Below are 226,723 nucleotides of genomic sequence, written 5' to 3'. Positions count from 1 at the left end.
CGGACACACTTCCCAGAAGAAGACGTTAGATGCAAGAGGGCGGGGCGGCCCGCGGCTATCGGTCGAACCAGGCGGCCGACTGGCGGGTGAACAGCAGCCACACCACCGCGGCGGCCAGCGCCATGTTCAGCAGCGTGCCGAGGCTGACCTCGCCGAGCAGCGACCAGAGCCCGTTGAGCACCAGCAGCGACTCGACGACCAGCCCGGCCACGCGCACCCAGCGGCGCCGCGAGGTCATCCGGTAGGCGGCGAACCCGATCAGCAGGATCGCGCCGAGCGGGACGGCGAACAGCAGCAGCGCCGCCCCGGCCGCGTTCGCCTCCATCCCGCCCACCAGCGTCAGCAGCAGGAGCAGCCCGACCGCGCCCAGCCCCGCCTGCACCCACATGCAGATCCGCGCGAGGGACACCGGCTGCGGGATCACCTCGACCCGGTACGACTCGGCCATACGCGTTCATCCTCCGGGACGGGGGGTGGGCCGGACCTCTCGATCGTAGGTCGCCCGGTCGTCGCGGCGATCGCGAGGCGACGAAGACGGCATAACGCCTGGAAAGCGGCGTCAGTGGCCGTGTCAGTCCGGCGACGGCCCCGTGTCAGCGCGCTCGCCGATGGTTGGTCTCACGCGAACGACGCATACGAGGAGAACATGATGCAACACGGAAGCAACGGCTTCTCCGCGGCGGGGCTGCGCAGGCTGCGTGGCGTGCTGGAACGGCATGTCGAGTCCGGGAAGATCCCCGGCCTGGTGGCACTGGTCGGCCGGGGCGGTGAGACGCACGTCGAGGCGATCGGCACGATGCGCCACGACGGCGGCGCGCCCATGCGCAGGGACACGATCTTCAGGATGGCGTCCACGAGCAAGCCGGTGGCGATGGCGGCGGCGATGATCCTGGTGGACGAGTGCCGGCTGCGGCTGGACGACCTGGCGCAGGAGTGGCTGCCGGAGCTGGCCGACCGGCGGGTGCTGAGGCGGCCGGACGGGCCGCTGGACGACACCGTGCCGGCGCGGCGGCCGATCACCGTACGGGATCTGCTGACGTCCACGTTCGGGCTCGGCATGGACATGACGTTGCTGAGCGCGCCGATCATGGGCGCGATCATCGAACGAGGGCTCACGCCCGACCTGCCGGAGCCGATGCCCGGGCCGGACGAGTGGATGCGCCGCCTGGGCGAGCTTCCGCTGGCGTACCAGCCCGGTGAGCGGTGGGCGTACCAGATCAGCCACGACGTGCTCAGCGTGCTCGTCGCGCGGGTCACGGGCAGGCCGTTCGAGGAGTTCCTGCGCGAGCGGGTCTTCGAGCCGCTGGGGATGCGGGACACCGGCTTCCACGTGCCCGCAGACAAGATCGAGCGGCTGCCGGTCCTGTACGCCCCCGACCCGCTCACCGGCGAGTTCCACGTGTGGGACGAGGCCGAAGGGGGACGGTGGAGCCGGCCTCCGGCGTTCCAGGGCAGCGGCGGCGGCCTGGTGTCCACCGCCGACGACTACCACGCCTACTTCACGATGCTGCTCAACAAGGGCGTGCACGGGAACGAGCGCATCCTGTCCCGGCCGGCCGTCGAGCTGATGACCACCAACCGCCTCACGCCCGAGCAGAACGCCGCCCGCAACGCCCTGGCCACCGAGAACGTCCACGTGTCCTTCGGGCAGGGGCAGCACGGCGGCTGGGGCATGGGGATGGCCGTGCGCACCTACCGCGGCGACTACGCGCCCGTCGGCCAGTTCGGCTGGGACGGCGGAAGCGGCACCTCCACCTACGCCGACCCGGTCAACGGGCTCACCGGCATCCTGCTCACCCAGGTCGGCATGTCGGTCCCGAGCTCGGCACGGCTGATCCACGACTTCTGGACCACGCTCTACCAGGCGATCGAAGACTGACCCCGTACCCCCGGCTTGGAGAAGGAGTACCACCACCATGTCCGTGACCCTCACCGACCAGGACAAGCTCACCCTGCGGACCGCCGCGTACGGCGCCGTCACACTGATGGCCGCGGCCGACGCCGCCGGCCGGCCCCACAAGGCCGCCACCGGCGGCTCCCTCGCCCTCCACTCGGCGACCGGCCTGGTCGGGCACGTGCTCGCCGAGAAGTCCCGTGACGTCGAGCTGAAGGGCAGGTCCGTGGCCGCGCTCGCCGACCACGTGCTGCCCGCGCTGACGGCGGCCATGAGCCTGCTCAGGCGGCAGGACCCGGCGGAGGCCGACAACTTCCGCGGCACCGTCCTCGTCGCGGTCGAGACGGCCGCCCGCGCTCACCGGGGCGAGCCCAGCCCCACGATGGCCGACATGGCCCGCAAGATCACCGCCGCCCTCGACGCCGACGCGAGCGTCAGTGGCACCACTTCACCATGATCAGGCACGGGCTGCCCGGCCCGGTAGAACGCCCTGGTCCTGACGTAGCCGGGGTCCGGGTGCCCCGCTCCGAGGGTCTTGACCTGGAGCATCCGGCAGCCGTCCGGCCTGACCTCCGCGACCGCGTAGGCGACGAGGCCGCTATCCGGTACGCGGCTGCTTCGTCCACGCGAGGATCGTGACACCGCGGCCCCCGCCGGCGCACTTCATTTCCGCCCGCCCGGCCACCTCCAGAAGGTCACCTCGGCTCCGGGGCGGGTGAGGCAGGCGACGGCGGGCTCGCGCACGTGGGCGGCCCCATTCGCGGACAGGCGGACGACCGCCTCGGGGAACTCCCCGGTCTCCACCATGCCTCCGGGCAGGTCCCAGACCGGGGCAGGGTCGCCGGCGTTCCGCTGCCGGACCATGAGGACCTCGGCGTCCCTGCGGACCACGGCGGTGACGGCGAGCACGGACAACGCTTTCACGGGCGCCCCCTGGCGACGCGGGCCAGCACGTCGTGGATGAGGGCGACCACCTCGTCCGGGCTGAACTCCATGGCGTTCTCGCCGACGGTGACCTCGAACGCACATCGGCCCGGCTCGGACGCCGAACGTACCCGGCCCCAGAGCTGGATGCCGTGCTCGGCGAGGATCTCCTGGCCGGCCTGCTCGACGGCGCGTCGGTCGGCGGGCAGGTGGACGTGGAACAGCGGGGTCTGCGGCGGGTCGGGATGGGCGCGGGCGGCGCCGTCGGCGTTGATGGCGGCCGCGACGGCGATGGCGTGCTCGCGGTACGCGGGCATCCGGTCGGCCAGGGTGTCGAGGTGGACCAGCGCCGCGAGCGCGAGCGGCCACGCGTCGCCGATGCCGCCGCCGAGCCGCTGCCGCCACACCGCCGCCACGTTCACCGTGGCCGCGTCGGAGGCGAGCACCGCGCCGCGTACGCCTTGCAGGCTCTTGTAGAGGGAGACGTAGACGGTGTCGAACAGGGCGGCGATCTCGTCGAACGGCCGCCGGTAATAGCTCTGGGCCTCCCACAGGCGGGCGCCGTCCAGGTGTGTGGCGGCGCCGGCGGCGCGGACGAGCGCGGTCTGCTCGCACAGGTCGTCCCACTCGGGCAGCAGTCCGCCGAGGTCGCGCTGCGGCAGCTCCCAGACGACCGCCGCCGGCGGCTCGCCGACCGCCGCCGCCAGGTCCTTCGCGGTCATCAGCTCGTACGGGTCGCCGGCCCGGCGCAACGTCAGGCCGTGTACGGCGTTGTAGCCCTGCTCCTCCCACACGTCCAGGTGCGTCTGGGGGTGGGCGGCGAACGTACGACGGCCGCGCCGATCGGCGTGCACGCGCAGCGCGGCCTGCTGGGCCATGGTGCCGCTGGGGAAGAACAGCGCGCTCTCCTTGCCGAGCAGTCCGGCCAGCCGCCGTTCCAGCACCGCGACGGGGCCTTCCGGGCCGTCGGCCGGGGTGTCGTCGTCCACCAGGGCCAGCATCCGCTCCAGCATCACGCGGGGCCGGCGCCGGTTCGGCGCGTGCAGGAACAGCGACCGCATGGGACTCTCCCTCTGTTATTGCGAATAATGTGCAACAAGCAGCATAGAGAGCCATAGAGAGCCATAGGGGGCCGGGCGCGGCCTCGCCTCGGTGCGTTAGCTTGCCATCCACGCGGCGACATCGACAGAGAGGCGGGAGCCGGCCATGCGCGCTCTCCTGTGCACCGACACCAGTGATCTGACGAGCCTGGCCGTGCAGGAGGTGCCCGACCCGTCACCGGGTCCTGGCCAGGTGCTCGTGGACGTGCGGGCGGCGTCGGTGGACTTCGTCGACACCCTCATCGCGACGGGCGTCTACCAGATCCCGGTGCCGGTGCCGTACGTCCCGGGCAACAACGTGGCCGGCGTCGTGGCGGCCGTGGGGCCGGGCTGCTCGCGGTTCGCGGTGGGCGAGCGTGTCCACGGGATGGCGTTCATCGGGGCGTTCGCCGAACGCGTCTGCGTGGCCGAGGCCCAGTTGCGGCCCACGCCCGCCGGGCTGTCGCCGGAGCTGGCGTGCCTGACGGGGAGCACGTACCGCACGGCGTACGACGCGCTGGTGTCCACCGCGCGCATCGAGCCGGGGGAGGACCTGGTGATCCTCGGCGCCTCCGGCGCGGTCGGGTCGGCGGCCATCGGGATCGGCAAGTCCCTGGGCGCCCGGGTGATCGCCTGCGCGGCCGGCGCCGCGAAGCTGGAGTTCTGCCGGGACCTGGGCGCCGACGAGCTGGTCGACTACAGCGGCGGCGATCTCAAGCGCGCGCTCAAGGAGCTGTGCCCGAAGGGCGCCGGGGTCGTGCTCGACATGGTCGGGGGTCCGTTCTCCGAGCCGGCGCTGCGCGCGACCGGGTACGGCGGCCGGTTCGTCGTCGTCGGGTTCGCCACGGGCGAGATCGCGCGCGTCCCGCTCAACCTCGTCCTGCTGAAGGGCTCGACGGTGATGGGCTACGAGATCGGCGACTTCGAGCGCCACCACTCCGACGAGGCGGAGGCCAACCGCCGGGCCCTGGAGGCCCTGCTCACGGACGGCACGCTCAAACCGCCCGTCACCGGCCGTTACCGCCTCGACCAGGCGGCCGAGGCGATGAGGACCGTCGCGGGACGCGCGAAGCTCGGCCTGACGGTCCTGGACCTGACCTGAGCAAGGCCGCCGCTGGTCAGCCGGGCAGAGGGGCGCCGGTCTCGATGAGGGTCTTGAGCCCGGCGATCACCTCGGGCCACCCCACGCTGACCATCTGCGCCGCGGTGCTGCCGGAGTCGAAGCCGTCGTGGACGACGGTGAGCCTGACCTTCTCGCCGACCGGCTCGATCTCGAACGTGACCTTCGACCGCCGCTCACCGGCCAGCTTGACGAGGAGCTCCTCGTCCCACCCGAACCGCTGCGCGAGCTCCGGCGTGAAGGTGTGCCAGGTGTACGACAGCCGGCGGTAGGGCTCGGACTCCAGGACGACCTGCTCGGGATCGCTGATCACCACACCGTGGTTGTCCCAGGTCATCTCGGACCCGGGCGCCCAGTCGGTCTTGAACGTCGTCGCCCAGTAGCGCTCGGTGAAGGCGGGGTCGGTCAGCGCCTGCCACAGTCGTTCGGGCGTGGTGCCGATGTAGGTCGTGTACACGAACTCGGGCTTTTCCATCGGGGTCTCCTCCAGAACTCTCTTCAGATCAGCCAGGGCGTCGACCCGGGCCTGGTCGTAACGGCTGATCCAGCGTTCGGTGATCTCGCTGATGGGCGCGGCGTTGAGATAGTGCAGCTTCTCCCGGCCCCGCCACACGGTGGTCACCAGGTTGGCCGCCTCCAGCACCGCCAGATGCTTGCTCACCGACTGCCGCGCCATGTCCAGCCCGGCGCACAGCTCGCGCAGGGTCTGCCCGTTACGGGCGTTGAGACTGTCGAGCAGCCGCCGGCGGCTGGCGTCGGCCAGTGCCTTGAATACCTCGTCCATCCCGCCACTCCAGATACGCAGCCGTTCGGCTGCCTTTTACCTTAGGCAGCCGCCGGGCTGCATGTCAATACGCGCTGAGAGAGCAGGATGAGAAGAAGAACGGAGCCGGAAGACAGCAAGGGGGCCTATTTGATCCGGGCTTGCCGTGCCCGCTGAAGACAAGGTTGTCGCAGCGACCCAGCACACTTTTTCTGTGACCAGAGATCGGCCCGGACGTATCAGCCCCGGCGACATCTACGAAGACTGCTCTTTCCACCCCGTACTCTGCACCTTCAACGATGGCGATCAGATCGAGGGGATTTCCCTGATCGACGCCTCCATGCCACGCGCCTGCTCCCTCGCCTTCTGCGGAGTGATCAAACTGTCCATCGACGACGTCGTCGCGGCGCGCACCGACTGGCCTGCCTATGTCGATCGACGCAAGGCCGAGTTCGAGCAGGAATCCGGCTCAGAAGCTTGACGAAGCTCCTGGTGTTACAGCGGTTCCGCGCCGAGGAACCGCAGGTTCCGCAGGTCCGTAGAGAGCGACAGGCCGGTGATGCTGCTCGCCAAGGCGAACGAACTTTCCAACGGGTGGTCGATCCCCGGTCCATCGATGTCGTGGTCGGGATCCAGCCCGACCTCGTGCATCTTCAAGACGAAGCGGTCCGGATCACTGCCCGATCGCTCTTCTGGGTACATCGGGTCGAACGAGACGACCAGCGTGCCGTCGACGATGTAGGCGAAGGTGTCGTCGGCGTATTCGTGGCAGCAGACCGACACGACCTCGGTTCCTCGCGAGACCCGGGCGTAGATCGTGTCGTCAACGGCCATTCGCCATCCCCCCGGCTCGATGACCACGGTCCAGTCATCGACTTGGGCGGCTCCGATGTGACCGGCCGAGTCGTCCCTCATGCTCTCCCCCGAGCGAAGGTCCACCTCGCCGAATGTCACCCCTTCTTCCATGGTCTCCTCGTCCGGGCCGAACCGGCGGAGGGCTTCCTCCGGCGGAAGATCGCGGACGAAGGACACGCACCTTGAGTGCGTGAGCGGCATAGTCGCAGCAAGGCCCGACAAACGGCTTCGAAGGCGCGCAGCACTCCGGCTCAGATCCAGAGGTACAGACCCTGACCGGCGCGTACGACCGGGTCCAGCCAGTCGAAGAACTCCTCCACCTCCAAGATCGGCAACGAAGGCAGGCTGCGTTTGAAGGCGCTCGGCACCGTACGGCTGAACTCAAGCGCGGCCTGGTCCAGCGGTACGCGGTGCCGCGTCACCGCCTCTTGGCGCTCCTGCTGCCCGGGCGTCGCCCTGTCGTCGCCGGCGGCGCGTGGCGGCGGGCCGGGGGCGGGTACGACGGGCGGGGGCGGCAGGGCGAGCACGTGGCGGCGGGCCTCGATGAAGGCGGGTTTGCGGGTCCAGGCGTTGGTGCGGTCCTCGGTGGCCCGTGCTGTCGCGAGGAGATCGGCCTGGGCTTCGGCGAGCAGGCGGCTCGTTTCCCATGTACGCAGCCGGTCGTGATAGTGGCGGAACCCGCCGGCGGTCGTCTCGGCGTGCCAGTGTCGCCATCGGACCGACCACTCCGCCAACTCGTCGGGGAGGAGTGTCGCCCAGGCCGCATTCCGCCATTCGGGCGGAAAGATGGGGTTGATGCCGATGACGAAGACCCGGTGGGGGTTGTCCAAGTCGACGACCAGCAGCGAGCGCAGCCGCTGGTCGACGTCGCGCCACCGGGCGAGGGCTGTGTCGTGGTCGATCTCTTCTTCCGGCGGGTTCGTCTCGTCAGGAGCGGCGGTGCGGTGCGTGCGGCCGAGTGCGTAGGCCAAGCGCGTATGGGCGCGTGCCAGCCGTGTGAGCTTGCCGAGGTCCTCCCGCGCGACGTCGCTCACGGCCGCAGGCGCCCAGTCCGTGCCCATGGTCCGCCATCGTAATTTGGCCGAGGGATTGAGGGCCGGAAACAGCAAAGGGGCCGACTTGGATGGGGTCGGCCCCTTTGCACACTGCCTCAACCAGGCGCGGAGGATGGGGGATTTGAACCCCCGATAGGTTGCCCTATACACGCTTTCCAAGCGTGCGCCCTCGGCCACTAGGCGAATCCTCCGCCGACGAGCTTACAGGACTTCCAGCGGTGTCCAGACCACCTTTTACGCGTTGGTTGCCCAAGGCTCGTGCGAGGGCCGGAGGTGGAGCGAGCACTGCCGGGTCCGGCTAGACTGTCCTAGGACCCCTCGCGCGGCGTCATCCTGTGAACCTCCCCAGGGCCGGAAGGCAGCAAGGATAAGCGGGCTCTGGCGGGTGTGCGGGGGGTCTCTTCGTTGGAGCCCCCTCGCAGGCGGGATGGTCGCATGAGCCTTGCGCTTTATCGCAAGTACCGGCCCGGGACCTTCGCGGAGGTCAAGGGTCAGGAACACGTCACCGACCCGCTGCGGCAGGCACTCCGTACCGGCCGCGTCAACCACGCCTACCTGTTCAGCGGCCCGCGCGGCTGCGGCAAGACCTCCAGCGCCCGCATCCTGGCGCGTTCGCTCAACTGCGAGCAGGGCCCGACCCCCGACCCGTGCGGCGTCTGCGAGTCCTGCGTCGCCCTCGCCCCCACCGGCCCCGGCCACCTCGACGTCATCGAGATCGACGCCGCCTCCCACGGCGGCGTGGACGACGCGCGCGACCTGCGCGAGCGGGCGTTCTTCGCCCCCGTCTCCGCGCGTTTCAAGATCTACATCATCGACGAGGCGCACATGGTGACCCGCGAGGGGTTCAACGCGCTGCTCAAGCTCGTCGAGGAGCCTCCGCCGCACCTGAAGTTCATCTTCGCGACGACCGAGCCGGAGAAGGTCATCGGCACGATCAAGTCGCGTACGCACCACTATCCGTTCCGGCTGATGCCGCCCGCGACGCTGCGCGCGCTGCTGGAGGAGATCCTCACCTCCGAGAGCGTCCCGTTCGAGCCGGCCGCGCTGCCGCTCGTCGTACGGGCCGGGGCCGGGTCAGCGCGCGACTCGCTGTCCATCCTCGACCAGCTCCTCGCCGGGGCCGAGGAGGACGGCATCACCTACGCCAAGGCCGTCTCGCTGCTCGGCTACACCGACGGCGACCTGCTCGACGAGGTCGTCAACGCGTTCGCTGCGCGTGACGGCGGCAAGGTGTTCCAGGCGGTCAACCGGGTCATCGAGGGCGGCCACGACCCGCGCCGCTTCGCCGCCGACCTGCTCGAACGCTTCCGTGACCTGGTGATCCTGGCGAACGTCCCCGAGGCGGCCACCAGCGGCCTGCTCGACCGGCCGGCGGACGAGCTGGAGCGGCTCGTGCAGCAGGCCGCGTCCATGGGGCCCGCCGAGCTGACCCGGGCCGCCGAGGTGTTCAACGCCGGGCTGACCGAGATGCGCGGTGCCACGTCGCCGCGGCTGCTGCTGGAGTTGATGTGCGCCCGGGTGCTGCTGCCGGGGGCCGCGCAAGGGGAGGCGGCGCTGCTGGCCCGCCTCGAACGTCTTGAGCGTGGCGGCACCGTCGCCGCCATGGCCGCCCGCGCCACCGCCGCGCCCGGCGTCCCGCTCACTCCCGCGCCCGGCGTCGCTCCCAGTGCCTCACCCACCGCCCCGGCCGGCGTCGCCGGTGGGGGTGCCGGTGGGGTCGTGATTCCGCGGCCTGGGGCGGCTTCCGCGCGCCTCGCCGCCGCGGGGCCTGCCTCCGGCGGTGGTTCCGCTGCTCCGGCCCCTGACGGGCCGCAGGTCGACGCCTCTCCGGACCAGGCCGCTACGCCCTCGGCGTCCACGGGTGGCGGGGCTTCGGCTGGTGACCAGAGTTCCGCCGCGGCGGACGACTGGCCAGAGCCGGCTCGTCCCGGCGCACCGGCCGCCGCGCCCGCTCCGGCGGCTCCGCCTGCCCCGTCCGCTCAGGCCGTGCCCGCGGCAGGCGGACAGGCCGGGGCCGGGTTGGGGGTCATGCAGCAGCAGTGGCCGGCCGTGCTGGCGGCGCTCAAGCAGCGCAGCATCGTGGTCTGGGCCAACGTGAGCACCAACGCCCAGGTGGCGGGCGTCGAGGGCAACGTGGTCACCCTGGGGTTCAGCCAGGTCGGCGCGATGAAGAACTTCACGGGCGGAGGCAAGGACGCCGTCGTGGCCAGCGCGCTGAGCGACGTGCTCGGCGGGACCTGGCGGGTGGAGGCGGTCGTGGGGAACGGGCCGCCGCCGTCGTCGTCGCCCGGGCGCGGTGGCGGGCGTCCGCCCGCGCAGCCGGCGTACAACCCGCCGCCCGCGCCCAACGTCCAGAGCCCTCCTCCCGCCACGCAGGGCGGCGGGGCGGGGCACCAGGGCCGCACTTCCTCGCACGCCGGCTCCCAGGACGACCAGGGGGCTCAGGACCCCGGGCAGCCTCCGGCGGCGGCCGTCGCGGTCATCGCTCCCGCGCGTCCCACCACGGACGAGTCCTGGCCCGACGCCCCGGACGACCCCGGCCCGAGCCTGCCGCCGTCGCCGGACCCGACGCGTACGGTGCCGGTCGGCGCCATGCCGAGCGCCGGTCTGGCCGCCGCCCGTTCGGCGGCCAAGGCGGCCGCCCAGGCCGGTCCCCGGTCGCCGGGGGGCCGGGGCGGAGCGGCCGCCTGGCCGGACGCCGTCCCCGGACGCGCCAAGGGGCCGGACGCGGACGAGGTCGATCCGCTGAACGACGCGGACGCCGACGTGGACGCGGTCACAGGCATGGCGCTCCTGGAACGCGAGCTGGGCGCCCGCGTGATCGGCGAGATCGACCACACCTGACGTGACCTGGCCTCCTCAGGGGAGGAGGCGGGTGCGGGCGGCGGCGGCGCGGGCGTCGGTGGGGTGGAGCGCGGCGAGGCGTTCGAGGATCTCGTAGTCGTCGCGGCCGTTGCACGTCTGCGCGTACGCCCACAGGTGCTCCGGCGAGCCGTGGCGGAGGAGGCAGGCGCGGACCTGGGCTTCGAGCTCGTCCCGTTCGCGGCGGATCTCGGGCGACTCGGAGCGCGGCAGGAGGGGCCCCTTGTAGGCGCGGGCCAGCGCCGCCGCGTCCCTGGTGGCCAGGCTGCGGCGCAGGAGGAGGAAGTCGGCCTCCACCGGGCAGGCCAGCCGGTAGGGCTTGGCGGAGATGGCCTTGCCGAGCTGTGCCCGCAGCCGGTGGATCTCGGCCCGGATGGTCACCGGGTTGCCCGCGTCGCCGTACACGTGGAACGACAGTTGCTCGGCCGTCAGCCCGTGGGGGTGGAGCGCGAGGAGAGCCAGGATCTCGGCGTGGCGGAGCGACAGGGTGCGGTCGTGGTCGCCGAACGTGACGGACGGCACGCCCTCGCCGAGGAACGACAGCGTGAGCGTGGCCGGCGCGGCGGCCGGGACGGTGCGGAGGAGGTAGCCGTCGGAGAACGGCTCCAGTACGGCCATGCTGCCGTCGCGCAGGATCATGCGCTGCCCGGACGGCCTCGGGCGCTCGCCGGCGGAGGCGGGCGGCCGGAGCAGGCCGGGCCCGCCGCTGGGCCCGCCGCCGGGGCCGCCCCCGAGGAGGCGGTCCGAGAGGGCGGGCGTCGAGGGCGGCGCGGTGTCGTCCCAGAGGGGGACGCGCTCCCCGAGCCGCCCGCCGGGATCGCCGGAGATGACCCGGCCCGTGGGGGAGAGCAGGACGCCTGGCCGTACCCGCAGCGACTCGTAGCGCCGCCGCAGCCGCTCGTCGCGCTCGTGCATGCGCAGCGCGAGCTGGCTCTCGGTGAGCTGGGCCGCCGCCCCGACGAGGGCGACCGTGGCCGGGTGGAGCGAGCGGGAGACGCCGCTGACGTCGACGCAGCCGATGATCCGGCCGGAGTCGGGGTCGGTGATCGGGGCCCCGCTGCACGACCACACGCGCAGCACCCGCATCAGGTGCTCCTCCGAGTAGACGTGCACAGGACGGCCGGCGGCGAGGGCGGTGCCGATGCCGTTGGTGCCGACCGCGGGCTCGACCCACTCGTGCCCGTCGGACAGCCCGATCTGGTCGGCGCGGCGCAGGACCGCGGCGCCGCCGTCGCGCCACAGCACCCGGCCCTGCCCGTCGGTGACGATCATGATGTGGCCGGTCCCGCCGATCAGGCCGGAGAGGGTGGTGGCGAGCAGCGGCAGCAGGGGGTGCAGCGGGTGGGCGCGGCGGATGTCGTCGAGGTGGGCGGGGTCGTAGACGAGGGGCGCGCCGCCGGCCTCGATGTCGACCCCGGCGGCCAGGGAGCGGCGCCAGGAGTCGCGGATGAGGTCGCGGGGCGGGTGCGGCCAGACCCGTCCGGTGGCCGCGGCTTCGTGGGCCCCGCGGAGAAGGCGGGAGTAAGCGTCGAGAGGGGTGTAACTCATCGGTCACTCCAAGTAGTCACATAGAGCATCCGCCTTACGGCCGGGCAACGCAACCCGATCGGGGGTCGCTGAGGGTGTCCGGACGAGCGCAACGTGTGTGCAACGTCGGCTCGCCTAACGTTCTGGCCCGACGCGTCGGCGTGGTGCGGCCGCTCCGCCGGCGTGATGGCCGGGTCTCGGACACTGGAGGGGGGCCGGGATCCGGCCAATAACACCAAGGATCACACCTATGGCAGGTGCGACATCGCTTCCACGGCAGGGCGTGCGGCACGGCGAACAGGCCGTCCAGAACGGGCGGTCCACCCGCCCCGGTCACGGCCCGCGGACGGCCGCTGCCGAAACATGGGGCGTCCCGCAGTGCATGTCGCCGCCCAAACACCGTAGGCTCGTGGCAGTCACGAACGCGGAGCCACGAGGAGCGCACGACGGTGAACCCAGGGGATGTCAACCTGCAGCAGCTGCTGGAGCAGGCCCAGCTCATGCAGCAGCAGCTCGTGAGCGCCCAGCAGGAGCTCAACGACGCGCAGATCGAGGGCTCATCCGGCGGTGGCCTGGTGACGGCCGTCGTCAACGGATCGGGCGAGCTGCTGGAGCTGAAGATCGACCCGAGCGTGATCGACGCCGCCGACCCGCAGGACACGGCCGACACGATCGCCGACCTGGTGATCGCGGCGGTCCGCGACGCCGTGCGCGCGGCGGCCGACCTGCAGCAGGAGAAGCTCGGCCCGCTGGCGCAGGGGCTGGGCGGCGGCGGCCTCGGACAGTTGCCAGGGTTCTAGGCATGTACGAAGGGGTCGTCCAAAACCTGATCGACGAGCTGGGCCTGCTGCCCGGCGTCGGTCCCAAGAGCGCGCAGCGGATCGCGTTCCACCTGCTCGCGGCCGATCCAGCCGACGTCAAGCGGCTGGCGCACGCGCTGCTGGAGGTCAAGGAGAAGACCCGCTTCTGCCGGGTGTGCGGCAACGTGGCCTCCGAGGAGGAGTGCCGCATCTGCCGCGACGCGCGCCGCGACACGCACGTGATCTGCGTGGTCGAGGAGCCGAAGGACGTCGTGGCGATCGAGAAGACGCGCGAGTTCCGCGGCACCTACCACGTGCTCGGCGGCGCGATCAGCCCGATCGACGGCATCGGCCCCGACGACCTGCGCATCCGCGAGCTCATGACCCGCCTGGCCGACGGCCGGGTGACCGAGCTCATCCTCGCCACCGACCCCAATCTCGAGGGTGAGGCGACGGCGACCTACCTCGCCCGTCTGGTCAAGCCGATGGGCATCAAAGTGACACGACTGGCCAGCGGGCTGCCCGTCGGCGGCGATCTCGAGTACGCCGACGAGGTGACCTTGGGCCGCGCGTTCGAAGGACGGAGGCTGCTGGATGTCTGACGAGTGGAGCACGCTCGCCGAGGAGATCTCCAGGCACGCGCAGGATTACGTGGACGGGCTGACCAGGGTCGCCGGCGGGGAGGCCGGCGACGCCATCTGGTCGCTGCTGCTGGTCGAGGTCGCTCAGGTGAGCCTCGCGGGCGCCAAGCTCGGCGCCAACCGGGACGTCATCCTCTCCGGCAACTACGAGCCGCCGATGAGCGAGGACCCCGACATCGACGGCGTGCGCACGGCGCTGGCCGAGCGGCTCGGGCCGGTGGACGACTACGCGGAGGTGTTCGACCCGTACAAGGACACGGGCGTCACCCCCTACCGGCTGTCCGACGACCTGACCGCGGTGGCCGCCGACCTCATCCACGGCCTGCGGCACTTCCGCGCCGGGCGGCCGCACGAGGCGCTGTGGTGGTGGCAGTACTCCTACTTCAACACCTGGGGCAACCACGCGGGCGCGGCGATGCGGGCGCTGCAGGCGCTGGCCGCGCACTCGCGCCTCGACGTGGCGGAGGAGTCGACCCTCGACGCCGCGGGCGAGGCGACCACGGTCTGAAAGGCCCGCAGCGCAGGGCATACCGGTCCACATAGTGGTATGACACAGCAAGAACATGAGACGACCCAAGTAGACTGGCAGCTCAAAGTCCGAACCGGGAGACTCTCGTGGCGCTCGTTGTGCAAAAGTACGGTGGTTCGTCCGTCGCCGACGCGTCCTGCATCAAGCGGGTCGCGCAGCGGATCGTCGCGACGAAAAAAGCCGGCAACGACGTGGTCGTGATCGTCTCCGCGATGGGTGACACGACGGACGAGCTGCTCGACCTGGCCGAGCAGGTGTCGCCGCTGCCTCCGGGCCGCGAGCTCGACATGCTGCTGACCTCGGGCGAGCGCATCTCGATGGCCCTGCTGGCGATGGCGATCGCCAACCTCGGCCACGAGGCCCGCTCGTTCACCGGCTCGCAGGCCGGTGTGATCACCGACTCCACGCACGGCAAGGCGCGCATCATCGACGTGACGCCCGGCCGCATACAGGAGGCGATCGCCCAGGGCCACATCGCGATCGTGGCCGGGTTCCAGGGCGTGTCGCAGAACACCAAGGACATCACCACGCTGGGCCGCGGCGGCTCGGACACCACGGCGGTGGCGCTCGCGGCGGCGCTCGACGCCGACGTGTGCGAGATCTACACCGACGTGGACGGCGTCTTCACCGCCGACCCGCGCATCGTGCCCCCGGCCCGCAAGATCCCCAGGATCTCGTACGACGAGATGATGGAGATGGCCGCCTGCGGCGCGAAGATCCTGCACCTGCGGTGCGTCGAGTACGCCCGCCGCTTCGACCTGCCGATCCACGTCCGGAGCTCTTTCAGCACGCAGGAAGGGACGTGGGTCGTCTCCGACCCTTACACCGAAGGAACCGAGATGGAGCAGCCGATCATCTCCGGCGTCGCACACGACCGGAGCGAGGCCAAGATCACTGTTGTCGGGGTGCCCGACAAGGTCGGCGAGGCTGCCTTCATCTTCAAAACGCTGGCCGACGCCGAGATCAACATCGACATGATCGTCCAGAACGTCTCGGCCGCGGCCACGGGTCGCACGGACATCTCGTTCACGCTGCCCACCGCCGACGCCCAGACGGCGCTGAGCGCGCTGACGAAGATCCAGTCGCGCATCGGGTTCGAGTCGCTGCTCTTCGACGACCAGATCGGGAAGGTGTCGCTGATCGGCGCGGGCATGCGCTCGCACCCCGGCGTCACGGCGACGTTCTTCGCGGCGATCGCCGACGCGGGGGTCAACATCGAGATGATCTCGACGTCCGAGATCCGCATCTCAGTGGTCGTCGAGCAGGACGGCGTCGACGCGGCCGTGGCGGCCGCGCACCGCGCCTTCGATCTCGACGCCGACCAGGTCGAAGCAACGGTGTACGGAGGTACTGGACGATGAGCAGGCCCAATCTGGCGCTGATCGGCGCGACCGGCGCCGTGGGCACGGTCATGCGCGACATCGTGTCGACCCGCGAGGACATCTGGGGCGAGATCCGTCTCGTCGCCTCCCCGCGCTCGGCCGGCAAGGTGCTCCAGGTGCGCGGCGAGGACGTCGTGGTGCAGGCGCTCGCGCCCGAGGTGTTCGACGGCATCGACATCGCCATCTTCGACGTGCCCGACGAGGTGTCGGCCGTGTGGGTGCCGATCGCGGCCGAGCGCGGCGCGATCGCCATCGACAAGTCCGGCACGTTCCGGATGGACCCCGACGTGCCGCTGGTGGTGCCCGAGGTCAACCCGCTCGACGCCCGCCGGCGTCCGCGGGGCATCATCTCCACGCCCAACTGCACGACGCTGTCGATGATGGCGGCGATGGGCGCGCTGCACGCCGAGTACACCCTGACCGAGCTGGTCGTGGCCTCCTACCAGGCGGTCTCGGGCGCGGGCGTGGCCGGCTCGGCCCGCCTGTACGACGAGGTCGAGGCGCTGGCCGGCGACCGCGCGATCGGCCAGGTGGCCGGCGACGTGCGTAAGGCGCTGGCCAACAAGCTTCCGGAGGACTCGCCGTTCCCGGCGCCGATCGCGTTCAACGTGGTGCCGTGGGCCGGCTCGCTCAAGGACGACGGCTGGGCCTCCGAGGAGCTCAAGCTCCGCAACGAGTCCCGCAAGATCCTCGGCATCCCCGACCTCAAGGTCTCGGCGACCTGCGTCCGGGTGCCGGTGATCACCACGCACTCGCTGGCCGTGCACGCGCGCTTCGAGCGCCCGATCACGGTCGCCGAGGCGCACCGCGTGCTGGAGGCGGCGCCGACCGTGGTCCTCATGGACGACCCGGCCAACGGCGTCTACCCGACGCCGCTCGACGTGGTGGGCAACGACCCGACGTACGTCGGCCGGGTCCGCCAGGCGATCGACTTCCCCAACACGCTCGACCTGTTCGTGTGCGGTGACAACCTGCGCAAGGGCGCCGCGCTCAACGCGGCCGAGATCGCCGAGCTGGTCGCGAGCGAGCTGTAGACCGGCTGGTCGCACTTCAGAAGTGGACGTCGCACGATCGGTGCGGCGTCCACTTCTCTTTTCGTAGGCTTCCGTTTCCGTCCACCGCGGGTTCCGCCGCGTCGGGTTCGGTCCGCCTGTCACCGGAACAGGATGTCCCAGTGGTCGACCTCGTCGGCGAACGTCGTGCCCGAGGGCGAGCGGTAGAGCCGTGCTCCATCGCCGCGCACTCCTGACTTCTTGCTGTTCTTGGTGATGTACTGGTCGATGCAGGAGTTGTGGCTGATGTCGAGCTTGTAGCCGTTGCCGTGGCTGTATTGGCCGGGCGCGTGGCCGTCCTCCGTGCCGCCGGTCACCAGGATGGGGCAGTGGCTCTCCTGCTTGAGTTGGATGATCCGGGCGACCGTGCCGGTGCGCACCCTGTCCAGCGAGGTGCAGTGGTGGTGGTGCTTGTCCGTGCAGTTGCCGGTCGACTTGGTACGCAGCCCGGCGACCTTGAGCAGGCCGTCCGCCGTGGCGTGCGACATGCGGATCGCCGCCTGGCGGGGCAGCACGCGCGTGAGGTCCACCTGGGCCTGCTTGTCGAGCACCCTGGCGCGGTTGTGGACGACGTGCCGGTGGGCCCGCGGCATCCGTACGACGCCGGTGCGTACGGGGTTGCTCAGGGCCTCGGCCAGCGCACGGCCGGTCTGCTCGTCGCCGAACGGCGCCCCCATCTGTGGACCTGTCTGTGAGTCCGTCTGCGCTCCTGCCTCTGTGCTCGCCTGCTCGTCGGAGTGCTCGCGGTACCCGTCCTCGGCGATCAGCCACGGGGGCCTCTCGCCGGCGGTCCGCGCGAAGCCGAGGTCGCGCTGCGGGACCCACGCGTCGCGCTGCGGGACCCACGCGTCGCCCTGCGGGAGGCGGGCGTCGCCGTGCGGTGGCCGGCCGTGGCCGTCGAGTCCCTCCAGATGCTGCTGGAGGCGGCCGAGGGCCGCGCGGTCCACCCGGGACCGCGGCACGTCCGCGAGCGCCGTCAGGATGGCGGGCTGCTCCGGCTGCGGTGCTCCGTAGCGGGTTTCTGTGTCGGTCGTGCCGCTCGCGGCCTGCGTCCCTCCGGGGTGGGACGCGGCGGCGGCGGCCGAGGCCGATGCGATTATGGTGATCTCAATGCCGAGGAGCGCGACCGCAGTGAGTCGTGCTGTTCCACGTATCCACATGTCGATGCCTTTTTCGCGGAAATAGCCCTTCCGCCACAAACGACAATCCCACCATTCCCATGAGATAACTCCCGCCGCGGATGCAACTTTGCCTTGTGGCGGTGATCACCGTGCGGCTTCATGACTGAACCGCGTTTCACGACGTACAGTGACGAACGTGTCCGAAGCCCGAAACCGAGGATCGGAGAGCACCCGAGAGGTCATCGTCGAGACGGCCTTGCGACTGTTCAGGGAGCGTGGCTTCGACAGGACCACGATGCGCGCCATCGCCGCCGAGGCCGGAGTGTCCGTGGGCAACGCCTACTACTACTTCGCCAGCAAGGAGGCGTTGATCCAGGCGTACTACGACCGCGCCCAGGCCGAGCACGAGGCGGCCTGCCGGGAGTTCCTGGCCGCCGAGCGATCGTTCGCGGCCAGGCTGAGCGGGGTGCTGCGCGAGTGGGTCCGCGTCTCCGAGCCGTACCACGAGTTCGCCGTGAAGTTCTTCAAGCACGCGGCCGAGCCGACCAACCCGCTGAGCCCGTTCAGCAAGCAGTCGTCGCCGGCGCGTGAGGCGTCCATCGCGCTCTACCGCGAGGTCGTCGAGGGGTCGGCCGACCGGATGAACGCCGAGCTGCGCGAGGAGCTGCCCGAGCTGCTGTGGCTGCTGTCCATGGGGATGGTGCTGTTCTGGGTGCACGACACCTCGCCGGGGTGCGCGCGGACGTACCGGCTGATCGAGGTGACGGTGCCGCTGGTGGACCGGCTGGTCGGGCTGTCGCATCTGCCGGGGTTGCGTGGCATCACGCAGGACTTCATCGCGGCCGTCCACGAGCTACGGGCTTAGCGGGCCTAGGGGGCATACCAAACGGTTGGTATGGTCGCCTCGTCGGAACATCATTCTGGAGGCGCGCCGATGACGCAGAACTGGGGCATGACCATCCCCTTCTACGACCGCTCGCTCGCGAGGTCCCGGGAGCTGATCGCCGAGCTGCCCGGACTGGGCTACACGGACGCGTGGTCGGCCGAGGTCAACGGCGTGGACGGGTTCACGCCGCTCGCCCTCGCCGCCGAGTGGGCGCCCGGGGTCCGGCTGGGCAGCGCCATCGTCCCCGTCTCCACGCGCGGTCCGGGGCTGCTGGCCATGTCCGCGGCCACGATCGCCGACCTCGCGCCCGGCCGGTTCGTGCTCGGCATCGGCGCCTCCTCCCCGGCGATCGTCGAGCGCTGGAACGCCGGCTCGTTCACCAAGCCCTACGCCCGCACCCGCGACACCCTGCGTTTCCTGAAGAAGGCCCTGGCGGGGGAGAAGGTGACGGAGGCGTACGAGACGTTCGAGATCAAGGGTTTCAAGCTGGAGCGGGCGCCGAAGACGCCGCCGAGGATCGTGCTGGCCGCGCTGCGCCCCCGCATGCTGCGCCTGGCGGCCGAGGAGGCCGACGGCGCGATCACCAACTGGCTCTCGCCCGACGACGTGCGCAAGGTGCGCGCCGAGATCGGCCCGGACACCGAGCTCATCGCCCGGCTGTTCGTGTGTGTGAGCGAGGACACCGACAAGGTCCGCGAGCTGGCCCGCTGGATGCTGGCGAGCTATCTGACCGTCCCCGTGTACGCCGCCTTCCACGACTGGCTCGGCCGCGGCGAGCTCCTGCGCCCCATGCGCGAGGCGTGGGCCGCCGGCGACCGCCAGGCCGCGCTCAAGGCCATCCCCGACGAGGTGGTGGACGACCTCATCGTGCACGGCGACGCCGCCACCTGCCGGGCCAGGATCCGCGAGTACGTCGCGAACGGCCTCGACACCCCGATCCTCGCCCCCATCCCCGGCGGCGAGGTGCCCATCGAGCAGGCCGTACGCGACCTGTCGCCCAAGGCGGGGGAGGCGGACCGTGCATGACGCGCTGAGGCTGGACGCGGTCGGGCAGGCCGGGGCGATCAGGAACGGCGAGCTGTCGCCCCGCGAGCTGGCCGAGGCCGCCATCGCCGCCATCGAGGCCCGCGACGGCGAGCTCAACGCGGTCGTCTTCCCCCGGTTCGAGCGGGCGCTGGCCGAGCTGGACCGGCTGCCGCGCGAGGCGCCCTTCGCCGGGGTGCCGATCCTGCTGAAGGACCTGGGCTGGCGGCAGGCGGGCGAGCCGTACGCGGCGGGCTCGGCGGTCCGCGACGGCGTGGCGGACGCCGCGGACGGCTACGGCGTGACGCGGCTGCGCGAGGCGGGGTTCGTCATCCTGGGGCGGACGAACACGCCCGAGTTCGGCAGCACGATCACCACCGAGCCGGCGGCGTTCGGGCCGACCCGCAACCCGTACGATCCGGCGTACTCGGCGGGCGGCTCCAGCGGCGGCTCCGCCGCGGCCGTGGCAGCCGGCATGGTGGCGCTGGCCACGGCGAGCGACGGCGGCGGCTCCATCCGCATCCCCGCGTCCCTGTGCGGCCTTGTGGGGCTCAAACCGTCGCGGGGGCGGGTCAGCCTCGGCCCGGCGCTCGGCGAGGGCTGGAGCGGCTTCTCGTGCCCGGGATTCGTCACCAGGACCGTACGCGACACCGCCGCGGCGCTCGACGTGGTCGCCGGGCTCCACGCGGGCGACCCGTACGACGCGCCCGCGCTGCCCGGCCCGCTGGCCGCCGAGGCCGGGCGCGACCCGGGCCGGCTGCGCGTCGGCTACCTCACCGCCCACCCCAGGGCCGACGTCCCGGAGGCGGCCGAGCCTGCGGCGGCGGTCGCCGCGGCGGCGGCCCTGCTGGAGTCGCTGGGCCACGACGTGACGCCCGGCGGCCCGGAAGCGCTCGGCGACCCGGACTTCCCCGCCCACTTCGGCGCGATCGTGGCCGAGAACCTGGCCGCCACGGTCGACGGTCTCGGTGAGCTGCGCGGCAAGCCGGTCGAGCCGGAGGAGCTGGAGCCGCGCAACGCCGCCATGGTGACCGCCGCGCGCAGCCGTAGTGCGGCGCAGCACATCCGGGCCACGCAGTGGACGGACGCCTTCCGCCGCCGCATGGCCGCCTGGTGGAGCGCCGGGCACGACCTGCTGCTGATGCCGTCGCTCGGGGTCGCGCCGTTCCCGCTCGGCTGGATCCCGGCCGACGATCTCACGCTCGCGCTCGGCCGTACGGCGCACGCGGTGGCGTTCACCTCGCCGATCAACGCCACCGGCCAGCCGGCCATCTCCCTGCCGCTGCACCGCACGGTCGCCGGGCTGCCCGTCGGGGTGCAGCTCGTCGCGGCGTACGGGCGGGAGGACCTGCTGGTCCGGGTGGCGGCCCAGATCGAGCGGGTCCAGCCCTTCGCGCACGACGCCATGCGGTGATCGTCAGGAACCTCTCACCCCGGGGTCGCGTTATATCGTGAAAAGCCAGGGGTAGGGGGTTGGGCATGATGGCTAAGGCAGCACGGGCAGCGGCGGCGTGGCGCACCTACCGCGAGGTGACCAAGCCTGGATCGCCCGCACTGATGACCAGAGTGCGCGCCATCCCGCGCATGGTGCGCGCGGTGATGCGCGGAGAGTACGGCGGCATGGGCAAGGGCCGGCTCGGCCTCATGGCCCTCGGCGTCGTCTACATCATCTCGCCGATCGACGTCATCCCCGACTTCCTCACCCTGATCGGCGTCGCCGACGACTTCGGCGTGTTCCTGTGGCTCGCGACCGCGCTCCTCGGCGAGAGCGGCCGCTACGTCGAGCACGAGCGCCGGATCATCCTGGGGCAGGTGGAAGGGGAGGCCTAGATCTCCTCCATGCGCAGCCAGGCCCGCGACGGCAGCGGGTGCCCGAACAGGCGGGCCGCGTTGCCGTAGGCCACCCGGGCGATGTCCGCGGGCGGCAGCGGGCCGAGGTTGCGCGAGACGGCCTTCTGGGTGTCGGGCCAGGTCGAGTCGGAGTGCGGATAGCCGCTCTCCTGCAGCACGTGGTCGAGCCCGACCGCGAGCCGCACCCCCGACAGCGCGTGGTCGTCGCGCGTGCCGAAGAAGAAGTTGCGGCGCAGCACCTCGCTCGGCTTGAGCCCGCCGTCCCAGGACGCCTCGCCCGCCACCGGGTGGTCGAGCGCGTAGTCGGCGCGCTCGGCCAGCAGCGGCAGCCAGCCCACGCCGCCCTCGACGATGAGGATGCGCAGCGCGGGGAACCGCAGCGGCAGCCCCGACCACAGCCAGTCGGCGCAGGCGAACATGGCGGTGGTCGGCATCAGCGTGGTGATCGCCTCGATGGGCGTGTCGGGGGAGGGCACGGGCGACCACGACGAGTCGCTGGTGTGCAGGCACACGACGGTGCCGGTCTCCTCGCAGGCGGCGAAGAACGGGTCCCAGTGGCCGGTGTGGATGGACGGCAGCCGCATCCGGTTGGGGAACTCGGGGAAGACCACGGCCTTGAAGCCGCGCGCGGCGTTGGCCCTGATCTCCTTGGCGGCCACGTCGGGGTCGGGCAGCCACGGGAGCTGCAGCCCGATGATCCGCTCGGGATAGGTGCCCGCCCAGACGTCGATGTGCCAGTCGTTCCATGCGCGGACCAGCGCGAGGCCGAGCTCCTGGTCGCGGGTCCTGGCGAACGGCATGCCCGCCTGCTGGGCGAGCATGCCGGGGAAGCACAGCGCGGCCCAGATGCCGGCCACGTCCATGTCCTGGACGCGGGCCTCGATGTCATGACAACCGGGGCGCAGGTTCTCGAAGCGGACCGGGTCGAGCGTCCACTGCTCGCGGGGCAGACCGGCGCCGACGTCGATGCCGGCGCACGGGTAGGTGGCGCCGCCGTAGCGCCAGGCCTGGTGACCCGCCTCCGTCTCCACGACCTTGGGCGCGACGTCGGCGTATTTCTCCGGCAGTCGGTCTTCGAACAGGTCGGGCGGCTCGATCAGGTGATCATCGGCTGAGATGATCACATAGTCGCGCCGCCGGGGTTCGGGGTCGGGGAGCAGCGGCGTAGTCACGCAGGTAACCGTACGACGACGGGATAACGTCGAACAAGCTGCGACGTATCCGTTGGGTCTCCGAAGCAGCCAAAACGGCCCCGTGTCGCCGAGGCCCGGGACCGCCGGGGAGGGGGATCGCCGGACGATCCCGGGCGTTCGGGTCCGCCTGTTCCGGCGAGGACGCTGCTCGCGCGGACCCTGCCGCGCACCTACCCCTACGGCCGGCTTTCAGTCAGCAGGTGCCGGCGCAGCTCCTCCGTCGCGGCGGGGGAGAGGCCCACGACCTGCGCGACGTACCGTTCCGGCGAGCCGTGCCTGGCCGTCAGATCGGTCAGGAAGAAGCGCATCGCCTCGGCCGGGGCCAGCCCGAAGCCCGGCCAGAGCGCCGCGTCCGGGTGCCGCCGCCGCCAGTCGGCCACGAAGCGCTCGGTGGCCAGGCCGGTAAGTGCGTAGTCCGCCACGATGTCGTCCTCGCTCACCCCCGCGAGCGAGAGCACCAGCGCGGCCAGCACGCCGGTGCGGTCCTTGCCGGCCGCGCAGTGGATCACCACGGGCGCGTTGCCGGCGTCGGCGATCGTCTCCAGCGCCGTACGCAGGTTGGCCACGCCGTCCTCGGTGACCTCCAGGTAGCGGTCGGCGAGGTAGCGGGCCACGCCGAGCGCCTCGTCGTAGGCGTTGACGTCCCAGCGGCGGCCCTCGATGGGCAGGTTGTGGTAGCGCTGCCCCTCGCTCTCGGGGACCCGCCCCATCCTCTCGATCTCGAACGGGTGGCGCAGGTCGATGACCGTACGCACGCGCAGCGCCCGGAAGGCGGCGAGGTCGTCCCGGTCGAGCCAGCCGAGCGAGTCGGCGCGGTAGAGCCGCTGCCACCGGACGGCGCGGCCGTCGGAGGTGGGGTATCCACCCATGTCACGGAAGTTGCAGAGGTTGGCGAACTCGATGTGCCGGATCACCCCATCACCTTACGTCGAGGGGGTCCGCGCCTCCTCGGCATCGACGGGCGTGCCGGGCCCCTGCCCGTCGCCCTGCCCATCTCGTTGTTCGGCCAGCTCGCGGCGCAGGAGCAGGATCCAGCCGCCGATCGCCACGCCGATGAACAACCACCACTGGAAGGCGTAGGCCAGGTTGAGCCCGCCGCCGGCGCCCACGTCGGGCGCGGGGACCGGCTCGGGCGCGGAGGCGCCGGCCGGCTCCTGGGAGATGAGCTCGACGTACCCGTCCAGCAGCCGGTACGGGACCTGCCGCCCGATCGATCCCGCGTCGATCAGCAGCACCTGCCCGGCCGGCAGGCCGGAGACCGCGCGGATGCCGGAGGACTGCTCGGTCTCGCTCTGGCGTAGCCGTCCGGTGACAGTTACCTGCCCGGTGGGCGGCGGGGGCACGGCAGGCGGGGTGTCGGCGGTCGCGCCGGCCGGGACCCAGCCCCGGTTGACCAGCACGCCCGTGCCGTCGGCGGTGACGAGCGGGGTCAGGACGTAGAAGCCGGGGCGGCCGTCCTGGGGGCGGCGGCGTACGACGAGCGCGTGGGCCGGGTCGTAGGAGCCGGCCACGCTCACCTGCCGGAACCGGTCGGCGGCCTCGACCCGCCCGCCGGGCCCGGCCAGCCGCTCCAGCGGCACCGGGGGCGCCTCGATGTTGGCGGTGACCCGCTCGCTGTTGGCCGACCGCTCCTCGAAGCGCCCGTACTGCCACCGCCCGAGGAAGACGAAGGCGGGGATGGCGAGCAGCACCACCAGGGTGAGCCCGAGCCATCGGGGCGTCAGCAGGATCCGGTACACGCTCTCCAGGGTAGGCAGACCTGCCGGTGCCCTCGTACGCGCCTCGCCCTGATCAGGCGCTCCTGATCCGGGCGCCGGCGCCCGGCAGCGGGGTGACGTCGCGCGGCCCGGTCACCTCGTGGCCGTCCTCGCAGCGGAAGTGGAGCTCGATGGGCGCGCCGCAGTCGCGGTGGGTGAGCAGCACGGGCGGGCCCTCGTCGTCCGCCAGGTATCTGTCTCCCCAGTGCATGAGCGCGACCAGCAGCGGGTAGAGGTCGCGGCCCTTTTCGGTGAGGCGGTATTCGTCGCGCTGCCGCTGGCCGGGCTCGCGGTAGGGCTCCTTGCGCAGCAGCCCCTCCTCGACCAGGCGGGCCAGGCGGGCGCTGAGGACCTGGCGGGGGGCGCCGGTGACGGCCTGCATGTCGGCGAAGCGCCGCACGCCGCTGAACGCCTCGCGCAGCACCAGGAAGGTCCATTTCTCCCCGACGATGTCCAGGGTGCGCTCGATCGAGCAGTTGTCCACCCGGAAGGGAACGTTCATTTCCTCATTATATCTGAGTTCGATTGACAGACTCAGGTCTGACCGGGCAGGCTGGGTCCATGTTAGGAACTCAGATCCGCCTCGCCGCGGCCGACGACGAGGAACGGGTCCGCCGTTTCCTGTGCGGGCTGTCGCCGCACACGCAGACGCTGCGGTTCTTCACCGGCCTCCCCTCGCCGGCGGCGAGCCTCGTCCGCGCCCTGGTCGCGGTGAACGAGCGGCGTGACGTACTCGTGGTCACCACGTCGGACGGCGAGATCGTCGGGCACGCGATGAGCTACCAGGGCGGCGCCGCCGACGTCGAGATCGCGGTCGTCGTCACCGACGACTGGCAGGGTCGTGGGCTCGGTCCGCAGCTGATCCGTATGCTCCTGCTCAGGGCCTTCGTCCGGGGCGCGCGTACCGTCGCCATGGACGTCATGGGGGAGAACCGGCGGGCGCTGCGACTGGTCCGCAGGCTGTGGCCGGACGCCAGGATGACGGTGTGCTCCGGGGCGGTCGAAGTGACCGCTATGATCGATCCGGCCGTCCTATTTGCGGAACAAGGTTCTGTTGCCACACCATTGACAGTGTGAAGAGTGTCAAGAACGGACGCGACGGCCGGACCCGCATCATCGAGGGCGCCCTCCGCCGCTTCAGCCAGGACGGGGTGTCGGCCACGACGCTGGCCAGCCTCCGCGAGGAGAGCGGTGTCAGCGTCGGCAGCTTCTACCACCACTTCGCCAGCAAAGAGCATGTCTTCGGCGTCCTCTACGCCGAGATCCTCGATGCCTACCAGGAAGCCTTCCTCGCCAAGCTCACCGAGCACGAGGAGGCGCGCGCCGGCATCGAGGCCGTCGTCGCCTTCCACATGCGCTGGGCCGGCGAGCATCCTGAGCGGGCCCGGCTGCTCATCAGCGAGCGGCCGCCGCGCAAGCACGAGCCGGGCGGGGCGGAGGTCGCCGAGGCAAGGCGGGCGTTCTTCCGTCAGGTGTCCGACTGGTGGCGGCCGCACATGAAGAACGGCCTGCTCCAGCCGGTGCACCCCACCATGTGCTACGTCCTGTGGCTGGGCCCGTCGCAGGAGATGTGTCGGCTCTGGTTCGCGGGGGCGCACACGCCGACCGAGGAGGAGATCAAGGGATTGGGCGAGGCGGCCTGGCACAGCCTGCGACAGCCCGCCGGGTGACGCCCGTGCAGCCGCCCGCGCGGGGAGTGTAGCGCCTGCGCGGGGAGCGATGATTTGAGCACGGTTCGTGGTGTTATCGTGCTGTTTGTGAGACGACCTCGGGCTCTGGTATTGCCCGCCTTGCCGGAGAGCGCGCTCGCCCGCCTGGCCGAGGTGGCCGAGCTGACCGAGGTTCCCGCGCGCCCGGACCTCGGCTTCACCGACGAGCGGCTGGCCGATCTGGTCGTGGAGACCGGCGCCACCGTGCTCGTCACCGACGGGGACCAGGTCCGCGCCTCGGTCCTCGACCTGGACCTGGACGTCGTGGCCGTCATGGGCGCGCCCACGAGCGTCGACCTCGACCTCGCCGCCGCGCGCGGGGTCCCCGTCCTGCACGCGGGCGACCGCGACGCCGACGCGGTGGCCGAGCTGACGCTGGCGCTGATGTTCGCGGTCAGCAGGCACATCGTCACCGCCGACAACGAGGTGCGCAGGGGTCTCGCCAACCGCGGCAAGGTGCCGCCCGCCCAGCGGCACCGCGGGCGCCGGCTCACCGGCCGCACGCTCGGCATCGTGGGGCTCGGCCGGGTCGGCGAGGCCATGCGCTGGCGGTGCGAAGGGCTCGGCATGCGGGTGATCGCCTGCGATCCCTGGGTCGCCGAGGCCACCCACTCGTTCGACGAGCTGCTCGCCGAGTCCGACGTGGTCTCGCTGCACCTGCCGCTGACCGCCGAGACGCGCGGCATGTTCGGCTACGCCGAGTTCGCCGCGATGCGGCCGGGCGCGATCTACCTCAACACCTCGCGCGGCGCGCTCCACGACCTGACGGCCCTGGTCGAGGCGCTGCGCCTGGGGCACCTGGGCGGCGCCGGGCTCGACCACTTCGAGGGGGAGTGGCTGGATCCGTCCCATCCGCTGATCGCGCTGCCGAACGTGGTGCTGACGCCCCGGCTCGGCGAGGCCACCGGGGAGACGCGCGAGGAGCTGGCCGAGGCGCTGGTCGCCGACATCGAGCGGGTGCTGCGCGGCGACGCGCGGCCGGCCGTGCCGTTCGCCCGGCCGGCCTGACCCTCCTTCAGGCGGGCTGGCGCAGCCGGGTGTGGACGCGCCAGCTGGAGCGCTCCAAAGAGATGTCCAGCCGCAGCTCGCCCCGCTGCCGGCGCAGCCCCGGCACCCGTACGCGGTCGTGCACGTCGAACCGCCCCCGGCACGGATAGCCGAAGCCGAGCTCGCCGGGCAGCACCCGCAGGTCGTCGCGGTTGCCGCAGTGGGGGCACGTCCAGGACACCAGGTCGAGGCCGCGGTTGTAGTCGGAGCAGGCGTTGAAGTACTCGTCGGGCCCGAAGCGGGATTCGCAGGCCAAACAGGGGATCAGCATGAGACCCACTCCTAAGAGTCGTTCCTTGCCTCCATAGAGATACCCCGCCGCGCTTAGCCATCGCTTGCAGTTCACTTGGGTACTTGTGTAACAGTATGGGCACTGTGGGTGTCAGATCATGTGCGTGCGTCCACGGTGAAAGGATGGGCGGGTGGAACGACTGCGCCAACTCCTCCTCCGAACCGACTACACGATCGACGGCGTACGCGAGCGGCTCGGCAGCATGGCCGCCTCGGCCCTCGCCCGCGAGGAGCTGGTGCCCGCCCTGCGGGCGACCGCCGGCGGCGACCCCCTGGCGACGCTGATCAGGCTGTGGTGGCTCGGGGTGCCCGTCCCCGCCGCCGCGCTCGGCCCGGAGGTCCTGGACTCGGGCCTGGTCGAGGAGGCCGGCGGCGGCGAGGTGCGCGCGACGGTCCACCTGCAGCCCTGGGAGACCGGCGGCTACCTCGTCTCCGACCGCAAGGTGCGGCCGGGCGACCCGCCGCTGCGGTCCGACCACGTCGTGGGGGCCGGCGGGGCCTCGGCCAACCTGGCCCAGCTCGTCACCCGCCGCCCGGTGGGCAGCGCGCTCGACCTCGGCACCGGCTGCGGCGTCCAGGTGCTGCACCTGGCCGGGCGGGCCGAGCGCGTGGTCGCCACCGATCTCAACCCGCGCGCCCTGGAGCTGGCCCGGCTGAGCTGGGCGCTGTCCGGTGTCGAAGGCGTGGAGGCACGGGCGGGCTCACTGTACGACCCGGTCGAGGACGAGCGGTTCGACCTGATCGTGAGCAATCCGCCGTTCGTCATCGCGCCCGGCGGCGAGGGGAAGCTGACCTACCGCGAGTCGGGCGAGGCCGGTGACGCCTTCTGCCGCGAGCTCGTCCGCCGCACGCCCGCCCGGCTCAACCCCGGCGGCCAGGCCCACTTCCTGGCCAACTGGCTGCACGTCGAGGGCGAGGACTGGCACGACCGGGTGGGCGGCTGGCTGCGCGAGACCGGCTGCGACGGCTGGGTGGTGCAGCGCGACGTCCAGGACCCGGCCGAATACGTCGAGCTCTGGCTGCGCGACGCCGCCCGGCAGGGCACCCCCCGCTACACCGAGCTCTACGACCGCTGGCTGTCCTGGTTCGACGAGCACAAGGTGGAGGGCGTCGGCTTCGGCTGGATCACCATGCGCGCGTCCGGCACCCTCGACCCGGTCGTCCGCGTCGAGCACCTCGACCACCAGGTGGTGCTCCCGGTAGGCGACTACGTCGACGACGTGCTCGACTCGATCGCCGCCGCGCACCGGGCGGACGCCCTCGACACGGCCCGGCTGCGCACCGCCGCCGGCCTGCTCGACGAGCGCGTCGGTCTGCCCGGCGCGGAGGACCCCATCCGCATCGTGCTGCGCCAGACGCAGGGGCTGCGGCGCAGCAGGGAGGTCGGCACGGTGGAGGCCGCGCTGGCCGGGGTGTGCGACGGCGAGCTGGCACTCGGCCCGCTGCTCAACGTGATCGCCGAGCTGGTCGGAGAGGGCGAGATGCCGGACGCCGACGCGATCCGGCCGCTGATCGCGGAGGGCTACTTCCTGCTTTGATCCGGCGTTGATCGGACGTTGACTCCACGGGTGAAGACTGTGACCTACGACACGGACCTGGGGGGTTCGAGGGCCGTGTCGGGTCCGGCCGGTCGTCTTGCAGTGAGGCGGCTGGCCGTCGCGTGGAGCATCCGGATGACCGGGCCCCCTAGCGAAGCGCGGCGGTGAGGATGACCGGCCGGGCTGCTCATCTTGCCGATCACGAGCGCCGATCGTGAATGCCGAGGACAGCCTTGATCAACCATGTGTGGATGACACGTCTGGACGACGAGCTGTACTCAGGTCTCGACGACGGCGTTGTGGGGCACGCCGTCCAGCAGGACCTTGAGATCGCCGGCCTCGGGGGCGCCGAGCCGGGAGAAGACGTCGTACGCCTGCCGGAGGCACGCGAGGCTCCTGGAGAGGTCGCCGAGCCCGCGCAGGGCCTTGCCGAGCACGGTCAGCGACAGCGCCTCGCCGTAGGGGTGGCCGATGTCGCGGGAGACGACGAGAGCCTGCTCGGCGTGGCGGACGGCCTCCGGATAACGTTCGGCGGCGATGAACGTCTCCGCCAGGCGTGAGCACACCCGCTGCTCCCAGACCCGCTGCTTGCTGGCCCGGAAGAACGCCAGGCACTCGGCGTGGTGATGGACGGCCTCGGTGAGCCGGCCCACGCGCGACAGCACGATGCCGAGATGGTAGCGGGCGCGGGCGGTCCCGGCGCCGCTGCCCATCTCGGTGAAGATGGCGAGGCCCTTCTCGGCCGCCGCGATGGCGTCGTCGGGCCGGCCGAGGCCCAGGTGCTCGCGGGCGGAGTAGCTGAGCACCAGCGCCTCGCCGGCGGGCACGCCGTTCTCGCGATACCAGGTCATGGCCGCGTCGAACAGCGCCAGCGCCTCGGCGTGCCTGCGCTGCCTGCCGACGACCACGGCCAGGGCGTTGAGCACCTCGCCGGTGACGACCTTCTCCGCGCGTTCGGCCGACAGCTCGCGCACCCGCCTGAACTGCTCCTCGGCCTCGCGCAACCGGTTGGCCGCGAACAGCACCCGGCCCAGCACGTAGCGGGAGCGCAGCTCGCTGCCCTCGTCGCCGATCCGCAGCGCGGCGGCCAGCACGGCCCTGGTGCCCTGGTCGAACTCGCGGGTGTGGGTGCCGGACTCCAGCAGCGGCTCCATCGCCACCAGCAGGTCGCCGGCGGGCAGCAACTGCTCGCCGGAGCGGGCGGAGGCGGCGGTCTGGCCGATGGCGGCGAACAGCGAGTCGCCCTCGGCGATCAGCCACGCCACGGCCTCGTCGACCGTGGTGAACGTACGGCCGGTGCCGACCACCACCAGGTTGTCGGCGATCGCGCTGCCCTCATAGGCGAGCCGGTGCGCCGACTGGGCGGAGGCCAGGTAGAAGCCGAGCAGCCGGCCCAGCGCGAGCGCGAGCGCCTCGGGCGGCTCGGCCTTGTTCAGCTCACGGCGGGCGAACAGCCTGAGCAGGTCGTGGTAGCGGTAGCGGCCGGGGCCGGGCGCCTCCAGGAGGCTGGCGTCCACCAGCGACTCCAGCAGCGCCTCGGTCTCGTACGCGGGCAGCGCCAGCACCGCCGCCGCGGCCTCGGAGGAGATGTCGGGCCCGCTCGGCAGCGACAGCAGCCGGAACGCGCGGGCCTGCTCGGGCGCGAGCTGGCCGTAGCCGAGCGCGAATGTGGCCTCCACGGCCAGGTTGCCGACGCGCATCTCGTCGAGCCGGCGCTGCTCGTCGGCCAGGCGGGGCGCCAGCGAGGCGACCGTCCAGGAGGGGCGGGCGGCCAGGCGGGCGGCCACGATGCGCACCGCGAGCGGCAGGAACCCGCAGGCGGCGACGACGTCCATGGCGGCGCCGTGCTCGGCGGCCACCCGCTCGGGCCCGGCGACGGCGGCGAACAGCGACAGGGCCTCGTCCGGCTCCATCACGTCGAGGTCCACGAGCCGGGCGGCGGGCAGGTCGGCCAGCTTGACCCGGCTTGTCACGATCGCGGCGCAGCCGGGGGAACCGGGCAGCAGCGGGCTGACCTGCTCGGCGTCGCGGGCGTTGTCGAGCAGCACCAGGACGCGCCGCTCGGCGAGGAGCGAGCGGAAGAGGGCCGAGCGTTCGGCGAGGCCGTCGGGGATGACGTCGGGCGGGATGCCGAGCGCGCGCAGGAAGCCGCCGAGCGCGGACTCGGGGGCCGTGGCGCCGTCGCCGTAGCCGCGCAGGTCGGCGTAGAGCTGGCCGTCGGGGAAGACCTCCTCCACCTGGTGGGCGACGTGCACGGCGAGCGTGGTCTTGCCGACGCCCCCTATGCCGGAGATCGCCACCAGGGGCAGGCCCTCGGCGGAGGCGGTGGACAGCAGCGAGCGCAGCCGGGCGGCCTGCTCCTTGCGGCCGGTGAAGTCGGTGACCGCGGCGGGGAGCTGGGCGGGCCTCGGCAGCTCGGGGGCCGCGTACGGCTCCTCGTCGCCGGGCTGGGGCTCCTCGGCCGGCCCGTCGGCGGATGTCGCGGGCCTCACGGGCTCGGCCGTGGGCTCCTCGGCGGGGGCCGGAGGCGGGGCGAGCGTGGGGTCGGCGGTGAGGATGCGCTGGTGAAGCGCGGTCAGCTCGGGGCCGGGCTCGATGCCCAGCTCGTCGATCAGCGCCTCGCGGGTCTCGGTGAAGACGTTGAGCGCGTCGCCCTGCCGGCCGCACCGGTAGAGGGCGAGCATGAGCTGGGCGCGCAGCCGTTCGCGCAGCGGGTGGTCGGCGGTGAGCGCGATCAGCTCGGAGACGACCGCGGCGTGGTCGCCGAGCTCCAGGTCGACGTCCATGAGGGTCTCGACGACGCTGAGGCGGCGCTCGGCCAGGCGGTCGCGCTGGTGCTCGGCGTACGGGCCGGCGGTGCCGGCCAGCGGCTCGCCCTCGAACAGGGCGAGCGCGGCGCGCAGCCGGTCGGCGGCCTCGCGCGGCCGGCCGGCCCTGCGCGCGGTCTCGGCCTCGGCGATGCGGCGCTCGAACCGGGTCAGGTCGAGGGCGTCGTCGGGCAGCCGCAGCGCGTAGCCGCGGCCGATGGAGGTCAGCAGCTCGGGGCGGGAGCGGGCGACCCGGTCGGGTTCGAGCACGGTGCGCAGCCTGGAGACGTAGGTGCGCAGCGCGCCGAGGGCCCGCGGCGGCGCGTCCTCGCCCCACACGGCGTCGATCATCTCGTTGGGCGAGACCGCGCGGCCCTCGCGAAGCAGCAGCATCCCGAGTATGGACCGCTGGAGTGGGGTGCCCAGGTCGAGCTCCCGGCCGTCCCGCCACGCGCGGACAGGACCGAGCACGGCGAACCACAGGCCGCCTTCACCGCTCTGACCAGCCATGCCGTCTGTCTCCCCGCCAATGGAACGTTTTGTGTCCAAATAATAGATCGAGGTGCGATCGTCACCTAGATTGAGTACGCCCTCTTGCAGAGCGTCGGCGGGGCCGAAAAATACAGGCCCCGCCCACTTGCGTGAGCGGGGCTGAGGTGAACGGAGACTCAGGCTGCCTCGAACAGTCCCATCCGGCTGAGCAGGCGCTCGCGGACGAGCGGCCATTCGGAGTTCAGGATCGAGTAGAACGCGGTATCTCGGACCGTATTGTCGGCGCCTCGGCTGTCCGCTCGCCGCACACCGTCGAAGTGTGCGCCGAGGGCCTCGATGGCGGCCCGGGATCTGGTGTTGCGTACGTCTGCTTTGAGAGTGATGCGGTGGACGTCCCAGGTCTCGAAGGCGTGCGAGAGCATGAGGAACTTGCTCTCCCGGTTGACACCCGTGCCCTGGGCGCTCGCGCCCAGCCAGGTGTAACCGATGTCCGCCACGGACGGGATGTCGCCCACCGCGCCGCGCGTACCCGGAGGCCAGGGCATGGGGCCCTGCCAATACTCCAGGTGCATGAGACGGGTGGCACCGACCACGCGGTCGGTGTTCAGCCACCGGATGGCGAAGGGCAGCGTGCGGCCCTCCGCCTGCTCAGCCATGGCGGCCTCCACATAGGAGACCATCTCGTCCCGGCCGTCCGGAACGCGAGTGAAGGCGTACGTGGCACGGTCTTCACTCGCCGCGGCGACGAGGTCATCGACCACCGCGAGGCTGAGAGGCTCCAGGCGCACGAGGCGCCCGGACAAGGTGACAAGAGCGGGCATGTGCACATGATGAAGGGTGCACGGGGTGTGTGTGACCATGCCATTGGGAAGATCTTTCCCGGGTTTCCGCGAGCGGGCTGTTTTCGCAGGTCAGAGGCCCCTTTTGGGGGACGTTCAACCGGCTCTTGGGCAGAAATTCGCCTAACCGTGACATGGCGGCGGGACGGCGGTCCGGCCCGGTTCACGCCCGGTCGAGCGCGAGGCCGGCGAGGCCGCGGGAAAGATGGTCGAGACTGTCCGCGATCCAGGGCAGCCGGAGCGGGTCGTCGCTGGTCAGAGCGGTCATGCGCTGCTCGGGCGAGGTGCCGTAGAGCAGGCTGACGGCCACCCGTACGCGGGCCGCGGCCGGGTCGTCGCCGAAGGCGTGTCCCGGCAGCACGCCGATGCCGTGCTCCTCCAGCAGCAGCTTGGTCAGCTCGGCCGAGCCGCCGAGCCCGAGATGGCCGAGATCGGGGTAGAGGTAGAAGCCGCCCTGCGGCTCCGGCACCCGAGCGCCGGCGGCGGCGAAGCACGCGTGCACCGCCCGCGCGAGCGTGCCGTGCAGCCGGCGGCTGAGGTTCACCCGCTCCACCAGCTCCTCCGGCTCGCCGAAGGCGTAGGCCGCGGCCTCCTGCACGGGAGCGGCCGGCGCCGACCAGATCTCGCTCGCCACCGCCAGCAGCTTGCCGCGCAGCGCGTGCGCGCCCGTGGGGAGCCTGACCACCCCGATCCGCCAGCCGCCGAGCGCCAGGCTCTTGCTCAGCCCCGTGGTGATCACCGTGCGCTCGGGGGCGAGGTCGGCCGGCGAGGTGTACGGCAGGGCGGGATCGTGCACCAGGTCGCGGTAGATCTCGTCCGAGATGATCGTCAGGTCGAGCTCCCTCGCCACCTCCACGAGGCGGGCGATGCTCTCCGGCGAGGCCAGCCGGCCGGTCGGGTTGTCCGGCAGCGTGACCAGCACGGAGCTGACGGTCCGGCCGGCGGCGCGGGCGGCGCGCACCTCGGCGGCCACCCGGTCGGGGTCGGGCACGCCGCCCTCTCCCTGCGGCGCCGGCACCAGGACGGGACGGGACCCGACGAGGTCGGCCTGCGCGGCGTAGCTGACCCAGCTCGGCATGGGCAGCACGATGTCGCCGCCGATCGCGAGCAGCAGGCCGTACAGCAGGGACTTGCTGCCCGGTCCGCAGACGACCAGCTCGGGGTCGGTGCGGAGCCCGCGCCGGTCCCAGTAGCCCGCCGCCGACTCCCGCAGCCCGGCCGCGCCGGCGACCGGTCCGTAGCCGTTGTGCTCGGAGGCGGCGGCCAGCCGGTCGCGCAGCGCCGGGTGGACGGGCAGCCCGGCCTCGCCGAAGGCCAGGTGGAGCACGCGTTCCCCGGCGCGCCGTCTTCGTTCGATGTCCTCGTTGGCCGCCAGGGTGGCGGACAGGGTAACCGTCATGGCTGTCACGTTCCCAGCGTGATTGGATGAAGGCATCACCACAAGCGAGGCTTTTCGTGGGTAGGCGTAAGGAAGTCTGATGCTCGAATTGCGGCGGTTGGTCCTGATTTGCGAGTTCGCTCGCCGGGGGAGCATCGCGGCCGCCGCCGCCGCGCTCGGCTACAGCCCCTCCGCCGTCTCGCAGCAGCTCCAGGCGCTCGAACGCGAGGCGGGCACCGCGCTCATCGACCGCACCGCGCGCAGCGCCGAGCTCACCGACGCCGGCCGCCGGCTGGTCGCCCACGCCGAGCGCATCCTGTCCATGGTCGAGGAGGCCGAGTCCGACCTGTCGGCGCACGCCGGCACCCCGTCCGGGCGGGTCATGGTGACCGCGTTCCCCACGGCGGCGGTGGCCTTCGCGCCCGCGCTGGCCCGCTCGCTGCGCCGGCACACCGGCCTGACCCTGCGGCTCGGCCAGGCCCGCTCCGGGCGCGGCATGCGCGAGGTGCGCTCCGGCGAGGTGGACATCGCGCTCGTCGACGACTGGTACGGCCGCGTCCGCGACAGCGACAGCCTGCGCGTCTTCCCGCTGCTGCGCGACCCGCTGGTCCTCGTGGTGCCCCGCAAACACCGGCTGGCCGACCCCGACGTGCCGCTCGACCTGCGGGAGCTGCGCGACGAGCCGTGGATGGCGACGCCCGACGGCGAGCCGTCGCGCCTGGCGGTGGACCGGCTGCTGGTGGACGTGGGCGGCATCCGGCCGACGCCGTGGGAGTTCGAGGGGCTGACCACCATCCTGTCGCTGGTCGCCAAGGGCATCGGCATCGCCGCCGTGCCGGCGCTCGCGCTCGCGGGGGGCGTACGCGGGCTGGCCGTACGCCCGATCCCCGGCAACCCCGTCGGCCGCGACGTGCACGCGGTGGCCCGGGGCTCCAGCGTGCACCGGCCGTCGGTGTCGGTGACGCTGCGGGCCATCCACGTGGCCGCCCGCTACATCGCGGCCGACCTGGAGCCGGTGCGGGCGGCCGAGCGGCCGAGGCCGGGCGACGCGCCGGCGGGCGGTTTCCTCGACAGTCATCTCGGCAGTCCGCTCGGGGAATGAGCGGTAGCGTCTGCTGCCATGGCGCCGACGTACGACATCGAGCAGCTCCTGCTCGCCCAGCCCAGCGTCCGCACGGTCGCGGGCGTGGACGAGGTGGGCCGGGGCGCGTGGGCGGGCCCGGTCACCGTCTGCGCGGTCGTCACCGACCTGTCCGAGCCCCCGGCGGGACTGACCGACTCCAAGCAGCTCACCCCCGCCCGGCGCGGGCCGCTCGCCGCCGAGCTGGCCGGCTGGGCGGCGGGCGTCGGCTACGGCGAGGCCACGCACGAGGAGATCGACGCGCTCGGCATGACCGAGGCGCTGCGCCGGGCCGCCCGCCGCGCCCTGGAGGCGCTGCCGGTCCGTCCCGACGCGGTGATCCTCGACGGCAAGCACGACTACATCGGCGCCCCGTGGCCGGTGCGGCTGGAGGTCAGGGGCGACGCGGCCAGCGTGTCGGTGGCGGCGGCGTCGGTGCTGGCCAAGGTGCGGCGCGACGCCCACATGGCGACGCTCGGCTGCGACGACTACGGCTTCGCCGACAACGCCGGCTACCCCTCGCCGCTCCACCAGGAGACCCTGGCCCGCCTCGGCCCCACCGCGCACCACCGGCTGTCCTGGTCCTACCTGGACGACCTGCCGCAGTGGCGGCACCTCAAGCGGCATCGCGACCCGCTGGCCGGCGAGGGCCAGGCCGCGCTCTTCGGCTGAGGCTGGGCCTGCCCCCGCCGATCGGTCATCATCGGGGGCGTGCGCACAGGCATCTTCGTCGTCGCCGCGCAGTTCCCCGGCCGGGAGGCCGGGCGGGTGCTCGCCGACGCGGTCGAGCTGGTCGTGGCGGCCGAGGAGGCGGGCTTCGACGACGCCTGGGTGGCCGAGCACCACTTCATGTCGTACGGCGTCTGCCCGTCGGCGACCACGCTGATGGCCGTCGCCGCCGGGCGCACCACGCGCATCGGGCTCGGCACGGCGGTGAGCGTGCTGTCCACGCAGCACCCGGTGGCGCTGGCCGAACAGGCCGCGATGCTGCACCACCTGTCCGGCGGGCGCTTCACGCTGGGCGTGGGGCGGGGCGGGCCGTGGGTGGACCTGGAGGTGTTCGGGACGGGGCTGGAGCGCTACGAGCGCGGCTTCGCCGAGTCGCTGGACCTGCTGCTCGCCGCGCTCTCGGCCGAGCGGGTGTCCGCCGACGGGGAGTTCTTCCGCTTCCGCGAGGTGCGTACGGTGCCGCGCGCCCCCCTCCGCCCGCTGGTCGCCTGCACGTCGCCGGCGAGCGTGGCGCTGGCCGCCGCGCGCGGTCTGCCGATGCTGCTCGGCCTGCACGTGGGCGACGAGGAGAAGGCCGCCGCCGTGGCCGCGTACGAGGAGCAAGCTCCTGGGGTGGCGGTCCGGCACGTGGCGGCGGCCGTCGGGCACGTGGCCGACTCCACCGCGCGGGCGGTGCGCGAGCTCAAGGAGTCGATGCCCCGCTGGCTCGGCCCCGGCCTGGCGGGCTATCGGCCGGTGGACGGCCGGCCGCGCCCGTCGCGGGACGTCGGCGCGTACGTGGACCTGCTCACCCGCATCCACCCGGTCGGCTCGCCCGAGCACTGCGCCGAGTCGATCCTGCGCACCGCGGACCGCACCGGCATCGAGCACGTCATCCTGCTGGTGGAGGGCATCGGCGAGCACCGGCGGACGCTGGAGAACGTGCGGAGGTTCGGGGCCGAGGTGCTGCCGCTGCTGCGCGGCGAGCCGGGCTGGGCCGGCTCGCCGCCCGGCGGCCTCAGCAGTCCACCAGCTCCGGTTTCTGGTTGAGAATCTGTGCCCTCGGGGTGACGAACTCGGCCAGGGCCCTCGTGGCCGTGGGGTCGAAGACGGCGACCCGGTGGCAGTTCTGGAAGGCCAGCCGCACCCCGAAGTGACGCTCCAGCGCGCCGCGCATGGAGTCGCTCGCCAGGCAGCGCAGGAGCTGGCCGCGGGCCTCCTCGGACGGCGGCGGCACCTGGTTGTCGGCGAAGTCGGCCCCGCTGTGCTCACGCTGCCTGACCAGCTCGCTGATCAGGGTCCACGCGTAGGGCAGGGAGTCGCGTACGCAGGCGACGAAGGCGGCGTCGTCGATCTCACCGGTCCTGGCCTGGTCGAGCAGGTCGTTCGGAACGGTCAGCGACATGCTGATTTCTCCTCTCGAATGGGTCATCAATGACGCTAGGTTGAAAAATGGTGACTCTCCAGATGCCTGGCGGGCACAGGTTCATGGTCGTCACGGGCCATAGACGAAGTCGGGATCGACCTGATCGGCGAGGTCGCGCCCGAGTCGTTCGTCGGCCCAGGCCCGCGCGTTGCGCAGGTGGAACTCCACCGTCTGGCGGCCGAAGCGCGCCCAGTCCTTCTCGCGCTCGTCCACGCTCTTGCGCAGCAGGCTGAGCACGTCGGCGTTGGCCGGCTCCAGGTCGTCGAGGGTGAAGTGGCGGCCCTGCTCCATCGCGCGGACGGCGGGGGAGTGCTCCATCCAGCCGAGCAGGTCGCCGCCCGCGTGCGCGCGCAGGAACTCGACGTCGCCGGGGCCGTGCACCTTGTTGCCGACGACCGCGACGGCGACGTCGTAGGCGGCGGCGTGCTCCAGGTATTGGCGGTAGACGCTCACGCCCTGGCGGGTGGGCTCGGCGACGAGGAAGGTCAGGTCGAAGCGGGTGAACAGGCCAGAGGCGAAGGAGTCGGCGCCGGCGGTCATGTCGACGACGACGTACTCGCCGGGGCCGTCGACCAGGTGGTTGAGCAGCAGCTCCACCGCGCCGATCTTGGAGTGGTAGCAGGCCACGCCGAGGTCGTCGGCGTTGAACGCGCCGGCCGCCAGCAGCCGGACGCCGTCGGGGGTGGTCAGCCCGTAGGGGTCGGCGGCGAGGTCGTCGAAGCTCAGCAGGCGGGAGCCACGGCCCGGCGGAGTGGTCTTGATCATGTCGGCGGCCGACGGGATGCGCGGGTTGTCACCGCGCAGGCGCTCCTTGATCTCGGTCAGGTGCTCGCCGAGGGGCTCGGGCTGCCGGTCGAGGCCGAGGACGAGGGCCAGGTGCTGGTTGATGTCGGCGTCGATGGCGACCACCGGCGCGCCCTGATGGGCCAGGTGCCTGGCGAACAGCGCCGACAGCGTCGTCTTGCCGCTGCCGCCCTTGCCGACGAAGGCCACTCTCACGGGGACTCCAGGTGAGGATGAAAATCGTTGTCATTCCGTCGGCAGCATCATGCCACACCTGAACCAGGAAAACGTGCACTCTCGATGGAGAGCGCGTCAGCGACCGGCCACGATCTGCGCGAAAGTGGTCTCGGCGAGCAGTCGTTCCTCGTGCTCGCGCAGCGCCGCCCACACGGCGGCCAGCGGCCCGGCCGCCCCTGGATAACCCCCGTGCTCCTGGAACTCCGGCCGCCCCTCGATCACCCCGATGACGTCGGCCAGCGTGATCTCCTCGGCCGGCCTGGCCAGCCAGTAGCCGCCCTCGGGGCCGCGCATGCTGTGGATGAGCCCGGCCCGCCGGAGCTGGAGCAGGATGTTGTCGAGGAAGCGGCGGGGGATCTGCTGCGCCGCGGCGATGCGCTCGGCCGGCACCGGCCCGGGAGGCGCGGCGGCCAGCTCGCTGACCGCCCGCAGCGCGTAGTCGGTTCTCGCGGAGAGCCGCATCACCTTTGGTCGAGGCCCCAGCGGCGGCGCAGCATTCCGTCGGCCGCCTCGAAGAGCAGGTCGATGACGATGCCGATGGACAGGATGACGATCATCGTGCCGATCAGGCCGGGCGAGTCGGACACCTCGCGGGCGTAGGCGAGCTGCTCGCCCAGCGAGGACTGGTACGCGATGATCACCATCAGCTCGCCCGCCATGAGCGAGCGCCAGGCGAAGGCCCACCCCTGCTTCAGCCCCGCGAGGAACGACGGCAGCGACGCGGGCAGGATCACGTGCCGGTAGAGGCTGAGCCGCCGGAACCCGAGCACGTGCCCGGCCCGCAGCAGCAGCGGCGGCGTGTAGTCCACGCCGGTGATCAGCCCGTTGGCGATGGACGGCGCCGCCCCCAGGATCACCACGAACGTGATCGCGCTCTCCGTCAGCCCGAACAGCAGGATCGCGAACGGGAACCAGGCGATCGACGGCATCGTCTGCAGCCCGGTGATGAGCGCGCCGAACGCCGCCCGCAGCACCTTCACCCGCGACACCGCCGCCCCGATCACCAGGCCGACCAGCACCGCCAGCGCGAACCCGGTGAACGCCCGCCGCATGGTGGTGGCGACGGCCCGGTAGAAGTCGGCCTCGCCGAAGCGTTCCCACATGGCCTGGAAGGTCTCGACCGGCCCGGCGAAGACGTACTCGGGCCAGCGCCCGCTCATGACGACGAGCTGCCAGGCCACCAGCACCAGCACGACGGCGGTGAGCATCGGCCAGAGGCGCGCCCACAGCCGGGCGGCCAGCCCGGCCCGCCGCTCGCCGCCCAGCTCCAGCGCGTCGAGCCCGGCGATCCGCTCGGCGTGCTGCGTGTCAACGGCCATGCCGGGCGACCTCTTCCTTCAGCCGGTCGGTGATCTTCGCGGCGAGCGTGGCGACCTCGGCGGAGTCGGTACGGCGGGGCCGCTCCAGCTCGACGGGGAACTCCTCCGCCACCCGGCCGGGCCGGCTGCTCAGCAGCACGACCCGGTCACCGAGCCGGACGGCCTCGCGTACGTTGTGGGTGACGAACAGCACCGACAGCGACCGCTCCCGCCAGATCCGCTCCAGCTCGTCATGGAGCAGGTCGCGGGTCATGGCGTCGAGCGCCCCGAACGGCTCGTCCATGAGCAGCACGGCCGAGCCCTCCGAGGAGGACGAGGACTGCGCGAGCGCGCGGGCGAGCGCCACGCGCTGGCGCATGCCGCCCGACAGCTCGTGCGGGCGCTTGCGGCCGAAGCCCCCGAGGTGCACCAGCTCCAGGAACTCCGCGGCCCTGGCCCTGCGCTCGGCCTTGGCCACGCCGTCGGCGCGGAAGGCCAGCTCGACGTTCGCGGCGACGGTCAGCCACGGGAACAGCGCCGGGTCCTGGAACATCATCGCGACCTTGTGGTCGTAGGTGGAGATCTGCCCGGTGCTCGGCCGGTCGAGCCCGGCGACCAGCGACAGCAGCGTGCTCTTGCCGCAGCCGGACGCGCCGAGGATGCAGACGAACTCGCCGGGCCGCACGTCGAGGGACACCTGGTCGAGCGCGAGCAGGGCGTTCCTGCCGTGGCCGTAGGTCTTGGAGACGGACTCCAGGCGGACGGCCGCGTCCGTGCCGGGGCCGGCGCCGAGCTGCGTGGTGCTCATGTCAGCTCACCTGTCCGCGACGGCCTGCTGGCCGGCCGCCGCCAGGATCTCGTTGAGCGGGCCCAGGTCGTAGATGCCGTTGAGGTCCACCGGTTCGAGCAGCCCGACCTCCTCGGCGTGCTTGGCGCTGAGGGTGAGCGAGGAGGCGATCGGGTCGTTGGTGAAGGTGATGTTCTTGAAGGCGCTCTTCAGCACCTCGGGCTTGAGCGGCTTCTGGGTGAGCTTCTCGATGGCGGCGTTGGCGGTCCGGGCCGCGCCCTCGGGGTCGTCAGCGATGATCTTGTTGGCCTCGACGTGCGCCTGGAGCAGCTTCTTGACCAGGTCGGGGTGCTGCTTGGCCCACTCCTGCCTGACGATCAGGTGGGTGATCACGAACTCCTTGTTCGGCCAGAGGTCGCGCTCGTCCAGCAGGATCTTGCCGCCGCTCTCCAGGACCAGGCGGCTGGCGAACGGCTCGGGCACCCACGCGCCGTCGATGTCGCCGGTGGCGAAGGTCTGGAGGGTCTGGGAGTTCTCCTGCGGCACGATGTGGACCTCGCCGCCGCCCTTGGTGTCGGTCTTGATCCCCTTGCTGGTGAGCCAGTAGCGCAGCGCCACGTCCTGGGTGTTGCCGAGCTGCGGGGTGGCGATCTTCTTGCCCTTGAGGTCCTCGACGCTGTCGATGCCGGGCTTGACGACCAGAAAGACGCCGCCGGACGCGGCGCCGGCGACGATCTTGATGGCCTGGCCCTTGGACTTCTGCCAGGCGTTGATGGCCGGGTTCGGGCCGATGTAGGTGGCGTCGATGGCGCCGGAGAACAGCGCCTCGATCGCGGCGGGGCCGGCGTTGAACGTGCTGGTCTTGACCGGGACGCCCAGGTCCTTGGCGTAGAGGCCCTTCTCGACGCCCACCAGGGCGGTGGCGTGGGTGATGTTCGGGAAGAAGCCGAGGCGCACCTCGGTGGCCGCGGCCCCGCCGCCGTCGCCGGCGCCCCCGGTGTCGCTCCCGCACGCGGCCGTTCCCCCGGCGAGTGCGATCAGCGCCAGTGCGGCCAGCACCCTGCGAGCGTTCATGCCCAGCCCTCAATTCCTACTTAATAAGTCGGCTATGCGAGTATCAAAAGGCATAGTTCCCTATACGTCAAGTAGGAATATGGGACTACTGGCAGGCGGCGTCGAGGTTGACCGCGTCGTCGGCGCTGTGCCGGGACGCGGACGCCTGCTCCGACCTGGACCAACGCGGCTCGTCCAGGGCCTCGGACACCTTGTGCCGGATCAGCGACCAGTCCGGATAGACGGTGCTGATGAGCGGCGGGACGAAGCTGAGGCTGTGGATCTTGTGGTTCTTGACCTTCTCGGACAGCTCCACCACGGCCGGCAGCAGGTCCTGCGGCAGGTCGGTGGAGATCGCCCGCTTGGTGGCCGCCGCCAGCCGCTCGAAGCTGTTGAGCACGGTCAGCGGGTCGGCCTGCTTGGCCACGGCGTTGAGCAGGCACTTCTGGCGGCCCATGCGGACGTAGTCGTCGCTGTCGGTGCGCGAGCGGCCGAACCACAACGCCTGCTGGCCGGTCAGCCTGCGGGTGCCGGCGGGCAGCAGGCCCTCGCGGTAGCGGCCGTACACGATGGGCTCCTTCACCGTGACCTCGACGCCGCCCATGGCGTCGATGATCTCGGCGAAGCCCGCCATGTCCACCATCGCGTAGTAGGGCACCTGGAGACCGAGGATGCCGCCGACGGTCTCCTTGATCAGGGCCGGGCCGCGCCGGCCGCGCCCGACCCCGGGCACCATCTCGGGGTGGTCCTCGGCGTACTGGTAGATCTCGTTGAGCAGGCCGGGCGTCCCGGGGTCCGTGCCGGTGAAGCCGAAGGGGAAGCGGTCGCGCGCCGGGCCCCTGGGCAGCGGCACGTGCTCGAGGTTGCGCGGCAGGCCGAGCAGCGTGGTCGCGCCGGTCCGGGTGTCCACGCTGGCCACGGTCACGCTGTCGGTACGCACCCCCGGCCGGCCGGGAGCGGCGTCCGCGCCGAGCAGCAGGAAGTTGACCCGCTGGGCGCCGTTCCACGGGTCCTGCGACATGACGGGGGAGCTGCCGGCCGCCGGGAACAGGCTGTCCACGACGTCGCGCGAGACGTGGGCGAGGCGGACGGCGTAGACGGCCGGCCCGAGCACGAGCGCGCAGAGGGCGATGGTCAGCGACGTGGTGAGCACCCGGCCGACGAGGTCCGCGCGCGGCGGGCGGACCAGGACGAACGACCAGACGATCACGAACGTCCAGGCCAGCGCGAGCACCACCAGCCCGACGGTGAGCCAGGTGAGCCAGCGGGGCTGGACGGCCAGCGAGAGCAGGCGCGTGCTGAAGCCGGTGAAGACGACGAGGATCGCGGCCAGCGTGAGAACGTGCGCCGCCATGAGCGCGAACCCCGTCCTGCGCCGGTCGGCGGCGAGGTGCGCGACTCCCCACAACATGGCCGAGGCCAGCGTCAACGCGATGCCGGCGCCCAGCCCGAATCCCCGCTGTTTATCCATCCCGGCCACCCTAGTAATGGGGATGTGCGTGATTGCCGGTGCGAAAGTGAAGGGTCACGTCAAGTCGCCGTCAAATCCCTATCTTGCGATATAACGTGAGGGTGAGCAAGCGACACGGCAGCTATGGCTTCGACGCGCCGTGGGCCTTGACCGGGCTGTTCTTCGGAGCGCTCGTGCTGGTGGCTCTCGCGGCGGTCTCGTACGCCCTCGACATCCTCCTCGCGGGGCTCGCCTTCCTCCTCGGCGGGCTCTACACGCTGGCCAGCGCGGCCAGCTACCTCTACACCACCCGGCGCGGCAAGTTCGCGGTCTGGGCCGAGGAACTGCGCCGGCTGAAGGGCCACGAGCGCCTGCTCGACCTCGGCTGCGGTCGCGGAGCGGTGCTGCTCATGGCCGCCGAGCGGCTGCCGGAAGGCCGCGCCACCGGCGTCGACCTGTGGCGCTCGGCCGACCAGTCCGGCAACGCCGAGGCGCGGACCCGCGCCAACGCCGAGGCGGAAGGCGTCTCCGACCGGGTCGAACTGGTCACCGGCGACCTGCGCGACCTGCCCTTCGGCGACGACGCGTTCGACGTGGTCGTCTCCAGCCAGGCGGTGCACAACATCCCGGACGCGGAAGGGCGGGCGCGGGCCGTGCGGGAGGCGTACCGGGTGCTGCGGCCCGGCGGGCTGCTGCTCGTCGCCGACTTCCAGCACACGCCCGCGTACGAGCAGACCCTGCGCGACCTCGGCGTCGTGGACGTGCGCCGCCGCGACGCCGGCTGGCGGTTCTGGTACGGCGGACCATGGTTCGGCACCGGCATCGTGGAGGCCAGGAAGCCCGCCTAGAACGTTGTTTGCCCTTTTGACATCCTCCCCCTCGTGAACGAGGGGGAGTCCGACCGTCGCCGGCCGGTCTTCCTGCTTCACCGCCGGTCGCCCGCCCGGGAGGAGGACTCCCGCTTGAGGTCTTACACCAGCTCCACAGGCGTTTCAGCTCTCCGCCGGCCCGGCGGCGAGCAGCATGTTCTTGGCCGCGTTCACCTCTCGGTCATGGACCGCGCCGCACGCACAGACCCACTCACGGACACTTAACGGCATCGCTTCCTGCAGCGTCCCGCAGACCGAGCACAACTTGGAGGAGGGAAAGAAGCGGTCCACGACCGCCAGCGTGCGCCCGTACCAGTCCGTCTTGTACTCCAGCATGCGCCGCAGCTCCCGCCAGCCGGCATCGGAGATGGCGCGGGCCAGCGCATGGTTCTTGAGCAGGTTGCGGACGGACAGGTCCTCCACGGCGATCACTTGGTTGTCGCGTACCAGCCGTGTGGTGACCTTGTGCAGGTAGTCGCGCCTGCGGTCGGCGATCCGGGCGTGCACCCGTGCCACCTTGAGCCGGGCCTTGGCCCGGTTCTTCGACCCCTTCTCCTTACGGGCCAGCGCCCGCTGCGCCTTGGCCAGTCTGCGCCGCTCACGACGCTCATGACGCGGATTGGCGATCTGCTCGCCACACGACAGCGTGAGCAGCGCGGTGAGGCCCGCGTCCAGGCCCGTCGACCGCTCGACCGGCGGCAACGGCGCGATCTTCTCCTCCACCAGGAGGGACACGAACCAGCGCCCGGCCGGGTCCCGGCTGACGGTGACCGTGGACGGCTCGGCCCCCTCGGGCAGCGGACGCGACCACACGATGTCCAGCGGCGCGCCCATCTTGGCCAGGGTGAGCCGGCCATCACGCCACCGGAACGCCGAACGGGTGTACTCGGCCGACGCCCGCGACCTCTTCCTGCTCTTGAACGTCGGATGCTTGGCCCGGCGGGCGAAGAAGTTCGCGAACGCCGCCTGCAGGTGCCTGAGCGCCTGCTGCAACGGCACCGACGACACCTCACACAAAAACGCCAGCTCCGGCGTCTTCTTCCACGCCGTCAGCGCAGCCGACGACTCCGCGTAGGAGACGCCGCGACCCTCCATCTTGTAGGCGCGGGTCCGCTCTTCGAGCGCTTTGTTGTAGACCAGGCGCACGCAGCCGAACGTCCGGACAAGCTCCTCGGCCTGCTCAGGGGTCGGGTAGAAGCGGTACTTGTAGGCCCGCTTCACGAGCTGCGCCACCTTTCGATTGTATGTGCGAGATCTTTGGCACGTCGGCTGATTCGGGAAAACGGCGGTTCGCCTGACGGCGTACCGCCTACTCCTGCACAGCAGGGAAGGAGTCCGATCCCTCCCCCGCCTGAAGGCGGGGGTCTCCTCGGAGGTATCTGATGAGCGACGTGGAGGTCGGCACCGTCACCACCAAGGTGCCTGCCAGACTGGACCGGCTCCCCTGGTCCCGCTGGCACTGGATGATCGTCATAGGGCTGGGCACCGTCTGGATCCTCGACGGGCTCGAAGTCACCATCGTCGGAAACCTGTCCGCCCAGCTCGCCAAGCCAGGCAGCGGTCTCGACATCACGCAGGCCCAGGTCGCGGGCATGGCCGCCGCGCTCTACGTCGCGGGGGCCTGCTCGGGGGCGCTGTTCTTCGGCTGGCTGACCGACCGGTTCGGGCGCAAGAAGCTGTTCCTCATCACGCTGCTGGTCTACCTGGCGGCGACGCTGATGACGGCGTTCTCGTTCAGCGCGTGGTGGTTCTTCCTGTTCCGGTTCATGACGGGTTTCGGCATCGGCGGCGAGTACGCGGCCATCAACTCCGCCATCGACGAGCTGATCCCGAGCAAGCACCGGGGCCGCATCGACATCATCATCAACGGCAGCTACTGGCTCGGCGCGGCTGGCGGCGCGCTGCTGACCGTGCCGCTGCTCAACGACCTGCCGGTCAACATCGGCTGGCGGGTGGCGTTCGGCCTCGGGGTGGTGCTCGGCCTCGCCATCCTGCTCGTACGCCGGCACGTCCCCGAGAGCCCGCGCTGGCTGTTCATCCACGGCCGCGGCCAGGAGGCGGAGGAGATCGTCGACGACGTCGAGCGGCAGATCGGCGGCGACCTGCCGGAGCCCTCCCGCTCGATGACCATCCACCAGCGCAGGTCGATCGGCTTCGTCCGGATCGCGCACACGATGGTCGCGCTCTACCCCAAGCGCACCGTGCTCGGCCTGTCGCTCTTCATCGGCCAGGCGTTCCTCTACAACGCGATCACCTTCGGGTACGCGCAGATCCTGTCCACCTTCTACGGCATCGAGACGCACACCGGCTACTACTTCGCGGTCATCGCCGTCGGCAATTTCCTCGGCCCGCTCCTGCTCGGCCACCTCTTCGACACCGTCGGGCGGGTGCCGATGATCTCGGCCACCTACATCGGCTCGGGAGTGCTGCTGCTCGGCACGGCCTGGCTGTTCAACCAGGGCGTGCTCACGGCGGTGACGCTGACCGCGTGCTGGTGCGTGGTGCTGTTCGTGGCCTCGGCGGGCGCCAGCTCGGCCTATCTGACCGTGAGCGAGATCTTCCCGATGGAGACCAGGGCCATGGCCATCGCGTTCTTCTTCGCGATCGGCACCGCCGCGGGCGGCATCGCGGGACCGCTGGTCTTCTCCTCGCTCGTGGAGAGCGGCGTGCCGGGGGACACGGCGCTCGCGTTCGCCATCGGCGCGCTGGTGATGATCGCCGGCGGCCTGGTGGAGGTGTTCCTCGGGGTCAAGGCCGAACGCAAGGGGCTGGAGGACATCGCGGCCCCGCTCTCGGCGGCCGGGACCCCGTCCACCTGACCGCCGGGGGGCGTGCGATGCTGGCGAGGTGATCGGGTCGCCGGGCAAGGTGCTGTACGTCGTCGTGTGCGGCGTCTACGCGGCCGGTGACGTGGCCAGGCTCGTCGCCGGCGCGCAGGAGCTCGGCTGGATCGTGCAGGTCGTGGCCACGCCGGCGGCGCTGGACTTCATCGACGTCCCGGCCTTGGAGGCGCGGACCGGGCGGCCGGTACGCAGCCGCTACCGCAAGCCGTCGGAGCCGAAGCCGCCGCGGGCGGACGCCATGATCGTGGCGCCGGCGACGTACAACACGGTCAACAAGCTGGCGCTGGGGGTCGCGGACACGTACGCGCTGGGGGTGCTGGCCGAGGCGCCGGGGCTCGGCATCCCCGTGGTCGTGCTGCCCTTCGTCAACGCCGCGCTCGCCTCGCGGCTGCCGTTCCGTCGCGCGGTCGCGGACCTGCGCGCGGACGGCGTCCGCGTCCTGCCCCCGCCGGACGACACCGACCCCGACCCCTGGCAGGCCGCCCTGACCGAACTCGGCCCCCCGGGCTAACTCCAGGCGGCTACCAGATCCTCCGGCGACCAGACCCGGTCGAGGGGCAGGCCCGGCTCGGCGCCGGCCCGCGAGACGGCGACGAGGGGCGTGCGGTCGCCCGTCCCCGGCACGAAGGGCTTGCTCCGGACGAGCTCCTCGTGATCGTGCCGGTCGAACGGGCGGTTTTCCAGCCACTTGATCGATCCGACGAAGTGCACCTCGCTCGCGACCGGACCTCTGTCGGCGCCGACCAGGTCCACCTCCGGGTTGTTCTGCCGGTTCCACCAACCGCCGACCTCCTCCGTGCCGGGCCAGTCGTCGTCCGGCAGTGCGCGGGCGAGGGTCTCGCGGATCACCGGCTCGACCGCCCGGCCACGCCAGCTCGTCCAGGACCGCCCGATCCGGCGCATCGCGAGGTCGGGACGGCCGCGCTCGCTCTCGGCGATCGCGCGATGCAGGAAGGCGAGCCAGAAGCGCAAGTAGGGGTCGGCGATGCGGTAGCGCTTGTTCTTGGTGTCCTGCCTGGTGGACAGCGGCAGGTCGGCGGCGACGACCTGCTTGGCGGCAAGTGTGGTGAGGATCGGCGCGAGGGTGCCGGCGGGCAGCGGCGCGGCACCTCCCGTCCTCGCGGCGATGCCGGCGAAGGTGCGCTCGCCGGTGCCGATCGCCTCCAGGACCGTACGCGCGTGGCCGCCTCCCGGGAACTCGCCGAGCAGAGTGAGCTGACCGGCGGCGAGGAGGGGTGACAGAGGAGAGGCGAGGCTGAGGCCCAGGAACTCCTCCCGGGACATGCCCGGCTCCCACGACCTCACGATCTCGGGGAAACCGCCGGTCAGGAGGAAGGCGTCGACGGCGTCCGCCGCGGGCAGGCCCGTCATGGCCGCCACGTCGCCCAGGTGGAGCGGCCTGACGGTGGTATGGCCGGCCCGTCCGAAGAACGGCCTTCCGTACTCCTGCAGTGCCTCCATGGTCGTCAGGTCGCTGCCGACGAGGATCAGCAGGATCGGTCTGGCGGACAGGAACCTGTCCCATACGGTCTGCAAGGCCCCCTCGAACTCGGGGTCCTGCTCCACGAGCCAGGGCACCTCGTCGAGGACGACGACGCAAGGAGTGTCTCCGGCCGCGGTGGCCAGGGCGCGCAGGGCCGCGTTCCAGTCCTGCGGGCGGTTGCCGCTGATCAGCGCCGCGTCCGGCAGCCCGGCGCACGACACGGCCGCGAGGAAGTCCTCGCGCTCGGCGGCGGGCGAGCGCCCGCGTGAGGCCTGGAAGACCATGTAAGGCAGGCCGGAACGGTCGCAGAACTCCTGCACCAGGCGGGACTTGCCCACGCGCCGGCGACCGGTCACGAGCAGGGCTCTGCCGCGCGTGGTCAGCTTCCCGGCGAGAACGAGATCAAGCTGCTCGCGTAGCACCCGCAGCTCGTGCTCGCGCCCGGAGAATCCCGCTGTCATAGTAAGACTCTATCTTAGTAAGAAGCGATCATACTTTGTTCGAGGAGGAGACCGTGGGAATGGACGAGCGGGTCGAGGCGGTGTTGCGGGAAAGGCGGGCGCCCGGGTTTCACGGGCTGGTGGTGATGCGCGGCGGCGAGGTCGTCCTGGAGCGGTACGGCGCCGGGCCGGACCATCGGCTCGGTGAGCCGCTCGGGCACGTCACGTTCGGCCGGGACACCCTGCACGACCTGCGGTCGGTCAGCAAGAGCGTGGTGGCGCTGCTGTACGGCATCGCGCTCGGCGACGGCCTCGTGCCGGAGCCTGGAGCGGGGCTGACGGCGCAGTTCCCCGAGTACCGGGACCTGGCGGAGGACCCCGGCAAGGCGCACCTGACGATCGAGCACGCGCTGACCATGACGCTCGGCCTCGACTGGAACGAGGACGCCCCCTACACCAGCCCCGCCAACAGCGAGATCGCCATGGAGCTGGCCCCCGACCGCTACCGGTACGTGCTGGAGCGGCCGGTCGCCGAGGAGGCGGGCAAGCGGTGGCGCTACTGCGGCGGCGCGACCGCCCTGCTCGGCGGGATCATCGCCAGGGGGACGGGGCGGCCGGTCGAGGAGTATGCCGCCGAGGCGCTGTTCGGGCCGCTCGGCATCACGGACTTCGCGTGGACGAAGGGCGGCGACGGGGTCGCGTCGGCCGCCGCCGGGCTGCGGCTGCGGCCGGTGGACCTGGCCGCCGTCGGGCAGCTCGTGCTCGACGGCGGGCGCGGGATCGTCCCCGAGGGCTGGCTGCGGGAGGTGTTGCGGTCGCGGGTGCCGATCGACGGGCCCTTCACCTACGGCTACCACTGGTACGTGGTCGAGGAGGAGCGCCGCCGCCTCCAGGGCATCGGCAACGGCGGGCAGCTTCTCGTGGTGGTGCCGGGCGAGGAGCTGGTGGTGGCGGTGACCGCCGGCGACTACGACCAGGACTCGGCCGGCTCCCGCGAGATCGTCGCCGCCGTACTCGACCTCTGACGGGCCCGGCCCGGCCTCAGCGAGGGCGGTCAGGGGGCCGGGGGCAGCGCGGGGGTGGCGGTGCGGAAGGCGGTGATGGCGGCGCGGATCGCCGGGTGGTCGCCGTGACCGCGGCGGAAGGCGGCGAGCGTGCGGCGGCTCAGCGGCAGGCGGGTGAGCGTGACGCCGGCCGGGGGCGCGGCGGCGGCCAGGTGCGGGACGAGCGCCACCCCCTGCCCGGCCGCCACGAAGGCGAGCACCGCGTCGAAGTCGTCCACGTGGTGCCGCACCCGCGGCTCGAACCCGGCCGCCTGGCAGGCGCGCACCGCCATGGCGTGGCAGAGCGTCCCCGGCTTGCCGATGATCCACGCCTCCTCGCGCGCCGCGGCCAGCGACGGATGGTTGGTCAGGTACATGGGCTCGGCGAACAGCGGCTCGGCGCCCACGGAGCCGTCGGTGACGGGCGGGACGAAGTCGTACTCGTGGACGAGCGCCACGTCCAGCTCGCCCGCTCCCAGCGCGGACGGGACGTCGGCGGGGTCGATCTCGGCCACCATCGGCTCCAGCCCGGGATGCTCGGCGGCGAGCGCCGCCAGCGCGGCGGGCAGCAGGACGCGGACGGCGGTCGGGAACGCGCCGATCCGCAGCGGTCCTGACGGGCCGCCGCGTACGGCGGCGAGCGCGGCCGAGGCGCGGTCGAGCTGTTCGAGCACGGCCTGCGCGTGCTCGACGAGCAGCCGGCCGGCCGGGGTGAGGCTGACCCGGCGGCCCGTACGTTCGAGCAGCGGCACGCCGGCCTCCCGTTCGAGCGCGCTGAGCTGCTGCGAGACGGCCGACGGCGTGAAGGTGACCGCCTCGGCGACCGCGGCGATGGTGCCGCGCCTGGCCAGCTCGCGGAGCAGGTGCAGCTTACGGGGATCGAGCATAAGTTCAGCTTACGTTCCACGTCACGAATCCGAACTGGACCTTAAGGGTGGGCACGGGCCAGGCTCGGAGGCATGTTGAGAGGAATCCACGTGCCGCTGGTCACCCCGTTCACGCCGGAGGGCGAGGTGGCCGCCGACGCCGTCGAGAAGCTCGCCTCCCAGGTCCTGGACGACGGCGCGGCCGGGCTGGTCGCGCTCGGCACCACCGGCGAGGCCGCCGCGCTCGACCCGGACGAGCGGGCCCTGGTGATCGAGACCTGCGCCCGCGTCTGCGCGGGGCGCGGCGCGCTGCTCACGGTGGGGGTGAGCGGGAGCGACACCCGCGCGACGGCCCGCGCGCTGCGCGCCCTGCCGGAGGGGGCGGGGGCGGCGCTGGTGACCGTCCCGTCGTTCCTGCGGCCCGGCGAGCGCGGCGTCGAGGCGCACTTCACGGCGCTGGCGGAGGAGACGCCCGTGCCGCTGGTGATCTACCACATCCCCTACCGCACCGGGCAGCAGGTGGGGGCGGCGACGCTGCGCCGGCTGGGGGAGCACCCGATGGTCGCCGGGGTCAAGTACGCGACGGGCGGCCTCGACCAGGACGCGCTCGACCTGCTCGGCGACCCGATCGACGGGTTCGAGGTGCTGTGCGGCGACGACCTGTACGTCTCGCCGATGCTGGCGCTGGGCGCCGCGGGCGGCATCCTCGCCTCCGCCCACCTGCGCACCCGCGAGTTCGCCGACCTGGCGGACGCCTGGCAGGCGGGCGACGTGCCCCGCGCCCGCGCGCTCGGGCACCGGCTGGCCGCCCTGTCGGCCGCGCTGTTCGCCGAGCCCAACCCGACCGTGCTGAAGGGCGTCCTGCACGCCCGGGGCCTCATCCCGACCCCGGACGTACGGCTGCCGCTGCTGCCCGCGAGCCCCGAATCGGTCGCCGCGGCCCTGTAGAGCGTCAGGCGCGGCCGGCCTCCCTGATGGCCGTGCCGACCTCGCCCACCCGGTCGGCCAGCAGGCCGATCGCGCCCACCGTACGGGTGGCCGGGTCGTCCTCCGCGCCACCGAGCGCCTTCGCCTTGAGGTAGGCGCGCTTGATCTCCGCCCACCTCTCGGCCCGCGCCGGGGTGAGCCTGCCGCGCAGCTCGGCCAGCTTGAGCAGGTTCGCCTCGGCGTCGGAGGTGAGCGTCTGCGCCTCGCCCAGGTAGTGGTCGTCGATCACCGACTCCAGCTCGTCCTCGTTCATGGCGGGTACGATCCGCTCGGCCAGCTTGTTCATGTTCCGGTAGGAGCCCTGCAGCCGGTACGGCGGCTCGGTCCGGGCCGCGTCCGACTGGCCCGCCGAGGCGATGTACGCCCGGTTGTTGGCCAGCACGACCTCCTGCACCCGGGTCAGCTTGGCGAGGACGGACAGGATCTGCTCCAGCTCCGGCTTGGTGTACGGGTGCCGGAGCTGGTCGGGCCGGACCGCCGGGTCGCCCTTCGCCAGCCGGATCAGCAGCTCCACGTCGGCGTGGTCGCGGCCGGCGAGCGGGGCCAGCACCGGGTTGCTGGTGAGCGCGTTGTCGACGTAGCTGAGCGCGAACAGCTCGTCCCTGCCGGACAGCACGTCGCCCAGGTTCCAGACGTCGGCCCGGTTGGCCAGCATGTCGGGGATGCGGAAGCGGCGGCCCGACTCGGTGTACGGGTTGCCCGCCATGCAGACCGCGAACCGCTTGCCGCGCAGGTCGTAGGTGCGGGTGCGGCCGTTCCACACGCCCTCGATGCGGCGCTGGGCGTCGCAGAGCGAGATGAACTTCTGCAGCAGCTCCGGCGAGGTGTGCTGGATGTCGTCGAGGTAGAGCAGCGTGTTGTTGCCCGTCTCCAGCGCGAAGGAGATCTTCTCGACCTCCTGCCTGGCGGTGGCGTCGGGGGCCTCGGCCGGGTCGAGCGAGGTGACCCGGTGGCCGAGCGCGGGGCCGTTCACCTTGACGAAGACCAGGCCGAGCCGGCTGGCGACGTACTCCATGAGCGTGGTCTTGCCGTAGCCGGGCGGCGAGATGAGCAGGAGCAGGCCCATCTGGTCGGTGCGCTTGCCCGCGCCCGCCGCGCCGAGCTGCTTGGCCAGGTTGTCGCCGATCAGCGGCAGGTAGACCTCGTCGAGCAGGCGGTTGCGGACGAACGCGCTCATCACCTTCGGCCGGTACTCGTCCAGGCGCAGCCGGGCCCGCTCGCCCTCGACCAGCTCGGTGCGGCGGCGCTGGTACGCCCGGAAGGCCGGCACCCGCTCCTCACGGAAGCGGCGGGTGCGCGGCAGGAACTCCTCCAGCCGGATCTCCAGCGCCCGGTTCCTGACGCGGGGATGGGTGCCGAGCAGGCCGGTCACCGTGGCGGTGGTGGCGGCGCTGGAGTCGTGGCGCGGCAGGTCGCCGCAGAGCAGCACGGCGACGGCCTCGGCCGTCTCCGGGCCCTGGTGGTAGGCGGTCAGCCAGGCGTGGGCGAGCTGCACCCGCTCGGGGAGCGGCACCGCCTTCAGGTCCTCCTCGAACTCCCGCGTCCCGGCCTGGCCGAGGCCGGCGCGGAAGCCGTCGAGGACGTCGCGGGCCGCCTTGCTGGTCACGAACCCGTCCGGGCCGCTCCCCAGCTCCTCGACCAGGTACTCGCCGGCCGCCCCCGCGCCTTCCGCCGCACCGGTACGCAGCTCCGCCACGAAGGCGGCGATCAGCTCGCCGAGCTCCCCGGCCAGGGCGTCCAGCGCGGGCGTGGGGCCGAACAGGTCGCGGGCGCGGGTCAGCGACACGGCCCGGGTGGCGAATGTTTTACGTGAAACCTCGTCGGTCCCGAACGCCCAGAAGAGCTGGGCGAGGGCCCGCGCCTCCGGCGGATGCCGCAGCAGCCCCGCGTCCTCGCGCAGCCGGACCAGCACGTCCAGGATGGCGGTCGCGTCGTGGTCGTGGACGCCGCGCTCGTAGCCCTCGTCGTAGCGGGACTCGGCGGCCTGCCGTACGAGGTCGGCGAGCGACGCGCCGGGGGCGACGGCGGGCAGGAGCGAGGCGGCCAGGTGCTCGGCGCGGTAGACGTCGGCGGTCTCCGAGACGAGGAGCTGGTCCCAGAACGGCCGGGTGTCGGCGAAGGAGGCGGGCGTGGGGGAGCGGTAGTCGGTGCCGGTGATGGCGAAGTGCATGGTGCCGTCGTGCGGGACCAGCGTAAGGTCGATCGGCTGGGTGTTGACCGCGAAGCGGTGGTGGCCGAGGCGCAGCACCTCGCCACCGTCGGAGAACAGCTCCTGACGGTCCCGCAGGGCCCGTCCCGCCTCCTGCTGGGCGGCCTTGACCCGCCCGTCCAGCTCCTCGGCCCGTACGGCGTCGCCCAGCGACCGCAGCTCGCCCGCCGTCGAGCGCACCTTGGCCACCATGGGATCGGTGGCGAAATAGGTGTTGACCTCGTCCGGGGACGCCAGCGTCCCGAGCCGTCGGGTGATCGCCCCCAGCACCCGCTCGGCGGAGGCGAACAGCCGGTCGGCCCGCCGCGCCAGCTCGTCGAGCTGCGCCTGCTTGCGCGCCGAGAACGCCTCGTAGACGTCGTCCCGCTTGGCGGTGAGCTGCGCGGCGAAGTCGTCGAACTCCCCGAAACGCGACTCCAGGCCCTCCAGCCGCAGCATGAGCCGGCCGAGCTGCTCGTCGCACGCGGCGGGCGTGCCGGCCGCCGCCAGCGCCCCCGTCACGGCCTGCCCGAGCAGCGCGAACTCGGCGGCGAACGCGGCCCGCCCCTCGGTCCCCAGCAGCTCGCGCCGCCGCCCGTCGAGGAGGGCCCGCGCCCGGTTGACGCCGCCCAGGACCTCGGCGATGCGCGCCAGCACGGACGTGCGCACGGTCGCGTCGGCGATCTCCAGCGAGCCGACGACCTCGGTCACCACCTCCAGCCCCTCGGCCTGCTCGGCCAGCCGCTCGGCGACCGGCGCGGCCTCGGCGACCGTCGCGATCGCGGCGGCCTCGGCGGCCAGCCGCTCGACGGCCGCGTGGTAGGAGGTGAACGCGTCCGCGCCGGACAGGAAGCCCACCGCCCGCCGCCCGGTCGCGGCCAGCTCCTCGGCCACGGACTCCGACAGGGCGTCCAGCGCGGCCAGGTCGATGTGGCGGACCTCGCGCAGCGTCACCAGGTGGCCCTGCGCCCTGCGCAGCGCGGCGAGCGTGCTCACCCAGGCGTCGGCGCTCTCCGGGACGTCGGCGCGGGCCTGCCTGACCAGGTGGGTGGTCTCCTCCGTGGCCTGGTCGAGGGTGTCGCGGGCCTGGCGGGTGAGCTGCTCGACGTTCTCGTACTCGTCGAGGACCTGCTCGGCGGTGGCCCGTACGTCGGCGAGCGGCCCGTGCAGGCCGTGCTCGCCGAGCCAGTGGTAGGAGTCGAAGGCCCGCGCGCAGGCCGCGATCAGCCCCTCGAACGTCCCCGCCGACGGCGCCATCTCCTCGACCATCGTGGCCACGGACAGGCAGTCGGAGATGCCGCGCACCAGCTCGGCGTTGCCGATGCGCTCCAGCGGATGCCCGCCGGCGGGCTGGGCGGCGGCGTAGGTGTCGGAGACGTACGGCGTCTGCCACACCTGCATCGGGTGGACCCGGGTCGGCTCCTCGGAGGTGGCGCGGAAGACCACCATCGTGCCGTCGTCGAAGAGCGAGTACCCGTGACAGACGATGGGCGTGGCCACCTCCTTCCTGATCACGTTGTACGGCAGCAGCAGCGAGCGCCCGTCCTCCCGCGCGTGGAAGACGTACAGGACGTCCTCGCCGTTGGGCGACCGGACCACCCGCTCGAACTCCAGGTCGCTCACGTCCGTGTCGAACGTCCTGCTGACCCCGGTCGACAGGTAGTAGCCGCCGGGGAAGATCAGCCCCTGGTCCTCGGGCAGGCGCCGGCACGCCTGGCCGATGCCGTCGAGCCGGGCGACGGCCTTCGTGCGGGTGTTGAAGACCAGGTGCCGCCACTCGGTCTCCTTGTACGGCCGGATCCGCATGAGGATGAGCGGGCCCACGCGGGCGTACTCGACGTCGGCGTCGGCGAGGCTCTGCAGCGGCTCGCTGACCGGCTCGCTGTAGACGCCCGCGCCGGTCTCGGTGTTGTCCTCGACCTTGATCGTGAGGTCGCCGCCCACGGTCTCGACGAACACCTCGCCCTGGATCGAGATGTGCGGATGCCGGCCGAGTACGTGGTCGTCGCGGGTGGTCGGCGTCCACTCGAAGTCGTGCGACGGCGGGAAGACGTGGTCGCGCTCGCCCCGGTTGTCCATGTACGTCGGTACGCCGGCGGCGTCCACGGCCCAGCGCAGCACCCGCAGGTCGGCCGGGCCGGTCCGGAACACCGCCAGCAGCTTGCCGTCCACCCGGCGGAGCTGCTGGAGCCGGGTCTCCTTGTAGTAGCGGTAGAGCTCGGCGAAGTCCTTGGCGAACGCCGGATCGGCCAGCGCGTCCAGCCGGTCCGCCGCGAAACCGAAGCGGTCGCCGTCGCGGGTGAAGCGGTGCACGGCGAACACGTCGGCCACGCTCGTCTCGGGCTTCAGCCCGATGAAGACGTTGTAGCCGAACAACATCACACCGCCGACGGAGACGATGTCCCTGGGGACGCAGTTGTTCTCCGTACGGATGCGCTCGGTGCCGAGCAGGCGCAGCTCCGCGCCGCCGAACACCTTCAGCCGCTCCCCGTTGAGCGTCCCCGCTGCCGTCGCCAGGGCCTTGGCCTGGGCCTGGAGGCGGTTGCGCAGAACTTCGTAGGTCCCCGCCTCCAGCCCTGGTTCCGTCACGCTCACTTGGCCCCGGCCAGCGCGTTCACCGGGGAGTCGGCCACGCCGAGTCGGCGCGCGGTGTCCAGCAGCTCGCCCATGGCGCCGGCCTGCGGGCCGCCGTCCTGGATGAGCTTCATGAGCAGCGCGGAGACGGTGACGTTCTTCAGGTCCTCGGTGCGGATCCCGCCGATGACCTTCGCGAGGTCGGCGGCGATGCTGGCCTGCCCGTTGACGTACGGCGCCGCGAGCGCCGTGGCGACCTGCGAGTGCTCCACGAACCCGTCCACGGCCTTGCCCGCCGTGATCGAGCCGACGACCTTGTCGAAGAACGTCGACTCGCCGCCCACGATGTCGATGCTGGCGTTGGCGAGCCCGGCGGCTAGCACGCTCGCCTGCGACTCGGCCACCGAGCGGGAGACGTCGATGTGCTTGAGCCTGATCTCCTTCTCGGCCTCCAGGCGCAGGCGGTACTCCTCGTGCGCCCGGCTCGCCTCGTCCAGCGCGGCCAGCGCGGCGGCCTTCTCGGTGAGGCCCTCGGCCTCGGACTTCAGCTTCTCGCCCACCGCGGCGGCCTCGGCGGTCAGCCTCTCGCGCAGCGCGACGGCCTCGGCGCGGCCGACCTTCTCGATGGCCGCGGCGTCGCGCTCCTTGACCTGAACCTGGGCCAGCCCGCTCGCCGCGGCCTCGGCCTGGACGCCCTCGGCGAGCCGGATCTTGGCCCGCGCCTCCAGCTCGGCGGCCTGCTGACGGGACTCGGCCAGCACCAGCTCCTCGCGGGCCCGGAACTGCGCGGCGGCCTCGGCGGCCTCGGCGGCCTTGATGTCCTTGACCAGGTTCTCCTGGGCCTCGGCCTCGGCGGCGATGACGACCTGCTGGCGGGTGCGCTCGGCCTCCTCGACCACGCGCAGCCGCTTGATGGCCTCCTCCTGCTCGGCCACGGTCTTGTCGACGGCGACGCGCTCGCGGATGACCTCGGCGATGACCCGCTTCTCGGACTCGACCTCCTTGTCCTTGGCGATGCGCGACAGCTCGGTCTCCCGCTCGCGGGCGATGACCTCCAGGACGCGGTCCTTCTCGATGCGCTCGCTCTCGATGGCGATGACCCGCTCGCGGTTCTTCTCGGCGACGGCGACCTCGCGGGCGAGGTTCTCGCGCTGGACGCCGATCGACTCGTCGGCCTTGATGTTGGCGCTCTGGGCGCGCAGCCGCTCCTCGGCCTGGACGCGGGCGATCTCCGCCTCCTCGCGGGCCTTGACGGTCTCGATCTCGCGCCGCTGCTTCAGCTCGGCGTCGGCCTGGCGGCGCTGGAGCTCGAGTATGGCCTCGCGGGCGTCCACGTTCTGGCGGGTGATCTCCTTCTCCTCGCGGCGCTGGAACTCGTTCGTGCGGACGTGCTCGATGGCCGTCAGCTCGGTGATCTTGCGGATGCCCTGCGCGTCGAGGATGTTGTTCTTGTCGAGCTGGAGCATGCTGGTCTGCTCCAGGTAGTCGATGGCGGCGTCCTCCAGGCTGTAGCCGTTGAGGTCGGTGCCGATGAGCCGGACGATCTCGTCCCGGAACTCGTCCCGCTTGGTGTAGAGGTCGACGAAGTCGAGGTGCTTGCCGGCGGTCTTCAGCGCCTCCGAGAACTTCGCGTTGAACAGCGTCTGCAGCGTGGCCTCGTCGCTGGCGCGGGCGGTGCCGATGGCCTGGGCGACCTTGATGACGTCCTCGGCGGTCTTGTTCACCCGGACGAAGAAGGTGATCCTGATGTCCGCCCTGATGTTGTCCCGGCAGATCAGGCCCTCGCGGCCGGTCCGCTCGATCTCGATGGTCTTGACCGAGATATCCATGATCTCGGACTTGTGGACGACGGGCAGCACGACCGCGCCCGTGAACGTCACGTCCACCTTGTTGACTTTCGAGACGATGAGCGCCTTGCCCTGTTCGACCTTACGGAAAAGCCGGCCGATGATGACGATCAGGCCGATCGCAACAACCAGGACAACCGCTAGGAATACCCCGAACCCTGTCGAGATGACGTCCATCAAATCTCACTCTCATGAGGCATGACCAAGAAGAATTCGCCGTCTTTGTCGTAGTCGAAGATGAGGGCCCGGTCACCGCGGGACAGGCGGTCGGCGCCGGTCGTACGGACCTGCACGAGCGCGGTCGAGCCGTCGGCGGCGGCGACCTCGGCCTGGCCGAAGTCGGGGGTCGCCGAGCCGGTGCGGATGACGCACGGCTGCCCGACGAAGTCGCCGCGCGAGTGCCGGTCCCCGTCCGGGACCAGCCGGCGCAGCGGCTTGAGCAGGCCGCGGGTGACGAGCCAGGCGAGGCCGGCGGCGGCGAAGGGCACGGCGATCAGCGGGCCGCCGCTCACGACCTGGCTGCCGATCAGGCACAGCAGCCAGGAGAGCGCGATCAGCAGCGAGAGCGTGACGCCGGCCGGAGCTCCCCCGAGGCCCAGCCAGACGGCGTCGCCGTCGTCCAGCTCCAGGACGCCGGTCACCACGATCAGCCAATAACCGACGACCACCACGAGAAGGAAGCTGAAAACGACAGTCGGAAAACTCAACACCGTGCTGAAGAACTCGCCCATCTCGCCCCGTTGTGTCCATCCCCGTAGCTATGTCCAATGGACTATATCTATATAAAGTGCGAGTAAAGCGGAAAGTTCCCGAGATGGGATGCGAAGTCCAACGAGCTTGATCTCAACCAAGGTTGAGGTAGCACGCTGGTCCCATGAACGAGTCGATGAGGGCCGCGGCGTTCGCCGCGCCGGGCGGCCCCGAGGTGCTGAAGTTGATGGAGTTGCCGGCCCCGCAGGCCGGGCCGGGCCAGGTGCGGGTGCGCGTGCGGGCGGCCGGGGTGCAGCCCTTCGACGCGGCGGTACGAGGCGGCTGGCTGCCGCCCTACCTGGGCGAGGTGAGCTTCCCGCGCATCCCCGGCAACGAGTTCGCCGGGGTGGTGGACCAGGTCGGCGCGGACGTGCGCGGCGTGGCCGCCGGGGACGAGGTGCTGGGCTTCTCCCGGCTGTTCGCCTACGCCGAGTACATCGTGGTGCCCGCCACGGACGTCGCGCCCAAGCCGCCCGGCGTGCCCTGGGAGGTGGCCGGCGGGCTGACCTCGGGCGTGCAGACCGCCGAGCTGGCCCTCGACGAGCTCGGGCTGAAGGAGGGGGAGACGCTGCTCGTGCACGGCGCGGCCGGAGCCGTCGGCACGGCCGCCGTCCAGATCGCCCGCACGCGCGGCGTCCGGGTGATCGGCACCGCCCGCGAGGTCAACCACGACCACCTGCGCGAGCTGGGCGCCGAGCCGATCGTGTACGGCGAAGGGCTGGCCGCCCGGGTGCGGGCGCTCGCGCCCGGCGGCGTGGACGCCGCACTGGACGGCGCGGGGGGCCACGCGCTGGAGGTCTCGCTGGAGCTGGTCGCAGACCCCGGCCGCATCGTCACGCTGGTGGAGCACGGGCGGGCGGCCGAGCTGGGCGTGCGGGTGACGCGCGGTGAGCGCACGGCCGAGCGGCTGGGCCGCTACGCGACGCTGTACGCCGAGGGACGCTTCGTCTTTCCCGTGCGGCGGACGTACCCGCTGGCGGAGGCGGCGGAGGCGCACCGCGAGATCGAGACCGGGCACGGCCGGGGCAAGATCGTGCTGACGGTCTAGAGCCGGGGGCGGAGCGCGGCGGCGAGCGTCACGTGCGCCTCGTCGAGGTGGTCCGCCCCCGCCTCGACGTCCCACAGGGCGTTCTGGAGCACCCGGCCCAGCGTCCAGCGGGCCGCGCGGCCGGGGTCGAGGCCGAGCCCGGCCACCATCAGGTCGAAGCGGCGCAGCACCGCCCGCGCCACGTCGCCGGTCGCCACCAGGTCGTCCCACCGGTTGTGCAGCGCGGGCAGCAGGTCGAAGCCGGGGTCGCCGGCCAGCGGCTTGGGATCGATGGCCAGCCACGGCTCACGGTCGGCCGCCAGCACGTTGTCGTAGTGCAGGTCCCAGTGCAGCAGGCGGTCGCCGGGCTCGGCCACGACCTCGGCGAGCGCGTCGGCGCAGTGGCGTAGCAGGCGGCGGTCCGGCTCGCGCGGCAGCGCGGTCAGCGCCTGGGCCACGTCGTCCAGCATGTCCTGGGCGATGTCCGCCAGGCGGCGCAGGCCGGGCGGGGCCGGATGGCCGGTCAGGCGGGCGAGGAGGGCGGTGAGGATCTCCAGCGCCGCCAGGTCGTCAGGCAGCGCCGACAGCGAGCGCCCGGCGTGCAGGCGCTCCAGCAGCAGGGTGCCGGTGGCGGGGTCGTCGGCGAGCAGGCGGACCGCCCCGTCGCCGTCCCAGGCGCGCAGGCCCACGGCCTCGGTGGCGTTCTCGTCGTTGACCGGCTGCAGCTTGAGCGCGGCCCGCGTGCCGTCCGCGCGGATCACCGGCAGCACCAGGGACACCACGCCGTGGCCCGGCTCGCCGTCCGGCCGCAGCTCCCACTCCTCCAGGTAGCGCTCGGCCAGCGCGGGCAGCCCGGCCGACCAGGCGCGGCCGGCCTCGCCGTCCCACTTGACGTGCGAGGCGGTCAGCGCCTCAGGGACCACGATCCTCACGGGCGACCGGCCGCAGGGCGCAGGCCGTCGAGGACGAGCCCGAGGAGGTGGTCGCGCCGGGCGGCCAGCGACGGAGCCTGCTCGGCGATCCAGCCGAGGGCGTTGACCAGCGCGAACAGGTCGGTCGCCGTCACGTCGGAGCGGACCAGCCCCGCCTGCTGGGCGTTGCCCAGCAGCCGGCCCACGGTCTGCCGCATGGCGAGGCAGGAGGCGTGCAGCGAGGAGGTCTCGTCCTCCAGCGTCGCCATCACCGAGCTGGTGAGGCCCCGGTAGACGGCGGCGAAGGCGGCGTACTCGGCCAGCCATTCGGTCAGGGCGTCCGCCGGCGGGTGCGCGGTCTCCAGCGCGGTGGCCGTGGCGGCGAGCCGGTCGAAGCGCTCGCCGAGCAGCGTCTCCAGCAGCTCGTCCCGGGTCGGGAAGTGGCGGTAGAGCGTGCCGAGGCCGATGCCGGCGCGGCGGGCGATGTCGCGGAGCGAGGCCTGGGTGCCCTGCTCGGCGACGACGGCGTGGGCCACCTCCAGGATGCGCGCGTGGTTGCGGCGCGCGTCGGTGCGGGGAGCGCGGGGCTGTTTCTCCGTCACGTGATCCGTTCCCATTGTATGCGGAGCACTGCTCCGGTTATATTGCGGAGCAGTGCTCCACATCGTACCGAAAAGGACGTGACCATGCCGGAGAAGACGATGACCGCCGTCCGCGCGCACCGGGTCGGCGGGCCCGAGGTGCTGGTGCCCGAGGAGGTCCCGGTCCCCGAGCCGGGGCCCGGGGACGTGCTCGTGCGCGTCCACGCCGCCGGGCTCAACCCGCCCGACTGGTACGCCAGATCGGCCTACGGGATCATCCCCGAGGACCTGCGGCCGAAGCGCACCCTGCCCTTCACCCCGGGCACGGACATGTCGGGCGTGGTCGCCGCGCTCGGTCCCGGCGTCACCGAGTGGCAGGTCGGGGACGAGGTGTTCGGCCTGCTGCGCTTCCCCGAGGGCGGCGGCAACGCCTACGCCGAGTACACCACCTCGCCCGCCTCCCACCTGGCCCGCAAGCCGGCCGCGCTGGACCACGTCGAGGCGGCGGGCGTGCCGATGGCGGGGCTCACCGCCTATCAGTTCCTGTTCGACCTCGTCCGGCTCGAACCGGGCAGGACCGTGCTGGTCAACGGCGCGGCCGGCGGCGTCGGCCACTTCCTCGTCCAGCTCGCCAAGACGAAGGACGCCCGGGTGATCGGCGTCGCCTCGGGACGCCACGAGCGTTTCCTGCGCGACCTCGGCGTGGACGAGTTCGTGGACTACACGGCCACCGCCGCCGAGGACGTCGTACGCGGCGTCGACCACCTCTTCGACACCGTCGGCGGCCCGCACGGGCATCGGTTCCTCACGGTGATCAGGCGGGGCGGCACCCTCAGCCCCATCTTCCTCGGCGAGTATCACCCCGACCGCGCCGCCGAGCTGGGCATCACCTTCGTGTTCGGGCAGGTGCGCTCCGACGGCGCGCAGCTGGCGGAGCTGGCCCGCCTGGCCGACGCCGGCCGGCTGCGGGTCGGCGTCGACAGCGTCTTCCCGCTCGCCGACGCCGCCAAGGCCCACGAGCGGGCGGAACAGGGCCACATCCAGGGCAAGATCGTCCTGCGGGTGGCCTGACGGCCCGCCCTGGAAGTGCCAGGGGACCTGGGAGTGCCAGGGACCCTAGAAGTGCCAGGGGAAGGGCGACCAGTCGGGCTCGCGCTTCTCCAGGAACGAGTCGCGCCCCTCGGCCGCCTCGTCCGTCATGTAGGCGAGCCGCGTCGCCTCGCCCGCGAACACCTGCTGCCCGACCAGCCCGTCGTCGATCAGGTTGAAGGAGAACTTGAGCATCCGCTGCGCGGTCGGCGACTTGCCGTTGATCTTGCGAGCCCACTCCAGCGCCGTGCTCTCCAGCTCGGCGTGCGGCACCACGGCGTTGACCATGCCCATGCGGTGGGCGTCCTCGGCGGTGTAGGTGTCGCCGAGGAAGAAGATCTCCCGCGCGAACTTCTGCCCGACCTGGCGGGCGAGGTAGGCGGAGCCGAAGCCGCCGTCGAAGCTGGCGACGTCGGCGTCGGTCTGCTTGAAGCGGGCGTGCTCGGCGCTGGCCAGCGTGAGGTCGGACACGACGTGGAGGCTGTGGCCGCCGCCCGCGGCCCAGCCTGGCACCACGCAGATCACGACCTTCGGCATGAAGCGGATGAGCCGCTGCACCTCCAGGATGTGCAGGCGGCCGGTCGAGGCCGAGCCGTCGGCGTACTGGTAGCCGTCCTTGCCCCGGATGCGCTGGTCGCCGCCGGAGCAGAAGGCCCAGCCGCCGTCCTTGGGCGAGGGGCCGTTGCCGGTGAGCAGCACGCAGCCGACGTCGGTCGTCTGCCGGGCGTGGTCGAGCGCCCGGTAGAGCTCGTCCACCGTCTGCGGGCGGAAGGCGTTGCGCACCTCGGGGCGGTCGAAGGCGATCCGCACCGTGCCCTGGTCGACCGCCCGGTGGTAGGTGATGTCGGTGAAGTCGAATCCCTCGACCGCCTGCCACGCCTTGGGATCGAACAGCTCGGAGACCATGGCAGGAGCCTACTTGATCTGGCTCTCCGCCCACTCGGCCCACTCCCGCTGGACCTGGCTCAGGCGCAGGCCGTACTCCAGGGCTATGCGCCCGTAGCGGGACAGGTTGTCGGTGCCGCTCTCCACGAACGGCCGGATGTCCTCCATGTGCGCCAGCCGTTCGGCCGCGAGGTCGGCCTGCTCGCGCAGGTAGGCCCTGGCCCGCTCGGGCGGGATCCGCGCGAGGAAGAACACCCGGAGCAGCATGTCGCTGCGGTTGACCCGGGTCGGCTCGACGTCGGTGATCCAGCGGCGCAGCTCGGCCAGGCCGCTCTCGGTGATCGCGTACTCCTTGCGGCCCCGCGGCCCCTCCGCGGCCACCGTGACGAGGCCGGCGTCGGCGAGCTTGCCCAGCTCCGCGTAGAGCTGGCTCTGCGTGGCCGGCCAGGTGTTGGACAGCGAGACGTCGAACAGCTTCATCAGGTCGTAGCCGCTCGCGGGTCCCTCGGAGAGCAGTCCCAGCACGGCGTGTCTAAGGCTCATATTCCTATATTGACACGTCGAAGAAGGAGGGTCTAGCTTCGACCTGTCACAATAGGAATATCGGAAGGTTCGGGGACATGCGTGGTCTGCTCGGTTTTCTGCCCTGGATCGTCTACGCCGTGATCGCGACCGGCGACGAGTGGCGCTGGGGCGCCATCGCCGGCCTGGTCATCGCGGTCGGGCTCGTCCTGGTGGACCGGCGGGCCGGGCGCGACTGGGCCGAGATGGTCATCGAGACCAGCGCGGCGCTGTTCTTCGCCGGCCTGACGGCGCTGTCCCTGGCGGCCCCGCACTCGCCGCTCACGCCGTACGGGCCCGCGCTGGTCAACGTGTGGCTGGCCGGCACGGCCTGGGGCTCGCTGGCCATCCGGAGGCCGTTCACGCTGGGCATCGCGCGGGCCGCGACGCCCCGGGAGGTCTGGGACACGCCGCGGTTCCGCCGCGTCAACGTGGTCATCACCGCCGTCTGGGCGGTGGCCTTCACCGCCGCGGCGATCTCGCTGACCTTCGTCCTCGCGGCCGCACCGCACGCCACCACGCTGGTGGTCGCCGTCAAGGTGCTCTCGTTCGCGCTGCCCGCCGGCTTCACCGCCTGGTATCCGAAGCGGGTGCGGCGCCTGGCGGCTAGGTGACCTCGGCTCTCAGCTCGGCGAGCAGTTCGCCCTGGTCGGCGAGCATGTCGGTGAGGATACGGCGGGCGGCGCCGAGCAGATCGGCCAGCTCGGGCGTGGCCAGCGTGTAGACCACCGTGCTGCCCTCCCGGATGGCGCTCACGATCCCCGCTCTGCGCAGGACCGCGAGCTGCTGGGAAAGGCTCGACGGCTCGATGTCGATCTGGGCCAGCAGGTCCCTGACGGGTAGGGGCCCTTCCTGAAGAAGCTCCAACACTCTGATGCGAGCGGGGTGGCCGAGCGTACGGAAGAAGTCGGCCTTGGCCTGATAGACCTCCACGTGCATACTGCCCAGACTAATCCAGCGCAGTTGCATAATTCTTCAAGTCGTAACGTCGTTGGATAGTATGACGACGGGGACTAGGGAGTAGCCATGGGTCGAGGAAGAGCCAAGGCGAAGCAGACGAAGGTCGCTCGCCAGCTGAAGTACGCCAACCACAACATCGACTACGACCGGCTTCGCGAGGAGCTGGGTGCCGACACGCGGCGCGAGGAGCTTTACCCCTCCACGGTGTCGGAGCAGGAGTCCGAGCGCGGGCGATGACCCGCCCGGCCCGGCAGGGCGGGCGGGTGCCCGCCGAGCCGGAGCCGGGCGGAGTGTGTCCAGCGACACGCCCGGGCGCGCGTTTCGCGACACGCCCGGGCGTGACGTCGGCGGTTCATGGCGCGGTGTGACGGATGATCGCGGCGGCCAGCTCCGCGTGGACCGGGGGCGGCATCATGTGCCCCATCCCTTCGATCATCAGCAGCTCCGCGCCGGGGATCTGCTCGGCGATGAGCGCTCCGTGCCCGGGTTTGGCGGGCTCGTGCGTGCCCTCGATCACCAGCGTCGGCGCCTGCACCCGCCCGAGCACGCCCTCCGGCTCGAAGTCCGGGCAGGCGGCGTGCGCCAGGCGGTGGTTGACCACCGACGACAGGTCACGGGCCCGCTCCAGCACCCGCTCCTGGAGCCGGCGCTCGGCGTCCTCGTCGAACGGCAGCGCGGTGCCGTGCAGCACCCGTGCCTCGTCGATCATCCGCTGCACCTGCTCGCGCCGGTCCGCGGGCGGCGGCGCGGTGATCAGCTCGGTGTAGTACGCCACGAACTCCGGCCGGGGCGGCGGCAGGCTCCCCTCCGGCTGCGGCTGCCCGGTGAGCGCCCGCAGGATGGTCGCGCCCTCGTGCCCGCCCAGCGGCGAGGAGCCGATCACGGTGAGGGTGCGCACCCGCTCCGGCCGCTCCACGGCGATGAACTGGCCGAGCAGGCCGCCCGCCGAGTGGCAGACGAGATGCGCGGACTCCAGCCCGTACGCGTCCATCACCCGCAGCACGTCGTCCTTGATGTCGTGCCAGGTGTACGGCTGCTCGGCGAAGTCGAAGGTGGCCGAGCGGCCGGTGTCGCGGTGGTCGTACCTGATGACCCGGCGGCCCGCGGCGACCAGCCGCCCGACGAGCTCGTCCGGCCACAGGACGCCCTGTGACATCGACCCCATCACCAGCAGGATCGGCGGGTGCGCCGGGTCGCCGAACTCCTCGGTCCAGAGGTCCACGCCGTCGGTCTCGATCATGTTCGTTGTCATGGGCTCAACCTTGCCCGGCGCGGGCGCGCACGCCTTCAGTAGGACTACTGGCCTTCACCAGTAGCCGGGCCAGTTCAGTACGGGTCGTGACGCCCAGCTTGGGATAGGTCTTGTACAGGTGGTACTCGACCGTGCGCGGGCTGAGGAACAGCCGGGCCGCCACCTCCTTGCTGGAGGCGCCCTCCGCGACCAGCCGCGCGATGCGCAGCTCCTGCGGCGTGAGCACGGTCTCGGGATCGTCGGCCGCGGGCCGGGCCGCCGCCTCGCCCGCCGCGCGCAGCTCGCCGCGGGCCCGCTCCGCCCAGGGGGCCGCGCCCAGCCGCTCGAAGGTCTCCAGCGCCGCCCGCAGGTGGTTCCGCGCCTGGCCGGGCCGCTGCGCGCGGCGCAGCCGTTCGCCGTACAGCAGCGCGGTGCGCGCCCGCTCCACCGGCTCGCCGTGCCGGCGCAGCGCCTCCTCGAACAGCTCGGCGTCCGCGCCGGGGGCGGCGAGCAGGGCGCGGCAGCGGGCCAGCAGCGCCCGCGCCTCGTCGGTGACGGCGTTCGCGACCCACTGCTCGTACGCGGCCAGCGCCTCCGCCGCCGACTCGTGCTCGCCCGCCGCCAGGGCGGCCTCCACCCGGTCCGGGGTGGAGCGCCAGGTCACCGTGGGATGGCCGGCGCCGGGACCGGCCGTGGCGAGCGCCGCCAACCTGGCGTGCGCCGCCGCGTACCGGCCGAGGCCGAGGTCCAGGAGCGCCAGCGCGTAGCCGGCGACGCCCGCGCGCAGGCCGATCCGGTGCGGGACGGCGATGGACAGCGCCTCCTCCGCCAGGGCGCGGCAGCGCTCCTCCTCGCCGCGCAGCGCGGCCACGACGGCCAGGTTGGCGAGGTGGGCGGCCACGGAGTTGGTGTAGCCGGCCTCGCGGGCGAGCTGCAGGCCCTCCTCGGCGACGGCGGCGCTCTCGGCCAGGCGGCCCTTGAAACGCTCGCCCGTGGCCACGAACTCCAGCACGACAGGGAGCTGCCCCACCATCCCCGACACGCGGGCCGCGCGCCCGGCCCGCTCGACCAGCTCGGCGGAGACGTCGGCCTCCCCGAGATAGCTCGCCGCCGCCGACGCCCACAGCAGGTCCGCCGCCAGGGTCAGCTCGCCGGTACGGTCCAGCGCCCCGCGCAGCAGCTCGCCGCCGCTGCCGTCCTCCAGCATGGCGCCGATGCCGGCCACCACGTCGCGGAGGAAGCCGGGCGGGTGCGCCCGCGCCCGGCGGCCCAGCTCCACCATGGCCGGCACGTCGCCCACGTAGCCGGCGGCCTCGGAGGCGTCGGCCAGCATCTCGATGCCGCCGCCCGCCGCCAGGATCCTGACGGCCTCGGAGGCGTCGCCGCTGTTCAGCTCGAACCGGCCGCGGAGCTGCGCGATCTCCTCCAGCAGCCCGCCCTCCCCGTGCTCGGCGAGCTCGCGGGCCTCGGCGAGGTGGCTCTGGGCCTGGCCGGGGCGGCCGGCGAGCCAGGCGGCGGTGGCGGCGTCCTTGAGCCGTTCCGCCCTGCGCAGGGGGTCGGGGGTGAGCTCGGCGGCGCGGGCGAGTGCGGTGGCCGCGTCCCCGTGGCCGCCGCGCGTGCGGGCCCGCCCGGCGGCGGCGGCCAGCTCGGCGGCGACGGTCTCGTCCGGGCCCAGGGCGGCGGCGGCCAGGTGCAGGGCCCGCCGGTCGCCCGCCACCAGGCCGGCCAGGGTGACGTGCGCGGCCCGTACCTCGGTGGACGTGGCGGCGGCGTGCACGGCCGAGCGGACGAGGGGATGCCGGAACCGTACCGCCCCGTCGGCCACGGTGACGAGCCCGGCGGCCTCCACCTCGTGCAGCACCTCCCCGGCGGCCCCGGCGGCCCGTACGACGAGGGCGAGCTCCGCCTCCAGCGACGCGAGCAGCAGGAACCGCCGGGCGTCCGGCGACAGCCTGGCCACCTGCTCGCCGAACAGCTGCGCGCCCCCCGGCAGCGGATCCGGCAGGGGAGCCTGCCCGGCGAGCTGTGCCGGCGACAGCGCGGCCACGCCCTCGCGCAGCACGAGCGGGTTGCCGCCGGTCAGCGCCGTCAGCCGCCGTACGACGTCCGGCGCGACGGGCCCGCCGGCGGCGAGCAGGGCGGCGCAGCTCTCCTCGTCCAGGCCGCCGACCCGCAGCTCGGGCACGCCCTTGAGCAGCGCGTCCCCGCGTACGGAGAAGAGCACGGCGACGCGCTCGGTGCGCAGCCGCCGGGCCGCGAACAGCAGGGCGTCGGCCGAGGCCCGGTCCACCCACTGGACGTCGTCCACCAGGCAGAGGAGCCCGCTCGGCGCCGCCGCCTCGGCCAGCAGCGACAGCACCCCCGCCCCCACCAGGAACCGGTCGGAGTGCGGGGTGTCCGTGAGGCCGAGGGCCGCGGAGAGCGCGTCGCGCTGCGGACGCGGCAGCGCGTCCAGCAGGCCGGTGGCCGGGTGCAGGAGCTGGTGCAGGGCGGCGAAGGCGAGGTCGGACTCCGGTTCGATGCCGTCGGCGCGCAGCACCCGCATCCCGTTCGCGACCGCGAGGGAGGCGGCCAGGTCGAGGAGGGCGGACTTGCCCACGCCGGCCTCCCCGCGCAGCGCCAGAGCGCCGCCCTCGCCGTCGCGCGCCGAGTCGAGCAGGACCGTGACGGCGTTGGTCTCCGTGACTCTCCCGTACAGCACAAAAAGGACTTTATCCGGCGCGGGACGGGCCTCAGGTGGCGCAGGAGTCGTGGGTGGCGTCGAAGCCCTTGATCGCCTCGCTGTCGTCGGAGCGCAGCTCCTTCAGGCCCTTCCAGTCGTTGCCGATCACCAGCACGAGCTGGTTGGTGCGGGCCGCGGGCAGCTTGCGCAGCGACGCGCCGAGCAGGTCGCCGGTGAGGGTCGGGACGCGGGTCTCGCCGTTGGGGCCGTAGAGCACGGTGGTCTTCGCGTACGGCTTGCGGGCGGTGTCGCCGATCTTGGTGATGTGGTAGCCGCGCTGTTCGAGGAAGGCGGCGACCTGGGTGCCGAGACCGCCGCGCCAGGTGCCGTTGCGCAGCTCGATCTGGATCTTGGAGCGGCCCACCTTGGCCTGGCCGCCCTTCACGCCCTCGACGCTCTGGTCCTTGGCGACGATCTGGAACAGCCGGTTGGCCTGCGGCTGCGTCCACTCCACCCGGCCCGGCTGGGTGAGGGAGTAGTGCCACGGGGTGGTGATGAACCGGATCTTGCCGGCGTTGAGCCCCTGAAGGCTGGTGGCGAGGTCCTTCATCACGCCCGTGGTCAGGTCGCGGTCGGTGGTGACCGCCTTGGTGGCGGCGTCGAGCAGGCCGAACAGCTTGGCGGGATCGGTCAGCGTCTCGCCGCTCATCACCTGCTTGACCATCGAGGCGATGAACATCTGCTGCCGCTGGATGCGCCCGATGTCGGAGCCGTCGCCGAAGCTGTAGCGGGCGCGGACGTAGCCGAGCGCCTGCTCGCCGTTGAGCTTCTGCCGGCCGGCCGGCAGGTGCAGCAGCGCCTTCTTGTCGTCCACGCGCTGCGGCAGGCAGACCTCGACGCCGCCGAGGGCGTTGACGATGCCCTTGAAGCCGGTGAAGTCGACCTTCACGAAGTGGTCGATGCGGATGTGGGTGAGGTGCTCGATCGTCTTCCACGTGCAGCCGATGCCGCCGGAGTTGAACGACTCGTTGATCATGCCGAGGTGCGCCCGCTGCCCCGGGAACGCGCCCGTGGCCCGGCAGGCGGGAAGCTGCACGAGCGAGTCGCGCGGGAAGCTGACGACCATCGCATTGTCGCGCTCGGACGACACGTGCATCAGCATGATCGTGTCGGTGCGCTCGCCTGCGATGGAGCGGCCGTACTTCGCGTTCTTGCCGTCGCGCTGGTCGGAGCCGACCACCAGGACGTTCATCGCGGTGCCGGCGACCTTCGGCGGGCGGGTCGCGCCGAGGTCGTCAGGGGTGACGTCCTCGTGCTTGATGTTGCCGTTGAGCTTGGCGAGGACGCCGACCGCGACGCCCACCACCAGCAGGACGACGGCCACCGAGATCGCCAGCGTCCACCGCAGCCAGCGGCGGCGCCGGCGCGGCTGCGCGCCCGGTTCGGAGGCCGGCGCGTCGACAAGCCCGCTGCTCACGTGACTCCCCAAGGGACGGGGCCGAAGGGCAGGCCGCCCCTGGCCAAGAGCCTCGCCGTACAGTTCTCGGCCGTGGATCGAGCCCGAGTGTATCCAGTCAGCGGCCGGTGCGGGCCCGGACCCGGACGCCCGGATGGTAAGGACCCGATATGTTCATCCGCTCGCCATGCGTCATCCGGGGACGTCCATCCCGCCGCTCCTGGGGGCGACCAGCCCGGACTCGTAGGCGAACACCACCAGTTGCGCCCGGTCACGGGCGCGCAGCTTGGTCATCGCCCGGCTGACGTGCGTCTTCGCGGTGGTCGGACTGATCACCATATGGGCGGCGATCTCGTCGTTGGACAGGCCGCGGGCTACCAGCGCGGTGACCTCGCGCTCACGGTTGGTCAGCACGCCCAGGGCCTCGGGGGACGGGCCGGGGCGGCGGGCGACGTACTCGCCGATCAGGCGGCGGGTGATCGCGGGGGACAGCAGCGCGTCGCCCCGGGCCGCCACGCGCACGCCCTGGAGCAGGTCGGCGGGCTCGGTGTCCTTCACCAGGAAGCCGCCGGCGCCGGCGCGCAGGGCGTCCACGACGTACTCGTCGAGGCCGTAGTTGGTGAGGATCACGACGTGCGTGCCGGACAGACGGTCGTCGGCGGCGATCCTGCGGGTGGCCTCGATGCCGTCCATGACCGGCATCTGGATGTCGACCAGGGCCACGTCGGGGCGGTGCGTCAGGGCCAGCGCGACGGCCTGCTCGCCGTTCGCCGCCTCGGCGACCACCTCCAGGTCGTCCTCGGCCTCCAGCAGGGCGCGGAAGCCGCCGCGGATGAGCGCCTGGTCGTCGGCGAGCAGCACGCGGATCACGCCGGCTCCCGCAGCGGCAGCGCGGCGTGGACGGTGAAGCCGCCCTCGGGGCGGGGCTCGGTCCGCAGCCGGCCGCCGAGCGCCGACACGCGCTCGCGCATGCCGCGCAGGCCGGTGCCGGGGACGGGCGGCTCGCCGGCCGACGCCGAGCCGTCGTCGTCCACCTGGACCACCAGCTCGGCGTCCGCGTACTCGACCCGCACCTGGGCCGCCGCCGCCCCGGCGTGGCGGGAGACGTTGGTGAGCGCCTCCTGGACGATCCGGTACGCGGCCCGGTCCACCTCGGGCGGCAGCGCGCGCCGGGCTCCCGCGACGGTCACCGTGGTCGGCAGGCCGATCGAGCGGGCCCGCCGCACCAGGTCGTCGAGCCGGTCCAGCCCGCTCGGCACGCATTCCTCCGGGGCGAGGGCCGGGGCGTGGGCGGGAGCGGGGTCCGGCGGCGGCGCTGAGTCGTCGCGCAGGACCTCCAGGGTGGCGCGCAGCTCGCGCATGGCGTCACCGCTCGCCTCCTGGATCGCCAGCAGCGCCGCGGGCACCTCCTCGCCCCGCTTGCGCGCCAGGTGCACGGCCACCCCGGCCTGCACCTTGATGACCGAGATGCTGTGGGTGAGCGAGTCGTGCAGCTCCCTGGCGATGCGAAGCCGCTCCTCGCCCGCCCGCCGCCTGGCGACCTCCTCGCGGGTGCGTTCGGCCTCGGCGGCCCGCTGCTCGGCCTGCTCCAGGTAAGCCTGCCGGTGCCGGGTGACCGTGGCCGCCACCCCCGACGCCACGAACCAGCCGAGCAGCAGGATCGTGGCCTGCAGGATGTCCTTGTCGCTCCGGTCGGTGACGGTGGCGAGGTCCTTGGCGAGGTTCGCGCCCAGGAAGACGGCGGCGGCGAGCGCGGGGAGCAGCCGGTGCCCGTACCTGACCGCGCCGAACACCGAGATCATCACGGGGAACGCGGCGGGCGGTCCCGGCTGGGCGTGCACGGCGTAGCCGAGCATGGCGGCCGTGCTCCCGGCCAGCGCCAGCAAGGGGGCCCGCCGCCAGGCCGCGAGCGCGAGCGAGCCGGCGAGCACGGCCACGAGGTCGATCGCGAGGCCGGCCGGGTCCCGGTGCGGCGAGCCGACGAGCACGTTGACCGTCAGCATGACGGCGACGACCCCGGCGAGCAGCGCGTCCTGGGCAGACGGCCCCAATCGCTCCAGATACCTCACCTCTGCAGATTAGGGTCTTTCCCCGCGATGATCCTCCGCAGAAGGGCGTATTCTCCGGCTACTTCCGGCGTAGTACGCGGCGGGCATCCCGGTCCGGCGGCGTACGGGGAGAAGCATCCGGCGGCACGACGACCGCGGGCCCTCCGGGGCCGCACGATGTCCGGCATGGACACCACCAGAAACAGGGGCCAGTTCCGCTACGTGACCCCCGTGCCGCCCGACGCCGCGACCGGCCGGGTCGCCGACGTCTACCGGCAGCTCGCCGAGGACTTCGGCATGGCGCGCATGGCGGTCTTCCAGACCCTGTCGCCCGCGCCCGAGGTGCTGGCGGCCACCTGGGCCCTGCTGCGCGAGACGCTGCTCACGGGGGACGTCTCGCGTACCGGCAAGGAGGTCGTGGCGCTGGGGGTGTCGCTGGCCAACCGGTGCCCGTTCTGCGTGGCGGCGCACACGACGCTGCTGCACGCGACCGGCGACCACCGGCTCGCCGAGACCGTCGCCGCCGGGGGCGTCCCCGACGATCCCGGGCACGCGCGGCTGCTGGCCTGGGCCAAGGAGCGGGGACCGGCGCCGTTCCCCGCCGAGCACGCCCCCGAGTACGTCGGGACCGCCCTGACCTTCCACTTCGTCAACCGGGTCGCCTCGGCGCTGCTCACCGAGAACCTGCTGCCGGGCAACCTGCAGAGGTCGCGGCTGGTGCGGAGCGCGGGCGGACGGGTGATGGCGCGGACGGTGCGCAGGCGGCTGCCGTCCGGGGCCGGTCTGCCGCTGATCGCCGGTCTGGGCGGGCGTCCCGCGCCCGGCTGGGCGGGGCGCACGCCGGCGGGCGTGGCCTACGCGGCGCTGTGCACGGTGGCGGACGACGGGGGCGACCTGCTCAGCGCCGCGGCCCGGGCCGCCGTCGCCGGCGCGGTCGCCGTCTGGGACGGCGAGCACCCGCCGATGAGCGGCGCCCGGCTGGACGGCCCGCTCGCCGGCCTTCCGCCCGCCGAGCGGCCCGCGGCCCGGCTGGCCCTGCTCACGGCCCTGGCGCCGTACCGCGTGACGGACGCCGACGTGGCCGCCTGGCGCGGCACCGCGACGGACACCGCAGGGGCTTCCGGGGGCGGGGACGCCGCGCTGGTGCGGATCATCGCCTATGGGGCGATGCTCGCGACCGCGCGGGCCGAGGCCCTGATCACCGCGGGCCTCCCGCTCACGGGCTACGCGGAAGGCGGGAGGCGGTCGGAGCGGGGCCAGACGTACTCCAGGTCGTCCGGCTCCTCGTCGCCGAACTTCGGCCGGTAGTAGACGGGGTCCTTGCGCAGCAGGGCCGAGCGGTGGCTGCGGTGCAGGGCCTCGTCGCCCAGCCAGGGCGGCAGCTCGCCGGCCGTGGCGAGCTCGGGCTGGCGGCGGATCTCGGGGGTGCCGCGGAGCCGGGTCAGCTCGGTGGTCATGGTGGCGGCGCAGGTGTCGGCGCGGCCCAGGGCGCACCAGGTGTCGCAGACGTCCAGGCCGTAGCGGACGAGGGCCTCCTCGTACCCGGCCCACATCTTGACGACGGGGTGGTGCCGCCAGCCGTAGCCGGGGACGGTGAGGGCGCGCAGGATCTGCAGGGTCTCCACCCGCTGCTTGCCGAGCCGCAGCGGGTCGAGCACCCCCGCGGTCGCCACGAAGTCCGGATAAGGCAGGAACGTCTGCATCGGCCACCCCCTCTGACCTGCCACTACCCGTGCATCGTATGGACCGCTCGCCGGAGCGCGCTCACAATCGGCCCATGGGAGACGGTTATGTCGGCGCCAGGACGCCGCGACGGGAAGACGCCCGGCTGCTGACCGGGCGGGCCAGGTACGTCGGCAACGTCCGGCTGCCCGGCCAGGCGTACGCGCACGTGATCCGCAGCCCCATCGCGCACGGACGGCTGCTCGGCTGCGACGTCAAGGGAGCCTGGTCGGCCGAGGGCGTGCTCGACGTGATCACCCCGGCGGACGCCGCGGGCCTCCGCCTGCCCTGCGTCAACCTCTCCCCGGGCCAGCGCCTCACCGGCTATCCGGTGCTGGACGAGACCATCAGGTACGCGGGCCAGCCCCTCGCCCTCGTCGTCGCCCGCACCCCCGAGGCCGCCAGGGACGCCGCCGACCTCGTCGACCTGGAGCTCGGTGAGCTGCCCGCGGTCGTCGGCGTGGAGCGGGCGCTGGCGGAGGACGCCCCGCTGCTCCACCCCGACCTGGGCACGAACGTCGTCACCGACTTCCTGCTCGGCGACGACGACTGCGCGGCCGTGATCGAGGGGGCGGCGCACGTGGTGGAGATGACGTTCCGGATGGGACGGGTCTCGCCGCATCCCGTCGAGCCGCGCGGCGTCGTGGCCGACTGGTCCGGCGACGAGCTGACCGTGCGCATCTCCACGCAGGCGCCGCACCACGTGCGCGAGCACCTGGCCGAGGCGCTCGGCCTCTCGCACGACCAGGTACGGGTGATCGCCGGCGACACCGGCGGCGGCTTCGGCGCCAAGGAGCACGTCTACCCGGACGAGACGCTGATCTGCCTGGCCGCGACCCGCCTCGGCCGCCCGGTGGCCTGGACGGAGGCCCCGGGCGACCGGCTGCTGGCCACGCTGCCCGCGCGGGCCGCCGTGCACCGGGGACGGCTGGCGCTGGACCACGACGGGCGGTTCCTGGCCCTGGAGGCGGACGTGCTCGCCGACCTCGGCGCCCACCCGTCGAACGCGGGGGCCTCGACGGCGGCGGTGACCGCCACGCTGCTGCCCGGCCCGTACCGGTTCGAGCGCGTCGCCGTCCGCGTACGGGCCGTGGTGACCACCACGACCCCCACCGGCTCCTACCGCGGCTTCGGCCAGCCGGAGGGCACCCTGACGCGGGAGCGGCTGATCGACGAGGCCGCCCGCAGGCTGCGGATCGACCCGGTCGAGCTGCGGCTGCGCAACATGCTGGGGCCGGACGAGCTGCCGTGCGTGACCCGCGTCCATCAGCGCTACGACTCCGGCGACTATCCGCGCGCCCTGCGGACGCTGCGCGACCTGGTCGAGCCGGTGGTGAAGGACGACGGCCGGCGGCGCGGCATCGGCTGGTCCTGCCACGTCGAGAGCACCGCCATGGGCCCGTCCGACGACCTCAAGGCCATCGGGGTGCAGGCCGGCGGCTACGAGACGGCGGTGCTGCGGATGGAGCAGGACGCCTCGGTGGTCGTCGCGTCGGGCGTGGTCGGCATGGGCCAGGGCATCGAGACCGCGCTGGCGCAGCTCGCCGCCGACCGGGTGGGGGTGCCGCTGGAGCGGGTGCGGGTGGTGCTGGGGGACACGGCGGCGACGCCGTACTCGTCGGTGGGGTCGATCGCCAGCCGGGCGCTGACGCTCGGCGGCGGGGCGCTGGTGCGGGCGGCGGCCCGGCTGCGGGACAAGCTCGTGGCCATCGCGGCGCACCGGCTGGAGGCCGCGCCGGAGGACCTGGAGCTCGCCGGCGACGCCGTACGGGTCAAGGGCGACCCGCAGGCGTCGGTGCCGCTGCGCGAGCTGGCCACGTCCGCGTGGCGGGGCTGGGACCTGCCGGAGGGCATGCCGCCAGGGCTGGAGGAGCGGGTCAGCTACGACCCGCCCGGCTACACCTTCGCCTACGGCGCGCACGCGGCGGCCGTGGCCGTGGACCCGGAGACGGGCGCGGTCGAGGTCGAGCGCTACTGGGTCGTCAACGACGCGGGCGTGCTGGTGAACCCCGCCGTGGTGGAGGGCCAGATCCACGGCGGCGTCGCCCAGGGGCTCGGGCAGGCGCTGACCGAGGACATCGGCTACACCGAGGAGGGCCAGCCGATCACCGACTACCTGCTGCCGACCACCCGGGAGGTTCCGGACATCCAGGTCGTCCTGCTGGAGACGCCGTCGCCGATCACGCCGGGCGGCATGAAGGGGGTGGGCGAGGCGGGCACGATCGGCCCGCCGGCCGCCGTCGCCAACGCGGTCGCCGCTGCCCTTCCCGAGATCGCCGGCCGGGTCACGGACGTGCCGCTGACGCCGGCGGCGGTGTGGTCGCTGCTGCGCTGAGGTTCTGTCCTCCTTTCCGGAAGTCCGCCGATTTCTCACCGGAAACTTCGACCCGGACGGCCGTCTCGTGCGTACACGTTTCGACAGCCGCTTCAGTTCACCTGTGAACCCCGGGAAGCGAGACGGTATGACGACCACCCTGCGATCGCCCCGCCGGCGCGGGACGCGGTACGTGTGGCCGCTGCGGGAGGATGCCCGGACGGTCGGTCACGCCCGTACGGTCATCCGCCGGCACCTGTCGGCCCTCGACCTGCACCCTGACCTCGTCCACGACGCCGTGCTCATGGTGAGCGAGCTGGTGACCAACGCCTTGATGTACGGCGAGGCCCCGTACGAGCTGCTGCTGCACGTGGACGCCAAGGACATCATGTGCGTGGTCGTGGACGGCGGCCCCGCCCCGCCCGAGCCGGGGCCGCCCGATCTGGAGGCCGAGCACGGGCGCGGCCTGCGCATCGTGGCCCGGCTCTCCGACGGCTTCTACGGCTGCCACCCCCAGCGCTACGCCACGCACCCCGAGCTGGTGGGCAAGGGCACCTGGTTCGCCCTGCCCCGCCAGGGCCCGGCGTGCGCCGTCGTGCCCATCCGACCTGGGGCATAACACCTCAATCGCTGTCAAGTCAGGACTTCTAGCAAGATCACGGCTACAGTGTCAGCCGCGAGCCGGGGATGATCTTCGTCGAGGGACGAGCCCTGGCCGCTCTGGAGGCCGTATGTCTGTCTGGAACCCGCGCACCGGCGCCGCGGTCGCCGTCCTCGCGCTCGCCGCAGCCCTCACCACCTCACCGGCGTCGGCGGCAGCGGCGAGGACGTACTACGTGGACGCCGTCAACGGCAGCGACGCGGCGGCCGGCACCTCGCCCGCCACCGCGTGGAAGACGCTCACCAAGGCGTCCGCCGCGGCCCTCGCCCCCGGCGACCGGCTGCTGCTCGCCCGCGGCAGCACCTGGCAGGGACAGCAGCTCGCGATCACCCGCTCGGGCACCTCCGCCGCCCCGATCGTCGTGGACGCGTACGGCACCGCCGCCGCCCGCCCGGTGATCACCGGACACGCCGAGGCGTGCGTGAGCCTCGCCGGCACCCACATCGAGCTCTACAACCTCCAGGTCGGGGTCGCGCGGGACGGCGCGCGCTGCACGTGGGCCGGGGTGAAGGTCTCCGGCCACGACAACGTGGTCGAGCGCAACCTCATCACCGGCGCCGCCGCCGGCGTCTACATCGAGCAGGGCGTGCGCTACACGGCGGTCACGGCCAACGACTTCGTCGACAACAACCACATGAGCACGCTCACCCCCAAGAACGTGGACGACAACGATGACTCGGGCGCGTTCGCGATCCTCGTACAGGGCGACGACTCCAACATCGGCTGGAACGAGATCCGCGGCTCCTCGGCCTTCAGCTACGACTACGGCATGGACGGCGCCGCCGTCGAGATCTTCCTCGGCTCCCGCAACCGGATCCACCACAACATCGCCGTGGACAACGAGACCTTCACCGAGCTCGGCACCAGCAGGGACGTCAACCCCGACGGCAGCCCGTCCGACCCCGACGGCACCTCGGGCAACGTCTTCGAGTACAACGTGATCACCGGGCCGCTGACCCAGGCCGCGCTCGTGACGAGGGGCCCGCAGGAGCCCGGCGAGGAGCCCGACCCCAACGGCCCCGTCCTCGGCACCGTCTTCCGCAACAACAGCGTCCGCCTCACCCATGCCGACTCGCAGGGCGTGGTCTGCGACGCCGGCTGCACGAACGCGCACCTGTCCATGTCCCAGAACATCGTCCAGGCCGTGGTCAAGACCGCCTACGGCCCCGGCGTCACCGACAACCACCACAACGTGTTCTTCGGCGCCCGCCAGCACCAGATGGGCGGCACCGCCAACGTCACCGCCGACCCGCTGTTCGACCTGACCGACGCCGCGCAGCCGCTCAAGCTCCGCGCCGGCAGCCCGGCCATCGACCTCGGCGTGACGCGCTTCAGCGACCAGGACATCACCGGGCGCGCCATCGACGGCAGCGACGGCCCCGTGGACGCCGGAGCCTACGAGTACGACAAGTAAGCGGACTACCGCCGGACGGCGGCGAGGACCAGCAGTCCCGCCGCCAGCCCGGTCAGCCCGGCGGCCAGGTAGACCTCGTTCAGCGCCGCGTACGCCGCCCTGCCCGTGCCCTGGTAGAGCAGGCCGAGCGCGGCGACGCCGAGCGCGTAGCCGAGCTGCCTGACCGTGTTGACCGCGCCGGCCGCCATGCCCGCCCGGTGCGGCGGGACGGCGGCCATGGCGGCGGAGTTGAGCGCCGGGATGGCGAGGCCCACGCCGATGCCTACCACCACCAGACCGGGCGCGAGCGCGGTCCAGCCCGCGTCCGGGCCGAGGCGGCCCTGGAGGAAGGCGCCCGCGGCGATCAGCAGCAGCCCGCCGCCGAGCGCGACGCGCGGCGACAGCCGGGGGAACAGCCGGGCGGCGGCCACCGCGACCACCAGGGACGTGACCGCCATCGGCGACAGCGCCACGCCCGCCAGCACCGGCCCGAGAGCCAGGGACTGCTGCAGCCAGAACGAGGTGAAGGCGAGGCAGGCGAAGGCGGCCGGCATGAGCAGCCCGGCTCCCGCCATGATCCCGCTGAACGACCGGTTCGCGAACAGCCGCAGGTCCAGCATGGGCCGCCGGCTCCGCAGCTCGATCACCAGGAACGCGGCCAGCGCCACCGCGGCGGCGGCCAGCGGCACGAGCGTCCGCGCCGCCGCCCAGCCGTGCTGCCCGGCCTCGATCAGCCCGTACGTCATCCCTCCCGCCGCCGCCGTGAACGTCGCCATCCCCGCCCAGTCGAGCCCGGCCCCGCCCGGCAGCCGCGACTCCTTGACCGAACGCAGCGTGAGCCAGGCGGCGACCAGGCTGATCGGCAGGTTCACCAGGAAGATGGCCCGCCAGTGCAGGTGCTCGGTGAGCAGGCCGCCGAGAACGGGCGCGACGGCGGCGGCGGCCCCGTTCACGCCGCCCCACACGCCGAACGCGATGCCCCGCTGCCGCCCCTCGTAGGTGGCGCTGACCAGGGCGAGCGTGGTGGCCATCATGGCCGCGCCGCCCGCGCCCTGCACCACCCTGGCCGCCAGCAGCAGGGCGCCGTTCGGGGCGATCCCGCAGGCCAGCGAGGCCAGCGCGAACACCGCCAGCGCCACCAGGTAGACCCGCCGGCGGCCGGCGTGGTCCGCGACGGATCCGGCCGCCAGCAGCAGGGCGGCGAGGGCCAGCGCGTAGCCGTCGAGCAGCCACTGCGTGTCGCCGAACGACATGCGCAGGTCGGCGGCGATCGGGGGGAGCGCGACCATGACGATGGTCACGTCGACGAGCAGCATGAAGGCGCCGAGGCAGGCGGCGACCAGCGGCCGCCAGCTCGTGGCCGTGGTGGCCGCCGTCCGTGGGTCTGTCACATGTGTCATGGGGGCCAAGGTCGGCGACGCGTGCCGGTCCTCGCCAGGAAACCGGGCCGTTCTGCAGGATTTCCGTGCGAGCTACGCTCTCCTGGTGGAAAACGTCACGCTGGACGAGGTGGACCGAGGGCTGCTGCACGCGCTCCAGGTGGACGGGCGGGCCTCGTTCAGCCGGATCGCGGACGTGCTCGGCGTGTCCGACCAGCGGGTGGCGCGCCGCTACCGGCGGCTGCGCTCCACCGGGATGTTGCGGGTCGTCGGCGTGGTGGACGGGCGGCGGCTCGGCTACGAGTCGTGGGCGCTGCGGCTGCGGTGCACGCCCGACGCGGCGAGCTCGATCGCCGAGGCTTTGGGGCGGCGCCCCGACACCTCCTGGGTGCACCTGCTGTCCGGCGGCACCGAGATCTCCTGCGGCACCCTCCAGCGCACGCCCGCCCAGCGGCAGGCGCTGCTGCTGAACAAGCTGGCCAGGACGAGCCGGGTGCTGTCGGTGGCGGCCCACCGGACGCTGCACGTGTTCGTCGGTGGGCGGATCGGCTGGGCCGGGCTGGCGGCGCTCTCCCCCGGCCAGGTGGCCCGCCTGGAGGCAGGCCGGGTCTACCCGGCGCACGGCTCCGCCGGCGAGCCGGTCTCCCTGGGGCCCGGCGACGAGGCGCTGCTCCGGGCGCTGTCGCTGGACGGCCGGGCGGTCCACGCCGATCTCGCCGCGGCCACCGGCTGGTCGGAGTCCACGGTCAAGCGCCGCATGGAGCAGCTGTGCGCGGCCGGCGTGCTCTTCTTCGACATGGACGTGCTGCCCGCGCTGCTCGGCTACCAGGTGGAGGCGCAGCTCTGGATGTCGGTGCCGCCCGCCGAGCTGGACGCGACGGGACGGGCCCTGACCCGGCATCCCGAGGTGGCCTTCGCGGGCGCGACGACCGGCTCGCACAATCTGACGGCCAGCGTCGTGTGCCGCGACGACGCGGCCTTCTACCGCTACCTGACCGAGGACCTCGGCGCGCTGCCCGCGATCCGCCAGATCGAGACGGCCCCCATCGTCCGCACGATCAAACGCGCCGGCGCCCTGCTGCCCGGGTGAGCGCGGAGTCCCTTCACAGCCCCGCGGCTCATCGATCACAATCACCCTCGACGCGAGCGCTGAGGATGTCGTATGGGCGAGTTCGAGGCTTTGCGCGACGGGGATCCACGGCAGGTCGGCCCCTTCAGGCTCGTCGCGCGGTCGCGGTGACGGCGTAGGAAAGCCCCGCCCAGGCGCCCTGCTGCTCGTTCGCGCGCCGATAATCGGAAGGGTGCGGCGGCGGGCGTTCCTGCGGGCCGGCGGGGTGGCGGCGGCCGGGCTGGCCGGGGCGCTGACACCGGCCGGGGTCGCGCGCACGCCCGACGACTGCTTCGTCCGTTTACGCCGCCGCTGGCGCGAGCTCGCCGCGGGCTCCGGCCACGACCCGGCGGCCGAACCGTACCGGGCCGAGCCGGCCGCCCTGGGCCGGGCCGCCGCCCTGGGCCGGGCCGCCGCCCGTCACCGGGACACGATGGCGCCGGGTCCCGGCCGGCTCTGGCCGGACCAGCCGTTCCCCTCCTTCGTCGCGACGCCGCGCCGCCTGCGTACGATGGCCCGCGCCTACGCGCTGCCCGGCACCGGGCTGACCGGCGACCCCGCGCTCGCCGAGGCCGTGGCCGCCGGGATCGACCACTACCGGCGGCACGTGTACGCGGCCGGCGCCTACCCGGCCGGCAACTGGTGGCACTGGCAGATCGGCGTCCCGAAGGCGCTGCTCGACGCGTCCTTGCTGGTCGAGCCGCAACTCGGCGAGGAGCGCCGGCGCGAGCTGGCCGGAGCCGTCGACCACTTCGTCCCCGAGCACCGCCTCGGCTCCTACAGCGGCACCAGCACCGCCGCCAACCGCGTGGACCTGTGCCTGGTGATGCTCCTGCGGGCGATGCTCGACGCCGACCACGGCAGGGCGGACCTCGCGGTCGCCGCGCTGGCCCCGGTGTTCCGCTACGTCGGCGAGGGCGACGGCTTCTACCGGGACGGTTCGTTCATCCAGCACGAGTACGTCCCCTACCAGGGCTCCTACGGGGTGACGCTGCTGTCGGGCACGGCCCTGATCTTCGCGCTGCTGCGCGGCTCGCCGTGGGAGGTCACGCATCCGGTGGCGTTCGAGGTGGTGGAGCGGTCGTTCGCGCCGTTCGTGCACGACGGGGCGTGCATGGACCTCGTACGCGGGCGCGACATCGGCCGCCGCCCCTTCGGCGACCACGAGCGGGGCCACGCGCTCGCCGACGCGATCCTGCTGCTCGGCGAGGTAGCGCCGGCCGGCTACCGGGCCCGCTGGCAGGCGATGGTGAAGGGCTGGGCGGCGCGGAGCGGTCACCGGCCCGCGCTGGAGCCCGCCGCGCACGCCCGCCTGGCGGCGGTCGAGGCCGATCCGGCGGTGCCCGCCGCGCCCGAGCCGGTCGGGCACCGGCTGCTGCCGATGAGCGCGCGGGCGGTGCACCGGCGGCCCGGCTGGTGCGCGGCGCTCAGCATGTCCTCCCACCGGATCGGCCACTACGAGCACGGCAACGGCGAGAACCTGCGCGGCTGGCACACCGGCTCAGGGATGCTCTACTGGTGGGCGGACGGCCACGGCGACCACTACTCCGACTCCTTCTGGCCCACCGTCGACCCCTGCCGCCTGCCCGGCACGACCGTCTCGGCCAAGCGGCTGCCGGACGGCGCGGGCGGCGCGTGGGGCGACACCCGTACGCCGTGGCGGTGGGTCGGCGGGGCCACGGACGGCACGTACGCGGCCGTCGGCCAGCACCTGAGCGGGCTGGAGAGCACGCTGGAGGCGTTCGCGTCGTGGTTCTTCCTCGACGACGCCGTGGTCTGCCTCGGCGCGGGCATCACCGCCGAGGACGGCGCACCGGTCGAGACGATCGTCGACAACCGCAGGACCGCCGCGCGGCTCACCCTGGGGGAGGGCTGGGCGCATCTGGAGGGCCACGGCGGCTACCTGGTGCCCCTGGTGCCCGGCGGGCGGGTGCGCACGCTGCGGGAGCGCCGCGCGGGCGGCGGGGTCGCCCGCGACTACGTCACGCTCTGGCTCGACCATGGCACCGACCCGCGCTCGGCCGGCTACCACTACGTCCTGCTGCCCGGCGCGACAGCGGAGGAGACGCGGGCCCGCGCGGCCGAGCCCGGCCGGCTGCGGGTGCTCGCGAACTCCACCGGGGCGCAGGCCGTGCGCGTGCCCGCCCTCGGCCTCACCGCGGCGAACTTCTGGCTCGCCGGATCGGCCGGCGGCCTGACCGCCTCCGCGCCGTGCGCGGTCCTGGCCCGCGAGCACGGCGACGGCACGGCCACGCTGGCCGTGTCCGATCCCCGCCGAGACCTGGAGGAGCTGACGGTCACCTGGGACCGGCCGATCGCCGGCCTGCTCGCCGGGGAAGCCCTCCTGACCGGCTCCACCCTGTCCTTCCGCGACCTCGCCGCCCGGGAGGGCGCCTCGGTCACGGTCACCGTCCGTCTGGCTTGAGCTCGCCGCTGATGATCCACAGGTGGCCGAACGGGTCACGTACGCGGCCCGAGCGCTTGCCGTAGGGCCGGTTCTCGATCGGCACGACCACCTCGGCGCCGTGGGCGACCATGCGTTCGCCGACCGCGTCGGGATCGCCGACCTCGACCTCCAGGAGGACCGCCGACCCGCCGAGATCGTCGGGCGACAGCCACCCCCACGCCGCGACGGCCGGCGAGACCCGGAAGGACGCCCCGCCGACGCGGTGGTCGATGACGCTGGGCCGGCCGTCGTCGGTAGGCGGGGCGCTGAAGACCTGCTCAGCGCCCAGGGCGGCCTGGTAGAACGCCGACGCGAGCTCCGGGTCGGGCACGACAAGACGGGGAAAAAGGCGAATGTCAGACATCATGAGCCCATCGTCGGGCCGGGCGAAGGCAGCGGTCTTGAAGATTTGGGCACGCCCTACGCGGTGAGTCCTTCGGCGCGCAGCCACTCGGTGGGCGTACACCCGGCCATGACCCGCCATTCCCTGGTGAAGTGCGCCTGGTCGGCGAACCCCGACGCGGCCGCCACCGCCGCCAGACTGACCGTTCCGGCACGGGCGGCGTCCACGAGCCCGCCGCGTGCCGTCTCGAACCGGAGGAGCCGCTGGTACTCCTTCGGCGTCACCCCCAGCTCCCGGCGGACCGTACCGCTCAGGTGCCGCCGGGAGCATCCGAGCCGCCGAGCCGCCTCCTGCACCCGGCCGGCCCCGGACAGCGCCGCCAGCGTGGCCCGCAGCTCCTCGCCCCCGGTGTGCTGGGTCCGCTCGGAGAGCAGGGCGCTCTCGACGACGGCCCGGCGTTCCGGCCAGGACCGGCAGGCCGCCAGCCGCTCCGGCAGGTCCGCCATCGCCGGGGCCACGTCGGCGAGATCGGCGACGTCCCCCGCCAGCGCCGACGCCGGAACCCCCAGCAGCGCACCGGCACCCACAGGGCTGAGCGTCAGCCACACCCCGCGCGTCCCGCCCACCTGCCGCAACTCGGCCGCGTCCAGATGCAGACCGGCCACAACGGCCCGAAACCGCTCACGCGAGCCGGGCCGCCCTGGCCACCCGATCTCCAGCGACTCCGCCTCCGGGATTGTGATCGACACCGTGGACGACGGCAGCCCTCGATGCACGCCGTCCGGGCCGAGCTCGTAGGGGCTCAGCGTCACCACGAACGGCGCCAGCACAGCGGACCTCTGTACGTCGGTCACCCCTTCACCGTACGGCGACCTGGACGGCTCGCCGACTGTTTGCCAGGCCATGGAGGGAAGCCGACGCTCCCCAGCTGCCACAGGGGTATCTGCCGAATGCCCTGACCACGGCATTCACAGAGAAGGAGAAGGCCCGATGATCTCACCGAAGCACGTATTCGCCATGGCCACGGCGCTGGCAGGAGCCGTTCTGGCCGCCTCGTTCCAGACGCCGTTGTTCGCTTCCGACGGCCCGCAGCGCTCCCACGGCCCCAGGTACGACAAGCCGATCGCCGGCTACGAGATCGTCGAGACGACGGTCGCCCTGCGCCCCAACGCCTTCGCCGGCGGCGACGCGATCTGCCCTGCCGGGAAGAAGGTCCTCGGCGGAGGCTTCAGCTGGGCGTCGCGGGGCCGGGGAGACGAACCCGTGGTGACCGTCAACCAGGCCATAGGCGGAGGCTCCCAGTGGCGGGTCGTGTTCAGGAACCCGGCCCTCTCCGAGGTGACCAGTGCGACCGTCACCGCCCAGTGCGCCTTCGCGCGGTGACCTGTCCGACCCGAACGACGAAGGCCGTCCCGGCCCATGATCCGGGACGGCCTCGCTGGGATTCGGCGGGCGCCGCTCGCGGACACCCGGCTCAGCCCCAGAAGGCCGCCAGGGCGGGGGCCGCGGCCTTGCCCTGGGCGTAGCCGGCCTCGGCGCTCGGTGTGCGGGAGGCGGGGGAGAGGGGGTCGGTGCCGAACGCGGTCAGTGACGCCTCGTCGGGCTCGATCACCTCGACCGCGCCGCCGAGCCCGCTCCACGACGGCTCGCCGAGCTCGGCCATCGGCGCGAGCACCAGCACCGGGTCGAAGCCCGCCGCGAGGTCGGCGTTGGTGGACGAGCGCACCCCGCCGTCCGTGTACGCCGCCCCGCCGATCCGTACGCACGGCCACGCGCCGGGCACCGCGCAACTGGCCGCCACCGCGTCGACCAGCTCCACCCCCGACCGGGGCGTGAACAGGCGCGGCTCGCCGGTGTGCGCGTCGACCGCCGTGATCACCAGGTCGCGGTCCGGCCAGGTGTGCACCGGCAGCCGGGCCTCGATGACCGCCCGCCGTTCGGCCTCGGGCACCGTAGACGCCGACAGCGCCAGCTCGCCGACCTTGCGCCGCTGCTCGGCCGGGTCGGACGAGCTCCCGTACGCGGCCTGCAACCGGGTCCACAGCTCCGCCATGTCGACCCCGCTCGCCAGCTCCGGCGTCTGCAGGGCGGGGTCGGCCTGCCGGGCCAGCAGGTCGGCGAGCGGCAGGCCGGAGGTGACCTGGGCGGCGACCGTGGCGCCCGCCGAGGTGCCGACGATCCGGTCGGCGGCGGTCACGTCGACGCCCGCGTCGGCCAGCGCGGCCAGCACGCCGGTCAGCCACGCGATCCCGGCGACCCCGCCGCCGCCCAGCACCAATGCTTTTCTGTTCATGTACGAACTCCCCGCGAAAAAAATCCGGCCGCCGTGTCGATCCGGCCGGAGCCCGTTCGACGCGTTGCTGACGAAACGCCATACAGGCTAGTGAAAGGGTCTCGGCGATGACACAGAAGATCACGACGTTCCTGTGGTTCGACAACCAGGCCGAGGAGGCAGCGACCTTCTACACCTCGTTGTTCGCCGACTCGCGGATCGTCCGCGTCCAGCGCGACGGCGAGGCCGGCGCGGCGATGATGGTCGAGTTCGAGCTGGCCGGCCAGCGCCTGCTCGCGCTGAACGGCGGCCCCCACTTCACCTTCAACGAGGCGGTCTCGCTGTACGTGAACTGCGAGACGCAGGAGGAGGTGGACGAGCTGTGGGAAAGGCTCACCGCGGATGGCGGCGAGGAGTCGCAGTGCGGCTGGCTGAAGGACCGGTGGGGTCTGTCCTGGCAGATCGTGCCGAGCCGGCTGCCTGAGCTGATCTCCGACCCCGACCCCGGCCGGGCCGAGCGGGCCATGAAGGCGATGCTCGGCATGCGCAAGATCGACATCCGGGCGTTGGAGGAGGCCGCCTCGGCGGGCTGACCAGGGGATGGCGCCGCGACGGGCCGGCCGGGGGAGGGCGACTCACCGCTCGGCCAGCCCGTACGGCAGGTCGGGCCGCTGCGCGGCGATGTGCATCAGCCGGTTGTACTTGATGACGCGCTCGCCGCGCGCCGGCGCGCCCCCCTTGAACTGCCCGCAGCCGGTGGCCACGGCCAGCTCGGCGGCGAAGTCGTCCACGGTCTCGCCGGAGCGGTGGGAGACCATGCGCGCGTAGCCGTGCTTGCGGCACAGGTCCATGGCCTGGAGCGTCTCGGTGACGGTGCCGGCCTGGTCGACCTTGATGAGCGCCGCGTTGGCGATGTTGCCGGCGATGCCCTGCTCGATGACGGCGGGGTTGGTGCAGAAGACGTCGTCGCCGACGAGCTGGAGCCGCTCGCCGAGCCGTTCGGTGAGCAGCCGCCAGCCGTCGGCGTCGTCCTCGGCCATGCCGTCCTCGATGCTCCAGATGGGGAAGTCGGCGGCGAGGTCCGCGTACAGCTCGACCAGCTCGGGGCCGGACAGCCGCTCGCCGGCCACCTCGTAGGCGCCGTCGGGGCGGCGGAACCGGGTGGCGGCCGGGTCCAGCGCTATGGCGACCTGGTCGCGGGCGGCGGTGTAGCCGGCGTCGTCGATGGCCTCCATCAGCGCCGACAGCACCTCGCGGGGGCGGGTGAAGTCGGGCGCGAAGCCGCCGTCGTCGCCCTGCCCGGTGGGCCGGCCGGCGGCGGCCAGGTTCGCGCGCAGCACGGCGTAGATCTCGGCCCCGGCCCGTACGGCCTCCGCCATCGACGGCGCGCCGATCGGGGCGATCATGAACTCCTGGAAGTCGAGCTGGTTGGAGGCGAGCATGCCGCCGCTCACCATGTTGAAGTGCGGCACCGGCATCCTGGGCCGCACCGTGGACGGCGACAGGAACTCCCACAACTGCTGACCGTGCGCCGCCGCGACGGCCCGCGCGACGGCCATCGACACGCCCACGGTGGCGTTGCCGCCGAGCCGGCTCTTGTCCGGCGTGCCGTCCAGCTCGATGAGGGCCTGGTCGACGTCGGCGAGCGAGTACCACGGCCGGCCCTTCAACAGGTGGAAGATCGTGCCGGTGATGCGTGCCGCGGCCCGCGTGACGCCGGCGCCGGCGTACCTGCCGTTGTCGCCGTCACGCAGCTCGACGGCCTCGCGGGCGCCGGTGGAGGCGCCGGAGGGTACGCCGGCCCACCCGGTCGCGCCGCCGGCCAGGGTGAGGGTGACCGACAGGGTGGGGCGACCGCGGGAGTCCAGGATCTGCATGGCGCCCAGGTCGATGATGTGGAACGCGCACACGGCTCCTCCAGGTTCGGTGCGTCACCGTCCCTTCGACGGTGTCATGGTCGTCGGCACGTACATAGGGCAGATCAACCTGACTCTCTTGGACAAGTCCGGCACAAGTCACATCCAACCCATCGTTTAGCGCTGTGGTCCACCCTTGGCGATCGACGACATCGACACCACAGGGGGATCACATGACCATCGACGACAGGGCACTCCGCGGGCTGACGCTGTCCGCCGGCGACGACGGCTTCGAGCAGGCGGCGCTGCCGTGGAACCGCGCGGTGCCGCAGCGGGTCTCCGCCGTGGTGGAGGCCGAGGGCGCCGCCGACGTGGCCGCCGTCGTACGCCAGGCCGCCGCGTCCGGGCTCCGGGTCACCACGCAGCCGAACGGCCACGGCGCCACCAGCGGCCTCGACGGCGAGATCCTGATCCGCACGTCCCGGATGCGGGCCGTCGAGATCCGCCCCGACGAGCGCGTGGCGCGGGTGGAGGCGGGGGCCTCGTGGGGCGAGCTGCTGGCCGCCGCCGCCAAGCACGACCTCACCGGGCCCGCGGGCAGCTCCCCCGTCGTCAGCGTGACCGGCTACACCCTGGGCGGCGGTCTCAGCTGGTACGGCCGCGCCCGCGGCCTGGCCGCGGGCGCCGTACGCGCGCTGGAGATCGTGGACGCCGAGGGCGCCACGTCCCGCGTCACCGCCGACTCCGACCCCGACCTGTTCTGGGCGCTGCGCGGCGGCGGCGGCGACTTCGCCGTGGTGACCGCGCTGGAGCTGGAGCTGTTCCCCGCGTCCCGCCTGTACGGTGGCCGCCTGCTGTGGCCCGCCGCCCGCGCCGCCGAGGTCATGGCCGCCTTCCGGAAGATCACCGCGGACGCGCCCGAGGAGCTGAGCCTGTGGTTCACCCTCGCGGAGTTCCCGCCCTTCCCCGAGGTGCCGGAGCCGCTGCGCGGCCTCGCCGCCGTCATGGTGGACCTCGCCTTCCTCGGCGACGCCGCCACCGGCCGCGAGCTGCTGCGTCCGCTGGAGTCGGTGCCCGGCGTGCTGCTGGACACGCGCGGCGAGCTGCCGGTCGCCGAGCTGGGCTCCATCTGCGCCGAGCCGACCGAGCCCATGCCCGTCCTGTCGCGCGGCGAGCTGCTGACCGACCTCGGCGACGACGCCGTGGCGGCCCTGCTGGCGGCCACGGGCGAGGGCATCGCGCCGCTGGCCACGGTCCAGGTCCGCCACCTCGGCGGCGCGCTGGCCCGGCCCCGGGCGGACGGTGGCGCCTGCGGGCACCTGGCGGAGCCGTACCTGCTGAGCATGATCGCCCCCGCGCCGGTGCCCGAGCTGGTGGCGGCGGGGACGGCCAGGATGGGCGCGATCGCCGGGGCGCTGGCTTCGCACACCACCGGGTTCAAGCCGTTCACGTTCCTCGGCGACGGCGAGTCGGCCGCGGCGGCGTTCCCGGCCGCCACGCTGGAGCGGCTGCGCGAGATCAAGCGCGCCCGCGACCCGCACGGGGTGTTCCGCTCCAACTTCCCGGTGCTCGGCTGAGCCCCCGGCCGGGTCGCCGTCACCCGGCGACCCGGCCGTTCTTCGGGGTCAAACACGCTGGGGGGAATCACAAGAAGGTTGGCGATCGAGCCAATCGACTCGTACGGCGTTATCGTTGGTCGGGGCTTTGACCGCTGTACGACGAGAGCGGCGTCACGCATCCAGAAGTTGTCCGACGGCAGTCAAGGAGTGGTCTCCATCGGTAACATTCCAGATCATCTATCGGATTTGGATGAGAAGTGAACGAACCCTGGGCTATATCAACTGTGCGAGTACGGGCCTCAGGTGCTCCCAGCGCGGATATTGAACGCATGGCTGCTCCTGGGAAGCTGGTTCTTGACCAGGATGGCTGGCACGTCGACTATGAGATGGAGTCGGATCGTCCGTTGAGCGTCCAGCTAGAGGCGATCGAGTCCTTTCTGGTGAACGCTCAAGACCTCCTACTGGTTGATGGAGCGACGCCGCCTGAAGTAAGTCTCCATCTCAGCTGGACCCCGCGTGAGCCTCAAGACGGAATAATCCTCACCCAGAGTTTGATAAGGGTGATGGCGAGGCTGAATATCTTTGTGACGCTCGATACTTACATTGATCGCGACTGAATCCCGATGCGTCACGCAGCCGGAATTGGCGGCGATTCAACTATGAGCGGCCTGGCGAAGAGGTGGATCGTCACCTCGCCTGGCCGGCCATGAGCTGCCGCCACAGAATCTCGGCCTCGCGGATCTTGACTCGCGGGCTCTCGGCGATGGCCCACGGTACGACGGAACGGTCGTACCGCCGGATGAATGCCTGCCCGCCGGCCCGGCAGTCCTCGAACATCAGCGGGCGGCATTCGCAGGTGTAGCGCCGGACACGCGCCGGACTCAGGCTGGGCTGCACCTCGATCCACTTCACCCGCACCGCGTCCGGCCGCGGCGAGACGGGGTGCGTTCCGTGGAAGTCGTAGTCAGTCGGCACAGGCTCACCGTCCTTCGTTGACGCCATGCCTCAAGCTAGCAAGCCTGTAAGTACCTGTCTATTCCATGCAGCTCCGTGAAGCTACACGATCCGCCGTGAAGGGGCGTGAAACGCCCTCCTACTCTCATGATGTGGCCAGATATGTCGAGCACACGCGCAGCTGGGAGTTCGACGAGGATCGTTCCCGCTGGGAGCAGATCCTCGAGGTTCTGAACGCGCGCATCGACTCGGGCGAGTGGGGCCCGAAGTTCAAGATCTCCGAAGTCAAGCTCATGGAAGAGTTCGGAGTCGCCCGCCCCACCATACGTAAGGCCATGGAACGTCTCAGAAGCGCCGACAAGGTCTACACCGTGCCCAACCTGGGCAGCTTCGTGAAGGCCGGCAGCGAGGCCGAGTAGCGCGGAAGCCCCTCAGTCGGGGTCGCCGGGGACGGTGAGGCCGCTCTCGTAGGCGGCGATCACCGCCTGCACCCGGTCGCGCAGGCCGAGTTTGGTGAGCACGTTGCTGACGTGCGTCTTCACCGTGTGCTCGCTGACCACCATGGCCTGCGCGATCTCCGCGTTGGACAGGCCGCGCGCGATCAGCCGCAGGGTCTCCCGCTCGCGCGTGGTCAGCGCCGCCAGGCGCTCGGGCGACACCTGCCCGGCCGGGCGGGCGGCCCTGCTGGTGAACTCGGCGATCAGCTTCGTGGTGATCGCCGGGGCGAGCAGGGACTGCCCGGCGGCGACCACCCGTACGGCGTGGACGAGGTCGTCGCGGCGCACGTCCTTCAGCAGGAACCCGCTCGCGCCCGCGCGCAGCGCGTCGTAGACGTAGTCGTCGAGGTCGAACGTGGTCAGCATGATCACCCGGCAGGAGCCGTCCGCGCAGACCAGCCGGGCCGCCTCGATGCCGTCCATGACCGGCATCCGGATGTCGAGCAGCAGCACGTCCGGCTGGTGTTCGCGCACCGCCGCGACCGCCTGCGCGCCGTCGCCCGCCTCGGCGACGACCTCGATGTCCGGCTGGGCGTCGAGGATCATGCCGAACCCGGCCCGTACCAGCTCCTGGTCGTCGGCCACGACCACCCGCACGCTCACGCCGCCGCCTTTCCCGGAAGCGGCAGGTGGACGCGGACGCGGAACCCGGCCCCGCCGGGGAGCGGTCCGGTCTCCGCGTCGCCGCCGCAGGCCGCCGCGCGCTCGCGGATGCCGATCAGGCCGTTGCCGCCGGAGGGGAGCGCCGGTCCCCGGCCGCGGCCGTCGTCGGTGACGTCGATCATCAGTGCGTCGTCCCGCCAGGTGAGGGTGAGGCCGGCGCGGGTCGCGCCGGCGTGCTTGACGATGTTGGTGAGAGCTTCCTGCACGATCCGGTACGCCGCCACCTCGGCGTCCGGCGGCAGCCGCCGCGGCTCGCCGGTCGCGGTGTGGACGACCTCGATCCCGGCCGCCCTGACCTGCTCGGCGAGGGCGGGCAGACCGTCGATCGTGGGCTGCGGCTCGCGCGGCCCCTCCTCCTCCTTCAGCACCTGGAGCAGGCGGCGGAGCTGGCCCATCGCGTCCCGGCCCGCGGCGGAGATGGCGTCGAAGGCGGCCACCGCCCGCGCCGGGTCCGCGGCGACCGCGACGGGGCCGGCCTCGGCCTGCACCACCATGAGGCTGACGGCGTGGGCGAGGATGTCGTGCATGTCGCGGGCGATCCTGGCCCGCTCGCGTTCGGCGGCCCGCTCGGCGGCGACCTGCCGCTCGCGGGCGAGTTGGGCGGCGCGTTCCTCCAGCGCCGCCGCGTGGGCGCGGGAGGCGGCCGCCGCCCGGCCGACGGCGTAGGCGGTGACGAACAGCACCACGCCGCGGATCGCGGTGTCGGACGAGCCGACGAGCAGCAGCCCGCCGCCGGACGAGAGGGCGAACAGGATGATCCTGACCCAGCGGGTGCAGGTCGCGGCCACCGTGTAGAGGGCGACCAGGGCGCCGTACCAGACGGGCTGGGCGGCCACGTCGTCCACGAGGTCGTAGCAGGCGATCGCCAGGAGCGCGGCCATCAGGGCGACGGCCGGGGCGCGCCGCCGCCAGATCAGCGGCAGCGTGGAGAGCGTGACGACGACGTACCCCCACCAGTGCCAGGGGCCGCCCGCGGGGTTGTCGCGGCTGATGAACGGCCAGAGCTGCGCGACCCAGATCAGCGCCGCCAGACCGGCGTCCACCCAGATCGGGGGCAGCGTGTTCGCCCACCGGCGGAGCGGGACGAGGAGCCGTACGTCGGACACGGCATCCCATCCTGCCGCCCGCGTCATGCGTACGCGGCGGCGGGCCGGACGGGAGCGGCGGCGGAGGCGCGGGCCAGCGGCACGAACGACACGAGCAGGAAGAGCGCGCCGAGCGGGATGAGGTCCTTGTCCACGAACGCCAGCGAGAGGTCGGCCAGCACCAGCACGGGCGTCCACGCCTTGACCTGACGCTGCACGGCGAGCTGCGTGACCAGGGCGAGCTGGCCGACGTAGAAGAGGAACGGCAGGACGTCGTAGACCGCGAGCGACACGCCGGGCACGGACCGCACCTGGTCGAACAGCACGCCCATGGCGGCGTGGTCGGCCGACATGAAGCCGACGACGAGGTCGATCCCGAACTGCGCGACCAGCGCGGCCGCGCCGACGGTGCCGGCGGTCGCGGTGGCGGTGGCGAGCGCGCCGCCTCCCGCCATCCGCCGCAACCGCCAGTAGATCGGGACGAACAGCAGCAGGGCCGCGACGAAGGCGAGATGCCCGGCCGTCCAGGCGAGGCCGGGGCCCCGGCTGCCGTCGAGCCCGTCGAGGATGCGGATCACGCCGTAGGCGAGGACGAGCAGGGGAGCGGCGATGAAGGCGGCACGGAGGTTCATGCCGCTCATCGTGCTCGGCGGAGGGGGTCCGGGACATCGCCGGTGGGAGCGATCCGGCCGCTCACTCCTGAGGGCGAGCGGCCGATTTTGGCAGGCCGCAACCGGTACGCAAGGCGACACCACAATCATGAGGGCCATGCGTGCCGGAGACGCGATGAAATCTGCCACTGACGATGTGCGCGACCCATGACCATCAAGCTCATGCTGCTGAGAGTGGCGGGACCGCTGCTCGTCAGGGTGGCGGCCCTCTCCGGCATGCGGCGGAGCCGCCTCGCGCTCGTCCTGCTCAACCGCGCGCTGGTCGGCCTGGCGCTCACCGCCGTCGTCGGCGCGGTCTACTTCGGCATCATCGCGCTCGGCCGGCCGCTCACCTCCTCGGCCGGGCTGGTGGCGGCGCTGGTCGCGGGCGCGCTGTTCCATCCGGTACGGGTGGGGCTGCAGGGGGCGGCGGACCGGCTGTTCGGGATCGAGCGGGATCCGTACCGGCTGGCCGACCGGGTCAACCGGCGGGTGCAGGAGGCTCCGGGACCGGCCGAGGCGCTGGCCTCCGCCGTCGCCGCGACCCGCAGGGCGTTACGCGCCCCCGGCGTCTCGGTCGAGGTGGTGCTGCCCGGCGGGCGCTCGCGCAGGTTCGCCGACGGTGAGGTGGGCGCGAGCCCGACGGTGCTGCCGCTGGAGTGGCAGGGCACCTCGATGGGCCGGCTCCTGGTGGCCGGCGAGCCCCGCGACCGCGCCCTGCTGGACATGCTGGCCCGCCAGCTCGCCGAGGTCGCCCACGCCGTACGCCTCAGCGCCGACCTGCGGCGCTCCCGCGAGCGCATGCTCCTCACCCGCGAGGAGGAGCGGCACAAGCTCCGCCGCGACCTCTACGACGGCCTCGGCCCCACCCTCACCGAGCTGGCGCTGAGCGCGGACGAGGCGCGGATCAGCCTGGCAGGGGGCCCCGAGGCGGTCGATCCGCTGCTGACCAGGATGCGCCGGCGCATGACCGAGGCCATCGTGGAGGTGCGCGAGCTGGTGTACGGCCTGCGCCCGCCCGCCCTCGACGGCGCCGACCTGGGCGAGCTGGGCCTGGAGGGCGCGCTGCGCACGCTGGCCGACAGCCCCGGGCCGCGCGTGGACGTCGCCGTGTCCGGCCCGCTCGGCGATCTGCCCGCCGCCGTGGAGGTGGCCGCGTACCGGATCGCGCACGAGGCGGTGGCCGGGGTGCGCCGGCACGCCCGCGCCACGACCGCGCTGATCCGGGTGGACCGGCGGCCGGGCAGCCTCTGCCTGTCGGTGGCCGACGACGGCATCGGCCTGCCCGAGCAGCGCCGCGAGGGCGCCGCCCGGCTGCGGCACCGCGCCGAGGAGCTGGGCGGCACGTACGAGCACGACACCCGCCCCGGCGGCGGCACCGAGGTCGTGGTGGAACTTCCGGTGAAGGAGCCTGCGTGACAACCGCCAACGGAAGCACCCCGGCCACACGCCGGGCGCTGCTCGTCGTCGTGTGGACCCTGGCGGCGGCCGCGCCCGTCGCCACGATCGTCACCAGCGTCCTCGGCGCGCAGCTCGCCGGCTGGAACGAGCTCGACGGCGGCCCAGACCCGGTCGGGCTGCTGTTCCCGGCGGCCGGGGCCTTCCTGGTCACGCACCGGCCGCGGCTGCTGTTCCCGTGGCTGCTCTGGGGGACGGGCGTGCTCTGGGCGGTCTACCTGCTGCTGTTCGCCCTGACCGCCTGGACCCACACCTACGCGCCCGGCCCGCTGACGCCTTACCTGGCGTGGCCGTCCCTCTGGTTGTGGCTGCTGGTGGTGCCGACGTTCTCCGGGATCATGCCGCTGCTCTTCCCGGACGGCCGGCTGCCCTCGAAGCGGTGGCGGCCGGTGCTCTACGGCCATCTCGTCCTCATGGGCGGTCACGCGCTGCTGCTCGGGCTGAGCCCCGACCCCGAGTTCGAGCTGGGGCTGCCCATCGAGAACCCGTTCGGCGTGCCGGCGCTGGGCCGGATCCCCGAGGTCGTCGAGTCCTGGATCGGGCTTCCGATGATCCTGCTGAGCCTGCTGAGCGTCGCCTCGCTGGGGTTCCGGTACCGCGCGGCCACGCCCGAGGTGCGCCGGCAGATCGCCTGGTACCTCTGGGCGATGGTGATCTTCGTGGGCTACTGGGTGGGCACCCAGGGGTCGGAGGACCCGGTCGTGATCGGGCTGCGCATCTTCCTGACGGCCGGCATCCCCATCGCCGTCGTGGCCTCGGCGCTGCGCCACCAGCTCTACGGCATCCGCCTCATCCTCGACCGCACCCTCGTGTACGGCACGCTCGCCTTCGTCGCGGGCCTCACGTACTCGGGGCTCATCTGGGCGGCCGACAGCGTCGCCGGCGACTACGGGGCGGTCGCCGGGCTGGCCGCCGCCCTCGCCACGGCCGCGGTCTTCCACCCCGTACGGCTGCGCCTGCAACGCTCGGTGGACCGGCTCTTCAACGTCGAACGCGATCCTTACCGGGCGGCCGACCTGCTCAGCCGCGCCGTGCAGCGGGCCGGCGACCCGGCCGCCGCGCTGGCCGAGGCGCTGTCGATCGTGCGCACCACGCTGGGCGCGCGGGGCGCGGGCGTGCGGGTGGCGGGGGAGCCGGCGGTGTCGTTCGTGGACGGCGAGCTGGGCGCCCGGCCGCGCGAGGTCGAGCTGGTCTGGCAGGGCGAGCACGCCGGCCGCCTGCTGCTCGCCGGCGGCCGGCAGAGCCGGCAGCAGCTTCGCGTCATGGCCAAGCACCTGGCCGAGCTGGCGCACGCGGTCCGCCTCAGCACCGACCTGCACGACTCGCGCGAGCGCATCACCGCCACCCGCGACGAGGAGCGCCGCCGCCTCGGCCGGGAGCTGCACGACGGGCTCGGCCCCAGCCTGACCAGCGTCACCATGACCCTGGACGAGGCCCGCCGCCGCCTGGAACGCGACCCGGACTCGGTGGACGAGCTGCTGGTCCGGTTCAGGGAGGAGATGACGGCCACGCTGAAGTCGGTCCGCGAGCTGGTGGACGGCCTGCGCCCGCCCGTGCTGGAGGAGCTCGGCCTGCCCGGGGCGCTGCGCAAGTTCGCCCGTGCCACCTCGGGCCCCCGGGTGCGGATCCGCACGCCGGGGGAGCCGCTGGGCGAGCTGCCCGCCGGGGTGGAGACGGCCGCGTACCGCATCGTCCAGGAGGCGCTCACCAACGCCCGCAGGCACGCCCGCGCGAGCCGGATCGTGGTCACGCTGGCCCGCGGCGACGGCGTCCTGCTGGTGACGGTCGCCGACGACGGCGTGGGCCTGCCCGAGGAGCCGTCGCCGGGGGTCGGGCTGACCTCGATGCGCGAGCGGGCCGCCGAGATCGGCGGCACCTGCGCCATCACCTCGCGCCCGGAGGGCGGCACCGCCGTCACGGCGAGCCTGCCGCTCACGCCGTCATGAGTAGCCCCATGCGGCGGCGTACTCGGCGAGCGCGGGGGACAGGCCGTCCGCTCCGGTGAAGGTGCGGGCGGCCTGGACGCGGCCGGACTTGATGTTGTCGCTGCGGTCGCCCAGGTTGGGCACGAACTGCTCCTGGTTGTGCTCGCCGTACGACAGCATGGCGGGCTCCCATTCCACGTCCAGGTAGGCGCAGACCTCCCGGGTGGTCCGCTCCGGCTCGGCGGTCAGGTCCTCGTAGCGCACGGTCAGGCCGCCGAGGGCGCGGCGGGCCTGCTCCAGGGGCTTGAAGTACTTGCAGGCGGTGGCCTCGAGCGCCTCCCTGGACGCGGTGTTCTCCTTGCGGTTCTCCAGCGACGAGACCACGCCCATCGGGTGGCGCAGCAGGAACAGGAACTTGGCGTCCGGCCAGGCGTACTTCAGCCGCTCCCAGACGAAGACGTTGCCCGGCGTCTTGTCGACCACGACGTCCTTGCCGCTGCGCAGCAGCTCCAGGTGCAGGATGCGGTCCCAGATCACGTGCTCCAGCTCCACCTGGTCGAGCCCGAGCTCCAGCATGGCGGCCTCGGAGAAGCCGGGGGCGAGCTGTACGCCGACGGTGCGCAGGTGCAGCTCGTGCGGGGCGCGGACGCGGGAGTGGGCGTTCAGCAGCATGCGCAGCAGCGTGGAGCCGGAGCGCACCGGGGCGATCAGGAAGACCGGAGAGCGCACCAGACGCGGCATGATCGGAACGCTGTAGTCGACGACCTGCGTGCGCTTCGGCGGGCGCCGGACCTGCGGCCCCATGGCGCCCGGCGCGGTGCCGGTGAGCTGCCGTGGGGGGCGTAGCGCCTCGCGCAGGAGTCGTGCCCGTCGTTTGAAACCCTTGTTGACTACTCCCATGCGCGCTGTGCTCAGCCCTTCACCCCCGTGTCCCCTTCCGACAAAAGTCGTGGCAGGAGCCACAACGGCATCTTGCCCCACTTCCGGATAAACCTCGCATAAAACCGAACTGGCACGCGGACCAAGGGCGGCCACGGAATGGGCAAGCTTTCGAGAGGCGGCCACCGTGTCCTCGTCCGACCCCGCCGCCGTCCGCGCAGAGTGGAGACCGTGGAACAGTCACTGGGCGTGCTCGCCGGCTACGACGGCTCCGACCACTCCATGCAGGCACTGGACTGGGCGATGGACGAGGCCGAGCTGCGGAAGCTTCCCCTGACCGTCTGCCATGCCTGGCAGTGGCCGTACGGCGAGGGCGACCCGGCGGGCCGCGACTCGCTCCGCCGCGCCGCCGAGCACGTGCTGTGGCACGGCGCCGACTGCGCGCGGACCGGCTCCAGCGGCCTCGACGTGCGGGGCGACCTGTACGAGGGCTCGCCCACCGAGCGCCTGGAGGAGCTGTCGGCGCGGGCCGAGCTGCTCGTGCTCGGCTCGCGCGGGCTGCGCGGGATGGCGCGGGCGGTCATCGGCTCCGTGGCGAGCCACGCCGCGGCCCACGCGCGCTGCCCGGTCATCGTCGTACGCGGCAGGGGCGCGCTGCCGCGCGTCCCGAACCCGGGCCCGATCGTGGCCGGCGTGGCCGACGACGGCAAGGCCGACGCCGTGCTCGGCTTCGCCTGCGAGGAGGCGGTCACGCGGCGCCTGCCGCTGCTCGTCGTGCACTCCTGGCACCAGCCTCCGGTGGCGTGGGCCGGGATGACGTACCCGGCGCTCGACCCGATGGCACTCCAGGAGGCGTCGGAGGACTGGCTCGCCGCCACGGTCGCGCCCTGGCGCAGCCGGCATCCCGGCCTCACCATCGAGCTCCGCGTCGCGAACGAGCGGGCGGCCGAGACGGTCGGCGCCGTCACCGAGGCGACCCTGGTGGTGGTCGGCGGCCCGCACGGGCGGTTCGGCTCCGTCGCCGCGGGCCTGCTGCGGCAGGCGCCCTGCCCGGTGGCGATCGTACGCGGTTGAAAATTTCACCAGTCCGAAATGTTTGTCGGAATGGCGTCAAACCAAGTGAGCGCCCTTCTTCTGCTTTTCGCGGCCGATCTTCCTGACTAACCGCAGTTGACATGGTGAAGCCACATTCTTGACTCTTCTGGAAGCGCTCCCATTTCGTGAAAGGACGCCTTCATGGAATCACTGTTCAAACAGCAGCAGGACCTTTTCGTGGCCCTCTACAGGATCGTGATGGGACTGCTGTTCGCCTGCCACGGCGCGGCCACGTTGTTCGGCGTCCTCGGCGGCCCGCAGGGCGGTCCCGCGCCGGCCTTCGGCGAATGGCCGGGCTGGTGGGCAGCCGTGATCCAGCTCGTCGCGGGCGGCCTGGTCCTGCTCGGCGTGGCCACGCGCCCCGCCGCCGTCATCTGCTCGGGCACCATGGCCTACGCCTACTTCGTCGTGCACCAGCCGCAGGCGTTGTTCCCCATCGAGAACGGCGGCGAGAAAGCCGCCCTTTTCTGCTGGGGTTTCCTGCTCGTCGCCGTGCTCGGACCGGGCCGCTGGGCACTGTCCACGCTGCGCGCCGCTCCCCAGGAATCGCTGGTCCGATAAGCCGTCCGAACCGCCCGCCTCAGAACGCCAGCTTGTCAAGCAGCGTCTGCAGGCGGGCGCTTTCGCGTTCGGGGCGGGCCAGCGTGAAGATGCTGCGGCTGATGTTCAGCCAGGGCAGGTCGACCACGACGACGTCCGGGCTGTGGTCGCGCAGCGCGAGGTCCGGGATGAGGGCCGCGCCGAGCCCCGCGCCGATCAGCGAGAGGGTGACCTTGAAGTCGTCGGAGTGGCAGACCACGCGCGGATGCAGCTTCCAGTGGCCGAGCATGGCCTCGAAGAGCGTCGCGTCGCTGCTGCCCGGATGGTGCATGATCCACGGCAGGTCCACGAGCTGCTCGGCCCGGTGCGGTGACAGGTCGGGCCAGGCCCGTGGCAGGACCAGCCGGTAGCGGTCCTCGGCGACCCACCGCCTCGACAGCGTCGAGGGCCAGGACAGGCCCGAGTTGCCCACCTGGTAGACGATCGCCGCGTCCATCTCGCCGCCCGCGCCCAGCCGCGCGATGAGCTGCGAGGGCTCGGCCACCGACAGCCGGATCCCGGACCGCTCCTCCGGCTCCAGGTCCCGCAGCACGCTCGACACCAGGTCGCAGATGCTGGGGAAGACGCCCAGGCGGACCTGCGGCTCGCTGTTCCTGTGCACCTCCCTGACCGTCGCCACCATGCGCTCGATGTCGGCGAGCAGCGTCTCCGCCTGCCTCGCCAGCACCTCGGCGGCGCTGGTCGGCAGCACGCTGTGGGCGAAGCGCTCGAACAGCCGCACCCCCGTCTCCCGCTCCAGCGAGGCCATCTGCTGGGAGACGGCGGAGGAGGTGTAGCCGAGCCGGTTGGCCGCCGCGGCGAAGGATCCCAACCGCACGACCTCACGCAGCGTGCGGAGATGTTCGGGCTTCAGCATAAGCTTTCCTTGCTCTGAGCGGTGCTAAATGTCGTGTTTATAGCGCTTCCGACCTTGTTTTCGCCACCCCTACAGTCAGTCGGACCACTCCTCGAACCCCTGGAAGATCTCAAGAGCATGCGCGTATATCGCAACGCCTCCATCCGCACCGGCGGCACGGGAGACACCGGCCGGCCCGTCGCCCAGGCCATGGCCGTGGACGGCGAGCTGATCGTGGCCGTGGGCTCCGAGGCCGAGGTGCGCGAGGCGGCGGGCTCGGGAGCCGAGCTGGTGGACCTCGACGGCGCGGCCGTCCTGCCCGGCCTGTACGACGCCCACATCCACACCGCCCAGTACGCCCAGAGCCTCGGCGGGGTCGACCTGCGCGACGTGCGCTCCCTGGACGAGGCCCTGGCCACGGTGGCCGAGCACGCCGCGCGGCTGCGACCGGGCGGATGGCTGTTCGGCGGCCGGTGGAACAGCAACATCTGGGACCCGCCCGTCCAGCCCGACCGCTACGCCCTCGACTCGGTCTGCCCCGACCTGCCCGTGGCGCTGCCCAACGTCGACGGCCACACCGTCTGGGCCAACTCCGCCGCCCTGCGGATGGCCGGGATCGACGCCACCACCCCCGACCCGGTCGGCGGCGAGATCGTCAGGTTCGCCGACGGCGAGCCCACCGGCATCCTGCGTGAGTCGGCCTCGTACCCGCTGCGCGCCCTCATGGTCACCGGCGACCTGCGCGACCGGCTCCGCGCCGGCCAGGAGGAGCTGCTCGCCTTCGGCCTGACCAGCGTGCACGACATCGACGGCGAGGACTGCCGGGCCGCCTACCTGGAGCTGCGCGAGGCCGGCGAGCTGAAGATCCGCGTGCACAAGGCGATCCCCACGGTCCACCTGGAGGCGGCCATCGCCGAGGGCCGGCGCACCGGCCAGGGCGACGACTGGTTCCGCACCGGGCCGGTCAAGGTGTTCAGCGACGGCGCGCTCGGCTCGCACACCTGCCACATGCACCAAGCTTTCGCCGGCGAGCACGACAACACCGGCATCGCGGTCACTCCGTACGAAGACCTCGTCCGGATCTTCAGCACCGCGGCGGCGGCCGGGATCGCGGTCGCCACCCACGCCATCGGCGACCGCGCCAACCGGCTGGTCCTCGACGCGTACGAGAAGATCGGGCCCACCCCCGGCCTGAGGCACCGCATCGAGCACGCCCAGCACCTGCGCCCCGAGGACCTGACCAGGATGGCCAGGCTCGGCGTCGCCGCCTCGATGCAGCCGGTGCACTGCACCACGGACATCGCGCTGGTCGACTCGCTGCTCGCCGGGCACGACCTGGCCTCGTACGCCTGGCGCGGCATGCTCAACGCCGGGGTCGCGCTGGCCTTCGGCTCGGACGCGCCGGTGGAGAGCCCCGACCCGTGGGCCGCGCTGTACGCCGCCGTCACCCGTACCCGCGCGGACGGCACCCCGGCCGGCGGCTGGCAGCCCGAGCAGCGGCTCAGCATGGCGGAGGCGATCACCGCGCACACGCTCGGCGCCGCGTACGCGGCCGGTGAGAGCGACCGCAAGGGCGTCCTGGCCCCCGGCATGCTCGCCGACTTCATCGCCGTGGACACCGACCCCTACCTGGAAGCGCCGGAGGCCGTGCTCCGCACCCAGGTCCTCACCACCGTCGTCGGCGGCGAAGTCCGCTGGCAGCGCCTCTGAGAAGGAGCCCCCCTCGTGAAGATCCGTACCATCACCGTCCTGGCCGCCGGCGCGTTGCTGGCCGCCACCACGGCCTGTGGCGCCCAGTCCCTCGACGGAGGCTCGACCGAGGCCGACTCCGCGGGCGCCGCGCCCGCGGTCACGCTGGACCAGGCGCCCGCCGAGGAGAAGGCCGCCGACGTCATCAACGCCATCACGCCGGACGAGAGCCTGGCCGCCAAGGTGCCCGCGAAGCTGAAGTCCGACGGGCTGAAGGTGGTCAGCTCCATCGGCTACCCGCCCATGGAGCTGTACGCGAGCGACGGCAAGACGGCGATCGGCTTCGATCCCGCGCTGGCGAGGGCCATCGCGAGGAAGCTCGGCGTCAAGGTGACGATCACCGACGAGGAGTTCAACTCCCAGATCCCCGGCGTGCTGACCGGCCGGTACGACTTCGTCATCTCCTCCATGACCGACTCGCCGGAGCGGCAGAAGCAGGTCACCTTCGTCGACTACGTGCAGGCCGGCGCCGGCATGATCGTCAAGAAGGGCAACCCGGCAGGGGTCAACGGCCCGGCCGACCTGTGCGGCAAGACGGTCTCCGTGGTGGACAACGGCTCGTCGATGGAGCTGGCCGAGCAGTACTCCGCCGACTGCGAGAAGTCCGGCAAGAAGGCCGTGAACCTGCTGAAGTTCCCCGGTGACCAGGAGGCCCTGCTCCAGGTCACCGGCGGCCGGGCGCAGGCCACCATCACCGACTACGTGGTGGCGGCGTACAAGCTCGACGACCCCAAGCTGGACATCGAGGCCATCGCGCTGGAGGGCACGGAGAGCCCGTGGGGCATCGGCATGAAGCCGGACAACCAGCAGCTCATCGACTCGGTCAAGGGCGCGCTCGACTCCCTCATCGCCAGCGGCGAGTACGGCAAGCTGCTCGCGGCCTGGAACCTGGACAAGCTGGCCGTGCAGTCCGCGGTGATCAACGGCGGTAAGTGAGCATGCGCACGGAACCCTTCACCGGGCCCTCCGGAGAGCGCATCCCGGTCGTCAGGACCCGGCGCTGGGGCCGGCTCGCCGCCGCGGCCGTCGCGATCCTGGTGGTCGGCTGGCTGGTCTACGTGATGGTGGTGAACCCGCGCCTGCACTGGGACAAGGTCGCCGAATACCTCTTCCACGACCGCATCCTGGACGGCATCTGGGTCACCATCGAGATCTCGGTGCTGGCGACCGTGCTCGGGCTGCTGCTGGGCGTGGGGATGGCGATCCTGCGGCTGTCGCACAACCCGGTGCTGAGCGGGCTCGCCACGCTCTACATCTGGTTCTTCCGCGGCACGCCGGTGCTCGTGCAGCTCATCTTCTGGTACAACCTGGCGTTCCTGTTCCCCGAGCTGGTGCTCAAGATCCCGTTCACCATGATCGGCGTCAAGTGGGACACGAACGAGGTGATGACCGGCTTCACGGCGGCCATGCTGGGGCTCGGGCTGAACCTGGCGGCGTACTTCGCCGAGACCGTGCGCGCCGGCATCCAGGCGGTCGACAAGGGCCAGACCGAGGCGGCGTACGCGCTCGGCATGACCCCGGCCAAGCGCATGCGGGTGATCGTGCTGCCGCAGGCGCTGCGCATCATCATCCCGCCCACCGGCAACGAGTTCATCTCCATGCTGAAGACGACCTCGCTGGTCTACGTCGTCGCCGGGCACGACCTGATGACGAACGCCAGCCAGATCTACAAGGCGAACAACCTGATCATGGAGCTGCTGATCGTGGCCAGCCTGTGGTACATGCTCATGACCGCCATCGCGACCTTCCTGCAGAGCAGGCTGGAGCGGCGCTTCGGCTCCGACGCCGTCCGGCTGGTCCGCGGCGGCGGGCGAGGCGCGCGGCTCCTGTCCAAGGCGGCGGCGTGAGCCCGGTCGTGCACGCCACGGGCGTGCGCATGAGCTACGGCGACACGCAGGTGCTCAACGGCGTGGACTTCGCCGTCGCGCCCGGCGAGGTGAGCTGCGTCATCGGGCCGTCGGGGTCGGGCAAGTCGACCTTCCTGCGCTGCGTCAACGGGCTGGAGCCGGTGCTCGGCGGCAGCCTGCGGGTGCTCGGCGAGGAGGTCGGCTACAGCCTCCGCGAGGGCCGCTACCGGCCGTGGTCGCCCAAGGAGTTCGCCTCCTTCCGCCGCAGGATCGGCATGGTGTTCCAGCGCTTCAACCTGTTCGCCCACCAGAGCGCGCTGGAGAACGTGGCCTGCGCCCCCGTCCACGTCCTCGGCCTGCCCGCCGAGCAGGCGCGGCGGACGGCGATGGACCACCTGGAGCGGGTGGGGCTCGCCGAGCACGCGCACAAGCGGCCCCACCAGCTCTCCGGCGGCCAGCAGCAGCGCGTCGCCATCGCCAGGGCGCTGGCGATGAGCCCCGAGCTGATGTTGTTCGACGAGCCCACGTCGGCGCTGGACCCGGAGCTGGTGGACGAGGTGCTGGAGGTCATGCGCGGCCTCGCCGCCGACGGCATGACGATGGTCGTGGTCACCCACGAGATCGCCTTCGCGAGGGAGGTCGGCGACCGGCTGACGTTCTTCGCCGACGGCGTCGTGGTCGAGAGCGGCCCGCCCGCCGAGCTGGTCGCCAACCCCGGCCACGAACGGACCAGGGCGTTCCTGTCCAGCGTCCTCAGCCAGCGGGAGAAGGCCGGCTGATCGCCGGCCACACACGGGGGCGGTCCGCGACGGCGTGCAGGCGCGGCTGTCCCCCGTGAGAGCTACCGGCGGATGTCCACCGTGCGGTGACGACCCGAGGGGCGCCCGTTCCCTAACGTTCTCGACGTGACAGCAGCGGTTCGGACCGCTTCCCGAGATCACCTGGAGGACACCATGCTCCGCACGTTCAAGGCAACCGCCGTGGCCGCCCTGTGCTGCACCGTCGTCGGCGTGGGGATCGCCGGGGCCCCGGCCGCGTCGGCGGCCGAGTGGGACCCGTTCGCGAGCACCGAGCTGGAGAACTGGGACCCCTTCGCCGCCGCCTCCGGGCCGGCGAAGATCAAGGTCGCCGGCCGGACGGTGAACGTGTCCTGCTCGGGCCGCTCGGCGAAGGGGGAGCCGGTCATCGTCCTGCTGGCCGGGATGGGCGACGGGCTGGACAAGCTGGCCCCGCTCCAGAAGACCCTGAGCGGCCGGAACAGGGTCTGCTCCTACGACCGGCTCGGCGCCGGCGCGAGCGACGCCCCCGCCGGCCCGCAGGACTTCGCCGCCGTCGGGAAGACCCTCACCGGGGTGCTCGACCGGGTCGCCGGCGACCGGCCGGTGGTGCTCGCCGGGCACTCGCTCGGCGGCCTGATCGCCGCCAGGTACGCCCCTGACCACCGCGACCGGGTCAAGGGCCTGGTGCTGCTGGACGCCACGTCGCCGACGATGCTCGCCGACGTCAAGAAGGCCATCCCGGCGTCGGCCAAGGGCCCGGCGGCCGAGCTGCGCGCGCAGAACCTCGCCGTCTTCAAGGGCGGCAACCCGGAGAAGCTGGTCATCGCCGACGGCAAGGTGCGCTCGGCAGGGAACATCCCCGTGGAGGTCGTCAAGCACGGGAAGCAGTACCTCGCGGCCGTCCCCCAGTACGGCCCCCGCCTGGAGCGGGCCTGGTCCGCCGGCCAGCGCAAGTGGCTCGCCCTGTCCGGCCGCGCCAAGCTGAGCACGGCCACGAAGAGCGAGCACTACATCTACCTCGACCAGCCCGGCCTCGCCGTCCAGGCCATCCAGCGCGTCGCCGCCGCCGCCCGCCCCCACGCCTGACGGGCCGCTGCTCCGCGCTCACCGCCGGGGCGACGAAAGCCGTGCGTATTGGGACACTCGTCCCATGCACAACGGACGGCCCCTCACCCTCATCGGCGCGATCTTCGCGCTGGCCGGACTGGTCCTGCTCGGCGTCACCATCGCGATGGCCGCCTCCACGGCGAGCTTCCTGGCCTCGGCCCAGCGGACGGAGGGGACCGTGACCGGGCTGACCGCGCGGACCACCACGTCACGGGATTCCGACGGCTATCTGCGCCGCAGCACCACGTGGTACCCGACCGTGGAGTTCACCGCCGGCGGCAGGCGGTACTCGTTCCAGAGCTCCACCGGCAGCAACCCACCGGCCTACACGGAGGGCGAAGGCGTGCCCGTCGCCTACGACCCCGACGACCCGGCCGACGCGCGGATCTCCACGTTCTGGTCGGCGTTCCTGGGCCCGGTGATCACCGGCGGGCTGGGCCTGCTGTTCGCCCCGATCGGCACGGTCCTGCTCGTCCTCGGACGGCGGAGCGCCAAGAAGCGCTGACCGGCGAACCCGTGCCTACGCAGGGGCGGTCGTCTGGTCCACGGTGTTGCTCGTGTGGAGCACCGTTCCGCCGGTCTCGGCGTCCCACCACTTGAGCCGGGCCCGGTACGCCGTCTTCGGCAGGAGGCCCGCTCTCGCGCACGTGATCGTCTCGGGATTGCCGCTGACGCGGCGCCGCGGTCCCTCCGAGAAGTTGCCGCCGGTCGCGGGGGTCCACGACGCGCACGACACCCACCCGCTCTTCCCAGCGGGATCGACCCGGGTCGTCCACTCGATCGAGGTCGAGGTCGGCGCCGCCGGGCCGGCGGTGGTGGTCATCGCCGGAGTGCCGGCGAACAGCGTGCCGGTCACCGCCTCGCGCCACGACCGCGCGCTCGCCTCGTCGCCGTCCAGGGCGTACTCCGGCCAGCCGTACGCGTCGAAGTACGTGACGAAGCGTGCGCCGGCCGTGTTCCGCATCCACTTCGCGATGTCGCGGAGCATCGCCGGACGGTTGGCGTGGTCCCGCACCCCGAGCTCCGCGACGGCGTACGGCTTGCCCTGCGACCGGGCGACCTCCAGGCCAGGACGGGCCGCGTTGTGGGCGGCCATCGTCTCGGAGTTCGCCTCGTTGAAGCCGTAGACGTCCCAGGCCATGACGTCGACGTACTGGGAGCCGGGGTAGTAGTCCTGCCAGCGCCGGCCGCTGGCCGGGGTGAGCGTCCAGTCCATCAGGATCGTGGTGGCGGACAGCCGCGCGTTCCCGGCCTCGTCGGCGAGGCCGTCGATGCGTCTCCACGCCGCCCTGTAGTCCGCCGCGGTGAAGACCCCGTCCTCGATCTCGTTCTCGGGCTCGTGGTAGAAGCACCAGAAGACGTCGCGGTCCCGGGGCGCGCTCGCGAACCACGAACGCAGATGGGCGTCGTGCTTGCCGGCCAGCACGTCCTTCGGCGAGTACTTGAACGACACGATGGTCGTCCGGCCCGGGGTGTTGAGCTTCGCGTCGGTCCAGGCCCCGGGGGCGCCGGAGTAGAAGACCCGCAGCGCCGGGGGCTTGCCGTACGCGGCGTCGGTGGCCGCCAGCGCCTGCGTGAACGTCTGGCCCGGCGCCTGATAGACGGAAGAGCCGAAAATGGTGGGGGTGTCCGCGTGGGCCGGCGCCTGGAGGCCGGCCAGCACGGCACCGGCCGCGGCCGCGGCCGCGATGATTCGCTTCACGATCGTTTCCCTTTCTGATGACTTCTGAGTGGGCGGAGCACCACGCCGAGCACCCGCTCGGCGCGCACCGCCCCGAACTGACGGGAGTCCCAGCTCGACTCGGGGTTGTCGCCCAGGACGATGAGTTCTCCGGCGCGTACGACGCCCTCAGGCCGCCGCGCCCAGTCGGGCAGGAAGGCGGGCTCCGCGTCGCCCGCCACCGCCACGACCCGCTTGACCACCAGCGACGGGTCGGAAGCGCCCGCCGGCGCTCCCGGCCGGCACGGTCCCGGCTCGCTGACCACCACGATGTCGCCCCTGGCCGGCGTCTCCCCGGGAGTCCGCCGTACCAGCACCCGGTCTCCGTGCCGGAGGGTCGGCGCCATGCTGGGCCCGTTGACCGACACCACCACGACGCGCCGCCGGAGCACGACGACCGCGAGCACGGCGAGCGCCAGGCCACAGGCCCCGGCGAGGACGGTGGTCATGCGACCGTCTCCGGGTCGGCGGTGCGGTAGCCGGCCGCCTGGAGCGCGAAGAGCCGCGCGTACTCCCCGTCGTGCGCCAGCAGGTCGGCGTGGGTGCCGCGCTCGACGATCCGGCCGCCGGAGAGGACGACGATCAGGTCGGCCTCCCGTACGACGCCCAGGCGGTGCGAGATGAGCACGCTGGTCAGCCCGCTCCTGTGCGCCCTGAGCCGGGCGTGCACCCCGTGCTCCGCCTCCGCGTCGAGGGCGGAGCTCGGTTCGTCGAGCACGAGAAGGTCCGGCCTGTCGAGCACGAGACCGCGGGCGATCGACAGCCGCTGCCACTGTCCGCCGGACAGGACCACCCCGGTGTCCGGGTCGGCCCGGTCGGCCTCCGAGTAGAAGATCCGGGTGAGCATCGTCTCGTAGCCGTGCCGGAGCCTGGCGATGACCTCGTGCACGTCGGCCTGCCGCGCCGCGCGCTCGATCCGGGGAGGATCGGACAACGCGGTCAGGTCTCCGATGCCGATGTTCTCCCTGGCTGTGAGGTCGTAGGCGGTCGCGTCCTGGAAGACGGCCCTGACCCGGCGCCGCAGCTCCACGGGGTCGAGGTCCCGCAGGTCGACGCCGTCCCAGAGGATCGCCCCGCGGGTCGGGTCGTAGAAGCGGCACAGCAGCTTGATCAGCGTGGTCTTGCCCGCGCCGTTGAGCCCGACGACGGCGGTCGCTCGCCCGGCGGGGAGCGTGAGACTCACCCCGCTCAGCACCCAGGGCTGGTCGTCGGCGTAGCGGAACCACACGTCGCGCAGCTCGATGCCGCGCCGCAGCGGCGCGGCCGGCGTCGGGTCCTCGCGGACCGGCAGGTCCGGGCCGGCGTCGACCACGGCCAGGTAACGCTCGAAGAGCGCCAGCGCCTGGTGCACGCACACCACCTCGGTGACCAGGTTGGCGAGGGCTCCCTGGACGGCGCCGACCGCGGCGACCACGAGCGCCACGTCGCCGACCGTCAGCGTCCCCGCCACGGCCGAGCGGACCACCCACAGCAGCAGCGCGCCCGCCACCGTCGCACCCAGCACGGCCAGCCCGCCCTGGACGGCAAGCCGCCGCCGGTCGATCCTGCGGTGCGCGTCGTTGATCGTCCTGATCTCCGCCGCCATGCGACGCCAGAGGTACGGGCCGGCGCCGAACAGCCGCAGCTCCTTCGCGGTCCTCGGATCGGTCAGCAGGCCGGAGTAGAACAGCTCCCGGCGTTCGGCCTGGCCGATCTCGGTCACCATCGCGACCCGCCGCCTGCTGAGTGCGATCTCGGCCAGCAGGGCCGGGACGGCGGCGAGCACGACCGCGACGGCGATCCAGGGGTCGAGCACGAGCAGGGTGCCCGCGAAGCCGCTGACCGTGACCACGGCCTGGACCGCGCCGAGGCTGCCGTCCAGCACGTCGCCAGGGCCGCTCACGCCGCTCGACCTGGCGATCTGCAGGCGGTCGAGGAACGCGGGGTCCTCGAAACGGCGCAGGCCGACGAAACGGTCCACCGCGGCGTACAGCCGGGAGTTGGCCAGCAGCTGCACCCGCCGGCCCGTCTCCGCCTGCAGATAGCGGACGGCGTGCGGGACGAACGCGACGGCTACCCCGACGGCGACCAGCGCGGCGGTCAGCCCGAGCACGTCCAGCCACCGCACCTGGCCGGCCACGAGCTGATCGATCATGAACTTCGTCAGCCACGCGGCCGTCGGCGGGGCCAGCCCGCTGAGGAGGGACAGCCCCAGGTAGGCCGTGGCCTGCGCGGGAGCGGCGTGTCGAGCGAGCGACAACGCCCGCCTGGCGACATGTGGTGACATCGGAGCGGTGAGTCTCAACCCGCGGCCGGCAGGGCGGCGGCGTCCCGGTCGGCGAGGGCGTGGAGCTGGTAGTGCGACGCGGCCACCAGGCCGTCCGACACCAGGATGAAGGCCGGGAACCCGGTCACTCCGAACGCCTGCTGCACCGGCCCGCCGTCGGGCTCCACCACCACCGTGGCGACCGGGCTGAGACGTTCGACGGTCTCCGCGGTCTCCTCGCCGGCGCCCACGACGACGGCCAGCCGCGTGTCACGGTCTCCCGGCCGGTTCGCCGCGAACTCCACGAAGGCGGGCAACTGCTCCTCGCACGGCGCACAACCGGGGGAGAAGAAGCCGACCAGCGGGCGGTCGCCGAACGTCCCGAGGGTGACCGGCTCGCCTTCCACCGCGACGGCGGTGAACGCGCCGACCGGCGAGCCGTCGCGGAGCGCGACCTCACCGAACGACGAGAGCGCGCCCGCGTCCGCGGCGGTCCCGCCGCTCCGCAGGGCGGCCAGCTCCGCGGAGTGCTCGCGCAACCGACGTACGACGCCGACGACGAGCAACAGGTTGAGGGCGCTCATCAGGCCGACGAGAACCAGGGCCGCGACCACATATGCCATCGAGTCTCCTCTAGGAGGTCGGAACGGGCAGGAAAAGCTCGACCAGGTCGTCCAGCAAGGTGAGGATCACGCCGGCCAGGCCACCTGCGAGGAGGGCGATGAGCCATCCCGCCAGGGTCAGGGAGCCCGCCGGCAGCGTCAGACCGGCCAGCGCGGCGGCGGTGAGCAGGAGGTTGCGCAGCAGATGCCGGACGCTCAGCGGGGCGGGCGAAGCGCCGAAGCAGCGGCACGGCACCTCGCTGCCGCGCCTGAGCACCACCGCCACTCCCGCGGTGAGCACCGCGAGCAGGACGACCGCGGCGGCGAAACCGGCCCGCCGGGTGGACGGGACCGCCAGCAGCACCGCGACGCCGCCCTCGGAGACGGCGAGGGCGGCGGCGACGGCGGTCGCCCGCGAGCGGCCGACCAGCCGCATCGCGGTCAGGGACGTCGCCAGGGCGCGCAGGGCCCGCCCGCTGCGCAGCTTGCTCGCCGCGGAGGCGAGGAAGACCACCACGAGCAGGCCCTGGCACACCACAACAGAGAACGTCACTCAGCAGGCGCCCTTGGTCACAATGTTGCAGGGGCCCCACTCGTAGGTGCCGTCGACGCGCAGGCACCGCTTCCGCTGGTACAGGTAGACACCCTTGCAGTAGCAGAACAGGATGTCGCAGCTCGCGGCACGCGCCTGCGCCTTCGGGACGAGTGCGCCGACGAGGCGGTCGGTGAAACCGGTGATCATGCGGGTCATGTGACCCTCCTTACGTGCGGCCGGCCGCCCAGCGCGGCCCGGCCGTCCTCAGCAAAGCGGACGTCCGAATCCCGCACCATGACGTTCGCCCTGACGTTGAGCCGGACGTTGATCACGACGTATGGTGTGGCCCTCACAGCCGCCAACACGGGAGGCGCAAACGTGGGGGATGCGTTCGGCGTACTGCTTCGATCCCACCGGCTCCGCCGCCAACTCACCCAAGAAGCGCTCGCCGAGCGTGCGGGCATCAGCTCCCGCTCGGTCGCCGAACTGGAACGGGGCCGTGGCCGCAGTCCGCGCCCCCGTTCGCTGGAGCAACTGGCCACGGCGCTCGACCTGGAGGGTGAGGAGCGGGAGGAGTTCATCGCGGCCGGTCACACGCTGTTCTGGGCGAGCCGTACCGGCCGGACGGACCGCGACCCCGCGGGCGAGAGCGTCCCCGACGCCGGCTCGACGTGCCGGCAACTCCCCGCGGACGCACCCGACTTCGTCGGCCGCGACGACGAGCTCGCCCTCCTGGCCTCGGTGCTCGACCCGGGCAACCACAACGCGAGGCTGGCGGTGCTCTCCGGGCCGCCCGGCGTCGGCAAGACGGCCCTGGCCGTGCACGCGGGGCATCGGTTCGCGTCGTGGTTCCCCGACGGGCAGCTCTACGCGACGCTGCGCGGCGGCACCGCCGACCCCGTCGACCCCGCCGACGTGCTCGCCCAGTGGCTGCGGGCGCTCGGCGTGGACGGCTCGGCCCTGCCCGTGGGCGTGGACGCGCGCGCCGCGCTGTTCCGGGACCGGCTGGCCGTACAGCGGGTGCTCCTCGTCGTCGATGACGCCGGCGGCTACCGCCAGGTGGAGCAGCTCCTGCCGGCCAAGGGCGTCGCGATGGTGGTCACCAGCCGATTACCCCTGACCGGCCTGCCTGGGGTGACCTCCATCGACCTGCGGCCGCTGTCCGGCCCGACGGCCGTCCGGTTGCTCTCCCAGGTGGCCGGCGAGGACCGGGTACGTGCGGAGCCCGCGGCGGCCGACGAGCTGGTCTCGGCGTGCGGCGGACTGCCCCTGGCCGTCCGGATCGCCGGGGCGCGGCTGGCCGCGCGTCCGCACTGGAGCGTCGAGGCGCTCAACGAGCGGCTGGCCGACGAACGCAGACGACTCAACGAGCTGCGCCACGGGGACCTGGCCGTACGCCCGGGGCTGCACCTCGCCCACGAAGGGCTCACCCCCACCGCCGCCCGGGCGTTCGCGCTGCTCGGCGAGCTGGGGGTGCCGTCCTTCCCCGAATGGGCGGTGGCCGCCCTGCTGGGCGTCGATCCCGCCGCGGGAACCGCCGTACTCGAAGAGCTGCTCGACGCGCGGCTGCTGGAGGCGCTCGGCTCCGACCGGGCCGGCCAGCCGCGATACCGCTTCCACGACATCACCCGGCTGTACGCGCGCGAGCGGCGCGAAGCCACGATCCCCCGATCCGAGTGGACCGCGGCGCTGGCCCGCGCCGCCACCGGCTGGCTGGCCATGGCCAGGCACGCGCAGGACCACCTCGACTGCCTGCGCTTCTACCTCGACGACAGGGACCATCCGGCGGCCGTCACCGACCAGCGGGCCGCCGCCGCCGTCGCCGAACGCCCCGTCGAGTGGTTCGAGGCCGAGCGGGAGGCACTGGCCGTGCTGGTGTCGGCCTGCGCGGAGGCGGGTCTCGCCGCGACCGCGCGCTGCCTGGCCGGCTGCAGCGCCGACTTCTACGAGCTGCGGGGCTACTACGACGACTGGCGGCGGGCCATGAGCGTGGCGCAGGCCGCCTGCCAGCGCGCCGACGACCGCGCGGGCGAGGCGACGATGCTGCGCGGGCTCGGCAGCTGCCTCATCGAGCTCGACGATCCGAAGGCCGCCATGTCGGCACTGAACTCCGCGCGGGCGCTGGCGGAAGAGATCGGCGACCCGGCCGGCTCCGCCCTCGCCGGCAAGGAGATCGGCTTCATGCTGAGCCTCATCGGCCGGGTCCAGGAGGCGGAGGCCGAGCTGCGTACCGCCGCCGAACGGCTGGGACAGGCCGACCTGCCGCTCGCCAGGGCCCTCGCGCTCACAAGCCTCGGATTCGTGCTGCGCGAACGGGGCGAAACGGACGAGGCGGTCGACGTCATCACCTCCGCGCTCAGCATCGCCCGCTCGTGCGGCGCGCGGTTCACCGAGGCGTACGCCCTGCGGGGCCTCTCCGGCGCACTGCGGGCCTGCGACCGGCACCGGCAGGCGCAGGCGGCGGCCCGGGAGGCGGCCACGATCTTCGAGCAGATCGGCGACCTGATCGGCACCGCGCAGAGCCTGCGCGTGCTGGGGGAGGCGCTGGCGCACGAGCCGCACCGGCTCGAGGAGGTCCAGCAGGCGCTGACCGCCGCCGCCGCGCTGTTCCGTGAACAGGGGCACCGCTGGGGACTGGCGCTCACCGAGCTGAGCCTGGGCGAGATCGAGGCCCGCCAGGGCAACCCCCTCGCCGCCGAACGCCTCCGCCGGTCACTGAAGTACTGGGTCGACGAGCAGGTCCCCGCCCTCCAGGCGCGCACGCTGGTGGCCCTCGCGGACGCCGCCGAGCAGCAGGGCGATCCCGCCACGCGGGAGCTGCTCGTGCAGGCGTACGAGATCTACCAGGCGCTGCAAGCGCCCGCCGCGGCAGACCTCGCGTGCCGGCTAGGCATGCCGGCACCGCCCGTGTGACCTGGCGTCAGGTCGAACGTCAGGTCGAACGTCCTGGTCCGCGTCCCTGTCGCGGGATTCGATGAGGGGCGTCCGATCCGCGCCAGGAGGAATGTCATGTTCAGAAGCACGCCCGTGAGGGCGGCGATCACCACCTCGCTCATCGCCGCCTTCGGCCTGGTCGCCGCGGCGACCCCGGCGATGGCCGCCCCCAACCTCCAGCTCCCCTTCCCCTGCGGCCAACAGTGGCGGCTGGACACCTGGGCGCACGCTCCCGCGCTCGACATGGTGAAGGAACCCGACCAGCAGGGGACCAACGGCGCACTCCTCGTCGCGCCGGCCGCCGGAAGGGTGAACCAGTCCTTCTACCACAGCAACGCCGGGAACGTGATCCAGATCGACCACGGCGGCGGCTACTTCACCACGTACCTCCACCTGCAGTCCCGCAGCGTCTCGGTCGGCGCGAAGGTGCAGATGGGATCGACGATCGGCCGGGTCGGCGCGACCGGCCCCACCAGCAACGGCCACCCCCACCTGCACTTCGAGCTGGGGTACGACGCCGACGGCAACGGCTCGGCGACCTGGGGGTACGCGGGCTCGGAACGGGTCAGGCCCACCTTCAACGGCGTCACCTACGGCTCGGCCAACAGCCAGACCTGGCGCAACGTCACCAGCAACAACTGCGGCCAAGGGTCCTCGGGGACCGACTTCAGCGGCGACGGCAAGGCCGATGTCATCGCCCGTAACGCCTCGACGAAGGATCTGCATCTGTATCTGGGGAACGGGAGCGGGGGCTTCAAGGCGGGGACGGGCGACCAGATCGGCAACAACTGGGGCGCGTTCGACGTCATTTTCTCGCCGGGCGACTTCAACGGTGACGGGAACGCCGACGTGATCGCCCGTAATTCCTCGACGAAGGATCTGCACCTCTATCTGGGGAACGGCAGTGGCGGCTTCAAGGCGGGGACCGGTGATGCGATCGGCAACAACTGGGGCGCGTTCGACAAGATCTTCTCGCCGGGCGACTTCAACGGTGACGGCAAGGCGGATGTCATCGCCCGTAATTCCTCGACGAAGGACCTGCATCTGTATCTGGGGAACGGCAGTGGCGGGTTCAAGGCGGGGACCGGTGACGCGATCGGCAACAACTGGGGTGCCTTCGACACCATCTTCTCGCCCGGTGACTTCAGCGGCGACGGGAACGCCGACGTGATCGTCCGTAACGCCTCGACGAAGGACCTGCACCTCTACCTCGGCAACGGCAGCGGGGGCTTCAAGGCGGGGACGGGCGACGTGGTCGGTAACAACTGGGGCGCGTTCGACGTCATCTTCTCGCCGGGTGACTTCAGCGGCGACGGGAACGCCGACGTGATCGTCCGTAACGCCTCGACGAAGGACCTGCACCTCTACCTCGGCAACGGCAGCGGGGGCTTCAAGGCGGGGACGGGCGACCAGATCGGTACCAACTGGGGCGCGTTCGACACCATCTTCTGATCCTTACTTCGACCAGGGGCCGGCGCGCGTCGCCGGTCCCTTTGGAGGACTCCCATGCGCAAAACTCCTTTCGGCACGACGGCCGCGGCCGTCATCACCGCTCTCGGCTTATCCACGTACCCGGCGATGGCGGCCGAACCCGAGCCGACCGTGAGCCTCAACGCCGCCTACCAGCTCGCCGCCTGCGACTCCAACGGCACCACCTCGACCGACGCCGCTCTGGCCACCCAGCTCAACAGCACGCTCAAGGCCAAGATGCGCGGCTACATGTCCGCCTACCGGGTCTCCTGCGCCCGGATGGTGATCAAGGCCGTGCGCGACCGCGGCCTGGCCCCCCGGGCCGCGGTGATCGCCATCGCCACGACCATCGTGGAGTCCAGCATCCAGAACATCAGCGAGGAGGTCGACCACGACAGCCTCGGCCTGTTCCAGCAGCGCGCCTCCTGGGGAACGCGCACACAGCGCCTCAACCCGACGTGGGCCACCAACGCCTTCCTCGACAAGATGATCAGGCTCTACCCCGGCGACAGATGGAAGACGGCTCCGGTCGGCGAGGTGTGCCAGGCGGTCCAGGTGTCCGCCTATCCGGATCTCTACCAGGTCCAGGCCGCCGACGCCCAGATCATCGTGGACACCGTCTCCGCCGCGCTTTCGAAGCCCGACTTCAGCGGCGACGGGAAGGCCGATGTCATCGCGCGTAACGCCTCGACGAAGGACCTGCATCTGTATCTCGGGAACGGCAGTGGGGGTTTCAAGGCGGGGACCGGTGATGTGGTCGGTAACAACTGGGGTGCGTTCGACATCATCTTCTCGCCGGGCGACTTCAGCGGCGACGGGAAGGCGGATGTGATCGCGCGTAACTCCGCGACGAAGGACCTGCACCTCTACCTCGGTAACGGCAGCGGGGGTTTCAAGGCGGGGACGGGTGACGTGGTCGGTAACAACTGGGGCGCCTTCGACACCATCTTCTCGCCGGGCGACTTCAACGGTGACGGCAAGTCGGACGTGATCGCCCGTAACTCCGCGACCAAGGACCTGCACCTCTACCTCGGGAACGGGAGTGGTGGGTTCAAGGCGGGGACCGGCGATGTGGTCGGCAACAACTGGGGCGCCTTCGACACCATCTTCTCGCCCGGTGACTTCAACGGCGACGGGAAGGCCGACGTGATCGTCCGTAACTCCGCGACGAAGGACCTGCACCTTTACCTGGGCAACGGGAGTGGTGGGTTCAAGGCGGGGACCGGTGATGAGATCGGTAACAACTGGGGTGCGTTCGACGTCATCTTCTCGCCGGGCGACTTCAACGGTGACGGGAAGGCCGACGTGATCGTCCGTAACTCCGCGACGAAGGACCTTCACCTTTACGCCGGCAACGGCAGTGGCGGGTTCAAGTCGGGGACCGGCGCCGCCATCGGCAACAACTGGGGTGCCTTCGACACCGTCTTCTGACCTCGTTTGCCGAGGTCGGACAGGGTAGAAGCCCGTCACATGAGCAGGATCGAGCAGGTGACCGCCGCGGCCTACCGCGTGCCGACCGACCGGCCCGAAGGGGACGGCACGCTCGCCTGGGACGCCACGACGCTGGTCGTCACCATGGTCCGTGCCGAGGGCATGACGGGGACGGGCTGGACGTACGCGCCCGCCGCGGCGGCCGGGTTCGTCGGCGAGGCGCTGGCCGCGGTGGTCGAGGGCAGGGACGCGCTGGCGATCCCGGCGATCTGGGACGCCCTGGTCCGCCAGGTGCGCAACGCCGGACGGCCCGGCCTCGCCGGGTACGCCGTCTCCGCCCTCGACGTCGCTCTGTGGGATCTCAAGGCGCGGCTGCTGGGGACGTCGCTGGCCGGACTGTTCGGGCCGGCCCGCGAACGGGTCCCGCTGTACGGGTCGGGCGGCTTCACCACCTACGACGACGCCGTGACCGCCGCGCAGCTCACCCACTGGGTCCACGAGCTGGGCATCGGCCGCGTCAAGATCAAGATCGGTGAGTCGTCGGGCACCAGGGCCGCCCGGGACCTGCGCCGGGTCGCGCTGGCCCGTCGGGTCATCGGCGACGACGCCGAGCTGTACGTCGACGCCAACGGCGGCTACACCGCCAAGCAGGCCGTCCGGCAGGCCGAGCGGATGCGCGAGCACGACGTGCGCTGGTTCGAGGAGCCGGTCTCCTCCGACGACCTGGCCGGCCTGCGGCAGGTCCGGCAGCGGATCGGCGCCGACGTGGCCGCGGGCGAGTACGGCGGCGACCCGGCGTACTTCACCCGGATGTGCCAGGCGGAGGCGGTGGACTGCCTCCAGGCGGACGCGACCCGCTGCGGCGGCTACACCGGCTGGTTCGCCGCCTGCGCGATCGCGGCTGGGCACAACCTGGAGGTCTCCGCGCACTGCGCGCCGAACCTGCACCTGCCGGCCGCCGCCGCGACGCCGAACCTGCGGCACATCGAGTGGTTCCACGACCATCAGCGCATCGAGGCCGAGCTGTTCGACGGGGCCGCCGATCCCAGCGGCGGGCTGGCCGCCCCGGCCACGGGGGAACCGGGGCACGGCCTGACCCTGCGCGCCGACGCGGCGCGGCCGTACCGCACTGCTTGAGAGCCGCCTGAGACCTGGAGGTGACGGGGAGATGACTGGAGGTGACGGGGATGCGGAGGATCGAGGACTACGCCCTCATCGGGGACATGCAGACCGCCGCCCTGGTCGGCAGGGACGGTTCGGTCGACTGGTTGTGCCTGCCGCGCTTCGACTCCCCCGCCTGTTTCGCCGCCCTGCTCGCCGATCCCGACGCGGGCCGGTGGCTGCTGGCCCCGGCCGGCGGCGGCCCCTGCTCCTCCCGCCGCTACCTGGACGGCACGCTGATCCTGGAGAGCACGTGGGAGTGCGACGGCGGCGCGGTGCGGGTCCTGGACTTCATGCCGCCGCGCCGCCAGGCGCCCGACGTGGTCCGCATCGTCGAGGGCGTACGCGGCCGGGTCGAGATGCGCATGGAGATGACGCTCCGCTTCGACTACGGGCGTGACGAGCCCTGGCTGCGCCACGAGCACGGCCTCCTGGCCGCCGTGGCCGGGCCCGACGCCGCCTGGCTGCGCGCCCCCGTCCCGCTGCGCCAGGAGGGGAACGGCCGGCTCACCACGGCCGAGTTCACGGTGGGGCCGGGCGACCGGGCGGCGTTCGTGCTGACCTGGCAGCACTCGTGGCTGCGGCGACCGCACGCCGTGGACGCGCGGGAGTCCCTGGACGCGACCGTGCACATGTGGCGCGACTGGATCAGCCGGTGCGACCACCGGAGCGCCGACGGCTCCGCCGTACGCGACAGCCTGCTGGTGCTGAAGGCCCTCACGTACGAGCCGACCGGGGGGATCGTCGCCGCCCCGACCACCTCCCTGCCCGAGCAGCTCGGCGGCTCCCGCAACTGGGACTACCGCTACTGCTGGCTGCGCGACGCCACGTTCACCCTCCAGGCGCTCATGTCGGCCGGTTACGACGCCGAGGCCCGCGCCTGGCGGGACTGGCTGCTGCGCGCCGTCGCCGGTCACCCGGCCGACATGCAGATCATGTACACCGTCGACGGAGCCCGGCGCATCCCCGAGTGGACGGTGGACTGGCTGCCCGGCTTCGACGGCTCGTCCCCGGTCGTCGTCGGCAACGCCGCCTCCGGTCAGTTCCAGCTCGACGTCTACGGCGAGACCCTCGAATGCCTGCACCTCGCCAGGCGGTCGGGTCTCGCGGTGGAGGAGGAGGCGTGGGACCTGCAGCGGAGCATCATGGACTATCTCGAAGGCGCCTGGCGGCGGCCCGACAACGGGGTGTGGGAGACGCGCGGCCCGCGCCGGCAGTTCACCCACTCCAAGATCCTCACCTGGGTGGCCGCCGACCGGATGATCAGGGCGGTGGAGACGTACGGGCTGGGCGGGCCGGTGGACCGGTGGCGGGCGCTGCGCGCGGAGATCCACGAAGAGGTGTGCGCGCGCGGCTACGACGCCGACCGCAACACCTTCACCCAGTACTACGGCTCGACCGGGCTGGACGCCGCGCTGCTGCTCATCCCGCGCCTCGGTTTCCTGCCGGCGGACGACCCGCGCGTGGCCGGGACCGTGGACGCGATCCGGCGCGAGCTGATGGAGGACGGTTTCGTGCTGCGCTACCGGCCCGAGCAGGAGGGTGTGGACGGGCTGCCCGGCCGCGAGGGCACGTTCCTGGCCTGCTCGTTCTGGCTGGCGGACGCGCTGGCGATGCTGGGCCGCCGCCGGGAGGCGCGTGAGCTGTTCGACCGGCTGCTCGGCCTGCGCAACGACGTCGGGCTGCTCTCGGAGGAGTACGACACCGCCCGCCACCGGCAGGCCGGCAACTTCCCGCAGGCGTACAGCCACGTGTCCGTCATCAACACCGCCGCCGCCCTGGCCCCGGACTGACGAACACTTTCCGTATTCGTCAGCATTCCGCTCCAGCAGGCCGGGCAGGACGCCGGGCATGACCCGTATCGTCGCAGAATCGCTCATAGAACGGCTGGTCGCCTGGGGTGTGGACACCGTGTTCGGCCTGCCGGGCGACGGGATCAACGGCATCATGGAGGGCCTTCGCCGCCACCGTGACGACGTCCGTTTCCTGCTGGTGCACCACGAGGAGGCGGCGGCGTTCATGGCCACCGCGCACGCCAAGGCCACCGGGCGGATCGGGGTGTGCCTGGCCACCTCGGGGCCGGGCGGCATCCACCTGCTCAACGGCCTGTACGACGCCAAGCTGGACCACCAGCCGGTCCTGGCCATCACCGGCATGCAGGAGACGAGCGTGCTCGGCACCGGCTACCAGCAGGAGGTCCACCTGGACCGGCTGTACGAGGACGTCACGGAGTACAACCTCCTGGTCGACAACCCCGCGCAGCTGCCCGGCGTCGTCGATCTCGCGATCAGGGCCGCGTACGCCCGGCGCGGGGTGGCGCACCTGACCATCCCCAACGACGTCCAGGTCGCCCCCGCCCACGAGGACCCCTATCCCGGGGTCGCGCCGGCCCGCCCGCCGGCCACCGCGCCGATCTATCTGAGCGCCCCCGGCGTTCCCCGGCAGGAGGACCTGGAGGCGGCGGCGTCGGTGCTGAACGCCGCCACGCGGCCGGCGATCCTGGCCGGCGCCGGCGCCCTGCACGCCCGGCGCGAGGTGCTGGCGGTGGCCGACGTGCTGGGCGCGCCGGTGATCAAGACTCTGCCCGGCAAGGCCGTCATCCCCGACGACTCGCCCTTCGCCGTGGGCGGCATCGGCCTGCTCGGCACCCGGCCGGGCGAGGAGCTGGTCGAGGACTGCGACACGCTGTTCATGATCGGCACCAACTTTCCCTACACGAAGCACCTGCCGGAGCCGGGCCAGGCCCGCGTGGTGCAGCTGGAGGCCGACCCGGTCCGGGCGGGCGTGCGCATGCCGACCGAGGTGCCGATGATCGGCGACGCCAAGCAGGGACTCGCCGCGCTCCTGCCGCTGCTGGAGCGGAACGGCGACCGCGGTCACCTGGCCAAGTACGCCAAGGCGATGGAGCGCTGGCGCGCCGACATGGCCGCCCTGCGCTCGTCCGACCGTCATCCGATCGCCCCGCAGTACCTCATGGCCTGCGTCGACGAGGTCGCCGACGACGACGCGATCCTGACCTGCGATTCTGGCACCATCGCCACCTGGGCGGCCCGGCACTGGACCATCCGCGGCGAGCGCGGCTTCTACCTGTCGGGCAACCTGGCCACCATGGCGCCCGGCCTGCCGTACGCGGTCTCCATGCAGCACGCCTTCCCCGGCCGGCAGGTGATCGCGTTCGTCGGGGACGGCGGGTTCGCGATGCTGATGGCCGAGTTCCTGACCGCCGCCCAGCACCGCCTGCCGATCAAGGTGATCGTCAACAACAACAACGCGCTGGGCCAGATCCTCTGGGAGCAGATGGTGCTCGGCTACCCCGAGCACGGCGTGCGCTTCGCCGAGCCGGCCGCCGACTTCTCCGCCTGGGCCCGCTCCTGCGGCGGCTACGGCCGCAAGGTGAGCGACCCCCGTGACCTCCCCGAGGCCGTACGGGAGGCGCTCGCGCACGACGGCCCGGCGCTGGTCGACGCCGACGTCAACCCCGACGAGCCGCCGATGCCGGGCAAGGTGACGTACGAGCAGGCGAAGAAGTTCGCCGAGGCGTTCCTGAAGGGCCAGCCGCACAAGGCGTCGATCGCGACCACCCTGTTCAAGGACAAGATCTCCCAGATGGGCCGGTGAAGGTGATGACCCGTCCTGCCACGCTTCCCACGCCCGCTCTCCGGCGCGCGCAGCCCTACGTGCGGGTACGCGACCTGGAACGGGACCTCGCCGCCGAGGTCGACGGCGAGGTCCGCTTCGACCCCGGCAGCCGGGGCGCCTACTCCACCGACGCCTCCAACTACCGGCAGGTGCCGCTCGGCGTCGTCCTGCCGCGTACGGTGGAGGCCGCGGTCGCCGCGGTGGCGGTCTGCCGCGAGCACGGGGCGCCGATCACCTCGCGCGGCGGCGGGACCAGCCTGGCCGGCCAGACCTGCAACACCGCCGTGATCATCGACTGGTCGAAGTTCTGCCACCGGCTGGTCTCCGTGGACGAGCGGGCGCGCACCTGCGTTGTGGAGCCCGGCATCGTGCTGGACGACCTCAACAGGCAGCTCAAGCCGACCGGCCTGATGTTCGGCCCGCGCCCGTCCACGCACTCCCACTGCACGATCGGCGGCATGATCGGCAACAACTCGTGCGGGTCCACCGCCCAGCTCTACGGCAAGACCGCCGACAACGTCGTCCGGTTGGAGATCCTCTGCTACGACGGGACACGCATGTGGGTGGGCCCCACGAGCGACGAGGAGTACGCCCGGATCACCGCCGAGGGGGGCCGGCCGGCCGAGATCCTGCGCGGGCTGCGCGAGATCATGAGCGAGCACGCCGACGAGATCCGCCGCCGCTACCCCGACATCCCGCGCCGGGTCTCCGGCTACAACCTCGACCAGTTGCTGCCCGGCGGCCCGTTCGACGTGGCACGGGCGCTGGTCGGCTCGGAGGGCACGCTGGTCACCGTGCTCCGCGCCGAGCTGGCGCTGGTGCCCGTACCGGCCGCGCGGAGCCTGGTCGTGCTCGGCTACCACGACATCGCGGCGGCCGGCGACGCCGTGCTGCCGATCGCCGCCCATCAGCCGCTCCAGCTGGAGGGCATCGACGACAAGCTCATCGGCTACGAGACGCGCAAGCACATGCACGGGAAGGCGGTGACCCGGCTGCCGGAGGGCGGCGCCTGGCTGATGGCGTCGTTCACCGGCGACGACCAGGAGGACGCCGACCGGCGGGCGCACGCCCTCCTGGCGGACATCGGCCGCGACGGGCACGCCCCGGACGTGGCGTTCTTCGACGACCCCGAGGCCGAGTCGGAGCTCTGGGATCTGCGCGAGGCGGGCCTCGGCGCGACCGCGCGCGGGCCCGGCATGGCCGACACCTGGCCCGGCTGGGAGGACTCGGCCGTCCCTCCGGAGCGCCTTGGCGACTACCTGCGCGACCTGCGCCGCCTGCTGGACGAGTTCGGCTACGGCGACGCCGCGCTGTACGGCCACTTCGGCCAGGCGTGCGTGCACACCCGCATCCCGTTCGACCTGCTCACCGCCGACGGCGTGGCGGCCTTCCGCGCCTTCCTCGACCGGGCCTCCGACCTGGCCGTCTCCTACGGCGGCTCGCTGTCGGGCGAGCACGGCGACGGCCAGGCGCGGGCCGAGCTGCTGCCGAAGATGTTCGGCGAGGCCGTCGTCGCCGCGTTCCAGCAGGTCAAGGCGGTGTTCGACCCCGACGACCGGATGAACCCCGGCAAGATCGTCTCGCCGAACGCGATCACCACGGACCTGCGGCTGGGCAGCGCGTGGACGCCCGCCGAGCCCGAGACCGAGTTCGGCTACCCCCACGACCAGGGCAGCTTCCAGCGGGCCGTGATGCGCTGCGTCGGCGTCGGCCAGTGCCGCAGCCACCAGGGCGGCGTCATGTGCCCCTCCTACCGGGCCACCGGCGAGGAGGAGCACTCCACCCGGGGCCGCGCCCGGCTGCTGTTCGAGATGCTGAACGGCCACCGCGACTCCACCGTCACCGACGGCTGGCGCTCCACCGCCGTCCACGACGCCCTCGACCTCTGCCTGGCCTGCAAGGGCTGCAAGCGCGACTGCCCGGTGGAGGTGGACATGGCCACGTACAAGGCAGAGTTCCTCGCCCACCACTACGCGGGCCGGCTCCGGCCCGCCGCCCACTACAGCATGGGCTGGCTGCCGGTGTGGGCCCGGCTGGCCTCGTTCGCGCCCGGCCTGGTCAACGTCCTGACCCACACGCCCGGCCTGTCCCAGCTGGTCAAGCGGCTGGGCGGGATCGAGCCGGCGCGGCCCCTGCCGTCCTTCGCGGGGATCCGCTTCAGCGACGCCTACCGCCGCCGGGGGCCGCGCGGCACCGGCGAACGCGGCGACGTGCTGCTGTGGCCCGACACCTTCACCGACAACCTGGCCCCGCGCATCGCGGCCGCGGCCGTCACCGTGCTCGAAGCCGCCGGATACCGGGTGATCGTGCCGCCGCGCACCCTGTGCTGCGGGCTGGCCTGGATCTCCACCGGGCAGCTCGGCGTCGCCCGCCGCGTGCTGCGCCGGACCCTGGACACGCTCGCGCCCCTGCTCAGGAGCGGCATCCCGATCGTCGGGCTGGAGCCGAGCTGCACCGCCGTCTTCCGTGACGACGCCGCCAACCTGCTGCCCGGCGACCAGGACGTCACCCGGCTGGCCGAGCAGACGAAGACCCTCGCCGAGCTGCTCACCGGCACCGACGGCTGGCGACCGCCGCACGTGGGCCGCGCCGCCGTCGCCCAGCCGCACTGCCACCAGCACGCCGTACTCGGCTACGAGGCCGATCAGCGGCTGCTCCAGCAGGCCGGAGTCCAGCTCAAGACCGTCGGCGGCTGCTGCGGCCTGGCCGGCGACTTCGGCTTCACCGCCGGACACCTGCGCACCTCGCTCGCCTGCGCCGAGCACGAGCTGCTGCCCGCCATCCGCCAGAGCGAGCCGGGCACGCTCGTCCTGGCCGACGGCTTCAGCTGCCGCACCCAGCTCGAACACACCGGAAACGGCAGCCGCCCGCTCCACCTCGCCGAACTCCTCGCCCAAGCGAGTACGCAGCACACCTGCGGACCGACGCGATGAGGCTCGCGGACGCCCACGTGCTGATCACCGGGGCCTCCTCGGGGATCGGCGCCGCCACCGCGCACGCGCTGGCGGGCACCGGCGCCCGGCTGACGCTGGCGGGACGCGACCGCGAACGCCTCGCGGCCGTCGCCGCGGCGACCGGCGGGAACATGGTGGTGTGCGACGTCGCCACGGAGGCCGGCGAGCTCGCCACGCGGGCCGGCCACGTGGACGTCCTGGTCAACAACGCCGGGGTGGGGTGGGCCGGGTCGTTCGTGGAGATGCCGGCCGGCAGCGCCGAGCGGCTGCTCGCCGTCAACCTCGCCGCGCCGATCGCCCTGACGCGGCTGCTGCTCCCCGGGATGCTGACGGCGGGCCGCGGGCACGTCGTGTTCGTGGCCTCCATCGCGGGAGCGGTGGGCGTGGCGCGCGAGGCGGTCTACTCGGCCACGAAGGCAGGGCTGATGGTCTTCGCGGAGGGCCTGCGCCACGAGCTGCACCACGCGCCGGGCGTCGGCGTGTCCGTGCTGCTGCCCGGCGTGGTGGACACGCCCTTCTTCGTGCGGCGCGGCGCCCCGTACACGCGCGGCCGGCCGGCGCCGATCCCGCCCGAGCGGGTGGCACGGGCCGTCGTGGCGGCGATCCTGCACGGCCGGCCTGAGTCGTTCGTGCCGGGCTGGCTCAGGCTGCCGGCCAGGCTGCGCGGCGCGGCCCCCGGCCCGTTCCGGCTGCTCGCGCGGCGCTTCGGCTGACCCGCGCTCAGCCGCTCCTGATGGCCCGGAGCGACTCCTTCAGCGAGCCGAGCGTGGCGAGGACGGCGGTGGGCTCGTACCCGCAGTGCGCCATGCAGTTGTCGCACCGCGGGTCGCGGCCCCGGCCGTAGGCCGACCAGTCGGTCTCCTCGATCAGCTCGCGGTAGGTCTGCGTGTACCCGTCGGCCATCAGGTAGCACGGCCGCTGCCAGCCGAACAGCGAGTACGACGGGATCGCCCAGGCCGTGCAAGGAAGCTCCGTCAGGCCCTCCAGGAAGTCCAGGAACAGCGGCGAGTGGTTGAACCGCCAGCGGCGCCGCCTCCCGCCCTTGAACGCCTCCCGGAACAGCTCGCGCGTCTCCCGCACGCCCATGAACCGATCCTGTACGGGCGCCTTCTCGTACGCGTACGCGGGCGAGATCATCATCTGGTCCACGGCCAGGTCGTCGTTGAGGTAGTCGAGCACCTCGATGACGGTCTGCGGGCTGTCGGAGGAGAAGAACGTCGTGTTCGTCGTCACCCGGAAGCCGCGCCGCTGGCACTCGCGCACGGCGGCGACCGCCTCGTCGAAGACGCCCTCCTTGCACACCGCCGCGTCGTGCCGTTCGCGGACGCCGTCGATGTGCACCGTCCAGGCGAAGTACCGGGAAGGCTCGAACTCGTCGATCTTCTTGGGGATCAGCAGGGCGTTCGTGCACAGGAAGACGTACTTCTTCATGGCGACGAGGCGGCGGACCAGCTCGCCGATCTGCGGGTGCATGAGCGGCTCGCCGCCGGCGATCGAGACCATGGGCGCGCCGCACTCCTCGATGGCCGCGACGGCCTGGTCCACCGGCATCCGTCGTCTCAGCACGTCGGCGGGGTGCTGGATCTTGCCGCAGCCGGCGCATTTGAGGTTGCACGCGAACAGCGGCTCCAGCTCCACCAGCAGCGGGAACTTGGACCGTCCCCTGAGCCGCTGGCCGAGGATGTAGCCGCCGATGCGCAGGCTTTGCCGAAGCGGGATCGTCATGTCAGCGGTTCCTTCAGTAGCGGGAAGGGCACGGATTCCTGGGCGATGGTCCGGTGCGGGCCGGCGGCCGCCGCCCAGCGCACCAGGACGGGTCCGACGGCGGCGAGCGTGCGGCGCGCGGCGAGGCCACGGGCCAGCGTCGCCGGGCGCAGCAGCGGCGCCCGCGGCGCGTCGACGATGACCCGTAGGGCGGCGAGCGGCCGGTCCGCGGCGGCGCGGGCCAGGGGCCCGCTCTCCATGTCCACGGCCTGCACGCCCTGACCGGCGAGGCGACGGCGTTCGGCGCCCCTGACGAGGTGATCGACGGTGAGCAGCGGCCCGACCCTCGCGGGCAGGCCGGCACGGGCCAGCTCCTCGGCGAGCAGGGCGGCCCAGGGACAGGGATGAACGCGTCCCCTGTACCGGATCTCGTCCGCCACCAGGACGTCGCCCGGCCGGAGGCTGGCGGCGACGGCGCCGCCGAAGCCCACGACGGCGACCGCCCTCTGCCCGTGCAGCCGCTCGGCCGCGCGGGCGGCCCGGCGCGGGCCGATCCCGATGGCGACCACCCTGACGTCCGTCAGGTGAGCCGGCAGGCCGCGCCTGATCGCGTGGGCCTCGATGCCGAGCGCGGCACAGATGAGCAGGCCGGTCATCGGACGTCCGGAGGGGTGTCGCGGCGCAGATAACGCCCGAGGGCGCTGATCGGGAAGACGAGCCGGTAGAGGTGGTAGTTGATGTAGAAGTCGCCGGGGAAGCCGGTGCCCGTGAAGTACGGCTCGTCCCAGTTGCCGTCTGGCCGCTGGTGCTCGACGAGCCAGCGCACCCCGTTCTCCACGGCGGGCGAGCGTTCGCCGGCGGCCAGCAGGGCCAGCAGCGCCCAGGCGGTCTGCGAGGCCGTCGAGGCGCCCCGGCCGATCCAGGCGGGGTCGCGGTAGGAGCGCAGGTCCTCTCCCCATCCGCCGTCGTCGTTCTGGTGTCGTTCCAGCCAGGCGACGGCGCGGCGTATGGAGGAATGTCCCGGGTTGACCCCGGCGGCGACGAGGGCAGGCACGACGGCGCCGGTGCCGTAGACGTGGTTGGCGCCCCACCGGCCGAACCACGAGCCGTCCCGTTCCTGTGCCCTGAGCAGCCAGACCACGCCTCTGCGCAGCTCGGGGGAGCGGGGCCGCTCCTTGGCCAGGGCCTCGACGACGTGCGCGGTGACGTCGGCGGACGGAGGGTCGATCACCGCGCCGAAGTCGCAGAAGGGCAGCTTGGTGCAGAGCATGCGGTCGTTGTCGGCGTCGAACGCCCCGAAGCCGCCGTCGGAGCTCGCCATGCCGGCCATCCACCGGACCCCGCGCTCGATCGCCGGCCGCACGCCGGGGACGTCCAGCCTGCGCAGCGCCAGGATCACCTCCGCGGTGTCGTCGATGTCGGGATAGCCGTCGTTGTCGAACTCGAACGCCCATCCGCCCGGCGGCAGGCCGGGCCTGCGTACGGCCCAGTCGCCCGTCGTGGTGATCTCCTCGCGCAGCAGCCAGTCGGCGGCTCCGGTGACGGCCGGGTGGTCGGCGGGAGTGCCGGCGTCGAGCAGGGCGTTGACCGCCAGCGCGGTGTCCCAGACGGGGGACTGGCACGCCTCCAGCCGGCGTCCGCTCTCGTCCCGGATGGTGAACCGGTCGAGTCCCTTGATCGCCTTGGTCATCACCGGATGGTCGAGCCGATAGCCGGCGAGGTGGAGCGCCATCACCGAGTAGACCCACGGGGGCTGGATGCCGCCCCAGGAGCCGTCGGCCTCCTGACGGGCGACGATCCAGTCGACGGCGCGCCTCAGAGCGGCCCGGCGCAGCACCGGCGAAGGGCGCCGCTCGTAGCGGTGCAGCGCCCTGTCGAGGACGCCGAAGGCCCGCTCCCAGCCTCCGCCGGCGGCCCGGTCCGGCTCCCGTCCGGTGCGCAGCTCGGCCAGGTCGAACGGCAGCCCGCGCACCGGCCGGTACGCCGTCACGACGGTCAGCGGCACGATCGTCTGCCTGGCCCAGCAGGCCCAGTCGTAGACGTTCAGCGGGAACCACGACGGGAGGAACATCAGCTCGGGCGGCATGACCGGCAGCCGCCGCCACGGCCACTCCCCGAACAGCGCCAGCCAGATCCGCGTGAACACCCGGCTCGCCTCGATGCCGCCCATGTCCAGGATCTGGCCGCGGGCGGCGCGCATGTGCGCCGCGTCGGGCGGGTCGCCGGCCAGCCGCAGCGCGGCGTACGCCTCGACGGTGGTGGACAGGTCGGCGGGCCCTTCGTGGAAGTTGGCCCAGGTGCCGTCGGCCCGCTGCTGCGAGCGGATCCACCGGCCGGCCTCCGCGGTGTCCTGCTCGGTGCGGATGCCGAGGAACTGCCGCAGCAGCAGGTCCTCGGCGTCCATGGTCACGTTGGTCTGCAGCTCGCCCTTCCACCAGCCCTCCGGGGACCGCAGGCCCAGCAGGTGGTCGCAGGCGCTCTGAAGGGCGTGCTCGGCTCCGGTGAGCACGTTCCTGGTCTCAAGAGTCGTCATGTCAGTGGTCCCTGGATGCGATGAATCGGGCGAGGTGCAGGAATTCAGCTCGTACGTCCGCAGGCAGGTCGGCGTCGTCGAGGCACCGGGTCGCCGCGTCGAGGCGCCGCCCGGCCTCCGCCTCGGCCCACGCCCGCCCGCCCGCCTCCTCGACCAGGCGGGCGGCGTCGCGCAGGTCGGACTCCGTGAGCGGTTCGGGCCGGGCCAGCAGCTCGGCGAGCCGGCGGCCGGCCGCCGTCGGGCCGGTGAGCGCGGCGACCACGGGCAGGCTCTTCTTGCGGGTCCGCAGATCGGCGAGCACCGGCTTGCCCGTCGCCTCGGTGCTGCCCCAGATGCCGAGCAGGTCGTCGGCCAGCTGGAAGGCCAGGCCCGCCTCGGTGCCGAACGCGGCCAGGGCGTCGGCCAGCCGCGCGGGGCCGCCGGCCGCCGTGACGCCGATCGAGCAGGCGCAGGCGAGCAGCGAGGCGGTCTTGCACCGCGACATGCGCAGGCACTCCTCCCTCGTCACGTCGTCGCGGTCCTGGAACTCCAGATCGAGGGCCTGGCCCGCCACGAGCGAGAGCACGGCCTCGTTGAGCGCGCGGGCCGCGGCCGCGCCGCCGGGCGTCCCCTGTTCCAGCAGGAGCTCCCCGGCCAGGGTGAGCAGCGCGTTGCCGCAGAGCAGCGCATGCGGGCGGCCGAAGACGGTCCAGGCGGCCGGGCGGTGCCGGCGTACCGGGTCGTCGTCCATGACGTCGTCGTGCAGGAGCGAGAACGCGTGCACCAGCTCCACCGCCGCGGCGGCGGGCAGGCACCGCTCGACGTCCGCTCCCGCCGCCCGGCCCGACAGCACCGCGAGCGTCGGCCGCAGCGCCTTCCCGCCGCCGCTCGCAGCGCCTTGGTCGTCGGCCCAGCCGAAGTGGTAGCGGGCGACGCGCGCGGAGAGCGGGTCGAGACGGCCGACGGCCTCGCGCAGCACCGGCTCCACGAGCTCGCGGGCGGCCTCCGCGGCCGGCAGGGTCAGGGTCATGGCGTCGTCTCCTGACGTCGCAGGTGCCGCCTGACCAGGCCGGCCGCATGCAGTCCACTGCGTACGGCCCCTTCCATGGTGTCGGGCCAGCCGGTGTCGGTCCAGGCGCCGGCGAGGTAGAGGCCGGGCCAGTGGGTGGTGCTGCGCGGGCGGAGCGCCCCGCTGCCGGGTGCCTGGCGGAACGTCGCGCGCCGCTCTCTGGTGACGAAGAAGTCGGTCAGCCGGGCCCCGCGCGTGGCGGGAAGAACCGCTCGCAGCGCGGGGACGAACACCTCGCGCAGGTCCGCGGTCGGCCGGTCGATCCAGGTGTCCGCGACCGACACGGACACCGCGAGGTACTGGCCCCGGCGCAGGCCCGCGACGCGGGTCTTGTCGAACACCCACTGCACCGGCGAGTCCGTGACCGCGACGAACGGCGCCGGCATGACCGGCCGGTCGTAGACGGCGTGCACGTTGATGATCGGGCTCGCGTCCAGGGCGTTCCACGTGTCCCTGCCGGGCGCCGCGTCCAGGGGCACCAGCTTCGCGGCCTGCTCGTGGCGGGTGGCCACGATGACCGCCGACGCCCTGATCCTGGCGCCGTCCACGACGACGGCCGGCCCCGGCTCGATGGCGCTGACCTTGGCCCCCACCCGTACGTCGCCGCCGCGCCGGACGATGGCCGCCCTGGCGGCGGTGTCGTGCAGCTCGCCGAGCGGAACCAGCGGGATGCCGAGGTCCGCGGCGTCCGGCCGGCCGAGCAGCGCGGTCTTGAACACCTTCACCGCCGGGCCGAGCGCGGCCTCCTCGACCCCCGTGTTCAGCGCCGCCACCGCGAGCAGGTCCCAGAGCGCCTGCCGGGCCGGGGCCCGCTGGCCGTGCTCGGCGAGCCAGCTCCCGAACGTCACCTCGTCGAGGACGGGATCGGCCGGATCGAGCCTGCTCAGCGCGATGGAGCCGCGCAGAGCGCGGACCCGGTCGCCGGGACGGAGCAGGCGGTAGCCCGCGAGGGCGGGCACGAAGTGCAACGGGCCGGGCAGCGCGGCCCGGCGCAGCCGCCCGGACCGGCCCGCCGCGCTCAGCACCCGCACGTCGAACCGGCTCTGCAGGTCCACCAGCCCGGTGCCGCCGATGCGTTCGAGCAGTCCGCGGTAGGCAGTGCAGCAGCGGAGGAAGACGTGCTGGCCGTTGTCCACCGTCATCCCGTCGCGCTGGAAGGAGCAGGCGGCGCCGCCCAGCCTCGGGCGGGCCTCGTACAGCGTCACGCGGCAACCGGCCTCGGTGAGCGCGATGGCCGCCGAGATGCCGGCCAGGCCGCCGCCGATCACCGCCACCGGCTCGGAGTCCGATCGGGGCCTCATCGGAGGCGTCCCAGGGGAAGGCCGGACCTCATCGCGGCCCCTCATGCCGACGGAAGGCGTTGGAGCGCCGTGTCGGACGGTCTCGTGGTCATGAGGACCCGCGCCCACTCCGTGAGCAGGCGCAGGCGGCGCGGGCGGACGGCACGGCCCAGGACGTCGTAGCGGGCGCCGTCCAGCGCGGCCAGGGTCGCGTGGCCTCCCGCGACGTAGCCCGCCACCGCCGTACGGGCGAAACCGGCCAGCGAGGCGACGATCGCCTCACCCTCGATCAGCAGCTTCGCGGCCCGCGCGGCCTGCACGGCCACCACCGCGCGCAACTGCGGCGAGGTGGCCGGCGCCGCGAGATGGCCGGCCGGGCAGCCGGCCCGCCGCAGGTCCTCCTGCGGCAGGTAGACGCGCCCGCGCCGGTGGTCCTCGCCCACGTCCTGGCAGTGCTCGATGATCTGCAGCGCCGAGCACACGCGGTCCGACAGGGCCAGGCGGGGCTCGCTCACCTCCCCGAACACGTGCAGCACGAGCCGGCCGACCGGGTTCGCCGAGAGCTCGCAGTAGCCGAGCAGGTCGTCGAAGGTCTCGTAGCGGGTGACCGACTGGTCACGCCGGTTGGCCTCGATGAGGCGGCGGAACGGCTCGGCCGGGATCGAGCACTCCCTGACGGTACGGGCCAGCGCCCGGACCGGCCGCAGCCGCGTGGCCTGCCCGTCGTAGAGCCGTGCCAGATCGGCCTCGAACTCGTCCAGCAGGCGCAGCCGGTCACCGGGAGGCTCCTCGTCGCCGACGTCGTCCACGGAGCGCGCGAAGCCGTACACGGCCATGAGGTGGTCGCGGTGCCGACGCGGCAGCAGTCGCGAGGCCACCGGGAAGTTCTCCCGGCGCGCCTTTTCCGCGAGCTCCTGTGAATAGCCCTTCCGAGACAGCACGACAGGGAAATTATCCGTGTCCGGGCAGCGCAAACCTGAGGGCGATCTGTTTGCATTCCAATGCCTCGGCATTTACTGGTCGGTGCCGCCGGTAAATCGGCGTTTGAATGCACGGGGAAAGGGGACTCGCCATTATGGGAACCCGCTGCACAGCATTTAACGGCGGCTCGCCGCCACGCCGTGGTCGCGCAGCGGTCCCACCCTCAGGCCCATGAGCCGGCAGCGCTCCACGAGCGCGGGGAGGGCGTCGAGCGCCGATCGCCAGGAACCAGGAACGGAGGCGTGGTCGGAGTCATGGAGCAGGACGGTCGCCCCGCCGCGCAGCCCGGCCGCCACGGTGGCGAGGACCGAGCGCGGCGTGGCCGCCGCCTCCCAGTCCCGGCCCCAGTCGGTCCACAGCACGGGACGCAGCCCCAGCACGCGGGCGGAGAGCAGCGCCTCCAGGCTGAGAGCCCCGTAGGGCGGGCGGTACCAGGCCGGGCGGACCCCGGCGACCGCCCGCACCAGGCCGGCGGCGCGGCCGATCTCGGCCGTCAGCCGTCCCGGCGGGGCGAGCAGGGCGTTGCCGTGCCGCCAGCCGTGCACGGCCAGCTCGTGGCCCTCGGCCACGATGCGGCGGCCCAGTCGCGGGTGCCGTTCGAGCAGCTCGCCGAGGACGAAGAAGGTCGCGTGACAGCCGAGGCGGCCGAGCTCGTCCAGGAAACGCGGGGTGGAGCCGGGATGAGGACCGTCGTCGAAGGTGAGCGCCACGTGGCCGGGGTCGCCGGCGCCGGCGAGAGCGGGCATCCACCGCCGGACCGACGGCAGCCAGGTGGCGGCCGGGGCCGCGTGCAGCAGGGACAGGCAGGCCAGCCCGAGCGGCAGGGCGATCCGGCTCATCGCCGCGCCGCCCGTCCGCCCGGGAGAGCCGGGAAGCGGCGGCGGGTGCTCATCCTCACCGCGTCGATGGGCAGCGGCCACGACGGGGTCGCGGCCGAGCTGGCCGCGCGGCTCGCGGCCGAGAACGCCGAAGCGCGGATCATCGATGTCCTCCTGCTCTTCCCGCTCCGGCTGGGAACGGCGCTGCGCCACGGGTACCGCTGGATGATCCTGCGCGCCCCCTGGCTCTACGAGCTCATCTACCAGGTCTTCTTCGTCGGCAAACGGGCGCCGGGGACGTCTCCGCTCACGGTTCTCGCGGCGGCCCGCCTGCGCCGGCTCGTGGACGGCTGGCGGCCCGACGAGGTGGTCTCGACGTTCCATCTGGCCGCGCAGATCACGGGACGGCTGCGCGAGCGCGGCGGGCTGGCCTGCCCGAGCACTGTGCTGGTCACGGACTTCGCGGTGCACCGGTTGTGGCTGCACCGCGGCAACGACCGGTACCTGTGCCCGAATCCCGACATCATTGGATATGTAGCCGCATGCACCCGTCGGCCGGCGCTGCGCTGCGCGCCCGTCGTCCGCCCGGTGTTCGGGCGGGCCGTGGCCGATCCCGGGCGGGTGGCCCGCGGTGTCGGCGTGGATCCCGGCGACCGGCTCGTCCTGGTGTCGGGCGGGTCATGGGGGGCCGGGGAGATCGTCGCGACCGCGCGCGCCCTGGTGAGGTCGGGGCGGTACACGCCGCTCGTCTTGTGCGGGGACAACGCCGAGCTGCGGCGCCGCCTGCGCGCGGCCGGGCTGGGGCCCGCGCTCGGCTGGCGCGACGACGTCCCCGAGCTCATGGCGGCCGCGTACGCCCTGGTCGACAACGGCTCCGGCCTGACCTGCGAGGAGGCGTTCGCCGCCGGGCTGCCGGTCGTCATCCACCGGCCGATCAGCGGCCACGGGCGCGACGGAGCGCGCGCGATGGCCGCGGCCGGGGTGAGCGCGTGCACCGGCGACGCGGCCGCGCTGCTGGAGGCGCTGGACCTGCTCGACGACGCGCCGACGCGCAAGCGCCGTACGGACCGCGCCTCCGCCCTGTTCCGCTCGATGCCGGCCGAGGCGGGCCTCGTCTCCTCACCGAAGGGGCGCGTTCTGGGCCTGGATGAGCGGCGAGCGGGCCAGCTGGATGACCCCATAGGCCAGGCTCCCGATGCCGATCGCCTCCAACACGATCCATGAGCCGGAGCGGATGGGCTCACCGAACAGCAGCGCGCCGTACAGGATGCCGGCGATGGGGTCGCTGATGGTCAGCGCGGGCTGCGCGACCACCAGCGGGCCGCTGTGCAGGGCGTGCTGCAGGAGGACCAGACTGCACAGGCCGGCCAGCACCATCGCGTACAACTGCCAGGTCAGCGGCAGCGCGCTCAGGTCCTCCTGGGCGATGGTCGTGACCCTCTTCATGAGCGTCGCGGTGAAGGCGAAGCCGATGCCCGCGGCCACGCCCATCGCCGCGGGCCGGAGGGGCCCCTTGGCCAGGACCCCCACCGTGACCAGCGCGGCCACGACGACCACGGTCACGAGGGTGGCGACGATCCAGCCGATCGCGTCGGGAAGCCACCGCCCCACCTGAGGCGACGCCGCCATGAGGAATATCGCGAGCCCGCCCGACAACGCGGCGATCGCCAGCCAGAGGTGCCTGTCCAGGACGGCGCCGAACGCCAGCGACAGAATGATCATGGTGAACGGCAGCTCGACCACCATGACCGGCTGGACCAGGGCGACGGCTCCCCGCGACAGCGCGCTGGCCTGGAACAGGAAGCCCCCGATCAGCGCCAGGATCCCGAGCAGCCACACCGGCTTGCGCACCAGCGCCAGGATCAGGCCCATCCGCGCCTTCGGATCCTGCGGCACCGTCAGCGCCGCGCGCCGCTGCAGGACCGAGGAGACGGCGTTGCACAGCGCCGCGAGCACCGCCAGCAGCGCGGCAGTGATCAATGCGACCCGGCACGGTCGGCCGGCCGGCCTCTCCCGCGCCCGGCCCGGGCGAGGGCCCGCACCGCGACCACGGATTTCTCCTTCGTCGTCAAGGACAGCCGAGCCGCCACCGCGCGGTGGGGATCGGCCGAGATGCGGTCGAGCAGGCACCGGTAGATGCCGGCCATGGTGGCCGTGCAGGCGGCGCTGCGCGCGTCCAGCATGGGCAGCAGGCGCATCCCGACCGCGAACCAGTCGCGTGCCCGGTCGGCCTCGAACCTGACCAAGTCGGCCAGGCGCTCCGGCGGGTCCAGGAACCGGCCGGACGCGTCGACGTCCAGGGTGCAGCCGAACCGTTCGAGGTCCTCCGCGGGCAGGTAGATCCGCCCGGCCATGCGGTCCTCGCGCAGGTCGCGCAGGATGTTGGTGATCTGCAGGGCCACGCCGAGCGCGTCCGCGAGCGGCGTGGCCGCCTCGACGTCGTCCGAGCCGAACACGCCCAGCGACAGCCGCCCGATCGAGCCGGCGACGCACCGGCAGTAGCCGACCAGGTCGTCGAAGCTCGCGTACGTCCTCCCGTGCACGTCCGCGACGCAGCCGTCGACCAGATCGGCGAACGCGCGCAGCGGGATCGGATAGCGGCGCGCGGCCTCGAACAGCGCCACCAGCACGAGGTCGTGCGCGTCGGGGCCGGCCGCGTCCAGCGTCTCGCGGACCGCGGACAGGTCGGCCAGCCGCCGCCCGGCCGGGCCGTCGCCGTCGGCGATGTCGTCGATCCTGCGGGCGAGCGCGTAGACGGCGCTCAGCGCACGCCGCTTGGGGACGGGGAGCAGCCGCAGACCGTACGAGAAGTTGCGGGCCTGACTGCGCATGATCTGCTCGCAGTGCCGGTACGCCTTCTTGGAATGCTCGGACGTCATGGCAGCGACGGCCGTTTGCGTATTTTCCCCCATGGCATGAATGAGGGCTGTCCGCTGGGTCGCGGCGATAAACCCGATCATCGCCCGTAAAGGGAGCCGCCGGACATGACAGGGTCGTTTGTTTGCGCGCGGTTGAAGAATACGACCGTCCATTTGTTCCGCCCGGTGAATTCCCGGAGAATTCCACGACGATCCCGGCCGGGAGGGGCCGCCGAGGCCGACGGGGACGGCCGGACCGCCACCGCCCGCCGGCGGCCTCGGACCCCGCCCCCGCCCCCGGGCGGAGCCGCGTCCGGAAGAATCTCAAAAGATCTTGAAACCGTGTGTCGAAATCGGCCCGGCCCGTTCGCAGCGTATGCAGACGGTCCGGATGCGCCGGTCCCGCCGACAGGAGGTTGACGACCATGACCACGCAGCAGCTCACCCACGCCCGCCCGATCTCCACCCAGCGCCTGCTCCTCGGCTGCGGCGTCGTCGCCGGACCCTTCTACGTGACCGTCGCCCTGGCCCAGGCGTTCACCCGGGAGGGCTTCGACCTGGCCCGCCACCCGTGGAGCTTCCTGGCCAACGGCGAGCTCGGCTGGATCCAGACCGCCAACTTCGTCCTCACCGCCCTCGCCACCATCGCCGCCGCCGCCGGCCTGCGCCGCGCACTGACGCCGGGGCGGGGAGCCCGATGGGCGCCGGCCCTGGTCGGCGTGTTCGGCGCCAGCATGATCGGTGCCGCGGTCTTCCCCGCCGACCCCGCTATGGGCTTCCCCGCCGGAACCCCGGAGGGCCCGGGGGCCATCACCCTGTCAGGGACCCTGCACATGGCCGTCGGCGGCGTCGGGTTCCTGTGCATGGCGGCGGCCTGCTACGTCATCGCCTCCCGGCAGGCCCGCCAGGGCCGCGGCGGCTGGGCCCTGTACTCCCGTGTCACCGGCACGCTGTTCCTCGGCTCGTTCGTCGGCATCGCGAGCGGCTCCGGATCCGCCTGGACCAACCTGATGTTCGTCGCCGGCATCGTGGCGGTCTGGTGCTGGCTGTCGCTGATGTCGCTGAGCCTGTACCGTCACGCCGCCTGACCACCCGTAACAACAACTCTCTGGAACGAGGAGATTCACATGCGCTACCTGGTCACGTTCAAGGCCACCGCCCAGCCCGCCGGACCGCCGCCGGCCGACCTCATGGAGGCCATCTTCAAGCTCGGTCAGGAGGCCACCGAGGCCGGGGTCATGCTCGACAACAGCGGCCTGGCCCCCAGCTCCGAGGGAGCGCGGGTCGAGGTGAGCGGGGGCCGGCTGACCGTCAGCGACGGGCCGTTCGCCGAGGCCAAGGAGCTGATCAGCTACGCGCTGTACGAGGTCAGGAGCAAGGAGGAGATCGTGGAGTGGACCACCCGCTTCGTCAAGCTGCACCGTGACCTGTGGCCGGGTTGGGAGGGCGAGTCGGACATCCTGCGGCTGTTCGGGCCGGAGGACTTCGCCCCGTCGGCCTGATCAGCCGCTTCACCGGGCCGGGGACATGGTCCCCGGCCCAGTGATATTCAAGGACATATGACGGTAGACGCTGCGCATCGGGCGGTGGAGGCGGTGTGGCGGATCGAGTCCGCCCGGGTCATCGCGGCCCTCGCCCGCATGGTCAACGACATCGGGCTGGCCGAGGAGCTGGCGCAGGACGCGCTGGTGGCCGCGCTCGAGGAGTGGCCGCGCAAGGGCGTGCCGGACAATCCGGGGGCGTGGCTGACGCTCACCGCCAAGCATCGGGCCATCGACCAGTTCCGCCGTCGCGACACCTACCAGCGCAAGCTGCAGGAGATCGGCCTGGACCAGGAGCTGCGCCAGGAGTCGGCGGAGGCCGAGCTCGACGACGCCCTCGACGACCACATCGGCGACGACCTGCTCCGCCTGATCTTCACCGCCTGCCATCCGGCGCTCCCCGTCGAGGGCCGGCTGGCGCTCACCCTCCGCCTGCTCGGCAACCTGACCACCGCCGAGATCGCCCGCGCCTTCCTGGTTCCCGAGCCGACCGTCGGGCAGCGCATCTCGCGCGCCAAGCGCACCCTCGCCGACAAGAAGATCCCGATCGAGCTGCCGCCGCCCGCCGAGCTGCCGGCGCGGCTGGCCTCCCTCCTGGAGGTCATCTACCTGATCTTCAACGAGGGGTACGCGGCGACCGCCGGCGACGACTGGATCCGCCCGTCGCTGTGCCAGGAGGCCATGCGCCTCGGCCGCGTGCTGGCCGGGCTCATGCCCGAAGAGCCCGAGGTCCACGGCCTGCTCGCGCTCATGGAGATCCAGTCCTCGCGGCTCCCGGCCAGGACCGCGCCCGACGGCAGGCCCATCCTCCTGCTCGACCAGGACCGCAGCCGCTGGGACCGGCTGCTGATCCGCCGCGGCCTGGCCGCGCTGCGCCGCGCCGAGGAGCTGGGCACGCTCGGGCCGTACGGGCTGCAGGCCGCCATCGCCGCCTGCCACGCCCGCGCGCTCACCCCGGAGGCCACCGACTGGGAGCGCATGGCCGCCCTCTACCGGCTGCTGGCGCACCTCACGCCCTCGCCGATCGTCGAGCTGAACCGGGCGGTCGCGGTCGGCATGGCGTACGGGCCCGCACGCGGCCTGGAGATCGCCGACAGCCTCCGGGACGAGCGGGCCCTGCAGGGGTACGCGCAGCTGCCCGCCGTCCGCGGGGACCTGCTGGCCAGGCTCGGACGGGCCGAGGAGGCGAGCGCCGAGTTCCGGCGCGCGGCCGAGCTGACCAGGAACGCGCGCGAGCGCGACCTGTTCCTGGAGCGCGCCGCCGCCGGGTCCGTCACGCCGGGTCGTCCATGAGGTCGCGCAGCACGGCGCGCAGCACGTCGGGCACCCGGCAGGGCTTTCCTGAGTCGTCGAGGTGGACGACCGTGTGCGCGCCGCTCACGGCGACGTGCTCCGCCTCGAGGATCCGCCACCCGTAGGTGATCGAGGTGTTCCCCAGCGCCTCGACCCGGAGCTCGACGACGTATTCCGCGCCGTCCGCGAGCGGCCGCTCGAAGCTCGCGCGGACGGTCCGCCGGGGGAAACCGGCGACCGGCAGGCCGACCGACCGGTAGAGGACGTGCTCGGCGTTCTCGGCCCACTTGAGGGCGTTCGTGTAGTGGTACAGCCCGGAGGCGTCGGTCTCGTGGAAGGCGACCACGCCGCGTACCCGATGCACGCTCATGCGGCGCTCAGCTGCTTGAGTCCGAGCAGCTCGCGCGCCTCCGCCGGGGTGGCGAGCTCGTGGCCGAGTTCCTTGATGATGCGCACCGCCCGCTCCACGAGCCGGACGTTCGTCGCCGGCACGCCACGCGCGTAGTAGAGGTTGTCCTCCAGGCCCACCCGCATGTGCCCACCGAGCAGCAGGCCGTGCGTGGTCGCGGGAAGCTGAGTCGGGCCGATCCCCGAGACACCCCAGATCGTGCCCTCCGGCAGGTGCTCGACGAGCAACTGGAGGATCTTCGGGGTGTAGGGCAGCGCACCCTGGAATCCTCGCTGGCCGCCGAGCACGATGTTGCAGTAGTACGGCTTCGTGTCGAGCCCCTCCGCGGCGAGCTCGGTGAAGTCGGAGAGGATGTGGCCGAGGTCGAAGACCTCCCACTCGGGCTTGATCCCGCGCTTGGTCATCTCCTCCAGCAGCCGACGCACGCGTTTGGGCGTCGTGGTCACCAGGTGCTCGCGGCCCTCGAACGAGGCCGTGATGGTGTGGGAGTCCAGCGTGGCCATCTCGCAGTGCTCGCCCTCGATGCCCTTGATCCGCTCGTTCCAGTCGAGCTCCCACAACTCGTCGTTGAGCCGGACCGGCAGGTCGCCGTGGATGCCGCCGCCGGTGGAGTTGTTGATGACGATGTCGGTACGGGCCCGGATCAACTGGTTGATCTCGGAGTAGACCTCGGGATCGCAGGTCGCGAGGCCGTCCTCGCGCCGGGCGTGCACGGCGACCACGCTCGCGCCCAGCTCCCAGCACCGGGCGACGTCGTCCGCGATCTCCCGCGGGGTCACCGGCAGGTGCGGGTTCTGGTCCTTGGTCGCCATGCCGCCGGTCGGGGCGACGGTGAGGATGATCTTGCGGCTCATGGTCGTCTCCACATCGGTTCCAGGTCGATGTCGTGGAACGGCTCCTGGTCGTGCCGGTGCACGTCGATCGCGAGCAGTGTTCCAGTGGCCGGGTCCGCCCAGCCCGTCACGGTGAGGTCGGGGTGCAGGGTGGCGCCGGAGGCCGCGGGGAGAGCCGGCCGGAAGCGGTGGGCGCCCTCGCGCCAGCGGGTGGAGCCGACGGACAGGACGGTGCCGTCCAGCGTGCGCACGTGCCACCGGCCCGATGCGTCGTCACGTACGGCGATGAGACGGTCGGCGAGGCGTACGGCGCCTTCGACGGGCTCGTCGCTCACGGGAGCCGGCTCGGGCAGGGTGCCCGGATCCACGCCGAGGCGCGCGGCCCGGATCCCCCTGCGGGCTGCCGACGTCGCGGCCTCGTCGACACGCCGGCCGTCCTCGGCGAGGACGACGCCGTACGTCTCCAGCGCCTCGAACTCGGAGACCAGCCCGTAGCGCACGTCGTCCAGCACGTCCTGCGGGGAGCGGTCGAGCGGGTCGCCGAGGCCGCCGCCGCCCTGCCAGGTGACCTCGAAGAGGTCGGCCGGAGTGATGGGGAAGGAGCCGGGCTTCGGGCCCAGGTCCGTCTCCGCGCCGCCCCTGGGGGTGAAGCGCTGGGCGACGAGCCCGCCGGGCAGGCCACCGCCGATGCCGATGGAGTTCGGCACCTCGGCGCCGTGCGTCATGACCAGCGCTTCGGCCTTGGGGACCGAGACGGTGAGGCCGATCTCGGCGCTGACGCCGCCGCGGCGCCTGCCGGGGCCTCCCGTGTCGGTGGCGAGCCGGCGGTAGTGGTAGAAGAGCGGGTTCTTCTGCTCGTTCGTCTCGACGTCCGCGATCGACGGGCACGGCGCGTTGATCGGGCCGGCCGCGTTCTGGCCGTCGTGGTCGGCGAACGCGCCGAAACCTCCCGCGAGCGGGTCCATGAGGTGAAGGCCGAAGACCTTGTCGTGGCGGTCGCGGCCCGAGAGGTTGAAGGTCGCCATGGTGCCCGAGCTGACGGCCTGGGCGCGGTGCGCGTACTTCGGTGAGGCGAACAGGAGGCGGTTGAGAGCTGCGGAGACCACGTTGCTGACCGTCCACACCGCCTCGACGGTCGCCGAGCCGACCGGGGCCGGCGGCACGGCCGTGCAGATGAGACCGTCGGGCGCGGAGATCTCGACCGGGCGCAGGATGCCTTCGTTCCACGGGATGCCGAAGCCCAGCGTGGGGATCACGGCGCCGGCGACGCCGCCGGCCAGCCCGGCTCGCGAGGAGTTGATGAAGCCGTTGGCCTGGGGTGAGGAGCCCGAGAAGTCGAAACGCAGCGAGTCGCCGCGCTTGCTCAGCACGCAGTCGATGACGAAGAGGATGTCCTTCTTCCCGTCGTGCTCCAGGAAGTCCCGCGTGCGTACGACGCCGTCGGGAAGCTCGCGCAGGCGCGCACGCATGAGCGACTCGGCGTCGTCGACCATCGCGTGCATGACCGACAGGACGGTGTCCTTGCCGTAGCGGTGCGAGAGCTCCGCCATCCGCTCGGCCGCGACGTTGAGGGTGGCGATGAAGGCCCGGATGTCGAGGCCCACCTGCGCGGGCAGGCGCGACGCGGCGAGGATCATCTCAAGGACGTCCTCGCGCAGCTCGCCCCCGTCCACGAGCTTGACGGCCGGGATGCGAAGCCCTTCCTGCCACACCTCCGTCGCCTTCGGCGACCAGGACGCGAAGTCCATGCCGCCGATGTCGGTCTCGTGGGCCATCACGCCGGCCCATCCGAGGAGTTCCCCGTCGACCATGAGCGGCGCGCACATCTGGACGTCGTTCTGGTGCAGTGCGCCGATGAACGGGTCGTTGCCGATGATGCGGTCGCCGTCCTTGAGCTTCGTCCCCTTCGCCAGCAGGTGACGGATCAGCGAGCCGACCGGTGGCGCCTCGAAGGTGACCTGGTGGCCCATGGTGACGAACGACCCGTCCGGCAGATAGACGCCGGTGAAGAAGTCGCTGGCCTCCGTGACCGTCGGGCTTCCGCTGACCGATTGGAGGGCGAGCCGCATCTGGTCGGTGATCGCGATGAGCCGGCTGCGGATGACCTGCCGGACGACCGGATCGCTCTCTGTGGGGGACGTCATCAGTTCACCTTCACGTGGATGAGCCCGAGGGAGTCGGTGGTGGCCACGCCCTTGGGCGGTACCACCACGACGCAGCCCGGGAGCTGGACGAGCGCGGGCCCGACGATCCGCTGGCCGGGCGCGGGCCACCGTACGGAGTAGACGTCGGTCTCGTCGGGGCGGCCGGCGTCGTCGAAGACGACGGGACGGGTGCCGAGCCTGGTGAACCGTTCGCCGGTGCCGGTTCCGCCGATCTCGGTGGCGGGAAGGGCGGCGACCGAGCGCACCGCGAGGATCTCGAACCCGGCTTCGCGGAAGCCTGAGCCCTTGCCCCACAGTTGTTCGTACTCCTTCTCGAACCTCTGCAGCAGATCGGCGACGGCGTCCTCGTCCGGCGCGTCACCGATCGCGACGTCGAGGTGGTGCGCCTGGCCGAAGTAGCGGATCGACGCCACGTGCGTCACCGTGCTGCGGGCCGGGTCGGGGATCTCGGCGAGGACCGCCGCGCGCGTCCGCTCCAGTGCGGCAGCGATCACCGCCGCGTCCTCCTCGGCGGGGCCCACCTCGGGCAGCACCCGGCGGTAGCAGGTCCGGGAAGCCGTCGTCTTGAGGTCGGAGGTGCCGGCGCCGAACGCCGACTGCGCGGTCGCGGCCGGAGGCACGATGAACCCGTCGAGGCCCGCCTCACGGCAGAGGGCCCACGCGTGGGAAGGGCCGGCTCCGCCGCCCGCGACGAGGGTGAACTCGCGCGGGTCGTGGCCACGTTCGATCGTCACCGCGCGCAGGAGGTCGGCCATGACGTTGTCGAAGACGACGCGGATCGCCCGCGCGGCCTCGATCGCGTCGAGCCCGAGTGGCCTTCCGACCTTCTCCTCGATCGCGGCGGCCGCCGCCTGCCGGTCGAGCACGATGCCGCCGGAGCCGAACTGTTCCGGGTCGAGCACGCCGAGCACCAGATCCGCGTCCGTCGTCGTCGGCTCCGTGCCGCCCTTGCCGTAGCAGACCGGGCCCGGGTGGGCGCCCGCACTGCGCGGACCGACGCTGAGGACGCCGCCCTCGACGGCGGCGATGGAGCCGCCGCCGGCGCCGATGCTCGCGATGTCGATGCTCGGCACGCGCATGTCGGCGCCGCCGAAGGTCACCTCGTCGGTCATGAGGGCGACTCCGTCGACGATCACGCCGACGTCGAAGCTCGTGCCGCCGACGTCCATCGTCAGGACGTGCGTCGTGCCGAGCAGGGAGCCGAGCTTCTGCCCGGCGACGACGCACGACGCCGGACCCGAGAGGAGGTTGGACACGGGACGCTCGGTGACCGTACGCGCGGGGACGACGCCGCCGGCGCTCGTGGTCATCATGATCGGGGCCGTCATGCCGAGGGCCGCGAGCTCTTCCTCCAGGCGGGCGAGGTAGTGGCCCTGGATCGGGCCGAGCGCCGCGTTGGCCACGGTCGTCGAGGCGCGTGCGTACTCGCCGACCGACGGCGCGATCTCGTGCGAGAGCGAGACGAAGACGCCGGGCATCATCGTACGGACGGCGGCCGCCACCTCTCGCTCGTGCGCCGGGTTCTCGGTCGCCCAGAGCAGGCAGATCGCGACGGCCTCGACCCCGGCGTCCTTCAGCTTGAGCACCGCCTCGCGGACCGAGCCCGCGTCCAGCGGGGTGCGTACGAGCCCGTCGGAGTCGACGCGCTCGTGGACCTCGGCGACGAGAGTGCGGGGGACGAGCGGGGGAGTCCGGCCGCGCAGATGGTAGTCGCCCAGGTCGAGCCCCTGGAGACCGGCCGTGCCGCGCCGCAGCCGCCCGATCTCCAGAACGTCACCGAAACCGCGCGTCGTGATGAGCCCGGTCCGCGCTGCGCGCCCCGTCAGCAGCGCGTTCAGTCCGACGGTGGTGCCGTGACCGAACCGCGTGACGGCGGGTGCGAGCCGGCGGAGGTCGACACCGGCGGTCTCCGCCGCCAGCCGGACCGCGTTGACCACGCCGGTCACCACGTCGTCGGTGGTCGGCGACTTGCACACCCACGTGTCGCCCGACGGTGAGCGCAGCCAGAGGTCGGTGAAGGTGCCGCCGACGTCGCTGCCGACGGCCCATCCCGGCTCGATCGTCGTCTCTGTCACCATCAGACAACCCCCATGCCGCCGTCGATCTTGAACGATGAGCCCGTGACGTCCTTCGCGGCGTCGGACGCGAGGAAGGCGACGAGCGCCGCCACGTCCTCGGCGGTCTGGAACCGGCCCATCGGGATGCCTTCGCGGAACCACTCCCAGGCGTCGCCCACGCTGAGACCGCGCAGCTGGCTGATGCCCTCGGTGACCCGCTCGTGCAGGGCGGTGGCGACGATGCCGGGATGCACCGAGTTCACCGTGATGCCGTGCTGGGCGAGCTCCGCGGCGAGGCTGAGCGTCATCCCGGTGACCGCGAACTTCGAGGTGACGTACGGAGCCACGTAGGGCGCCGGCTTGAGCCCGAGGATCGAGGACATGTTGATGATCCGTCCGCTCCCGCGCTCGGTCATCACGGGGATCACAGCACGGGTCGTGTAGAACGTGCCCTTCACGTTGATGTCCAGGACGAAGTCGAAGTCCTCGTCGGTGATCTCCGCGGTCGGGTGGGAGTGGATGTTCGTCCCCGCGTTGTTGACCAGCACGTCGATCCTGCCGTAGCGCGACAGGGTTTCCTCGACGAGCCTGCGGGCGTGCTCCGGACTGCGGACGTCATGCTCCACGGCCAGCGCTTCCGGAAGCTCAGCCGCGCGCGCCTTCACCTCCTCGACGTCGATGTCGGAGAGGACGACCGCGAAGCCCTCGTCGGACAGTCTCCTCGCGATCGCGAGGCCGATCCCCTTCGCCGCGCCCGTGACCACGGCGACCTGTTGTGCCATCATCGGTTCCCCCGCAGCTCAGAGCCGGTCCGCGACCCAGTCGGCGATGTAGTTGGCCGGCACGGTCTCGTTGTCGGCGCCCGCATGGGACGACCCTCCCTCTGCCTTCGTGAAAAGCTTCCAGTGCCGGTCAGGGCTGTTGATCGCGTTCTCGTACTGCGGGATCGCGAATTCCATGGGGATCTGGCGGTCGTCCTCACCGTGGGTGACGAGGAACGGCACGGTGATCTGCTCGACGACGCCCTCAAGGGTCATCCTCGGGGCGAACGCCATGAACTCCTCCAGGCTGTTCCGGCCGAACACCCATTGGACGTGCCCCCAGTAGTGCGGCACGGGGTTCTCACCCTCCCGCTGCAGCCGGCGTTTCTGCAGCTCGCCCCAGTTGTAGTTCGCCCCCCAGACGGCGCACAGCTTGAAGCGCTTGTCGAAGGCGGCGGCCCGGGGAGCGTAGTAGCCACCCAGGGAGATGCCGCTCATGCCGACGCGCAGGGGATTCACGTCCGGGCGCGATTCCAGGTAGTCCACGGCGGCCCCGGCCCAGCGCTCGCTGTCGTGGACGGCGCGCAGGCCGCGCTCCCGCAGCGAGGCGCCCGTCCCCGGCTGGTCGACGCAGAGGGTCGCGATGCCGCGCCGGGCCAGCTCGGCCGGCAGCCCGCAGGTGTAGAGCAGCTCCTTCGTGGAGTCCAGCCCGTTGCAGAACACCATCACCGGCCGGCCGCCCTCGGGGGGCTCGCCCTCCGGCCAGGTGAAGATGGCGGGGAACGAGACCTCCCCGTACGGGACCTCGACGTACTCGGCGCGATACCGGTTGTGCACGATCGCCCGCTTCATCGCCTCGACCGACTTGCGGTACGCCTCCTTGCGGGGCTCGAAGTCGTGGCTCTGCATCCGCTCGGCGACGAAGTAGTACACCGAGGCCCGGTGGAAGAGCGGTCCGGCCGACAGCGGGTGCCCGTCGGCCAGCTCCTGTTCGGCCCGGGAGACGAGGGTGTCGGCGAACTCCACCCAGGACCAGAAGAACTTCTCGGTGCCCGCGTCGTCGCCGCCCTCGGCGATGCCGGCGAGCGGAGCGCTGATGCGGTCCACCTCGCCGATCTGGCCGCCGCAGTTCATGGCGATGCTGGCCGACAGACTCCAGACGTAGTTGGTCGGGAAGTAGCGAAACATGTCAGACCTCGATAGGGGTGTCAGGACCGCGCCGCATGCCCCGCACCGGCTTTGAGCAGCTTCTTGTACGTACGGATCGCGGCCGGGTGTCCGCTGATGCTGACGGCGTGCAGGTCGTCGCCGTCGGCGTGGACGGCGACGAACGCGCCCGCCTCAAGGCTGCCTTCGACGACGGTCACCTGGTCGCCGGGCCGATGCGTGCCGAGGACGTGCAGGGTGTGGCCGTAGCCCTCGGTCCAGAAGTACGGCACGCCCTCGAAAGGCGCGGCCTGGCCGCGGGCGATGTTCAGGCCGACGTGGCGGCCTTGTTCGACGGCGTGCGTCCAGTGCTCGAAACGGTGGTGAGCGCCGGTCCCGGCCTCGACGGTGGTCGCCACGTCGCCGGCGGCCCACACGCCGGGCACGTTCGAGCGTCCGGCCGCGTCCACGAGGACGCCGCGCGAGAGTTCGACGCCCGAGCCCAGCAGCCAGTCGGTGTTCGGAGTGGTGCCGACCGCGGCGAGCACCGTCTCGGCGGGGAGCCGCCGGCCGTCGCCGAGGCCGACGAGGTAGCCGTCGCCGGCCTCCTCGACCGACGTGACGGCGGTCCCGAGCTCGAACCTCACGCCGTGCGCGCGATGCAGGCCGACGAGCCAGCCCGCGACGTCCCGGCCCAGGCAGGGCTCAAGCGGCAGCTCCCCGTCGCTGATCAGGGTGATGTCCACGCCTCGACCGCGCAGTCCCGCCGCGACCTCGAGACCGACGAAGCCGGCGCCGACGCAGGTGACGGGCCGCCCGGAGTCGAACAACCGGCGGACGCGGCCGAGATCATCGCGGTTGCGCAACGCCGGCAGAGCGTTGCCGGCCGTCGTCCTCAGCCGGATCCCGTCCACGCCCGTCGCGATGACGAGGTGTTCCCAGGGGATCGCCTCGCCCCAGTTCGTCACCACCAACCGGCGGTCGACGTCGAGTCCCATGGCCCGGTGGTAACCGAGGACCGTGATGTCCTTGCCGGCGAGCTGTTCGGGGCCGCGCAGCCGGTTGGGCCCGGTCCCGGCCGCCTCGCCGATGAGCGCCTTGGAGAGCATCGGCCGGTCGAAGCCGGGGTCCGCCTCCTCGTCGAGGACGATGATCGAGCCGGCGTAGCCGCCCTCACGCAGGCCGTCCGCGGCGGCCAGACCCGCGGCGCTCCCGCCGACGATGACGGCCCCGGTCGGGAAGCGGGCCATCAGGACTCCACGATCGTGATCGCCTGGGCAGGGCAGGAGCGGGCCGCCTCCCTGACCTCCTCGAGATCGTCGTCCTCGACGATCTCGCGTCCGATGACCGGGAACGGGCTGCCCGGCGGGATCACGAAGATCTCCGGCTGGATGCCGGCGCAGATCCCGTAGTTGCGGCACAGGGTGTTGTCGACGACGACCTTCCGCGTCACAGGAACACTCCCAGGTTCGGGGTCTTGAGCGTGGTCTCGGTGAGGACGACCTCGCGGCGCAGCAGCCGCGGTCCGTCGGCCGTCAGCCTGAGCAGGTCGGCGCGCCGCGCGGGGATGAGGTCGAAGTGCACGTCGATGCCGCGCTGGCGGTACACCAGCAGCGTCGAGCGGACCGCGATCACGTCCGCCTGATCGGTCGGCTCGACCAGGATCGAGCCGACCAGGCGGGAGGTGCGTGAGGGCGGCACCTCGGAGTAGGCGTGCCCCTGGTCGCCGCGCCTGACGCGGGTGACGATGTGCGCCTTGGTGTCACGGACGCGCCAGGCGTCGCGGTTGATCTCCGCCGACCGGGGCAACGCCGCCTGACGGGACGGCACCGTGTACAGCAGGTCGTCGTCCAGCAGCTCCAGCCACTCCTCCTCACGGCCCTCGTCGAGGAGCCGCGCCTCAAGTGCGAGGAACTGGGCGGCGAGGGTGTAGGTGGCGGGGTCCACGGCCAGGCTCATCGGCTCGTTCCCTTCGGCGCGTTCTCCCGCATGGTGGCGAGCCACTGCCGCAAGAAGTTGAACTGGGGATACTCGCCGTACGTCGTCTTCCGGTGGACGCCCGGCCCCTTCCAGTCCGGATCGGGCCGGAGATCGAGCGGCGACTTCTGCCCCTGCTGGTAGTTGAACTCCAGCCCTTCCTTGCGCATCCACGGGCTGGCGGCGGCGCGCTGGACGCCTTCCCACGCGACCGTGTCGTCCTGCTCGAAGAGGCCGGCCGAGCCGAAGCAGTACTGGCCGCCGACGTAGTCACGCCGGGCGGACTCCTCGTCCTGGAAGTTCCAGACGAACTGCCAGTTCCACAGCTCGATCTTGCCGGGGGCGATCGGCTGCCACTGGCGGAAGCTCGTGAACACGCCCGGCGGCCCGTCCGGGAGCGGCGAGAAGATCCGGATGAAGGAGAGGTTGGGGAAGATCGTGCCCACCGTCGGGGGCATGTGCTCGGCGACCCACTTCTGGGTCTCGTCGTAGCCGCTCAGGTCGAAGTTCTCCACGTAGCCGGGAACGGCTCCGTAGCCTCCGTAGGTGAAGAACGGGCCGATCGCCTCGGTCCAGTGGTGACCGATGAAGGTGTGGCCGTTGGCGAACTCGTAGGTGCCGGAGATGTCGCAGGTGAACTGGATGCTCTGGATCAGCTCGACCTCCTGGATGCTGAAGTGCAGGGTCGGCAGGTGGTAGACGTCGCCGGCGAAGTTCTCCGCGGCGGTCTTCCAGTCGCCGTGCACGATGTAGCGCTCGGGCGGGCCGGCGACGCGCATGCCGCCGGGCGCCAGGTTCAGGATCAGGTCGAGCATCCACGAGGCGCCCCCCGACAGCCACTCCTCCAGCGGCGGGACGTCGTCGGAGAGCGAGGCGAAGACGAAGCCGTTGTAGGACTGCACCTTCGGCGCCTTCTTCAGGCTCCACAGGTTCGGGTCGAGTGGCTCGCCGTAGGCGCGCTGCATCATCGGGGTGCCGATGAGCCTGCCGTCGTTGGCGTACGTCCAGCCGTGGTAGGGGCAGGTGAAGAAACGTGAGTTCCCGCTGTCGGTCTGGCACACCTGCGAACCGCGGTGCCGGCAGTAGTTGGACAGGACGTGGATGTCGCCCTCACCGTCGCGGGTGACGATGACCGGGTCGACCCCGATGCGACGCTGGACGAAGTCTCCCGCGCCGGGAATCTCGGACTCGTGGGCCACGAACACCCACACGCGCGTGAAGACGCGCTCCATCTCCGCGCGGAAGAGCTCTTCGTTGTTGAAGATCTCGGCCGGCACCAGGTCGTTGCGCATGCTCTGCTCGACCCGGTCGAGCAGGGCGTCCACCGGGGTGGCGAACGCCTCCGACCTGTACTCTCCTGAAGTCATGGGCTGTCTCCCTCTCAGAGCGGAGGCGCGACGAACAGGCCGCGGTCCGGGTCGTTGTGCATCCACTTCGAGACGAACTCGTTCATCGGGTTCGAGGTGCCCCACTGGTCGATGAAGTCGGGCTTGAAGACGTCGAAGACGGACGGATGCCACTCGTCCCAGTCCACGAGTTGGAGTTCGGTCGTGTACTCGACGGTGTTGCCGGCCTTGTCGAAGAAGTACGAGTACGTGTTGTCGCCGGCCTTGTGACGGCCCGGCCCCCAGATCTTCTGGACGCCGGCCCGCAGCAGCCGCCCGGTGCCGCGCATGTACTCGTCGAGGCCGCGCAGCTCGAACGAGATGTGGTTGACGGCGTGGTGCGGGCCACGCGACACGGCGAGCGAGTGGTGCCAGTCGTTGCAGCGCAGGAACCACATGAACTCGCCGCGGTCGCCCATGCACAGGCTGTCGGAGAGCCTGAAGCCGAGGTGCTCGACGTACCAGGCGACGGTCTGCTCCGGGTTCGCGGAGTTGATCACGAAGTGCGACAGCCGCACGGGGATCGACTCGTGCTCCTCGATCCTGCGGAAGGCGCGGGTCGCCACGTCGGTGGAGACCTCGATCACGCGGCCGTCGCAGTCGAAGAAGCGGAAGCCGTAGCCGCCGCCGGGGGTGTCGACGTCGTCCGGCTCGGAGATGATCCGGACCCCCGCCGTACGGAGCCGCTCGCAGAGCGTGTGGACGTCCTCGACCGACGCGGCCCCGAAGGAGACCAGGTCGAGCCGCTTCTGGTCGTCCTTGCGGAGCCGGACGACGTACTGCTCGGGCGACCCCTCGGCGGCCAGGAAGTGGACACCGGTGTCGTCGGCGACCGGAGTGAGGCCCCACAGGTCGCGGTAGAACGCCAACTGGCGGTCGAGGTCCGGCATGGCGATGCCGACGTGTCTCAGGTGGGTGATGAGCGGCTTGGCCGTCACTGATTGCTCCTCCCGGCGAACGTAGAGTCCCGTGACTGGGGTCACGCTCTGCTTGGAGGGGAACCTAGTGATGTCAATCAATGGTCACAAACAATATCTGGCAATGGTCTGCATTGACGGGATCGATAGGTTTCTTCCATGGACCTGCGCAACGTCGACCTGAACCTGCTCCTCGCCTTCGACATGCTGATGACCGAGCGGAGCGTGACCAAGGCCGCGCAGCGCCTGTCGATCGGGCAGTCCGCCATGAGCTCGACGCTGGCCCGCCTGCGCAAGCTCTTCAACGACCCGATCCTGGTCCGCGAGGGCCGGACCCTGGTGGCGACCCCGCTGGCGGAGTCACTCGCCCAGCCGGTCCACGACCTGATGACCGGCGTCGAGAGCGTCCTCACGCGGAGGGACCAGTTCGATCCGGCGACCGCCGAGCGGACCTTCACCCTGATCGCGAACGACTACCTGACGATGACGTTCCTGCAGCCGCTGATCGCCCGCTTGTCGACGGAGGCGCCCGGCGTCCGCCTGCGCATCTTCCCGACGGGCGACGACGCGCCCGCTCGCCTGCGTAAGCACGAGGTGGACCTCCTCCTCATGCCGAGGGAGGCCATCGAGGAACGCATCGACTTCCCCTACCAGCACCTCTACCGGGATCGCTACGTCGTCGCGGTCGACCGGGACCATCCGGAGGTCGGGGAGACGATCACGATCGAGCAGTTCAGCACCCTGCCCTACGTCGCGGCGGCGTCGGGGCACCAGCGTTCCCTCCAGGAGATGCAACTGGACTTCCTCGGCGTGCCGCGCAACATCGAGATCACGGTCGGCTTCGGCATGGCGCCGTTCCTCCTCCGCGGCACCCGCCTCATCACGCTCGTCCACGAGACTCTGGCGAAGCGGTTCGAGGACGCCGCCGGCATCCGGCTGCTCGATCCGCCGATCCCGAGGCTGCAGCCGATCACGGAGATCATGGGGTGGACGAGGCGGACCGATACCGATGCGGGCAACCGCTGGCTCCGCCGGGCGATCGTCAACCTGGCGGCGGACTTCGGGAGCGAGGCGACCGGCTGACCCCGCTCGGCCCATTGACCTGGTCAATCCATCAGATCACCACAGATTGTTGGACATCGGCGGACCGCCCTTCCTAGCGTCATCCCTGCGCCAGGCCTGACGAAGGAGCGACCCATGAGTGCCGACCCCTCCCGTGTTCTCGTCGTCGGTGGGGGGATCGGCGGCCTCACCGCGGCGATCGCCCTGCGCCAGGGCGGCCACTCCGTCGAACTGGTGGAGATCCGCGAGGACTGGGCGGTCACGGGCTGGGGCCTCAGCCTCACAGGCCCGGCCCTTCGCGCGCTCGACACCCTCGGCCTGGCCGACAGGCTCATCGACCTGGGGTACGGGATCACGACGATCGCGAACTGCGACAGCGACGGCAACCTGATCGCCGAGGTGGAGCTCCCCGGTCTGCTCGGACCCGGGCGTCCCGCCCAGGCGGGCATCGCCCGGAGCGAGCTCACCCGGGTGCTGCGGGACTCGGCCGCCTCGCACGGCGCCGTGCTCCGGACGGCTCTGACGGTTGCGCAGACGGTGGAGAACGGCACGTCCGTGACCGCCGTACTCAGCGACGGCACCACCCGCGACGTCGACCTGGTGGTCGTCGCCGACGGTGCCGGCTCGAAGACCCGCGAGCTCCTGGGCATCGACGTGACGCCGGCCTACACCGGTCAGATGGTGTGGCGGGCGGTCGTTCCCAGACCGGCCTGGGCCGATCGCCTCTTCACCTTCTTCGGTCCGGGGGACAACGCCGGGCTGATCCCGATCTCGGCCGCGTACGCCTACTGTTTCCTCACCGAGAACCTTCCCACCCCCGACGTCCTGCCCGACGACGAGCTCGCCGACAGGATGCGCGAGCGCCTGCGTCCGTTCGGCGGCCGGGTCGCCGAGGTGCGGGAGTCGATCAGGAAGCCGGAGGACGTCGTCAGGCGCGCCGTGAACACCGTCCTCGCCGAACTCCCCTGGAACGCCGGCCGGGTGGTCCTGGTAGGGGACGCCGCCCACACGCCGTCACCGCAGCTCGTGAGCGGTGCGGCGCTCGCCGTCGAGGACGCCGTCGTGCTCGCCGAGGAACTTGCCCGGACTCCGGACGTCCTGGAGGCCCTTGACGCCTTCGGCAGGCGCCGGCACGACCGCGCCGCACTGGTCGTCGAGGCGTCCAGGAGGGTCGCCCGGCTCGAGCAGGCCGGGCAGCAGACGGAAGTGCCCGGCCTGCTCGGACGTACGCACGGCGCGCTGGCGGCGGCGATCTGACGGCGGTATTGACAGTCGCCGCATAGGCGATGACACTTTGGTCGAAACACAGCGGAAACCCGGGCAAAGTGCATTTGTCATAGAAACGCATACGGCTAAAAAATGTTAGCGCTAACAATGCACCCTTCCCCCCAAAGGTCACCGCCTGGCACCGCGCTGCCTCGCCGTACAAGAAAGGCACACCATGGGTTTATGGTCTCCGCGTCATTGGCGGCGAACGGCACTCACCGTCGCCTCCTTCGCGGCGCTCGTCGTCACCACGCTGGTCGCCGTGTCACCGGGCACGGCACAGGCGGCCGGGACCTCGTCCTGCGACATCTACGCGAGCGGCGGCACGCCGTGCGTCGCCGCCCACAGCACCACCCGCGCCCTCTTCGGCTCCTACAACGGGCCGCTCTACCAGGTGCGGCGCTGGTCCGACGGCGCGACGGCCAACATCGGCGTGCTCAGCGCCGGCGGTTACGCGAACGCCGCCACCCAGGACTCCTTCTGCTCGGGCACGTACTGCACGATCGTCCGCATCTACGACCAGACCTCGCGCCACAACGACCTCACGATCGCTCCGGGCGGCGGCGCCAACCCCACGGCCGACCAGGGCGCGAACGCGGCGGCCCTGCCCGTGACGGCGGGCGGCCACAAGGTCTACGGCATCTACATGTCCGCGGGCAACGGCTACCGCAACAACGCGACGAACGGCGTCGCCACCGGCAGCCAGCCCGAGGGCATGTACATGGTGACCGAGGGCACGCACGTCAACGACCGGTGCTGCTTCGACTACGGCAACGCCGAGACGAACAACATGGACACCGGCAACGGCGACATGGACGCGATCTACTTCGGCACGCTCTGCTGGTTCTCGCCGTGCGCGGGCGGACCGCGCGTCGCGGCCGACCTGGAGAACGGGCTGTTCGCCGGCGGCAACGGCTCCTGGACCGCGAACACCGGACGCAACTCCGCGTTCGTGACGGCGATGCTGAAGAACAACGGCACCTCGACGTACGCCATCAAGGACGGCAACGCGCAGTCCGGCGGCCTGGCGACGCGGTACGACGGACCGCTGCCCACCCAGGCGGGCTACCGCCCGATGACCAAGCAGGGCGCGATCATCCTCGGCATCGGCGGCGACAACAGCAACGGCTCCGTCGGATCGTTCTTCGAGGGCGTCATGACCAGCGGCTATCCGAGCGACGCCACGGAGAACGCCGTACAGGCCAACATCGTCTCCGTCGGCTACGGCAAGAGCGTCACCTTCCCCGTGAACGGAGCCACCTACCGGCTCACGAACCTCGCCAGTGGCAAGGTGCTCGACGCGGTCAACTGCGGCACGGCCAACGGCACCCAGATCGACCAGTGGCAGGCGCTCGGCAACACCTGCCAGCAGTGGCGCTTCAACAGCGTCGGCGCGAACAAGTGGACGATCACCAACGTGAACGCCGGAAAGGTGCTCGACGCGGTCAACTGCGGGCTGGCCCTCGGCACGGCCGTCAACCTGTGGCAGTCGCTCGGCAACACCTGCCAGCAGTGGGCGGTCGTCCCCGCGGGCAACGGCCGGTACGAGCTCGTGGTGGAGAACAGCGGCATGGTGCTCGACAACCAGAACTGCGGCACGGCGAACGGCACGCCGGCCCGGTTGTGGATGTGGCTCAACAACACCTGCCAGCTCTGGTCGATCGCCCCGTAGGGCCCGGCCCGGAGTCTCCACAAATGCCTTCAATAGTGCCTATATCCGACATCGAATATAAATGGCCTCATGTGGCTATTTAGCTTTCGATCTTTGCCTTTCTCTTAGACTGCCCGAGATTGCGATTCCGATGATGGCGGGAATGTAGGAGTCGATCACTATATGTGGCGCTTGGTCGTCCATTCGCCCGTGATCAATTCTTATTCGTTCGCCATTCAGGATCGACGGGAAAGTCATGCCGTACAACCGACCGGGCGCCATGCTGGCTGCCGCGATTTGCACGATATTGAGCGCCATGGGCGGCGCGACCGCGTACGGCGAGAGCGCCGTCCAGCCCGAGACCCGGCTCGTCCAGCAGTCGGAGCTCGGCACGCCGACTCCGAGCAAGGACAAGCCGGCGCGGACAGCCACCGTCCCTGTGGCCGGCAAGCGGATCTGCGGCCCCCCTTACATCACCGGCGACCCCGACCTCGGGCCGACCATCCTGCCGAGAACCGGCTACTTGGGGGCGCTCCTGCACGGCTACGTGCCACTGGGCGGCCTCTCCCCGCAGCACTTCCTCTCGCGCTACTGGGACTACGCCCAGAACAACTACCGTTTCCCGCCCGACTCCGGCTTCGGCCGTTCCGGCAACTTCCCGAACGGCCGGCTGCTGCTCAAGACGACCATCCTGCAGCCCGGCATGAGGCTCGACCGGTTCGGCAGCAACGCGGGCGCGTTCCTGGCGCCGATCGGCGACCTGTTCATCCGGCGGGGGCTGCCGCCGCGGAACCTGAACACCAACTCCATGGCTCCCATGAACCTGTGCAACTATCACGCGTTCGAGGTGCTCAAGTCGTTCGGCGTCGAGGTGGGCCCGGCCGCTCCCGCGTTCCAGATGCCGGGCGGCGGCACGCAGTACCACGTGATCAGCAGACTCGTCCCCGGGTTCCCGCAGACGAACGACGAGGTGCCGGTGAGCGTGCTGTTGACCAACGGGTTCCTGCAGGAGATCAATCCGTTCGCGTCCGCCGACCTCGTGACCACCGTCAAGTGAACCGGCTGTGATCAACGCTCCACGTACCGGATGAGGAACACTGGATAGGAGGGGGCGACGGCGGCGAAGGCCTGCTCGGGGGCGCGACGGTCGACGGGGATGTGCGGGCGGGCGCCCGGGGCGAGCTCCAGATAACGGCGCAGGATCGGGGCGCGGAGCTCCGGCACGACCTCTTCGAGGTGCACGCGTTCGCCGCCGCCGGAGCGGCGCAGCACCGCGTCGCCGCCGGCGGCGCGGACGTTGCGCACCCAGTTCGCCTCCTCTCCCAGCATCGAGACCAGGTGATCCCGCCCGCCGACATCCGCCACGGCGACGGGTACGGAGATCGTCCGGCCGCTGGCCCGGCCGCGTACCTCCAGGACCGCGGCGCTGCGGGGCGAGAGCCGGCCGGCGGCGAACTGCAGGATGTCCAGCCGGTTCATCGCCCGCGCCAGCCGGCCGGGGCGCCCGTGGCGGTACATCAGGCGCTTCAGCGCGTACAGCGGCCCGCCGTGGGCGCCGCTCCCTGGCGGGGTCATGGCCGCCACAGCGGGTGCTGGGCCCACACCGCGTGCAGCGCTTCGACCAGGGCCGCCCCGGTGAACCACCACACCCCGACGACGGCGGCGGTCAGCACGCAGGAGGCGACGACCGCCCCTGTGCCGCGCCCGCGCCCCGGGGCGAGCACCCGCCAGACGACCACGAGCGCCGTCGCCAGGAGCGCGAACGAGCAGACGGTCAAGGCGTCGCCCAGGTGGGCGTGCCTGAGGACCGTGGGCGGCAACTCGTGCCCGGCGTCCTTCGCGCTCGCAAGCAACTCTTCGTACAGCGTCGAGCCGGCCTGCTCGGCCCAGACCGCGAGCGCCAGATCGAGTGCGGCGAGCACCACCAGGGGCAGACGCGTGCCGCTGCGGGACGTGGGACGCCAGGCGTAGATCAAGGCCAGCAGGGCCGTGAGCGGCGCAAGGACGATCACCAGATGGCCGGCCACTGCGTGTGGGGGCATGCCCGCCACCTCCCTCGACGACTGGTGTGGCGACCATCTCACCGCTGGCAATGACTGTCAATATGGCAGAGACTGCCAAACTGACACGAGGGCTACGCTGAAGCCATGGCGATGCCCCTGCGCGCACGGAACCGGCAGTCGGCGGTGCACCACATCATCGACACCGCGATGGACCTCTTCGACGAGCACGGCTACCAGCAGGTCACGGTGGATCAGATCGCCGCGGCGGCAGGTGTCTCGCCGCGCACCTTCTACCGCTATTTCGGCTCCAAGGAAGGGCTGTTCACGACCGACCCGTACGCGTCCACGGACCTCGCCGAGGTGGGGCGCTACCTCGACGTGCACGACATTCCCGGGTCGTTCCAGCGGCTCGTCACCCTCATCGCCGAGCGCTCCGGCCCGGACGCCGGCCGAACGGGACAAGCCTGGCGCGGCATGCGCTACGTCCTGGAGGAGCCGCCCGTACGCGCGGCCGTGTACGCCGCCCTCGAAGAAGGCAGCCGAGGTCTGGCGGACCTCCTGCGTGCCGAGGGCATGACGGCCACGGCCGCGCGGGTCACCGCCCGCGCCTACTGGTTCGGCGTCTACTTCGGCTCCCTGGAGCAGTGGCACCTCGACGGGCGGGTACGACCGCTGCCCGACTACGTCACGGAGGCGCTGGCGGCACTCCGCGCCTCGGGAGCGACCGGCTGAGGTTCAACAGTTCGGGGCCTCGGTCCGTCTACAGGGGGACGGAACGAGGAAAGGTTGGATCTTGGAGGATGACTCCAGGTTCGAGAGCTTCGTGGCGGACCGGGCTGACGCGTTGCTGCGGTACGGCTACGTGCTCAGCGGCAACGCCCACGACGCGGCCGATCTGACGCAGGAGGCGTTGATCCGGTTGCATCGGGCGTGGCCCCGCGTACGGCGCAAGCAGGACCCCGAGGCGTACACCCGCACGATCATGGCCAGGCTGCACATCAGCGTCTGGCGGCGGCGCAGGCGGGAGCACCTGTTCGGGGAGTTGCCCGGCGGGCCCGGCGACGTACGCCACGACCTGTTGCCGTCCGAGGCGGAGCAGGGGTTGTGGGAGGCGCTGAAGGGGCTGCCGCGCAAGCAACGGGCCGTGCTCGTCCTGCGCTACTACGAGGACCTGGCGGACGAGGAGATCGCCCGGGTGCTCGGGATCTCGCGCGGGACCGTGCGCAGCCACGCCTCCCTGGGCCTCGGCAAGCTGCGTTCCGCCCTGTCAGACGACCGCCGCAAGAGCGAGGAGGGCGTTTCATGATGACGGAGGACGAGCGGGTGGAGGGCTTGTTGCGGAGCACGCTCCGGCACGCGGCCGAGGACGCGCCGCAGTCGCCGGCCGGGCTGCCCGGGCGGGTCGTGGCGCGGTCGCGGGGCAGGCGGCGGGACCGGATGCGGATGTTGGCGGTGGCGGGTGGCGCGGCGGCGGTCGTGGCCGTCGGGACGATGGGGCTGGGCGGCGGTGGCGGGGACGTGGCCACCGGCGTGCTCCAGCCCGTGCCGTCCGCCGGCGTCGACGTGTCCGTGCCGCCACCCGACGTCGAGGTCGGGCTGGCGGGCAAGCCGCCGCTGGGCGACCGGCTGGTCGAGGACGACCCGGCGCTCGGCGGGGCCGTGGAGCTCTGGTACGCGCGGCGCTCCGACGGCGCGCTCGCCTTCTGCCGGCTGTACCGGGTCAGGACGGGCGGGTCGATGTCCTCCTGCAACGCCAGGCCGGTCGACGGGAACGCGTCACTGGAAGGGGCGACGGAGACGTGGCCGCCGCCCGAGAAGACGCTGTACTACGGCACGGCCGGCGACCGGGTCACCGGGGTGAGGGCCGTCTCGGCCGCGGGCGACAGGACGCCCGGGCAGATCAGGCGTCCCAAGGGCGCGCCCCGCGCCATCTGGACGGTCACCCTGCCCGCCTCGACGCGGGTGACGGGCTTCGAGTTCACCGACGCGCGGGGCATGACGGTGGCCACGGCGGCGCACACGCCGCTGACGGTGCCGGAGGCGACGGCCGAGCCGGTCGGCACGGTGCTGCGGCTGGGCGGCGGGCTGAGCGCCAACGTGTTCGACGTACCCGACCGGACCTTGATCTGGCGGCTGGACGGGGACCCGGTGGCCGCCGACCTCGTACGGGCCAAGGACCTCCTGCGGGACCTGGGCGGGCGGAGGATCCCGGTGCTGCTGCACGAGCACGAGCGCCGCTGGTTCGGCGTCGTGGCGGACGTGCGTACGACCGAGGTCGAGCTGGTCTTCCCGGACGGACGGAAGGCGACCGCGGCGGCCAGGAAGGATCCGTGGGGGATCGGCGTGCGGCTGTTCGCGGGCAGGCACGGGCGCGACGGCGACATCTACAGGAAGGGGTTCGAGGTCGTCGGGTACGACGCCGCGGGCCGGGAGCTCTGGCGCGAGCCCCACGCCCCGACCGCGGGCCGATGAGCGGGCCGGCGGTCGGGTCGTCGGTCGGGCCGATGAGCGGGCGCGAGCGCCGTCGTCAGTCGAGGATGTGCTCGGTGGCGCGGGCGTAGCGGGCGCGGATCTCGGGGACGGCCTCGCCGGAGTAAGTGGCCGTCTCCTCCGCCCGCCACTCGGGCGTGGTCAGCAGCGTCGCCGCCTGGTAGGCGGCTCCGTCGGCGACGTACTCGGCGGGGGGCGGCACGGTGACGGGCACGCCGAAGACGGTCGGCGCGATGCGCCGGACGGCCTCGGAACGGGCGGCGCCGCCGATCATGAGCACCCGTTCCGGCGGGGTGCGCAGCGCGTCGAGGGCGTCGGCGAGGCCGCACAGCATGCCCTCGACGGCCGCGCGGGCCAGGTGGGCGGGGGTGGCGGTGGCCAGCGTCAGCCCGTGGATCGAGCCGGTGGCGGTGGGGCGGTTGGGGGTGCGTTCGCCCTCCAGATAGGGCACCAGGGTCAGCCCGCCGGCCCCTGCGGGGGCCTGGAGCGCGAGGTCGCTGAGCTCGCCGAGGCCGACGCCGGCGATGCGGGCGGCGGCGTCGAGGACGCGGGCGGCGTTGAGGGTGCACACCAGCGGCAGGAAGCGGCCCGTCGCGTCGGCGAACCCCGCCACCGCGCCCGTCGGGTCGGCGCTGGGCTGTTCGGCGACCGCGAACGCGGTGCCCGAGGTGCCGAGTGAGACCACGACGTCGCCGGGGCGGGCGCCCACGCCGAGCGCGGCGGCCATGTTGTCGCCGGTGCCGGGGGCGAGCAGGACGTCACCTTCGTAGGCCCGGCCTGTGGGGCCGAGCACCTTGGGCAGCAGCGGCGTCCCGCCGAAGGCGGCCTTGAGCAGGTCGGTGCGGTAGGAGCCGGTGAACGGCGACCAGTAGCCGGTGCCGGAGGCGTCGCCCCGGTCGGTGGTGAGCGCGTCGAGGGGCGCGAGCGGCGCGTCCGCCCAGCCCTCGCGGGAGAACGGGACGCCGGAGGCGAGCGCGCCGGCCAGCCGCCAGGTCAGCCAGTCGTGGGGCAGGCACACGGCGGCGGTGCGGCGGGCGTTGTCGGGCTCGTGCTCGGCCAGCCACCGCAGCTTGGTGATCGTGAACGACGCCACCGGCACCGAGCCGACCGCGTCGGCCCACGCCTGGGGGCCGCCCAGCTCGGTGGTGAGGTCGGCGGCGGCCCGGGCGGAGCGGGTGTCGTTCCAGAGCAGCGCCTCGCGTACGACATTTCCGGACTCGTCCAGGCAGACCATGCCGTGCTGTTGCCCGCCCACGCTGACGGCCGCGACCCCGTCGAGCCCGCCCGCGCCCTCCAGGGCCTCCAGCAGCGCCGCCCACCAGTGCGACGGGTGCACCTCCGTGCCCTCGGGATGCCGGGCGCGGCCCTCGCGGACCAGCGCGCCCGTCTCCGCGTCACGAACGACGACCTTGCAACTCTGCGTCGAAGAATCGACCCCAGCGACCAGCGTCACCCACGGACTCCTAACGCGTGTTCCAGCGCAAGCTGGTTCAGACGGGAGAAATGGTAACCCCGCCGTGCCGTTTTGTGCCCGTTGTCCCCCTCTGTGATCAGTCGGTCACAAGCCCGAGGGGTCGCGTCCGACGCTGATCTCCTCGGCGATCTTGCGGATCTCCATCACCTGGAGGCCGGGAGCCTTGGGCAGGCCGCGCAGCAACGCCTCCATGACCACGGGCACGGGCTGGCCGGCGAACCGCCCCGCTATGCCATGGACCGCCCGGAACAGCGCCTCTTCGGTGTCGTGCATCGGCCTCTCCTCGCTCGGGTACCGGGAGAACGCTACGACCTCCGCCCGACACTTTTCGCGCTACCTCCGCCGTGTGTCCCGTCGGAAGATGACCCGATCGCGGCGCAGATCGCCTCCAGAGCCGCGACCTGGCCGGGCTCCAGCACGTCGAACAGGGTCCGCCGGACCTCCTCCACATGGCCGGGCGCGGCTTCGGCGAGCGCGGCGTACCCGTCGTCGGTGAGGACGGCGAACAGGCCGCGGCCGTCGGCCGGGCAGCGCTCGCGGCGCACCCAGCCGCGCTCCTCCAGCCGCGCCACGGCGTGCGACAGCCGGCTCTGCGAGCTGCCGGCCCGGCTGGCCAGCTCGCTCATGCGCAGCGTGCGCTCGGGGGCCTCGGACAGGCGCACGAGGATCTCGTAGTAGGCGTGCGGCATGCCCGCGTCGCGCTGGAGCTGCCGGTCCAGCGTCTCCTGGACGTGCCGGGTGGCCGCCAGGAACGCGCGCCAGGTCCGCTGCTCGTCCTCGTTCAGCCATCGGGTCGTCATCGTCACACTCCCATTTTAGTTGAACTCTCATATACTTGAGTGGAGACACCCGCGAAAGGGGATCATCATGCCGGTCCAGCGCCTCAACCACGCCGTCCTGTACGTCCGCGACGTCGAGCGCAGCGTCGCCTTCTACCGCGAGGCCCTCGGCTTCGAGGTCGTCATGGGCATGCGCGGCGCCGCCTTCCTCCAGGCGCCGGGCTCCGCCAACGACCACGACCTCGGCCTGTTCCAGATCGGCGCGGACGCGGCGCCGTCCGGCGCCGGGCGCACCTCCGTCGGCCTCTACCACCTGGCCTGGGAGGTGGACACGCTCGACGAGCTGGAGCGGATCGCGGCCCGGCTGACCGAGCTGGACGCGCTGGTCGGCTCCTCCGACCACGGCTCCACCAAGGCCCTGTACGCCAAGGACCCCGACGGGCTGGAGTTCGAGGTGTCCTGGCTGGTGCCGGCCGCGCTGCTGACCGACGAGATCCTCGCCGCCCGCTCCCGCATCAGGCCGCTCGACCTCGCCGCCGAGAAGGAGCGCTTCGGCGCCCAGACGCGCGGCGGCGTGGGAGTCTCCGTCCCGGCCTGAACGGTCGCCGCGCCCCCGGCTGGGTTACCGTGGTAGTGACCCCTTTCTCGCCGCGGGGAGCCGTCATGCCAAGCGATCCTGATCATGTGCTCGACGCCATCGACGGTGTCGTCGAGGAATGGGAGACGCTGAGCGCCGACGCCATGCGCTGGGCGCCTCCCGAGAGCAAGAGCCCCGACCTCATGTCCGAGGTGTCCGAGATCATCGGGCCGCTCGTCAACGCGTTCTCGCAGGCGCTGCGGCCGGTCAGCGACGCCTTCGAGCGGGTGCTGAGCGCCGCCTTCGACGACGAGGACGACGGCCCGGACCGCCCCGCCTGACCCGCCCGAGCCCGGCCCGCCCGGGTCCCGGCCCAAGCCGGTCAGGCGCGCCGGCGCCGGGCGCGGCGCGGGTAGTTCTTGGCGGTCTCGGCCAGCCGGGCCGAGTGCTCGGCCTGCTTGCGCCAGTGCCCGTACGCGTCGCCGCGCTGCGCCAGCCGGTCGAGCTCACGCATGGTCGTCAGCGGGATGAAGGCCGGCTCGGCGTCCCGCCACGGGGTGCCGGGCAGCGGCATGAACGTGTGCGTGTGGATGCGCGCGCCCAGCTCGGCCAGGTCGGCGGCGAGCCGGAGCGAGGCGGCCTGATCGGACTCGTCCTCGCCGGGCATGCCGAAGATGAAGTCGACGTTCGGCCGGAAGCCGTGCTCCACCGCGATGCGGACCGCGTCGCGCACCGGCGAGGTGTCGTGGCCGCGCCCGGAGGCGGCGAGCACCTTGTCCGAGCCCGACTGGGCGCCGATGATCAGGTTGTCGTTGGCGACGTACCGCTTGAGCAGGCGCATCGCCTCCGGCGTGACGTGCTCGGGCCGCACCTCTGAAGGGAAGCTGCCGAAGAAGACCCGGCCGTGCGGCGGCAGCTCCTCTTTCACGCCCGCCAGCAGCTCCTCCACCGGGCCGAGGTCGGCGTCGGGGCCGGGGGAGCCGTACGACAGCGACGTGGGCGTGATGAAGCGGATGTCCTTGAGCCCGCGCTCCACCATGGACCGGACGTGCTCGCGCACGCTGGCCACCGACCGGTGCCGGAACTGGCCGCCGAACATGAACGGCGTCTGACAGAAACGACAGGTGTAACGGCAGCCTCGGGTGATCTCGATGGGTCCGTTCCTGCCCACGAAGGACGGGAACGCGTCCAGCGGGAGCTGCGGCGCGGGCCGGGTGCGGAGCGCGACCCCGTCGGCGTCCCTGACGGCCAGGCCGGGGACGGTGGTGAGCGGGGCGTCCTCGCGCAGCGCCCGGACCAGCGCGATGATCGTGGACTCGCCCTCGCCGATGCCCGCGAGGTCCCAGCCGGCGTCGATGACCTGCTGCGGCTCGGCCGTGGCGTGCACGCCGCCCGCGATGTGCAGCCCGCGCCCGCCGCTCAGCTCCTTGACCACGGCGAGCTCGGCGGCCATGGCCTCGGCGTCCGGTGAGTAGAACGACCAGAGCGTGAGCACGTGGTCGGCCCCGGAGTCCCTGATGTGCCCGGCGGTCTCCTCGGGGGTGGTGCCGAGCCGCAGCTCGTGCTCGACCTCCGCGGTCTCCAGCGCGGCGAGCAGCGCGTGCACGCCGTACGTCACCGCCTTGCGATAGCGCACCACCACGCTGACTGCCCTCGCCACGCACCGCAGCGTAGCAGGCATATCCAACAGTCCTGTTACATTGCACGGGACCGCGAGACGGGACCAGGAGACGGGACCAGGAGAGGGGCCGCGTGACGACCGGGCTGGGCGCCTTGCTGCGACACGTCCACGAGCTGATGGACTCCGCCATCGCCGAGATCTACGCAGAGCACGGCCTGCCCGGCTACCGGCCCCGTTTCTCCCCCTACGTACGCGTCCTGGTGGCGGAGGGGCCGATGCCCATCCGCGACCTCGCGAGAACGATCGGCGTCACCCACTCCGCGGCCAGCCAGACCGTGGTCCAGCTGCGCCGCTGCGAGCTGGTCACCCTGGAGAAGGGCGCGGACGCCCGGCAGCGCATCGTCCACCTCACCGAGCGGGCCCGCGCCGCGCTGCCGCTCATCGAGGCCGAGTGGGCGGCCACCGAGCGCGCGGTCGGCGAGCTGGACGCCGAGCTGCCGGTGCCGCTGTCGGAGGTGCTGCGGGCGGCGGTGACGGCGCTCGAAAGGAGGCCGTTCCGCGCCCGCGTCGAGGCCGCGGGGTCGCTAGACTCGCGGGCATGATCCGACGACATTGATGACTGACGGCCACAGGCCCGCGCGGGGCGCGCGGACCTCCGGGGCGACGAGCTCCCGGAGATCCTGTTCGTCCTGCTGGAGGGCCTCATGCTCGTCATCAAGCTCTACGCCTATGCGTTCTTAGGCGAATTCATCCTGCTCTACCCGGTCTACACGCTGCTGTTCGCCGACGCCGGGGTGTCCGTCGCCGAGGCATCCGTGCTGTTCGTCATCTGGTCGGTGACGGGCATGGTGCTGGAGGTCCCGTCCGGGGCCTGGGCCGACACCGTGTCCAGGCGGCTGCTGCTGTTCCTCGGCCCGCTGCTGGCCGGGGCCGGCTACGCCCTGTGGGTCTCGGTCCCGTCCTTCTGGGCCTTCGCCGCGGGGTTCGTGCTGTGGGGCGCGCAGGGCGCCCTCGTGTCCGGCTCCTACGAAGCCCTCGCGTACGAGGAGCTGCAGCGCCGGGGCCAGGAAGGGCGCTACGCCGCCGTCATGGGCCGGGCGGAGGCCGCCGGGCTCGTCGCCAACGCCCTCGCCATCGGGCTGGCGGTGCCCGCCTTCGCGGCCGGCGGCTACGCCGTCGTCGGCGCGGCCAGCGTGGCGGCCTGCGTGCTCTGCGCGGTCACGGCGCTGACGCTGCCCGAGCACCGCGCCCCGCGCCCGGCCGGGGAGGAGGGCTACCTCGCGGTCCTGCGCTCGGGGCTCGCCGTGGCGCGCGCCGATCGCGCCGTGCTGCGGGCGCTGCTGCTGGTCGCCGTCGTCACGGCGATCTGGGGCGCGCTGGAGGAGTACATCCCGTTCCTGGGCCTGGAGACCGGCGTCGCGGAGAGCGCCGTGCCCCTGCTGGTGCTCGTCGTCTGGATCGGGGCCACGGCCGGCGGGCTGCTGGCCGGGGTCGCGGCGCGGCTGCCCGACCGGGCCTACGGCCTCACCGTCGCGGGGGCGGCCGTCGCGCTCGCGGCCGGGGCGCTGAGCGGGCATCCGGCCGGGTTCGTACTGATCGCCGGGGCGTTCGGCGCCTTCCAGCTCGCCGGGGTGGTGGCCGACGCCCGGCTGCAGGAGCGGATCGGCGGGGCGGCCAGGGCCACCGTCACGTCGGTGGCCGGGCTCGGCATGAACGTGGTCACGCTCGTCGTCTACGCCGGCTACGGCGCGGTCTCCGGGCGGCTGTCGAACGGGGTCGCGTTCGCGCTGTTCGCGGTGCCGTACGTGGTGGTCGCCGTGCTGGCCGGCCGCAGGGAGCGGGCCGTCGCTCAGTAGCGGGACGGGATCCGCTTCGGCAACGGCGGCGGCACGGGCGTCTCCTTCTCCGGCTGCGGGGGAGGAGGCGCCTCCGGCGCGGCCGGGCGGGCCCGCCACCGGGACGGGAAGGCGGAGGCGGCCAGCAGCACGCACCCGGCGACCGGCGCGCCGAAGCTCACCAGCCGCTCGTAGCCGGCCAGCTGTTCGCCGGTCAGGTATGCGCCGGGCGCCCGGAGCCAGGCCAGGTCGAGGCGGGCCGCCGCCGTGACCGCGAGCCCGGTCAGGGCGAGGCCGGGCAGCAGCGAGGCGAGCGGGGAGAGCCGCGATCCGGAAAGGACGCCGACCAGAAGGGCCGCGCCCGCGAGCGCGGCGAGCGGCAGCCAGTCGGGAGCGGAGCGAAGCTGACCGTGACCGTACGCGAAACCCGCCGCCACCAGCGGCGTGGCCAGCAGCCCCGCGCCGGCGCCGAGAGCATGACGAACACCATTGCGCACCGACAACACCTCCAGCACCGGGACCTTACCGGCCTACCTCGGCGTTCACCTTTAAGGCGGTAAATGTCACCTTTTGGACCAGGGCCAAAAAGCCTCCATAACACCGAAATAGGGCCTCATTAACATCTGAACAGCCGCCCTACCAACCGTTAGCTTGACAGCACCCCCACCCGAGGAGTGCACATGTCGAGTAAACGCTGGGCGCTGGCCGGCGGCGTCATCCTCGCCGTCAGCCTGGCCACCCCCCTCAGCTCGGCCGCGGCAGCGGCAGAACCCGCGCCTCAGTCCGCCTCCCCGTCCGTCCCCCCGGCCGTGATCGACGCCATGGAGCGCGACCTCGGCCTCTCCGAGGCGCAGGTCGTCACCCGGCTCGCCAACGAGGAACGCGCCGCCGCCACGGAGAGCGCGCTGAGCAGCCAGCTCGGCGGCTCGTACGGCGGCGCCTGGCTCAACGCCGACGCCACCAAGCTCAACGTCGCCACCACCGACGCCGCCGCCGCTCAGGCCATCTCGGCGCGCGGCGCGCAGCCCGTGGTCGTCCAGCGCTCACTCGCCGACCTCGACGCGGTCAAGCAGAAGCTGGACCAGGCACCACGCAAGGCCAAGAACAGCGCCACCCTCTGGTACGTCGACGTCACCACCAACACCGTCTCCGTCCAGGCCCCCACGGTCGAGGCCGCCGAGGCGCTGGTCGCCGCCGCCGGCGTGGACCGCGGCGCGGTGAGCGTGGCGGCGACGGCCGAGCAGCCGACGCTCTTCATCAACATCATCGGCGGCGCGCCGTACTACATCGGCTCCAGCCGGTGCAGCGTCGGCTTCCCCGTAACCAAGGGCAGCGTCCAGGGCTTCACCACGGCCGGGCACTGCGGCCGGGCCGGCAACCGGACCTCGAACCCGGCCGGCACCTTCCAGGGCTCGTCCTTCCCCGGCAACGACTACGCGTGGGTCGCCGCCGACAGCGGCAACACCGCCACGCCGTACGTGCGCGGCTCCGGCGGCGCGAACGTGACCGTACGCGGGTCCACGCAGGCGTCCGTGGGCGCGTCCATCTGCCGCTCCGGCTCCACCACCGGCTGGCGCTGCGGCACCATCCAGCAGCACAACGCCTCCGTCAGGTACTCGCAGGGCACGGTCACCGGCCTGACCAGGACCAGCGCCTGCGCCGAACCCGGCGACTCCGGCGGCTCGTTCATCTCGGGCAACCAGGCCCAGGGCATGACCTCGGGCGGCTCGGGCAACTGCTCGGTCGGCGGCACCACCTACCACCAGCCGGTCAATGAGGCTCTGAGCGCGTACGGGCTCACCCTCCGTACCGGCTGATCCTTCCCCGCACGCCGCGCAGCGCGCCCACCAGACCCGGGCACGCTGCGCGGTCCTTTGCGCGCCCGGAACCCTGAGGAGGTCAGGGTCGGGTCAGGGGCGGACCGGGGGTGGCGCCGGATGCCGGGGGAGGGGCGGCGGCGGGATGGTGGTGTCATGACCGCAGCAAAGAAGCTCCTCCCGGCCGCCGCCTGTGGCTCGATCGTGTTCGCGGTGATCGCGGTGGTGGCCGGTCAGCTCGGCCCGGACCCCTACCTCGACCCCATGAACGTGACCATCAGCGAGTACGCCGTCTCCGACCGCGGGGGCGTCACGGAGGTCGCGATGGCGGTGCTCGGGCTCGGGTCGCTGGCCCTGTTGGCGGGGCTGCGGTCCGCGGGCGCTCCGGTGAGAGGCTTGCCGGAGCGCCTGCTCCTTCTGTGGTCGGGGGCGCTGGTGGTGGCGGCGGTCATCCCGACGACGCCGATCGGGCAGAACCTCGACCTGGCGGCGCAGGTCCACCGGTACGTCTCCGTCGCCGCCTTCGTGAGCCTGCCGGCCGCCGGGGCGCTCCTGGTGCCCCGGCTCAACGCGGACGCCGCGTGGAAGCCCGTGGCGCGGGTCGTCGAGTGGGTGACGCTGGCCGGGGGGTTCGGGCTGCTGGCGATCACGTACGTGGCCCTGCCGGGGGAGCGGGTCATGATCGGGCTCGTGGAGCGGCTGCTGCTGGGGGCCGAGGTGACGCTGCTGGGCGTGCTGGCGTTCTGGCTGGCGTGGCTGTCGTGGCGGCGGCGCCCCGCCCTGGTCCGGCCGGCCACCCCGGTGCGGAGCGGGCTGACGACGGCGGCCTGACGCCGGGGCGGGATCGGACGGTTTCCGGCAGCTCACATGGGGTGCCACCAGGGGCCCCAAAGCCGCAGATTTCCCGACATATCACAGATTTATCGCTAGTCGATCTTAAAACCAGGCGTTTCAATGCTATTCTCTCCCGCGATCTTCTATCCGGGAGCAGGTGTCATGGCATCGGGCAGATCCATCCGATTCAAGATCTCGACGCTGCTCGTCATCCCGTTGGTCTCCCTGGTCGCACTGTGGGGCTTCGCCGCGAGCACCACGGCGGGAGCGGCGCTCAACCTGCTCAAGGTCGAGACCATCTGGACCGGCGTCATCAACAACTCCGACGGCCTGATCGGCAACCTCCAGCAGGAGCGCCTGGCCTCCGCCGAGCGCATCGGGAACAACATCACCGATCCCCGCGCCCTGGCCGACTCCCGCGCCAAGGTGGACGCGAGCAGGAAGCGCCTGACACAGAGCGCGGCCGCCGAGGACGTCCAGGCGGCGCTGACGCCGGACATGAAGAGCCAGCTCCAGACGGTCTTCTCGGCCATCGACCGGATCCCGGACATCCGCCGCAAGGTGGACGAGCGCCGGCTCACCCCCGGCAGCCTGGTCACCGAGTTCGCCAGGATCTCCGACGAGATCCACCTGCTGTACTCGCGGCTCAACATGAGCACCGACGTCGAGCTCTCCCTCCAGGCCCAGGGCGTGATCGCCGCCGACGAGGTACGCGAGCTGCTCAGCCGCGAGCACGCGCTGATCATCGCCTCGAACGGCCGGGCGACCATGCACGACCTCCACATGCTGGCCGGCATCGACGGCTCCAGGACGTACCTGTTCCCGAAGGCGCTGGCCAACCTCGACACCGAGCTGCGCGCCCCCTTCGAGCGGATCTACTACTCCCCCAGGTACGTCACCATGGAGAACCTGGTGGAGAGCACCATCGGCGGCCAGCCGCTGGACGTCGAGCTCTGGCGCGGCATCGCCAACCAGGTGCAGGAGGAATACCAGGAGGCCATCTGGCGCGCCGGCGACCGGCTGCTGTCCCGGATGGAGCCGGCCGGCATCGCCATCGTCGTCCAGGCCGCCGTCGCGGGCGCGCTCGGCCTCGTCGCGGTCATCGTCTCCATCTTCATCTCGGTACGGTTCGGCCGCCGCATCACCCGCGAGCTCGCGGCGCTCCGGCGTACCGCGCTGGACCTGGCCGAGATCAGGCTCCCCGACGTCGTGGCGAAACTGCGCAAGGGCGAGCGCGTGGACATCGAGGCTGAGGCGCCGCCCATCAGGGTGGGCAGGAACGCCACCAGCGAGGTCGCCGACCTCGCGGCGGCCTTCGACAGCGTGCAGAGCACGGCCGTGGACGCCGCGGTCGAGCAGGCCCACCTCCGCGAGGGCCTGTCGGAGGCGCTGCGCAACCTGGCCCGCCGCAGCCAGTCGCTGCTGCAGCGCCAGCTCAAGCTGCTCGACGAGATGCAGCGCCAGACGGAGGAGCCGGAGGCGCTGGATCGGCTGTTCAAGCTCGACCACCTGACCACCCGCATGCGCCGCCACGCCGAGGGCCTGGTCCTGCTGTCGGGCGGCTCGGCCGGGCGCAGGTGGCGCGGCGTCATCCCGATGGAGGACGTGCTGAGCGGCGCCGCCGCCCAGGTCGAGGAGTACACCCGGGTCCGGGTCTACCCGATGCCCGAGGCCGGCGTCTCCGGCGCCGCGGTCGCCGACCTCATGCACCTGTTCGCCGAGCTCATCGAGAACGCCGCCGCCTTCTCCTCGCCCAGCAACGAGGTCTCGGTGCGCGGCGAGATGGTGGGCAGGGGCTTCGCCGTCGAGATCGAGGACCGCGGTCTCGGCATGGACGAGGCCACCCGCCAGGCCATCAACTGCCGGCTGGCCAGGCCGCCGGAGTTCGACGCGGCGCAGACCGAGCGCCTGGGGTTCGCGGTCGTCGGCATGCTGGCGGCCAGGCACGGGATCAAGGTGACGCTGAAGCCGTCGCCGTACGGCGGCACCACCGCCATCGTGCTCGTCCCGGGCTCGCTCGTGGAGCCGCTGGTGACGCCGCCGCAGGCGCTGGACTTCGAGCCGGTGTCCGTGTCGGTGGTGCGTACGGACGGCCCGGCGGGCAACGGCATCGCGGGCAACGGCATCGCGGGCAACGGCATCGCGGGCAACGGCATCGCGGCGAACGGTGGTCTGCCGCGCCGCGTCCACACCAGCAGACGCGGCCCCGCCCTCCCGCAACCCGCGCAGCCCATGGACGACGAGCTCGGCCCCCGGCCAAGCCTGGACCCCGCCCCGCCCTCCCTGTTCGGCGGCGACGCGCCCGCGGTCTCCCCGTTCCGGGGCGGCGAAGCGCCTTTCGGCGGCGGCGACGACGTGCCCGCGGTCTCCCCGTTCCGGGGCGCCGGCGGTCCTGCCGTTTCGCCGGTGCGTGACAGTGACGGGCCGGCGGTTCTGCCGCGGCGGGCGCGTACGAGCGCGCCGAAGCCCGCCGAGCAGGCGGGCCCGCCCCAGGCCGCCGACGGTCGGCCCCCGACGGGCCTGCCCCGCAGACAGCGCCAGAACGGCCTGCCGCCGCGCCTCAAGGAGGCGCCGCCCCCGGAGCCCGCGCCCGCGCCGCCGGAGCGCTCACCCGAGGAGGCCAGGGCGTTGCTCTCCTCGCTCCAGTCCGGGTGGCAGCGCGGCCGGCAGGACAGCGACCAGGATGGGGGATCTCAGTCGTGAGCCGCGAGCACGAGTGGGTCGATGAGGAGGCCGGGCCGGTCGTGCGGCCCTACGCGGTGGCGCGTGGACGCACGAGGCCCGCGTCCTCGGCGCTCGACCTGCTGGCGAACGTCGGCGCGACGGGGCTGCCCGCCCCGCCGGGCGCCGAGCTGAGCGCCCAGCACCGCCGCGTGATCGCCAGCCTGTCGGGCCAGTCCAGGCCGGTGGCCGAGCTGGCCTCGGAGGTGGGCCTGCCGGTCGGCGTGATCCGGGTGCTGCTGGGCGACCTGCTGGAGTACGGCCTGGTGGCGGTGCGCCCGCAGCGCGACCGCGCCTCCTCGCCCACGGAGAGCCTGCTCCGCGAGGTGATCAACGGCCTGAGGGCGCTGTAGCGCCCTCAGCCGCGCCGTCGTGCGTGCCCGTCAGTTCGCCGAGGTGAGTGTCCTCAGGGAGTGCTCGACCAGGGTGATCATCACTTCCTTGGCCGAGGTGCGCCGGCGTACGTCGCACAGCATTACCGGGACGTCGTCGTCGAGGTCGAGCGCGATGCGCACGTCGTCCACGCTGTGCCGGTCGGCGCCCTCGAAGCAGTTGACGGCCACCACGAACGGCGTGCCGCGCTGCTCGAAGTAGTCGACCGACGGGAAGCAGTCGGTGAGCCGCCGGGTGTCGGCGATCACCACGGCCCCTAACGCGCCGTAGGACAGCTCGTCCCACATGAACCAGAACCGCTCCTGCCCGGGGGTGCCGAACAGGTAGACCACGAGCCCTTCGCGGATGGTGATGCGGCCGAAGTCCATCGCGACGGTCGTGGTGGTCTTGGCCTCCACGCCGTCGAGGTCGTCCACGCCGACCCCGCGGTCGGAGAGCACCTCCTCCGTGCGCAGCGGCTTGATCTCGCTGATCGAGCCGACGAGGGTGGTCTTGCCGACGCCGAAGCCGCCGGCGATGAGGATCTTCAGCGCGACTGGATCCTCAGAGAGCACGGAGTCCATTGATCACTTCCTTGAGAATGCGCTCGTTCGTGCGCGAGCCTCCGGCGGAGGGCGATGACACCGAGATGAGGCCGTGGTCACGCAGGTCGCCCAGGAGCACCCGGACGACGCCGACGGGCAGGTCCAGCTCGACGGCCAGGTCGGCCACCGAGATCGGAGCCCGGGCAGCCCGCAGGATCAGTTGCTGCTCGGGACCGAGCTCGCCGGTCGGCGTCTCGCCGACGGCGCGCACGATCGCGACGAGGTCGAACACGTCCCCGGAGGGACGCGTACGGCCACGGATGAGAGCATAGGGCCGGACGACGGGTCCGGCCTCCTCATCGAACCACTGCGGGCTGTCGCTCATGACGCTCCAGCGCGCGGGTTGGTGGTGATGTGCTGGCCCACCCGCTTGACCAGCATCGCCATCTCGTACGCGATGTGCCCGACGTCCACGTTCGCCTCGGCGATCACGGCCAGGCAGGTGCCCTGCCCCGCCGCGGTCACGAACAGGAACGCCGACTCCATCTCCACGATGGTCTGGCGCACGTCGCCGCCGCCGAAGTGGCGCCCCGTGCCGCGGGCCAGGCTCTGGAAACCGGCCGCCACGGCCGACAGGTGCTCGGCGTCCTCCCGGATGAGCCCCTTGGAGTATCCGATCGCCAGCCCGTCGGTCGACAGGATGACCGCCTGGCGCACCGCCGCGACCCGCGTCGTCAGGTCGTCAAGCAGCCAGTTCAGCTCACCTGTGTTGGTGGTCGGCACACTCATGCATCCCCCTTACTCATGGCCCCTCCTCAGAGGCTTCTTCTCGGGCGCGTTGGGTTCCCCGCTGGAAGGCGGAGAACAGGTCGCGGACCTCGTCGGGAGAGCGTTCGGCGGGCTTCTCCTCAGCGGGCGGCTGCGGCGGGCTCTTGGGCGCCTCCGCGAGCCTGGGCGAGAGGCCGGCCTGGCGTACCCGCCGGGGCAGCCCCTTGTGGGTGCCCGAGGTCACGACCGCGAGCGCCTTCTTCCTCGTACGGCTCGGCACCGCGGCCATCTCCTCGCCGCCGCTGCCGGCCGTCAGCGCGCTCTGCTCGGTCACCAGGGACCGCGGCACCAGGACGATGGCCACGGTGCCGCCGAAGGGCGAGCGCCGCAGCATGACCTTGATCCCGTGCCGTTCGGCGAGCCGCGCCACCACGAACAGGCCGAGCCGGTCGCTGTCGGCCAGGTCGAACTCGGGCGGGTTGGCGAGCATGCGGTTGGTGGCCGCGTACTCGGTGGTGGACAGGCCGAGGCCCTTGTCCTCGATCTCGATGGCGTAGCCGTTGCTGACCTGGTCGCCGCGCACCTGGACGACGGTGTCCGGCGGCGAGTAGATGGTGGCGTTCTCGATGATCTCGGCGACGAGGTGGGTGAGGTCGGCGGCGGCGGCGCCGTCGAAGGCGCTGACCGGCATGGCCTGGACCTCGACCCTGGTGTAGTCCTCGACCTCGGCGACGGCGGCCCGGACGATGTCGATCACCGGCACGGGCTTGCGCCAGGCGCGGCCGGGCGCGGCGCCGGAGAGCACGATCAGGCTCTCGGCGTGCCGCCGCATGCGGGTGGTCAGGTGGTCGAGGCGGAAGAGCTCTTCGAGCTTGTCGGGGTCGTGGGTGCGCCGCTGCATGCCGTCGAGCAGCGCGAGCTGGCGGTGCAGCAGGCCCTGCTTGCGCCGGGCGAGGTTGAGGAAGACCTGGCCGACGCCGCGGCGCAGCGCGGCCTGGCCGACGGCCGCGTTGACGGCGGTGCGCTGCACGGAGCCGAAGGCCCTGGCCACGTCGGTGATCTCCGCGGATCCGCTGACCTTGATCGCCTTGGCCTCCTTCTTCACGTCGACGTCCTCGCCCTTGCGCAGCCTGGCCACGAGATCGGGCAGGCGGCGCTCCGACAGCTCGACCGCGGCCGCGCGCAGCCCGCCGAGCTCTCCGGCCAGGCGGCGGCCGAAGCGTACAGAGATGATGATCGACGCGAGCACCGCGATCAACCCGATGCCGCCCGCGACGGCGATCTGGGCGACGGTGGCGGAGGCGGTGTCGGAGGTGCGCGCGGCCAGGGCCTCGGAGGCGATCCTGGCGTCCCTGTCGAGCTGGGCGCTGAGCTTGTCGAGGGTGTCGGTCCAGGCGGCGCCGTTCGTGGGCGGCGTGCCGGTCTGGGCGATCCGCGCCTCCATGGCGATGAAGGTCTGGAAGGTGTCGGAGGCGAAGAGCCGCTCGTACGGCCGCCGCAGCTCCACGTCGAGACCGGCGAGGCCGCGGGCGTGCAGGAAGCGGCGGGAGGCGGCGTACTCGGTGAAGGCGGAGACCTCGGATCCGGTGAGGCGCTGCAGGCCGATCCCCATGAGGACGAGCGCCTGCTCCCTGGCGATGTACTCCCTGGCCAGGCCCATGTTCTGCACCGCGGTGGCCTGCTGGACGATGGCCAGGTCGTTGATGGTGAGCAGCCGGGCGTAGACGGTGAACAGCGCGTCCACGATGGTGTTGTACGCGTTCAGCCCGGCCAGGCGGGAGCCGCGCCCGGCGTCGATGTCCGCCCTGACGGGGCCGAGCCGGTCGAGCGCGGGCCAGAGGGCGCTCAGCGGGCCGCTCACGTCGGCGGCGGCGCTTCCTCCGGCCTCGGCGACGGCGTGGCGGAGGTCCTCGACCGCGCGGTCGGTACGGGCGCGCTGGGCGCCGAGGACATCGGTGAGCTCACGCGTCGTGAGCGCCTCGGCGGTGCGCATGCGCTCGGCCTGGAGCTGAATGCTCAGGTCGGAGGAGGCGACGCCGATGGTCCGGTAGAGCGTGCCGCCGCGGAGCAGTGACTGGGCGTCGCCCATGGTGAGGTTGAGGACGAAACCCCAGAGCGCGCTCAGAGACAGGAGGGGTAGCAGCAGCAATAAGAAGATCTTGAACCGAATAGACCGGTTTCGCGAGCCCATGTCCCAACCTCGAGTCGGGGGCATTTCCACACCTTGTGTAAATACACCTCCGGAAGATCGCACAGGAGACTAGCACCGTTTATGCTTCCGGCGCAGTGGGAGGAACACGTTCATTACCGTGATTATTGGGACAAGATCCCCCGCCAGTGGCGGACCGCGCACCCGGCCGTCGCCGCCCATCTCCGGCTCGACCAGCGGGGATCTCACCGCGTCAGCTCCTCCACCGCGCGGAAGGCCGCGGTCACGGCGGCGTCGGCGCGCGCGGCGGGGGCCGCGTCCGAGCCCGCGATCGCGATCCTCCCGAACCGGCGGCGGGCCGCCTCCGCCGGGTACGGCCCGTCCGGGTAGAAGGTGTGCCACGGCCGGCAGTACTCCGGCGCGTTCCCGTGGCCCCAGCGGTTGACCGTGATGCCCTCGACGTCCCGCGCGGGGTCGAAGCCGGCCGGGCCGAGCAGCCGGGCCAGCTGCTCGCGGATCGTGCGCTCCAGCACCTCGTACGGCGTCCTGATGAGCTCCCGCCGCCCCGCCGCCGCCCCCGCCTTCGGCCCCAGCTCCGCCCGGCACGGCGTGGCCAGCAGGTGCACCTCGGCCGGCCCGCCCGCCCGCGCGGGCGGTTCGAGCTCGGCGAGCGACCAGTACGCCCCCGTCCACCGCACCCTGCGCACCCCGGCCCGCCGCCAGGCGTCCCAGTCGCGCACCCGTACGCTCGCGTGCAGCAGCGGCACCCGTACCGCCTCGCCCAGCGCCCGGCGCTGCTCGTCGGGCAGCTCCGGCACCAGGTAGGGGATCACCGCGCTCCAGCAGGCCAGGATCACCGACCCGGCCGCGACGCTCCTGACCCGGTGCCCGTCGAAGTAGGCGACCTCGGCCGCCCCCTCGCCGTCGCGCACCGACACGACCGGGCTGGACAGCCGGAACCGCACCCGGTCGCCCGGCCGGTCGGGGGAGCCGGGGTCGGGCAGCAGGCGCCCGACCATCGTGCGCACCAGCGCCTGGTTCCCCTCGGGGAAGAGGTGGAGCTCGGCGTCGCCGGCGCCCCACTGCCTCCTGACCGTCGGCGAGTTGTACCGCGACGGCTTGTCCTTCTCCAGCCCGAGGCCGCCGAACCCCGGATAGCCGGTGCCCCAGGCGTCGATCGCGCCGAGCGCCCGGGTGTCGTAGCCCCACTCGGGGCAGGACATGCTCCGGCAGAAGCGCTCCACGTCGGGGTGCGCGCCGCACGCCTCCAGCAGGAACGCCGAGTACGTGAGCCCGGCCAGCCGCTCCTGCTTGGCCTCCGCCGGCAGCCCGGGGAACCAGTCGGGCGGGTCGTGGCGGAGCCTGCGCAGCTCGTCCCTCGCGCGGGCGGCGATCGGCAGCCGCGCGACCCAGTCGCCGGTGAGCCGGACCAGCGTGTCGGCGCCGAAGCTCTCCGCGTCGCACATGACCGCGTCCACCAGCCCGGCCGCGGTCCGGCCACGGGCGCTCTGGCGGTGGAACATCACCCGCCGCGCCTGCCCGCCGATCTCGTCGTGGTTGTCGATGACCAGCACGCTCGCGTCCGGGCGGCGGCGCAGCCACTCGCAGGCGGCGCTGACGCCGCTGAGGCCGCCGCCGACCACGACGAGGTCGTAGCTCTCGCCGGTGGGCTCGGCCGGGCCGGCGTACTGCCAGAAGCGGCCGTCCCTGAGCGCGTGCGGCACGCTGAGCGCCTCGGGGGCGCCGCCACGGAAGCCGTAGGAGGGGGACGAGGGCACCACGGTCTGCCGCTGCGCCTCGGCCGGGCTCACGGAGGCCGGGCTCACGGAGGCCGGGCTCACGGAGACCATGCTCCCCAGCGCGCTCACCGCGATGCCGTCGAAGAAGTCACGGCGGGAAATGGACAGGTTCATCCCGAGGTCCCGTGGCGTCAGAGTCATGGCGCGATCATCGGCAGCCCCGGAATGGGTGGGTGCGGGGACGCGCAGCGCCCAGAGAAACATTTTGCGCGGCCTATTACGGCGAATGCCGGTTTGGCTCGTTGATCCGTGACGAGGTCGTCGCCGCAGGTGAGAGCGGTTGTTCAACCGGCAGGGACAAAATCGCTTAATTCCACGGATAGCGACGTTGCCGGGGTGGCGGGCCCGCGACTCCTCTAACGTTCACGAGAATGCCGCCAATGGAATGGGAGAACTCATGCTTAAGGCCGTTTCCGGCATATTCCTGAGCATGATGGCCGTCGCCGGATGCTCGTCGGAGGCGCAGGCCCCGCCAGCCGCCGCCGCCAACGCGGCCGTCGAGCCGGCGGAGGGCCCAGGGTCGCCGCCCGCCGACGCCGCGAAGCTGCGGGCCGCGCTGCTGCCCGTGCCCGAGGGGATGCACATCTCGTACGGTCCCGAGCTGGGCGCCTTCGGCTCGCTCAAGTCCACCCAGCAGGGCCTCGCCGCGGTCCGCCAGGCCCGGCTGGAGCGTCCGGAGTGCGCGGGCGCGGCCCAGCTCGACGCCGCGCGGCCCGACGTCGCCAAGGCCCCCGCCGCCGTGATCGCCTTCGCCGCCGAGCGCGGCTCGATCACCCAGGCCGTGGTCGCGCTGCCGTCGGCGGCCTTCCCCGCGCCCCTGCCGGCGAAGTGCGCCTCCTACACCGCCGACGTCGACGGCGCCAAGGTCGTCTACCGGACCCGCATGCTCTCCATGCCGGCCAAGGGCGACCAGTCGCGCGCCTACCTCACCACGGCCGCGGGCGCCAAGGAGAGCGCCGAGATCGGCTCGGTGATGATCCGGCGGGGCAACCTCATCATGAGCATGCTGGTCGTGGGCCGTCAGGTGCAGCCGGACGGCCTCTACGAGCTCGCCAAGCTGGCCGACCAGAACCTCGCCCGCGTCAACCGGTGATCAGATCAGCACGTGGTCGTCCGGCCGGCCGACGAAGGCGAACTGCGCGTTGCGGGTCAGCTTGATGTGGTCGGCCTGCCAGGTGTGCATCGAGGCGTCGGCGCTGCGCCAATAGACGAAGTTGAAGCGGTCCGCCGAGTAGATCTTGACGGAGTCCTCCTTGAGCCGCCGCACCAGCTCGGTGTCCTCCCCCCGGGTGATGTCGGCGAACCGGTACGAGCGGAACATGTCCGCCTTGCCGAGGAACGTCCCGCCCTGCACCAGGAACGAGTAGCGGTGCTCCAGGCCGGGCAGCCGCAGCATCGTGGTGTTGGAGCCCTCGAAGTAGGCGTAGTGCGCGCCCTTGCCGACCAGCTCGGCGTCGGAGTAATCGAAGGCCCGCACCAGGTCCGACAGGTAGTGCTCGCCGTAGAGGTTGTCGTCGTCCATCTTGGCGATGAGGTCGCCCTCGGCGGCCGAGATGCCGAGGTTCATGCACGCGCCGAGCGACAGCTCGGCGGCGGCGGGCAGCACCACGACGTCGGTGATCCCGGCCATGCGGGCCTTGTCGGCCACCACGACGGGGTCGATGTCGAGGCCGTGCAGCACCATGACGAGCTGGAGCGGCCGGTGGAGCTGTTTGGCCACCGACGAGATGGCGTGCTCGATCTGGGAGGCGCGGTTGGTGGGCAGCACGACCGAGATCGTGCGGGTGCGCGGCTCGACGTGGTGGCCGAGGTCCTGGAGGATCTGGTCCACGCGGTGCGAGAACAGGTGCTTGTCGAAGACCTCGCGCATGGCGAGGTGGCCCATCCTGGCGCGCAGCTCGGGGCTGTTGATCAGGTGCAGCACCTGGTTGTACGACTCGACCGGCTCGCGCGCGACGGGGATGAGGTCGCCGAAGGTCTCCTCGATGGCCCGTGACCAGCCGGTGACGACCGGGGTCGCGCACGCCGACAGCTCGAAGACCCGCCGCGCGCACATGGTCGGCGAGTCGAGCACGGAGTTGACGTTGAGAAAGACCTTGTACATCCGGTATGCGGCCAGCATCTGGTCGTAGGGCAGCTCGCCCACGATGTGCGGCCGGTACTTCTCCGGCCAGGCGTACTTCTCGTCCACCTCGCCGTTGCGGGCGAAGATGTGCAGGCCCAGCTCGCGCACCGGGTCGAGGACGACCTCCATCTGCTCGCGGCGCTCGGGGTGCTTGTCGCGGAAGTACATCCCGGCGAAGACCACGTCGTGGAGGCGGCCCTGCTTCTGCTGGATCGGGTTGTGGACGCGCGGCTGGGCGGCGAACTGCAGCACGTCCACCCGGTCGTGTCCCAAAATTTCCCGATATTTCGGCAGCATGTCGCCGTCGCACGTGAACACGTAGTCGAACAGCTTGGCCGTGTCGATGAAGAAGTCGAAGTTCGGCGGGTCCTCCTTGTTCCAGAAGACCGTCGGGATGCCCTCGCTCCTGCACCAGGCCACCAGCTCGCGCAGCGGCTCCTTGGGCGCGTTGGTGCCGGTCATCTGGTAGCGCCAGCGGCCCTGGTTGCCGTGCCAGGCCGACTCGCAGAACAGCAGGTCGGGCCGCTTGTCGGCGAAGATCTCCGGCCAGTCCTTGAGCCCGAACTCGATCTGGTCCCACTCGTAGCGGAAGGCCATGCGGGAGAAGTCGTCGAGGATCACCGCGACCTTGAGGTCGGGCCGGTTGACCGGCCCGGCCGGCCACTTCGCGGCCGGCACCTCGACCAGCGGAGGCCGGTGGTTCGCCAGCTCGACGGCCTCGGTGACGGGCATCGGCGGCTTCGGCGCGCGCTCCTTCGACCGGACCGCGTCCATGATCTTCCCCGGGCTCTTCGAGCCCAGGGCCTCGCCCAGCTTGTACGTCCGCTTGGCCTGGGTCGCCTCCAGCTTCCACGCCGCGTACGCGGCCTTGGCCTCGGCGATCTCCAGGCGTCGCCGAAGCTCCCTGAGCTCCGCCTCGTGACGCTCGACGACCTTGCGCTCCTCGGGCAGCCAGTTGACGGGACCGAGTCGCTGGAACGAGGGGGGCTCAGGGGTTTCGGCCATGGTGATGACGCCTAACGCTCAGGGGAGATTTGCCATGTTACGCCGCCAATGATGGCTATTCGGGGCGCTTTGCCTGGGAAGCCGGTGCCAGGTTGTCGCCCTTGAGCCAGGCGGCGATCACCGTGGCGATGCGCGGCCCGGCCTTGCCGTCCCACAGCACCGGCAGCTCGCCGGCCGGGGTGGCGGCGCCGTCGGCCAGCGCCTTCTCGGCCGCCGCGGGCAGCAGAGCGGGGGTGACCAGGCGGTTCGTGCCGTGCGTGATCGTGATCGGCCGCTCGGTGTTGGGCCGCAGGGTGAGGCAGGGGACGCCCAGCATCGTGGTCTCCTCCTGCACGCCGCCGGAGTCGGTGACGACCAGGGCGGCCCCGCGGACGAGTGAGAGGAAGTCCACATAGCCGAGCGGATCGACGACCCTGACCGTCCCGCCGTCCACGAGACCGGCCTCGGCCAGCCGGGCCTTGCCGCGCGGGTGCACCGGCACCACGACCGGGACCTGCCGCGAGACCTCCAGCACCGCGTCCACCAGCTCCTTGGCGGCCTCGGGGGTGTCCACGTTGGCCGGGCGGTGCAGGGTCGCCACGGCATACCGATCCGGTATGCCGAGCCGCGCGACCACGGGGGCCGGGTCCAGCGCGGGCAGGGCCGCGTACAGGCTGTCGATCATGGGGTTGCCCACCAGGTGGGTCTTGGACGCCGGCACGCCCTCGCCGGCCAGGTAGGCGAGCGCCTCGGGCGAGGTGGCGAAGAGCAGGTCGGCGAGGGCGTCGGTGACGACCCGGTTGACCTCCTCGGGCATGCCCCGGTCGAACGAGCGCAGCCCCGCCTCCACGTGCGCCGTCGGCACGCCGAGCTTGGCGCAGACGAGGATGGCGGCGAGGGTCGAGTTGACGTCGCCATAGACCACGACCAGGTCGGGCTCGTGCTCCTGGACGACCTCCTCCAGCCCGACGAGCAGGGCCGCCGTCTGCTTGGCGTGGCTGCCCGAGCCGACCCCGAGGTTGGCCACCGGCTCCGGCAGGCCGAGGTCGGCGAAGAACACGTCGGACATCAGGGCGTCGTAGTGCTGACCGGTGTGGATGATGCCCTGCCGCACGCCGAGCTCGCCGAGTGCCCGCACCACCGGGGCCGCTTTCACGAAATTGGGACGAGCTCCCAATACGTGGAGGACCAGGGGGTTCTCCCTCATGACCTCGCCTTTCATAGCGGAAGGGGAAAAACGCTGCCTATGGTACGGTCACCGCGTGGCATCCGACGCCAGTCGTCAAGACTCCTCCCAAAGCGCCGGCAGGGTTTCCGCGAAGTCCGCCCGCGCCGGTGTCGGCGGGCTTCTCAAGGGCTTCGTCCAGCACCCGATCATCGTCTCCCGCGTCGTCGCGACCAAGGTCAAGTCCGACCCCGTCCGCGTGGCCCAGGCGGCCGCCGACGCGCTCCCGCCCCGGCTGCGCCCCATCGTCGGCGGCGTGGCCTGGCCCGCCGCCCGCGGCGCCCGGCGCATGGTGCGCAAGTTCGGCATGCGGATGCTCAAGGGTCCGTGGAACGAGGCCAAGACGCTGTGGGACGCCGGCCGGGTCAGCGAGGCCGCCGCCGTGCTGGAGGCCCACACGAAATACCCGTTCGTCAAGCGCAGGGCCGCCTACTACCGCGGTGAGCTGGCCGCCATCAGCCCCGACCCGATCCCGCCCGGCCCCAAGGTGGCCATCCTGGAGCGGGTCAAGGGCCGGGTCCTGCATCTGGTCACCAACGCGCTGCCGTACACGCAGGCCGGCTACACCGTGCGCACCCACCGCATCGTCACCTCGCAGAAGGCCGCCGGGCTCGACCCGCACGTGGTCACGAGCTGGGGCTGGCCGATGATGCAGGGGCACGCCGACGCGCCGCCGTACGAGGAGATCGACGGCATCCCCTACTACCGGCACCTGCCGGACGGGCACGGCGAGGTGCCCTTCGAGATGCGCGGCCGCATGGTCAGGGGCGCCGACGCGGTCACCAAGCTCGTCACCGAGCTCCGCCCGCAGGTCCTGCACGCCGCCACCGACCACCGCAACGGCTCGGTGGCGCACGCCGTGCGCGACCGTACGGGCACGCCGTTCGTCTACGAGGTGCGCGGCTTCCTGGAGGAGACCTGGGCCTCCCGCGACCCGATCCGGGTCGGCAGCGAGCGGCACGTGCTCCAGCGCGAGCGCGAGGCGTTCCTGATGCGCGAGGCCGACGCGGTGGTCACGCTGGCCGAGACCATGGCCACCGAGATCGTCGAGCGCGGCGTGCCGAGGGAGCGCATCCACCTCGCGCCCAACGCCGTGGACGACTCCCTGCTCACCGCCCGCTACGACGGCGCCTCCTTCCGCACGGCCCACGGCATCGCCCCCGGCGAGACCGTCATCGGCTCGGTGTCGAGCATCGTGGCCTACGAGGGCTTCGCCACCCTGCTGCGGGCCGCCGCGCTGCTGCGCGACGCGGGCACGCCGGTGCGGGTGCTCATCGTGGGCGACGGCGCCGAGCGGGAGAACCTGCTGGCGCTGGTCGAGGAGCTGTCGCTCAAGGACGCGATCCTGCCCGGCCGGGTCGGCCCCGACGAGGCGCTGCAGGCCCAGGACGCCATCGACATCTTCGCCTGCCCGCGCGAGGACCTGCGGGTCTGCCGGCTGGTGACGCCGCTGAAGCCGGTCGAGGCCATGGCGCTCGGCAAGCCGGTGGTGCTCAGCGACCTGCCCGCCCTGTCGGAGCTGGTCGGCTCCGACGGCGCCGGCCTGCTGGTGCCGCCGGGCGATCCCGAGGCGCTCGCGAAGGCCGTCGCCGGGCTGAGGGACGATCCCGCCAGGCGGGCCGAGATGGGCGAGGCCGGGCGCGCGGAGGTGGCCGCCAAGCGGACCTGGAGCCGTGTCGCCGAGACCTACCGGTCCCTTTACCAGTCGCTTGCCGAAAGTTGACCTTCGTGTTGGCTGTACGTTGTGACGGTTTCGGTGGCATTAGGCGTGAGCTAGGTGGACTTGAGATAACCTTTGCCACCATGAAGTGTTGTATCCGGCTCCCAAAGGCACTGCTGTGACAGAAATGGACTTGGCTGTCATCGGCCTGGGCTACGTCGGCATGCCGCTCGCCAAGGAGGCGGTTGCCGCTGGTCTGCGCGTCGTCGGTGTGGACGTCGACCCCCGCAAGGTCGAGGCGCTCACCGCCGGACAGTCCTACGTCGATGACCTGACCGACGCCGACCTCGAGCACATGCTGGCCAACGGTTTCACCGCCACGCTCGACGAGAGCGTGCTGGCCCGGAGCAACACGATCGTCATCTGCGTGCCGACGCCGCTGGACGAGGACCACCGCCCGGACCTCTCCGCCGTCGAGGGCGCTTCCAAGGCCGTCGCCCGCAACCTCACCAAGGGCACCCTCGTCGTGCTGGAGTCCACCACGTGGCCCGGCACCACCGACGAGCTGGTGCGCCCCCTGCTGGAGGGCTCGGGACTCACCGCCGGCGAGGACTTCCACCTGGCCTTCTCGCCCGAGCGCATCGACCCGGGCAACCCCAAGTTCGGCCTGCGCAACACCCCCAAGGTCGTCGGCGGTTACACCGCGACCTGCCGGGACCGCGCGACGGCGTTCTACGGCCGCTTCATCGAGCAGGTCGTGCCGGTCAGCGGCACCCGCGAGGCCGAGATGGCCAAGCTGCTGGAGAACACCTACCGGCACGTGAACATCGCCCTCGTCAACGAGATGGCGATCTTCTGCGACGAGCTCGGCGTCAACCTGTGGGAAGCGATAGAGGCCGCGGCGACCAAGCCGTTCGGCTTCCAGAAGTTCCTGCCGGGACCCGGCGTCGGCGGGCACTGCATCCCCGTCGACCCGTCCTACCTGTCCTACACCGTGCGCAAGCTCGGTTACCCGTTCCGGTTCGTGGAGCTGGCGCAGGAGATCAACGAACGGATGCCGTCGTACGTGGTGGCGCGCGTCCAGCGATTGCTCAACCGGCATAAGAAGCCCGTGAACGGTGCGAAAGTCGTTATGCTCGGCGTCACCTACAAACCGGATATCGCCGACGAGAGGGAAACCCCGGCACTGCCGGTGGCCCGCGCGCTGCTCGAACTGGGCGCCGACCTCTCGTTCGCGGACCCGTACGTCAAGGAGTGGTCGGTGGACGGCACCCCGGTGCCGCGTGAAGAGGATCTGGCCGAGGCCGTGGTCGACGCGGACGTCACGCTGCTGCTTCAGCAGCATGCCGCGTTCGATCTCGACATGGTCGAGGCGAAGGCCAGGCTCGTGCTCGACACCCGCGGCGTCCTCGCCGAGGGTGAACGCGTCGAGCGGCTGTAGCGACGGAGGGCTGCGCGCAGTGCACGTGCTCGTCATGACGGTGGTGCATAACCCCGAGGACGCGAGAATCCTGCATCGGCAGATTCGCGCGCTCGTGGATGCCGGTCATGAGGTCACGTATGCCGCCTCCTTCACCGGTTTCGGGGTCGTTCCGAGACCCTGGGTGAACGGCGTCGACCTTCCCAGGGCCGCCCAGCGCAAGCGGGTGGCGGCGGTCTGGGCGGCGCGCCGGTTGTTCAAGCGCATGCGCGACAAGGTCGACCTGGTCCTGATCCACGATCCCGAGCTGCTGTTCGCGGTGTGGGGCGTGCGCAACCGGCCTCCGGTGGTGTGGGACGTGCACGAGGACACCCCGGCCACGCTCTCGCTCAAGCCGTGGCTGCCCTCGCCGCTGCGCCCGCCGGTGAGGTTCCTCGCGCGGCTGCTCGAAGGCACCGCCGAGCGTCACCTGCACCTCCTGCTGGCCGAGACCGCGTACGCGGGCCGGTTCAAGGACGCCCACCCGATCGTGCCCAACGAGACCTGGGTGCCCGACTCCGTCACCCCGCCGGGCGACGACCGGGTGGTCTATCTCGGCTGGCTGTCGCGGGCCCGGGGTGTGCTGGAGGCGGTCGAGGTGGCCAAGCTGCTGCAGCCGTACCGGGTGGCGGTGGAACTCATCGGCTACGCCGACCCGCAGAGCCGTCCGGTGCTCAACCAGGCCGTGACCGAGGGCCTGCTGGAGTGGCGCGACTTCATGCCCAACGACGAGGCGCTGAAGCGGCTCGACGGCGCGCTCGCCGGGCTGTCGCTGCTGCACGACGAGCCCAACTACCGCCACTCGATGCCCACCAAGATCGTCGAGTACATGGCGCACGGCATCCCCGTCATCACCACCCCCTCGCCGCGCGCCGTGGAGCTGGTCGAGCGCTACGACAGCGGCGTGGTCGTGCCCTGGCAGGACCCGAAGGCGGTGGCCCAGGCCGTGCTGACGCTCCGCGACGACGTACGTGAGCGCAAGGCGCAGGGCGCGCGCGGTTACGCGGCGGCCCGCGCCAACCACCACTGGCCCAATTCCGCCAAGCGCTTCGTCGCCCAGCTCGAAGCCTGGGCGGGGGTCAAGCCATAGCGGGCGGCGGGTCGTCGAAGGTGCGCTGGCTCCTCCTCGTCCTGGGCGTGGCGATCCTGGCCGCGGTCGCCGCCGTGGTGATCGTGCTGCAACCCGGCCCCGAGCGGAAGGTCGCGTCGGTGGTGACGACCACCCCGGCCAAGCCGACCCCGTCCGCCGAGGCGCCCACGCCCAAGGTGAGCGAGTTCACCGACGACTGTGGAACGTTCGAGACCCGGGAGAAGGCCCCCTACGCCGTCACCGGCTACTGGATCACCCCGAGGTCGAACCCCTGCACCTGGCGCAAGCAGCTCAAGGAGATCCACGACGTCGGCGGCGACACCATCATCAGGATCGGCTACGGGCTGCAGTTCCGTACGGTCTCGTCCTCCGGCGAGATCCTGACCAGGGACGGCGAGCTGGACTCCCTCTACAAGGGCTGCCGCGAGGACGGCATGAGCTGCCACGACGCCGCCGAGCGCGACCTGATGAAGGCCCATCCGGACAACCGCATCGGCCGCACGTACGTCTACCGCACCGACGAGTCCTTCGGCCCCGACCTGTTCCGCTGCCCCGAGGTGGAGCACGCGGTGAAGGCCGGCAAGCGCACCTACTTCCGCATCATCACCCAGCCCGACGGCTCGGACGACTCCACCTGCGACTTCTCCGGCAAGGGCGCCTCCTACGACCTGATCCTCGTCGCCGGCGCCCCGACCGACAGCCTGACCCAGCTCCTCGACCTCGGGGACCAGTTCGGCATGCGCGTCTACCCGGCGCTGCCGCTCGCGCCCCGCGACCCCAAGACCCCGATCAGGGCCAACAAGAAGCATCTCGGCACGCTGACCACCCTCACCCGGCGCATCCTCCAGGACTACGGCGCCCGCGTCGCCGACCGGGACTCCCTGGGCGGCGTCTACCAGCCGTTCGAGGTGCAGATGTCGGACACCCTGGCCTCGAACCCGACGCTGGAGGTCTACGCCGACCAGCACACGATCGTCGAGCAGGAGCTGCCGGGCAAGCCCATCCTCATCAGCCCCTACATGGACGCCCGCAAGCGCAAGGCCTTCGGCCAGACGCCCAAGCAGGTGGCCGAGGCGTTCAAGGAGCTGGCCAAGACCGGGGTCGGCATCATCGCCCCGCAGGACAGCCGCGGCACCGGCAAAGTGGGCCTGTTCTGGCCGGACGAGCGCGGCGCCGAGGTGGACGAGCGGCTGCGGACGATGGTCGGCGATGCCACGTACGGCGCCGCCTACCACGGCTCCACCCGCGACTACTACCGCGAGATGTCGCTGGCCCGCGAGGAGATGGTCCAGGCCGGCTACCAGGTGGACCTGTGGGCGAACGTGGAGGCGTTCGAGCCGTCGGGCGAGCAGTCCTGCGCCCCGCAGAACCCCCGCGGCAAGACCGACAAGAAACGCCTGGACCAGGCCGTCACCATGACCGGCCGGTACGTCCAGAAGGTCGTCTCCTACATGTGGAGCGACTTCATGACCTGCGGCGAGCCGTCGCTGGAGAAGGAGATCACCGCCGACTGGCGTCGGCCCATCGCCGTGGACGCCATCAGGCACTCGCGCGACATCCAGGACGGCGTCGAGGTGCGCGGCTACAACCTCAAGGACGGCGCCGTCTCCGTCGAGTGGTCCGGCGGCGTACGCGACCTGGTCGTCTCCGAGGTCGGCTGGCTGGACGAGGACCCGCTGGAGGAGCTGCCCGAGGGCATGGTGACGGCGTGGGTGCCGTTCGACTGGAGCCAGGTGCCGGCCGGCGAATGGGTGCGCATCACCGTCAAGGGGCCGGCGGGCCTGACCTCCACCGAGCCCCTGCACGTGCGGATCACGACCTGACGGGGCGTTCGCGGCCCGCTCGCCGGTGCGTGTAACGTGCGGTTCATGGTCCCGAGCGTGCCGGTCAGCGTCGACCTGGTGGTGCTCACCGTGCGGAACAACGCCCTGAGCGCCCTGGTCTGGCGTCGCGACAACCCGCCGTTCCTGCGGCGCTGGTCGTTGTCGGGCGGCTTCATCCAGCTCGACGAGGACCTCCCCGACGCCGCCAGGCGGATCCTGGCCGAGCGGGCCGGTCTGCCCGGCGCGCCGGTGCACCTGGAGCAGCTCCAGACCTACGGCTACCCCGACCGTGACCCGCGCCAGCGCGTGCTGAGCGTCGCCTACCTCGGCCTCGCCCCCGACCTGCCCGCCTCGGAGAAGGCCCACATGAGCTGGCAGCCGGTCGACTCGCTCACGGTCATGGCCTTCGACCACCGCCGCATCATGCTCGACGGCGTCGAGCGGGCCCGCGCCAAGCTGGAGTACACCTCGCTGGGCGCGGCCTTCTGCGCGCCGGAGTTCACGGTGGCGGACCTGCGGCGGGTCTACGAGATCGTCTGGGGCCGGACTCTCGACCCGCGCAACTTCCACCGCAAGGTCACCAAGGCCGAGGGCTTCCTCGTCGAGACCGGCGGCACCACCACCCGTGACGGCGGCCGGCCCGCCAAGCTCTTCCGGCGCGGGCCGGCCGAGCTGCTGCACCCGCCGATGCTGCGCTCGCTCAAGGACGAGCCCGCCAGGAACTAAGGTAGGGGCATGCCTCGTTTCCGCCAGATCCTGGACAGCATGGCCCCGTACAAACCGGGCAAGGCGGTCGCCGCACCCGACGGGCGGTCCTACAAGCTCTCCTCCAACGAGTCGCCCTACGACCCGCTGCCCTCCGTGGTGGAGGCGGTCGCCGAGGGCGCGCGGCAGATCCACCGCTATCCCGACGCCGGCTCGGTCGCGCTCACCGAGGCGATCGCGGCGCGCTACGGCGTGCCGGCCGAGCACGTGGCCACCGGGCCCGGCTCGGTGACGGTGGCGCAGCAGCTCCTGGAGGCGGTGGGCGAGCCCGGGGCGGAGGTCGTCTACGCCTGGCGCTCGTTCGAGGCATACCCGCTGCTGGCGGACCTCGCCGGGGTGACGTCCGTACGCGTGCCGCTCGCGGGCGAGGACCACGACCTCGACGCCATGGCCGAGGCCGTGACCGACCGGACGAGCCTCATCTTCGTCTGCAACCCCAACAACCCGACCGGCACCGCGATCCGCCGCCGCGAGCTGACGGCCTTCCTCGACCGCGTGCCCGAGGACGTGCTGGTGGTGCTGGACGAGGCCTACCGCGAGTACGTCCGCGACGAGGACGTCCCCGACGGCGTCGAGCTCTACCGCGACCGGCCCAACGTGTGCGTGCTGCGCACGTTCTCCAAGGCGTACGGCCTCGCGGGCCTGCGGGTCGGCTACCTCATCGGCCACGAGCCGGTGGCCTCCGCGGTGCGCAAGACCACGGTGCCGTTCGCCGTCAACCACCTCGCCCAGCTCGCCGCCGTGGCCTCGCTCCAGGCCGAGGACGAGCTGCTCGACCGGGTCGAGCGGGTGGTCAAGGAGCGCACCCGGGTGAGCGAGGCGCTGGCCGCGCAGGGCTGGACGGTGCCCCACTCCGAGGCCAACTTCGTCTGGCTGCGGCTCGGCGAGCGCACGGCCGACTTCGCCGCGGCCTGCGCGGCGGAGGGCGTCGCGGTGCGGCCGTTCCATCCGGAGGGATGCCGGGTGACGATCGCCGACCCCGAGGCGAACGACGCCTTCCTGGCCGCCGCCGCGAGCTTCGCCCACCGGACGGGCGAGTCCTGAGCCGCCTCGTCGGCCGGGCTCGAACCGGCGTCCACCCGGTCCCGAGCCGGGCGCTCTACCACTGAGCTACAACGAGTCCCGCCGCCGCCGACCGGGCTCGAACCGGCGTCCACCTGGTTAAGAGCCAGGCGTTCTACCACTGAACTACGGCGGGGCGGCCACCAGTGTGCGCGATGCCGCCCGGCTTCGCCACCCCTTTATCCGGGAAAGTCCTTCATCGGCAGCTCACTGAGCACCACTCCGGACCGCAGCCCGTGCTCGGCGTCGGCGGCGAGCTCCGGCTTGACCTGCTTGCCGCTGAACACGCCGGCCCGGCGCAGCAACGCCGCCCAGACCGGGTCGCCGATGGTCACTCCGTGGACCAGCTCCGGCGTGGGCCGGAACACCGCCGTGGCCCCCGGCGGCGCGGGCGCCGTCCAGCCGGAGGAGGCGGGGTCGAGGCCGGCGCGGCGGCAGGCGGACTCCACCTCGGCGCGTGTGCAGGTCGCGGTGCCGTCGAGCACCTCCCACGGCGGCGGTAGCGCCGCCCACACCTTCGTGTTGGGATCGACGCCGTCGCCGACGGCATGGTGCCAGGCGGCCAGGTCGGCGGCCATCAGCCGCATCATCTTGCCGGGACATGCCGGATCCAGCAGGTCCAGGGCGTTCAGCGCGCTCAGACAGGCCAGCCAGCCCGCGCGGGCGGCGTTGTAGGCGACGGCCAGGTTGTTCCAGGTAGTGGAGTCGTGCCCACGCTGGACGATCATCGTCTCCCTGTCGGTGCCCGGCCGCCAGCGCTCGCGCAGCATGGCCGCGCTGTGCCGCAGCACCGACGACCAGCGGCCGAGCAGCAGGCCCCGCTCGTGCTCGGTCAGGCGCTCCAGCACGTCCGGGCTCGTGCGCGCCTGGGCGATCATCCACCAGTCGGATCGGCTGGTGCACCGGTCCAGCAGCACGGAAGCGACCTCGTCGAACGGATTGTCGCGCCCCGCCAGGCTGAACTCTCTGCGCAGCTTGCGGCGCGCGGTGTAGTACGCCACGAAGCAGGCGGCGTCGGCGTCCGCCACGAACCGCTCCAGCGGCACCTCTGCCGCGAATCCGGTGACCCCGACCATGAGCAGGCGCCGCTTGTCCTGCTCGACGGCCAAGGTCCTGGCCTTGGCCGAGAGCCTGCGCAGCACCCGGAACCGCCGGTTGTACTGCCGCTTGGAGATGTCCATCCCGGCCGTGTCGCGGGCCTGCCGATTGAGCCGGTCGGCCAGGAAGTCGGTGTGACCGGGTGTCCATCGGATCGAGCGGCCCAGGCTCGCGGCGAACTCCAGCAGCGACTCAGGATCGTCCGGATCCACCTCCGCCGGCTGCCCGAACAGCCCGCCGGCCGCGGCCACCACCTGAGCCCCGCCCACCGGACGGGCGTAGTCGCTCGGCATCGAGGAGAACGACGCCGCGTCCCGCGAGGAGTGCTTGGCCGCGCGCGTCAGCACCGCACGCTGGCGCCCGGTCAGCGTTCCCTCCAGTGCCCGCAGCACCAGGGCGGCGACATCCTCCGGGCGGTAGCGGCGGTCCAGCGAGCTGTGCAACTCGGCCAGGATTTCGTGACGGGATCGCGGCTGAGGGTCGCGGTTCTTCATGACGCCCATCATCGCCAGATCCGTCGCGGCGAACGACCCTTTTATCCCCGATCGCCGGACGCCGGCACCTCGTACGACTCAGGAACTGCTCGTCTGAACCTGGACCTCTTCGGCGGTGGCCGCGGTCCTGACCTTGGCGCGTCGCTCGGTGGAGACCACCAGGGCGACGCCCACCAGGATGACCGCGCCGCCGGCGATCATCTGCGGCGTGGCCACCTCGTTGACCACGAGCACGCCGAGCACGACCGCGACGGCCGGGTTGACGTAGGCGTAGGTGGACACCAGCGAGATGGGCGCGTTGCCGAGCAGCCAGGTGTAGGCGGTGAAGCCCACGAGCGAGCCCACCAGGATCAGGTAGACCAGGCCCGCCCACGAGCGCCCGGAGACCGCCGCCACGTCGAGTCGCTCGCCGAACGACAGCCCGGTCACCAGCAGGCCGAGACCGCCCGCCGCCATCTCGACCGCGCTGGCCGCCCACACGTTGGGCGGCATCGGGATGCGCGCCGACAGGAACGACCCGATCGACCACGACAGCGAGGCCACCAGGATCACCACGATCCCGGTCGTGCTCGCCGCCTCGCCGCCGCCGCCGATCGACAGCGCGGCGACCCCGCCGAAGCCGACCAGCACGCCCAGCAGCGTGAGCAGCGCGGGCCGGTCACGGGCCGCGATGCGGAACACCACCAGCCAGAGCGGCACCGACGCGACGAGCAGCGCGGCGAGGCCGGTGGAGATGTGCTGCTCGGCCACGGCCACCATGCCGTTGCCGCCGGTCAGCAGCAGCAGCCCGACCAGCGCGGCCCCGCCGAACTGGCGGCCCGACATGCGGAACGGGGCCTTGCCCTTCCTGACCAGCAGGAAGGCACCCAGCAGGAGGGCGGCGACGGCGAACCGGAGTGAGCCGCTGAGCATCGGCGGCATGGTCTCGATGGCGATCTTGATGCCGAGGTAGGTCGAGCCCCACACCACGTAGACGATGGCCAACGCACCCCAGACCATGAGGGGGCGGGGGGTGTCAGCAGCGTTGCCGGTCATGGCTCGTGACTTTACCGGGCGGGTGTGACAGAACGCTCGCGGGTATCGGACTGTGGGACGGGTGGCGAAATATGAGCGATAGTGGGCATTCGTGCCACTGTCGGGGTCCCTGTACCGGCTGCCAGGATCGCGGCGTCCGGAAGTCCGTACCGGGAGGAGTCCCATGCCTGCTGTCAACATGCCTGCTGCCAACATGCCTGCTGTCAACACTGCGGCCGTCGCCCACTTCGCCGCCCGCCTGACGTTCGAGACCGACGTCTCCGACGTCGCCGCCGGCCTCGCCGCCGACCTGCCCGGCCTCGTGGTGATCGACTCCCGCAGCAGGGAGAGCTGGGACCAGGGGCACGTGCCGGGCGCGGTCCACCTGCCCACCCGCGAGATCGCCGATCGGGCCGCCGGGCTCGTGCCGCCGGACGCCCAGGTGGTCACCTACTGCTGGGGGCCGGGCTGCAACGGCGCGACCCGCGCCGCCCTGGAGTTCGCCCGCCTCGGCTACCAGGTCAAGGAGATGATCGGCGGCTTCGAGTATTGGGCGCGGGAGGGCTTCGCGGTCGAGACCGCCTCCGGCGTCACCCGCCGACCGGCCGACCCGCTCACGGCGCCGGTGGCCGGCGCGCTAGCGGCACCGGTGGCCGACCCGCTCACGGCACCGGTAGGGGCCATCGCCTGCGGCTGCTGACCGGAACCCGTCGCGGAGCCCACGGCGCTGCGCAGCGCCACTACAGCGCCGCGCAGCGGCCTTCTGGCGGCCGGTGGCCGAAAAAGTTGGCGCCCCCGTCCGAATCTTGTCGATCGGGGGCGTCCGAGAACATACCCGGATCCGGCCGGGTCAACCAACAACTGGGCAAGTGTCAATGCGCAGGTGCGCAAAGGTGACAGCGTCGGTCAAAACGCCGGTCACCACGACCCCTTGCCGAGTACAGGACCGACCCCGCCGGAACGGGTCACCTCGGGCCCAGCTTCTCCACGATCAGCCGGTAGAGCTGCCGGGGCCGGCCCGGCTGCGGGGTGCGGTTGGGCGGTAGCGGCCACGCGAGTCCCTCGTCAACCAACGTGCGCAGCAACCGCCGGGCCGTCCGGGGGGTGACCCCCAGCATCTTGCCCGCTCCTTCCGCGTCCACCACCGTGTCGCCGCCCTCCAGCTTCGCCGCCAGCCTGGCCAGCACCTCGACGCCCTTCGGCTTGAGCGCGGTGCCCCCGGCGGGCGGCATCCGCGGGGCCGGGATGAGCGCCCGCCCCTCGCGGTCCACGGCGAAGCCCTGTGCCTGCTTGCCCGCCTGGGTGCGGGCCAGCGCGGCCCGCGCGTGCGACTCCGCGTCGTGCGTCGTCCGCCCCATGCCCACGCCCACCTCGACCGCCAGCCCCAGCTCGTCGCGGATCCGCGCGGCGAACGGCAACACCCGGAACCCGTCGGTGGCCGCCGCGATCGAGCCCCTGGTCGCGGTGACCAGGTAGCTGTGATCGTCGATCGGCCAGACGGTGGCGTTGATCCGGTTCGCCTCCTGGACCAGCAGCCGGTGCAGCGACAGCCGCAGCTCGTCGCGCCAGTAGCGGGGCGCGGCGCGGCGCACGGGCTCGCGCAGCGTCGGCACCTCCACCAGCACCACGGTGAGCTGCGACTCCTCCAGCCGGTGGTGCGCGCCGAGCAGCGCCGCGGTGTGCAACGCCGTGCGCACCGCCGCCGAGGTGGGCCGGATCCTGATGACCGGCACCCCCGCCGCGTGCAGGCGTTCGGCCACCGCGGGGAGGCAGGTGAGCGCCCCCGTGGTGACCCCCTGGCGAGCCAGGCGTTCGTGGTAGGCCGCGATCGTGCCGGTGGCTCCCGGCTCGTCGCGGCTGTGCACGTCCGTGGCCGGGATGCCGAGGTCGGTGTACGCCTCCTCGACGTCCGCCCGGCTTATCACGTCGATGCTGACCCTCTGGGGGTCGATCCGAGTGTCCAGCGCCGCCTTCGCCAACGCCGCCACCAATGCCGCTCCGCCGAGTTGTACGTAGGTCGCGGGCATCGTCAACACGCCGGAACGCCGGGCCAGGTCATAAGGGACCGGGCTGGCGAACAGACACGCGTCGACACCTGGACCGAGCCGCGTCACCTTGTCGGGCGCCTCCTGCTCGTCGCGATAAGCGGCGGCGACAAGGCGACACGGCAGCGGTGCAGCGGCGTGACCCATCAGCATGACCCGCTCGACCAGGTCGTGGGGTCCGACCACGCCGATGGTGAGGTCCGGGGTCATGGCGCCCGGGCGTGACACTCGGGGAGTTTCTTCGGCCCTCTCGACCAATGTTCGTCCCATCCTGCCGTCCGTTGCAGTGCTCTCTTTTGGAACGATCGCTCGCGGGGGCCGTAATGTCACGCCCGACTTTTCCGGAAAGCCGTTCTGGTTGACCGCCCGACAGTATGTCCTAGCAGCTCAACGAGGTTTTTCCGCCGTTTTTTAGTGTTCGGAAATCTCTCGTGTAATGTCCGCGCCGAGCGCGCGCATTCGCGCGGCGAGATGCGCGTGGCCGCGGTCGATCAGGTAACCCGAGTCGATGACGGTCTCGCCCTCGGCCGCGAGGCCGGCGAGCACCAGTGCGATCCCGGAGCGCAGGTCGTGCGCGGTCACCTGGGCGCCGGTCAGCGGGGTGCGCCCGCGCACCACCGCGCGGCTGCCGTCCACCTCGACGTTGGCGCCCATCTTGTTGAGCTCGCCGGCCAGCGCGAAGCGGCCGTCGAAGATGCGCTCGTGGATGTAGCTGGTGCCCTCGGCGAGGGCCGCGACCGTCATCATCGGCGACTGGAGGTCGGTGGCGAAACCGGGATAGGTGTCGGTGATGATGTTGATCGGGCGCAGCGGGCCCTCGCAGCGCACGTGCAGCACCGCGCCCTGGCGGGCGAACTCGACGCCCATCTGCTCCAGTTTGTAGCGCACGACGCCGAGGTCGAGGCCGGTGCCGACGAGGTTGAGCTCGCCCCCGGTGATCGCCGCGGCCATCGCGAACACGCCGGCGTCGAGCCGGTCGGGCATCACGGTGTGCTCGACCGCGTGCAGCTCCTCCACGCCCTCGACGGTGATGAACCCGGTGCCGCCGCCGCTGATGCGCGCGCCCATCTTGGTGAGCATGTCGATGACGTCGAGCACCTCGGGCTCCAGCGCGGCGTTCTCGATCACGGTCGTGCCCTTGGCCAGGCAGGCGGCCATGATGAGGTTCTCGGTGCCGGTGTGGGACGGGGTGTCGAGGTAGAGCGTCGCGCCGGTCAGGCCGCTGGCCTTGACGTGGATGACGGTCTCCTCCTCGTCCACGATCGCGCCGAGGCGCTTGTAGCCGAGGTAGTGGAAGTCGAGGTTGCGGCTGCCGAGGTTGCAACCGCCGACCCCTTCGACGATCGCCTCGCCGAGGCGGTGCAGCAGCGCGGGGGTGAACAGCACCGAGCCGCGGAAGCGCCGCGCGATCTCGGCGGGCAGCACGGGGCTGCTCACCCTGGAGGCGTCGATGACCAGCGTGCGCTCGGACTCGTGCAGCTCGACGTAGGCGCCCACGGCCTCGGCCAGCTCGACCGCGCGCCGGACGTCCTCGATGATCGGCACGTTGCGCAGGACGGTGCGCCCCGTGGCGGCGAGAAGGGCCGCACCGATCATGGGTAGCACGGCGTTCTTCGCGCCCTGGATGAACGCGGTTCCACGCAGTGCGTTGCCACCGCGCACGCGGTAACGGACCATTTCGTGCGGCTCCTTGAAATCAACGGGGAAGGGGTCGATCGGGCCAACAGTAGTCGCTCGCACCAGATGACCCAGCCGAATCATCCGCTAAAGGGAGCCCCCGTGAGCCGCTCATACGCTTCTAGGTATCGCTGCCGGGTGCGTTCGACAACGTGATCGGGAAGTCGGGGTGGGGGGTTTCCGGAGGATTTGTCCCATCCAGATTCGGGCGAAAGTAGCCAGTCGCGTACATATTGCTTGTCAAAAGACGGCTGGGACCGGCCCGGCCGCCATTCGTCGGCCGGCCAGAACCGTGAGGAGTCGGGCGTCAGCACCTCGTCGCCCAGCGTCAGCACGCCGTCGGCGTCCCAGCCGAGCTCGATCTTGGTGTCAGCGAGGATGATGCCGCGCTCTGCGGCGATCTGCGCGCCGCGCGTGTAGACGGCCAGCGTGATCCTGCGCAGCTCCGCGGCGGTCTCCGCGCCGATCTCCTCCACCACCCGCTCGTACGGGATCGGCTCGTCGTGCTCGCCCTGCGGCGCCTTCGTCGAGGGCGTGAAGATCGGCTCGGGCAGCCGCGAGCCGTCCTTCAGCCCCTCGGGCAGCGGCACGCCGGAGACCGCGCCGCCCGCCCGGTATTCGCTCAGCCCGCCGCCCGCGAGGTAACCGCGCGCCACGCACTCGACCTGCACCATCCGCAGCGGCCGGCACAGCACGGCGCGCGCCTCGTCGCCGGGGGCCACCACGTGGTTGGGCACGATGTCCTTGAGCTGATCGAACCACCACAGCGAGAGCTGCGTGAGAACAGCCCCCTTGTCGGGGATGTCGGGCTGCAGCACGTGGTCGAAGGCGGAGATCCGGTCGGAGGCCACCATCAGCAGCAGGCCGTCGTCGGTCTCGTAGAGGTCGCGTACCTTGCCGGAGTGCACGTGCTTCATCGGGCGATGTCCGTCCTGTGGTGGGAGCCGCGCAGCCCGATGCGGGCCACCAGGTCGTAGGCGTTGGCGCGGGCGCTCTCCTGGTCGGGGCCGTTGCCGACCACGGCCAGCACCCGGCCGCCCGCGGAGCGGACCTCCCCGCCCTCGCGGGTGGTGCCGGCGTGCAGGACATAAGCGTGCTCGGAGTCGGCGAGCCCGGTGATCGGGTCGCCCTTGACCGGCGCCTCGGGGTAGCCCTCGGCCGCGATCACCACGGTGACCGCAGCGCCCGGCCTGAAGACCGGGTCGAGCCCCAGCTCGCCGGTGGCGCAGGCCATGAGCAGGCCGCCGAGCGGCGTCTCCAGCCGGTCGAGCAGGGCTTCGGTCTCGGGGTCGCCGAAGCGCGCGTTGAACTCGACGACCTTCGGCCCCTTCGCCGTCAGCGCCAGCCCGACGTAGAGCACCCCCTGGTAGGGCAGCCCGCGCCGGGACAGCTCGGCCATCGTGGGGTGGACGATCTCCCGCATGACCTGGTCGGTCAGCCCTTCGGGGGCCCAGGGCAGCGGGGTGTAGGCGCCCATGCCGCCGGTGTTGGGGCCCTCGTCGCCGTCGTAGGCGCGCTTGAAGTCCTGGGCGAGCTGGAGCGGCACGGCGGTGCTGCCGTCGCAGAGCGCGAACAGCGACACCTCGGGGCCGTCGAGGTATTCCTCGATGACGACCCGCTCGCAGGCCCGCGCGTGCGCCAGCGCGCGCTCGCGGTCGTCGGTGACCACGACGCCCTTGCCGGCCGCGAGCCCGTCGTCCTTGACGACGTAGGGGGCGCCGAACTCGTCGAGCGCCGCCGCGGCCTCCTGCTCGGTCGAGCAGGTGAAGGCCCGCGCGGTGGGCACGTCGGCGGCGATCATGATCTCCTTGGCGAACGCCTTGGAGCCCTCGATCATGGCCGCGTCGCGTGAGGGACCGAAGCAGGCGATGCCCGCCTCGCGCACCGCGTCGGACACGCCGGCCACGAGCGGGGCCTCGGGCCCGACCACGACGAGGTCGGCCCGCAGCCGCGTGGCCAGCTCGGCCACCTGCCCGGGGTCGAGCGGATCGACCGCGTGGACGGTCGCGACCTGCTCGATGCCCGCGTTGCCGGGGGCACAATGGAGCTCGGTGACCTGCGGGTCGAGCTTCAGCGAACGGCACAGGGCGTGCTCACGCCCTCCGGATCCAATGACTAGAACGCGCACGGGCTCCATTGTCGCAGGCCCGGGGGACCGCAAGCCGGTGCAGGTCTCGGATGCGTCGAATGCCGGAAGAGCCGGTGAACTTCGCGCGGTTCTCCCTGAGAGGTGTGCCGCCGGAAGGGTATCGTCGTTTGAGTTCACCCGCCTGTGGTAGGTTAAGGCGGCTTTGCGGCGTCTCTTGCGATTGGAGGTGGTCCGGGATGAATCCTGGTGATCCCAGCAGTACGTGCCACTCATGCACGTACTTCCCGTATGCCCCCGACCACTCCAATCAGGCAGCCTGATCGTGCCTCCACGCCAGTGAGGTGACTTTTTCGTCGCGTGGAGCGCGCCATGTCGGGCGGAAAGGGACTGCCATGCGCTCGTCCACGCTTTTCCGTCGTATCAACCGTTACCCTATGCAGCGGGCCTCTCACCCGATGGTGAAGCCGGCCGCCGTCCCCTGTGTGCCGCCGGTGCAGTCCGTCGTCGAGTTCGGCGCGTACGTGCGCGGCAAGAAGGTCCCGGCCACGGGCATCGCCGAGGCGCTCGACCTCGTACGCGAGCACAACAAGGACACCGACGGCGCCAACGCCTTCGTCTGGGTCGGCCTGCACGAGCCCGAGTCCCCCGAGGTCGAGTGGCTGTCGGAGGTGTTCGGCCTGCACCCGCTGGCCGTCGAGGACGCCGTCAAGGCCCACCAGCGCCCCAAGGTCGAGCGGTACGGCGACTCGTTGTTCATGGTCCTCAAGACCATCGCCTACCTCGACCACGACCAGTCGAGCGGCAACAACGAGATCATCGCCACCGGCGAGATCATGGTCTTCCTCGGCGCCGACTTCGTGATCACGGTCCGGCACGGCGAGCACTGCCCGCTCACGATCGTGCGCGAGCGCCTTGAGGACAAGCCCAAGCTGATGAACCGCGGCCCGGCCGGCGTGCTGCACGCCATCGCCGACCACGTCGTGGACCAGTACCTCCAGGTGGCCGACCTCATGCAGCTCGAACTCGAAGAGGTCGAGGCCACCGTCTTCGCCGACGTCAGCTCCCGCGACATCAACCGGATCTACCAGCTCAAGCGGGAGATGCTGGAGATGAAGCGGGGGGTCACGCCGTTGCAGGCGCCGCTGTCCGCGCTGCCGCAGCGGCGGGTGATCCCGGCGGAGATGCGCGAGTACTTCCGCGACGTCGGCGACCACCTGTCGAGGGTCTGCGAGCAGGTGGAGTCCTCCAACGAGCTGTGCAGCTCGATCCTGCAGGCCGCGCTCGCGCGGTCGAACGCCCTCGCCAACGAGGACATGCGCAAGATCTCCTCGTGGGTGGCCATCCTGGCGGTGCCGACCATGATCGCCGGCATCTACGGGATGAACTTCGACTTCATGCCGGAGACCAAGCAGGTGTGGGGCTATCCGGCGGTGCTCGCCGTGATGGTCACCGCCTGCGTGCTCCTGCACCGCGGCTTCCGCCGCAACGGCTGGCTCTGAACGTGTAAGGGCCGGCTCTGAACGCTCAGACGCCGACCGGCTTGAGCGGGGCGACGGGCCGCGGCAGCTCCAGCCCCCGCTCGCGCCACAGCTCACGCATCCGGTCGGGGTAGTCGGTCACGATGCCGGACACGCCGAGGTCGAGCATCCTGGCGCCGAGGGCGACGTCGTTGACCGTCCACACGGCGACGTCGAGCTCGGCGGCGGCGGCCTGCGCCATCAGCTTCTCGTCCACCATGACGTGCTCGGGCGAGAGCGTGGTGGCCCCGGCCGCGCGGGCCGCGGCGGGCACGTCGGGGCCGAGGTCGTCGTGCCAGTGCAGGGTGTCGGGCTCGATGAGCGCGAAGCGCCGCACGCCGGGCGCGAGACGCGCGGCGTGCCGGATGATCCGCCAGTCGAAGCTGAGCACGGCGACGTTGCCGAGCCGGCCGTGCCGGTCGAGCTCGTCGATCACGAGCTCGGTGAACATCTCGGGGTCGGCCGTCAGCTCCGGCCTCATGGGGTCGGACTTCAGCTCGACGTGCAGACGTACGCTCTCGGCGTCGTACGCGTTGACCAGCCCGAGCACCGCGCCGAGCGTCGGCATCCTGGTCTCCGGCATGGCGACCTGGGTGAGCGCGAACGGGTCTTCGGGGTGGCGCGGCAGCCGTACGCCCACGTCGAGCGTGTGGAGCTGGGCCAGCGTGAGGGCGTTGACCGGCTTGCCGACGTAGGGGTGGAGCGGGTCGCCGTCGCGCAGCGGACGCCGGTCGGCGCTCGTCACGGCGGAGACCGTCAGGTCGTGCGTGAGCACGAGACGCCGGTCGGCGGTGAGCGCCACGTCGAGCTCCAGCGCGTGAACGCCGAGCTCCATCGTGCGGCTCATACCCGGCAGGGTGTTCTCCGGCCACAGGCCCCGGGCGCCCCGGTGACCATGAATCTCAACGCGCACACGGGGACCCTATCTGGAGCGGGGCGTCCAGGGGCAGTGCCACGCCGTGTCCTTTTTATCCTGCTACGCCCGGTCGGATGCTCCTCAAGGGACAATAGGCTGTTCTCTATGGCAAAGGTTCTTAAACCTGCCCATTTCCCAATAGTCCGGGCATGGGTTGATGGCTGGGTCATCTCCCGCAACACCCCCGGGCCGGTCCGCGTACCGTGGGGCCTGCGCGTGGACGTCGGACTCCCCGGCCACGTCGCCCGCCACATCGTGGCCCACCCCACCCCGGAGACCGTGCGCCGCCTGACCGCCACGCTCACCACGCCGGGCACCTGGCTCAAGCTCTGTGCCCCCGCCGACGCGATCGCCCCGCTGCTGCCGCGGCCCTGGCTCGTCAAGGACCACGAGTACATGATGACCGCCCGCCTGACCGGCCTGGCCCGCCTCGCGCCGCCCGAGCCCCCGACCGGCTACGCCCTGGCCGTCACCACCCGGTCCGGGGTCACGGCCGCCCGCCTGCTGACCCCGGCCGGGGAGGTCGCCGCCCGAGGCCAGTTCGCCGTCGCCGGCGGAACGGTCGTCGTGGACCGGGTGGAGACCGCGCCCGGCCACCGCCGCCGCGGCCTCGGCACCGCCGTCATGCGCACGCTCGCGATCCACGCCGCCCGCCGCGGAGCGCGCGCCGGCGTCCTCGTCGCCACCGCCGAGGGCCAGGCCCTCTACGAGACCCTGGGCTGGACCCTCCACACCCCGATGACCGCCGCCGTCCTCGCCGCCTGAACGGTCAGACCACCTGAGCGGTCAGACCAGGGGACGGACCACCACGGTCTGGTCGCGGCCGGGGCCGACGCCGATGGCGCTGATCGGGGCGCCGCTCATCTCCTCCAGCGTCCGCACGTACGCCTGCGCGTTCGGCGGCAGGTCGGCGAAGGTCTTGGCGCCGGTGATGTCCTCCTGCCAGCCCGGGAACTCCTCGTAGATCGGCTTGGCGTGGTGGAAGTCGGTCTGCGTCATCGGGATCTCGTCGTGGCGGACGCCGTCCACCTCGTAGGCGACGCACACCGGGATGCGCTCCAGGCCGGACAGCACGTCCAGCTTGGTGAGGAAGTAGTCGGTGACGCCGTTGATCCGGGTGGCGTAGCGGGCGATGACCGCGTCGAACCAGCCGCAGCGGCGGTTGCGGCCCGTGGTCACGCCGTACTCGCCGCCGGTCGTGCGCAGCCATTCGCCCATCTCGTCGGTCAGCTCCGTCGGGAACGGGCCCGAGCCGACGCGGGTGGTGTACGCCTTGAGAATGCCGATGATCTTCGTGAGCCGGTTCGGCGGGATGCCCGCCCCCGCGCACGCGCCCCCCGAGGTGGGCGAGGACGACGTCACGAACGGGTAGGTGCCGTGGTCGATGTCGAGCAGCGTGCCCTGCCCGCCCTCCAGCAGCACGAACTTGTCCTCGTCCAGCGCCTTCGACAGCACCAGCGAGGTGTCGGCGATGTGCGGCTTGAGCCGCTCGGCGTAGCCGAGGTACTCCTCCAGCACCGCCTGCGGCTCGATGCCGCGCCGGTTGTAGACCTTGGTGAGCACCTGGTTCTTCTCGGTCAGCGCGACCTCGATCTTCTTCGCCAGGATGCCGGGGTCGAGCAGGTCCTGCACGCGCACGCCCATCCGGGCGATCTTGTCGCCGTACGCGGGCCCGATGCCGCGCCCGGTCGTCCCGATCTTGGCCTTGCCGAGGTAGCGCTCGGTGACCTTGTCCAGGGCCTTGTGGTGGGGCATGATCAGGTGGGCGTTCGCCGAGATCAGCAGCCGCTCGGCGGAGATCCCCCGCGCGGCCAGCCCGTCGATCTCGCTGAGCAGCACGCCCGGGTCGATGACCACGCCGTTGCCGATGACGGGGACGACCTCCGGCGACAGGATGCCCGTCGGCAGCAGGTGCAGCGCGTACTTCTGGTCGCCGATGACGACCGTGTGGCCCGCGTTGTTGCCCCCCTGATAGCGGACGACGTAATCGACGTCGCCACCGAGCAAGTCGGTGGCCTTGCCCTTGCCCTCATCGCCCCACTGGGCACCAACGAGAACGGCAGCCGGCATGGTTCAGTCTCCCGAGCACAAAACGAAACCCCTGGCGCAAGCGCGACAGGGGCTCTTGCGTAGAGAGACTACCCGAACGTGTCCTTTCGTCCCAAGGGGGCCGCGCGGTCCTACCCCTTCGTCAGTGCCTCGTAGCCGGTTTCCGTGCTGTCCTTGAGGAACTGCAGGCAGCGCTCGGCCTCGTCCTTCTCGCCGATCGCCTGGGCGGCCCTGGCCAGGGAGTACAGGCAGCGGAGGAAGCCGCGGTTGGGCTCGTGCTCCCAGGGGATGGGCCCGTGTCCCTTCCAGCCGTTACGGCGCAGCTGGTCGAGGCCGCGGTGGTAGCCGGTGCGCGCGAAGGCGTAGGAGGTGACCGCATGCCCCTGGGCGAAGTACTCCTCCGCCAGCGCGGCCCACGCCGCCGGGTGGGCGGGGTAGCGGGCGGCCACGTCGGAGGCCTTGGCGCCGGATTCCAGCGCTTCCCTGGCCTCGGGCAGGTCCGGCAGATGAGTCGGGGGCGGCCCGGCGAGAAGGTTATCCATAGGACAAGTCATACCCGCCGGGCCAGGCGCGTGGCTACGAGATCTTCGTCCCAGCGCTGTTGAGGTGCTGGCACGCCTCGACGACGCGGGCGGCCATGCCGGTCTCGGCGGCCTTGCCGTACGAGCGCGGGTCGTACGTCTTCTTGTTGCCGACCTCGCCGTCCACCTTGAGCACGCCGTCGTAGTTGCGGAACATGTGGTCGGCGATCGGGCGGGTGAAGGCGTATTGGGTGTCGGTGTCGATGTTCATCTTCACCACGCCGTAGGAGATGGCCTCCTGGATCTCCTCCTGCGTCGAGCCGGAGCCGCCGTGGAAGACCAGGTCGAAGGGCTTGTCCTTGCCGTACTTGGCGCCGACCGCCTCCTGGATCTCCTTCAGCACGCCCGGCCGCAGCTTGACGTGGCCCGGCTTGTAGACGCCGTGCACGTTGCCGAAGGTCGCGGCCAGCATGTAGCGGCCGCGGTCGCCGACGCCGACCGCCTCGGCGGTGGCCAGCGCGTCCTCGCTGGTCGTGTAGAGCTTCTCGTTGATCTCGCCGACGACGCCGTCCTCCTCGCCGCCGACGACCCCGATCTCCATCTCCATGATGATCCGGGCCCGCGCGCACTTGTCGAGGAGCTCCTGGGCGATCTCCAGGTTCTCCTCCAGAGGTACGGCGGAGCCGTCCCACATGTGCGACTGGAAGAGCGGGTCGAGGCCCTTGGACACCCGCTCCAGCGAGATGTCGATCAGCGGCCGCATGAAGCCGTCGAGCTTGTTCTTCGGGCAGTGGTCGGTGTGCAGGGCCACGGTGACCGGGTATTTGTCGGCGACGATGCGGGCGTACTCGGCCAGCGCGGTCGCGCCGGTGACCATGTCCTTGACCGTCGTGCCGGACAGGAACTCCGCGCCGCCGGTGGAGACCTGGACGATGCCGTCGCTCTCCGCCTCGGCGAACCCGCGCAGCGCGGCGTTCAACGTCTGCGATGAGGTCACGTTGATCGCCGGGTAGGCGAATCCGCCGGCCTTGGCCCGGTCGAGCATCTCAGCGTAGACCTCTGGAGTCGCAATAGGCATGATTCATCTCCCTGAGAAGTAACGGCTGTGCGCCAGGGCCCAGTATTCCGGCTCACTACCCGGCGTGGTAGAGACAACGCCCGTGCACGGAACACCTCACTCATGCCCGCTAAGGGTAGGCTCTGCCCGTGGACTGGCTCTTGAATCTCCTCGACCCGACGTGGTGGCTCACCATTCTCGGCACTTTCGCCACGATCGGCGTGCTGGCCATCATCTTCGCAGAGACGGGTCTGCTGCTCGGGTTCTTCCTGCCCGGAGACTCGTTGTTGGTGGCCGCGGGGATTTTCAGCTCCGCGTCCGTCGCGGCGGGCATGGGCATCGAGCCGCTCTCCTTCCCCCTCCTGGTGATCGGCACGCCGTTGTGCGCCATCGCCGGGGCCCAGCTCGGGCATTTCCTGGGGGCGCGTTTCGGGCGGAGGATGTTTGACAAACCCGATTCGCGGTTGTTCAAGAGGGAGCACGTGCTCCGGGCCGAGGAGTTCTTCGAGAAGTTCGGCCCGGCCAAGGCGGTCGTCCTGGCCAGGTTCGTGCCGATCGTCCGTACGTTCATGAATCCCGTCGCGGGCGTCCTGGAGATGCACCCCCGGCGTTTCTTCGTATGGAACGTCATCGGCGGCGTCGTCTGGGTCGAGGGCCTGCTCCTGCTCGGCCACTTCCTGGGCGGCCAGGTCGATCCGAAGCAGATCGACAAGTACATCCTGCCGGGCGTGTTCGTCATCGTTTTGATCTCGCTCATCCCGATCTTCGTCGAGGTGATCAAGAAGCGCCGTGAGGCGAAGCGGCTGCCCGCCCCCAACGGCAAGCACCACCGCGTCGGCGACCCTTTCTGAGACCTTCTGGGATTCTGAGCCGGCGAAGATCCGGAAGAGCCGCATACCACGCGCTACGCTCCCTGTGTGGGACGCCACAGGTCGGATCCGATGGGTCTCGCCCGCATGGCGCTGGCCGTTGTCGCGGCGGGTGCCCTGGTGACACTCCTGGTCATCGGCGCGCGGGCGCTGATCGGCACGCTCAGCGCGCCGTCGCAGGCCGAGCGCGAGCGCGTCTCCGCGGCGGCCACCCCCGTGGACGAGCCGGACGCGCGGGTGCCGACCGTGCGCATCGAGTGCCTGGCGGAGACGTGCCCCACCGTCACCGTACGCGTGCCCGGCGGCGACGTGCTCCAGCACCGCGAGATGAGCAGGGGCGAAGAGGTCAACTACTTCGAGGACGAGCTGGACGTCGTGGTGAGCGACGGCGGCACCGTCCGCGTCACCGAGAACGGCCTGCCCCGCCCGCAGGGAGATCCGGGCGCCAGGCAGGCGTTCACGGTGCGCGCCTCCTCCGGCTGAGCGCCGGTCAGAGGCCCAGGTCGTCCAGCGTGTACGCGGTGCGATACTCCAGCCCCTCGCCGGCGATCCGCTCGCGCGCGCCCCGGTCGACGATCGTGGCCACGGCCACCACCTCGGCCCCGGCCTCGCGCAGCGCCTCCACCGCGGTCAGCACCGATCCGCCCGTGGTCGAGGTGTCCTCCACGGCCAGCACCCGCCGCCCGGCCACGTCGGGCCCCTCGATCCGCCGCTGGAGACCGTGCTGCTTGGTGGCCTTGCGCACCACGAACGAGTCGAGCGCGCGCCCGCGCGCCGCCGCCGCGTGCAGCATGGCGGCCGCCACCGGATCGGCCCCGAGGGTGAGGCCGCCCACGGCGTCGTAGCCGAGGTCGTCGGTCAGGTCGAGCATCACCTTGCCGACGAGGGGCGCGGCCACGCCGTCGAGCGTGATCCGCCGCAGGTCGAGATACCAGTCGGCCTCCATGCCCGAGGAGAGCGTGACCTTGCCGTGCACGACGGCCTTCTTCTTGATCTCGGCCAGCAGATTGTCGCGGTCTGTCATGCCTCCAAGCTTAGGGTCCTGATCAGGCCGGACCTCGCCGGTACGGCCTCGCGGTCAAAGCCGGTCCCGCGGTTTAGCCACGACGGGGACTGCGGAATGTATGCGCGAGGCAACGCCACGTAATCGCGAGGTCACCATGAGTGTCGAACCGCCGCGCAGCGACGCGGATCTCCTGCGCGCGTCCGCACAGGGCGACGCCGCCGCCTACGGGCAGCTCTACCGGCGCCACTCCGCCGCGGCCAGGGCGCTGGCCCGCCAGCTCGTCCGCGGCACGGAGGCCGAGGACGTCGTCGCCGAGGCGTTCACCAAGATCCTCGATCTCGTGGGCCGGGGCGGCGGCCCCGAGTGGGGCTTCCGCACCTACCTGCTGACCGTCGTACGCCGCACCGTCCACGACCGCTCCCGCGTCGAGAGCCGCGGGCTCACCGCCGGCGAGTTCGAGGACTACGACCCGGGCCTGCCCTTCGTCGAACCCGCGCTCGTCGGGCTGGAGAAGTCGCTCATCGCCCGCGCCTACCTGTCGCTGCCCGAGCGGTGGCGGGCCGTGCTCTGGCACGTCGAGGTCGAACGGTGCCGGCCCGCCGCGGTCGCGCCCCTGCTCGGCCTGTCGGCCAACGGCGTGGCCGCCCTGGCCTACCGGGCGCGGGAGGGGCTGCGGCAGGCGTACCTCCAGGCGCATCTCGGCTCGCAGCCGCGGCGCGAGTGCCGGCCGGTGCTCGGCAGGATGGGCGCGTACGTGCGGGGCGGGCTGGCGCGGCGCGACTCCCGGCTGATCGACGAGCACGTCGGCCGGTGCGAGGAGTGCAACGGTGTGCTGCTGGAGCTGGCCGACGTCAACCGCGGGCTGCGGGTGATGGTGGGGCCGCTGATCGTCGGCCCGGTCTTCGGCGGCTACGCCGCGGCGCTGGCCAAGGGCACGGGCGGGGCGGCGGGGCTGCTGCGGGTCCTCGCCGTGCTCCGCCGGGCGACGCGACGGCGGCGGGCCACGCTGGGCGGTGGGCTCGCGGTCGCGGCCGCCATGACCACCGCGATCCTCCTGATCTCCGCCGACCAACCGACCGGCCGCCTCGTCGCGGCCTCACCGGAGATCCCGCCTTCGTCCGCCCCCGCCCCGCCTCCTCCGTCCCCGCCGCAGCCAGGCGCACGTCCCGCTCCGGCGCCGTCCCCGCTGTGGCCGGGGGCGGGTCCCGTGCTGGTGCCGTCCCCTCTGTGGCCGGGGCCGCGTTCCCCGTTGGCGCCGTCCATGGGCACGGCTGCCGGGCCTGCGGGCACCTCGCCCGGTCAGGCCCGGCTGCGGGCCGCCATCGATCCTCTCGGCGCGCTCGTCCGCGCCCAGCCCGGCATCGTCGGCATCCGGCTGCGCAACGACGGCGACGCGCCCAGCGGCGAGCTGGCCGCGCTGGTCGATCTGCCGAAGGGCGTCACGCTCGTCCCCACGGCCCGCCTCCACCAGGCCGCCGCGCTCCACGGCCCGGCCGGCACGGCCGACGGCTGGGCCTGCCGCCCTTCCGGCGGCGGCGCCCGGTGCGAGCGGGCGCCGCTGCCGCCCGGCCAGGGCACGGCGGTGTTCCTGCGCGTACGGGTCGACGAGAAGGCACCCGAGGGCGCCGGGCCCGCGCTGCGGGTCGAGGCCGGGGGAGTGCGGGTGCGGGCGCAGGCCGAGGACGGTGTGCGGGCGAGCGGCGCGCCCGCCAGGTTCGCCACCGAGGGCAAGGTCACCGTACGCGCGGTCGGCAACGCCCTGCTGACCTGTCCCGAGGAGCGCGTGGGCTGTGCGGAGGCCCGGTCGCGGCAGGGCGACCAGCGGGACAACGACCTGTGGCCGATGGCGCCGCTCGACCGCGACGACGACCCGGCGACCCGCTCCTCCAGCGCCGCCCGGCTCGTCCTGCCGAAGGGCGGGCGGGTGGTGTGGGCCGGGCTCTACTGGTCGGCGAGCGGCGACCGGGCCGGCCCGATCAGGGTGCGGCCTCCGGGGCGGCGGTCGTACGTCACCGTCCATCCCTCGAACGCGGCCGTCCGCGAGCTGCCCAACGGGCCGGCCTACCAGGCGTTCGCCGACGTGAGCATGCTGGCGGCCGAGGCGCGCAGGAGCGGCCTGTGGTGGGCGGCCGACGCGCCCGCCGTGGAGGGGACGGCGGGGTACGCCGGATGGAGCCTGGTGCTGGTCGTCACCGATCCGCGCGAGCCGTACAGCCAGGCCGTCGTGCTCGACAGCGCCACCGTCGTCGGCGGGCCGCGGCGGCGGGTACGCCTGCCGATCGGCGGGCTCACCCCCGCCGCGGCTCCCGCGCGGGCCGAGCTGGTCACCTGGGAGGGCGACGCCGGCCTCACGGGCGACCGCGTCTCCCTCGGCAGCGGCGCCCTCACCCCGGCGGGCGGCGACCGCGACCGGGCCAACGTCTTCGACGGCTCCGCCACCGGGGCGGCGGAGATGACGTTCGGCGTCGACGTCGACACGGTGGGCGCGGAGCTGGGGGCCGATCCCGGGCTGACGATCGCCACCGACAAGGACGTGGTCCTGTTCGGGGCGGTGGCGCTGAGCGTGCGAGCGCGCTCGTGACCGCGAAAGGGACAAACTGGTACGGTTCGCCTAGGCGGTCCGGTGCATCGACGGCCGAGGGGCGAATCGTCGGGATTAACCCTCGGACGATCACCAGCTTTCATTACCCTGAGAGAGGGCCGCCGAGTCCGGTCTCTGACGGTGCAGAGCCAGCAAGGTCGGACCACCAAGAAAGGGGCGGTGTCAGTGGATCGCTGCGCGCTGTTCGTGGACGCCGGCTATCTGCTGGCAGACGGAGCGATGGCCGTGCACGGCACACGCCATCGCGAAGCGGTCGCCTGGGACTACCCGGGGCTGCTCCAGCTCATGACCGGCCTGTCGCGCGAGCGCACCGGGCTGCCGCTGCTGCGCTGCTACTGGTACGAAGCCACGGTCGAGGGCCGGCGCACGCCGGAGCACGACGCGCTGGCCGACATACCCGGGCTCAAGCTCAGGCTGTCGCGCATCAGGCCCGGCCGGCGCGAGGGCGTGGACGCCCAGGTCCACCGCGACCTCATGACGCTCGCCCGCAACAACGCCATCTGCGACGCCGTCGTCGTCAGCGGCGACGAGGACCTCACGCAGGTCGTCTGCGACGCGCAGGACCTCGGCATGCGGGTCACGGTCATCCACGTCGCCGCCGAGGGCGGCTGGGCCGTGTCCCGTTCGCTGCGGCAGGAGTGCGACGACCTGGTCGAGCTGGGGGCGGTGCACCTGCGGCCCTACGTCGCGATGGTCTCCGGCGTCAGCGAGTCGTCCAACGGGCACCACCATCACCAGGCCCAGCCGATCACCAACGGCCAGGGCACCCACGCGCTGCCACCCGCGCAGCCGCCCCCGTCGTCCCTGCCCTCTTCCTCGATGCCGTCTTCCTCGCTGCCGTCTTCCTCGTCGCTGCCTTCTTCGTCGGTGCCGCTGGCCGCGCCGCAGCCGTCCGGGAGCCACGCGGCCGGGTCGTCGGGCTCGACCGGGCAGCACTCCGCGAACGGTTCGGCCCACTCCGGGCGCGGGCAGTCGTCCTCGTCCACGCCGCCCGTGCTGCCGACCTACACCAACTACCAGATCGAGCAGCCGCCGTCCCCCGCGCCGGTCACCGGGCCCATCCCGGTCCAGCCGTCCGCGCAGCCGCCGGCGCAGGCCCAGCCTCCCTCGGCGTCGCCCAGCACGGGGCAGTTCGCCGCGCAGTCCGGGAGCGGGGGCTACCAGCCGTCGCAGCTCGGCAGCTATTCAGGGCCGCACGCCGCGCCCGTCGTCCCCGCGGCGGCCACGGCCGGCGCCACCACGCTGTCCGACGCGGTCAAGGCCGCCCACCGCGAGGGGCACGACTTCGGCGAGTCTGTCGCCAGGGACGCGCCCGCGCTGTGGCTGGAGGCCGTGCTCGCCCGCAAGCCCCGGATGCCGTCCGACCTGGAGGCCCGGCTGCTGCAGGGGTCGTCGCTGCCGATCGACTTCCTGCTCCACGACGAGGTGCGCCACGCCCTGCGCAGGGGGTTCTGGGACGCGCTGGAGCGCGCCCGGAGCTAGCCGCTCTCCTGCGCGCGGGCGAGGGCGAGGCCGAGGCCGAGCCGCTAGGAACGGGCGTCAGGACAGGGCGTCGAACCCGGCGCGCAGGTGCGTGACCCGATCCGTGAGGTCGGACAGCGGAGCGGCGAGCGCCTGGTCCTGCGACTTGCGGACCAGCTCCCGCATCCGGGCCAGCTCGTCCTCGACCGCCGTCAGCCGCCGCGACAGCTCGGGCAGCACCGACGCGTGGTCGCCTGCCCCGGGCGGCAGCTCGCCGGTGAGCCGCTCGCGCAGCAGGGACGCCTGCTCGGCCAGCCGCTTGTTCATGTTGTAGAGCTCGGCGAACACCGACACCTTGGCCCGCAGCACCCACGGGTCGAACGGTTTGGTGAGATAGTCCACCGCGCCCGCCGCGTAGCCGCGGAAGGCGTAGTCGGGAGCGCTGTCCACCACGGTCAGGAAGATGATCGGGATGTTCCTGGTCCGCTCGCGCCGCTTGATGTGCGCGGCCGTCTCGAACCCGTCCATGCCCGGCATCCGCACATCAAGCAGGATGAGCGCGAACTCGGTGTTGAGCAGCGCCTTGAGCGCCTCCTCGCCCGACCGGGCGCGCACCGGCACCAGGTCGAGCGAGCTGAGGATGGCCTCCAGCGCGATCAGATTCTCCTCGCGGTCGTCGACCAGCAGGATCTTGGCACGATCGGGCACGATCACGCCCCTTCGGCGGGTGAGTCGGATGCGGCGCCCTTGCCGCGGCTGAGCCAGCCCCGCAGGCGTTCGAGCAGCCGGTCGACGTCGACCGGCTTGGGCACGTAGTCGGAGGCGCCCGAGGCGATGCTCTTCTCGCGGTCGCCGCGCATGACCTTCGCCGTGAGCGCGATGATCGGCAGGTCGGCGAACTGCGGCATGCGCCGGATGGCCGAGGTGGTGGCCCAGCCGTCCATCTCCGGCATCATGATGTCCATCAGCACGAGCGCGACGTCCTCGTTCCGTTCGAGCTGCTCGATCCCCTCCCGGCCGTTCTCAGCGTAGACGACCGTGGAGCCGTGCCGTTCCAGGACGCTGGTCAGCGCGAAGACGTTGCGGATGTCGTCGTCCACGATGAGGATCTTGGCGCCGTTGAGCGGGTCGTCGCCCTGCCACTGCGACGGGGTCTCGACCGGCGGCTCGACCAGCTCCGGCATGGGCAGGTCGAGCGGCAGCGGCGGCTCGGGGACGACGTGCGCGGCCGGCTCGTCGGAGGGCGGGCTCATGAGCTGCCGCCGCGCCACGCCGCCGTCGGTGGCGGCGAGCGGCCCGGTGTAGGAAGCGGGCAGGTAGAGCGTGAACGTGCTGCCCTTGCCCAGCTCGCTGTCCACGTGGATCTCGCCGCCCAGCAGCCGGGCGATGTCGCGGCAGATCGCGAGGCCGAGGCCGGTGCCGCCGTACTTGCGGCTGGTGGTGCCGTCGGCCTGGCGGAACGCCTCGAAGATGACGTCGCGCTTGTCGGGCGCGATGCCGATGCCGGTGTCGATCACCTGGAACGCCAGCAGGTCGCGGGCGTCGTGCAGGGTGTCGTCGTCGAAGTCGACGCCGGGAGGCGCCATCGACACGCGCAGCTTGACCTCGCCGCGCGGGGTGAACTTGACCGCGTTGGACAGCAGGTTGCGCAGCACCTGCTGCAGTCGCTGCTCGTCGGCGCGCAGCTCGTGCGGCACGTCCTGCTCGATGTCGACGGTGAACGCGAGCCCCTTGTCCTGGGCCAGCGGCGCGAACGCCGCCTCCAGCAGGTCGACCATCTTCGGCAGCGCCACCTGGATCGGGTGGATGTCCATCCGGCCCGCCTCGACCTTGGACAGGTCCAGCATGTCGTTGATGAGCTGGAGCAGCGCCGAGCCGGCGCTGTGGATGGTCCGGGCGAACTCGACCTGCTGCGAGGTGAGGTTGCCCTCGGCGTTCTCGGTGAGCAGCTTGGCCAGCACCAGCAGGCTGTTGAGCGGCGTGCGCAGCTCGTGCGACATGTTCGCGAGGAACTCGGACTTGTAGCGCGAGGAGACCGCGAGCTGCTCGGCGCGCTCCTCCAGGGTGCGGCGGGCCTGCTCGATCTGGAAGTTCTGGATCTCGATGGCGCGGTTCTGCTTGGCCAGCAGCGCCGCCTTGTCCTCCAGCTCGGCGTTGGACCTGCGCAGCTCCTCCTGCTGGCGTTGCAGCTCGTCGGAGCGTTCCTGGAGCTCGCGGGTGAGCCGCTGCGACTCGGTCAGCAGGTCCTCGGTGCGGGAGTTGGCGATGATGGTGTTCATGGTGACGCCGATGGTCTCGACGAGCTGGTGCAGGAAGTCGAGGTGCACCTCGCCGAACGGCGTGAACGAGGCCAGCTCCAGCACGCCGAGCACGCGGTTCTCGAACAGGATCGGCAGCACCACGATCTGCGCGGGCGTCGACTGACTGAGCCCGCTGTCGATCGTGATGAACTGCGGCGGCACGTCGTCGAGCACGATGTGCCGGCCCTCGGCCGCGGCCTGCCCGACGATGCCTTCGCCGATCGCGAACCGCTGCCGCGGCGCCTTGTCGGGCCGCACGCCGTAGCCGCCGATCAGCACCAGCTCGTGGTCGCCCTCGGGGTCGATGCCGTAGAAGGCGCCGTAGCGGGCCGAGACGAGCGGCGTCAGCTCGCTCATGGTCAGCTTGGCCACCTCGAACAGGTCGCGGTGGCCCTGCATGAGCCGGGAGATGCGGGCCAGGTTGGACTTGAGCCAGTCCTGCTCCTGGTTGGCCTGGGTGGTCTCGCGGAGGTTGGCCACCATCGAGTTGATGTTGTCCTTCAGCTCCGCCAGCTCGCCCTGCGCCTCGACGGCGATCGACCGGGTGAGGTCGCCGCGGGCGACGGCGCTGGTGACGGTGGCGATGGCGCGCACCTGGGTGGTGAGGTTGCCGGCCAGCTCGTTGACGCTCTCGGTGAGCCGCTTCCAGGTGCCCTCGACGCCCTCGACCCGGGCCTGGCCGCCGAGCTGCCCTTCCGAGCCCACCTCGCGGGCCACGCGGGTGACCTCGGAGGCGAAGGAGGAGAGCTGGTCGACCATGCGGTTGATGGTGGTCTTCAGGGCCAGGATCTCGCCCTGGGCGTCCACGTCGATCTTGCGGGTGAGGTCGCCGTTGGCGACCGCGGTGGTCACCTCGGCGATGTTGCGCACCTGGTAGGTCAGGTTGTTGGCCATGAAGTTGACGTTGTCGGTGAGGTCCTTCCAGACGCCCGACACGCCCTGCACCCGGGCCTGGCCGCCCAGCTGGCCCTCGGTGCCGACCTCGCGGGCCACGCGGGTCACCTCGGAGGCGAACGACGAGAGCTGGTCCACCATCGTGTTGAGGGTGTCCTTGAGCTGCAGCATCTCGCCCTGGGCATCGACGGTGATCTTCTTCGACAGGTTGCCCTGCGCCACGGCGGACGAGACCGCGGCGATCTGGCGTACCTGCGAGGTGAGGTTGTTGGCCATCGAGTTGACGTTGTCCGTCAGGTCCTTCCAGACGCCGGACACGCCGCGCACCTGGGCCTGGCCGCCGAGCTGGCCCTCGGTGCCGACCTCGCGGGCCACGCGGGTGACCTCGGAGGCGAAGGAGGAGAGCTGGTCGACCATCGTGTTCATGGTGGACTTGAGCTCCAGGATCTCGCCCTGGGCGTCCACGTCGATCTTGCGGGTGAGGTCGCCGTTGGCGACCGCGGTGGTGACCTGCGCGATGTTGCGCACCTGGTAGGTCAGGTTGTTGGCCATCGAGTTGACGTTGTCGGTGAGGTCCTTCCAGACGCCCGACACGCCCTTGACCTCGGCGCGCCCGCCGAGCTTGCCCTCGGTGCCGACCTCGCGGGCCACGCGGGTCACCTCGTCGGCGAACGACGAGAGCTGGTCCACCATCGTGTTGAGGGTGTCCTTGAGCTGGAGGATCTCGCCCTGCGCGTCGACGGTGATCTTCTTCGACAGGTTGCCCTGGGCCACGGCCGTCGCCACGGTCGCGATGCTGCGCACCTGCGAGGTGAGATTGTTGGCCATGAAGTTGACGTTGTCGGTGAGGTCCTTCCAGACGCCCGACACGCCGGTGACCTGGGCCTGGCCGCCGAGCTGGCCCTCCGTGCCGACCTCACGGGCGACGCGGGTGACCTCCTCGGCGAAGCCGGAGAGCTGGTCGACCATCGTGTTGACGGTGTTCTTCAGCTCGAACATCTCGCCCACGGCGTCGACCGTCACCTTGCGGCTCAGGTCGCCCTTGGCGACCGCGGTGGTGACCACGGCGATGTCGCGCACCTGGGCCGCGACGCGCGAGGACATCGTGTTGACGGCCTCGGTGAGGTCGCGCCAGCTTCCCGACATGCCGCGCAGGTTGGCGCTGCCGCCCAGCCGCCCCTCGGTGCCGGCCTCGCGGGCGACCCTGGTCACCTCGGAGTTGAACAGCGCGAGCTGGTCGACCATGCCGTTGATGGCCTTGCCCAGGCGGCGCACCTCGCCGCGGGCCGAGCGGTCGAGGTCGATGCGCCGCGACAGGTCGCCCTTGGCCACCGCGTCGATGACGTCGGCGGCGCCGCTGACCGGGCTGACCAGGGCGTCGATCAGCATGTTGACCGACTCGACGCTCTCGGCCCAGGCGCCCACACCGGGGCCGGGCGTCAGCCGCTCGCTGAAGCGGCCTTCCTTGACCACTTCTTTACGTACGCGGACCAGCTCGTTGGCGAGATGCTCGCGACGGTCGGCCACCTCGTTGAGCAGCAGCCGCACCTCGCTCAGGATGCCCGGGGGTGCGTGGGGGACCCGCCGCCGGAAATCGCCGTCACGCCACGAGAAGAGAGTCTCCAGGATGGGAACGAGATCGGACTCGGTGTAAGTCCTCTCCTCCGGGGTCGGCGCGGCCTTGGCCGTGGTCATGGGGCCTCCTTCACTCGCATCGGGCCTCGCGAGTGATTCAAGTCTGTCACGTTGAGTAGCTCGTAGTCCTGCCCTTGGATTTACCCCAAGCCAGTGCGATGTGTGGTAGGCACGTTGGGATGACTGATTCTCCCCATGCGGTGCTGGCTGCGACGTTCGCGCCGGGCGAGACCGCTGTGACGGCCGCGATGAGGTTCACGCGCGAGGTGATGACCGCGTGGGCCGCCGGTGGCGTGCTCCACACCGCCGAACAGGTCGCGGGAGATTTGGCAGAGCAAGTCGCTGACGAGCCCTTTGAAGTCATTTGGCAGCATTTTGGGGATGCGGTGCGGGTCGAGTTCCGGCAGCGCATGGTTTCCCAGGGTGATCCGAAGGCTCCTTCCGCGAACGTAGAGGAGTGGGGAGTCACCTTCAGGGGCGATTCCCGTGTCCATTGGGCAAGGCTCACGCTACCCGGCTCTGTGGACCGCGTGGCCGCCGAGCGGGTGGAGGAGAGCTCACGCGGGCCCCACTGGCTGGGGTTCCTGGCCGACGCGAGCGACCTGCTCGCCGGCACCCTCGACCCCGACATGGTGCCCGCCATCATCGCCCAGATCGTGGTGCCGCGCCTGTCGAGCTGGTGCGCGGTCTACACCTCCGACGGCGACTCCGGGCCGCTGCGGCTGGTCTACCTGTGGCACGCCGACGAGGCCAGGATCGACGGGCTGCGCGAGCAGCTCGACGGCATGGACGTCAGTGCCGCCGACGACCGGGTCACCTCGCTCATCCACCTGCCCGACTCCCAGGTGCTGGCGGTGCCGCTCACGGCGCGCGGCCGGGGCCTCGGCCTGATGTGCCTCGGCCGGCCCGACCGCTTCCCCGACGAGGTCATCCAGTTCGCCGACGACATCGCCAGGCGCGCCGCGCTCGCGATGGACAACGCCCGGCTGTACGCCCAGCAGGCCGCCGCCAACCGCGCGCTCCAGCGCAGCCTGCTGCCGCCCAACGAGCCCGAGGTGCCGGGGCTCGACTACGGCGTCATCTACGAGCCCGCCGGTGAGGCCAACGAGGTCGGCGGCGACTTCTACGACCTGTTCAAGGCGGGCGACGACTCCTGGCGCTTCGCCATCGGCGACGTCTGCGGCACCGGGCCGGAGGCGGCCGCCGTGACCGGCCTGGCCCGGCACACGCTGCGGCTGCTGGCACGCGAGGGCTACGGCATCGCCGCCGTGCTCGGGCGGCTCAACCAGGCGATCCTGGAGGAAGGGGACCGGGCGCGCTTCCTGACGCTGCTGCACGGCGACATCACGCCGGTGGCGAGCGGGCTGGAGGTACGGCTGGTCTCGGCCGGACACCCCGAGGCGCTGCGGCTGCGCGCCAACGGCAAGGTCGAGGCGGTGACCACGCCGCAGTCGCTGCTCGGCGTCTTCCACGAGGTCCTCTTCGAGGCCGACACCGTCCACCTCGAACACGGCGACGTGCTGCTCGCCGTCACCGACGGCGTCACCGAGCGGCGCAACGGCGGGCGGCTGCTCGACGACAACGGCGGCCTGGCCAGGATGCTGGCCGAGTGCGCGGGGCTGTCGGCGCGGGCGGTGGCCGAGCGCATCCGGCGCGGGGTGGCCGACTTCGCCACCGAGCCCAGCGCGGACGACCTCGCCATCGTCGTCCTGCGCGCCCGCTGACCTCGCTCTTTCTTGATGTCCGGCGCCGGGCCCGCCCTCCGCGCCGGCGGGCGCGCCGGTCGGGGCAGGACCGAACGGCAGCGGGGGCCGGGGAGGGCGTGGCCGGGCGAGCGGGGCCCGTACGTCCCGGGGACCCGGTCGTGACGGCGCTCCGCGCGAGCCTGCCAGCGCGGACGGCCGACGATCAAGACACCGGAACCGCCAACTCTTTACGACATGTCATATGTCAGCGCGTTTTCACATGTTTCCTGGCGAAGTCGAGTTGCAACGCGATCTGCGCGATCTGCTCGGAGACCACCAGCGAGCCCTGGATGGCGTCATAGGTGTAGAGCTCGTGCTCGCGCCCGTGCTCGGCGAGCTTGGCCACGTACTTCTCGATCTGGCGGAACGGGCAGCGCGTGTCGTTCTCGCCGGCGAGGATCAGCAGCGGCGCGCTCACCCGGTCCACGTACGTGATGGGGGAGCTGGCGGCGTACCGTTCGGGCCGCTCGTCGGGCGAGCCGCCGAACAGCGCCCGGTGGTAGGCGCGCAGGCTCTCGGCCTCGTCCTCGTACGACGTCTGGTGGCAGGCGATCGGGGCCGCCGCGATGCCGGCCGCCCACAGGTCGGGCTGGGTGCCGAGGCCGAGCAGCGTGAGGTAGCCGCCCCAGGCCCCGCCGGCCAGCACGAGCCTGGCGGGGTCGGCGATGCCGCGTTCGACGACGCGCTGCCGTACGGCCGCCACGTCGGCCAGCTCGATGTGGCCGACGTCGCCGTGGAGCGCGTCGCGCCAGGCCGTGCCGTAGCCGGTCGAGCCGCGGTAGTTGACCCGTACCACGGCGAAGCCCGCGTCCACCCAGGCCGCGACCGTGGGGGAGAAGGAGTCGCGGTCGTGCATGGCCGGACCATGGTGCAGCAGGAAGACGGTGGGGTAGGGGGCGAGCCCGTGCTCCGGCTTGGAGATCAGCGCGTGGATGCGCCCGCCCTCGCCCTCCACGTCGAGGTCCTCGACCGGCACGCTGGGCGGCGCGGCAGGACCGCCGGAGTTGACCACGACCTGCCCGTTGGTGGAGCGGATGACCGGCGGCCTGGATCCGCTGGACCAGGAGTACTCGACCTGGCCGCCGGGCCGGGGCGCGGCCTCGTCGATGACGCCGTGCGGGGTCTCGATCGAGGTCAGGGTGCCGCCGCCGAGGTCGTAGCGGTGCAGGTGGCTGCGGGCCCGGTCGTCGCGCAGGATGAGCAGGGCGCGGCCGTCGTCGTACCAGTCGGCGTCGAGGTCGCCGGAGTCCTTCAGCCAGATCTCGCGCTGCTCGCCGGTCACCGGGTCCCAGACCAGCGGCTCGTTGCGGTGGCGGCGCTCGTGCAGGGCGAGCAGCCGGCGGTCGCCGGGGACGGGGGCGAACCCGAGGCCGGTCACGCCCTTGCCAGGGCCGTCGTGCAGCTCGCCGACGACGCCCCCGTCGGGGCGGACGACGCGCAGCGCCGGGTGGCGGAAGTCGCCGTACTCGCCGTGGTTGATCGCGATGAGGGAGCCGTCGAGCGACATGGCGGCCACCCAGGCGGCCTCGGTGTGCTCGTACAGCTGGCGGAACGGCTCGCCGGCGCGGCCCAGATGGATGTGGAAGGTGCCCTCGCTGGCCCAGCTGATCGCGGCCACGCCGGTCATGGACAGCGCGATGCCGCCGGGCTGGCCGGGCGGCAGGCCCGGCGCGACCTCCTGGTCGGGGCCGCCGGTGAACGGCTGGCGCCACCACACGCCGAACTCGTCGCCCTCGGTGTCGGCGAACCAGTAGATCCACTGGCCGGTGGGGTCGAGTGCCGCGTACGCCGTGCCCTTGGGCCGGTCGGTGACCTGCCGGACGGCGCCGGTGACGCGGTCCCAGGCGTAGACCTCCCACTTGCCGGTGGCGTTGGAGCGGTAGATGGAGCGGTGCGGGGCCTGGCGAGCCCAGGACGGCAGCGTCATGCGCGAGGCCCGGAACCTGGCCTGCCAGCGTTCCTCCGCCTTCATGCGGCGCGCCCCCTCCCGTTGATGTCCCGTGCCAACGGGCCCGGGATGCCGTCCAGTATTGCGTCTGTGTGGGAGAAATACTTGGGGAATGTGGGGGAATTTCGGACTAAATGCCCCATCAGTAACACCAGTCGCACACGTCAGTCAAGGAGCAGGTCTTGAACGCGGTGCGGGCTCGAAGATAGACAGTTGAAACGCCGCGCGGGTCACCACTTTCTCCCCGCTATGGGAGAGAAATGCCGCGATACGGGCGTCGAGCTCGGCCGGATCGGTGTGCCACGCACTCGGGCCCATGCCGACCACCTGGGCGATCTCGCCGGCGTCCAGCTCCATGTCGAACGCGACGGTGCGCCGCCCGGCCAGCGCGAAGCCCTCCATGCCGCGCGCGACCCGGCGCTCCTTCTCCTCGTCGACGGAGAGCAGCCCCAGCTCGCCCACCAGCGGGCTCAGATGCTCGGCGGCCGGCGTGACGACCACCGCGACCCCGCCCGGCCGCAGGATCCGCCCGAACTCCGGGCCGTTCCTGGGCGCGAAGACGTCGATCACCACGTCCGCCACCTCGTCCCTGATGGGCAGCGGCCTCCAGACGTCGGCCACGAACGCGCCCGCCCTCGGATGCACCCGCGCCGCCCGGCGTACTGCGTGTTTCGATACATCGAACGCCATCCCGATGCCATCGTTCACGGCATTGAGCGCGGCTGCCAGGTAGTGCCCGGTGCCCGCGCCCGCGTCGACGATCACCGGCGCGGACCTGCCTTCCGCGCGACGACCCTCGGCGCTGTCCCGGCCGGACTCGGGGCCTTCTGCCTGCCCCAGGCCGCGACCGGCCTCCATTACCGCCCCACGGTACGCCCTCAACGGGCTGCCGTCATTGGTTTCGGTAATCGGCTCACGTTCTGCGCCCACGTTCGCCCGTACGGCCTCGGCCACGGCCGCCGCCAGCGGCGCGTAATGCCCGGCGTCGAGGAAGGCCGCGCGGGCGGCGACCATCTCCGCACTGTCAGCCGTCCCGGGCGCGCGGGAGCCGACGAGCAGGCTGACGTACCCCTGCCGGGCGACGTCGAACACATGGCCGTTCGCGCACCGCAGCGCCCGCCCATCCAGCCACAGGTCGGCGCGGCAGACCGGGCACATGAGGAATTCGACGATGTCAGCCAGCATGCGGCCCATTCTCGTGCACCCGCCTCGCCCGCCCTTCAACGCCATAGGCCAAGGCGCGAGAAGAGCTCCTATGCGGGAGGAGACGGATAGGTGCCCCGGCCCGACACCGTGAACACCAGCCCTTGGTCGCGGAGCAATGCCAGAGCGCGCCGAACGGTGCCCTTGGCCACCTCGTAGTGCTGCGCGAGCTGTGTCTCGGACGGCAGCGGCACGTCCTGCTGGAAGTCCCCGGCCCGGACCCGCGCGGCCAGGTCGTCGGCGATCGTCTGGAACCTCCACCCAGCCCTGGCCTGCCGCGACGCGCTCTCCGGCCCAACATAAGAGCCATCGCCCCTGATCGTGTATATGACGCCCGCCTCGCGCAGTTCACGGATCGCATGCCGGGCGGTGATGCGCGCGACCCCGAACTCGCTTATGAGGTCGGCCTCGGACGGCACGAGCGCGCCCGGCTGAAGCTCGCCGTTGCCGATCCGCTTCTGCAGGAGGTTCGCGAGCTGGCGATAGAGCGGTACGGGGCCTCGAGGGTTGAGCGCAGCCGCATCCTAGATATCCCGGTACGGCTCTTAGAACAAGTCATGTACCAGGCATATGTCGAACCAGCCGAATGCCGTTCTCGTCGCTGATGACGAGTCAGGGCGATGGGTTTGTCGGCACTAAGTGGCGACGCAAGAAGACCGGTACGCCGTCGTCTACTTCGTCGGCTTGGTGTCGTGGCGTTCGGTGACGAACAGCCCGCGACCGGGCGCGGTGATCAGAAGGCCCTCGTTCTTGAGCACGTCGAGCGCCTTCTTCACGGTGTTCCGGGACAGTCCGGACTCCTGCTCCAGCTCCATCTGAGACGGCACCTTGCGGCCCGGCGGAATCTCGCCTGCTTCGATGCGGGCGCGAAGGGCGTCCGCAAGTTGGAGGTAGGGGGCACGCAGCCCATCAGGATCGATTCTCACGACGGGAAGGCTAGGCGGCCAGGATTCTCCTAGGATAGGCAGGCCAGGCCCTGGCCAGCCATGGCCAACCTGCGTTACAGTGCCTTATCTCACGTTCGCTGAAGTTATGGCCCACGCCAGCGGGACAGCGCTGGAGCCGGGCCCTTGACCAGATGGCGGAGGCCCGACCCATGACACGCCCAGCCACAGACCTGCGATTCGAACCACTGGCGGCCGAGGTCCGGGTCCTGCTTGAGCAGTGCGGATACCGGCTGCCCCCAGGCGATCATGCCCGCGATCTTGTGCTGGTCCGCGTCGAGGTTGCGCTCAAGAACCTTGTGGAGATCTTCGAGGGAAGGACGTGGTGACGGCGTGGTTAGGGAGATGCGTGACTTCCACGGGCCGCATGCCGCGTCGCCTCTGCCGGGCCATGTGGTGCTGGCCTGGCAGGAACCGGCCCGCCGGGCGGCGCGTGTCCGTGTGGTCTCGTGGACGTGTGGATGTCGGCCGATCACGTACGAGCTGTGCGCCGCCGCGGGGCAGGGCTTCGTCCGCCGTACTGACCGGGACCAGCGGACCGTCCACGAAACAGCGTGGACGTTGATCGCGACAGCCGGACGCACCTTCGAGCAGATCCTGCGCGGTGAGGCCCGATGAGCCCGGCCTGGCAGGCGCAGGCGAGGACCGAGATCCGGCCGGATCTGGGCGACCGGCGTTCCCGCGTCGCGCTAGCCCTGCGGCGGACCGCCCGGCTGGCATTTGAACATCTCGGCGAACCGCCGCTGAGCGATTTTCATCAACTGAATGAGGTCGTGGTCCTGATCCCGGGAGGGATTGCGCTTGACAGTGATGGCGATGAGAGAGTTTTCGGATCCGCAACGGAACAAGGTTTCCGCCGTTCGGTAAGGATTGAGCCGAATGTCGAAATCGGCGATCAATCCTTCACCGAGTTCCTTCGGAAGTTCGGTCGGATTGCTCTTCTGCGCCCATTCGAGGTATTGCGTTATGGTCCTCCGGGAGCCCGAGACCTCGTAACTCGTGATGAAGAGACTCTGCTCTTCGTTCGAGATGACGCAGCTGTCCCCGATGGCGCTGCGCTTGTCGTCGCCAGCCTTGTAGCGACCGGCGTAGCCCGTCAGGTCGGCGACTGCTGCCTGCGGGATGAAGTAACAGAGGTAAGGGGGGCGGTCGGCAACGGAACTCTGTACGGGCAGGGGATCAGGGGTCGCAGGAGTCGTGGGCTTGTCCGGCGTGCACCCGGCGATCATCGTGACAGCGGCGGTCGCGCAGAGCCACCCTGCGAACCTACTTATCTTTGGTTGCAGCCTTGAGGTTGTCATGAATTTCCTTGGCCCCTACAGTGGCACTCTGTTGTGCTTCCTTGAAATCGCCGGGCACCGTGGTGTTCTCGGCTATCCAGCGCATGAAGCTGTCGTATTCGCCTCGGCTCATGTCGCGCGGATTCTTCAACTTCGGCGGGTCGCCCACCACGAAATCCTGCTTATCGAGGCCGGTGCCCCTATAGGATTCATGAGCCACAGCGGACGATGCGAGCATCTGTTTCACCAGTTCCTGGGCGGCTATGTCATTCGAGGCGGCGTCGCCGAAGGCCTTGATCGCCTTTCCGCCCGTGTGGCCACTCTCCTTCAAAAGCCAGTCCCCGGCCTTCGTGTAACCGTCCTTCACGAAGTTCTCGTATATGCTGCCGGCTGCTGCGAGCCCTGCCTTCCCCACCTGACCGGCGAAGGGAACGGGAACGAGGCCGATCCCCTCTTGGACCAGTTTCCGCAACTCCTCGTCCGCCGCGTCCGCCTCCTTGCCCCGGCCGACGAGAGCCATCCGGCGCGCCTCCACCAGGTGCCCCAGCGCTGTGGAGTTGAGTGCGATCGTGTTGTTCAGCAGTTTTTCGTTGCCGGTGGCCAGCCCTTGATCGATCTTGCCTCGCATGTCCGCGATCTCCCCGAGGAGCAGGGCTTGGTAGCCCCGGTCATCAGCGGTCACATCGAGCATGACAAGATCGAGGTCGGTCGGGCTGAAGTAAGCCGTGTGCTTCCCATTGACCTTTCCTATGAGCTCGTTGTCATCCGCCCGCGGTTGATTCCTGAAATAGGAGAACACGACGTCGTCGGTGTGCTCGGCGAGGATGCGGCCCAGGTTGTCGCGGATGCCCGAGAGCCAATCCAGTTCCGAGGGGTTGTCGATCTCGACCTCCCCGGCGTCGTTGAACGACACGTGTGGCTTCACCTCGTCGGCGAGGATCTGTGTGGCCCTGACCGCCAGTCGTTTGGAGTCGGCGTCGGCGCCCTTCATGGCGGCCTCCATGGCCTCGCCCAGCGACTCGCCGTGATCGCCCATCGCCCACTGCGGGCGCCGGTCGCTCATCAGGTACTTCAGCAGGTCCCTGTCGTCGAGCAGGGCCTGGGCGCGTTCACGGGACGTGCTCGCGACGGTCAGGAGCGCGGCGAGCGGGTCGGCGGCGCCAATGGTGTCGGAGTCCTGGAAGGGGTGCGTGTCGGTGGGGGCGGGCAGGTTGTAGACGTCCGTGTCCTTCGGCAGGAACCGGGTGCGGTGCTGTTTCAGGTAGTCGCGGTCCCAGCGGATCATGTCCTGGCCGATGGTGGTCATGAACCACTCGCTGTACGCCTGCTTCGGCGCCGCCGCGAGGATCTGGCCGAGCGACCAGTAGCCGGGGTTCGTGAGGCCGCCCATGTTCGGAGCGGGGAGCTCCGTGCGTCCTTGCCGCTTCAGCTCCGCCAGGAACTTGCGGCCGAGATGCGCGTCCTTGGTCGCATCGGTGGCCGTGGCCAGTGCCTTGCTCAGCATGGACAGGACGTCGCGGTTCTGTCGCCGGACGGTCGCCGCCGAATCGTCGTCGGCGTCGAGGGCCTTGCGCACTCGCGTCCCCATGGCGGCGGGGACCGCGAGCAGACCTCGGGGGCCGAGTTGTTCGAGGAGGGCGGTGGCGAACTGTGGGTCGGACAGTCGTTGCTTGAAGGCGGCGAGCTGTCCCAGCGCGCCGGTGTCACCGCGGGCGGCGGCCGTGAACAGCGGGGCCGCGCGCGCCGCCTCGGCGCGCACCGTGGCCGGGATGAGCCTGGCCTCGTCGATCCGGGTCATCCCGGCCGGGACGACCGCGCCGGGCAGCGGGTTGCCGAAGACGTCCACGTCGACCTTCTCGGCCTCGTACGCCAGGTCGCGCCGCCGGTAGAGGTCGGGGGCCTGGTCGGTCAGCCATTGCCCGATGCGGCCGATCGCCGCCACTCCGGGGTGCGTGAGCTCGACCTCGTTCAGGATCGCCCGGAGCTGTGCCGCGCATTCGGTCAGGCTTTTTCCCGCATTCTGCACGCCGGAGCCGAGCTGGTGCATTTCTCCGGCATGGATGGAGGAAAAAGTCATTCGTCCCTCGGCCCCATCACGGTCTGGTGGGAGATCGTCTCGTGGAGGTGGTCGATGACCCCGCGCAGCCCCCGCCACAGCTCCGCGCGCTGGTGCGCCAGGTCGCCGGCGAACCTGTCAGCGGTCGGGCCCGTCCACGTCCGGCCGCTCGACAGCTGCAGCAGCGGCCGGTCCAGGGAATGCCAGTGCTGGTCCGACAACTCCTGCGCGCGGCGCAGCGCGTTCATCAACTCGGTACGAGTAGCCATGCTGACCTCCCACCGCAGTTGTACGCGAAGCGCGCCCGGCCAGTCTCGAATACATTCCGATTTATTCTGCGCTCAGGCGGCGGCGGCCGTCTCCAGCAGGAAGGCGGCATTGGAAGAGGTGGCGCGCAGCTTGCCGATGAGCATCCGCGCGGCCTGCTGCCGGTCCAGGCCGGACAGGGAGCGGCGCAGCGCCCAGACGATCTGGCGCTCCTGGGGGTGCAGCAGGATCTCCTCGCGCCTGGTGCCGGAGGCGTCGAGGTCCACGGCGGGGAACAGCCGCTGCTCGGCCAGCTCGCGGGTGAGGTGCAGCTCCATGTTGCCGGTGCCCTTGAACTCCTCGTACAGGCTGTTGTCCATGCGGGAGCCGGTGTCGACGAGCGCGGTGGCGAGGATGGTGAGTGAGCCGCCGCCCTCGACGTTGCGGGCGGCGCCGAAGAAGCGCTTGGGCGGGTGGAGCGCGGCGGCGTCGAGGCCGCCGGTGAGCACCTTGCCGCCGCCGGGGGCGAGGTTGTTGTAGGCCCGGCCGAGCCGGGTCAGGGAGTCGAGCAGCACGACGACGTCGCGGCCGTCCTCGACGAGCCGTTTGGCCCGCTCGACGGCCAGCTCGGCGACGGCGGCGTGGTCGCGGTCGGGGTGGTCGAAGGTCGAGGCGAAGATCTCGCCGGGGATGCCGGCGCGCATCTCGGTGACCTCCTCGGGCCGCTCGCCCACCAGCACCACCAGCAGGTGGGCCTCGGGGTGGTTGCGGGCTATCCCGGTGGCCAGCGCCTGCAGGACCATCGTCTTGCCGGCCTTGGGCGGGGCGACGATGAGGCCGCGCTGGCCTTTGCCGATGGGCGCGAACAGGTCGATGACGCGGGTGCTGAGCGACTCGGTCTCGACGCGCAGCCGCTCGTCCGGATGGACGGGCACGAGCTCGGCGAACGCCGGCCGCTCCCGCCAGTGCGACGAGCCGTTGACCGACTCGACGCTCACGAGCCTGCCGCCCGTGTACGACGCCACGACGTGGTCGCCGGGACGCAGGCCGAACTGCTTGATCTTCTCGGGGGGCACGCGGACGTCCCCCGCTCCGGGAAGGTGCCCGGCCCTGATGAACGCGTTCTTGTCGCGTACGTCGAGCAGGCCGTTCACCCGCCGGTCGGCGGAGTCCGCACGCTGTTGCGGAATGGTGTGCACAGACATGGTGAACCTCTTGGGAAGGTGCCGGGCCCACAGGTGTGGCCGGCGGATGATGAGGAAGCAGCCGGGCCTTCCGGAGAGAGCCGGGGCGAGGCTGTGATGAAGATCGGCGGAGCATCAGCTCAACGCTTGGTGGGAACATACCACACGATCTGACCCATGAAACGTCTAGCCCTCTCGGACTATTCCCGGGCGGTTGTCGGCGTTTCCCCCGCGAATCCGCGGCCTCGCGCGTGACAATTCTCTGAGGCGCAGAACCCCCAGCGCAGCGGCTTCACGATGTCAAGTGACATGCAGGGCCCCTGCAACTTCGCCGGGGTTTCCTAGACGCAGACAGAAAGAACTCCTTGGGGGAGCACCATCATGAAGACCGTCAACCACTGCCCGCGGTGCCACCACGAGCTCGACGAGGGCCCGATCATGTACCGCTGCGCCAGCTGCTGCCGCGCCGTCTACGCGGCCGACCTCGAGAACGAGTACGTCGCCCCGCTCCAGCCGGTGGCCGCCTGACCTGATCGGAGCCGGTCGCGCGCCAGGGCCTAGTCTGGGCCCCGTGCCGCATCAGCCGATCATCGTCTCCGGCGTCGAGGTGACGCCTCTCTGCGACGCCGTGGGTCCCATGGGGGCGGCGATCCGCCGCCCGCTGCCCGAGATGTTCCCCGGTTCGGGGCTCCCGGACGAGCCCTGGGTCCTGCACTTCCACTGCTACCTGCTGCGTTCCGCGACGGGCCGCCTGACGCTGGTCGACACCGGCATCGGCGGCCACGGCTCCCTGGCGGCGAGCTGGGCGCCGGTCCCCGGGACGCTGCTCGGCGAGCTGGCCGCGGCCGGCGTCGCGCCCGCCGACGTCGAGACCGTCGTCCTCACCCACCTGCACAGCGATCACGCGAGCGGCGTGGTGACCGACGACGGCCGCCCGGCCTTCGAGAACGCCCGTCTCGTGCTCCAGCGCGCCGAGCTCGATGCCGCCACGGACGGCACGCTCGACCGGCTGATCGCTCCCGTCAAGGCGCAGCTCCAGGTCGTCGAGGGCGACGTCGAGGTCGCGCCCGGCGTGCACGTGCACCTGACCGCCGGCCACACGCCCGGCCACCAGATCGTCCGGGCCGGCGACCTCGCGATGACCGGCGACCTCGTGCTCCACCCGGTCCAGCTCGACGACCCCGGCGTGCACTACTGCTACGACGACGACCGGGAGGCCGCCGCCCGCGTCCGCGCCGAGGTGCTGGAGCGGCTGCGGGCCGAGCGGGCCGTGCTCGCCACCTCCCACTTCAGCGAGCCGTTCGTACGTCTATGAGCACGCTGACCTGTCACGATGCCTGGCATGAAGATTCGCATCGTGGCCGGCGTCGTGCTCGGTCTCACCCTGGCGGCCCCCACGCAGGCCGTGGCCGCCGCCCCGCAGCCGCTGACGGGCTCCGCCGTGTACGGCGGCGACCGGCTCGACCGCTACCAGGACGGCGCGTGGCACACCCTCGCGAGGACCGGCACGCTGCCCCAGGTCGCCGCCTCGCCCGACGGCAGGAAGGCCGCCTGGGTGACGGACGGCGGCCGGCTCCAGGTCCGTGAGGGCGGCAGGACCGTCACCCTGGCGAGCGGCCTCCAGGGCGGCACCCCCTGCCTGACCCCCGTGTGGTCACCCGACTCCACCCGCGTCGCCTACGCGGGCAGTGGCGACGCCGTCATGTCCGTCAAGGCCGACGCGAGCACCCCGCCGCGTACGCTCGGCCGCTCCAAGGGCGTCTGCCACCTCGCCTGGTCGGCGAACGGCCGCTATCTCGCCGGCTACACCGGCGAGGCCGATGCCGTCTACCGGCTCGACGTCAGGACCGGCAAGGCCGTCCGGGCCAAGGGCGTCAAGCAGGTCACGCACGTGCAGAGCCTGTCGCCGGACGGCCGCCGCGCCGTCGTGGAGTTCCCGGCCGACCCCGACGCGCTGGGCGACGGGAGCTGGCCGGCCGCGTTCAAGCCGGTCGTGCTCGACCTCGTGACGGGCCGGCGGCAGACGCCGAAGGTGAAGGGCCGGCTCATCGGCGCCTCCTACCTGGCCGACGGCCGCCTGGTGGTGCGGGTGGCGGGATCGCCGGGCAACACGCTGGTCGTGCTGGACGCCGCCGGGGCGGAGCTGCAGCGGCTCGCCGAGCCGGCGCGGGCGAGGAGCCGGGCGCTGCTCCAGGTTCTGCCATAGTGCGGTGGTGGACGATTTCTGGGTCACGGTCAACCGGGCGGTCTGCGGGGCGGCGGCGTACATCACGGACGAGCGCGGCCGGGTCCTGCTGGTGGATCCCAACTACCGCGAGCACTGGGGCTTTCCCGGCGGCATCATCGACGCCGGGGAGCACCCCGCGCAGGCGTGCGCGAGGGAGGTCGCCGAGGAGGTCGGGCTGACCGTCGAGGTCGGCCCGCTGCTGACCGTGGCCTGGATCGACGGGGCGCGCAACGTGCCCTTCCCGATGGTCAACTTCATGTTCGACTGCGGCGGGATAAGCTCCGACACGCCGATCACGCTGCAGGCCGAGGAGCTCGACGACTACGGGTTCTTCACCGTCGAGGAGGCCGGGCGGCTGCTCGCCGGCCACGCCTACGCGCGGCTGGTGGCCGCCGCGGCCGCCCGGGTCTCCGGCACGATCACCTATCTGGCCCCCGGCCAGGGCCTAGGAGCCTTCTGATGATGTTGCTGGTCAGACTTCCGATCATGTAGGCCGAGGTTCAGGCTGGGCAGCATGATGGGGCATCGTCCCGCACGGC

At 72.0% G+C, this 226,723-nt stretch carries 208 protein-coding genes, 3 tRNA genes, 1 other RNA gene and 2 pseudogenes; 98 read left to right on the top strand and 116 right to left on the bottom strand.

Going from position 1 to position 226,723, the window contains the following annotated elements:
- Positions 1-55: 55 nt before the first annotated feature.
- A complete protein-coding gene (locus tag BMW85_RS30410; protein WP_091088219.1) occupies positions 56-448 on the bottom strand; it encodes a hypothetical protein in 393 nt (130 codons plus the stop codon).
- A gap of 201 nt (positions 449-649) precedes the next feature.
- Between BMW85_RS30410 and BMW85_RS30405 the strand changes: the two genes are divergently transcribed.
- Entirely contained in the window at positions 650-1,879 is a 1,230-nt protein-coding gene (locus tag BMW85_RS30405; RefSeq protein ID WP_091088216.1) for a serine hydrolase domain-containing protein, read from the top strand.
- A gap of 37 nt (positions 1,880-1,916) precedes the next feature.
- Entirely contained in the window at positions 1,917-2,351 is a 435-nt protein-coding gene (locus BMW85_RS30400) for a hypothetical protein (protein ID WP_091088213.1), read from the top strand.
- A gap of 206 nt (positions 2,352-2,557) precedes the next feature.
- Here the strand turns inward: BMW85_RS30400 and BMW85_RS30395 are convergent, their stop codons facing one another.
- Together BMW85_RS30395 and BMW85_RS30390 are read right to left on the bottom strand one after the other, a co-directional pair.
- The gene (locus BMW85_RS30395) at positions 2,558-2,818 is read right to left on the bottom strand and encodes an NUDIX domain-containing protein (RefSeq protein ID WP_177240953.1); all 261 of its coding nucleotides are present in this window, start codon (positions 2,816-2,818) and stop codon (positions 2,558-2,560) included.
- Entirely contained in the window at positions 2,815-3,879 is a 1,065-nt protein-coding gene (locus BMW85_RS30390; protein ID WP_091088208.1) for a threonine aldolase family protein, read from the bottom strand. Before BMW85_RS30390 ends, BMW85_RS30395 begins: the two co-directional genes overlap by 4 nt.
- Positions 3,880-4,024: 145 nt before the next feature.
- Between BMW85_RS30390 and BMW85_RS30385 the strand changes: the two genes are divergently transcribed.
- Positions 4,025-4,999 carry an NADPH:quinone oxidoreductase family protein gene (locus BMW85_RS30385; protein ID WP_091088205.1) on the top strand — a complete coding sequence of 325 codons (975 nt, stop codon included), beginning with the start codon at positions 4,025-4,027 and terminating at the stop codon, positions 4,997-4,999.
- Between the two features lie 16 nt (positions 5,000-5,015).
- Here BMW85_RS30385 and BMW85_RS30380 read toward each other — a convergent pair whose 3' ends face one another.
- Positions 5,016-5,801: an ArsR/SmtB family transcription factor gene (locus BMW85_RS30380; RefSeq protein ID WP_091088204.1), complete on the bottom strand. Its 786-nt coding sequence runs from the start codon at positions 5,799-5,801 to the stop codon at positions 5,016-5,018.
- 193 nt (positions 5,802-5,994) lie between these two features.
- Here BMW85_RS30380 and BMW85_RS30375 point away from each other — a divergent pair, with 193 nt between their 5' ends.
- Positions 5,995-6,261, top strand: coding sequence for a hypothetical protein (locus BMW85_RS30375; RefSeq protein ID WP_091088426.1), 267 nt, complete (start codon positions 5,995-5,997; stop codon positions 6,259-6,261).
- A gap of 14 nt (positions 6,262-6,275) precedes the next feature.
- Here the strand turns inward: BMW85_RS30375 and BMW85_RS30370 are convergent, their stop codons facing one another.
- The 3 genes from BMW85_RS30370 to BMW85_RS30360 all read right to left on the bottom strand — a co-directional run bounded on the left by BMW85_RS30370 (position 6,276) and on the right by BMW85_RS30360 (position 7,881).
- Positions 6,276-6,836 carry a DUF6461 domain-containing protein gene (locus BMW85_RS30370; RefSeq protein WP_281249614.1) on the bottom strand — a complete coding sequence of 187 codons (561 nt, stop codon included), beginning with the start codon at positions 6,834-6,836 and terminating at the stop codon, positions 6,276-6,278.
- A gap of 50 nt (positions 6,837-6,886) precedes the next feature.
- A complete protein-coding gene (locus tag BMW85_RS30365; RefSeq protein ID WP_091088201.1) occupies positions 6,887-7,696 on the bottom strand; it encodes a hypothetical protein in 810 nt (269 codons plus the stop codon).
- A 100-nt stretch (positions 7,697-7,796) separates the two neighbouring features.
- Positions 7,797-7,881, bottom strand: a tRNA-Ser gene (locus tag BMW85_RS30360).
- Between the two features lie 118 nt (positions 7,882-7,999).
- Between BMW85_RS30360 and ffs the strand changes: the two genes are divergently transcribed.
- Together ffs and BMW85_RS30350 are read left to right on the top strand one after the other, a co-directional pair.
- Positions 8,000-8,095: signal recognition particle sRNA small type (gene ffs, locus BMW85_RS30355), an RNA gene on the top strand.
- Positions 8,096-8,125: 30 nt separating this feature from the next.
- Positions 8,126-10,534: a DNA polymerase III subunit gamma and tau gene (locus tag BMW85_RS30350; RefSeq protein WP_091088198.1), complete on the top strand. Its 2,409-nt coding sequence runs from the start codon at positions 8,126-8,128 to the stop codon at positions 10,532-10,534.
- 15 nt (positions 10,535-10,549) lie between these two features.
- On the opposite strand, the gene BMW85_RS30345 is transcribed toward BMW85_RS30350, so the two are convergent.
- Positions 10,550-12,100, bottom strand: a complete 1,551-nt coding sequence (locus BMW85_RS30345) for a helix-turn-helix domain-containing protein (protein WP_091088197.1) — start codon at positions 12,098-12,100, stop codon at positions 10,550-10,552.
- Positions 12,101-12,528: 428 nt separating this feature from the next.
- On the opposite strand from BMW85_RS30345, the gene BMW85_RS30340 reads away from it, so the two are divergent.
- The 5 genes from BMW85_RS30340 (at position 12,529) to BMW85_RS30320 (ending at position 16,465) form a co-directional block, all read left to right on the top strand.
- The gene (locus BMW85_RS30340) at positions 12,529-12,879 is read left to right on the top strand and encodes a YbaB/EbfC family nucleoid-associated protein (RefSeq protein WP_020543009.1); all 351 of its coding nucleotides are present in this window, start codon (positions 12,529-12,531) and stop codon (positions 12,877-12,879) included.
- 2 nt (positions 12,880-12,881) lie between these two features.
- Entirely contained in the window at positions 12,882-13,481 is a 600-nt protein-coding gene (recR, locus tag BMW85_RS30335; RefSeq protein ID WP_091088194.1) for a recombination mediator RecR, read from the top strand.
- Entirely contained in the window at positions 13,474-14,028 is a 555-nt protein-coding gene (locus tag BMW85_RS30330) for a DUF5063 domain-containing protein (RefSeq protein WP_091088191.1), read from the top strand. Before recR ends, BMW85_RS30330 begins: the two co-directional genes overlap by 8 nt.
- Positions 14,029-14,135: 107 nt before the next feature.
- The gene (locus BMW85_RS30325) at positions 14,136-15,410 is read left to right on the top strand and encodes an aspartate kinase (RefSeq protein ID WP_091088188.1); all 1,275 of its coding nucleotides are present in this window, start codon (positions 14,136-14,138) and stop codon (positions 15,408-15,410) included.
- Entirely contained in the window at positions 15,407-16,465 is a 1,059-nt protein-coding gene (locus BMW85_RS30320; protein ID WP_091088185.1) for an aspartate-semialdehyde dehydrogenase, read from the top strand. Before BMW85_RS30325 ends, BMW85_RS30320 begins: the two co-directional genes overlap by 4 nt.
- A gap of 119 nt (positions 16,466-16,584) precedes the next feature.
- On the opposite strand, the gene BMW85_RS30315 is transcribed toward BMW85_RS30320, so the two are convergent.
- Positions 16,585-17,643 (bottom strand): hypothetical protein, encoded by a 1,059-nt coding sequence (locus BMW85_RS30315; RefSeq protein ID WP_143082440.1) that lies wholly within the window; start codon positions 17,641-17,643, stop codon positions 16,585-16,587.
- Between the two features lie 157 nt (positions 17,644-17,800).
- Between BMW85_RS30315 and BMW85_RS30310 the strand changes: the two genes are divergently transcribed.
- From BMW85_RS30310 to BMW85_RS30295, 4 genes are all read left to right on the top strand, one after another.
- Positions 17,801-18,469: a TetR/AcrR family transcriptional regulator gene (locus tag BMW85_RS30310; protein WP_177240951.1), complete on the top strand. Its 669-nt coding sequence runs from the start codon at positions 17,801-17,803 to the stop codon at positions 18,467-18,469.
- A gap of 69 nt (positions 18,470-18,538) precedes the next feature.
- Entirely contained in the window at positions 18,539-19,516 is a 978-nt protein-coding gene (locus BMW85_RS30305) for an LLM class F420-dependent oxidoreductase (protein ID WP_091088181.1), read from the top strand.
- Entirely contained in the window at positions 19,509-20,927 is a 1,419-nt protein-coding gene (locus BMW85_RS30300) for an amidase (protein ID WP_091088178.1), read from the top strand. The genes BMW85_RS30305 and BMW85_RS30300 overlap by 8 nt, the downstream gene beginning before the upstream one ends.
- Positions 20,928-20,992: 65 nt before the next feature.
- Positions 20,993-21,343 carry a YkvA family protein gene (locus BMW85_RS30295; protein WP_245775158.1) on the top strand — a complete coding sequence of 117 codons (351 nt, stop codon included), beginning with the start codon at positions 20,993-20,995 and terminating at the stop codon, positions 21,341-21,343.
- Here BMW85_RS30295 and BMW85_RS30290 read toward each other — a convergent pair.
- From BMW85_RS30290 to BMW85_RS30275, 4 genes are all read right to left on the bottom strand, one after another.
- Positions 21,340-22,536, bottom strand: coding sequence for an amidohydrolase family protein (locus tag BMW85_RS30290; protein ID WP_091088177.1), 1,197 nt, complete (start codon positions 22,534-22,536; stop codon positions 21,340-21,342). The genes BMW85_RS30295 and BMW85_RS30290 overlap by 4 nt on opposite strands.
- 197 nt (positions 22,537-22,733) lie before the next feature.
- Positions 22,734-23,471 carry a tyrosine-protein phosphatase gene (locus BMW85_RS30285; RefSeq protein WP_091088174.1) on the bottom strand — a complete coding sequence of 246 codons (738 nt, stop codon included), beginning with the start codon at positions 23,469-23,471 and terminating at the stop codon, positions 22,734-22,736.
- Positions 23,472-23,480: 9 nt separating this feature from the next.
- Positions 23,481-24,296: an SURF1 family cytochrome oxidase biogenesis protein gene (locus BMW85_RS30280; protein WP_091088173.1), complete on the bottom strand. Its 816-nt coding sequence runs from the start codon at positions 24,294-24,296 to the stop codon at positions 23,481-23,483.
- Between the two features lie 52 nt (positions 24,297-24,348).
- Positions 24,349-24,816, bottom strand: a complete 468-nt coding sequence (locus BMW85_RS30275; protein ID WP_091088170.1) for a winged helix-turn-helix transcriptional regulator — start codon at positions 24,814-24,816, stop codon at positions 24,349-24,351.
- A gap of 59 nt (positions 24,817-24,875) precedes the next feature.
- Here BMW85_RS30275 and BMW85_RS30270 point away from each other — a divergent pair, with 59 nt between their 5' ends.
- From BMW85_RS30270 to BMW85_RS30260, 3 genes are all read left to right on the top strand, one after another.
- Positions 24,876-25,391 (top strand): GNAT family N-acetyltransferase, encoded by a 516-nt coding sequence (locus tag BMW85_RS30270; RefSeq protein WP_091088168.1) that lies wholly within the window; start codon positions 24,876-24,878, stop codon positions 25,389-25,391.
- Positions 25,388-25,984: a TetR/AcrR family transcriptional regulator gene (locus BMW85_RS30265; RefSeq protein WP_091088166.1), complete on the top strand. Its 597-nt coding sequence runs from the start codon at positions 25,388-25,390 to the stop codon at positions 25,982-25,984. Before BMW85_RS30270 ends, BMW85_RS30265 begins: the two co-directional genes overlap by 4 nt.
- An 87-nt stretch (positions 25,985-26,071) precedes the next feature.
- Positions 26,072-27,031, top strand: a complete 960-nt coding sequence (locus BMW85_RS30260) for a 2-hydroxyacid dehydrogenase (RefSeq protein WP_177240950.1) — start codon at positions 26,072-26,074, stop codon at positions 27,029-27,031.
- A 7-nt stretch (positions 27,032-27,038) separates the two neighbouring features.
- Here BMW85_RS30260 and BMW85_RS30255 read toward each other — a convergent pair whose 3' ends face one another.
- Entirely contained in the window at positions 27,039-27,341 is a 303-nt protein-coding gene (locus BMW85_RS30255; protein WP_177240949.1) for a hypothetical protein, read from the bottom strand.
- Between the two features lie 151 nt (positions 27,342-27,492).
- Between BMW85_RS30255 and BMW85_RS30250 the strand changes: the two genes are divergently transcribed.
- On the top strand, positions 27,493-28,899 hold the full coding sequence (locus BMW85_RS30250) for a DUF7059 domain-containing protein (protein WP_091088162.1): 1,407 nt from the start codon (positions 27,493-27,495) through the stop codon (positions 28,897-28,899).
- Between the two features lie 278 nt (positions 28,900-29,177).
- Here BMW85_RS30250 and BMW85_RS30245 read toward each other — a convergent pair whose 3' ends face one another.
- The 3 genes from BMW85_RS30245 to BMW85_RS30235 all read right to left on the bottom strand — a co-directional run bounded on the left by BMW85_RS30245 (position 29,178) and on the right by BMW85_RS30235 (position 34,436).
- A complete protein-coding gene (locus BMW85_RS30245; RefSeq protein ID WP_091088159.1) occupies positions 29,178-32,216 on the bottom strand; it encodes an AfsR/SARP family transcriptional regulator in 3,039 nt (1,012 codons plus the stop codon).
- A 158-nt stretch (positions 32,217-32,374) separates the two neighbouring features.
- Positions 32,375-33,019 carry a GNAT family N-acetyltransferase gene (locus BMW85_RS30240; RefSeq protein ID WP_091088417.1) on the bottom strand — a complete coding sequence of 215 codons (645 nt, stop codon included), beginning with the start codon at positions 33,017-33,019 and terminating at the stop codon, positions 32,375-32,377.
- A 181-nt stretch (positions 33,020-33,200) separates the two neighbouring features.
- Complete coding sequence (locus BMW85_RS30235; protein WP_091088157.1) at positions 33,201-34,436, bottom strand: pyridoxal phosphate-dependent aminotransferase; 1,236 nt, start codon at positions 34,434-34,436, stop codon at positions 33,201-33,203.
- A 79-nt stretch (positions 34,437-34,515) separates the two neighbouring features.
- Here BMW85_RS30235 and BMW85_RS30230 point away from each other — a divergent pair, with 79 nt between their 5' ends.
- The 3 genes from BMW85_RS30230 to BMW85_RS30220 are packed head-to-tail and all read left to right on the top strand — an operon-like array spanning position 34,516 to position 37,293.
- On the top strand, positions 34,516-35,517 hold the full coding sequence (locus tag BMW85_RS30230; protein ID WP_091088154.1) for a LysR family transcriptional regulator: 1,002 nt from the start codon (positions 34,516-34,518) through the stop codon (positions 35,515-35,517).
- Positions 35,518-35,535: 18 nt separating this feature from the next.
- On the top strand, positions 35,536-36,207 hold the full coding sequence (locus BMW85_RS30225; protein WP_091088152.1) for a ribonuclease HII: 672 nt from the start codon (positions 35,536-35,538) through the stop codon (positions 36,205-36,207).
- A gap of 39 nt (positions 36,208-36,246) precedes the next feature.
- The gene (locus BMW85_RS30220) at positions 36,247-37,293 is read left to right on the top strand and encodes an LLM class flavin-dependent oxidoreductase (protein WP_091088150.1); all 1,047 of its coding nucleotides are present in this window, start codon (positions 36,247-36,249) and stop codon (positions 37,291-37,293) included.
- Here BMW85_RS30220 and BMW85_RS30215 read toward each other — a convergent pair.
- The 7 genes from BMW85_RS30215 to BMW85_RS30185 form a co-directional block, all read right to left on the bottom strand.
- Positions 37,262-37,648 (bottom strand): SCO5389 family protein, encoded by a 387-nt coding sequence (locus BMW85_RS30215; protein ID WP_091088149.1) that lies wholly within the window; start codon positions 37,646-37,648, stop codon positions 37,262-37,264. The two genes, BMW85_RS30220 and BMW85_RS30215, sit on opposite strands and share 32 nt — an antisense overlap.
- Positions 37,649-37,738: 90 nt before the next feature.
- The gene (locus tag BMW85_RS30210) at positions 37,739-38,668 is read right to left on the bottom strand and encodes an ATP-binding protein (protein ID WP_091088146.1); all 930 of its coding nucleotides are present in this window, start codon (positions 38,666-38,668) and stop codon (positions 37,739-37,741) included.
- A gap of 96 nt (positions 38,669-38,764) precedes the next feature.
- On the bottom strand, positions 38,765-39,151 hold the full coding sequence (locus tag BMW85_RS30205) for an RrF2 family transcriptional regulator (protein WP_091088144.1): 387 nt from the start codon (positions 39,149-39,151) through the stop codon (positions 38,765-38,767).
- Entirely contained in the window at positions 39,151-40,008 is an 858-nt protein-coding gene (locus BMW85_RS30200; RefSeq protein ID WP_091088142.1) for an ABC transporter permease, read from the bottom strand. Before BMW85_RS30200 ends, BMW85_RS30205 begins: the two co-directional genes overlap by 1 nt.
- Entirely contained in the window at positions 39,998-40,795 is a 798-nt protein-coding gene (locus BMW85_RS30195; protein WP_091088139.1) for an ABC transporter ATP-binding protein, read from the bottom strand. The genes BMW85_RS30200 and BMW85_RS30195 overlap by 11 nt, the downstream gene beginning before the upstream one ends.
- 6 nt (positions 40,796-40,801) lie before the next feature.
- On the bottom strand, positions 40,802-41,848 hold the full coding sequence (locus BMW85_RS30190; RefSeq protein WP_091088137.1) for an ABC transporter substrate-binding protein: 1,047 nt from the start codon (positions 41,846-41,848) through the stop codon (positions 40,802-40,804).
- Positions 41,849-41,933: 85 nt separating this feature from the next.
- Positions 41,934-43,298, bottom strand: coding sequence for an LCP family protein (locus tag BMW85_RS30185; RefSeq protein WP_245775157.1), 1,365 nt, complete (start codon positions 43,296-43,298; stop codon positions 41,934-41,936).
- Positions 43,299-43,399: 101 nt separating this feature from the next.
- Between BMW85_RS30185 and BMW85_RS30180 the strand changes: the two genes are divergently transcribed.
- Positions 43,400-44,125 carry a class I SAM-dependent methyltransferase gene (locus BMW85_RS30180; protein WP_091088132.1) on the top strand — a complete coding sequence of 242 codons (726 nt, stop codon included), beginning with the start codon at positions 43,400-43,402 and terminating at the stop codon, positions 44,123-44,125.
- Between the two features lie 54 nt (positions 44,126-44,179).
- Here the strand turns inward: BMW85_RS30180 and BMW85_RS30175 are convergent.
- Positions 44,180-45,379 (bottom strand): annotated as a pseudogene (locus BMW85_RS30175) (RNA-guided endonuclease InsQ/TnpB family protein); the annotation flags it as partial.
- A gap of 149 nt (positions 45,380-45,528) precedes the next feature.
- Between BMW85_RS30175 and BMW85_RS30170 the strand changes: the two are divergent.
- Together BMW85_RS30170 and BMW85_RS30165 are read left to right on the top strand one after the other, a co-directional pair.
- Positions 45,529-46,965: an MFS transporter gene (locus tag BMW85_RS30170; protein ID WP_091088127.1), complete on the top strand. Its 1,437-nt coding sequence runs from the start codon at positions 45,529-45,531 to the stop codon at positions 46,963-46,965.
- A 28-nt stretch (positions 46,966-46,993) separates the two neighbouring features.
- Positions 46,994-47,500, top strand: coding sequence for a flavoprotein (locus BMW85_RS30165; RefSeq protein ID WP_091088124.1), 507 nt, complete (start codon positions 46,994-46,996; stop codon positions 47,498-47,500).
- On the opposite strand, the gene BMW85_RS30160 is transcribed toward BMW85_RS30165, so the two are convergent.
- Positions 47,497-48,933, bottom strand: coding sequence for an ATP-binding protein (locus BMW85_RS30160; protein WP_245775156.1), 1,437 nt, complete (start codon positions 48,931-48,933; stop codon positions 47,497-47,499). The genes BMW85_RS30165 and BMW85_RS30160 overlap by 4 nt on opposite strands.
- Before the next feature lie 59 nt (positions 48,934-48,992).
- On the opposite strand from BMW85_RS30160, the gene BMW85_RS30155 reads away from it, so the two are divergent.
- On the top strand, positions 48,993-49,937 hold the full coding sequence (locus BMW85_RS30155; protein ID WP_245775167.1) for a serine hydrolase domain-containing protein: 945 nt from the start codon (positions 48,993-48,995) through the stop codon (positions 49,935-49,937).
- A gap of 29 nt (positions 49,938-49,966) precedes the next feature.
- On the opposite strand, the gene BMW85_RS30150 is transcribed toward BMW85_RS30155, so the two are convergent.
- Positions 49,967-50,842, bottom strand: coding sequence for a LysR family transcriptional regulator (locus BMW85_RS30150; protein ID WP_091088122.1), 876 nt, complete (start codon positions 50,840-50,842; stop codon positions 49,967-49,969).
- Between the two features lie 72 nt (positions 50,843-50,914).
- Between BMW85_RS30150 and BMW85_RS30145 the strand changes: the two genes are divergently transcribed.
- A complete protein-coding gene (locus BMW85_RS30145) occupies positions 50,915-51,769 on the top strand; it encodes a dihydrodipicolinate synthase family protein (protein WP_091088119.1) in 855 nt (284 codons plus the stop codon).
- A 4-nt stretch (positions 51,770-51,773) separates the two neighbouring features.
- Here the strand turns inward: BMW85_RS30145 and BMW85_RS30140 are convergent, their stop codons facing one another.
- Genes BMW85_RS30140 through BMW85_RS30130 form a run of 3 tightly spaced genes read right to left on the bottom strand, consistent with a single transcriptional unit; the run spans position 51,774 to position 59,088 of the window.
- Positions 51,774-56,591 carry a DNA repair ATPase gene (locus BMW85_RS30140; protein WP_091088117.1) on the bottom strand — a complete coding sequence of 1,606 codons (4,818 nt, stop codon included), beginning with the start codon at positions 56,589-56,591 and terminating at the stop codon, positions 51,774-51,776.
- A complete protein-coding gene (locus BMW85_RS30135; protein ID WP_091088115.1) occupies positions 56,588-58,594 on the bottom strand; it encodes a flotillin family protein in 2,007 nt (668 codons plus the stop codon). The genes BMW85_RS30140 and BMW85_RS30135 overlap by 4 nt, the downstream gene beginning before the upstream one ends.
- A complete protein-coding gene (locus BMW85_RS30130) occupies positions 58,594-59,088 on the bottom strand; it encodes a hypothetical protein (protein WP_245775155.1) in 495 nt (164 codons plus the stop codon). The genes BMW85_RS30135 and BMW85_RS30130 overlap by 1 nt, the downstream gene beginning before the upstream one ends.
- Before the next feature lie 215 nt (positions 59,089-59,303).
- Here BMW85_RS30130 and BMW85_RS30125 point away from each other — a divergent pair, with 215 nt between their 5' ends.
- Entirely contained in the window at positions 59,304-60,215 is a 912-nt protein-coding gene (locus tag BMW85_RS30125) for an NADP-dependent oxidoreductase (protein ID WP_091088409.1), read from the top strand.
- Here the strand turns inward: BMW85_RS30125 and BMW85_RS30120 are convergent.
- Complete coding sequence (locus BMW85_RS30120; protein WP_091088110.1) at positions 60,212-61,126, bottom strand: aminoglycoside phosphotransferase family protein; 915 nt, start codon at positions 61,124-61,126, stop codon at positions 60,212-60,214. The two genes, BMW85_RS30125 and BMW85_RS30120, sit on opposite strands and share 4 nt — an antisense overlap.
- Positions 61,123-61,707, bottom strand: coding sequence for a TetR/AcrR family transcriptional regulator (locus BMW85_RS51400; RefSeq protein ID WP_245775154.1), 585 nt, complete (start codon positions 61,705-61,707; stop codon positions 61,123-61,125). Before BMW85_RS51400 ends, BMW85_RS30120 begins: the two co-directional genes overlap by 4 nt.
- An 84-nt stretch (positions 61,708-61,791) precedes the next feature.
- Between BMW85_RS51400 and BMW85_RS30110 the strand changes: the two genes are divergently transcribed.
- On the top strand, positions 61,792-62,757 hold the full coding sequence (locus BMW85_RS30110; RefSeq protein ID WP_245775153.1) for an NADP-dependent oxidoreductase: 966 nt from the start codon (positions 61,792-61,794) through the stop codon (positions 62,755-62,757).
- A gap of 45 nt (positions 62,758-62,802) precedes the next feature.
- Here the strand turns inward: BMW85_RS30110 and BMW85_RS30105 are convergent, their stop codons facing one another.
- Positions 62,803-63,681: a 1,4-dihydroxy-2-naphthoyl-CoA synthase gene (locus BMW85_RS30105; protein ID WP_091088105.1), complete on the bottom strand. Its 879-nt coding sequence runs from the start codon at positions 63,679-63,681 to the stop codon at positions 62,803-62,805.
- Positions 63,682-63,690: 9 nt separating this feature from the next.
- On the bottom strand, positions 63,691-64,203 hold the full coding sequence (locus BMW85_RS30100) for a PadR family transcriptional regulator (protein ID WP_091088103.1): 513 nt from the start codon (positions 64,201-64,203) through the stop codon (positions 63,691-63,693).
- 77 nt (positions 64,204-64,280) lie between these two features.
- Here BMW85_RS30100 and BMW85_RS30095 point away from each other — a divergent pair, with 77 nt between their 5' ends.
- Positions 64,281-64,835 (top strand): DUF3159 domain-containing protein, encoded by a 555-nt coding sequence (locus tag BMW85_RS30095; RefSeq protein ID WP_091088100.1) that lies wholly within the window; start codon positions 64,281-64,283, stop codon positions 64,833-64,835.
- On the opposite strand, the gene BMW85_RS30090 is transcribed toward BMW85_RS30095, so the two are convergent.
- Positions 64,828-65,160, bottom strand: a complete 333-nt coding sequence (locus BMW85_RS30090; protein ID WP_020542962.1) for an ArsR/SmtB family transcription factor — start codon at positions 65,158-65,160, stop codon at positions 64,828-64,830. The two genes, BMW85_RS30095 and BMW85_RS30090, sit on opposite strands and share 8 nt — an antisense overlap.
- Positions 65,161-65,247: 87 nt before the next feature.
- Here BMW85_RS30090 and BMW85_RS52610 point away from each other — a divergent pair, with 87 nt between their 5' ends.
- Complete coding sequence (locus BMW85_RS52610) at positions 65,248-65,418, top strand: DUF3073 domain-containing protein (protein ID WP_091088097.1); 171 nt, start codon at positions 65,248-65,250, stop codon at positions 65,416-65,418.
- 115 nt (positions 65,419-65,533) lie between these two features.
- Here BMW85_RS52610 and BMW85_RS30080 read toward each other — a convergent pair whose 3' ends face one another.
- From BMW85_RS30080 to BMW85_RS30060, 5 genes are all read right to left on the bottom strand, one after another.
- Complete coding sequence (locus tag BMW85_RS30080) at positions 65,534-66,433, bottom strand: alpha/beta fold hydrolase (protein ID WP_245775152.1); 900 nt, start codon at positions 66,431-66,433, stop codon at positions 65,534-65,536.
- Positions 66,434-66,437: 4 nt separating this feature from the next.
- Positions 66,438-69,113, bottom strand: coding sequence for a helix-turn-helix transcriptional regulator (locus BMW85_RS52090; protein ID WP_091088092.1), 2,676 nt, complete (start codon positions 69,111-69,113; stop codon positions 66,438-66,440).
- Between the two features lie 31 nt (positions 69,114-69,144).
- Positions 69,145-70,551 (bottom strand): LCP family protein, encoded by a 1,407-nt coding sequence (locus BMW85_RS30070; RefSeq protein WP_091088090.1) that lies wholly within the window; start codon positions 70,549-70,551, stop codon positions 69,145-69,147.
- Positions 70,552-70,722: 171 nt separating this feature from the next.
- Complete coding sequence (locus tag BMW85_RS30065) at positions 70,723-71,400, bottom strand: response regulator (RefSeq protein ID WP_091088087.1); 678 nt, start codon at positions 71,398-71,400, stop codon at positions 70,723-70,725.
- Positions 71,397-72,599 carry a sensor histidine kinase gene (locus tag BMW85_RS30060; RefSeq protein WP_245775151.1) on the bottom strand — a complete coding sequence of 401 codons (1,203 nt, stop codon included), beginning with the start codon at positions 72,597-72,599 and terminating at the stop codon, positions 71,397-71,399. The genes BMW85_RS30065 and BMW85_RS30060 overlap by 4 nt, the downstream gene beginning before the upstream one ends.
- 165 nt (positions 72,600-72,764) lie before the next feature.
- On the opposite strand from BMW85_RS30060, the gene BMW85_RS30055 reads away from it, so the two are divergent.
- Positions 72,765-73,886, top strand: coding sequence for a carboxymuconolactone decarboxylase family protein (locus tag BMW85_RS30055; RefSeq protein WP_245775150.1), 1,122 nt, complete (start codon positions 72,765-72,767; stop codon positions 73,884-73,886).
- Here the strand turns inward: BMW85_RS30055 and BMW85_RS30050 are convergent.
- Entirely contained in the window at positions 73,802-74,281 is a 480-nt protein-coding gene (locus tag BMW85_RS30050; protein WP_091088082.1) for an MSMEG_6728 family protein, read from the bottom strand. The two genes, BMW85_RS30055 and BMW85_RS30050, sit on opposite strands and share 85 nt — an antisense overlap.
- Positions 74,282-74,355: 74 nt before the next feature.
- On the opposite strand from BMW85_RS30050, the gene BMW85_RS30045 reads away from it, so the two are divergent.
- From BMW85_RS30045 to BMW85_RS30035, 3 genes are all read left to right on the top strand, one after another.
- The gene (locus BMW85_RS30045; RefSeq protein WP_091088080.1) at positions 74,356-76,635 is read left to right on the top strand and encodes a xanthine dehydrogenase family protein molybdopterin-binding subunit; all 2,280 of its coding nucleotides are present in this window, start codon (positions 74,356-74,358) and stop codon (positions 76,633-76,635) included.
- A gap of 127 nt (positions 76,636-76,762) precedes the next feature.
- Complete coding sequence (locus BMW85_RS30040) at positions 76,763-77,233, top strand: ATP-binding protein (protein WP_091088077.1); 471 nt, start codon at positions 76,763-76,765, stop codon at positions 77,231-77,233.
- Positions 77,234-77,345: 112 nt separating this feature from the next.
- The gene (locus BMW85_RS30035) at positions 77,346-78,689 is read left to right on the top strand and encodes a polysaccharide lyase domain-containing protein (protein ID WP_091088075.1); all 1,344 of its coding nucleotides are present in this window, start codon (positions 77,346-77,348) and stop codon (positions 78,687-78,689) included.
- 5 nt (positions 78,690-78,694) lie between these two features.
- Here the strand turns inward: BMW85_RS30035 and BMW85_RS30030 are convergent, their stop codons facing one another.
- Positions 78,695-80,068, bottom strand: coding sequence for an MFS transporter (locus BMW85_RS30030; protein ID WP_091088072.1), 1,374 nt, complete (start codon positions 80,066-80,068; stop codon positions 78,695-78,697).
- Between the two features lie 85 nt (positions 80,069-80,153).
- On the opposite strand from BMW85_RS30030, the gene BMW85_RS30025 reads away from it, so the two are divergent.
- Together BMW85_RS30025 and BMW85_RS30020 are read left to right on the top strand one after the other, a co-directional pair.
- Positions 80,154-81,137 (top strand): Lrp/AsnC family transcriptional regulator, encoded by a 984-nt coding sequence (locus BMW85_RS30025; RefSeq protein WP_218155977.1) that lies wholly within the window; start codon positions 80,154-80,156, stop codon positions 81,135-81,137.
- A 211-nt stretch (positions 81,138-81,348) separates the two neighbouring features.
- Positions 81,349-83,580 carry a polysaccharide lyase 8 family protein gene (locus tag BMW85_RS30020; protein ID WP_091088067.1) on the top strand — a complete coding sequence of 744 codons (2,232 nt, stop codon included), beginning with the start codon at positions 81,349-81,351 and terminating at the stop codon, positions 83,578-83,580.
- On the opposite strand, the gene BMW85_RS30015 is transcribed toward BMW85_RS30020, so the two are convergent.
- The gene (locus BMW85_RS30015) at positions 83,561-83,932 is read right to left on the bottom strand and encodes a VOC family protein (RefSeq protein WP_245775149.1); all 372 of its coding nucleotides are present in this window, start codon (positions 83,930-83,932) and stop codon (positions 83,561-83,563) included. The two genes, BMW85_RS30020 and BMW85_RS30015, sit on opposite strands and share 20 nt — an antisense overlap.
- A gap of 89 nt (positions 83,933-84,021) precedes the next feature.
- A complete protein-coding gene (locus BMW85_RS30010) occupies positions 84,022-84,798 on the bottom strand; it encodes a helix-turn-helix domain-containing protein (protein ID WP_245775148.1) in 777 nt (258 codons plus the stop codon).
- A 136-nt stretch (positions 84,799-84,934) separates the two neighbouring features.
- Between BMW85_RS30010 and BMW85_RS30005 the strand changes: the two genes are divergently transcribed.
- Entirely contained in the window at positions 84,935-85,327 is a 393-nt protein-coding gene (locus BMW85_RS30005; protein WP_091088060.1) for a hypothetical protein, read from the top strand.
- A gap of 91 nt (positions 85,328-85,418) precedes the next feature.
- Here the strand turns inward: BMW85_RS30005 and BMW85_RS30000 are convergent, their stop codons facing one another.
- Positions 85,419-86,237, bottom strand: a complete 819-nt coding sequence (locus tag BMW85_RS30000; protein ID WP_091088058.1) for a patatin-like phospholipase family protein — start codon at positions 86,235-86,237, stop codon at positions 85,419-85,421.
- A gap of 107 nt (positions 86,238-86,344) precedes the next feature.
- On the opposite strand from BMW85_RS30000, the gene BMW85_RS29995 reads away from it, so the two are divergent.
- On the top strand, positions 86,345-86,809 hold the full coding sequence (locus BMW85_RS29995) for a VOC family protein (protein ID WP_091088056.1): 465 nt from the start codon (positions 86,345-86,347) through the stop codon (positions 86,807-86,809).
- Positions 86,810-86,851: 42 nt separating this feature from the next.
- On the opposite strand, the gene eno is transcribed toward BMW85_RS29995, so the two are convergent.
- Positions 86,852-88,126: a phosphopyruvate hydratase gene (eno, locus tag BMW85_RS29990; RefSeq protein WP_091088053.1), complete on the bottom strand. Its 1,275-nt coding sequence runs from the start codon at positions 88,124-88,126 to the stop codon at positions 86,852-86,854.
- Positions 88,127-88,305: 179 nt separating this feature from the next.
- Here eno and BMW85_RS29985 point away from each other — a divergent pair, with 179 nt between their 5' ends.
- Complete coding sequence (locus BMW85_RS29985; RefSeq protein ID WP_091088051.1) at positions 88,306-89,649, top strand: FAD-binding oxidoreductase; 1,344 nt, start codon at positions 88,306-88,308, stop codon at positions 89,647-89,649.
- 311 nt (positions 89,650-89,960) lie between these two features.
- The gene (locus tag BMW85_RS29980) at positions 89,961-90,248 is read left to right on the top strand and encodes a hypothetical protein (RefSeq protein WP_091088048.1); all 288 of its coding nucleotides are present in this window, start codon (positions 89,961-89,963) and stop codon (positions 90,246-90,248) included.
- 70 nt (positions 90,249-90,318) lie between these two features.
- Here BMW85_RS29980 and BMW85_RS29975 read toward each other — a convergent pair whose 3' ends face one another.
- Entirely contained in the window at positions 90,319-90,606 is a 288-nt protein-coding gene (locus BMW85_RS29975) for a hypothetical protein (RefSeq protein ID WP_091088046.1), read from the bottom strand.
- 131 nt (positions 90,607-90,737) lie between these two features.
- Between BMW85_RS29975 and BMW85_RS29970 the strand changes: the two genes are divergently transcribed.
- Positions 90,738-91,004 (top strand): winged helix-turn-helix domain-containing protein, encoded by a 267-nt coding sequence (locus BMW85_RS29970; protein ID WP_091088044.1) that lies wholly within the window; start codon positions 90,738-90,740, stop codon positions 91,002-91,004.
- A gap of 12 nt (positions 91,005-91,016) precedes the next feature.
- On the opposite strand, the gene BMW85_RS29965 is transcribed toward BMW85_RS29970, so the two are convergent.
- From BMW85_RS29965 to BMW85_RS29955, 3 genes are read right to left on the bottom strand one after another with little or no spacing between them, the layout of a single operon-like run.
- The gene (locus BMW85_RS29965; RefSeq protein ID WP_091088042.1) at positions 91,017-91,685 is read right to left on the bottom strand and encodes a response regulator; all 669 of its coding nucleotides are present in this window, start codon (positions 91,683-91,685) and stop codon (positions 91,017-91,019) included.
- The gene (locus tag BMW85_RS29960; RefSeq protein ID WP_091088039.1) at positions 91,682-92,851 is read right to left on the bottom strand and encodes a sensor histidine kinase; all 1,170 of its coding nucleotides are present in this window, start codon (positions 92,849-92,851) and stop codon (positions 91,682-91,684) included. The genes BMW85_RS29965 and BMW85_RS29960 overlap by 4 nt, the downstream gene beginning before the upstream one ends.
- A gap of 23 nt (positions 92,852-92,874) precedes the next feature.
- Positions 92,875-93,462, bottom strand: coding sequence for a hypothetical protein (locus tag BMW85_RS29955; protein WP_091088037.1), 588 nt, complete (start codon positions 93,460-93,462; stop codon positions 92,875-92,877).
- 186 nt (positions 93,463-93,648) lie between these two features.
- On the opposite strand from BMW85_RS29955, the gene BMW85_RS29950 reads away from it, so the two are divergent.
- Entirely contained in the window at positions 93,649-94,899 is a 1,251-nt protein-coding gene (locus tag BMW85_RS29950) for a sensor histidine kinase (RefSeq protein ID WP_091088035.1), read from the top strand.
- Complete coding sequence (locus tag BMW85_RS29945) at positions 94,896-96,884, top strand: sensor histidine kinase (protein ID WP_091088033.1); 1,989 nt, start codon at positions 94,896-94,898, stop codon at positions 96,882-96,884. Before BMW85_RS29950 ends, BMW85_RS29945 begins: the two co-directional genes overlap by 4 nt.
- On the opposite strand, the gene BMW85_RS29940 is transcribed toward BMW85_RS29945, so the two are convergent.
- Positions 96,879-97,763, bottom strand: coding sequence for a sulfotransferase family protein (locus BMW85_RS29940; protein ID WP_091088031.1), 885 nt, complete (start codon positions 97,761-97,763; stop codon positions 96,879-96,881). The genes BMW85_RS29945 and BMW85_RS29940 overlap by 6 nt on opposite strands.
- A gap of 210 nt (positions 97,764-97,973) precedes the next feature.
- Here BMW85_RS29940 and BMW85_RS29935 point away from each other — a divergent pair, with 210 nt between their 5' ends.
- Both BMW85_RS29935 and BMW85_RS29930 read left to right on the top strand, forming a co-directional pair.
- Positions 97,974-98,816, top strand: a complete 843-nt coding sequence (locus tag BMW85_RS29935; protein ID WP_245775147.1) for a universal stress protein — start codon at positions 97,974-97,976, stop codon at positions 98,814-98,816.
- 162 nt (positions 98,817-98,978) lie between these two features.
- On the top strand, positions 98,979-99,398 hold the full coding sequence (locus BMW85_RS29930) for a DoxX family protein (RefSeq protein ID WP_091088028.1): 420 nt from the start codon (positions 98,979-98,981) through the stop codon (positions 99,396-99,398).
- Between the two features lie 19 nt (positions 99,399-99,417).
- On the opposite strand, the gene BMW85_RS29925 is transcribed toward BMW85_RS29930, so the two are convergent.
- Positions 99,418-100,293, bottom strand: coding sequence for a LysR family transcriptional regulator (locus BMW85_RS29925; RefSeq protein WP_091088025.1), 876 nt, complete (start codon positions 100,291-100,293; stop codon positions 99,418-99,420).
- Positions 100,294-100,410: 117 nt separating this feature from the next.
- Here BMW85_RS29925 and BMW85_RS29920 point away from each other — a divergent pair, with 117 nt between their 5' ends.
- The 6 genes from BMW85_RS29920 (at position 100,411) to BMW85_RS29895 (ending at position 106,259) form a co-directional block, all read left to right on the top strand.
- Positions 100,411-101,982 carry an amidohydrolase gene (locus tag BMW85_RS29920; RefSeq protein WP_091088022.1) on the top strand — a complete coding sequence of 524 codons (1,572 nt, stop codon included), beginning with the start codon at positions 100,411-100,413 and terminating at the stop codon, positions 101,980-101,982.
- Positions 101,983-101,997: 15 nt separating this feature from the next.
- Positions 101,998-102,957, top strand: a complete 960-nt coding sequence (locus tag BMW85_RS29915) for an ABC transporter substrate-binding protein (protein ID WP_091088021.1) — start codon at positions 101,998-102,000, stop codon at positions 102,955-102,957.
- A 2-nt stretch (positions 102,958-102,959) separates the two neighbouring features.
- Complete coding sequence (locus BMW85_RS29910; RefSeq protein WP_245775146.1) at positions 102,960-103,868, top strand: amino acid ABC transporter permease; 909 nt, start codon at positions 102,960-102,962, stop codon at positions 103,866-103,868.
- A 29-nt stretch (positions 103,869-103,897) separates the two neighbouring features.
- Complete coding sequence (locus BMW85_RS29905; protein WP_177240960.1) at positions 103,898-104,647, top strand: amino acid ABC transporter ATP-binding protein; 750 nt, start codon at positions 103,898-103,900, stop codon at positions 104,645-104,647.
- Between the two features lie 126 nt (positions 104,648-104,773).
- On the top strand, positions 104,774-105,733 hold the full coding sequence (locus tag BMW85_RS29900) for an alpha/beta fold hydrolase (protein WP_342743451.1): 960 nt from the start codon (positions 104,774-104,776) through the stop codon (positions 105,731-105,733).
- A gap of 64 nt (positions 105,734-105,797) precedes the next feature.
- A complete protein-coding gene (locus BMW85_RS29895) occupies positions 105,798-106,259 on the top strand; it encodes a DUF3592 domain-containing protein (protein ID WP_091088016.1) in 462 nt (153 codons plus the stop codon).
- A gap of 15 nt (positions 106,260-106,274) precedes the next feature.
- On the opposite strand, the gene BMW85_RS29890 is transcribed toward BMW85_RS29895, so the two are convergent.
- The 6 genes from BMW85_RS29890 to BMW85_RS29865 are packed head-to-tail and all read right to left on the bottom strand — an operon-like array spanning position 106,275 to position 111,072.
- Positions 106,275-107,456: a glycoside hydrolase family 26 protein gene (locus BMW85_RS29890; protein WP_091088015.1), complete on the bottom strand. Its 1,182-nt coding sequence runs from the start codon at positions 107,454-107,456 to the stop codon at positions 106,275-106,277.
- A complete protein-coding gene (lepB, locus tag BMW85_RS29885; RefSeq protein WP_091088013.1) occupies positions 107,453-107,923 on the bottom strand; it encodes a signal peptidase I in 471 nt (156 codons plus the stop codon). The genes BMW85_RS29890 and lepB overlap by 4 nt, the downstream gene beginning before the upstream one ends.
- Positions 107,920-109,740: an ABC transporter ATP-binding protein gene (locus BMW85_RS29880; RefSeq protein WP_245775145.1), complete on the bottom strand. Its 1,821-nt coding sequence runs from the start codon at positions 109,738-109,740 to the stop codon at positions 107,920-107,922. The genes lepB and BMW85_RS29880 overlap by 4 nt, the downstream gene beginning before the upstream one ends.
- Before the next feature lie 14 nt (positions 109,741-109,754).
- Positions 109,755-110,342 carry a TlpA family protein disulfide reductase gene (locus BMW85_RS29875; RefSeq protein WP_143082439.1) on the bottom strand — a complete coding sequence of 196 codons (588 nt, stop codon included), beginning with the start codon at positions 110,340-110,342 and terminating at the stop codon, positions 109,755-109,757.
- A gap of 10 nt (positions 110,343-110,352) precedes the next feature.
- On the bottom strand, positions 110,353-110,874 hold the full coding sequence (locus BMW85_RS29870) for a MauE/DoxX family redox-associated membrane protein (protein WP_091088007.1): 522 nt from the start codon (positions 110,872-110,874) through the stop codon (positions 110,353-110,355).
- On the bottom strand, positions 110,875-111,072 hold the full coding sequence (locus tag BMW85_RS29865) for a hypothetical protein (RefSeq protein ID WP_091088004.1): 198 nt from the start codon (positions 111,070-111,072) through the stop codon (positions 110,875-110,877).
- Positions 111,073-111,234: 162 nt separating this feature from the next.
- Here BMW85_RS29865 and BMW85_RS29860 point away from each other — a divergent pair, with 162 nt between their 5' ends.
- The 8 genes from BMW85_RS29860 (at position 111,235) to BMW85_RS29825 (ending at position 125,158) form a co-directional block, all read left to right on the top strand.
- Complete coding sequence (locus BMW85_RS29860) at positions 111,235-113,769, top strand: ATP-binding protein (RefSeq protein ID WP_177240948.1); 2,535 nt, start codon at positions 111,235-111,237, stop codon at positions 113,767-113,769.
- A 96-nt stretch (positions 113,770-113,865) separates the two neighbouring features.
- Complete coding sequence (locus BMW85_RS29855) at positions 113,866-115,242, top strand: VCBS repeat domain-containing M23 family metallopeptidase (RefSeq protein ID WP_091087999.1); 1,377 nt, start codon at positions 113,866-113,868, stop codon at positions 115,240-115,242.
- A gap of 54 nt (positions 115,243-115,296) precedes the next feature.
- Positions 115,297-116,691: an FG-GAP repeat domain-containing protein gene (locus BMW85_RS50500; RefSeq protein ID WP_218155976.1), complete on the top strand. Its 1,395-nt coding sequence runs from the start codon at positions 115,297-115,299 to the stop codon at positions 116,689-116,691.
- Between the two features lie 39 nt (positions 116,692-116,730).
- Positions 116,731-117,828, top strand: a complete 1,098-nt coding sequence (locus BMW85_RS29845; RefSeq protein WP_091087996.1) for an enolase C-terminal domain-like protein — start codon at positions 116,731-116,733, stop codon at positions 117,826-117,828.
- 50 nt (positions 117,829-117,878) lie between these two features.
- Positions 117,879-119,645 (top strand): glycoside hydrolase family 15 protein, encoded by a 1,767-nt coding sequence (locus BMW85_RS29840; protein ID WP_091087994.1) that lies wholly within the window; start codon positions 117,879-117,881, stop codon positions 119,643-119,645.
- A gap of 58 nt (positions 119,646-119,703) precedes the next feature.
- Positions 119,704-121,470: a thiamine pyrophosphate-dependent enzyme gene (locus BMW85_RS29835; protein ID WP_091087991.1), complete on the top strand. Its 1,767-nt coding sequence runs from the start codon at positions 119,704-119,706 to the stop codon at positions 121,468-121,470.
- Positions 121,471-121,475: 5 nt separating this feature from the next.
- A complete protein-coding gene (locus BMW85_RS29830) occupies positions 121,476-124,424 on the top strand; it encodes an FAD-binding and (Fe-S)-binding domain-containing protein (RefSeq protein ID WP_245775144.1) in 2,949 nt (982 codons plus the stop codon).
- On the top strand, positions 124,421-125,158 hold the full coding sequence (locus BMW85_RS29825) for an SDR family NAD(P)-dependent oxidoreductase (RefSeq protein WP_091087987.1): 738 nt from the start codon (positions 124,421-124,423) through the stop codon (positions 125,156-125,158). The genes BMW85_RS29830 and BMW85_RS29825 overlap by 4 nt, the downstream gene beginning before the upstream one ends.
- A 7-nt stretch (positions 125,159-125,165) precedes the next feature.
- Here BMW85_RS29825 and hpnH read toward each other — a convergent pair whose 3' ends face one another.
- The 7 genes from hpnH to BMW85_RS29790 form a co-directional block, all read right to left on the bottom strand.
- Positions 125,166-126,170 carry an adenosyl-hopene transferase HpnH gene (gene hpnH / locus BMW85_RS29820; RefSeq protein WP_091087986.1) on the bottom strand — a complete coding sequence of 335 codons (1,005 nt, stop codon included), beginning with the start codon at positions 126,168-126,170 and terminating at the stop codon, positions 125,166-125,168.
- Positions 126,167-126,805 carry a phosphorylase family protein gene (locus tag BMW85_RS29815; RefSeq protein WP_091087984.1) on the bottom strand — a complete coding sequence of 213 codons (639 nt, stop codon included), beginning with the start codon at positions 126,803-126,805 and terminating at the stop codon, positions 126,167-126,169. Before BMW85_RS29815 ends, hpnH begins: the two co-directional genes overlap by 4 nt.
- Positions 126,802-128,682 carry a squalene--hopene cyclase gene (gene shc / locus BMW85_RS29810; protein ID WP_091087981.1) on the bottom strand — a complete coding sequence of 627 codons (1,881 nt, stop codon included), beginning with the start codon at positions 128,680-128,682 and terminating at the stop codon, positions 126,802-126,804. Before shc ends, BMW85_RS29815 begins: the two co-directional genes overlap by 4 nt.
- A 1-nt stretch (position 128,683) precedes the next feature.
- Positions 128,684-129,691 (bottom strand): polyprenyl synthetase family protein, encoded by a 1,008-nt coding sequence (locus BMW85_RS29805; RefSeq protein WP_091087979.1) that lies wholly within the window; start codon positions 129,689-129,691, stop codon positions 128,684-128,686.
- Positions 129,688-131,031, bottom strand: a complete 1,344-nt coding sequence (gene hpnE / locus BMW85_RS29800) for a hydroxysqualene dehydroxylase HpnE (RefSeq protein WP_091087977.1) — start codon at positions 131,029-131,031, stop codon at positions 129,688-129,690. The genes BMW85_RS29805 and hpnE overlap by 4 nt, the downstream gene beginning before the upstream one ends.
- Before the next feature lie 41 nt (positions 131,032-131,072).
- Entirely contained in the window at positions 131,073-131,951 is an 879-nt protein-coding gene (hpnC, locus tag BMW85_RS29795) for a squalene synthase HpnC (RefSeq protein ID WP_245775143.1), read from the bottom strand.
- A 156-nt stretch (positions 131,952-132,107) separates the two neighbouring features.
- Positions 132,108-132,830 carry a polysaccharide deacetylase family protein gene (locus BMW85_RS29790; RefSeq protein ID WP_091087971.1) on the bottom strand — a complete coding sequence of 241 codons (723 nt, stop codon included), beginning with the start codon at positions 132,828-132,830 and terminating at the stop codon, positions 132,108-132,110.
- A 45-nt stretch (positions 132,831-132,875) separates the two neighbouring features.
- Here BMW85_RS29790 and BMW85_RS29785 point away from each other — a divergent pair, with 45 nt between their 5' ends.
- On the top strand, positions 132,876-134,033 hold the full coding sequence (locus tag BMW85_RS29785; protein ID WP_091087970.1) for an MGDG synthase family glycosyltransferase: 1,158 nt from the start codon (positions 132,876-132,878) through the stop codon (positions 134,031-134,033).
- On the opposite strand, the gene BMW85_RS29780 is transcribed toward BMW85_RS29785, so the two are convergent.
- Entirely contained in the window at positions 133,929-134,789 is an 861-nt protein-coding gene (locus BMW85_RS29780) for a DMT family transporter (RefSeq protein WP_091087967.1), read from the bottom strand. The genes BMW85_RS29785 and BMW85_RS29780 overlap by 105 nt on opposite strands.
- The gene (locus tag BMW85_RS29775; protein WP_091087965.1) at positions 134,786-135,688 is read right to left on the bottom strand and encodes a phytoene/squalene synthase family protein; all 903 of its coding nucleotides are present in this window, start codon (positions 135,686-135,688) and stop codon (positions 134,786-134,788) included. The genes BMW85_RS29780 and BMW85_RS29775 overlap by 4 nt, the downstream gene beginning before the upstream one ends.
- Before the next feature lie 404 nt (positions 135,689-136,092).
- Between BMW85_RS29775 and BMW85_RS29770 the strand changes: the two genes are divergently transcribed.
- Genes BMW85_RS29770 through BMW85_RS29760 form a run of 3 tightly spaced genes read left to right on the top strand, consistent with a single transcriptional unit; the run spans position 136,093 to position 138,501 of the window.
- A complete protein-coding gene (locus BMW85_RS29770; RefSeq protein WP_091087963.1) occupies positions 136,093-136,755 on the top strand; it encodes a DUF998 domain-containing protein in 663 nt (220 codons plus the stop codon).
- Positions 136,756-136,794: 39 nt separating this feature from the next.
- On the top strand, positions 136,795-137,169 hold the full coding sequence (locus tag BMW85_RS29765) for a YciI family protein (protein ID WP_091087960.1): 375 nt from the start codon (positions 136,795-136,797) through the stop codon (positions 137,167-137,169).
- A gap of 57 nt (positions 137,170-137,226) precedes the next feature.
- Entirely contained in the window at positions 137,227-138,501 is a 1,275-nt protein-coding gene (locus BMW85_RS29760) for an RNA polymerase sigma factor (protein WP_091087958.1), read from the top strand.
- Here the strand turns inward: BMW85_RS29760 and BMW85_RS29755 are convergent.
- The 11 genes from BMW85_RS29755 to BMW85_RS29705 are packed head-to-tail and all read right to left on the bottom strand — an operon-like array spanning position 138,482 to position 150,172.
- A complete protein-coding gene (locus tag BMW85_RS29755) occupies positions 138,482-138,871 on the bottom strand; it encodes an acyl-CoA thioesterase (protein WP_091087956.1) in 390 nt (129 codons plus the stop codon). The genes BMW85_RS29760 and BMW85_RS29755 overlap by 20 nt on opposite strands.
- On the bottom strand, positions 138,868-139,764 hold the full coding sequence (locus BMW85_RS29750; protein WP_091087954.1) for a beta-keto acid cleavage family enzyme: 897 nt from the start codon (positions 139,762-139,764) through the stop codon (positions 138,868-138,870). Before BMW85_RS29750 ends, BMW85_RS29755 begins: the two co-directional genes overlap by 4 nt.
- Positions 139,761-141,887, bottom strand: coding sequence for a hydantoinase B/oxoprolinase family protein (locus tag BMW85_RS29745; RefSeq protein WP_091087952.1), 2,127 nt, complete (start codon positions 141,885-141,887; stop codon positions 139,761-139,763). Before BMW85_RS29745 ends, BMW85_RS29750 begins: the two co-directional genes overlap by 4 nt.
- Positions 141,887-143,986 (bottom strand): hydantoinase/oxoprolinase family protein, encoded by a 2,100-nt coding sequence (locus BMW85_RS29740; RefSeq protein ID WP_218155975.1) that lies wholly within the window; start codon positions 143,984-143,986, stop codon positions 141,887-141,889. The genes BMW85_RS29745 and BMW85_RS29740 overlap by 1 nt, the downstream gene beginning before the upstream one ends.
- Positions 143,986-144,750, bottom strand: a complete 765-nt coding sequence (locus BMW85_RS29735) for an SDR family NAD(P)-dependent oxidoreductase (RefSeq protein WP_091087949.1) — start codon at positions 144,748-144,750, stop codon at positions 143,986-143,988. Before BMW85_RS29735 ends, BMW85_RS29740 begins: the two co-directional genes overlap by 1 nt.
- A gap of 15 nt (positions 144,751-144,765) precedes the next feature.
- Positions 144,766-145,914, bottom strand: a complete 1,149-nt coding sequence (locus BMW85_RS29730; RefSeq protein ID WP_091087948.1) for an alpha/beta hydrolase family protein — start codon at positions 145,912-145,914, stop codon at positions 144,766-144,768.
- 20 nt (positions 145,915-145,934) lie between these two features.
- Positions 145,935-147,122 carry an NAD(P)/FAD-dependent oxidoreductase gene (locus BMW85_RS29725; RefSeq protein ID WP_091087945.1) on the bottom strand — a complete coding sequence of 396 codons (1,188 nt, stop codon included), beginning with the start codon at positions 147,120-147,122 and terminating at the stop codon, positions 145,935-145,937.
- Positions 147,122-147,325: a ferredoxin gene (locus BMW85_RS29720; protein ID WP_091087942.1), complete on the bottom strand. Its 204-nt coding sequence runs from the start codon at positions 147,323-147,325 to the stop codon at positions 147,122-147,124. Before BMW85_RS29720 ends, BMW85_RS29725 begins: the two co-directional genes overlap by 1 nt.
- On the bottom strand, positions 147,322-147,831 hold the full coding sequence (locus tag BMW85_RS29715) for an aromatic-ring-hydroxylating dioxygenase subunit beta (RefSeq protein WP_091087940.1): 510 nt from the start codon (positions 147,829-147,831) through the stop codon (positions 147,322-147,324). The genes BMW85_RS29720 and BMW85_RS29715 overlap by 4 nt, the downstream gene beginning before the upstream one ends.
- Complete coding sequence (locus BMW85_RS29710; RefSeq protein ID WP_091087937.1) at positions 147,828-149,216, bottom strand: aromatic ring-hydroxylating oxygenase subunit alpha; 1,389 nt, start codon at positions 149,214-149,216, stop codon at positions 147,828-147,830. Before BMW85_RS29710 ends, BMW85_RS29715 begins: the two co-directional genes overlap by 4 nt.
- Positions 149,217-149,230: 14 nt before the next feature.
- Complete coding sequence (locus BMW85_RS29705; RefSeq protein ID WP_091087936.1) at positions 149,231-150,172, bottom strand: VOC family protein; 942 nt, start codon at positions 150,170-150,172, stop codon at positions 149,231-149,233.
- A 138-nt stretch (positions 150,173-150,310) separates the two neighbouring features.
- Between BMW85_RS29705 and BMW85_RS29700 the strand changes: the two genes are divergently transcribed.
- The 4 genes from BMW85_RS29700 (at position 150,311) to BMW85_RS29685 (ending at position 155,187) form a co-directional block, all read left to right on the top strand.
- Complete coding sequence (locus tag BMW85_RS29700) at positions 150,311-151,234, top strand: LysR substrate-binding domain-containing protein (RefSeq protein WP_091087933.1); 924 nt, start codon at positions 150,311-150,313, stop codon at positions 151,232-151,234.
- Positions 151,235-151,348: 114 nt separating this feature from the next.
- A complete protein-coding gene (locus tag BMW85_RS29695) occupies positions 151,349-152,470 on the top strand; it encodes an FAD-dependent monooxygenase (RefSeq protein ID WP_091087930.1) in 1,122 nt (373 codons plus the stop codon).
- A gap of 184 nt (positions 152,471-152,654) precedes the next feature.
- Positions 152,655-154,151: an arabinofuranosidase catalytic domain-containing protein gene (locus tag BMW85_RS29690; RefSeq protein ID WP_091087928.1), complete on the top strand. Its 1,497-nt coding sequence runs from the start codon at positions 152,655-152,657 to the stop codon at positions 154,149-154,151.
- 295 nt (positions 154,152-154,446) lie between these two features.
- A complete protein-coding gene (locus tag BMW85_RS29685) occupies positions 154,447-155,187 on the top strand; it encodes a TNT domain-containing protein (protein ID WP_177240947.1) in 741 nt (246 codons plus the stop codon).
- Between the two features lie 11 nt (positions 155,188-155,198).
- Here the strand turns inward: BMW85_RS29685 and BMW85_RS29680 are convergent, their stop codons facing one another.
- Both BMW85_RS29680 and BMW85_RS29675 read right to left on the bottom strand, forming a co-directional pair.
- Entirely contained in the window at positions 155,199-155,705 is a 507-nt protein-coding gene (locus tag BMW85_RS29680) for a nitroreductase/quinone reductase family protein (RefSeq protein WP_218155974.1), read from the bottom strand.
- A complete protein-coding gene (locus BMW85_RS29675; protein WP_143082438.1) occupies positions 155,702-156,172 on the bottom strand; it encodes a hypothetical protein in 471 nt (156 codons plus the stop codon). Before BMW85_RS29675 ends, BMW85_RS29680 begins: the two co-directional genes overlap by 4 nt.
- Positions 156,173-156,277: 105 nt before the next feature.
- Between BMW85_RS29675 and BMW85_RS29670 the strand changes: the two genes are divergently transcribed.
- The 3 genes from BMW85_RS29670 (at position 156,278) to BMW85_RS29660 (ending at position 158,605) form a co-directional block, all read left to right on the top strand.
- The gene (locus BMW85_RS29670) at positions 156,278-156,865 is read left to right on the top strand and encodes a TetR/AcrR family transcriptional regulator (RefSeq protein WP_091087919.1); all 588 of its coding nucleotides are present in this window, start codon (positions 156,278-156,280) and stop codon (positions 156,863-156,865) included.
- A gap of 61 nt (positions 156,866-156,926) precedes the next feature.
- The gene (locus BMW85_RS29665; RefSeq protein ID WP_091087916.1) at positions 156,927-157,439 is read left to right on the top strand and encodes a SigE family RNA polymerase sigma factor; all 513 of its coding nucleotides are present in this window, start codon (positions 156,927-156,929) and stop codon (positions 157,437-157,439) included.
- The gene (locus BMW85_RS29660) at positions 157,436-158,605 is read left to right on the top strand and encodes a hypothetical protein (protein WP_143082437.1); all 1,170 of its coding nucleotides are present in this window, start codon (positions 157,436-157,438) and stop codon (positions 158,603-158,605) included. Before BMW85_RS29665 ends, BMW85_RS29660 begins: the two co-directional genes overlap by 4 nt.
- Positions 158,606-158,660: 55 nt before the next feature.
- Here BMW85_RS29660 and BMW85_RS29655 read toward each other — a convergent pair whose 3' ends face one another.
- The 3 genes from BMW85_RS29655 to BMW85_RS29645 all read right to left on the bottom strand — a co-directional run bounded on the left by BMW85_RS29655 (position 158,661) and on the right by BMW85_RS29645 (position 160,897).
- Positions 158,661-160,076: a xylulokinase gene (locus BMW85_RS29655; RefSeq protein WP_091087912.1), complete on the bottom strand. Its 1,416-nt coding sequence runs from the start codon at positions 160,074-160,076 to the stop codon at positions 158,661-158,663.
- 105 nt (positions 160,077-160,181) lie between these two features.
- Positions 160,182-160,370 (bottom strand): hypothetical protein, encoded by a 189-nt coding sequence (locus BMW85_RS29650; protein ID WP_091087909.1) that lies wholly within the window; start codon positions 160,368-160,370, stop codon positions 160,182-160,184.
- Between the two features lie 32 nt (positions 160,371-160,402).
- A complete protein-coding gene (locus BMW85_RS29645; protein WP_091087906.1) occupies positions 160,403-160,897 on the bottom strand; it encodes a MarR family winged helix-turn-helix transcriptional regulator in 495 nt (164 codons plus the stop codon).
- 67 nt (positions 160,898-160,964) lie between these two features.
- On the opposite strand from BMW85_RS29645, the gene BMW85_RS29640 reads away from it, so the two are divergent.
- Together BMW85_RS29640 and BMW85_RS29635 are read left to right on the top strand one after the other, a co-directional pair.
- The gene (locus BMW85_RS29640; protein WP_091087904.1) at positions 160,965-161,474 is read left to right on the top strand and encodes a VOC family protein; all 510 of its coding nucleotides are present in this window, start codon (positions 160,965-160,967) and stop codon (positions 161,472-161,474) included.
- Between the two features lie 65 nt (positions 161,475-161,539).
- Complete coding sequence (locus BMW85_RS29635) at positions 161,540-161,794, top strand: hypothetical protein (protein WP_143082436.1); 255 nt, start codon at positions 161,540-161,542, stop codon at positions 161,792-161,794.
- A gap of 41 nt (positions 161,795-161,835) precedes the next feature.
- On the opposite strand, the gene BMW85_RS29630 is transcribed toward BMW85_RS29635, so the two are convergent.
- Positions 161,836-163,113: a TIGR04013 family B12-binding domain/radical SAM domain-containing protein gene (locus tag BMW85_RS29630; RefSeq protein ID WP_245775142.1), complete on the bottom strand. Its 1,278-nt coding sequence runs from the start codon at positions 163,111-163,113 to the stop codon at positions 161,836-161,838.
- A 92-nt stretch (positions 163,114-163,205) separates the two neighbouring features.
- Here BMW85_RS29630 and BMW85_RS29625 point away from each other — a divergent pair, with 92 nt between their 5' ends.
- A complete protein-coding gene (locus tag BMW85_RS29625; protein ID WP_218155973.1) occupies positions 163,206-163,676 on the top strand; it encodes a MarR family winged helix-turn-helix transcriptional regulator in 471 nt (156 codons plus the stop codon).
- Between the two features lie 102 nt (positions 163,677-163,778).
- Positions 163,779-164,930: an MFS transporter gene (locus BMW85_RS29620; protein WP_091087898.1), complete on the top strand. Its 1,152-nt coding sequence runs from the start codon at positions 163,779-163,781 to the stop codon at positions 164,928-164,930.
- Here BMW85_RS29620 and BMW85_RS29615 read toward each other — a convergent pair.
- Entirely contained in the window at positions 164,924-165,406 is a 483-nt protein-coding gene (locus BMW85_RS29615; protein WP_143082435.1) for a hypothetical protein, read from the bottom strand. The two genes, BMW85_RS29620 and BMW85_RS29615, sit on opposite strands and share 7 nt — an antisense overlap.
- A 183-nt stretch (positions 165,407-165,589) precedes the next feature.
- Between BMW85_RS29615 and BMW85_RS29610 the strand changes: the two genes are divergently transcribed.
- From BMW85_RS29610 to BMW85_RS29595, 4 genes are all read left to right on the top strand, one after another.
- Complete coding sequence (locus BMW85_RS29610; RefSeq protein WP_177240946.1) at positions 165,590-166,726, top strand: S1 family peptidase; 1,137 nt, start codon at positions 165,590-165,592, stop codon at positions 166,724-166,726.
- A gap of 156 nt (positions 166,727-166,882) precedes the next feature.
- On the top strand, positions 166,883-167,557 hold the full coding sequence (locus BMW85_RS29605; protein ID WP_091087893.1) for a DUF998 domain-containing protein: 675 nt from the start codon (positions 166,883-166,885) through the stop codon (positions 167,555-167,557).
- Positions 167,558-167,722: 165 nt separating this feature from the next.
- Positions 167,723-170,263: a sensor histidine kinase gene (locus BMW85_RS29600; RefSeq protein WP_177240945.1), complete on the top strand. Its 2,541-nt coding sequence runs from the start codon at positions 167,723-167,725 to the stop codon at positions 170,261-170,263.
- On the top strand, positions 170,260-170,634 hold the full coding sequence (locus BMW85_RS29595) for a DUF742 domain-containing protein (protein ID WP_091087888.1): 375 nt from the start codon (positions 170,260-170,262) through the stop codon (positions 170,632-170,634). Before BMW85_RS29600 ends, BMW85_RS29595 begins: the two co-directional genes overlap by 4 nt.
- 30 nt (positions 170,635-170,664) lie before the next feature.
- Here BMW85_RS29595 and BMW85_RS29590 read toward each other — a convergent pair whose 3' ends face one another.
- From BMW85_RS29590 to BMW85_RS29570, 5 genes are all read right to left on the bottom strand, one after another.
- Complete coding sequence (locus BMW85_RS29590) at positions 170,665-171,237, bottom strand: GTP-binding protein (protein WP_091087886.1); 573 nt, start codon at positions 171,235-171,237, stop codon at positions 170,665-170,667.
- The gene (locus tag BMW85_RS29585) at positions 171,218-171,583 is read right to left on the bottom strand and encodes a DUF742 domain-containing protein (RefSeq protein ID WP_091087883.1); all 366 of its coding nucleotides are present in this window, start codon (positions 171,581-171,583) and stop codon (positions 171,218-171,220) included. The genes BMW85_RS29590 and BMW85_RS29585 overlap by 20 nt, the downstream gene beginning before the upstream one ends.
- A complete protein-coding gene (locus BMW85_RS29580) occupies positions 171,580-171,987 on the bottom strand; it encodes a roadblock/LC7 domain-containing protein (RefSeq protein WP_091087882.1) in 408 nt (135 codons plus the stop codon). The genes BMW85_RS29585 and BMW85_RS29580 overlap by 4 nt, the downstream gene beginning before the upstream one ends.
- Positions 171,988-172,000: 13 nt before the next feature.
- Positions 172,001-174,115, bottom strand: coding sequence for a sensor histidine kinase (locus tag BMW85_RS29575; RefSeq protein ID WP_177240944.1), 2,115 nt, complete (start codon positions 174,113-174,115; stop codon positions 172,001-172,003).
- 245 nt (positions 174,116-174,360) lie between these two features.
- Positions 174,361-176,055, bottom strand: a complete 1,695-nt coding sequence (locus tag BMW85_RS29570) for an FAD-dependent oxidoreductase (RefSeq protein WP_245775141.1) — start codon at positions 176,053-176,055, stop codon at positions 174,361-174,363.
- A 289-nt stretch (positions 176,056-176,344) separates the two neighbouring features.
- On the opposite strand from BMW85_RS29570, the gene BMW85_RS29565 reads away from it, so the two are divergent.
- Positions 176,345-177,007, top strand: a complete 663-nt coding sequence (locus BMW85_RS29565; protein WP_143082434.1) for a hypothetical protein — start codon at positions 176,345-176,347, stop codon at positions 177,005-177,007.
- Here BMW85_RS29565 and BMW85_RS29560 read toward each other — a convergent pair whose 3' ends face one another.
- Both BMW85_RS29560 and wecB read right to left on the bottom strand, forming a co-directional pair.
- On the bottom strand, positions 177,008-179,044 hold the full coding sequence (locus BMW85_RS29560; RefSeq protein ID WP_091087873.1) for a glycosyltransferase family protein: 2,037 nt from the start codon (positions 179,042-179,044) through the stop codon (positions 177,008-177,010).
- Between the two features lie 55 nt (positions 179,045-179,099).
- Positions 179,100-180,230, bottom strand: a complete 1,131-nt coding sequence (gene wecB, locus BMW85_RS29555; RefSeq protein WP_091087871.1) for a non-hydrolyzing UDP-N-acetylglucosamine 2-epimerase — start codon at positions 180,228-180,230, stop codon at positions 179,100-179,102.
- Between the two features lie 55 nt (positions 180,231-180,285).
- On the opposite strand from wecB, the gene BMW85_RS29550 reads away from it, so the two are divergent.
- The 6 genes from BMW85_RS29550 (at position 180,286) to hisC (ending at position 188,089) form a co-directional block, all read left to right on the top strand.
- On the top strand, positions 180,286-181,971 hold the full coding sequence (locus BMW85_RS29550) for a glycosyltransferase family 4 protein (protein WP_091087868.1): 1,686 nt from the start codon (positions 180,286-180,288) through the stop codon (positions 181,969-181,971).
- A gap of 124 nt (positions 181,972-182,095) precedes the next feature.
- Entirely contained in the window at positions 182,096-183,349 is a 1,254-nt protein-coding gene (locus tag BMW85_RS29545; protein WP_091087867.1) for a nucleotide sugar dehydrogenase, read from the top strand.
- Positions 183,350-183,368: 19 nt separating this feature from the next.
- The gene (locus BMW85_RS29540) at positions 183,369-184,457 is read left to right on the top strand and encodes a glycosyltransferase (RefSeq protein ID WP_020542477.1); all 1,089 of its coding nucleotides are present in this window, start codon (positions 183,369-183,371) and stop codon (positions 184,455-184,457) included.
- Between the two features lie 20 nt (positions 184,458-184,477).
- The gene (locus BMW85_RS29535) at positions 184,478-186,280 is read left to right on the top strand and encodes a DUF4434 domain-containing protein (RefSeq protein ID WP_091087864.1); all 1,803 of its coding nucleotides are present in this window, start codon (positions 184,478-184,480) and stop codon (positions 186,278-186,280) included.
- Between the two features lie 45 nt (positions 186,281-186,325).
- Positions 186,326-187,006: an NUDIX hydrolase gene (locus BMW85_RS29530; protein ID WP_091088384.1), complete on the top strand. Its 681-nt coding sequence runs from the start codon at positions 186,326-186,328 to the stop codon at positions 187,004-187,006.
- 9 nt (positions 187,007-187,015) lie between these two features.
- The gene (hisC, locus tag BMW85_RS29525) at positions 187,016-188,089 is read left to right on the top strand and encodes a histidinol-phosphate transaminase (RefSeq protein WP_177240943.1); all 1,074 of its coding nucleotides are present in this window, start codon (positions 187,016-187,018) and stop codon (positions 188,087-188,089) included.
- Between the two features lie 4 nt (positions 188,090-188,093).
- Here the strand turns inward: hisC and BMW85_RS29520 are convergent.
- The 4 genes from BMW85_RS29520 to BMW85_RS29505 all read right to left on the bottom strand — a co-directional run bounded on the left by BMW85_RS29520 (position 188,094) and on the right by BMW85_RS29505 (position 190,734).
- Positions 188,094-188,165: transfer RNA gene (locus BMW85_RS29520), tRNA-Pro, on the bottom strand.
- 6 nt (positions 188,166-188,171) lie between these two features.
- Positions 188,172-188,242 (bottom strand) — tRNA-Lys (locus BMW85_RS29515).
- A gap of 44 nt (positions 188,243-188,286) precedes the next feature.
- Positions 188,287-189,699: a hypothetical protein gene (locus BMW85_RS29510; protein WP_091088380.1), complete on the bottom strand. Its 1,413-nt coding sequence runs from the start codon at positions 189,697-189,699 to the stop codon at positions 188,287-188,289.
- A 78-nt stretch (positions 189,700-189,777) separates the two neighbouring features.
- Positions 189,778-190,734, bottom strand: coding sequence for an EamA family transporter (locus tag BMW85_RS29505; protein ID WP_245775140.1), 957 nt, complete (start codon positions 190,732-190,734; stop codon positions 189,778-189,780).
- A gap of 193 nt (positions 190,735-190,927) precedes the next feature.
- On the opposite strand from BMW85_RS29505, the gene BMW85_RS29500 reads away from it, so the two are divergent.
- Entirely contained in the window at positions 190,928-191,413 is a 486-nt protein-coding gene (locus tag BMW85_RS29500; RefSeq protein WP_218155972.1) for a rhodanese-like domain-containing protein, read from the top strand.
- 265 nt (positions 191,414-191,678) lie between these two features.
- Here the strand turns inward: BMW85_RS29500 and BMW85_RS29495 are convergent, their stop codons facing one another.
- The 4 genes from BMW85_RS29495 to purD form a co-directional block, all read right to left on the bottom strand.
- Positions 191,679-192,968 (bottom strand): GTP cyclohydrolase IIa, encoded by a 1,290-nt coding sequence (locus BMW85_RS29495; RefSeq protein WP_091087858.1) that lies wholly within the window; start codon positions 192,966-192,968, stop codon positions 191,679-191,681.
- Between the two features lie 201 nt (positions 192,969-193,169).
- Positions 193,170-194,435, bottom strand: a complete 1,266-nt coding sequence (gene murA, locus BMW85_RS29490) for a UDP-N-acetylglucosamine 1-carboxyvinyltransferase (protein ID WP_091087856.1) — start codon at positions 194,433-194,435, stop codon at positions 193,170-193,172.
- A gap of 80 nt (positions 194,436-194,515) precedes the next feature.
- A complete protein-coding gene (locus BMW85_RS29485; protein ID WP_091087853.1) occupies positions 194,516-195,352 on the bottom strand; it encodes a phosphoribosylaminoimidazolesuccinocarboxamide synthase in 837 nt (278 codons plus the stop codon).
- Positions 195,349-196,563, bottom strand: a complete 1,215-nt coding sequence (gene purD / locus BMW85_RS29480) for a phosphoribosylamine--glycine ligase (protein WP_091087852.1) — start codon at positions 196,561-196,563, stop codon at positions 195,349-195,351. Before purD ends, BMW85_RS29485 begins: the two co-directional genes overlap by 4 nt.
- A gap of 395 nt (positions 196,564-196,958) precedes the next feature.
- On the opposite strand from purD, the gene corA reads away from it, so the two are divergent.
- Positions 196,959-198,023, top strand: coding sequence for a magnesium/cobalt transporter CorA (corA, locus tag BMW85_RS29475; protein ID WP_245775139.1), 1,065 nt, complete (start codon positions 196,959-196,961; stop codon positions 198,021-198,023).
- A gap of 25 nt (positions 198,024-198,048) precedes the next feature.
- Here corA and BMW85_RS29470 read toward each other — a convergent pair whose 3' ends face one another.
- Positions 198,049-198,954 carry a glycerophosphodiester phosphodiesterase family protein gene (locus tag BMW85_RS29470; RefSeq protein WP_091087849.1) on the bottom strand — a complete coding sequence of 302 codons (906 nt, stop codon included), beginning with the start codon at positions 198,952-198,954 and terminating at the stop codon, positions 198,049-198,051.
- Positions 198,955-199,173: 219 nt separating this feature from the next.
- Between BMW85_RS29470 and BMW85_RS29465 the strand changes: the two genes are divergently transcribed.
- Complete coding sequence (locus BMW85_RS29465; RefSeq protein WP_091087848.1) at positions 199,174-199,722, top strand: GNAT family N-acetyltransferase; 549 nt, start codon at positions 199,174-199,176, stop codon at positions 199,720-199,722.
- Positions 199,723-199,743: 21 nt separating this feature from the next.
- Here BMW85_RS29465 and BMW85_RS29460 read toward each other — a convergent pair whose 3' ends face one another.
- The 3 genes from BMW85_RS29460 to fbaA form a co-directional block, all read right to left on the bottom strand.
- Positions 199,744-201,027: an adenylosuccinate synthase gene (locus tag BMW85_RS29460; protein ID WP_091087845.1), complete on the bottom strand. Its 1,284-nt coding sequence runs from the start codon at positions 201,025-201,027 to the stop codon at positions 199,744-199,746.
- A gap of 110 nt (positions 201,028-201,137) precedes the next feature.
- Positions 201,138-201,548 (bottom strand): DUF3151 domain-containing protein, encoded by a 411-nt coding sequence (locus BMW85_RS29455; RefSeq protein WP_020542493.1) that lies wholly within the window; start codon positions 201,546-201,548, stop codon positions 201,138-201,140.
- Between the two features lie 34 nt (positions 201,549-201,582).
- The gene (fbaA, locus tag BMW85_RS29450; RefSeq protein WP_091087843.1) at positions 201,583-202,605 is read right to left on the bottom strand and encodes a class II fructose-bisphosphate aldolase; all 1,023 of its coding nucleotides are present in this window, start codon (positions 202,603-202,605) and stop codon (positions 201,583-201,585) included.
- Positions 202,606-202,733: 128 nt separating this feature from the next.
- Between fbaA and BMW85_RS29445 the strand changes: the two genes are divergently transcribed.
- Together BMW85_RS29445 and BMW85_RS29440 are read left to right on the top strand one after the other, a co-directional pair.
- Positions 202,734-203,435, top strand: a complete 702-nt coding sequence (locus BMW85_RS29445) for a DedA family protein (RefSeq protein WP_245775137.1) — start codon at positions 202,734-202,736, stop codon at positions 203,433-203,435.
- A gap of 66 nt (positions 203,436-203,501) precedes the next feature.
- Positions 203,502-203,936, top strand: a complete 435-nt coding sequence (locus BMW85_RS29440) for a hypothetical protein (protein ID WP_143082433.1) — start codon at positions 203,502-203,504, stop codon at positions 203,934-203,936.
- Between the two features lie 7 nt (positions 203,937-203,943).
- Here BMW85_RS29440 and pyrE read toward each other — a convergent pair whose 3' ends face one another.
- On the bottom strand, positions 203,944-204,477 hold the full coding sequence (gene pyrE / locus BMW85_RS29435; RefSeq protein WP_091087836.1) for an orotate phosphoribosyltransferase: 534 nt from the start codon (positions 204,475-204,477) through the stop codon (positions 203,944-203,946).
- Between the two features lie 136 nt (positions 204,478-204,613).
- Here pyrE and BMW85_RS29430 point away from each other — a divergent pair, with 136 nt between their 5' ends.
- Both BMW85_RS29430 and BMW85_RS29425 read left to right on the top strand, forming a co-directional pair.
- Positions 204,614-207,040, top strand: a complete 2,427-nt coding sequence (locus BMW85_RS29430) for a sigma-70 family RNA polymerase sigma factor (protein ID WP_177240942.1) — start codon at positions 204,614-204,616, stop codon at positions 207,038-207,040.
- A 186-nt stretch (positions 207,041-207,226) separates the two neighbouring features.
- A complete protein-coding gene (locus BMW85_RS29425) occupies positions 207,227-208,543 on the top strand; it encodes an NYN domain-containing protein (protein ID WP_091087831.1) in 1,317 nt (438 codons plus the stop codon).
- Positions 208,544-208,600: 57 nt separating this feature from the next.
- Here BMW85_RS29425 and BMW85_RS29420 read toward each other — a convergent pair whose 3' ends face one another.
- Positions 208,601-209,230, bottom strand: a complete 630-nt coding sequence (locus tag BMW85_RS29420) for a response regulator (RefSeq protein WP_091088376.1) — start codon at positions 209,228-209,230, stop codon at positions 208,601-208,603.
- Positions 209,231-209,232: 2 nt separating this feature from the next.
- A complete protein-coding gene (locus BMW85_RS29415) occupies positions 209,233-213,411 on the bottom strand; it encodes a hybrid sensor histidine kinase/response regulator (RefSeq protein WP_091087829.1) in 4,179 nt (1,392 codons plus the stop codon).
- Positions 213,412-213,872: 461 nt separating this feature from the next.
- Between BMW85_RS29415 and BMW85_RS29410 the strand changes: the two genes are divergently transcribed.
- On the top strand, positions 213,873-215,075 hold the full coding sequence (locus BMW85_RS29410; protein ID WP_245775136.1) for a PP2C family protein-serine/threonine phosphatase: 1,203 nt from the start codon (positions 213,873-213,875) through the stop codon (positions 215,073-215,075).
- 226 nt (positions 215,076-215,301) lie between these two features.
- On the opposite strand, the gene BMW85_RS29405 is transcribed toward BMW85_RS29410, so the two are convergent.
- The 9 genes and pseudogenes from BMW85_RS29405 to rho all read right to left on the bottom strand — a co-directional run bounded on the left by BMW85_RS29405 (position 215,302) and on the right by rho (position 223,972).
- Complete coding sequence (locus BMW85_RS29405) at positions 215,302-217,068, bottom strand: S9 family peptidase (RefSeq protein WP_091087824.1); 1,767 nt, start codon at positions 217,066-217,068, stop codon at positions 215,302-215,304.
- A gap of 144 nt (positions 217,069-217,212) precedes the next feature.
- Positions 217,213-218,229, bottom strand: a complete 1,017-nt coding sequence (locus BMW85_RS29400) for a putative RNA methyltransferase (RefSeq protein ID WP_177240941.1) — start codon at positions 218,227-218,229, stop codon at positions 217,213-217,215.
- Positions 218,230-218,297: 68 nt separating this feature from the next.
- Positions 218,298-218,492, bottom strand: a complete 195-nt coding sequence (locus BMW85_RS52085; protein ID WP_281249618.1) for a winged helix-turn-helix domain-containing protein — start codon at positions 218,490-218,492, stop codon at positions 218,298-218,300.
- Between the two features lie 63 nt (positions 218,493-218,555).
- Positions 218,556-218,723, bottom strand: a pseudogene (locus BMW85_RS52080) (GntR family transcriptional regulator); the annotation flags it as partial.
- A 195-nt stretch (positions 218,724-218,918) separates the two neighbouring features.
- Positions 218,919-219,173: a GntR family transcriptional regulator gene (locus BMW85_RS29390; protein ID WP_091087818.1), complete on the bottom strand. Its 255-nt coding sequence runs from the start codon at positions 219,171-219,173 to the stop codon at positions 218,919-218,921.
- Positions 219,174-219,880: 707 nt separating this feature from the next.
- Complete coding sequence (locus tag BMW85_RS29375; RefSeq protein WP_091087811.1) at positions 219,881-220,420, bottom strand: hypothetical protein; 540 nt, start codon at positions 220,418-220,420, stop codon at positions 219,881-219,883.
- Between the two features lie 37 nt (positions 220,421-220,457).
- Entirely contained in the window at positions 220,458-222,548 is a 2,091-nt protein-coding gene (locus tag BMW85_RS29370; protein WP_143082432.1) for a hypothetical protein, read from the bottom strand.
- Positions 222,545-222,796: a hypothetical protein gene (locus tag BMW85_RS29365; RefSeq protein WP_091087807.1), complete on the bottom strand. Its 252-nt coding sequence runs from the start codon at positions 222,794-222,796 to the stop codon at positions 222,545-222,547. Before BMW85_RS29365 ends, BMW85_RS29370 begins: the two co-directional genes overlap by 4 nt.
- Positions 222,797-222,868: 72 nt before the next feature.
- Positions 222,869-223,972, bottom strand: coding sequence for a transcription termination factor Rho (gene rho / locus BMW85_RS29360; RefSeq protein WP_091087804.1), 1,104 nt, complete (start codon positions 223,970-223,972; stop codon positions 222,869-222,871).
- A 366-nt stretch (positions 223,973-224,338) separates the two neighbouring features.
- On the opposite strand from rho, the gene BMW85_RS49810 reads away from it, so the two are divergent.
- From BMW85_RS49810 to BMW85_RS29345, 4 genes are read left to right on the top strand one after another with little or no spacing between them, the layout of a single operon-like run.
- The gene (locus BMW85_RS49810; protein WP_020542511.1) at positions 224,339-224,485 is read left to right on the top strand and encodes a hypothetical protein; all 147 of its coding nucleotides are present in this window, start codon (positions 224,339-224,341) and stop codon (positions 224,483-224,485) included.
- Positions 224,486-224,528: 43 nt separating this feature from the next.
- Entirely contained in the window at positions 224,529-225,272 is a 744-nt protein-coding gene (locus BMW85_RS29355; protein ID WP_245775135.1) for an MBL fold metallo-hydrolase, read from the top strand.
- Between the two features lie 27 nt (positions 225,273-225,299).
- Positions 225,300-226,163, top strand: a complete 864-nt coding sequence (locus tag BMW85_RS29350) for a WD40 repeat domain-containing protein (protein ID WP_091087802.1) — start codon at positions 225,300-225,302, stop codon at positions 226,161-226,163.
- Between the two features lie 7 nt (positions 226,164-226,170).
- On the top strand, positions 226,171-226,644 hold the full coding sequence (locus BMW85_RS29345) for an NUDIX domain-containing protein (RefSeq protein ID WP_177240940.1): 474 nt from the start codon (positions 226,171-226,173) through the stop codon (positions 226,642-226,644).
- Positions 226,645-226,723: the final 79 nt, after the last annotated feature.

Source organism: Nonomuraea wenchangensis (assembly GCF_900111685.1).
Lineage (GTDB): Bacteria > Actinomycetota > Actinomycetes > Streptosporangiales > Streptosporangiaceae > Nonomuraea > Nonomuraea wenchangensis.
The sequence above is the reverse complement of the archived record's forward strand: the minus strand, read 5'-3'. Positions and strand labels throughout refer to the sequence as shown.

Excerpts from the sequence above, each read along its gene's own strand:
- BMW85_RS30410 (WP_091088219.1), bottom strand. The coding sequence starts at position 448 with ATGGCCGAGTCGTACCGGGTCGAGGTGATCCCGCAGCCGGTGTCCCTC.
- BMW85_RS30405 (WP_091088216.1), top strand. The coding sequence starts at position 650 with ATGCAACACGGAAGCAACGGCTTCTCCGCGGCGGGGCTGCGCAGGCTG.
- BMW85_RS30400 (WP_091088213.1), top strand. The coding sequence starts at position 1,917 with ATGTCCGTGACCCTCACCGACCAGGACAAGCTCACCCTGCGGACCGCC.
- BMW85_RS30390 (WP_091088208.1), bottom strand. The coding sequence starts at position 3,879 with ATGCGGTCGCTGTTCCTGCACGCGCCGAACCGGCGCCGGCCCCGCGTG.
- BMW85_RS30385 (WP_091088205.1), top strand. The coding sequence starts at position 4,025 with ATGCGCGCTCTCCTGTGCACCGACACCAGTGATCTGACGAGCCTGGCC.
- BMW85_RS30380 (WP_091088204.1), bottom strand. The coding sequence starts at position 5,801 with ATGGACGAGGTATTCAAGGCACTGGCCGACGCCAGCCGCCGGCGGCTG.
- BMW85_RS30370 (WP_281249614.1), bottom strand. The coding sequence starts at position 6,836 with ATGCCGCTCACGCACTCAAGGTGCGTGTCCTTCGTCCGCGATCTTCCG.
- BMW85_RS30365 (WP_091088201.1), bottom strand. The coding sequence starts at position 7,696 with ATGGGCACGGACTGGGCGCCTGCGGCCGTGAGCGACGTCGCGCGGGAG.
- BMW85_RS30350 (WP_091088198.1), top strand. The coding sequence starts at position 8,126 with ATGAGCCTTGCGCTTTATCGCAAGTACCGGCCCGGGACCTTCGCGGAG.
- BMW85_RS30345 (WP_091088197.1), bottom strand. The coding sequence starts at position 12,100 with ATGAGTTACACCCCTCTCGACGCTTACTCCCGCCTTCTCCGCGGGGCC.
- recR (WP_091088194.1), top strand. The coding sequence starts at position 12,882 with ATGTACGAAGGGGTCGTCCAAAACCTGATCGACGAGCTGGGCCTGCTG.
- BMW85_RS30330 (WP_091088191.1), top strand. The coding sequence starts at position 13,474 with ATGTCTGACGAGTGGAGCACGCTCGCCGAGGAGATCTCCAGGCACGCG.
- BMW85_RS30320 (WP_091088185.1), top strand. The coding sequence starts at position 15,407 with ATGAGCAGGCCCAATCTGGCGCTGATCGGCGCGACCGGCGCCGTGGGC.
- BMW85_RS30315 (WP_143082440.1), bottom strand. The coding sequence starts at position 17,643 with ATGTGGATACGTGGAACAGCACGACTCACTGCGGTCGCGCTCCTCGGC.
- BMW85_RS30305 (WP_091088181.1), top strand. The coding sequence starts at position 18,539 with ATGACGCAGAACTGGGGCATGACCATCCCCTTCTACGACCGCTCGCTC.
- BMW85_RS30295 (WP_245775158.1), top strand. The coding sequence starts at position 20,993 with ATGATGGCTAAGGCAGCACGGGCAGCGGCGGCGTGGCGCACCTACCGC.
- BMW85_RS30275 (WP_091088170.1), bottom strand. The coding sequence starts at position 24,816 with ATGAACGTTCCCTTCCGGGTGGACAACTGCTCGATCGAGCGCACCCTG.
- BMW85_RS30270 (WP_091088168.1), top strand. The coding sequence starts at position 24,876 with ATGTTAGGAACTCAGATCCGCCTCGCCGCGGCCGACGACGAGGAACGG.
- BMW85_RS30255 (WP_177240949.1), bottom strand. The coding sequence starts at position 27,341 with ATGCTGATCCCCTGTTTGGCCTGCGAATCCCGCTTCGGGCCCGACGAG.
- BMW85_RS30245 (WP_091088159.1), bottom strand. The coding sequence starts at position 32,216 with ATGGCTGGTCAGAGCGGTGAAGGCGGCCTGTGGTTCGCCGTGCTCGGT.
- BMW85_RS30240 (WP_091088417.1), bottom strand. The coding sequence starts at position 33,019 with ATGCCCGCTCTTGTCACCTTGTCCGGGCGCCTCGTGCGCCTGGAGCCT.
- BMW85_RS30235 (WP_091088157.1), bottom strand. The coding sequence starts at position 34,436 with ATGACGGTTACCCTGTCCGCCACCCTGGCGGCCAACGAGGACATCGAA.
- BMW85_RS30230 (WP_091088154.1), top strand. The coding sequence starts at position 34,516 with ATGCTCGAATTGCGGCGGTTGGTCCTGATTTGCGAGTTCGCTCGCCGG.
- BMW85_RS30225 (WP_091088152.1), top strand. The coding sequence starts at position 35,536 with ATGGCGCCGACGTACGACATCGAGCAGCTCCTGCTCGCCCAGCCCAGC.
- BMW85_RS30215 (WP_091088149.1), bottom strand. The coding sequence starts at position 37,648 with ATGTCGCTGACCGTTCCGAACGACCTGCTCGACCAGGCCAGGACCGGT.
- BMW85_RS30205 (WP_091088144.1), bottom strand. The coding sequence starts at position 39,151 with ATGCGGCTCTCCGCGAGAACCGACTACGCGCTGCGGGCGGTCAGCGAG.
- BMW85_RS30200 (WP_091088142.1), bottom strand. The coding sequence starts at position 40,008 with ATGGCCGTTGACACGCAGCACGCCGAGCGGATCGCCGGGCTCGACGCG.
- BMW85_RS30195 (WP_091088139.1), bottom strand. The coding sequence starts at position 40,795 with ATGAGCACCACGCAGCTCGGCGCCGGCCCCGGCACGGACGCGGCCGTC.
- BMW85_RS30190 (WP_091088137.1), bottom strand. The coding sequence starts at position 41,848 with ATGAACGCTCGCAGGGTGCTGGCCGCACTGGCGCTGATCGCACTCGCC.
- BMW85_RS30185 (WP_245775157.1), bottom strand. The coding sequence starts at position 43,298 with ATGGATAAACAGCGGGGATTCGGGCTGGGCGCCGGCATCGCGTTGACG.
- BMW85_RS30170 (WP_091088127.1), top strand. The coding sequence starts at position 45,529 with ATGAGCGACGTGGAGGTCGGCACCGTCACCACCAAGGTGCCTGCCAGA.
- BMW85_RS30160 (WP_245775156.1), bottom strand. The coding sequence starts at position 48,933 with ATGACAGCGGGATTCTCCGGGCGCGAGCACGAGCTGCGGGTGCTACGC.
- BMW85_RS30155 (WP_245775167.1), top strand. The coding sequence starts at position 48,993 with ATGGACGAGCGGGTCGAGGCGGTGTTGCGGGAAAGGCGGGCGCCCGGG.
- BMW85_RS30150 (WP_091088122.1), bottom strand. The coding sequence starts at position 50,842 with ATGCTCGATCCCCGTAAGCTGCACCTGCTCCGCGAGCTGGCCAGGCGC.
- BMW85_RS30145 (WP_091088119.1), top strand. The coding sequence starts at position 50,915 with ATGTTGAGAGGAATCCACGTGCCGCTGGTCACCCCGTTCACGCCGGAG.
- BMW85_RS30135 (WP_091088115.1), bottom strand. The coding sequence starts at position 58,594 with ATGGACGTCATCTCGACAGGGTTCGGGGTATTCCTAGCGGTTGTCCTG.
- BMW85_RS30125 (WP_091088409.1), top strand. The coding sequence starts at position 59,304 with ATGAGGGCCGCGGCGTTCGCCGCGCCGGGCGGCCCCGAGGTGCTGAAG.
- BMW85_RS30110 (WP_245775153.1), top strand. The coding sequence starts at position 61,792 with ATGCCGGAGAAGACGATGACCGCCGTCCGCGCGCACCGGGTCGGCGGG.
- BMW85_RS30105 (WP_091088105.1), bottom strand. The coding sequence starts at position 63,681 with ATGGTCTCCGAGCTGTTCGATCCCAAGGCGTGGCAGGCGGTCGAGGGA.
- BMW85_RS30100 (WP_091088103.1), bottom strand. The coding sequence starts at position 64,203 with ATGAGCCTTAGACACGCCGTGCTGGGACTGCTCTCCGAGGGACCCGCG.
- BMW85_RS30095 (WP_091088100.1), top strand. The coding sequence starts at position 64,281 with ATGCGTGGTCTGCTCGGTTTTCTGCCCTGGATCGTCTACGCCGTGATC.
- BMW85_RS30090 (WP_020542962.1), bottom strand. The coding sequence starts at position 65,160 with ATGCACGTGGAGGTCTATCAGGCCAAGGCCGACTTCTTCCGTACGCTC.
- BMW85_RS52610 (WP_091088097.1), top strand. The coding sequence starts at position 65,248 with ATGGGTCGAGGAAGAGCCAAGGCGAAGCAGACGAAGGTCGCTCGCCAG.
- BMW85_RS30080 (WP_245775152.1), bottom strand. The coding sequence starts at position 66,433 with ATGACAACGAACATGATCGAGACCGACGGCGTGGACCTCTGGACCGAG.
- BMW85_RS30055 (WP_245775150.1), top strand. The coding sequence starts at position 72,765 with ATGGACACCACCAGAAACAGGGGCCAGTTCCGCTACGTGACCCCCGTG.
- BMW85_RS30050 (WP_091088082.1), bottom strand. The coding sequence starts at position 74,281 with ATGCAGACGTTCCTGCCTTATCCGGACTTCGTGGCGACCGCGGGGGTG.
- BMW85_RS30045 (WP_091088080.1), top strand. The coding sequence starts at position 74,356 with ATGGGAGACGGTTATGTCGGCGCCAGGACGCCGCGACGGGAAGACGCC.
- BMW85_RS30040 (WP_091088077.1), top strand. The coding sequence starts at position 76,763 with ATGACGACCACCCTGCGATCGCCCCGCCGGCGCGGGACGCGGTACGTG.
- BMW85_RS30035 (WP_091088075.1), top strand. The coding sequence starts at position 77,346 with ATGTCTGTCTGGAACCCGCGCACCGGCGCCGCGGTCGCCGTCCTCGCG.
- BMW85_RS30030 (WP_091088072.1), bottom strand. The coding sequence starts at position 80,068 with ATGACACATGTGACAGACCCACGGACGGCGGCCACCACGGCCACGAGC.
- BMW85_RS30005 (WP_091088060.1), top strand. The coding sequence starts at position 84,935 with ATGATCTCACCGAAGCACGTATTCGCCATGGCCACGGCGCTGGCAGGA.
- BMW85_RS30000 (WP_091088058.1), bottom strand. The coding sequence starts at position 86,237 with ATGAACAGAAAAGCATTGGTGCTGGGCGGCGGCGGGGTCGCCGGGATC.
- BMW85_RS29995 (WP_091088056.1), top strand. The coding sequence starts at position 86,345 with ATGACACAGAAGATCACGACGTTCCTGTGGTTCGACAACCAGGCCGAG.
- BMW85_RS29985 (WP_091088051.1), top strand. The coding sequence starts at position 88,306 with ATGACCATCGACGACAGGGCACTCCGCGGGCTGACGCTGTCCGCCGGC.
- BMW85_RS29980 (WP_091088048.1), top strand. The coding sequence starts at position 89,961 with ATGGCTGCTCCTGGGAAGCTGGTTCTTGACCAGGATGGCTGGCACGTC.
- BMW85_RS29955 (WP_091088037.1), bottom strand. The coding sequence starts at position 93,462 with ATGAACCTCCGTGCCGCCTTCATCGCCGCTCCCCTGCTCGTCCTCGCC.
- BMW85_RS29950 (WP_091088035.1), top strand. The coding sequence starts at position 93,649 with ATGACCATCAAGCTCATGCTGCTGAGAGTGGCGGGACCGCTGCTCGTC.
- BMW85_RS29940 (WP_091088031.1), bottom strand. The coding sequence starts at position 97,763 with ATGGGAGTAGTCAACAAGGGTTTCAAACGACGGGCACGACTCCTGCGC.
- BMW85_RS29930 (WP_091088028.1), top strand. The coding sequence starts at position 98,979 with ATGGAATCACTGTTCAAACAGCAGCAGGACCTTTTCGTGGCCCTCTAC.
- BMW85_RS29925 (WP_091088025.1), bottom strand. The coding sequence starts at position 100,293 with ATGCTGAAGCCCGAACATCTCCGCACGCTGCGTGAGGTCGTGCGGTTG.
- BMW85_RS29920 (WP_091088022.1), top strand. The coding sequence starts at position 100,411 with ATGCGCGTATATCGCAACGCCTCCATCCGCACCGGCGGCACGGGAGAC.
- BMW85_RS29910 (WP_245775146.1), top strand. The coding sequence starts at position 102,960 with ATGCGCACGGAACCCTTCACCGGGCCCTCCGGAGAGCGCATCCCGGTC.
- BMW85_RS29905 (WP_177240960.1), top strand. The coding sequence starts at position 103,898 with ATGAGCTACGGCGACACGCAGGTGCTCAACGGCGTGGACTTCGCCGTC.
- BMW85_RS29895 (WP_091088016.1), top strand. The coding sequence starts at position 105,798 with ATGCACAACGGACGGCCCCTCACCCTCATCGGCGCGATCTTCGCGCTG.
- lepB (WP_091088013.1), bottom strand. The coding sequence starts at position 107,923 with ATGACCACCGTCCTCGCCGGGGCCTGTGGCCTGGCGCTCGCCGTGCTC.
- BMW85_RS29880 (WP_245775145.1), bottom strand. The coding sequence starts at position 109,740 with ATGTCACCACATGTCGCCAGGCGGGCGTTGTCGCTCGCTCGACACGCC.
- BMW85_RS29875 (WP_143082439.1), bottom strand. The coding sequence starts at position 110,342 with ATGGCATATGTGGTCGCGGCCCTGGTTCTCGTCGGCCTGATGAGCGCC.
- BMW85_RS29865 (WP_091088004.1), bottom strand. The coding sequence starts at position 111,072 with ATGACCCGCATGATCACCGGTTTCACCGACCGCCTCGTCGGCGCACTC.
- BMW85_RS29855 (WP_091087999.1), top strand. The coding sequence starts at position 113,866 with ATGTTCAGAAGCACGCCCGTGAGGGCGGCGATCACCACCTCGCTCATC.
- BMW85_RS50500 (WP_218155976.1), top strand. The coding sequence starts at position 115,297 with ATGCGCAAAACTCCTTTCGGCACGACGGCCGCGGCCGTCATCACCGCT.
- BMW85_RS29845 (WP_091087996.1), top strand. The coding sequence starts at position 116,731 with ATGAGCAGGATCGAGCAGGTGACCGCCGCGGCCTACCGCGTGCCGACC.
- BMW85_RS29840 (WP_091087994.1), top strand. The coding sequence starts at position 117,879 with ATGCGGAGGATCGAGGACTACGCCCTCATCGGGGACATGCAGACCGCC.
- BMW85_RS29835 (WP_091087991.1), top strand. The coding sequence starts at position 119,704 with ATGACCCGTATCGTCGCAGAATCGCTCATAGAACGGCTGGTCGCCTGG.
- BMW85_RS29830 (WP_245775144.1), top strand. The coding sequence starts at position 121,476 with ATGACCCGTCCTGCCACGCTTCCCACGCCCGCTCTCCGGCGCGCGCAG.
- BMW85_RS29825 (WP_091087987.1), top strand. The coding sequence starts at position 124,421 with ATGAGGCTCGCGGACGCCCACGTGCTGATCACCGGGGCCTCCTCGGGG.
- hpnH (WP_091087986.1), bottom strand. The coding sequence starts at position 126,170 with ATGACGATCCCGCTTCGGCAAAGCCTGCGCATCGGCGGCTACATCCTC.
- BMW85_RS29815 (WP_091087984.1), bottom strand. The coding sequence starts at position 126,805 with ATGACCGGCCTGCTCATCTGTGCCGCGCTCGGCATCGAGGCCCACGCG.
- shc (WP_091087981.1), bottom strand. The coding sequence starts at position 128,682 with ATGACGACTCTTGAGACCAGGAACGTGCTCACCGGAGCCGAGCACGCC.
- BMW85_RS29805 (WP_091087979.1), bottom strand. The coding sequence starts at position 129,691 with ATGACCCTGACCCTGCCGGCCGCGGAGGCCGCCCGCGAGCTCGTGGAG.
- hpnE (WP_091087977.1), bottom strand. The coding sequence starts at position 131,031 with ATGAGGCCCCGATCGGACTCCGAGCCGGTGGCGGTGATCGGCGGCGGC.
- BMW85_RS29790 (WP_091087971.1), bottom strand. The coding sequence starts at position 132,830 with ATGAGCCGGATCGCCCTGCCGCTCGGGCTGGCCTGCCTGTCCCTGCTG.
- BMW85_RS29775 (WP_091087965.1), bottom strand. The coding sequence starts at position 135,688 with ATGACGTCCGAGCATTCCAAGAAGGCGTACCGGCACTGCGAGCAGATC.
- BMW85_RS29770 (WP_091087963.1), top strand. The coding sequence starts at position 136,093 with ATGACCACGCAGCAGCTCACCCACGCCCGCCCGATCTCCACCCAGCGC.
- BMW85_RS29765 (WP_091087960.1), top strand. The coding sequence starts at position 136,795 with ATGCGCTACCTGGTCACGTTCAAGGCCACCGCCCAGCCCGCCGGACCG.
- BMW85_RS29760 (WP_091087958.1), top strand. The coding sequence starts at position 137,227 with ATGACGGTAGACGCTGCGCATCGGGCGGTGGAGGCGGTGTGGCGGATC.
- BMW85_RS29755 (WP_091087956.1), bottom strand. The coding sequence starts at position 138,871 with ATGAGCGTGCATCGGGTACGCGGCGTGGTCGCCTTCCACGAGACCGAC.
- BMW85_RS29750 (WP_091087954.1), bottom strand. The coding sequence starts at position 139,764 with ATGAGCCGCAAGATCATCCTCACCGTCGCCCCGACCGGCGGCATGGCG.
- BMW85_RS29745 (WP_091087952.1), bottom strand. The coding sequence starts at position 141,887 with ATGACGTCCCCCACAGAGAGCGATCCGGTCGTCCGGCAGGTCATCCGC.
- BMW85_RS29740 (WP_218155975.1), bottom strand. The coding sequence starts at position 143,986 with ATGGTGACAGAGACGACGATCGAGCCGGGATGGGCCGTCGGCAGCGAC.
- BMW85_RS29735 (WP_091087949.1), bottom strand. The coding sequence starts at position 144,750 with ATGATGGCACAACAGGTCGCCGTGGTCACGGGCGCGGCGAAGGGGATC.
- BMW85_RS29730 (WP_091087948.1), bottom strand. The coding sequence starts at position 145,914 with ATGTTTCGCTACTTCCCGACCAACTACGTCTGGAGTCTGTCGGCCAGC.
- BMW85_RS29725 (WP_091087945.1), bottom strand. The coding sequence starts at position 147,122 with ATGGCCCGCTTCCCGACCGGGGCCGTCATCGTCGGCGGGAGCGCCGCG.
- BMW85_RS29715 (WP_091087940.1), bottom strand. The coding sequence starts at position 147,831 with ATGAGCCTGGCCGTGGACCCCGCCACCTACACCCTCGCCGCCCAGTTC.
- BMW85_RS29710 (WP_091087937.1), bottom strand. The coding sequence starts at position 149,216 with ATGACTTCAGGAGAGTACAGGTCGGAGGCGTTCGCCACCCCGGTGGAC.
- BMW85_RS29700 (WP_091087933.1), top strand. The coding sequence starts at position 150,311 with ATGGACCTGCGCAACGTCGACCTGAACCTGCTCCTCGCCTTCGACATG.
- BMW85_RS29695 (WP_091087930.1), top strand. The coding sequence starts at position 151,349 with ATGAGTGCCGACCCCTCCCGTGTTCTCGTCGTCGGTGGGGGGATCGGC.
- BMW85_RS29690 (WP_091087928.1), top strand. The coding sequence starts at position 152,655 with ATGGGTTTATGGTCTCCGCGTCATTGGCGGCGAACGGCACTCACCGTC.
- BMW85_RS29685 (WP_177240947.1), top strand. The coding sequence starts at position 154,447 with ATGGGCGGCGCGACCGCGTACGGCGAGAGCGCCGTCCAGCCCGAGACC.
- BMW85_RS29680 (WP_218155974.1), bottom strand. The coding sequence starts at position 155,705 with ATGACCCCGCCAGGGAGCGGCGCCCACGGCGGGCCGCTGTACGCGCTG.
- BMW85_RS29675 (WP_143082438.1), bottom strand. The coding sequence starts at position 156,172 with ATGCCCCCACACGCAGTGGCCGGCCATCTGGTGATCGTCCTTGCGCCG.
- BMW85_RS29670 (WP_091087919.1), top strand. The coding sequence starts at position 156,278 with ATGGCGATGCCCCTGCGCGCACGGAACCGGCAGTCGGCGGTGCACCAC.
- BMW85_RS29660 (WP_143082437.1), top strand. The coding sequence starts at position 157,436 with ATGATGACGGAGGACGAGCGGGTGGAGGGCTTGTTGCGGAGCACGCTC.
- BMW85_RS29650 (WP_091087909.1), bottom strand. The coding sequence starts at position 160,370 with ATGCACGACACCGAAGAGGCGCTGTTCCGGGCGGTCCATGGCATAGCG.
- BMW85_RS29645 (WP_091087906.1), bottom strand. The coding sequence starts at position 160,897 with ATGACGACCCGATGGCTGAACGAGGACGAGCAGCGGACCTGGCGCGCG.
- BMW85_RS29640 (WP_091087904.1), top strand. The coding sequence starts at position 160,965 with ATGCCGGTCCAGCGCCTCAACCACGCCGTCCTGTACGTCCGCGACGTC.
- BMW85_RS29635 (WP_143082436.1), top strand. The coding sequence starts at position 161,540 with ATGCCAAGCGATCCTGATCATGTGCTCGACGCCATCGACGGTGTCGTC.
- BMW85_RS29620 (WP_091087898.1), top strand. The coding sequence starts at position 163,779 with ATGCTCGTCATCAAGCTCTACGCCTATGCGTTCTTAGGCGAATTCATC.
- BMW85_RS29610 (WP_177240946.1), top strand. The coding sequence starts at position 165,590 with ATGTCGAGTAAACGCTGGGCGCTGGCCGGCGGCGTCATCCTCGCCGTC.
- BMW85_RS29605 (WP_091087893.1), top strand. The coding sequence starts at position 166,883 with ATGACCGCAGCAAAGAAGCTCCTCCCGGCCGCCGCCTGTGGCTCGATC.
- BMW85_RS29600 (WP_177240945.1), top strand. The coding sequence starts at position 167,723 with ATGGCATCGGGCAGATCCATCCGATTCAAGATCTCGACGCTGCTCGTC.
- BMW85_RS29590 (WP_091087886.1), bottom strand. The coding sequence starts at position 171,237 with ATGGACTCCGTGCTCTCTGAGGATCCAGTCGCGCTGAAGATCCTCATC.
- BMW85_RS29585 (WP_091087883.1), bottom strand. The coding sequence starts at position 171,583 with ATGAGCGACAGCCCGCAGTGGTTCGATGAGGAGGCCGGACCCGTCGTC.
- BMW85_RS29580 (WP_091087882.1), bottom strand. The coding sequence starts at position 171,987 with ATGAGTGTGCCGACCACCAACACAGGTGAGCTGAACTGGCTGCTTGAC.
- BMW85_RS29570 (WP_245775141.1), bottom strand. The coding sequence starts at position 176,055 with ATGACTCTGACGCCACGGGACCTCGGGATGAACCTGTCCATTTCCCGC.
- BMW85_RS29565 (WP_143082434.1), top strand. The coding sequence starts at position 176,345 with ATGATGGCCGTCGCCGGATGCTCGTCGGAGGCGCAGGCCCCGCCAGCC.
- BMW85_RS29560 (WP_091087873.1), bottom strand. The coding sequence starts at position 179,044 with ATGGCCGAAACCCCTGAGCCCCCCTCGTTCCAGCGACTCGGTCCCGTC.
- wecB (WP_091087871.1), bottom strand. The coding sequence starts at position 180,230 with ATGAGGGAGAACCCCCTGGTCCTCCACGTATTGGGAGCTCGTCCCAAT.
- BMW85_RS29545 (WP_091087867.1), top strand. The coding sequence starts at position 182,096 with ATGGACTTGGCTGTCATCGGCCTGGGCTACGTCGGCATGCCGCTCGCC.
- BMW85_RS29530 (WP_091088384.1), top strand. The coding sequence starts at position 186,326 with ATGGTCCCGAGCGTGCCGGTCAGCGTCGACCTGGTGGTGCTCACCGTG.
- hisC (WP_177240943.1), top strand. The coding sequence starts at position 187,016 with ATGCCTCGTTTCCGCCAGATCCTGGACAGCATGGCCCCGTACAAACCG.
- BMW85_RS29510 (WP_091088380.1), bottom strand. The coding sequence starts at position 189,699 with ATGAAGAACCGCGACCCTCAGCCGCGATCCCGTCACGAAATCCTGGCC.
- BMW85_RS29505 (WP_245775140.1), bottom strand. The coding sequence starts at position 190,734 with ATGACCGGCAACGCTGCTGACACCCCCCGCCCCCTCATGGTCTGGGGT.
- BMW85_RS29500 (WP_218155972.1), top strand. The coding sequence starts at position 190,928 with ATGCCTGCTGTCAACACTGCGGCCGTCGCCCACTTCGCCGCCCGCCTG.
- BMW85_RS29495 (WP_091087858.1), bottom strand. The coding sequence starts at position 192,968 with ATGACCCCGGACCTCACCATCGGCGTGGTCGGACCCCACGACCTGGTC.
- murA (WP_091087856.1), bottom strand. The coding sequence starts at position 194,435 with ATGGTCCGTTACCGCGTGCGCGGTGGCAACGCACTGCGTGGAACCGCG.
- BMW85_RS29485 (WP_091087853.1), bottom strand. The coding sequence starts at position 195,352 with ATGAAGCACGTGCACTCCGGCAAGGTACGCGACCTCTACGAGACCGAC.
- corA (WP_245775139.1), top strand. The coding sequence starts at position 196,959 with ATGCAGCGGGCCTCTCACCCGATGGTGAAGCCGGCCGCCGTCCCCTGT.
- BMW85_RS29460 (WP_091087845.1), bottom strand. The coding sequence starts at position 201,027 with ATGCCGGCTGCCGTTCTCGTTGGTGCCCAGTGGGGCGATGAGGGCAAG.
- BMW85_RS29455 (WP_020542493.1), bottom strand. The coding sequence starts at position 201,548 with ATGGATAACCTTCTCGCCGGGCCGCCCCCGACTCATCTGCCGGACCTG.
- fbaA (WP_091087843.1), bottom strand. The coding sequence starts at position 202,605 with ATGCCTATTGCGACTCCAGAGGTCTACGCTGAGATGCTCGACCGGGCC.
- pyrE (WP_091087836.1), bottom strand. The coding sequence starts at position 204,477 with ATGACAGACCGCGACAATCTGCTGGCCGAGATCAAGAAGAAGGCCGTC.
- BMW85_RS29430 (WP_177240942.1), top strand. The coding sequence starts at position 204,614 with ATGAGTGTCGAACCGCCGCGCAGCGACGCGGATCTCCTGCGCGCGTCC.
- BMW85_RS29415 (WP_091087829.1), bottom strand. The coding sequence starts at position 213,411 with ATGACCACGGCCAAGGCCGCGCCGACCCCGGAGGAGAGGACTTACACC.
- BMW85_RS29405 (WP_091087824.1), bottom strand. The coding sequence starts at position 217,068 with ATGAAGGCGGAGGAACGCTGGCAGGCCAGGTTCCGGGCCTCGCGCATG.
- BMW85_RS29400 (WP_177240941.1), bottom strand. The coding sequence starts at position 218,229 with ATGCTGGCTGACATCGTCGAATTCCTCATGTGCCCGGTCTGCCGCGCC.
- BMW85_RS29375 (WP_091087811.1), bottom strand. The coding sequence starts at position 220,420 with ATGATCGCCGGGTGCACGCCGGACAAGCCCACGACTCCTGCGACCCCT.
- BMW85_RS29370 (WP_143082432.1), bottom strand. The coding sequence starts at position 222,548 with ATGACTTTTTCCTCCATCCATGCCGGAGAAATGCACCAGCTCGGCTCC.
- BMW85_RS29365 (WP_091087807.1), bottom strand. The coding sequence starts at position 222,796 with ATGGCTACTCGTACCGAGTTGATGAACGCGCTGCGCCGCGCGCAGGAG.
- BMW85_RS49810 (WP_020542511.1), top strand. The coding sequence starts at position 224,339 with ATGAAGACCGTCAACCACTGCCCGCGGTGCCACCACGAGCTCGACGAG.
- BMW85_RS29350 (WP_091087802.1), top strand. The coding sequence starts at position 225,300 with ATGAAGATTCGCATCGTGGCCGGCGTCGTGCTCGGTCTCACCCTGGCG.